Annotated in this window: 205 protein-coding genes, 3 tRNA genes and 2 pseudogenes (2 of these 210 cut by a window edge); 116 read left to right on the forward strand and 94 right to left on the reverse strand. The window is 63.3% G+C overall.

Annotated elements, in window-relative coordinates; translation table 11 throughout:
* The 4 genes from EGM87_RS05025 to EGM87_RS05040 all read left to right on the forward strand — a co-directional run.
* Positions 1-590, forward strand: the 3' portion of a protein-coding gene (locus tag EGM87_RS05025; protein WP_235600730.1) for an AraC family transcriptional regulator. The gene continues 304 nt to the left of window position 1, outside the view; only the last 590 of its 894 coding nucleotides appear in the window; its start codon lies beyond the left edge, outside the window; it ends in the stop codon at positions 588-590.
* A gap of 136 nt (positions 591-726) precedes the next feature.
* Positions 727-1,872 carry a sulfotransferase family protein gene (locus EGM87_RS05030; protein WP_235600731.1) on the forward strand — a complete coding sequence of 382 codons (1,146 nt, stop codon included), beginning with the start codon at positions 727-729 and terminating at the stop codon, positions 1,870-1,872.
* Positions 1,859-3,037, forward strand: coding sequence for a glycoside hydrolase 64/thaumatin family protein (locus EGM87_RS05035; RefSeq protein ID WP_235600732.1), 1,179 nt, complete (start codon positions 1,859-1,861; stop codon positions 3,035-3,037). Before EGM87_RS05030 ends, EGM87_RS05035 begins: the two co-directional genes overlap by 14 nt.
* Before the next feature lie 112 nt (positions 3,038-3,149).
* Positions 3,150-3,899 (forward strand): SDR family NAD(P)-dependent oxidoreductase, encoded by a 750-nt coding sequence (locus tag EGM87_RS05040; RefSeq protein ID WP_044662189.1) that lies wholly within the window; start codon positions 3,150-3,152, stop codon positions 3,897-3,899.
* 9 nt (positions 3,900-3,908) lie between these two features.
* On the opposite strand, the gene EGM87_RS05045 is transcribed toward EGM87_RS05040, so the two are convergent.
* The 4 genes from EGM87_RS05045 to EGM87_RS05060 all read right to left on the reverse strand — a co-directional run bounded on the left by EGM87_RS05045 (position 3,909) and on the right by EGM87_RS05060 (position 8,023).
* On the reverse strand, positions 3,909-5,399 hold the full coding sequence (locus EGM87_RS05045; RefSeq protein WP_044662190.1) for an aldehyde dehydrogenase family protein: 1,491 nt from the start codon (positions 5,397-5,399) through the stop codon (positions 3,909-3,911).
* On the reverse strand, positions 5,396-6,397 hold the full coding sequence (locus EGM87_RS05050) for a GMC family oxidoreductase (RefSeq protein ID WP_410483108.1): 1,002 nt from the start codon (positions 6,395-6,397) through the stop codon (positions 5,396-5,398). Before EGM87_RS05050 ends, EGM87_RS05045 begins: the two co-directional genes overlap by 4 nt.
* Positions 6,398-6,402: 5 nt before the next feature.
* Positions 6,403-7,017, reverse strand: coding sequence for a GMC family oxidoreductase (locus EGM87_RS05055; RefSeq protein ID WP_238320071.1), 615 nt, complete (start codon positions 7,015-7,017; stop codon positions 6,403-6,405).
* A gap of 94 nt (positions 7,018-7,111) precedes the next feature.
* On the reverse strand, positions 7,112-8,023 hold the full coding sequence (locus tag EGM87_RS05060; protein WP_044662191.1) for an SMP-30/gluconolactonase/LRE family protein: 912 nt from the start codon (positions 8,021-8,023) through the stop codon (positions 7,112-7,114).
* 348 nt (positions 8,024-8,371) lie between these two features.
* On the opposite strand from EGM87_RS05060, the gene EGM87_RS05065 reads away from it, so the two are divergent.
* The 9 genes from EGM87_RS05065 to EGM87_RS05105 all read left to right on the forward strand — a co-directional run bounded on the left by EGM87_RS05065 (position 8,372) and on the right by EGM87_RS05105 (position 22,797).
* Positions 8,372-10,744, forward strand: coding sequence for a TonB-dependent receptor (locus EGM87_RS05065; RefSeq protein ID WP_061934570.1), 2,373 nt, complete (start codon positions 8,372-8,374; stop codon positions 10,742-10,744).
* A 117-nt stretch (positions 10,745-10,861) separates the two neighbouring features.
* Positions 10,862-12,256: a phosphotransferase gene (locus tag EGM87_RS05070; RefSeq protein ID WP_044662192.1), complete on the forward strand. Its 1,395-nt coding sequence runs from the start codon at positions 10,862-10,864 to the stop codon at positions 12,254-12,256.
* A gap of 296 nt (positions 12,257-12,552) precedes the next feature.
* Positions 12,553-14,985 (forward strand): TonB-dependent receptor, encoded by a 2,433-nt coding sequence (locus EGM87_RS05075; RefSeq protein ID WP_044662193.1) that lies wholly within the window; start codon positions 12,553-12,555, stop codon positions 14,983-14,985.
* Positions 14,986-15,119: 134 nt separating this feature from the next.
* Positions 15,120-15,398 (forward strand): hypothetical protein, encoded by a 279-nt coding sequence (locus EGM87_RS05080; protein WP_425281104.1) that lies wholly within the window; start codon positions 15,120-15,122, stop codon positions 15,396-15,398.
* Positions 15,399-15,679: 281 nt separating this feature from the next.
* Complete coding sequence (locus EGM87_RS05085; protein WP_235600733.1) at positions 15,680-17,059, forward strand: spinster family MFS transporter; 1,380 nt, start codon at positions 15,680-15,682, stop codon at positions 17,057-17,059.
* Positions 17,060-17,143: 84 nt separating this feature from the next.
* Positions 17,144-18,031, forward strand: coding sequence for a helix-turn-helix domain-containing protein (locus tag EGM87_RS05090; protein WP_044662195.1), 888 nt, complete (start codon positions 17,144-17,146; stop codon positions 18,029-18,031).
* Between the two features lie 157 nt (positions 18,032-18,188).
* Positions 18,189-19,604, forward strand: a complete 1,416-nt coding sequence (locus EGM87_RS05095; RefSeq protein WP_044662196.1) for a long-chain-fatty-acid--protein ligase — start codon at positions 18,189-18,191, stop codon at positions 19,602-19,604.
* A gap of 8 nt (positions 19,605-19,612) precedes the next feature.
* Positions 19,613-21,070, forward strand: a complete 1,458-nt coding sequence (locus EGM87_RS05100) for an acyl-CoA reductase (protein WP_044662197.1) — start codon at positions 19,613-19,615, stop codon at positions 21,068-21,070.
* Positions 21,071-21,084: 14 nt separating this feature from the next.
* A complete protein-coding gene (locus EGM87_RS05105) occupies positions 21,085-22,797 on the forward strand; it encodes an N-acyl-D-amino-acid deacylase family protein (protein ID WP_044663144.1) in 1,713 nt (570 codons plus the stop codon).
* Here the strand turns inward: EGM87_RS05105 and EGM87_RS05110 are convergent, their stop codons facing one another.
* The 3 genes from EGM87_RS05110 to EGM87_RS05120 are packed head-to-tail and all read right to left on the reverse strand — an operon-like array spanning position 22,798 to position 26,679.
* A complete protein-coding gene (locus EGM87_RS05110; protein WP_044662198.1) occupies positions 22,798-23,877 on the reverse strand; it encodes an aldo/keto reductase in 1,080 nt (359 codons plus the stop codon).
* A complete protein-coding gene (locus EGM87_RS05115; protein ID WP_044662199.1) occupies positions 23,874-25,286 on the reverse strand; it encodes an acyl-CoA reductase in 1,413 nt (470 codons plus the stop codon). Before EGM87_RS05115 ends, EGM87_RS05110 begins: the two co-directional genes overlap by 4 nt.
* 16 nt (positions 25,287-25,302) lie before the next feature.
* Positions 25,303-26,679 (reverse strand): hypothetical protein, encoded by a 1,377-nt coding sequence (locus tag EGM87_RS05120; RefSeq protein WP_044662200.1) that lies wholly within the window; start codon positions 26,677-26,679, stop codon positions 25,303-25,305.
* 219 nt (positions 26,680-26,898) lie between these two features.
* On the opposite strand from EGM87_RS05120, the gene EGM87_RS05125 reads away from it, so the two are divergent.
* Genes EGM87_RS05125 through EGM87_RS05145 form a run of 5 tightly spaced genes read left to right on the forward strand, consistent with a single transcriptional unit; the run spans position 26,899 to position 30,699 of the window.
* The gene (locus EGM87_RS05125) at positions 26,899-27,273 is read left to right on the forward strand and encodes a limonene-1,2-epoxide hydrolase family protein (protein ID WP_044662201.1); all 375 of its coding nucleotides are present in this window, start codon (positions 26,899-26,901) and stop codon (positions 27,271-27,273) included.
* A gap of 12 nt (positions 27,274-27,285) precedes the next feature.
* The gene (locus tag EGM87_RS05130) at positions 27,286-28,308 is read left to right on the forward strand and encodes an LLM class flavin-dependent oxidoreductase (RefSeq protein WP_044662202.1); all 1,023 of its coding nucleotides are present in this window, start codon (positions 27,286-27,288) and stop codon (positions 28,306-28,308) included.
* The gene (locus tag EGM87_RS05135; protein WP_044662203.1) at positions 28,301-29,359 is read left to right on the forward strand and encodes a class I SAM-dependent methyltransferase; all 1,059 of its coding nucleotides are present in this window, start codon (positions 28,301-28,303) and stop codon (positions 29,357-29,359) included. Before EGM87_RS05130 ends, EGM87_RS05135 begins: the two co-directional genes overlap by 8 nt.
* Positions 29,360-29,411: 52 nt before the next feature.
* Complete coding sequence (locus EGM87_RS05140) at positions 29,412-30,218, forward strand: SDR family NAD(P)-dependent oxidoreductase (RefSeq protein ID WP_044662204.1); 807 nt, start codon at positions 29,412-29,414, stop codon at positions 30,216-30,218.
* Positions 30,219-30,261: 43 nt separating this feature from the next.
* Positions 30,262-30,699, forward strand: a complete 438-nt coding sequence (locus tag EGM87_RS05145; RefSeq protein WP_044662205.1) for a nuclear transport factor 2 family protein — start codon at positions 30,262-30,264, stop codon at positions 30,697-30,699.
* Between the two features lie 5 nt (positions 30,700-30,704).
* Here the strand turns inward: EGM87_RS05145 and EGM87_RS05150 are convergent, their stop codons facing one another.
* Genes EGM87_RS05150 through EGM87_RS05160 form a run of 3 tightly spaced genes read right to left on the reverse strand, consistent with a single transcriptional unit; the run spans position 30,705 to position 32,257 of the window.
* A complete protein-coding gene (locus tag EGM87_RS05150; protein WP_017183047.1) occupies positions 30,705-30,962 on the reverse strand; it encodes a cytochrome C oxidase subunit IV family protein in 258 nt (85 codons plus the stop codon).
* Between the two features lie 12 nt (positions 30,963-30,974).
* Positions 30,975-31,556: a cytochrome c oxidase subunit 3 gene (locus EGM87_RS05155; RefSeq protein ID WP_044662206.1), complete on the reverse strand. Its 582-nt coding sequence runs from the start codon at positions 31,554-31,556 to the stop codon at positions 30,975-30,977.
* The gene (locus EGM87_RS05160) at positions 31,556-32,257 is read right to left on the reverse strand and encodes a hypothetical protein (RefSeq protein WP_044662207.1); all 702 of its coding nucleotides are present in this window, start codon (positions 32,255-32,257) and stop codon (positions 31,556-31,558) included. The genes EGM87_RS05155 and EGM87_RS05160 overlap by 1 nt, the downstream gene beginning before the upstream one ends.
* 165 nt (positions 32,258-32,422) lie before the next feature.
* Here EGM87_RS05160 and EGM87_RS05165 point away from each other — a divergent pair, with 165 nt between their 5' ends.
* The 4 genes from EGM87_RS05165 to EGM87_RS05180 all read left to right on the forward strand — a co-directional run bounded on the left by EGM87_RS05165 (position 32,423) and on the right by EGM87_RS05180 (position 35,925).
* Complete coding sequence (locus EGM87_RS05165; protein ID WP_044662208.1) at positions 32,423-32,815, forward strand: nuclear transport factor 2 family protein; 393 nt, start codon at positions 32,423-32,425, stop codon at positions 32,813-32,815.
* Positions 32,812-34,185 (forward strand): phosphotransferase, encoded by a 1,374-nt coding sequence (locus EGM87_RS05170; protein WP_044662209.1) that lies wholly within the window; start codon positions 32,812-32,814, stop codon positions 34,183-34,185. The genes EGM87_RS05165 and EGM87_RS05170 overlap by 4 nt, the downstream gene beginning before the upstream one ends.
* A gap of 80 nt (positions 34,186-34,265) precedes the next feature.
* Entirely contained in the window at positions 34,266-35,108 is an 843-nt protein-coding gene (locus EGM87_RS05175; RefSeq protein ID WP_044662210.1) for a dehydrogenase/reductase SDR family member 1, read from the forward strand.
* Between the two features lie 34 nt (positions 35,109-35,142).
* On the forward strand, positions 35,143-35,925 hold the full coding sequence (locus tag EGM87_RS05180) for a hypothetical protein (RefSeq protein WP_044662211.1): 783 nt from the start codon (positions 35,143-35,145) through the stop codon (positions 35,923-35,925).
* A 4-nt stretch (positions 35,926-35,929) separates the two neighbouring features.
* Here the strand turns inward: EGM87_RS05180 and EGM87_RS05185 are convergent, their stop codons facing one another.
* Complete coding sequence (locus tag EGM87_RS05185) at positions 35,930-36,562, reverse strand: glutathione S-transferase family protein (protein WP_044662212.1); 633 nt, start codon at positions 36,560-36,562, stop codon at positions 35,930-35,932.
* A 159-nt stretch (positions 36,563-36,721) separates the two neighbouring features.
* Here EGM87_RS05185 and EGM87_RS05190 point away from each other — a divergent pair, with 159 nt between their 5' ends.
* From EGM87_RS05190 to EGM87_RS05200, 3 genes are read left to right on the forward strand one after another with little or no spacing between them, the layout of a single operon-like run.
* The gene (locus tag EGM87_RS05190) at positions 36,722-37,534 is read left to right on the forward strand and encodes an SDR family NAD(P)-dependent oxidoreductase (RefSeq protein ID WP_235600735.1); all 813 of its coding nucleotides are present in this window, start codon (positions 36,722-36,724) and stop codon (positions 37,532-37,534) included.
* 16 nt (positions 37,535-37,550) lie between these two features.
* Complete coding sequence (locus EGM87_RS05195) at positions 37,551-37,931, forward strand: VOC family protein (protein ID WP_044662214.1); 381 nt, start codon at positions 37,551-37,553, stop codon at positions 37,929-37,931.
* Between the two features lie 58 nt (positions 37,932-37,989).
* Entirely contained in the window at positions 37,990-38,817 is an 828-nt protein-coding gene (locus tag EGM87_RS05200; protein ID WP_044662215.1) for an SDR family NAD(P)-dependent oxidoreductase, read from the forward strand.
* Between the two features lie 15 nt (positions 38,818-38,832).
* Here EGM87_RS05200 and EGM87_RS05205 read toward each other — a convergent pair whose 3' ends face one another.
* Complete coding sequence (locus EGM87_RS05205) at positions 38,833-39,927, reverse strand: phosphotransferase (protein ID WP_044662216.1); 1,095 nt, start codon at positions 39,925-39,927, stop codon at positions 38,833-38,835.
* A gap of 139 nt (positions 39,928-40,066) precedes the next feature.
* Here EGM87_RS05205 and EGM87_RS05210 point away from each other — a divergent pair, with 139 nt between their 5' ends.
* A complete protein-coding gene (locus tag EGM87_RS05210; protein ID WP_044662217.1) occupies positions 40,067-41,281 on the forward strand; it encodes an aromatic ring-hydroxylating oxygenase subunit alpha in 1,215 nt (404 codons plus the stop codon).
* A 67-nt stretch (positions 41,282-41,348) separates the two neighbouring features.
* Here the strand turns inward: EGM87_RS05210 and EGM87_RS05215 are convergent, their stop codons facing one another.
* The 5 genes from EGM87_RS05215 to EGM87_RS05235 form a co-directional block, all read right to left on the reverse strand.
* Positions 41,349-42,497 carry a protein kinase family protein gene (locus EGM87_RS05215; protein ID WP_044662218.1) on the reverse strand — a complete coding sequence of 383 codons (1,149 nt, stop codon included), beginning with the start codon at positions 42,495-42,497 and terminating at the stop codon, positions 41,349-41,351.
* Between the two features lie 139 nt (positions 42,498-42,636).
* Complete coding sequence (locus EGM87_RS05220) at positions 42,637-43,779, reverse strand: epoxide hydrolase family protein (protein ID WP_044662219.1); 1,143 nt, start codon at positions 43,777-43,779, stop codon at positions 42,637-42,639.
* Positions 43,780-43,794: 15 nt separating this feature from the next.
* Entirely contained in the window at positions 43,795-44,889 is a 1,095-nt protein-coding gene (locus EGM87_RS05225; protein ID WP_044662220.1) for a phosphotransferase, read from the reverse strand.
* A 3-nt stretch (positions 44,890-44,892) separates the two neighbouring features.
* Positions 44,893-46,470 carry a phytoene desaturase family protein gene (locus tag EGM87_RS05230; protein WP_044662221.1) on the reverse strand — a complete coding sequence of 526 codons (1,578 nt, stop codon included), beginning with the start codon at positions 46,468-46,470 and terminating at the stop codon, positions 44,893-44,895.
* Between the two features lie 26 nt (positions 46,471-46,496).
* Positions 46,497-47,333 (reverse strand): SDR family NAD(P)-dependent oxidoreductase, encoded by an 837-nt coding sequence (locus EGM87_RS05235; protein ID WP_044662222.1) that lies wholly within the window; start codon positions 47,331-47,333, stop codon positions 46,497-46,499.
* Between the two features lie 223 nt (positions 47,334-47,556).
* On the opposite strand from EGM87_RS05235, the gene EGM87_RS05240 reads away from it, so the two are divergent.
* The 3 genes from EGM87_RS05240 to EGM87_RS05250 are packed head-to-tail and all read left to right on the forward strand — an operon-like array spanning position 47,557 to position 49,905.
* On the forward strand, positions 47,557-48,807 hold the full coding sequence (locus tag EGM87_RS05240; RefSeq protein ID WP_235600736.1) for an acyl-CoA dehydrogenase family protein: 1,251 nt from the start codon (positions 47,557-47,559) through the stop codon (positions 48,805-48,807).
* 17 nt (positions 48,808-48,824) lie between these two features.
* Positions 48,825-49,190: a nuclear transport factor 2 family protein gene (locus EGM87_RS05245; RefSeq protein ID WP_009823784.1), complete on the forward strand. Its 366-nt coding sequence runs from the start codon at positions 48,825-48,827 to the stop codon at positions 49,188-49,190.
* Between the two features lie 7 nt (positions 49,191-49,197).
* Positions 49,198-49,905 carry a TetR/AcrR family transcriptional regulator gene (locus tag EGM87_RS05250; protein ID WP_044662224.1) on the forward strand — a complete coding sequence of 236 codons (708 nt, stop codon included), beginning with the start codon at positions 49,198-49,200 and terminating at the stop codon, positions 49,903-49,905.
* 54 nt (positions 49,906-49,959) lie between these two features.
* Here EGM87_RS05250 and EGM87_RS05255 read toward each other — a convergent pair whose 3' ends face one another.
* Positions 49,960-50,406 (reverse strand): hypothetical protein, encoded by a 447-nt coding sequence (locus EGM87_RS05255; RefSeq protein WP_235600737.1) that lies wholly within the window; start codon positions 50,404-50,406, stop codon positions 49,960-49,962.
* A 106-nt stretch (positions 50,407-50,512) separates the two neighbouring features.
* On the opposite strand from EGM87_RS05255, the gene EGM87_RS05260 reads away from it, so the two are divergent.
* The 3 genes from EGM87_RS05260 to EGM87_RS05270 all read left to right on the forward strand — a co-directional run bounded on the left by EGM87_RS05260 (position 50,513) and on the right by EGM87_RS05270 (position 53,702).
* The gene (locus tag EGM87_RS05260; RefSeq protein ID WP_235600738.1) at positions 50,513-51,232 is read left to right on the forward strand and encodes a GntR family transcriptional regulator; all 720 of its coding nucleotides are present in this window, start codon (positions 50,513-50,515) and stop codon (positions 51,230-51,232) included.
* A gap of 2 nt (positions 51,233-51,234) precedes the next feature.
* On the forward strand, positions 51,235-52,398 hold the full coding sequence (locus tag EGM87_RS05265) for an acyl-CoA dehydrogenase family protein (protein WP_044662226.1): 1,164 nt from the start codon (positions 51,235-51,237) through the stop codon (positions 52,396-52,398).
* Between the two features lie 80 nt (positions 52,399-52,478).
* On the forward strand, positions 52,479-53,702 hold the full coding sequence (locus EGM87_RS05270) for a cytochrome P450 (protein ID WP_044662227.1): 1,224 nt from the start codon (positions 52,479-52,481) through the stop codon (positions 53,700-53,702).
* Positions 53,703-53,745: 43 nt separating this feature from the next.
* Here the strand turns inward: EGM87_RS05270 and EGM87_RS05275 are convergent, their stop codons facing one another.
* The 9 genes from EGM87_RS05275 to EGM87_RS05315 all read right to left on the reverse strand — a co-directional run bounded on the left by EGM87_RS05275 (position 53,746) and on the right by EGM87_RS05315 (position 61,793).
* Positions 53,746-54,345: a malonic semialdehyde reductase gene (locus EGM87_RS05275; protein WP_044662228.1), complete on the reverse strand. Its 600-nt coding sequence runs from the start codon at positions 54,343-54,345 to the stop codon at positions 53,746-53,748.
* Between the two features lie 10 nt (positions 54,346-54,355).
* Positions 54,356-54,937 carry a gamma carbonic anhydrase family protein gene (locus EGM87_RS05280; protein ID WP_044662229.1) on the reverse strand — a complete coding sequence of 194 codons (582 nt, stop codon included), beginning with the start codon at positions 54,935-54,937 and terminating at the stop codon, positions 54,356-54,358.
* Between the two features lie 4 nt (positions 54,938-54,941).
* Positions 54,942-55,862, reverse strand: coding sequence for a quinone oxidoreductase family protein (locus tag EGM87_RS05285; protein WP_044662230.1), 921 nt, complete (start codon positions 55,860-55,862; stop codon positions 54,942-54,944).
* Between the two features lie 88 nt (positions 55,863-55,950).
* Positions 55,951-57,177, reverse strand: coding sequence for an acyl-CoA dehydrogenase family protein (locus EGM87_RS05290; RefSeq protein ID WP_235600739.1), 1,227 nt, complete (start codon positions 57,175-57,177; stop codon positions 55,951-55,953).
* A 4-nt stretch (positions 57,178-57,181) separates the two neighbouring features.
* Complete coding sequence (locus tag EGM87_RS05295) at positions 57,182-57,814, reverse strand: TetR/AcrR family transcriptional regulator (protein WP_044662232.1); 633 nt, start codon at positions 57,812-57,814, stop codon at positions 57,182-57,184.
* Positions 57,811-58,623 (reverse strand): SDR family NAD(P)-dependent oxidoreductase, encoded by an 813-nt coding sequence (locus EGM87_RS05300; protein WP_044662233.1) that lies wholly within the window; start codon positions 58,621-58,623, stop codon positions 57,811-57,813. Before EGM87_RS05300 ends, EGM87_RS05295 begins: the two co-directional genes overlap by 4 nt.
* Positions 58,620-59,789, reverse strand: a complete 1,170-nt coding sequence (locus EGM87_RS05305) for an NAD(P)/FAD-dependent oxidoreductase (protein ID WP_044662234.1) — start codon at positions 59,787-59,789, stop codon at positions 58,620-58,622. The genes EGM87_RS05300 and EGM87_RS05305 overlap by 4 nt, the downstream gene beginning before the upstream one ends.
* Before the next feature lie 14 nt (positions 59,790-59,803).
* Complete coding sequence (locus tag EGM87_RS05310; RefSeq protein WP_044662235.1) at positions 59,804-60,379, reverse strand: aromatic-ring-hydroxylating dioxygenase subunit beta; 576 nt, start codon at positions 60,377-60,379, stop codon at positions 59,804-59,806.
* A gap of 28 nt (positions 60,380-60,407) precedes the next feature.
* Positions 60,408-61,793, reverse strand: coding sequence for an aromatic ring-hydroxylating dioxygenase subunit alpha (locus EGM87_RS05315; protein ID WP_044662236.1), 1,386 nt, complete (start codon positions 61,791-61,793; stop codon positions 60,408-60,410).
* Between the two features lie 98 nt (positions 61,794-61,891).
* Here EGM87_RS05315 and EGM87_RS05320 point away from each other — a divergent pair, with 98 nt between their 5' ends.
* Both EGM87_RS05320 and EGM87_RS05325 read left to right on the forward strand, forming a co-directional pair.
* A complete protein-coding gene (locus EGM87_RS05320; RefSeq protein WP_044662237.1) occupies positions 61,892-62,098 on the forward strand; it encodes a ferredoxin in 207 nt (68 codons plus the stop codon).
* A gap of 113 nt (positions 62,099-62,211) precedes the next feature.
* Complete coding sequence (locus EGM87_RS05325; RefSeq protein ID WP_076605696.1) at positions 62,212-63,360, forward strand: NADH:flavin oxidoreductase; 1,149 nt, start codon at positions 62,212-62,214, stop codon at positions 63,358-63,360.
* Positions 63,361-63,390: 30 nt separating this feature from the next.
* Here EGM87_RS05325 and EGM87_RS05330 read toward each other — a convergent pair whose 3' ends face one another.
* The 5 genes from EGM87_RS05330 to EGM87_RS05350 all read right to left on the reverse strand — a co-directional run bounded on the left by EGM87_RS05330 (position 63,391) and on the right by EGM87_RS05350 (position 68,547).
* On the reverse strand, positions 63,391-64,116 hold the full coding sequence (locus EGM87_RS05330; RefSeq protein ID WP_044662239.1) for an SDR family oxidoreductase: 726 nt from the start codon (positions 64,114-64,116) through the stop codon (positions 63,391-63,393).
* 22 nt (positions 64,117-64,138) lie between these two features.
* Positions 64,139-65,140, reverse strand: coding sequence for an NADP-dependent oxidoreductase (locus EGM87_RS05335; RefSeq protein ID WP_044662240.1), 1,002 nt, complete (start codon positions 65,138-65,140; stop codon positions 64,139-64,141).
* Positions 65,133-65,576, reverse strand: coding sequence for a nuclear transport factor 2 family protein (locus EGM87_RS05340; RefSeq protein ID WP_044662241.1), 444 nt, complete (start codon positions 65,574-65,576; stop codon positions 65,133-65,135). The genes EGM87_RS05335 and EGM87_RS05340 overlap by 8 nt, the downstream gene beginning before the upstream one ends.
* A 141-nt stretch (positions 65,577-65,717) precedes the next feature.
* The gene (locus tag EGM87_RS05345; RefSeq protein ID WP_044662242.1) at positions 65,718-68,054 is read right to left on the reverse strand and encodes a membrane-bound PQQ-dependent dehydrogenase, glucose/quinate/shikimate family; all 2,337 of its coding nucleotides are present in this window, start codon (positions 68,052-68,054) and stop codon (positions 65,718-65,720) included.
* 37 nt (positions 68,055-68,091) lie between these two features.
* On the reverse strand, positions 68,092-68,547 hold the full coding sequence (locus tag EGM87_RS05350; RefSeq protein ID WP_044662243.1) for a nuclear transport factor 2 family protein: 456 nt from the start codon (positions 68,545-68,547) through the stop codon (positions 68,092-68,094).
* 160 nt (positions 68,548-68,707) lie between these two features.
* Between EGM87_RS05350 and EGM87_RS05355 the strand changes: the two genes are divergently transcribed.
* Positions 68,708-69,232 carry an ester cyclase gene (locus EGM87_RS05355; protein ID WP_017180908.1) on the forward strand — a complete coding sequence of 175 codons (525 nt, stop codon included), beginning with the start codon at positions 68,708-68,710 and terminating at the stop codon, positions 69,230-69,232.
* An 85-nt stretch (positions 69,233-69,317) separates the two neighbouring features.
* Positions 69,318-70,376: an alpha/beta fold hydrolase gene (locus tag EGM87_RS05360; protein WP_235600740.1), complete on the forward strand. Its 1,059-nt coding sequence runs from the start codon at positions 69,318-69,320 to the stop codon at positions 70,374-70,376.
* 15 nt (positions 70,377-70,391) lie between these two features.
* On the opposite strand, the gene EGM87_RS05365 is transcribed toward EGM87_RS05360, so the two are convergent.
* The 11 genes from EGM87_RS05365 to EGM87_RS05415 form a co-directional block, all read right to left on the reverse strand.
* Entirely contained in the window at positions 70,392-71,147 is a 756-nt protein-coding gene (locus EGM87_RS05365) for an SDR family NAD(P)-dependent oxidoreductase (RefSeq protein WP_044662245.1), read from the reverse strand.
* Positions 71,144-71,983: an alpha/beta fold hydrolase gene (locus EGM87_RS05370; RefSeq protein ID WP_235600741.1), complete on the reverse strand. Its 840-nt coding sequence runs from the start codon at positions 71,981-71,983 to the stop codon at positions 71,144-71,146. The genes EGM87_RS05365 and EGM87_RS05370 overlap by 4 nt, the downstream gene beginning before the upstream one ends.
* Positions 71,984-71,997: 14 nt before the next feature.
* The gene (locus EGM87_RS05375; RefSeq protein ID WP_235600742.1) at positions 71,998-72,552 is read right to left on the reverse strand and encodes a VOC family protein; all 555 of its coding nucleotides are present in this window, start codon (positions 72,550-72,552) and stop codon (positions 71,998-72,000) included.
* Positions 72,553-72,572: 20 nt separating this feature from the next.
* Complete coding sequence (locus tag EGM87_RS05380) at positions 72,573-72,962, reverse strand: MaoC family dehydratase (RefSeq protein WP_044662248.1); 390 nt, start codon at positions 72,960-72,962, stop codon at positions 72,573-72,575.
* On the reverse strand, positions 72,959-73,417 hold the full coding sequence (locus tag EGM87_RS05385; protein WP_044662249.1) for a hypothetical protein: 459 nt from the start codon (positions 73,415-73,417) through the stop codon (positions 72,959-72,961). The genes EGM87_RS05380 and EGM87_RS05385 overlap by 4 nt, the downstream gene beginning before the upstream one ends.
* 9 nt (positions 73,418-73,426) lie before the next feature.
* Positions 73,427-74,590: an acyl-CoA dehydrogenase family protein gene (locus tag EGM87_RS05390; protein ID WP_044662250.1), complete on the reverse strand. Its 1,164-nt coding sequence runs from the start codon at positions 74,588-74,590 to the stop codon at positions 73,427-73,429.
* 62 nt (positions 74,591-74,652) lie between these two features.
* Positions 74,653-75,207 carry an NADPH-dependent FMN reductase gene (locus EGM87_RS05395; protein ID WP_044662251.1) on the reverse strand — a complete coding sequence of 185 codons (555 nt, stop codon included), beginning with the start codon at positions 75,205-75,207 and terminating at the stop codon, positions 74,653-74,655.
* 1 nt (position 75,208) lies between these two features.
* On the reverse strand, positions 75,209-75,985 hold the full coding sequence (locus EGM87_RS05400; RefSeq protein WP_044662252.1) for an SDR family oxidoreductase: 777 nt from the start codon (positions 75,983-75,985) through the stop codon (positions 75,209-75,211).
* Positions 75,982-76,722 carry an alpha/beta fold hydrolase gene (locus EGM87_RS05405; protein ID WP_076605697.1) on the reverse strand — a complete coding sequence of 247 codons (741 nt, stop codon included), beginning with the start codon at positions 76,720-76,722 and terminating at the stop codon, positions 75,982-75,984. The genes EGM87_RS05400 and EGM87_RS05405 overlap by 4 nt, the downstream gene beginning before the upstream one ends.
* 5 nt (positions 76,723-76,727) lie before the next feature.
* Positions 76,728-77,684 (reverse strand): VOC family protein, encoded by a 957-nt coding sequence (locus EGM87_RS05410; RefSeq protein ID WP_044662254.1) that lies wholly within the window; start codon positions 77,682-77,684, stop codon positions 76,728-76,730.
* Between the two features lie 52 nt (positions 77,685-77,736).
* A complete protein-coding gene (locus EGM87_RS05415) occupies positions 77,737-78,588 on the reverse strand; it encodes a fumarylacetoacetate hydrolase family protein (protein ID WP_137709739.1) in 852 nt (283 codons plus the stop codon).
* Between the two features lie 128 nt (positions 78,589-78,716).
* Between EGM87_RS05415 and EGM87_RS05420 the strand changes: the two genes are divergently transcribed.
* Complete coding sequence (locus EGM87_RS05420) at positions 78,717-79,427, forward strand: GntR family transcriptional regulator (RefSeq protein WP_235600743.1); 711 nt, start codon at positions 78,717-78,719, stop codon at positions 79,425-79,427.
* A gap of 7 nt (positions 79,428-79,434) precedes the next feature.
* Here EGM87_RS05420 and EGM87_RS05425 read toward each other — a convergent pair whose 3' ends face one another.
* Positions 79,435-80,217: an SDR family NAD(P)-dependent oxidoreductase gene (locus EGM87_RS05425; protein WP_044662257.1), complete on the reverse strand. Its 783-nt coding sequence runs from the start codon at positions 80,215-80,217 to the stop codon at positions 79,435-79,437.
* A gap of 41 nt (positions 80,218-80,258) precedes the next feature.
* The gene (locus tag EGM87_RS05430; protein WP_044662258.1) at positions 80,259-81,929 is read right to left on the reverse strand and encodes a class I adenylate-forming enzyme family protein; all 1,671 of its coding nucleotides are present in this window, start codon (positions 81,927-81,929) and stop codon (positions 80,259-80,261) included.
* A 152-nt stretch (positions 81,930-82,081) separates the two neighbouring features.
* Here EGM87_RS05430 and EGM87_RS05435 point away from each other — a divergent pair, with 152 nt between their 5' ends.
* Genes EGM87_RS05435 through EGM87_RS05455 form a run of 5 tightly spaced genes read left to right on the forward strand, consistent with a single transcriptional unit; the run spans position 82,082 to position 88,366 of the window.
* Positions 82,082-83,284 carry an acetyl-CoA C-acetyltransferase gene (locus EGM87_RS05435; protein WP_044662259.1) on the forward strand — a complete coding sequence of 401 codons (1,203 nt, stop codon included), beginning with the start codon at positions 82,082-82,084 and terminating at the stop codon, positions 83,282-83,284.
* 33 nt (positions 83,285-83,317) lie between these two features.
* Entirely contained in the window at positions 83,318-85,486 is a 2,169-nt protein-coding gene (locus EGM87_RS05440; RefSeq protein ID WP_044662260.1) for a 3-hydroxyacyl-CoA dehydrogenase NAD-binding domain-containing protein, read from the forward strand.
* Positions 85,483-86,640, forward strand: coding sequence for an acyl-CoA dehydrogenase family protein (locus EGM87_RS05445; protein WP_044662261.1), 1,158 nt, complete (start codon positions 85,483-85,485; stop codon positions 86,638-86,640). The genes EGM87_RS05440 and EGM87_RS05445 overlap by 4 nt, the downstream gene beginning before the upstream one ends.
* Positions 86,641-86,663: 23 nt before the next feature.
* On the forward strand, positions 86,664-87,542 hold the full coding sequence (locus EGM87_RS05450) for a MaoC/PaaZ C-terminal domain-containing protein (RefSeq protein WP_044662262.1): 879 nt from the start codon (positions 86,664-86,666) through the stop codon (positions 87,540-87,542).
* A complete protein-coding gene (locus tag EGM87_RS05455; protein ID WP_044662263.1) occupies positions 87,539-88,366 on the forward strand; it encodes an SDR family NAD(P)-dependent oxidoreductase in 828 nt (275 codons plus the stop codon). Before EGM87_RS05450 ends, EGM87_RS05455 begins: the two co-directional genes overlap by 4 nt.
* A 35-nt stretch (positions 88,367-88,401) precedes the next feature.
* On the opposite strand, the gene EGM87_RS05460 is transcribed toward EGM87_RS05455, so the two are convergent.
* From EGM87_RS05460 to EGM87_RS05470, 3 genes are read right to left on the reverse strand one after another with little or no spacing between them, the layout of a single operon-like run.
* Positions 88,402-88,908: a nuclear transport factor 2 family protein gene (locus EGM87_RS05460; RefSeq protein WP_044662264.1), complete on the reverse strand. Its 507-nt coding sequence runs from the start codon at positions 88,906-88,908 to the stop codon at positions 88,402-88,404.
* A 43-nt stretch (positions 88,909-88,951) separates the two neighbouring features.
* Complete coding sequence (locus tag EGM87_RS05465) at positions 88,952-89,728, reverse strand: SDR family oxidoreductase (RefSeq protein ID WP_044662265.1); 777 nt, start codon at positions 89,726-89,728, stop codon at positions 88,952-88,954.
* A complete protein-coding gene (locus tag EGM87_RS05470) occupies positions 89,725-90,726 on the reverse strand; it encodes a quinone oxidoreductase family protein (RefSeq protein WP_044662266.1) in 1,002 nt (333 codons plus the stop codon). Before EGM87_RS05470 ends, EGM87_RS05465 begins: the two co-directional genes overlap by 4 nt.
* Before the next feature lie 215 nt (positions 90,727-90,941).
* Between EGM87_RS05470 and EGM87_RS05475 the strand changes: the two genes are divergently transcribed.
* The 11 genes and pseudogenes from EGM87_RS05475 (at position 90,942) to EGM87_RS05525 (ending at position 106,428) form a co-directional block, all read left to right on the forward strand.
* On the forward strand, positions 90,942-93,623 hold the full coding sequence (locus EGM87_RS05475) for a winged helix-turn-helix domain-containing protein (protein WP_235600745.1): 2,682 nt from the start codon (positions 90,942-90,944) through the stop codon (positions 93,621-93,623).
* 83 nt (positions 93,624-93,706) lie between these two features.
* Positions 93,707-94,636, forward strand: a complete 930-nt coding sequence (gene kce / locus EGM87_RS05480) for a 3,5-dioxohexanoate:acetyl-CoA acetone transferase (protein WP_044662268.1) — start codon at positions 93,707-93,709, stop codon at positions 94,634-94,636.
* A pseudogene (locus tag EGM87_RS05485) lies at positions 94,636-95,734 on the forward strand (CaiB/BaiF CoA transferase family protein). The gene kce and the pseudogene EGM87_RS05485 overlap by 1 nt, the downstream one beginning before the upstream one ends.
* Before the next feature lie 288 nt (positions 95,735-96,022).
* Positions 96,023-98,404: a TonB-dependent receptor gene (locus EGM87_RS05490; RefSeq protein WP_044662270.1), complete on the forward strand. Its 2,382-nt coding sequence runs from the start codon at positions 96,023-96,025 to the stop codon at positions 98,402-98,404.
* Between the two features lie 100 nt (positions 98,405-98,504).
* On the forward strand, positions 98,505-99,512 hold the full coding sequence (locus EGM87_RS05495; protein ID WP_044662271.1) for an LLM class flavin-dependent oxidoreductase: 1,008 nt from the start codon (positions 98,505-98,507) through the stop codon (positions 99,510-99,512).
* On the forward strand, positions 99,509-101,848 hold the full coding sequence (gene cofH / locus EGM87_RS05500) for a 5-amino-6-(D-ribitylamino)uracil--L-tyrosine 4-hydroxyphenyl transferase CofH (RefSeq protein ID WP_044662272.1): 2,340 nt from the start codon (positions 99,509-99,511) through the stop codon (positions 101,846-101,848). Before EGM87_RS05495 ends, cofH begins: the two co-directional genes overlap by 4 nt.
* Positions 101,849-101,891: 43 nt before the next feature.
* The gene (npdG, locus tag EGM87_RS05505) at positions 101,892-102,548 is read left to right on the forward strand and encodes an NADPH-dependent F420 reductase (protein ID WP_044662273.1); all 657 of its coding nucleotides are present in this window, start codon (positions 101,892-101,894) and stop codon (positions 102,546-102,548) included.
* 10 nt (positions 102,549-102,558) lie between these two features.
* The gene (locus EGM87_RS05510; protein ID WP_235600746.1) at positions 102,559-102,711 is read left to right on the forward strand and encodes a coenzyme F420-0:L-glutamate ligase; all 153 of its coding nucleotides are present in this window, start codon (positions 102,559-102,561) and stop codon (positions 102,709-102,711) included.
* Between the two features lie 286 nt (positions 102,712-102,997).
* A complete protein-coding gene (locus tag EGM87_RS05515) occupies positions 102,998-103,384 on the forward strand; it encodes a 2-phospho-L-lactate transferase CofD family protein (RefSeq protein ID WP_235600747.1) in 387 nt (128 codons plus the stop codon).
* 393 nt (positions 103,385-103,777) lie between these two features.
* On the forward strand, positions 103,778-104,698 hold the full coding sequence (locus tag EGM87_RS05520) for a TIGR03619 family F420-dependent LLM class oxidoreductase (RefSeq protein ID WP_044662274.1): 921 nt from the start codon (positions 103,778-103,780) through the stop codon (positions 104,696-104,698).
* 74 nt (positions 104,699-104,772) lie between these two features.
* Positions 104,773-106,428 carry an FAD-dependent oxidoreductase gene (locus EGM87_RS05525; protein ID WP_044662275.1) on the forward strand — a complete coding sequence of 552 codons (1,656 nt, stop codon included), beginning with the start codon at positions 104,773-104,775 and terminating at the stop codon, positions 106,426-106,428.
* Between the two features lie 94 nt (positions 106,429-106,522).
* Here the strand turns inward: EGM87_RS05525 and EGM87_RS05530 are convergent, their stop codons facing one another.
* From EGM87_RS05530 to EGM87_RS05540, 3 genes are read right to left on the reverse strand one after another with little or no spacing between them, the layout of a single operon-like run.
* On the reverse strand, positions 106,523-107,599 hold the full coding sequence (locus EGM87_RS05530) for an LLM class flavin-dependent oxidoreductase (protein WP_044663146.1): 1,077 nt from the start codon (positions 107,597-107,599) through the stop codon (positions 106,523-106,525).
* Between the two features lie 59 nt (positions 107,600-107,658).
* A complete protein-coding gene (locus EGM87_RS05535; RefSeq protein ID WP_044662276.1) occupies positions 107,659-108,732 on the reverse strand; it encodes an aromatic ring-hydroxylating oxygenase subunit alpha in 1,074 nt (357 codons plus the stop codon).
* Between the two features lie 14 nt (positions 108,733-108,746).
* Complete coding sequence (locus tag EGM87_RS05540) at positions 108,747-109,685, reverse strand: Rieske 2Fe-2S domain-containing protein (protein ID WP_044662277.1); 939 nt, start codon at positions 109,683-109,685, stop codon at positions 108,747-108,749.
* 78 nt (positions 109,686-109,763) lie between these two features.
* Between EGM87_RS05540 and EGM87_RS05545 the strand changes: the two genes are divergently transcribed.
* On the forward strand, positions 109,764-110,417 hold the full coding sequence (locus EGM87_RS05545) for a TetR/AcrR family transcriptional regulator (protein WP_235600748.1): 654 nt from the start codon (positions 109,764-109,766) through the stop codon (positions 110,415-110,417).
* Between the two features lie 32 nt (positions 110,418-110,449).
* Here the strand turns inward: EGM87_RS05545 and EGM87_RS05550 are convergent, their stop codons facing one another.
* The 3 genes from EGM87_RS05550 to EGM87_RS05560 form a co-directional block, all read right to left on the reverse strand.
* Entirely contained in the window at positions 110,450-110,953 is a 504-nt protein-coding gene (locus tag EGM87_RS05550; protein WP_009823722.1) for an ester cyclase, read from the reverse strand.
* A gap of 38 nt (positions 110,954-110,991) precedes the next feature.
* The gene (locus tag EGM87_RS05555) at positions 110,992-111,309 is read right to left on the reverse strand and encodes a 2Fe-2S iron-sulfur cluster-binding protein (protein WP_044662279.1); all 318 of its coding nucleotides are present in this window, start codon (positions 111,307-111,309) and stop codon (positions 110,992-110,994) included.
* Positions 111,310-111,398: 89 nt separating this feature from the next.
* Positions 111,399-112,688, reverse strand: a complete 1,290-nt coding sequence (locus tag EGM87_RS05560) for a sulfotransferase family protein (protein ID WP_044662280.1) — start codon at positions 112,686-112,688, stop codon at positions 111,399-111,401.
* 151 nt (positions 112,689-112,839) lie between these two features.
* Between EGM87_RS05560 and EGM87_RS05565 the strand changes: the two genes are divergently transcribed.
* The 12 genes from EGM87_RS05565 (at position 112,840) to EGM87_RS05620 (ending at position 123,928) form a co-directional block, all read left to right on the forward strand.
* Positions 112,840-113,718, forward strand: a complete 879-nt coding sequence (locus EGM87_RS05565) for a helix-turn-helix domain-containing protein (RefSeq protein ID WP_044662281.1) — start codon at positions 112,840-112,842, stop codon at positions 113,716-113,718.
* A gap of 121 nt (positions 113,719-113,839) precedes the next feature.
* Positions 113,840-114,631, forward strand: coding sequence for an SDR family NAD(P)-dependent oxidoreductase (locus tag EGM87_RS05570; protein ID WP_044662282.1), 792 nt, complete (start codon positions 113,840-113,842; stop codon positions 114,629-114,631).
* Between the two features lie 63 nt (positions 114,632-114,694).
* The gene (locus tag EGM87_RS05575) at positions 114,695-115,216 is read left to right on the forward strand and encodes a VOC family protein (RefSeq protein ID WP_044662283.1); all 522 of its coding nucleotides are present in this window, start codon (positions 114,695-114,697) and stop codon (positions 115,214-115,216) included.
* Positions 115,213-115,977 carry a tyrosine-protein phosphatase gene (locus tag EGM87_RS05580; protein ID WP_044662284.1) on the forward strand — a complete coding sequence of 255 codons (765 nt, stop codon included), beginning with the start codon at positions 115,213-115,215 and terminating at the stop codon, positions 115,975-115,977. The genes EGM87_RS05575 and EGM87_RS05580 overlap by 4 nt, the downstream gene beginning before the upstream one ends.
* Positions 115,964-117,277, forward strand: a complete 1,314-nt coding sequence (locus EGM87_RS05585) for a DUF1214 domain-containing protein (protein WP_235600750.1) — start codon at positions 115,964-115,966, stop codon at positions 117,275-117,277. Before EGM87_RS05580 ends, EGM87_RS05585 begins: the two co-directional genes overlap by 14 nt.
* An 11-nt stretch (positions 117,278-117,288) precedes the next feature.
* On the forward strand, positions 117,289-117,744 hold the full coding sequence (locus EGM87_RS05590; RefSeq protein WP_044662285.1) for a nuclear transport factor 2 family protein: 456 nt from the start codon (positions 117,289-117,291) through the stop codon (positions 117,742-117,744).
* Between the two features lie 60 nt (positions 117,745-117,804).
* The gene (locus tag EGM87_RS05595) at positions 117,805-118,887 is read left to right on the forward strand and encodes a TIGR03857 family LLM class F420-dependent oxidoreductase (protein ID WP_044662286.1); all 1,083 of its coding nucleotides are present in this window, start codon (positions 117,805-117,807) and stop codon (positions 118,885-118,887) included.
* Positions 118,888-118,889: 2 nt separating this feature from the next.
* Positions 118,890-120,020: a phosphotransferase family protein gene (locus EGM87_RS05600; protein WP_044662287.1), complete on the forward strand. Its 1,131-nt coding sequence runs from the start codon at positions 118,890-118,892 to the stop codon at positions 120,018-120,020.
* A gap of 124 nt (positions 120,021-120,144) precedes the next feature.
* Positions 120,145-121,332: a sulfotransferase family protein gene (locus EGM87_RS05605; protein WP_044662288.1), complete on the forward strand. Its 1,188-nt coding sequence runs from the start codon at positions 120,145-120,147 to the stop codon at positions 121,330-121,332.
* Positions 121,333-121,356: 24 nt separating this feature from the next.
* Positions 121,357-122,133 carry an SDR family NAD(P)-dependent oxidoreductase gene (locus EGM87_RS05610; RefSeq protein ID WP_044662289.1) on the forward strand — a complete coding sequence of 259 codons (777 nt, stop codon included), beginning with the start codon at positions 121,357-121,359 and terminating at the stop codon, positions 122,131-122,133.
* A complete protein-coding gene (locus EGM87_RS05615; protein ID WP_044662290.1) occupies positions 122,130-123,398 on the forward strand; it encodes a hypothetical protein in 1,269 nt (422 codons plus the stop codon). Before EGM87_RS05610 ends, EGM87_RS05615 begins: the two co-directional genes overlap by 4 nt.
* A complete protein-coding gene (locus EGM87_RS05620; protein ID WP_044662291.1) occupies positions 123,395-123,928 on the forward strand; it encodes a VOC family protein in 534 nt (177 codons plus the stop codon). Before EGM87_RS05615 ends, EGM87_RS05620 begins: the two co-directional genes overlap by 4 nt.
* Before the next feature lie 15 nt (positions 123,929-123,943).
* On the opposite strand, the gene EGM87_RS05625 is transcribed toward EGM87_RS05620, so the two are convergent.
* Both EGM87_RS05625 and EGM87_RS05630 read right to left on the reverse strand, forming a co-directional pair.
* Positions 123,944-124,573 carry a TetR family transcriptional regulator gene (locus EGM87_RS05625; protein ID WP_044662292.1) on the reverse strand — a complete coding sequence of 210 codons (630 nt, stop codon included), beginning with the start codon at positions 124,571-124,573 and terminating at the stop codon, positions 123,944-123,946.
* 70 nt (positions 124,574-124,643) lie between these two features.
* A complete protein-coding gene (locus EGM87_RS05630) occupies positions 124,644-124,916 on the reverse strand; it encodes a PRC-barrel domain-containing protein (protein WP_044662293.1) in 273 nt (90 codons plus the stop codon).
* Between the two features lie 145 nt (positions 124,917-125,061).
* On the opposite strand from EGM87_RS05630, the gene EGM87_RS05635 reads away from it, so the two are divergent.
* From EGM87_RS05635 to EGM87_RS05650, 4 genes and pseudogenes are all read left to right on the forward strand, one after another.
* Positions 125,062-126,390 (forward strand): spinster family MFS transporter, encoded by a 1,329-nt coding sequence (locus tag EGM87_RS05635; RefSeq protein WP_044663148.1) that lies wholly within the window; start codon positions 125,062-125,064, stop codon positions 126,388-126,390.
* A gap of 115 nt (positions 126,391-126,505) precedes the next feature.
* Positions 126,506-126,985: pseudogene (locus EGM87_RS05640) on the forward strand (NAD(P)-binding domain-containing protein); the annotation flags it as partial.
* Between the two features lie 27 nt (positions 126,986-127,012).
* A complete protein-coding gene (locus EGM87_RS05645) occupies positions 127,013-127,366 on the forward strand; it encodes an NAD-binding protein (RefSeq protein ID WP_306812574.1) in 354 nt (117 codons plus the stop codon).
* Complete coding sequence (locus EGM87_RS05650) at positions 127,363-127,755, forward strand: carboxymuconolactone decarboxylase family protein (protein ID WP_009823703.1); 393 nt, start codon at positions 127,363-127,365, stop codon at positions 127,753-127,755. Before EGM87_RS05645 ends, EGM87_RS05650 begins: the two co-directional genes overlap by 4 nt.
* 53 nt (positions 127,756-127,808) lie before the next feature.
* On the opposite strand, the gene EGM87_RS05655 is transcribed toward EGM87_RS05650, so the two are convergent.
* Positions 127,809-129,095, reverse strand: coding sequence for an MFS transporter (locus tag EGM87_RS05655; protein ID WP_044663149.1), 1,287 nt, complete (start codon positions 129,093-129,095; stop codon positions 127,809-127,811).
* A 234-nt stretch (positions 129,096-129,329) separates the two neighbouring features.
* Between EGM87_RS05655 and EGM87_RS05660 the strand changes: the two genes are divergently transcribed.
* The 3 genes from EGM87_RS05660 (at position 129,330) to EGM87_RS05670 (ending at position 133,629) form a co-directional block, all read left to right on the forward strand.
* A complete protein-coding gene (locus EGM87_RS05660; RefSeq protein WP_044662295.1) occupies positions 129,330-130,208 on the forward strand; it encodes an AraC family transcriptional regulator in 879 nt (292 codons plus the stop codon).
* Between the two features lie 147 nt (positions 130,209-130,355).
* Complete coding sequence (locus EGM87_RS05665) at positions 130,356-132,752, forward strand: TonB-dependent receptor (protein ID WP_044662296.1); 2,397 nt, start codon at positions 130,356-130,358, stop codon at positions 132,750-132,752.
* A gap of 73 nt (positions 132,753-132,825) precedes the next feature.
* A complete protein-coding gene (locus EGM87_RS05670) occupies positions 132,826-133,629 on the forward strand; it encodes an SDR family NAD(P)-dependent oxidoreductase (protein WP_082718591.1) in 804 nt (267 codons plus the stop codon).
* A 36-nt stretch (positions 133,630-133,665) separates the two neighbouring features.
* Here EGM87_RS05670 and EGM87_RS05675 read toward each other — a convergent pair whose 3' ends face one another.
* A complete protein-coding gene (locus EGM87_RS05675; protein WP_044662297.1) occupies positions 133,666-134,031 on the reverse strand; it encodes a nuclear transport factor 2 family protein in 366 nt (121 codons plus the stop codon).
* A 119-nt stretch (positions 134,032-134,150) separates the two neighbouring features.
* On the opposite strand from EGM87_RS05675, the gene EGM87_RS05680 reads away from it, so the two are divergent.
* A complete protein-coding gene (locus EGM87_RS05680) occupies positions 134,151-135,371 on the forward strand; it encodes a cytochrome P450 (RefSeq protein WP_237764067.1) in 1,221 nt (406 codons plus the stop codon).
* 99 nt (positions 135,372-135,470) lie between these two features.
* Here the strand turns inward: EGM87_RS05680 and EGM87_RS05685 are convergent, their stop codons facing one another.
* A complete protein-coding gene (locus EGM87_RS05685) occupies positions 135,471-136,379 on the reverse strand; it encodes a helix-turn-helix domain-containing protein (protein ID WP_061934146.1) in 909 nt (302 codons plus the stop codon).
* Between the two features lie 310 nt (positions 136,380-136,689).
* Here EGM87_RS05685 and EGM87_RS05690 point away from each other — a divergent pair, with 310 nt between their 5' ends.
* From EGM87_RS05690 to EGM87_RS05700, 3 genes are all read left to right on the forward strand, one after another.
* A complete protein-coding gene (locus tag EGM87_RS05690; RefSeq protein ID WP_158298495.1) occupies positions 136,690-139,152 on the forward strand; it encodes a TonB-dependent receptor in 2,463 nt (820 codons plus the stop codon).
* Between the two features lie 128 nt (positions 139,153-139,280).
* Positions 139,281-140,123: an NAD(P)-dependent oxidoreductase gene (locus EGM87_RS05695; RefSeq protein ID WP_044662299.1), complete on the forward strand. Its 843-nt coding sequence runs from the start codon at positions 139,281-139,283 to the stop codon at positions 140,121-140,123.
* Positions 140,124-140,248: 125 nt separating this feature from the next.
* Positions 140,249-140,887, forward strand: a complete 639-nt coding sequence (locus EGM87_RS05700; protein ID WP_076605698.1) for a TetR/AcrR family transcriptional regulator — start codon at positions 140,249-140,251, stop codon at positions 140,885-140,887.
* A 117-nt stretch (positions 140,888-141,004) separates the two neighbouring features.
* Here the strand turns inward: EGM87_RS05700 and EGM87_RS05705 are convergent, their stop codons facing one another.
* Positions 141,005-142,204: an IS256 family transposase gene (locus tag EGM87_RS05705; RefSeq protein ID WP_137708825.1), complete on the reverse strand. Its 1,200-nt coding sequence runs from the start codon at positions 142,202-142,204 to the stop codon at positions 141,005-141,007.
* Positions 142,205-142,986: 782 nt separating this feature from the next.
* On the opposite strand from EGM87_RS05705, the gene EGM87_RS05710 reads away from it, so the two are divergent.
* From EGM87_RS05710 to EGM87_RS05725, 4 genes are all read left to right on the forward strand, one after another.
* Positions 142,987-144,267 carry a CmpA/NrtA family ABC transporter substrate-binding protein gene (locus EGM87_RS05710; RefSeq protein WP_048578706.1) on the forward strand — a complete coding sequence of 427 codons (1,281 nt, stop codon included), beginning with the start codon at positions 142,987-142,989 and terminating at the stop codon, positions 144,265-144,267.
* A gap of 14 nt (positions 144,268-144,281) precedes the next feature.
* Complete coding sequence (gene ntrB / locus EGM87_RS05715; protein ID WP_053085683.1) at positions 144,282-145,238, forward strand: nitrate ABC transporter permease; 957 nt, start codon at positions 144,282-144,284, stop codon at positions 145,236-145,238.
* 17 nt (positions 145,239-145,255) lie between these two features.
* Complete coding sequence (locus EGM87_RS05720; RefSeq protein ID WP_044662303.1) at positions 145,256-146,059, forward strand: ABC transporter ATP-binding protein; 804 nt, start codon at positions 145,256-145,258, stop codon at positions 146,057-146,059.
* A gap of 68 nt (positions 146,060-146,127) precedes the next feature.
* A complete protein-coding gene (locus EGM87_RS05725) occupies positions 146,128-147,411 on the forward strand; it encodes an alginate export family protein (protein WP_044662304.1) in 1,284 nt (427 codons plus the stop codon).
* 341 nt (positions 147,412-147,752) lie between these two features.
* Here the strand turns inward: EGM87_RS05725 and EGM87_RS05730 are convergent.
* From EGM87_RS05730 to EGM87_RS05740, 3 genes are all read right to left on the reverse strand, one after another.
* Positions 147,753-147,829: transfer RNA gene (locus EGM87_RS05730), tRNA-Pro, on the reverse strand.
* Between the two features lie 131 nt (positions 147,830-147,960).
* Entirely contained in the window at positions 147,961-148,173 is a 213-nt protein-coding gene (locus EGM87_RS05735; RefSeq protein ID WP_007689093.1) for a hypothetical protein, read from the reverse strand.
* Between the two features lie 155 nt (positions 148,174-148,328).
* Positions 148,329-149,705, reverse strand: coding sequence for a M28 family peptidase (locus tag EGM87_RS05740; RefSeq protein ID WP_044662306.1), 1,377 nt, complete (start codon positions 149,703-149,705; stop codon positions 148,329-148,331).
* 102 nt (positions 149,706-149,807) lie between these two features.
* Between EGM87_RS05740 and ettA the strand changes: the two genes are divergently transcribed.
* The 8 genes from ettA to trxA all read left to right on the forward strand — a co-directional run bounded on the left by ettA (position 149,808) and on the right by trxA (position 163,096).
* Positions 149,808-151,493 (forward strand): energy-dependent translational throttle protein EttA, encoded by a 1,686-nt coding sequence (ettA, locus tag EGM87_RS05745; protein ID WP_044662307.1) that lies wholly within the window; start codon positions 149,808-149,810, stop codon positions 151,491-151,493.
* A gap of 374 nt (positions 151,494-151,867) precedes the next feature.
* Positions 151,868-154,213: a sensor histidine kinase gene (locus EGM87_RS05750; protein WP_137709738.1), complete on the forward strand. Its 2,346-nt coding sequence runs from the start codon at positions 151,868-151,870 to the stop codon at positions 154,211-154,213.
* Complete coding sequence (tsaE, locus tag EGM87_RS05755; protein ID WP_044662309.1) at positions 154,206-154,664, forward strand: tRNA (adenosine(37)-N6)-threonylcarbamoyltransferase complex ATPase subunit type 1 TsaE; 459 nt, start codon at positions 154,206-154,208, stop codon at positions 154,662-154,664. Before EGM87_RS05750 ends, tsaE begins: the two co-directional genes overlap by 8 nt.
* Positions 154,661-155,647 (forward strand): aminoglycoside phosphotransferase family protein, encoded by a 987-nt coding sequence (locus EGM87_RS05760; RefSeq protein WP_044662310.1) that lies wholly within the window; start codon positions 154,661-154,663, stop codon positions 155,645-155,647. The genes tsaE and EGM87_RS05760 overlap by 4 nt, the downstream gene beginning before the upstream one ends.
* Positions 155,644-156,354 carry a nucleotidyltransferase family protein gene (locus EGM87_RS05765; protein WP_025548951.1) on the forward strand — a complete coding sequence of 237 codons (711 nt, stop codon included), beginning with the start codon at positions 155,644-155,646 and terminating at the stop codon, positions 156,352-156,354. The genes EGM87_RS05760 and EGM87_RS05765 overlap by 4 nt, the downstream gene beginning before the upstream one ends.
* Complete coding sequence (gene addB / locus EGM87_RS05770) at positions 156,347-159,322, forward strand: double-strand break repair protein AddB (protein WP_044662311.1); 2,976 nt, start codon at positions 156,347-156,349, stop codon at positions 159,320-159,322. The genes EGM87_RS05765 and addB overlap by 8 nt, the downstream gene beginning before the upstream one ends.
* Positions 159,303-162,746, forward strand: coding sequence for a double-strand break repair helicase AddA (gene addA / locus EGM87_RS05775; RefSeq protein ID WP_044662312.1), 3,444 nt, complete (start codon positions 159,303-159,305; stop codon positions 162,744-162,746). Before addB ends, addA begins: the two co-directional genes overlap by 20 nt.
* 29 nt (positions 162,747-162,775) lie before the next feature.
* Entirely contained in the window at positions 162,776-163,096 is a 321-nt protein-coding gene (trxA, locus tag EGM87_RS05780) for a thioredoxin TrxA (protein WP_044662313.1), read from the forward strand.
* 45 nt (positions 163,097-163,141) lie between these two features.
* On the opposite strand, the gene EGM87_RS05785 is transcribed toward trxA, so the two are convergent.
* From EGM87_RS05785 to EGM87_RS05800, 4 genes are read right to left on the reverse strand one after another with little or no spacing between them, the layout of a single operon-like run.
* The gene (locus EGM87_RS05785; RefSeq protein ID WP_044662314.1) at positions 163,142-163,753 is read right to left on the reverse strand and encodes a glutathione S-transferase family protein; all 612 of its coding nucleotides are present in this window, start codon (positions 163,751-163,753) and stop codon (positions 163,142-163,144) included.
* 17 nt (positions 163,754-163,770) lie between these two features.
* Entirely contained in the window at positions 163,771-164,568 is a 798-nt protein-coding gene (locus EGM87_RS05790; RefSeq protein WP_044662315.1) for an inositol monophosphatase family protein, read from the reverse strand.
* 16 nt (positions 164,569-164,584) lie between these two features.
* The gene (gene argJ / locus EGM87_RS05795; RefSeq protein WP_044662316.1) at positions 164,585-165,811 is read right to left on the reverse strand and encodes a bifunctional glutamate N-acetyltransferase/amino-acid acetyltransferase ArgJ; all 1,227 of its coding nucleotides are present in this window, start codon (positions 165,809-165,811) and stop codon (positions 164,585-164,587) included.
* Positions 165,812-165,841: 30 nt separating this feature from the next.
* Positions 165,842-167,353: an ArnT family glycosyltransferase gene (locus EGM87_RS05800; RefSeq protein ID WP_044662317.1), complete on the reverse strand. Its 1,512-nt coding sequence runs from the start codon at positions 167,351-167,353 to the stop codon at positions 165,842-165,844.
* Between the two features lie 238 nt (positions 167,354-167,591).
* Between EGM87_RS05800 and secA the strand changes: the two genes are divergently transcribed.
* On the forward strand, positions 167,592-170,321 hold the full coding sequence (gene secA / locus EGM87_RS05805; protein WP_044662318.1) for a preprotein translocase subunit SecA: 2,730 nt from the start codon (positions 167,592-167,594) through the stop codon (positions 170,319-170,321).
* Between the two features lie 222 nt (positions 170,322-170,543).
* Here the strand turns inward: secA and EGM87_RS05810 are convergent, their stop codons facing one another.
* The 3 genes from EGM87_RS05810 to EGM87_RS05820 form a co-directional block, all read right to left on the reverse strand.
* Positions 170,544-170,969: a DUF983 domain-containing protein gene (locus tag EGM87_RS05810; RefSeq protein WP_044662319.1), complete on the reverse strand. Its 426-nt coding sequence runs from the start codon at positions 170,967-170,969 to the stop codon at positions 170,544-170,546.
* 338 nt (positions 170,970-171,307) lie between these two features.
* Entirely contained in the window at positions 171,308-171,508 is a 201-nt protein-coding gene (locus tag EGM87_RS05815; protein WP_044662320.1) for a hypothetical protein, read from the reverse strand.
* A 73-nt stretch (positions 171,509-171,581) separates the two neighbouring features.
* Positions 171,582-171,671, reverse strand: a tRNA-Ser gene (locus tag EGM87_RS05820).
* A 241-nt stretch (positions 171,672-171,912) separates the two neighbouring features.
* On the opposite strand from EGM87_RS05820, the gene EGM87_RS05825 reads away from it, so the two are divergent.
* The 13 genes from EGM87_RS05825 (at position 171,913) to mazG (ending at position 186,366) form a co-directional block, all read left to right on the forward strand.
* The gene (locus EGM87_RS05825; protein ID WP_044662321.1) at positions 171,913-172,950 is read left to right on the forward strand and encodes a lytic murein transglycosylase; all 1,038 of its coding nucleotides are present in this window, start codon (positions 171,913-171,915) and stop codon (positions 172,948-172,950) included.
* An 80-nt stretch (positions 172,951-173,030) separates the two neighbouring features.
* Positions 173,031-174,194, forward strand: a complete 1,164-nt coding sequence (locus EGM87_RS05830) for a D-alanyl-D-alanine carboxypeptidase family protein (RefSeq protein ID WP_044662322.1) — start codon at positions 173,031-173,033, stop codon at positions 174,192-174,194.
* Positions 174,191-174,832: a dTMP kinase gene (tmk, locus tag EGM87_RS05835; RefSeq protein WP_044662323.1), complete on the forward strand. Its 642-nt coding sequence runs from the start codon at positions 174,191-174,193 to the stop codon at positions 174,830-174,832. Before EGM87_RS05830 ends, tmk begins: the two co-directional genes overlap by 4 nt.
* Complete coding sequence (locus EGM87_RS05840) at positions 174,829-175,791, forward strand: DNA polymerase III delta subunit-related protein (protein ID WP_044662324.1); 963 nt, start codon at positions 174,829-174,831, stop codon at positions 175,789-175,791. The genes tmk and EGM87_RS05840 overlap by 4 nt, the downstream gene beginning before the upstream one ends.
* Positions 175,792-175,834: 43 nt before the next feature.
* Entirely contained in the window at positions 175,835-177,403 is a 1,569-nt protein-coding gene (gene metG / locus EGM87_RS05845) for a methionine--tRNA ligase (protein WP_044662325.1), read from the forward strand.
* Positions 177,404-177,406: 3 nt separating this feature from the next.
* Positions 177,407-178,180, forward strand: coding sequence for a TatD family hydrolase (locus EGM87_RS05850; protein ID WP_044662326.1), 774 nt, complete (start codon positions 177,407-177,409; stop codon positions 178,178-178,180).
* Positions 178,177-178,956: an MBL fold metallo-hydrolase gene (locus EGM87_RS05855; RefSeq protein ID WP_044662327.1), complete on the forward strand. Its 780-nt coding sequence runs from the start codon at positions 178,177-178,179 to the stop codon at positions 178,954-178,956. Before EGM87_RS05850 ends, EGM87_RS05855 begins: the two co-directional genes overlap by 4 nt.
* A gap of 14 nt (positions 178,957-178,970) precedes the next feature.
* Positions 178,971-179,606, forward strand: coding sequence for a retropepsin-like aspartic protease family protein (locus tag EGM87_RS05860; RefSeq protein WP_044662328.1), 636 nt, complete (start codon positions 178,971-178,973; stop codon positions 179,604-179,606).
* Positions 179,603-180,898: an MFS transporter gene (locus EGM87_RS05865; protein WP_044662329.1), complete on the forward strand. Its 1,296-nt coding sequence runs from the start codon at positions 179,603-179,605 to the stop codon at positions 180,896-180,898. Before EGM87_RS05860 ends, EGM87_RS05865 begins: the two co-directional genes overlap by 4 nt.
* A 140-nt stretch (positions 180,899-181,038) precedes the next feature.
* Positions 181,039-182,457, forward strand: a complete 1,419-nt coding sequence (locus EGM87_RS05870; protein WP_061934467.1) for an ISNCY family transposase — start codon at positions 181,039-181,041, stop codon at positions 182,455-182,457.
* A 272-nt stretch (positions 182,458-182,729) separates the two neighbouring features.
* Positions 182,730-183,731: an IS30 family transposase gene (locus EGM87_RS05875; protein WP_061934287.1), complete on the forward strand. Its 1,002-nt coding sequence runs from the start codon at positions 182,730-182,732 to the stop codon at positions 183,729-183,731.
* Positions 183,732-183,899: 168 nt separating this feature from the next.
* A complete protein-coding gene (locus EGM87_RS05880; protein WP_103001502.1) occupies positions 183,900-185,318 on the forward strand; it encodes an ISNCY family transposase in 1,419 nt (472 codons plus the stop codon).
* A gap of 259 nt (positions 185,319-185,577) precedes the next feature.
* Positions 185,578-186,366, forward strand: a complete 789-nt coding sequence (mazG, locus tag EGM87_RS05885) for a nucleoside triphosphate pyrophosphohydrolase (protein WP_044662330.1) — start codon at positions 185,578-185,580, stop codon at positions 186,364-186,366.
* Positions 186,367-186,423: 57 nt separating this feature from the next.
* Here mazG and hflX read toward each other — a convergent pair whose 3' ends face one another.
* The 7 genes from hflX to dusB form a co-directional block, all read right to left on the reverse strand.
* Complete coding sequence (gene hflX, locus EGM87_RS05890) at positions 186,424-187,755, reverse strand: GTPase HflX (protein ID WP_044662331.1); 1,332 nt, start codon at positions 187,753-187,755, stop codon at positions 186,424-186,426.
* 65 nt (positions 187,756-187,820) lie between these two features.
* Positions 187,821-188,303 carry an RNA chaperone Hfq gene (hfq, locus tag EGM87_RS05895; protein ID WP_025548924.1) on the reverse strand — a complete coding sequence of 161 codons (483 nt, stop codon included), beginning with the start codon at positions 188,301-188,303 and terminating at the stop codon, positions 187,821-187,823.
* 155 nt (positions 188,304-188,458) lie between these two features.
* On the reverse strand, positions 188,459-189,832 hold the full coding sequence (gene ntrX / locus EGM87_RS05900) for a nitrogen assimilation response regulator NtrX (protein WP_044662332.1): 1,374 nt from the start codon (positions 189,830-189,832) through the stop codon (positions 188,459-188,461).
* Positions 189,822-192,086 (reverse strand): sensor histidine kinase, encoded by a 2,265-nt coding sequence (locus tag EGM87_RS05905; protein ID WP_044662333.1) that lies wholly within the window; start codon positions 192,084-192,086, stop codon positions 189,822-189,824. The genes ntrX and EGM87_RS05905 overlap by 11 nt, the downstream gene beginning before the upstream one ends.
* Before the next feature lie 151 nt (positions 192,087-192,237).
* Positions 192,238-193,683, reverse strand: coding sequence for a nitrogen regulation protein NR(I) (gene ntrC, locus EGM87_RS05910; RefSeq protein ID WP_044663153.1), 1,446 nt, complete (start codon positions 193,681-193,683; stop codon positions 192,238-192,240).
* 13 nt (positions 193,684-193,696) lie between these two features.
* Complete coding sequence (locus EGM87_RS05915) at positions 193,697-194,806, reverse strand: two-component system sensor histidine kinase NtrB (protein ID WP_025548920.1); 1,110 nt, start codon at positions 194,804-194,806, stop codon at positions 193,697-193,699.
* Entirely contained in the window at positions 194,803-195,822 is a 1,020-nt protein-coding gene (gene dusB, locus EGM87_RS05920; RefSeq protein WP_044663154.1) for a tRNA dihydrouridine synthase DusB, read from the reverse strand. Before dusB ends, EGM87_RS05915 begins: the two co-directional genes overlap by 4 nt.
* Positions 195,823-195,928: 106 nt before the next feature.
* Here dusB and EGM87_RS05925 point away from each other — a divergent pair, with 106 nt between their 5' ends.
* Both EGM87_RS05925 and EGM87_RS05930 read left to right on the forward strand, forming a co-directional pair.
* A complete protein-coding gene (locus EGM87_RS05925) occupies positions 195,929-197,110 on the forward strand; it encodes a bifunctional 2-C-methyl-D-erythritol 4-phosphate cytidylyltransferase/2-C-methyl-D-erythritol 2,4-cyclodiphosphate synthase (protein WP_044662334.1) in 1,182 nt (393 codons plus the stop codon).
* 5 nt (positions 197,111-197,115) lie between these two features.
* Positions 197,116-197,634 carry a CinA family protein gene (locus EGM87_RS05930; protein WP_025548915.1) on the forward strand — a complete coding sequence of 173 codons (519 nt, stop codon included), beginning with the start codon at positions 197,116-197,118 and terminating at the stop codon, positions 197,632-197,634.
* Here EGM87_RS05930 and EGM87_RS05935 read toward each other — a convergent pair.
* Entirely contained in the window at positions 197,580-198,056 is a 477-nt protein-coding gene (locus EGM87_RS05935; RefSeq protein WP_025548914.1) for a type II toxin-antitoxin system RatA family toxin, read from the reverse strand. The two genes, EGM87_RS05930 and EGM87_RS05935, sit on opposite strands and share 55 nt — an antisense overlap.
* 4 nt (positions 198,057-198,060) lie before the next feature.
* Complete coding sequence (lipA, locus tag EGM87_RS05940) at positions 198,061-199,044, reverse strand: lipoyl synthase (protein WP_044662335.1); 984 nt, start codon at positions 199,042-199,044, stop codon at positions 198,061-198,063.
* Between the two features lie 20 nt (positions 199,045-199,064).
* Here lipA and EGM87_RS05945 point away from each other — a divergent pair, with 20 nt between their 5' ends.
* From EGM87_RS05945 to alaS, 4 genes are all read left to right on the forward strand, one after another.
* A complete protein-coding gene (locus EGM87_RS05945) occupies positions 199,065-199,715 on the forward strand; it encodes a carbonic anhydrase (RefSeq protein ID WP_044662336.1) in 651 nt (216 codons plus the stop codon).
* Positions 199,715-200,449: an NYN domain-containing protein gene (locus tag EGM87_RS05950; RefSeq protein ID WP_044662337.1), complete on the forward strand. Its 735-nt coding sequence runs from the start codon at positions 199,715-199,717 to the stop codon at positions 200,447-200,449. The genes EGM87_RS05945 and EGM87_RS05950 overlap by 1 nt, the downstream gene beginning before the upstream one ends.
* Positions 200,449-200,730, forward strand: coding sequence for an acylphosphatase (locus EGM87_RS05955; protein ID WP_044662338.1), 282 nt, complete (start codon positions 200,449-200,451; stop codon positions 200,728-200,730). The genes EGM87_RS05950 and EGM87_RS05955 overlap by 1 nt, the downstream gene beginning before the upstream one ends.
* Before the next feature lie 175 nt (positions 200,731-200,905).
* Entirely contained in the window at positions 200,906-203,560 is a 2,655-nt protein-coding gene (gene alaS, locus EGM87_RS05960; RefSeq protein WP_044662339.1) for an alanine--tRNA ligase, read from the forward strand.
* A gap of 339 nt (positions 203,561-203,899) precedes the next feature.
* On the opposite strand, the gene ahcY is transcribed toward alaS, so the two are convergent.
* The 3 genes from ahcY to EGM87_RS05975 form a co-directional block, all read right to left on the reverse strand.
* Positions 203,900-205,309, reverse strand: a complete 1,410-nt coding sequence (ahcY, locus tag EGM87_RS05965) for an adenosylhomocysteinase (protein WP_044662340.1) — start codon at positions 205,307-205,309, stop codon at positions 203,900-203,902.
* Positions 205,310-205,430: 121 nt separating this feature from the next.
* Complete coding sequence (locus EGM87_RS05970; RefSeq protein WP_044662341.1) at positions 205,431-205,982, reverse strand: hypothetical protein; 552 nt, start codon at positions 205,980-205,982, stop codon at positions 205,431-205,433.
* A 163-nt stretch (positions 205,983-206,145) separates the two neighbouring features.
* Positions 206,146-206,706, reverse strand: coding sequence for a YqgE/AlgH family protein (locus EGM87_RS05975; protein WP_025550882.1), 561 nt, complete (start codon positions 206,704-206,706; stop codon positions 206,146-206,148).
* Positions 206,707-206,852: 146 nt separating this feature from the next.
* Between EGM87_RS05975 and EGM87_RS05980 the strand changes: the two genes are divergently transcribed.
* Positions 206,853-207,335, forward strand: a complete 483-nt coding sequence (locus EGM87_RS05980; RefSeq protein WP_025550880.1) for a peroxiredoxin — start codon at positions 206,853-206,855, stop codon at positions 207,333-207,335.
* Positions 207,336-207,408: 73 nt separating this feature from the next.
* Positions 207,409-208,863, forward strand: a complete 1,455-nt coding sequence (locus EGM87_RS05985) for an AMP nucleosidase (RefSeq protein WP_044662342.1) — start codon at positions 207,409-207,411, stop codon at positions 208,861-208,863.
* 41 nt (positions 208,864-208,904) lie between these two features.
* Here EGM87_RS05985 and EGM87_RS05990 read toward each other — a convergent pair whose 3' ends face one another.
* From EGM87_RS05990 to EGM87_RS06010, 5 genes are all read right to left on the reverse strand, one after another.
* Entirely contained in the window at positions 208,905-209,678 is a 774-nt protein-coding gene (locus EGM87_RS05990; RefSeq protein ID WP_044662343.1) for an alpha/beta fold hydrolase, read from the reverse strand.
* A 7-nt stretch (positions 209,679-209,685) separates the two neighbouring features.
* A complete protein-coding gene (locus EGM87_RS05995) occupies positions 209,686-210,366 on the reverse strand; it encodes a DUF2238 domain-containing protein (protein ID WP_025550875.1) in 681 nt (226 codons plus the stop codon).
* 10 nt (positions 210,367-210,376) lie between these two features.
* Complete coding sequence (locus tag EGM87_RS06000) at positions 210,377-211,402, reverse strand: aspartate-semialdehyde dehydrogenase (protein ID WP_025550873.1); 1,026 nt, start codon at positions 211,400-211,402, stop codon at positions 210,377-210,379.
* A 235-nt stretch (positions 211,403-211,637) separates the two neighbouring features.
* On the reverse strand, positions 211,638-213,857 hold the full coding sequence (locus tag EGM87_RS06005) for a S9 family peptidase (RefSeq protein WP_044662344.1): 2,220 nt from the start codon (positions 213,855-213,857) through the stop codon (positions 211,638-211,640).
* A 118-nt stretch (positions 213,858-213,975) separates the two neighbouring features.
* Positions 213,976-214,050: transfer RNA gene (locus EGM87_RS06010), tRNA-Val, on the reverse strand.
* Positions 214,051-214,184: 134 nt separating this feature from the next.
* Here EGM87_RS06010 and EGM87_RS06015 point away from each other — a divergent pair.
* On the forward strand, positions 214,185-214,313 hold the full coding sequence (locus tag EGM87_RS06015; RefSeq protein ID WP_007685859.1) for an entericidin A/B family lipoprotein: 129 nt from the start codon (positions 214,185-214,187) through the stop codon (positions 214,311-214,313).
* A gap of 17 nt (positions 214,314-214,330) precedes the next feature.
* Here the strand turns inward: EGM87_RS06015 and EGM87_RS06020 are convergent, their stop codons facing one another.
* Entirely contained in the window at positions 214,331-214,519 is a 189-nt protein-coding gene (locus EGM87_RS06020) for a hypothetical protein (RefSeq protein WP_025550870.1), read from the reverse strand.
* A 171-nt stretch (positions 214,520-214,690) separates the two neighbouring features.
* Here EGM87_RS06020 and hslV point away from each other — a divergent pair, with 171 nt between their 5' ends.
* On the forward strand, positions 214,691-215,257 hold the full coding sequence (gene hslV / locus EGM87_RS06025; RefSeq protein ID WP_025550868.1) for an ATP-dependent protease subunit HslV: 567 nt from the start codon (positions 214,691-214,693) through the stop codon (positions 215,255-215,257).
* A gap of 117 nt (positions 215,258-215,374) precedes the next feature.
* The gene (gene hslU, locus EGM87_RS06030) at positions 215,375-216,676 is read left to right on the forward strand and encodes an ATP-dependent protease ATPase subunit HslU (protein WP_044662345.1); all 1,302 of its coding nucleotides are present in this window, start codon (positions 215,375-215,377) and stop codon (positions 216,674-216,676) included.
* A gap of 337 nt (positions 216,677-217,013) precedes the next feature.
* On the opposite strand, the gene EGM87_RS06035 is transcribed toward hslU, so the two are convergent.
* Both EGM87_RS06035 and phaR read right to left on the reverse strand, forming a co-directional pair.
* Positions 217,014-218,540, reverse strand: a complete 1,527-nt coding sequence (locus EGM87_RS06035) for an aminoacyl--tRNA ligase-related protein (RefSeq protein ID WP_044663155.1) — start codon at positions 218,538-218,540, stop codon at positions 217,014-217,016.
* Between the two features lie 209 nt (positions 218,541-218,749).
* The gene (phaR, locus tag EGM87_RS06040; protein WP_044662346.1) at positions 218,750-219,337 is read right to left on the reverse strand and encodes a polyhydroxyalkanoate synthesis repressor PhaR; all 588 of its coding nucleotides are present in this window, start codon (positions 219,335-219,337) and stop codon (positions 218,750-218,752) included.
* Between phaR and EGM87_RS06045 the strand changes: the two genes are divergently transcribed.
* Positions 219,336-220,424 (forward strand): polyhydroxyalkanoate synthase family protein, encoded by a 1,089-nt coding sequence (locus tag EGM87_RS06045; RefSeq protein ID WP_083198869.1) that lies wholly within the window; start codon positions 219,336-219,338, stop codon positions 220,422-220,424. The two genes, phaR and EGM87_RS06045, sit on opposite strands and share 2 nt — an antisense overlap.
* Before the next feature lie 50 nt (positions 220,425-220,474).
* Entirely contained in the window at positions 220,475-221,647 is a 1,173-nt protein-coding gene (locus EGM87_RS06050) for an acetyl-CoA C-acetyltransferase (protein ID WP_044663157.1), read from the forward strand.
* A gap of 59 nt (positions 221,648-221,706) precedes the next feature.
* Here EGM87_RS06050 and alr read toward each other — a convergent pair whose 3' ends face one another.
* The 4 genes from alr to EGM87_RS06070 all read right to left on the reverse strand — a co-directional run.
* Positions 221,707-222,753, reverse strand: coding sequence for an alanine racemase (alr, locus tag EGM87_RS06055; RefSeq protein WP_137710444.1), 1,047 nt, complete (start codon positions 222,751-222,753; stop codon positions 221,707-221,709).
* Positions 222,754-222,793: 40 nt separating this feature from the next.
* Positions 222,794-224,386: an MFS transporter gene (locus tag EGM87_RS06060; RefSeq protein ID WP_044662348.1), complete on the reverse strand. Its 1,593-nt coding sequence runs from the start codon at positions 224,384-224,386 to the stop codon at positions 222,794-222,796.
* Positions 224,387-224,635: 249 nt separating this feature from the next.
* Positions 224,636-225,007 (reverse strand): tRNA-binding protein, encoded by a 372-nt coding sequence (locus EGM87_RS06065; RefSeq protein ID WP_044662349.1) that lies wholly within the window; start codon positions 225,005-225,007, stop codon positions 224,636-224,638.
* A 221-nt stretch (positions 225,008-225,228) separates the two neighbouring features.
* A protein-coding gene (locus EGM87_RS06070; protein ID WP_044662350.1) for an acetyl-CoA carboxylase biotin carboxylase subunit crosses the window boundary here: on the reverse strand, positions 225,229-226,727 show its 3' portion. The gene runs 502 nt beyond the window's last position; 1,499 of the gene's 2,001 nt are visible here — the last part of the coding sequence; its start codon lies off the right edge, out of view; its stop codon occupies positions 225,229-225,231.

Consider the following 226,727-nt stretch of genomic DNA (forward strand, 5'->3'; position numbering starts at 1 on the left):
GCGAGCAAAGATCGCTATTTTGCAGAATAGATATTCCCGCGATCACTGGATTGCCCATGGAACTTTCCAATCAACAATTGCGCGACACCATAGACATGCGCAATCCCCATGTCAGGGCACTGCTTCTAAGGGCCCAGCAGGAACTGGTGGCGCCGGGGCTGTGTTCGCAACTCATTCTGGATTCGATCAGTGTCGGCCTCGCAGCTGAAATGGTGCAGCAATTCGGTCCAGAAACCCAACCGGAGTTCAACAGTCGCCGGACGTTCGACCAGCGCTATCTGGCTGGCCTTGTTGCACATATCCGGGAGCAGCCCGGCAGGGTCGAGATCGGGCAGTTGGCGGCGGAACGTGGCATCAGCGTCCGCCATTACGAACGCCTGTTCCGCACCGCGACGGGCGAAAGTCCCGCAGCCTTTTGTCGCCGTCATATGCTCGCTCTGGCGAAGGACCTGCTGATGGACCGATCGCTTCTGGTCAAGGAGATCGCCTATCGCTGTGGTTTTGCCAATACGGCAAGCTTCAGTGTGGCGTTCCGCCAGATAGAAGGGTGTTCGCCGCGGCAGTTCCGTGACCGGCTTTTGATCCACTGAACGCCCACTGATGTAGCCGCAATTTTCGACATCTGTTTCCGATAGGCGACATCGATGGCACCTGGGCTTTTCATCGGTATCCGGACCAGTCATCCTGCCCAAAATGGTCGTCAGACCGGTTTGAGAGAGGATGGCAATGACATTTGGATTTCCGGACGCGGACGCACTGTTGGCGCAGTATCCGCTGCCCCATTATTTACGCGATAATGTGCGGCCGGGGCTGGAACAACTGCTTGCCTCGATGGCGGAAGACCGGGCACTTAACGCCAATGGCCATGCGCGTGCGCTGCATATCATTGCCGATGACTTGTCCCGGCTGAAGGCTATCGCCGACGACCGAGCCCGCTATCCTGACATTGCCGATGTCGAAATCAGGCAGCCGCTTTTCATCCTCGGCCTCCCCCGGTGCGGCACCAGTTTCCTGCACGCCCTGATGGAAGGCGACCCGCAGATCCGCACGCCGCTGATGTGGGAAGTGGCCGAACCATCGCCCCCTCCCGAAGCGGCAACCGCCGACACGGACCCGCGCATCTCCCGGTTCGACGAACATTTGCGCGCGCAACTGGGCGGTGATGCCGACGAATTGCTCAAAGCCCATCCGCTCGGCGCCAAAATCCCGCAGGAATGCGGATCGTTCATGACGACCTCCTTTCAGAGCAGCAATCCGTGCATGTTCCAGCATCTCCCGCGCTTCTACGACTGGTTCAAGGGCATCGACGCGACCTTTCGCTACGAGGTCCACAAGATGTGGCTTCAGCATCTGGGTTGGCGGCATCCCGGCAGGCATTGGGTGCTCAAGATTCAGGAGCATATGTATAAGCTCCCCGCGCTGCGTAGCGTCTATCCCGATGCGATCTTCATTCAGCCCCATCGCGACCCGACCACCGTCATCGCCTCCATCTCCCAACTGATCAGCGTCATTCGTGGGCCGTCCTACGACCAGCTCGATCTGCATGCGCTGGGCGCCGAGTTCCTGCAACTCTGGTGGGATGGGGTGAAGTGCTGCATGGATTATCGCAAGGCGCATCCGGACCTGCCGATTTACGATATGCGTTACAAGGATCTGGTCGCGGACCCGGTCTCGACGATCCGGGCCGCCTATGATCATTTCGGCTGGGATTTCACGCCGGAGTCGGAAAAGGGCATTCTGGACTGGCTGCGGGAGAATCCGGCGGGCAAGCATGGGTCGCGCAGCTACACGCTGGCCGATTATGGCCTGACAGCCGAACAGGTGAGCGACAGGTTCGCCGAATATATCGAGACCTACCATGCCTATCTCTGAAACGTCCCAGTGGCGCGCCTGGCTGGAGCGGATGGCGGGGGCGGAAGGCATGCTGGACAGGCTGGCCGATCCCGATGATCCACAGGCCCGGGCCGAGGCGCACCGCCTGTTGTTCGCTATCCTCGCCACCGGTTATCAGACGGCCTTCGCCGACCCCGATCATCCCGATTTCGTGCCGTCGGTCAGCAGCGTCCTCAACACCGTCGGGGTCAATCCCGATTTCATCTATGGCGCGGCGCGGATCGACGGCAGCGGCATCTACAGGCTGTCGGGCACGCGGGGGGACGGGGTTTTCGTGTTCCTTGATCTGGTCGCGGGCGGTCTGGGACCGATGGAGGATCTCGGGCCTTCGGTGGGCGTGATCGATCTGGATGCCTGCACATTGGGACCGGACGGCGCGTTCGACATCCTGTTGGGCGGGGAGCGGCCGGAGGATCATGCGGGTGACTGGTTTCCGCTAGACCCGCGCGCGCTCACGATCGGCCTGCGCCATGCCTATTATGACTGGGGCGTGGGGCGCGATCTACGCATCGCGATCGAGCGGGTCGACCGGCGCGTGGGCGGCGGTCTGGTGCCCGCAGCCGAGATCGTCCATCGGCTCGATCGCCTGTCAGCGTTCGTCGAACGCTATGCCGCATTTGCCTTGGGTTATGGCCAGCGGCAGCGGGCGCAGGGCTTCGTCAACAGGCTGGAATATGATGACTGGGCCGGTCGCGGCGGCGTGGCCGGGCAGCATTATTATCAGGGCATCTTCCGGCTGAAGCCGGGGGAGGCGATGATCATCGACACGGCGGTGCCCGATCAGGTGCGTTACTGGAACGTCCAGCTCAACGATCCGCTGTGGAACACGATCGACTGGATGAACCATCAGAGCAGCCTCAACGCGGCGCAGGCGCGTCTGGACGGCGACGGCCGCTTCCGCGCCGTCATCGCACTGGACGATCCGGGCGTGCCCAACTGGCTTGATCCGGCCGGACGCAACGAAGGATCGCTGATGCTGCGCTGGACCGGCGCGAGTTCCGGGCCGGAGCCGACGCTCAGGATCGTGCCGGCTGCGGAACTCCGTTCGCATCTTCCCGCCGACACGCTGCTGGTCACGCCGGAGCAGCGGGATGAGATGATCCGTAACCGTCGGCGCGGCGCGCAATGGCGACGGCGCTGGTGAGGGGATCAACCCCATCCGGGGAAAGGTTGGCCACGCCGTAATCACCCTTATGGCAGGCATCAGCGTGGCATTCTAACCCCGCCGACGGCCCGTTTTGGAAGAGGATATGCGGATGGACTTTGCAGGCAAGGTCGTACTGGTCACCGGCGCCGGGTCGGGCCTGGGCCGCGCGGCGAGCCTCGCCTTCGCGCGGGAAGGCGCGGCACTGTGCCTTGTCGGGCGCAGCCGAGCCAAGCTGGAAGAGACCGGGCGGTTGATCCGCGACGCGGGTGGCCGGTGTGTCGAGCTGGCTTGCGATCTTGGCGAGCCGCGTGGCTGTAGGGAGGTTATCGAAGGGGCGATGACGGCATTCGGCCGGCTGGACGTGCTGTGCAATATCGCCGCCGATGTCATGTTTCACCGATTGGCGGACATCAAGGAGGAGGAATGGCACCGGACCATTGCCTCCAACCTGTCCGGCCCCTTCTTTCTCATGCAGGCGGCCATGCCGCACCTGATCGAGAGCAGCGGGAATATCATCTGCGTGGCCTCCACCGCCGGTTTCATGGGGCAGGCCTATCTGGCGCCATATACCGCCTCCAAATTCGGACTGGTCGGTTTGACGTTGTCGCTCGCGATGGAGATGATGGACAGTCCCGTGCGGATCAACATCCTCTCGCCCGGCCCGATGCGGACGGAAATGACACAGGGCATGTCCTTCCCCGATTTCGCCGATCCCCGGCTCCTCGCGCGCTACACCGGCATGCGGCCGCCCTGTCTGCCCGAGGATGTGGCCGAGCCGCTTCTGTTCCTGGCTTCCGATCGGGCGCGTCATGTGCATGGCGCCTGCTGGGCGGTCGACGGCGGCATTACCGCCGGTTAGGCAGCTTCTCTATCCGCCGATGGGATAGAAGACCGACTTCTGGTTTTGATATTCGTGCAGCCAGTCGGGACCATATTCCCGGCCCACGCCCGAGCGTTTGTAGCCGCCGATGGGCGCATAGGTCATGCGCCCGGTGCCGCCATTGAGCATGACGCTGCCCGCACGGATCTGCATCGCCATCTCATAGCCTTTGGCAGCGTCTGCGGTTTCGATGCCACCATTCAGGCCATAGCGGCTGTCGTTGGCGATGCGGATCGCCTCTTCGTCGGTATCGAAGCCGATGACGCAGCCGACCGGACCGAACACCTCTTCCTGGGCGATCGTCATCTTGTTGTCGACATCGTCGAAGATCGTGATGTCGGTGAAAAAGCCCTTGTCGAGACCGGCCGGACGCCCGCCGCCATGCACGATCCGCGCGCCCTCGTCGCGGCCGATGGCGATCAGTCTTTCGACCTTTTCCCGCTGGGATTCGCGGATCAGCGGCCCCATCGCCACGGTGGGATCGGCAGGATCGCCGATTTTGAACTGGCTGGCGATGGCGCAGGCGGTTTCGACGAACGCTTTCCTGATGCTGTTATGGACGACAAGGCGCGTGAGCAGGGCGCAGCCTTGGCCCGCATTGACCGAGAGCACGGCAACGGCCATGCCCGCGGCGCGGGCGACGTCGGCATCCTGGCGGACGATCAGCGCGGACTTTCCACCGAGTTCCAGATGCACGCGCTTCAATGTGGGGGTGGCCTGCGCCATGATAGCGGCGCCTACGCCTTCGGATCCGGTGAAGGTGACGAGGTCGACGCGCGGATCGCAGGTCAGGGTCGTGCCAACCTCCGGTCCGCCGGTAACGAGGTTCAGCACGCCTTTGGGCAGGCCGATCTCTTCGGCGATCTCCCCGAACAGCAGCGCGGAAAAAGGTGTGAAGGGCGACGGCTTCAGCACCATCGTATTGCCGGCCAGCAGCGCGGGAACGATCTTCGCCAGATTGATGAGAAAGGGGAAATTATAGCCGGTGATGGCCGCGACGACGCCCACCGGTTCGCGCACCACGGTCGTCCCGCCTATTTTCTTCGGCCCGTCGGGATTGAAGGGATCCGGGGTGATGTCGATGGGCAGGCGAACGCTGTCGTCGCGTGTCGAATGTTCGACTGCGGCCAGCAGATGGTCGAGCGGATTGGCGACCTGCATGCCTTGGGTGATGCCCTGTGAACAGCCGACTTCCGCGATGATCAGCGCCGCGATCTGCTGCCTGCGCGCATCCAGTGCGGCATGCATCCGGCGCAGACAGGTCGCGCGTTCGGACATGGCCATGCGTGGCCAGATGCCCGTGTCGAACGCATCGCGCGCGGCTGTGATCGCAGCGTCCACGGCGGCGGCGTTACCCACCGGCGCGTGGCCGATCACCGCTTCGGTGGCGGGATTGATGATGGCGTCGCGTTCGCTCCCGCCATCGACCCAGGCGCCATCGATATAAAGCTTGTCGAACGTCGTGAACGGCACGGTCATGGCATGGTTTCCTGTCTGGGCCGCAGGATCATGTCCGCGGCGTTGAGCGCGATGGCCATGGCCGGCGCATTGGTGTTGCCCGATACGATCGTCGGCATGATGGAGGTATCGACGACGCGCAGGCCGGTGACGCCGCGCACGCGAAGCTGGGGGTCGACGACGGAAGTTTCATCCGCGCCCATGCGGCATGTCCCGCAAATGTGAAAGGATGTGCCGCCAAGGGCCATGGCGTTGGCAAGAATGTCCTCGTCCGCTTCTATGCCGACGGTCTTGCCCGTTTCCTCGACGATCCAGTCCTTGAGCGCGGGCTGTTGCGCCAGGCGACGGAGCCAGCGAAACAGGGCGACGAAATGGCTCCTGTCGGCATCGGTCGCCAGATGATTGGCGTCGATGACCGGCGGGACATCCGGGTCGGCCGAACTTATCCTGACATGGCCCTGGCTGTCGGGCCGCATATAATAAGCGACGACGGTCATGCCGGGATAGGGGTCGAGCGCCACCGCGCCCTTGTCGTCCGTGTGGAAGGAGTAGAGGCCCATGCCGACCTGCGCGTCGGGCCGGTCGAGCGTGGCATCGGTCTTGACGAAGCCGCCCACTTCATGCGCTGCATGGGTCAGCGGCCCTTTCGACCCGAAGGCATAGCGCAAAGCCGACAGGATAAGGCCGACACCGGACAGTTTCTGGTTTAGGCTGTTCCCCCGGACCCTGTAGGTAAAGCCCAAATAGCGATGTTCGCGAAGGTTGCCGCCGACACCCGGCGCATCAACGACGATCGGGATGCCAAGCGATTCGAGCAAGGCGCGGGGACCGATGCCCGACAATTGCAGCAGCTTGGGGCTCTGCACCGCGCCTGCGGAAAGAATGATCTCCCGCCGGGCGGCGACCTCCTGCACGCCATCCTTGTTGCGCAGCAGGATACCGCCCGCTCGCTGTCCGTCGAACAGGATACGCAGGGCGTCAGTCTGCGGCAAAACATCCAGATTCGGGCGGCCGCGCACGGGCTTCAGAAAGGCGCGGGAGGCGGAGAAGCGCTTGCCGCGATAGGTGGATGTCGGCTGATACCCATGCCGCCCTGGGTCACGGCCGGCATGTCGTTCATGTCGTCCACCCGTTGCGTGCCGGCCTGCTCGGCGGCTGTCAGGAAGGCTTCGCACAGCGGGTCGCCGGAAGGGTGGACGCTGACCTTGAGGGGGCCGCCGGCACCGCGCCACGCCTTGGCGCCCAGCGCATGGTCCTCCAGAGAGACGAAATATCGGCCTATATTCTGCCAGCCCCAGCCTGTGCAGCCTGCCGCTTCCCAGCCATCATAATCGGCCGGAGCGCCCCGCACATAGACCATGCCGTTGACCGAACTGGACCCGCCAACCGCGCGGCCCTTCAGCCATATTTCCTGGGGTGCGTTGCCGCCGGGCGATACGGCGTAATCCCACACATGGGGATTGCCCGGCGCCAGCAGTTTGCCGATACCGCGCGGCATGGCGATCAACGGACTGCTGTCGTCCGGTCCCGCCTCCACCAGCAGTACCTTGACGGTCGGGTCTGCCGACAGTCGATTGGCCAGCACGCAGCCGGAAGACCCCGCCCCGACGATGATATAGTCATAACAATCAGCTGACATGGTCGCTCTTTTCCGGGGCATGGCGCGAGAGAACAACAATGGCTGCCTTGCTTGACCTGTCGGCGGGCAGGGCGGCGCTGTTGACGATGAGAGCTCAGCCGAATGCGAGGGGCAGGCCGGGGACGTCCCAGTCGATACATATGACCTTGCCGGAACTGCCCAGCGTGACGAAGGCCACCCGCCCGTCCTTGCCGCCAAAGCAGATATTGGTCGTGAGGAAATCGCCCGTTTCGATCTGCTGAGGCGTTCCGCCCTCGGGTGGAAAGATCAATATGGCGCCTTGGCCGGGCGAGGCGCAACAGATACGTCCGGCGCTATCGACGGCCAGGCTGTCGAGAAATTGACCAGGCCCGGCCCGACCGACGATGCTGTGCCCGTCCGGGGTCAGCGACGCCGTCGTGTCGATCATACCGGGCGCTGACAATCGATAGCGCAGCAGATGCGCTTCATAGGTGAGGGCGACGTAGAGGGTGCGTCCATCTGGCGATAGGCCGACGCCATTCGCCCCGTCCAATGGTCCGGCGGCGCGCCGAATTTCCGACCCGTCGGTCTTGGCATAATAAAGCCCACCCCGCATTCGCGCCGCGCCGCGATCCCTGCCGAAATCGGTGAACCAAAATCCGCCCGTTTCGTCAAAGATGAGGTCGTTCGGTCCCCAGAAGGGGGTCGCTTCGGTCGATGCATATAAGGTTTCGAAAGCGCCGCTGGCGGGATCGACGACCTGAATTGTGCCGGGCGGCGTGTCGAGAGGCGTCTCGGCCGGCAGGAGGTCGCCGTTCGGCAGGATCATCTTTTCGAAACCGCCATTGTTGCAGACATAAATCCGCCCGTCGGGACCGATCGCCGCGCCATTGGGACCGCCGCCCAGATCGGCGAGGGTGGTGCGCGCACCGTCCGGGCCAAGGCGGGACAGGCGACCGCCGAGCACCTCCACCAGCAGCAGGCCGCCATCCGGCCGCGCAATCGGTCCCTCAGGCATCAACAGCCCGTTTGCAAAGCAGGTCATCTCGTCCTCTCCCCATATGACCGACGGTATCTGCGGACCGTCCTTATCCTCATATCTGGTGGATATTGGCGTGATCGGACATCGGACCCACCTTTCGACAGGTAATTGAAAGCGCGGATTGGCGTCTAATCCGCCGCACACCCGATCCATCGGGGAAATGCGGAGGGGATGGCGGCATATTGTCCAGACAGATCGGCATATTCAACTGCCAGAAAAGCGCGATCGTCGAGCATTGGCGCGCGGGGCAGGGCGTCAGCTATCCATCGTTGATCTCATGAACAGGACAGGCCGGCGACAGACCGGCTTTCAAAGACAATGGTCATCCTTTGACCGCCAGGGAGAAGAAAAATGAAGATAACCGGTTTCATGCTGCCGATAGGGTTGCTGCTGACGACATCGCAAATGGCATTGGCGCAGTCGTCGAACGCCGCGCCGCAGGAGGGTGCTACCAGCGACATCGTGGTGACGGCGCGCCGCACCGCTGAGAATATTCAGGAGACGCCGGTTTCGGTCGTGGCTTTCGGCGCGGACTCGCTGCGGCAGGCCAATATCCGTGATACGCAGGATTTGCTGGTCAAGACGCCGGGCGTGTTCCTGGCGGGTTCAGGCGGGCGCGAAAACACCAATTTCTCCATCCGGGGTCAGTCCAAGGCGCTGGCCGGCAACAGCGCGCCCGGCGTCATCAGCTATTTCGCGGAAGTGCCGTCTCCTACGGTCGGGTCCAGCATTCCGACCTATGATCTTTCGTCCGTTCAAGTACTCAAGGGACCGCAAGGGACGTTGTTCGGCCGCAACACGACCGGTGGCGCGATCCTCTATTATCCGGCGGCGCCGGACTATAAGCTGGGAGGATATGCCAAGGCGTCCTACGGCAATTACGACGCCCGGTTGCTGGAAGCCGCAGTCAATATACCGCTGACGTCCGACACGTTGGCCATCCGCATCGCCGGTCAGATCCAGAAGCGCGACGGCTGGACGAAGAATATCGGCATCGGCGGCGACCCGGACGATCTTAATTCGCGCGCGATCCGCGGTTCGATCCTGTTCGAGCCGAGCGCCGCGTTCCGCAACACGCTTATTGTCGATTATTATCACAATGACGCGGTCGGCGGCGCATCGGTGCTGACCGATGTGCTGCCCGGTCCCAATGGACTGACGGCGACGGGCACGGCGGCGGCGGCTCTGGCGCAGTTGGCATTGCAGCGCGCGCGCGGGCCGCGCGTGATCAATTCGGACGTCGATGCGTTCGAAAAGGTCGAGCGTTTCGGTATTACCAACCGGACGGAGTTCGATCTGTCCGATGACATCACCTTCATCAATATCTTCGGTTATCGGCGCACCAAGATCGATTATTATTCCAGTGTCGATGGACTGCCCACCTTGATCGCTGATGGAAGCGGCGCGATCCCTGCCGGGCTTCCGGTGACGATCGTGGGTGGGCGCCAGACATCCGACGTCCGGCAGATCAGCGACGAAGTGCAATTGAAGGGATCGGCACTCGGCAATCGTCTCGACTGGCTGGTCGGGGCTTTCTACCTGGACAGCAAGCCGCTCGGGCCGTCGGGCACCTATATTCCGGTCTTCACCCTACCCGGTATTACCGATGCTCGCTTCAACTATAGTTTTTACAGCGAAAAGAGCCGGGCGCTGTTCGGCAATGTCAATTATGAAATCGCCGACGGCCTGCACGTCAATCTGGGCGTACGTCACACCTGGGACAAGATCGAGGCCTGCGTTGGCGGCGGCCTGAGCAATCAGCCTGTCGTTTCACCCGAAGAATGCGCGGACGGCGCGGCAACGATCCGCAATTCGAGCGTCAACAAGACCTCGTCCAAGGCGCTGACCTGGCAACTGGGCGTCGACTGGAAGGCGTCGGATGCGATCTTCCTCTATGCGATCACGCGCCGGGGCTATCGCGCTGGTGGCATTAACAGCCCGACGCTGGCCGGGCGGCTGGCGCCCTTCCAGTCCTTCGCCCCGGAAAAGGTGACGGATGTGGAGGTCGGTATCCGGTCCGACTTCACCGTGGGCGACGTCAAGCTGCAGTTCAACGCATCACCCTTTGTCGGCTGGTATAATAATGTGCAGGTGCCGATTTCGGGCCTCAACACCCAGGCGAGTTGCAGCACGATCACGCCGGGCGGGACCAATCCGCCAAAATCACCGGACGGCGATTGCGACGCCAGCAACGATCCAAGCGGCGGGACGCTGCTGGTCAACGCCGGCAAGACCCGGGTAGCGGGCATCGACCTTTCGACCCGCATCCAGCCGACATCGACCTTGTCCCTCGACGCCGGTGCGACCTTCCTGGACCTCAAGTCGCGGTCGCTGACGGTGCCTGCGAATCTCCAATCCTATCTTGCAGCGCTCAAGGTGCCGTTCAATCTGGTTGCAAAGACGACGGTCACGGCTGGCGTGCGCTGGACGTTGCCAGTGCCGCCATCCCTGGCGGAAACCGTGTTCAGCCTGGACTATTATCATTCCAGCAAGGTACGCTCTTCCGACCAGGTCCTGCCTGCCTATGACCTGGTCAACGGACGGCTGGACCTGAACGGCGTTGGCGGCAGCAATGCCGACATCAGTTTTTTCGTGCGTAATCTGTTCGATAAGAAATATCTGGCGTCGAGCAATGTCGGATCGGCGGCGCTCGGGATATTCAGTGGATTTTACGGCGCGCCGAGGACCTATGGCGTGGAGGTTCGCTATCGGTTTGGTGATTGAGGGCAGGCATTAAAAACGGTGCGTTAGCCCGATCTTTCCGCAACGGCCGCCCGGCCCATAAAGGCGGATGACGCACCGGCCATAATGGACAGAAAAAGACTATGGAGAGGACCGTCGATGGCGCAGACCGAAGCCGATCAGGATCAGGCCGAAAGCCGCGAACAGCTCAACCGATGGCTTGAGGATGTCCTGGGTTGTTCTGAAGTCGTGCTCGAAAAACAGCGGCGCTGGCGCCCGGTCTGGCGCGCCAGCGCGCAGCAAAATGGTGTGAAGCGCGACTTTCTGCTCAAGGGCGACCGCACCTGGCCGACCCATCCCTATCCGCTTGTGTATGAAATGCGCATGCAGCGCGCACTGTATGAAAATGGCATTCCCATCCCCGCCATATTGGGCATGTGCGACCAACCCAACACCATCGTGATGGAATGGATAGAAGGCGGCCGGGATCCCGGCCTGGTTCAGCAGGCGATCGAAAGCGCGTCGGTGATGACCGAGGATCGGTGGGCCGCATCGCTACGCTATATGGAGATATTGGCTGACATCCACAGCCTGCCAAGTCAGGCTTTCATTGAAGGGGGAGCCCATTTGCCGCAGGGTGCGCGCGAGATCGCCCTGCATAATTTCGAACGCTTTCATGCCATGACGGTCGAGCAGGGCATCACTGATCCGCTGCTGGAATTTTGCGCGCGATGGCTGCGCCGAAACTATCCCCGACATCGGGAATCCATCTCCTTCGTCACGGGCGATTGCGGCCAGTTCCTTTCGGACGGTGCCCAGGTTACCGGCATATTGGATGTGGAAATCGGTCATCTAGGCGATCCCATGCGCGACCTCGCGTGCTTCCGGGGGCGCCACCCGATCGAGAATATGGGCGACGTCGCCGCTCTGTTCCGTCACTATGAAACGGCGATCGGCGTACCGCTCGATTTTGACGCGATCGCCTATCACACCGTGTCCTTCCTCGCTGAAGCCATTTACGGCCCCCTGTTCGGGATGCACGAAAAGGGGCGCGGCGGCGATTGGGTCGAGGCAGCGGTACAGGTGTCGATGATCGGACGGCGATGTATGGAGGCGTTGGCCGAGATATTGGGCGTGGCGCTCGACGACATTGCGCTTCCGCCGCCCGCCGCCGTCGACCAGAATGATCTGGCACTTCATAAATTGCAGGCGGAGATCGAACGTCTGCCGGAAAGCGGATCGCTACAGGGCTGGCAACGTAATATCCTTGCCTCGATCCCTCACTATCTGCGGAACCAGCTGCGCTATCGCGATTGGCTGCGGGAAGAGGATGGCAAAGACATCGAGGCGCTGCTGGGTACGGCCTATGCCGATGCCGCCGCGGGTGAGGCCGCATTGATGCGCTTCATCGAAAAGAGCACGCCTGCCGACCATGCCGCCCTGACGCGCTTCTTTCACCGGCGGATGCTGCGACAATGCCTGGTGATCGCAGGTCCCGATGCGCCTGCCGATCATCTTGTTCTGGTGCCCATGGAGCCCTTGCTACGGGGGTAAGTGCGTGGGCCTCTGGGTCAGGATACCTATCCCACGGTATGTGTCTTAAGCGTATGAAGCGATAAAATTCGGAGGATGGAATAACCGCCGACGGCGAAACAGGAAAGTACTTAATATACTGCCCAATATCGCACTGATCTAGTTTTCAAGATCATATTCGCGGCCTTAGATCGTTGATATAATATAAGTATATAATATTTCTTCTCTTAGTACCATTAGTATAAATGCATAAAAATAATAATAAATATGGTAATTAAATTCCGTTATTTAATAATATTAATAGTGGAGGGGATGAAATGGTTAAAATATTCCGCGCAATCCTGATGGCCGGCACGGTATTGGGTGTCGGTGGTGCAGGCGTAAGCCACGCGGCAGAAGCGGTCGAGCAAAGTGCGAGCGGTGATGACAATAGCGGTGTGCGCGACATCATCGTGACGGCTCGCCGCACGTCGGAAAATCTTCAGACGGTTCCCGTTGCCGTCACGGCGCTCGATCCGACTGCGCTGCTTGAACGGCAGATTGTCGAAGTGGCGGATGTGGGCCGGGCGGCGCCGGGTTTGTCGGTGCAATCCGGTGGCACCGGCAACGCATCGCTCATATATCTCGCCATCCGTGGCAATGCGCAGAATAGCCCTAACTCATTTTCCGATCCTGCGGTCGGCATCTATGTCGATGGCGTCTATTATGGGCGACCTATCGCCGGGAATCTCGGGCTTCTCGATCTGGCTTCGGTCGAGGTCTTGCGCGGAACCCAGGGAACCTTGTTCGGACGCAACACGACGGGTGGCGCCCTCAACATGACAACTGTGCAGCCGGACGGAAATTTCGGCGGCTATGTCACCGGACGTATCGGTAACTATGAAAGCTGGTCCATCGAATCCGCGCTGACCTTGCCGATTTCGGGCGATGAATTGTCCTTGCGCCTGGCTGGCCGCTATGGCGAGAGGGGTAAGGGTTTTGGCGACAACCCGATAAGAGGGGTCGATGCGGCCCGTATCGATCACGACATCGCGGGTCGTGCCACGCTGAACTGGGAGCCGTCTGCGATCCCGATGACCGTATCCCTGTCGGCCGACTATGCCAATATCAAGGATACGTACAATAATGTCGCTCTACGCGGTATCAACCCGACCGGACCGGCGCTGGCACTATATTCCCGTCAATTCGACATTGCCAGCTTCCTCCAGAGCAAGAGCCAATTCTACAGAACATATAATGATCCAAACACGGGCAATGCCAACATCGATACGCCATATAATTATAACAAGACGTGGGGTGTCCGTGCGACCATCGAATATGATCTGGGCGACGTTAAGATCAAATCGATAACGGCCTATCGCGAGGCGGATACCGGGGATGGTACCGATCTTGACGGCACGCCCGCCAAGATCGCATCTTATGCGAGCGACTATTCGCAAAATCAGCGTAGCGAGGAACTGCAATTCTCCGGTAACCTGGGGAAACTGGAGTTCATTTTCGGCGGTTTCTATTTCAAGGAAACGGGCGATGAGCAGTCCCAGTCGCTCGTCTTCCAGGATACCGACTTCGGTTTCAACCTGGCCCCGGCCAATACCAACCTGGCCACATACAAGTCGGAATCGAAGGCCTTGTTCGTCCAAGTCAACTACAGCCTGACCGAACGGCTGCGCGTGACCGGCGGATTCCGCTATACCTGGGACAAGCGTTCGATCAACCGCATGGGCTATATCGGAGGGATTCCGGGCTTTTCCGGTTCGTTCGTCTCCAACGGCCGACTGATCACGTTGCCCGCTACGGGGCTATGCGCCGTGGGTGCTAATGCAAATCTGGTCGCCCCCGGTCCGGATTGCACGGATCCTGTGACGGCCAAATTTGATTATCCCGCCTGGCTTGCCAGCATCGACTACGAACTGGGAGACGGCAAGCTCATCTATGCAAAGACGGGTGGCGCGGCACTGGCCGGCGGTCTCAATTCGCGTCCGACCCCGCCCGATGCGAGTTCCTTTGCGCCGGAAAAGGTGAAGGATGCCGAGATCGGCTTCAAGGGCGACTTTTTCGATCGGCATCTGCGAACTAATTTTGCTGGATTCTACATTTGGCGCAACGGCGCCCAGAATGTCGTCAATGCCCTGGTTGGCGCTAATCTGACCCAGTTCGTTCAGAATGCAGGCGATGTGAAGGCCTATGGCCTTGAATTTGAAGGTACGCTCATTCCGTGGCAGGGCATGGAATTGAGCGGCGCCTTGTCCTGGCTTAAGGCGAAATATGCTGCGGGATCATTCACTGCGGCGGGCCTGGGCGGTCCGGTAGATCGTAGCGGTGAGGTCGTTCCGCGCGCGCCGCGCTGGACCTGGAACATCGGCGCGACGCAGCGTTTCCCGGTCAAAGGCGGCGAAATTGCGCTGCATGCCGACTATGCCTACACTTCTGCCGTTTATCAGGACTATGCCACTGCGGATTTGACGACACCGGCGCTCAACGATGGTGTGAACGATGCGGCGGAGCGTGCGGCGGCTATCAGCTTCATCGATACGCAGAACAGCTTCAGTCGGCTCAAGGCCTATGGCGTGCTGAACGGAAGCCTGAATTTCAAGCTCGACGGCGGAATGGAGTTCACCCTTTGGGGGCGCAACCTGACGCAGGCAAAATATTATAACGCCATATTCAACGGTTATGGCACCTTCGGCACCGCGATCGGCTTTACCGCAGCGCCGCGCACATGGGGCGCAACGGTTTCCTATCGCTTCTGACACAGGGGATGGGTGAGGTGGCGTCGTCCACTTCACCCATGGGCCTGACCCGGCCTGTTTGAACGATCCTATCTTTCGTCAGGGGTTGCGTCGCTGATTTGCTGCATAACTGCCTAGTCGAGAGACGGGCAGTTATGCCGTATTTCAAGGTCCAGGGTCGAAAAATGGATATCAGTCAATCGGTAGAGAGCGGCGACAAGGCTATGATCATATTGCAGAGCCTGGTCTGCTATTTGCGTGAAAAGAACATTCTTTCACGATGCGATATCGAGGAATTGTGCGAGCGCGTCGAGGCGCGCGAAAAGGAATTTCCCTGCGATCAACAGCAGGCTGCGGCAGCAGCGAAGGATATGCGCGACCTGGGCGAATATTGCGGGAAGCGATATGGCGGGAAACGGCGTCGCTGCCTGTAAGACACTGCTCGACAGGGTCATGATGGGGTGCTGCGTTACGCGATTTTACCAAACGGCGGCCCGCAGACTGAAATAGCGGGCTGGGGGCTGCGATCATCGTCAATCGCCCGCTTTGCCTGTGTTTGTTGTGCAATATTCGGGGAATAGACGGGGGAGGCATAGGGGAAGGAATATGTCTCCTGCGCGACATCTGTCGTCCCGGCGATAGTTGTGGCGGGGGCATGGGATGCGCTGTTGGCATAGCCTTCGTCACAGTCGATAAAAATGAAATAGGATGAGTGATGCACAATCCGTCAATAGTGGATGCAGGTCCGCAACCGATACCGGACGACGCATCGCTTTCCGCCGACGGGCGATCGTTGCTATCGTGGACAATTGTCGCGCTGTTTCTGCTCAATTGCCTCAATTATATAGATCGACTGCTCTTCTCGGTCGCCCAGGAAATGATCAAGGTCGATCTCCATCTCAGCGATTTTCAGCTCGGCCTGATTGGTGGACCCGCATTCGCCATACTCTACACGGTCTTCAGTTTCCCGATCGCGCGCGCGGCGGACCGCGGTCGCCGGGTGGGGATCATCGCCATTTCGCTGACATTGTGGAGCGCCATGACGGCCTTTTGCGGAATTGCAGCCAATTTCGTCCAGATGCTCGTCGGGCGAGCCGCCGTCAGCATTGGCGAGGCGGGATGCACGCCGGCCTCGCATTCGCTCATCTCCGACGCATTCCCCGCGCAACGTCGAACGACCGCCATCGCCATCTTCGCGGTCGCCGGCCCCTTCGGCGCCATCGTCGCAGCGGTGGGCGGGGGCGCTTTGATCGCCGCTTATGGTTGGCGCACGGCTTTCCTCATTTGCGGAATGGCCGGCATCGTCATGGCTCTGCTGTTCCGCGCCACCGTGCCGGAACCGCCGCGCAGCCAGCCCCGATCGCATCATGCCGCGTCTTTCATCGCCACCGTCCGCCAGTTGCTGGCCCGGCGCAGCTTTGCTCTGGTGGCCGTCGCGGGGGGCGTGGCCGGGATCGGCAGCTATGCCAATCAACAATATATGGTATCTTTTCTCATGCGCGGGCACGGCCTGTCCCTGGCCAATGCGTCAGCGCTGATGGGGCTTGTGATCGGTGGCGTCGGCATCGTCTTCACGCTGTTGGGCGGCCCGATGATGGACCTGGGTGCGCGTCGCTACCCGCGAATCAAGGCATGGCTGCCCTCCTTCGGCTTGCTCTGGTGCGGCGCGCTATATGCCGCCGCTTTTCAAATTCCGACGGTTGGTCTTGCGGTGGCGTTGATGGTGCTCGGATCCATGGGGCAGCATTTCTACATGCCCGCCATGTATGCGCACGGACAGGATGTGGCGCCGCCGCATATGCGCGCCATGGCCTCCGCCGTGATTATCGCTACCAGTTCCATATTGGGCTATGGATTGGGCCCGCCGCTGATCGGTCTTGCTAGCGATATATTGGGGGAAAGTGCGCGGGTGTCGGCAGGCCTCAGCCTGGCCGAATGCGCCAAGCAGGCCGTCGCGGCCTGCGAGGCGGCAAGCGCACAGGGGCTGCGCCTGTCGCTCAGCCTGGGATCCTGCTTCTTCATCCTGGCCGCCGGCCTGTTTGCATTGGCAAGCCGATGGGTGGTCGCCGATGTGCATGATCATGATCGGCACTGACTTGCCATTCGCGATCTACAGGGAAATAATGGTCCTGCGCTTTAGGATCGAGCCAAGATTCGATCGATGGCGAGGAGGTTGAGGATGCGACATGAAGCCGACCTTGGTCTGCCGCTCTGTGCCCCGCACACTGCGTCGCATTTCCATGTCGAACGGCGGTTCCATACGAACGGCATTTTCGCTGATATCCGTCACTTCGGCTGGACCCAGAGCAGCCGATCGGTTTTTCAACCTGATTCCTACTATCTGGATTTTTCCATCGGCCCGCGCTGCCCCACTGCTCGTTTCTTCAACAACGAACGCCAACTGGCAGATCCGCCAGGCGATGTCGTCTTCCTGCCCAAGGGTGGTGCATTTGCGACCCTGAGCGAACCGGGCGAACACAGCCTGCTGTGTCTGACATTTGAAAACGACCGGGCGATGCAACTGTTCGAGGATGACAGCGTCGCCGATCTGGCTGCATGTCAGGATGTTCAGATCGGTCGGGTGCGTCAGGGGCTTGCCCGTTTGGTGGAGGAATTGCGCAATCCAGGCTTTGGACAGGATATATTGCTCGAAAGCATGGCGTTGATGCTCGTCGTCGAACTGTGCCGGCATTTTCGCCAAGCCCAATATGATGACCGCAGCGCACATGGACAGATGCCCGGCTGGCGCTTGCGTCGCATCAAGGATAAAATAGAGGCCGATCTGGCCGAAATGCTTTCGGTGGCCGATCTGGCCGCCGAAATCCGCACCAGCCCGCGTCACTTGATCCGGACTTTCCGGGCCACCACTGGCATCACTTTGACCGACTATATCGCCAGCCGCCGGATCGCGCGTGCGCAAGACCTGCTTATCCGTGACGAGGCGATGATCAAGGTGATCGCCGGCAAATGCGGCTTCCAAAGCGCTGCCGCTTTCTCGGCGGCGTTCCGGAAGGCGACCGGCATGACCCCCCGCGAATTTCGCGAAGAGCGTGGCGCATTGCGCTGAACCAGTTCTGCGTTGGATCGCCGATCCGATATGATGTGAAGCATCGCGCTTCATGTCCGCCTGACGATGTTTGGGCGTTCCGGCTGTAGGCATCGGCATTGCGGCGAACGCCTCGCCCCCGCCACAATCCGTCCCATCAAGAAGGACGGATTTTCTTATGAGCAGCTATCTCGATCGACTGATCGCCGATCCCACCAGTTTTCACGATGCGCCCTATGCGCAAGCCTTCACGCTCAGTCGCGAGGAGATCGACCGGCTGCATCTGGACGGCGCTCGCAAGCGCTTTGCCGAATTGCGGCCCGGCCTGTCAGTGCTGGACAAGCTAGCGCGTGAGCAGGGCATCGACGCGATCGAAACGATCGACGATCTGGCGCCGCTTCTGTTTCCGCACACCGTCTACAAATCCTATCCGATCAGCTATCTGGAACGGAGCCGTTTCGACAAGCTGACCAAATGGCTCGCGGGCCTGACGACCAGCGACATTTCCCACGTCGATGCCAGCGGTATCGAGACGATCGACGACTGGATCGACCTGCTCGACGCGCAAACCGACTTGACCGTACAGCATACGTCCGGCACCACCGGCAAGCTGAGCTTCGTCCCTCGCACCAAGAAACAGTGGCGTGAAACCATCGTCCATTCGGGGGTCATCATCCGCGACTGGTGGCCGGACCGGGGTCCGGACATCGTGAAGGACGGGATGCCGATCATCATTCCGGGCTATCGCTACGGCGCTGCCGCGATGCAGCGCGGCAACGGCATCCAGGTCGATCTCTATGCCAAGGGTGAGGAAAATACCCTGTTCCTCTATCCCGACGCCCGGTTCAGTGCAGACATCGCCTCGCTGGGCGGCCGCCTGCGCGCGGCGGAGGCGCGGGGCGAGGCCGGCATGATCGACATTCCGCCGGTCCTGCTGGAACGGCGGGAGGCGCTGCTGGAACTGGAGCGCCGCCGGCCCGACGACCTCAAGCATTTCTTCAGCGAGGCGCAGCGGCGCTTCGGTGGACGCGACGTCTATGTGACGGCGATGTGGGCCATCCTCTACGACTGGGCGGAGGAGGGGCTGAAACGCGGTCTCAAGAACGTCTTCGGCAAGGGCAGCGTGTTGCTGACCGGCGGCGGCAAGAAGGGCAAGGAACTGCCCGACGACTGGCGCGAGCGCGTGATCGAATTTCTGGGTTTCGATACCATCTATGAAATGTACGCCACATCCGAACAGATGGGTCTGTCGATGATGTGCGAGCATGGCCATTATCACATCCCGCCGATCCAGATCCCGTTCCTGCTCGACCCAGCGACCGGCAAGCCCTTGCCGCGCAAGGACGGCCTGACCGGCCGCTTCGCCTCGTTCGACCTGATGCCAAACACCTATTGGGCCGGGCTGGTGACGGGGGATGAGATCACGCTGGCGGGCTGGGAAAAGCCCTGCGCCTGCGGCCGCACCGGGCCACACGTCATTCCGCCGGTACGCCGCTACAGCGAGAAGGAAGGCGGCGATGACCGCATCGTCTGCGCTGGTGCTCCCGAAGCGCACGACCGCGCTCTCGAATTTCTTGCCGAACTGTCGATGTGAGTAGAGCCATGACTGATCCATTCCGCGTGCCCCTGATCATCCGGGGCCAGATTATCGACGATGCCGACATCGACTATGGCGGCCGCCGGGGCGGTGTCAGCTTTTCGGCGCCCGACATCGCCAAGCATGTCGCGCGATTGCCGTTGCGCACGCCTTCAGCCATGGCCGATCTCTATGCACTGAGCTTCGAGGAGATACTCGATTTCCTCGTTGCTTTGGGACAGCGGCTCGATTTCGGTCAGAACCGGCATTTGCAGGAGGCGTTTCGCCTGTCCTGCCTGACCTCCGGTCTGTCGGAGAGCATATTGCGTGTCCATTTCCAACATATCGGCGCGGCTTTCGATCGGACCGAAATGCGGCGGATGATGGAACGCTCCTGCGGCGTCGACTATCTGGAAGGCTGGGTGGATCAGGGGGCTGGCAGATTTCCGGGTCTGACCGCCCGCACGCGCGCCTTCGGTGCGCGGACCGTGCACGTCATTGCCGGCAATGCGCCGATCGTGTCAATCCTGACGGTGATCCGCAATGCGCTGACCCGGTCCGACGCGATCATCAAGCTGCCGTCCAACGATCCGCTGACGGCCGCCGCGCTGGTGCGCACCATGGTCGAGATGGACCCCGACCATCCGCTGTCGAAACATGTCTCCGTCGCCTATTGGAAAGGCGGCGACGATCAGGTGGAGTCGGCAATCTACGATCCGCGCGGCGTCGAGAAGATCGTTGCCTGGGGCGGGTTCGATTCGGTCAAGCATATCACGCGCTATCTGCAACCGGGCATCGACCTCATCACCCAGGACCCCAAGCTGTCGGGGACGATCATCGGTCGCGAAGCCTTCGCCGACGAGGAGACGCTGGAGCAGGTGGCGCGCCGTCTGGCGCTCGATATCGGCGCGCAAAATCAGGAAGGCTGCGTGTCCGCACGCGTCATCTATGTCGAATGCGGCACGGACGAAGCCGGGCTGGAGCGTGCCAATCGGCTGGGGCAGATGACCTTCGACGCTCTCCAGCGCCTGCCCGATCATCTGAGCACGCCGCACAAGGCGTTTGACGGTGCGCTCAAGGCCGAGATCGACGGCATCCGCCTCAACGACGAGGATTATCGCATCTTCGGCGGCCGCACCAACGAAGGCGCGGTGATCGTGAGCCAGGAAGAATATCCGGTCGATTTTTCGCGCACGCTCGCCTGCCGGGTGGGCAATATCGTGCCCATCGACAGCCGGGAAACGGCCGTCAGCGCGGTCAACGCCTATACCCAGACGATCGGCATCTTTCCCGAAAGTCTCAAGGACGAGCTGCGCGACCGCCTCGCCTTTCAGGGCGCGCAGCGGATCGTATCGCTGGGCGGGGCTGCGACGATGCAGCATAATATGGAAAGGCAGGACGCGATCGAGCCGGTCCGCCGCATGGTGAAGTGGGTCACGGAAGAACAGGCATCGGGCGAGATGCTGGCTGCGCTGGCAGGCTGAGGAGAGCCATGGACATGATAGAAGCTGATCTGGTGATCCGGGGCGGTACGATCGTCGACGGGCAGGGCGGCGATCCGTTCGAGGCGGACATCGCCATCGTTGATGGAGGTATCGCGAAGATCGGCGCTGACGTCGGGCAGGGGCGAGAGGAGATCGACGCCCGCGACCTCCTCGTCACGCCCGGCTTCGTCGATGTTCATACCCATTATGACGGACAGGTCACATGGTCGGACAGTCTGGTGCCGTCCACCGACCATGGTGTCACCACCGTCGTTATCGGCAATTGCGGTGTCGGCTTCGCGCCGTGCCGGCCGGAGGATCGCGAGGCGCTGGTCAATGTCATGGAGGGGGTGGAGGACATTCCCGAAGCAGTGATGGCCAAGGGCCTGCCCTGGAACTGGGAGAGCTTCCCAGACTATCTGAAATCACTGGAAGCGCGCGCATGGGACGCCGATGTCGGCGCCTATATTCCCCATTCGCCCCTGCGGGTCTATGCGATGGGCCAGCGCGGACTGGACCGTGAGCCGGCGACCGCAGCGGATGTCGCGCGGATGGCGCAACTGGTGGCGGAGGGAATGGCGGCCGGCGCGCTTGGTTTCGCCACATCCCGTTCGCTGGTACACCGGCGCGGTGACGGCGCGTTCATCCCGTCCTTTCAAGCGGACAGCGACGAACTGGTGGCGATCGCCCGATCGGTGGGTGATGCGGGGCGCGGCGTGCTGCAGATGATCCCCAATCTCGATACCGCCGACTGGGCCAGCGATCTCGACCTCATGAAGCGCATGACCAGCGCGTCGGGGCGCCCGCTGACCTATTCGCTCGCCCAATGGTCGACCGATCCGCAGGGTTGGCGGCGCACCATGGATGCGCTCGCCGAACATAATCGCAGCGGTGCGGCGCCAGTGCTGGCGCAGGTGTTCCCCCGGCCGATGGGCGCAATGTGCGGCCTGTCGACATCGGCCAACGCGTTCAGCCATTGTGCGAGCTATCGCGCGATCGCGGACCGGCCGTTGGCGGAAAAGGTCGCCATCATGCGCGATCCCGCCTTTCGCGAGCGACTGATCGCGGAGGAGCCGGACGAGACGCCGACGCCGCTGCATCGCTTGTTGCGGACCTGGGACAATATCTATCGGCTCGGAGCCGAGCCCGATTATGAACCGTCACCAGACCAGAGCATCGCCGCGCTGGCCGGACAGCGGGGCGTCAGCCCGGTCGAACTAGTCTATGATCTGATGCTGGAGCAGGATGGGCAGGCGCTGATCCTGATGCCCTTTTCCAACTATGCGGAAAAGTCGCTAAACCCTGCCCTGGCCATGATGCGCGATCCCTACAGCATCGTGGGACTGGGCGACGGTGGCGCGCATTATGGCATCATCTGCGATGCCAGCTATCCGACGACGATGCTGGCCTACTGGACCCGCGATCGGGCTGGCGAGCAACTAACGATCCCGGCGGCGGTCAAGGCTCTGAGCGCGGACAATGCTGATTTTCTGGGGCTGCGGGACCGGGGGCGGCTGAAACCGGGGCTGAAGGCCGACATCAACCTGATCGATCATGGTGCGCTGCGCCTGCATGCCCCCCATGTCGTGCATGACCTGCCCGGCGGCGGGCGTCGCCTGGCGCAGCTCGCCACCGGCTATCGCGCCACGATGGTCAGCGGCGTGATAACCCGGAGGGACGGCGCCGACACCGGCGCGCGTCCCGGAAGGCTGATCCGCGCCGCCTGATCAGGCGCGCGGCCGGATATTCGTGCCGCCCGTCAGTCCATGGCGAATGAAGGGTGAGGCAAGGAAATCATGCGGAAAGCCGAGCGGCGTGCGGCTCACCGCATCCAGCCGTTCCAGTTGCGCTGGCTCCAGCGTGACGCCAAGCGCGGCGACATTATCTGTATATTGCCGCATCGTCCGTGCGCCCAGCAGCGGCGATATGACCGCCGGATTGGCCAGGGTCCAGGCGATCGCCACTTGCGCCGAAGTGACGCCCATCTCGTCGGCGACGGCCTTCACCGCATCCGCGATGGCCACCACGCGCGCATCGACGCGGCCCCCTGCTTCGAGCAGGAAGCCACGGCCGCCCGTTTCGCCCGCATGCGCGCTGCCGCCCGTCGCATATTTGCCCGACAACATGCCGCTCGCCAGCGGCGACCAGGGCATGACGCCGATACCCAGCGCCTTGGCGGCGGGGATAAGGTCACGCTCGGCCGTGCGCTCCACCAGATTATATTCGGATTGCAAAGCCACCAACTGGCTCCAGCCACGCAATTCTGCCATGGTCTGCAACCGGGCCATTTGCCAGGCAGGGGTGTCCGACAGGCCAAGATAGAGGATTTTGCCCTGCCTCACCAAGTCGTCGAACGCGCGCAAAATCTCGTCCGCAGGCGTCATATCGTCCCAGACATGGAGGAAGAACAGGTCGATCCGGTCCGTCTTCAGTCGCTTGAGGCTCGTTTCCACCGTCTGCACCATGTTGCGGCGGCTGTTGCCAGCGGCATTGGGATCGCCGACTGAGCGGGTCAGCGAATATTTGGTGGAAAGAACCAGCCGTTCGCGCTTCGCCTCCGCGAACTTGCCCGTCAATATCTCCGACGCGCCATCGGCATAATAGCCAGCCGTGTCGATGAAGTTGCCGCCCTGATCGACATAGCTGTCGAAGATCCGGCGGGATTCCTGCTCGCCCGCGCCCCATTCCTCGCCAAAGGTCATGGTTCCCAGCGCCAGCGGAGAAACGCGTAGGCCCGAGCGGCCGAGCAGGCGATAGCTGTCGAGCGACAGCGCCTGAATAGTCGTCTGTGTCATGATCTGGTTCAATCTTTCGCTGCTTCGGTGACGACCCAGTGCATCATCTTGTGCACTGGCCATCCCCCATCGTGCGGCAGGCCGCCGAATTTTCCGGTGTTGATGTTGCCGAGACCGACGATGCGCTGGGCGCCCGCCGAAGAAAGCCCATCGCGCACCTCGGCAATGCGGGAGGGGGGATAGACGCCGACCGACTGGGTCGCGACGGTGACATACTGGATCGCGTCCGCAAGCCGATCGACGGTGACGACATTGACGAGCTTGCCGCCCGGATTGAACGACACCGGTTCGCTGGAGCGGATGACCATGCCCCGGCCGTCGGGACGTCCGAACAGGCGGTAGATGGGTTCCAGATTGCCCAGCATGTCCAGTTCCTCAATCAGCATGGCGGGTGGCAGCGGGCCGTCGGGCCCCGCGCCGTAGCGGATGTCCCGGCCCATCGCCTCCACCAGCGCTTCGCAATAGCGGTCGACCTGATCGTCCGATCCCTCGATGAACTGGAAGCGTGCGCAGCTGCACGCATCCTGGTTGAAGGCGATGATGTCGGCCGCGCTTCTCTCGCCGATGGTCTCGAGGGGGACGCCCTCAAAGGCTTCGCGACCGATCAGCGAGATGGACACCTTTGGATCGAAGGACATGATCTCGAAGCCCGGCGCGGCATATTGCATGGCATGGCGCACCGCCGCCTCGCCGCCCCAGACGGCGAGCTTGTCGAAATATTGCGAGCGCAGGATGTGATTTTCGATGCTGGCATCGCCGCCGCGCCAGTAAGCGGCGGAAAAGGACCGCGTCACCGGATGGTTGGGGCCGACATCCGCCATCGTCCGCAGCAGGGCGGTCGCCGTAAACATGTCGTTGGACGGCATTTTCAGCAGGTGGACGCCCTTGCTGATCGCCCCTCGGACGATCGTGACCGGCGGCACGATCGGGGCGTTGCCGGCGAGAACATGCACCATGCGCGGCGGGAAGGCGCGGATGTCGAAGGCCGTGCCCTGAATGTCGCGTCGCGCCCATCCATCCAGCAGGTCAAGCGATCCCAGCGACTGTTCGGCCTCCGCCTCGACCGCGTCGCGGGTGAAGAACCAGGCGATGTCGCGGTAGCAATTCTCAAGGATGCGCGCCCCCAGGCTGTTACAGCGCAGATTATAGGCCGCGGCCTCCTGAAGATGGATATTCCGGTCAAAATCGAGCGCCTTGCCGACCTCGACGAGGAAATCCACGATCTCCGCAAGCGGCGTGTCGAAGGCAGGACCGGGCTGGCTGCGTGGCCAGATCAGCGAGTCCAGATCGATCGACGGGGTCATGACCGTCGAGCCGCTGGCCCGCGAACGATGCTCCACGGCGGCGTCGAGTTGAACCACGCCCTTTATCACATGGGGAACGAGCAGCCGATCATTATCAGCGATAATTTCATGCAGCATGTCTGCCTCCTGTCGTTCAGGCCGCGACCGGCTGGGGCGCGGTGATCGATCCGCGCACGTAGGAATCGATCGATCCGGCGCAGCTGAGCTTGTCCTCGCCCTCCTCCAGATCGGCGTAGCGTGCGATGGCATGGACGACCGGCGTCTTCACGCCTTCCAGGCCGGAGCCGAATTCCACCTGCACCTTGTCGCCGGAGATGATGCCGCCCCACCGGCCGTCCGCCAATATGTCGAAGAATGCCATGCGGCCTTCCACCCGGCCCGTATCCTTGGTCGTGCCCAGCAGCGTTTCGCCAGGCTTGTCGAGGATGAGGGGGATGATCCATGGCGGCACCGCATAGGATTCGGTCGGCTGGATCTTGGCGCAGAAGCCGCTCATTTCGACCATGGCATAGGAACTGGTGATGCGGTCCGGCGTGACGCCGAAAAAGCCCATAATCTGTTCCTTATAGTCGGCTGGGACCGCTGCCCCCTTGGTGCCTCCGCCAAAGCTCATCAGCGTGTCGGGATGGAAATCGCCATCCTTGATCCCGCGCGCGCGCAGGGCCTGCACGATCTGCCAGGCGACGCCATACATGACGCCGATATAGAGCGGGCGATCCCGGCGGCTGACAAGCAGGTCCATCCATGCGTCGAACTCGCCCGCCCGCGCCTGCTGGCGGGCCTCGACCTCCGCCTCGTAGGCGGCGATCTCACCGGGACCGACCTTGCCGGCCGCCAGCAGGCGGCGCAGCTGCGCGGGACGCATGGCGTCGAAGGCGCGCATCGGATAGTCGCTCAGGCGATGAAATTCGCCGGGCGCTGCCCAGCGCGGGAAATGGACGTTGCAGAAGTCGATCATCTTGTGGGTGCCGCGCGGCGGCATCATGGTGAAGACCGAGCGGCCATGATCGGGGACATAGGCCGGTGTCGACAGGTCGGCCGCTGCCAGACAAGCGGCGAGTGACAGGTCGCGGTCCTGCGTCGACTGGTTGAGGAAAGAGGATTTGCCCAACGTCCCGCTCGACGCGAAGACATGGTGGCCCGCCGCCCTGGCGCGATCCAGCCATTCGTCGATGTCGCGCACATCCGCAACGTCGATATTGTCGGTGGCATGGCTGCTCAGCGTACCGAGCCATATGTTCATATGCTTCCACTGGCCATTGTCGACGAACGCTTCAGGATAGCTCTTATAATTGGTGTGGGCGAACAGGAGCGGGACGAGATCGGCCAGGCTGTCGATGCTGTCGATACCGGCTTCCTTCGCCCGCTTGTCGAGCACCCTGATCTGCTGGCGGCGCTCCGCAAAGCGCTCCCGCGCCGCTTCCAGTTGCAGTTCGGCCAGATTGTCCGGGGCATTCCGGAACGGATCCGGTGATCGGGCAAGGGTGATCAGTTCGTCGACGGCGCTCATCAATGAAAACTCCTCTCAGCTTTGCCGCGGAGTATAGGCAACGCCCGATATTTGGCCGCTCGATTCGCTGTTATGGGGAGGACATACTATTCTCAGCATGACCTTTCCGCCCGATGGCGTGCCGATCCCTCCATCAAAATCCAATGGCTATCTTTCGGCAGGGTAGAAGGCGGCCGCCCCGCGCCATGATGCCGGCGCAACACAGGAGCAGGGGGTGACATGCCCGGTCCACTGGACGAAGCATTGGCGTTTTTTCGGGAAAGCAGCGGCTCGCGCGACGACATGCTGTCCGCCATGGAGCGCCGGTTTACGGCGGATACCCGTTGGGAAAATGTCGGCGTGGCGACGACTGTCGGGATCGATCAGGCGCGGCAGTTCGTCGAGGGCTTTCTGGGCCGGATTCCTTTCGAACGCTGCGCGGTCGTCGTCCATCATGCGGCGGCCGCCGGCAATGTGGTCCTGACCGAGCGCAGCGATATTTTCTACGGACCGGACGGGCAGGAAATGCTTTCGCTGCGGCTGATGGGCGCGCTGGAAATGGACGGCCCCCATATCGTCGCCTGGCGCGACTATTTCGACACAAGCGGCTTTTAGAGGGGGATGGGGATGACCGATCGCAAGGCTGTCTGGGCGCAGATCGTCCCGATGCCGGGCGCCGATCTGTCGGCGCTGGCGCAGAGCTACGAAGCGGCGGGCGTGGAAGGGGTGTGGGCGCCCCAGATTTTCGGCGCGCCCTTTACGACGCTGGCCGCCGTCGCGCCGGCCACGCAGCGCATCAAGCTGGGGACCGGCATCGCGCTGGCGTTCGTGCGCAGTCCGCTGGAAACCGCTTGCAGCGCCATCGACCTGGACCTCATTAGCAACGGCCGGGTGGTGCTGGGGCTGGGATCCAGCGCGCAGAGCCAGATCGAGGGATCGTTCGGCAGCGCCTATGGCAAGCCGCTCGCCCATATGCGCGAGATCGTGGGCATGATCCGCGCCATCGTCGCACGCGGGCATACGGGCGAACTCACCGAACTGGCGGGCGACTATCATCGTCTCGACCTTTCGCACTTCCGCCTGCTGCACAAGCCGGTGCGCAGCGACATTCCCATCGTCCTGCCGGCGGTGTTTCAGAAGGCCTGCGCGCAGGCGGCGGAAATTGCCGACGGGCTGCTCGGGCACCCGCTGTGGAACGATGCCTGGATCGAGCGGGAAGTGGCAGCCCAGATCAAGGCCGGGCTGGATCGGGCCGGGCGGGCGCGCAAGGGCTTCTCGCTCAATATTTCGATATTCACGGCGATTTCCGACGACAGGCGCGAGGCGATTGAGGATTGCCGAGGGACCGTGGCCTATTACAGCCAGTCACCCCAATATCTGCGCTATTTCGAGGAAATCGGTTTCGGCCGCGAGGCATCGGCGATCCAGGCCGCCTTCGCGCAGGGCGACATGGCGGGTATGGCGGCGGCCTGCTCCGACGAAATGGTGGAAAGCATCGCCGTGGTTGGAACGGTTGATGAGGTGCGCAGCCGGGTCGCGCGGCGCGCCGCCCTGGCCGACGCGATTACGCCGGTGATCCCCCATTATGGCCTGTCGCCCGAAAAAAGCGCGATCTACACGCAGCGCATCGCGGAGGCATTTTATGGCTGATCCCGCCGCTGTCGCGGCCATGGCGGGGGACGGGCTCTACAACCGCCATTCGGGTCTGCAACAGGCCAATCTGCAATCCGCGCTTGCCCTGCTGGAGGCGGCGGCGCGGGCCATTGCGGACGGTTCTGTCGGTCCCGTCACCATTGTCGATTATGGCGCGTCGCAAGGACGCAATTCGATGGCGCCGATGGCGACAGCTATCGATCTGGTTCGCGCGCACGACGCGCGGAGGCCTGTGCAGGTCGTGCATACGGATCTGCCATCGAACGATTTCACCTCGCTGTTCGGCCTGTTGGACCGGGATCCGGCCAGCTATCTGAACGGCCGACAGGGCGTCTTTCCATCCGCGATCGGCCGATCCTATTTCGATGCGATATTGCCGCCCGGCAGCGTCGATCTGGGCTGGTCCTCCAACGCGCTGCACTGGATGAGCCGCAATCCGGTCGACGTCGCGGATCATGGCTGGGCGATTTTCAGTCGGTCCGCGCAGGCGCGTGCTGCCGTCGAGGCGGTGCTGGCGGAGGATTGGCTGGCCTTCCTGAAGGCGCGCGCTGTCGAATTGCGGCCGGGAGGACGCCTGATCTGTCAGTTCATGGGCAGGGGGCCCGACAGCCACGGCTTCGAATGGATGGCCGGAAATTTCTGGCAATCGATCGTCGACATGGAGGGTGAAGGACTGCTCAGCGCCGATGAGACGCTAAGGATGACGGCGCCCTCCGCGGGGCGTTCGCCCGATCAGATACAAGCGCCTTTCGATGCCGGCTTGGTGCCCGAACTGGAACTGGAGCATCTCGCCGCGATCCCGTCCCCTGATCCCTATTGGGATGCTTATCAGCGATCCGGCGATGCGGCCGAACTGGGGCGGCTGTGGGCAGCCATGATGGGTGCGGCCAACGGCCCCAACTTCCTGGCGCGGGTCGATGCGTCCCGTGATCGGGACGCACTGATGGCCAGTCTGGTGCAGCGGGTCGCGGCCCGTGTCGAGGCCGATCCCCAGCGCAGCCGTGCCTACCTACTGATCCTGTCCATCAGGAAGTATGATCTGCGCTGATACCAACGTGCAGCCGCCGCCGGTTATGAATTAAAAAGCGAGAGGAAGCAGAATGACCCGCCTTGCCAACAAGATTTGCATCATCACCGGCAGCGGGAGCGGCATCGGACGCGCCAGCGCGCTGATGTTCGCGCGGGAAGGCGCGACGGTGATCGTAGCGGATATTCGCGCCGAAGCTGCCGAGATGACCGCGCAGGCCGTCGTCGACGCCGGCGGGTCGGCGCGCGCGATGACCGTCGATGTTGGCGAGCAGGCCGATCTGGAACATATGATCGGCCAGACCGTCGCGGATTTCGGCCGCATCGACGTGCTGTTCAACAATGCGCTATACGTCAATCAGGACCACGCCATGCGCGACATGGATTTCCTGGCCTTCGATCCCGACATCTTCCTCGCCAATCTGAGAGTGAATGTATTGGGCGCCGTTCTGGCGAGCAAGCTCGCCATTCCGCACATGCTGGAGCGCGGCGCAGGGTCGATCATCTCCACCTCATCGGGCAGTTCCATGGGCGGGGATATCACAGCCTATAGCTATGGATCGTCCAAAGCTGCGCTCAACTGGTTCGTGCAGGCGATCGCCGCCACCTATGGCAAACGGGGCATCCGCAGCAATGCGATCCTACCCGGTCCGACGCAGACGCCGGCCAAGCTGCAATGGTCCACGCCCGAGATGGACCGGCTGTTTCTGGAGGTGCTCAACACGCCCTTCATCGGCGAACCCGAGGATATTGCCGCCATGGCGCTGTTCCTCGCGTCCGACGAATCCCGCTATGTCAACGGCATGTTGTATCCGGTCGATGGCGGTCAGAGCTGCACCGTGCCGTTCATCAGCGTCACGCGGGCCTTGTCCCCGGGATGAACGGCAAAATCAGGCAGGATGAAATCAGAAAAAGGAGAGGATGATGAGCGTGGAACTGGAACGGAAGGTGCGGGAATTTTGCGATGCCTGGGGCGACGGCCGCGATGCCAGCAGGCCCGATGTCGAAAAGATCCTGTCGATGATGGCGGAGGACGCCGAATGGCAGCTCTGGGTTCCCGGCGGTCCTGTCGTGAAGGGCAAGACGGCATTGCGCGCTGAGATCGAGCGGCAAATGGCCTTCGCCACGAACAACAAGTGCAATGAAGTGAACATCCTCTCCAACGACCGGATGGTGATGCAGGAGCGGTCGGATACCGCCATCATCATGGGACGGCCCTGTCCGCACCAAATGGTCGCCATCTATGAGTTTGACGACGCCGGGCTGATTTCGCGTTGGCGCGAATATCTCGATATGGCTGACCTCACGCGCAAGATGGGCATTGACGAGGCCGCGGCAGGCGGGACGGAAGTGCCGGTCTGATCGCGTCAGGTGCGGAACAGGGCGATAAGGACCAGGCAGGTCAGGATCGCCCAGCTCTGGAATCCCCAGAGCAGCCAGCGCGGCGCGTGCCGCAACTCCATGAACTCGCGGCCGACGAGCAGAACTTTCGTGAAGGCGATGACGAGGATCACGGAGCGAAGCAGAAAGGCATTGCCCAATGCCATCGTTTCGAATGACAGAAAGGTTGCGGCGATCAGCATCGCCCAGACCCATGTGATGCGGCTACGCCAGATCATGGCCATGAAACAGCTTTCCTAGAGCAGGTAGAGGAGGGCGAAGAGGATGATCCAGAGCAGGTCCACCAGATGCCAGAAGGCGCCGCTCCCCTCGATCAGGGCGACGCCCCCCTGCATCTGGCCGGCCCGGTCGAAGCGCGACAAGGTGAAGCACAGCACGCCCAGCCCGATCAGCACATGCACCAGATGGATGCCGGTAAACATATAATAATAGATCGAAAAACTGTTGCTGTTGAGCGTGAAGCCCTGCGCGATCTTGGCCGAATATTCGAACGCCTTGACGATGACGAAGCCGCTGCCGAGAAGGATCGCCCCCAGCAGCAACCGGCGCGCCCTGTCGTCGCCCCGGCGGACCGCCGCGACGGCCTGCGCGACGAACAGGCTGCTGGTCAGCAGCAGCAGCGTGTTGAGCAGGCCAAGGCGCCGGTCGAGCAGCGCCTGCGCGCTTTCGAACAGCGGCAGTTCCTGCTGCCGGGCGAGCGCATAGGTGACGAAGAAGACGGCAAAGACGATGAGGTCGCCGCCGATGAACACCCATACGCCTTCCTCGCCCGGCACATGGCCGCGCGGAGACGAGGCAACCGCTTGCGACGCCGCCATTATTCGCCACCCAGCGCGTCGCGCTTGATCGCGCCGAGCATGGCGACAATCATCAGGTTGAACCAGATGCCGAATACGACGGCGGGCAGCCAGAAAGCCAGGGCGCCGTTCCAGGCGAAAGGTCCGGTCTTGAACAGGCCGATCGCCAGTCCGGGCAGCAGCAGCACGCCGGTCCAGAGGTTCATATAGCCCAGCCAGCGCGGCAGGATGGGTTGCGCGCGGCGATCGCCCAGAATGACGAAGCCGGTCAGCAGATTCTGTACGAAGGCAGGTACGGCCGGCATGACGAACAGCAGAAAGGCGATATCGCTCAGCGTGCTGACGACGGCGTCCGGCCGGTCGAGCCGATAGGCGGCCGCCGTGAAGATCAACCCGGCGAAGAATAGGGTGACGAAGCCGAAGGCCACGACCATCACGAAAGCCCAGGTCAAGGGCGCAATCGGCCCTTCGATCTTCTTCATGAAGGTGGCGATCGCGGCGAGGAAGGGGAAAAACAGCACGGAAGAAGAGGCGATCAGGATGGCGCCCGCCAATATGCCGGTCTGGTGGCTGCGATAATAGGCTGCGACCTCTGCTGCGGGCATGGACGGGTCGAGCGGCGGGAACATGTGCGCGACCGGCCATATGCCAACGAACATCATCGTCCCGGCTATTGCGCCCATATAGGTGCATAGCTTCATCATCATGCTCTTGGTCGTCATGCGCTCTCCCCCTCCACTTTCTTGTACGAGCGAAGATTGTGGAGCGATCGCGCGAGGGCCACCCGCCCATGGATAGGGTTCCTGACGGCGGTTGCGCCTGCACAAGGGCAATAGTCCGCCACGACCGTCGGCGAATTCGGCGGCATAGAAGCATCGGAGAGGGTGATGAGCGATATCGAGGCGAACAAGGCAGTGGCCCGCCGCTATATGCGGGCCGTGGAAGAGGGCGATGTCGAGACGATCGAAGCGCTTCAGCATCCCGATTGCCAGTGGTGGATATTGGGTCATGGCGACATGAGCCGGGCCGACTTCATCGCCAGCGTGAAGGGCGGACTGCTGAGCGCGCAGAAGCGCACGGCCGAGGTGATCGCGATCACCGCCGAAGGGGATCGGGTGGCTGTGGAAGTCCGGGGCGAGATGGTCTTTCCGGACCGGGTCTATCGCAACGACTATCATAATCTGCTGATCATCCGGGACGGGCAGATCGTATCCGGCAAGGAATATATGGACACCCGCGCCGTGGCCGAAGCCTTTTCGGCGGGGGAGGGCGCGCAGTGACGAATGCCGCGCCGCTCAACAATTATGACGATGCCGGGGTCGGCCGAATCACCGCCTTTGTCGAGCAACTGACCGGCGGCAAGGTCGTCGGGCTTGAACGCCTCGTCCGCTGGCGCCCGTCCTGGTTCGTCGATATAGAAAGGGAAGGGACGGTCCGCCGCCTGCACCTGCGCGGCGACCGGGGCGGCGACGTATCGATCTTCCCCGACCTCAAGCGCGAGGCGGACGTTATCGCCGTGCTGCACGGCCAGGGGCTGCCGGTGCCGGAGATTTACGGCTATCTCTCCGATCCGCCCTGCATCGTGATGGAGGCGATCGAAGGGACGCGCGATTTCTCGGCGCTCAATGCCGCGACGAAAAGCGCCATCGGCCGCGTCTATATGGAGGCAGTCGCCGCGATGCATCGGTTGCCGGTCGAACCCTTCATGGCCGTCGGCGTGCACCGGCCCGAGGGCGCCGAGGCGATCGCGCTGGTCGGCCTCGACGCCTATATGCCGCATTATCGGCGGACGAAGAGCCGGCCCGAGCCGTTGCTGGAATTCGTCATCGGCTGGCTGCGCCGCAATGTACCGCGGCACCGCGATCGCGCCAGCTTCATCCAGTTCGATTCGGGCCAATATCTGGTCGATCAGGGGGCGATGACCAAGCTCTATGATTTCGAATTTTCGATGATCGGCGATCCACTGGTCGACATCGCCACCATGGGGATGCGCAACAGCTATGAGCCGCTGGGTGCGCCGCTACCGGAGCTGGTGCGCTATTATGAGGAAGCGACGGGCGAACCGGTCGATCATGACGCGGTGGTTTTCCATGTCCTGCAATTCTCACTGCTCGGCACGATGCAGTTCACAGGGACGGTCGGCAAGCCATGCCCCGGCGATCCGCATTCGGTCTATCTCATGTTCGATCTCGCGCTGCGCCGCTCCATCTTGCTGGCGCTGTCGCACCTGACCGGCGATGCGCTGCCCGAACTGTCGCCGCTGGAACAGCGCACGGGCGACAATGCGCCGCTTCTGGCCAAACTGGTCGATACGCTCGGGGCGTTGCCGGTGACGGGAGAGGCGGCGGAAACGCACAAGGCGCAGGTCGCCGAACTGATAGAATGGGTACGGCGCGCCGATGATCATGGGGCGGACATGGTGGCGCGCAACCTCGCCGATGTGTCCGCCCTGCTCGGCCGCCGCTTCGACCGCTGGGCCGACGCCGCCGAGGCGCTGGAAGCGTATATCCTCGAAGCGGGACCGGAGGAGGACGCCGCGCTCATCGCTCTGCTCGCGACCATCGAGGGTCGGCGGCTGCAACTGTTCGGACCGACCGCGCTGGGCGAGGCCGCCCGCCATGTCGTCCTACCGGCGACGCGCTTCGACTGAAGGGCAGTCGCCCCTCTGCCGTTGGACAGGTCAGGCCCTGTCCCTCGTGGCGATGTCAATATTAAGGATAGGAGCAGGATATGAGCGAAAAGATAGTACTGGTGACAGGCGCGACGCGCGGGCTGGGGCGCGGCATGGCGCGGGGCCTGGCTTCACGCGGTCATGTGGTGGCGATCACGGGACGCGATCAGGCGCAGCTTGCCGCGGTCGTGGAAGAAATCGAACAGTCGGGCGGCAAGGGCATCCCGCTGTTATGCGATCACCGGGATGATGATGCGGTCGAAAGAGCGTTCGCGCAACTGGCCGAGCGGACGGATGGCAGGCTGGACCTGCTCGTCAACAATGCCGCCGCCGTTTACGGGCTCGACCTAGTCGCGCCGGGCGGCTTCTGGGAAAAGCCGCTCAGGTTGGCGGACATGATCACCATCGGCCTGCGCTCCAGCTATGTCGCGGCCTATCATGCGGCGCCGTTGATGGTGACGGCGGGCAGGGGTCTGATCGCCAGCATTTCCTTCTATGGCGCGGTATCCTATTTCCACGGGCCGGCTTATGGCGCGGCCAAGGCGGGGACGGACAAGATGACCGCCGACATGGCTGTCGATCTTGCGCCGCACGGTGTATCCGTCGTGTCTCTCTGGCCGGGCTTCATCCTGACCGACGCCGTGAAGGCCATGCCGTCCGACATGATCCCCGAAGACCTGCGCGCCGCCATGCCCCACTGGGAAACGCCGGAATTTTCAGGCCTTGTCCTCGATCGCTTGGCGCAGGACCCGGACCTTGCCGCCCTTTCGGGCCAGGCGCTGATCGGCGCGGAACTGGGGGAGCGGTACGGCATCAGGGATACGGACGGGAAGCAGCCCCTGTCCTATCGGGCGACGATGGGGGCGCCGACGCCTTTCGCGCCGCCCGTCCGGCAGGGCTGAGAGAACAGAAATCAGGAGAGGGAAGGCAAAAGCGATGATCGATGCCGTGCTGATCGTGCTGACCAAAGCCGTTCCGGGCCGGGAGGCCGATATGGAGGATTGGTACAGCAACATCCATATTCGCGATGCGCTGCGTTTCCGGGGATCGGTCACCGCGCAGCGTTTCCGGCTTGCCGGGGAGCAACCCTGTCCGCCCGAAGGCTTCGACTGGCAATATCTCGCCCTCTACGACGTATTCGATCCGGTGCGCTTCAGTCGCGAGCATCTGGACAATGCGCTGACGTCGCGGATGCAGGTATCGGACGCCATCGATGACAGCCTGCTCTATGACTTTCATTATTATCCGCTGCTCTTTCAGGACAATGATCCGGACGTCGGGCATTCCGGCGGCGTCATCCTGGAGGAACTGAACCCGCCTGCGGACGGCGGCGACCATTTCAGACGATTCTATGCGGAAAGCTATTTTCGTGAAGCGGCCGTTCGACCCGGCGTCAAATCGGCTGCTTTCCTGACCTTTCGCACCTTTGGCCAGATGATCCCGATGACGCCCGACCATCGCTATGTCGCGATCTACAGGATCAACGATCCGGCGGCGGCCCTGGAAGCGTGGCGAGGCGCCGACACCCTGCTGGCGACCAGCGGCCTGCTCCAGCCTGATGGGATACGCATCACTCAATGGGATCGCGCGACACCCCGCCTCACCAAGGACGATGTTCAGCATCCGACCGCCGTCGGCCTGGCGGAGGAGGAGCGCGCCCGCGCGCATATGGGAGATCGGGTACGCACGGGCGGCGCGGAAAAGCTGGCTATGCGCTGATCCGTCAGGCGATCGGGGGATGGTCGACAATGTCGCGCATCCGGCAATAGGCCGGACGCGCCGTCATCCGCCCGACATAGGCGGCGATGTTCTTATGTCCTTCCACGTCGACGGACATGAACAATCGCGTGGTGGTGAAGGGAAAGGTCATCATGATGTCGGCCGCCGTGAACCGGTCGCCCGCCATATAGGGGGCATGCGTCAGCCGGTCGTCGACAAGTTTCAGCAGGCGCGCTGAATGAGCCCGACCTGCGACGCGGGAGGGATGATCCTGCGCGATGCCTGCCCGTTCGGCCATGATCTCCGTCACCAGCGCGGGCATCAGGGAGGATTCGGCGAAATGGAACCAGAAAAGATAGTCAGCATAGTCCGGGTCGCCGGGATTGGCGCGGAGCGCACCGTTCCCCTGCGTCGTGGCGAGATAGTCCATGACCGCCCCGCTTTCGGCGATGCGTTGTCCGTCGGCCTCGATCACTGGCGAAGAACCCAGCGGATGCAAAGCCTTGTAGGCCGGCTCCGCCGCGAGCGTTTCCAGCCGCGCAAAGAAGCGAATGTCGTAGGGACACTCCACTTCCTCCATCAGCCAGACCGCCCGTTCAGAGCGGGACCGGTCGAGTTGAAAGATGGTGACGCTCATGAAGGGCTCTCCGCTTGAGGAGCGTCATAGATGCGCGGCTTATCAATTCCGCCAAACCTATCTTTGTCTAGGTATCGCCGGGCGCCTGCCGTGGCAGCGTCCCGCTGCGGCGGAAGCCCGATGGTGCGGCGCCCATGACGGACAGGAGAGAAGATGCCCATGACGGATTTATCGGGACGGGTCGCTATCGTCACCGGATCGGGGGCCAATATCGGGGAGGCCTGCGCACGGGCCCTGGCAAAGGCCGGTGCGACGGTAATCCTGGCGGATATTGCGGCTGAACGGGCAGAAGCCGTCGCCCGGTCTATTCAGGCGTCGGGCGGGCGGGCGCAGGGGATGGCGCTCGACCTCGCGCAGGAGGACAGCATCACGGCGCTGGTCGCAGATGTGATGCGGCAGCATCAGCGCATCGACATCCTCCACAACAATGCGGCCGACACGCGGCTGGAGCAGATGGCCGCCGATGGCTCGCTTCTCGATCTCGACGCCGCGACCTGGGATCGCGCCTTTCATGTCAATGCGCGGGGCACGATGCTGATGATCAAGGCGGTCGCGCCGCACATGATTGCGGGCGGCGGCGGCTCAATCATCAACACCTCGACCGGGGTGGCGCTGACTGGCGACATCAACAATCCGTCCTATTCCGCGTCCAAGGCGGCCGTGAACGCGCTGACCCGCAATGCGGCGGTGCAGTTCGGCCGGTTCAACATCCGGGTCAACGCGGTCGCGCCGGGCCTCGTGCTCTCCCCGCTGGCCCGGGAGATGATGACCCCTGATCAGATCGCCATGATCCAGCGGCATGTCCTGCTCCCGCGCGAGAGCGTGCCGGAGGATATTGCCGGTGCGGTGCTGTTTCTGGCGTCGGATGGCGCGGCCTTCATAACCGGGCAGGTGATCGGCGTGGATGGCGGGATCGTTCATCACACGCCCTATGTCGCCGATATGCTGGAAGGCATGAGCCGGGCACAGTGAGCGGATAGAGGGCGCGATGGGCATCTTCACGCATGTCTGCCTTGGCAGCAACGACCTGGAAAGATCCGCCCGTTTCTACGATGCGGTGCTTGCGCCGCTGGGGATCGTCAATCTCGGTCCGTTTCTGGATCAGGGCGTCGGCTATGGACGACGGGTGCCCGAATTGCTGATCCTGCGCCCGCTTCAGGGCCCGGCGACATGCGGCAATGGTGCGACCTTGGGATTGAAGGCGCCGGATCGCCGCGCGGTCGATGATTTTCATCGCGCTGGTCTGGCTGCGGGCGGCGAGGATGCCGGGCCGCCGGGGCCCCGCGGCGCCGTGCCCCACGCCTATGGCGCCTATCTGCTGGACCCCGACGGCAACAAGATCTGCGCCTATTGTTTCGATCCGCCCTAGGCGGTTAGGTATCGCTGGTTGGCGCTCAGCGTTTGTCACGTGGATAGAAGGAAGCGAAATGGTGGGATCATTGGATGGTCGCGTAGCGATCGTGACGGGCGCGGCGCAGGGCATCGGCCTGGAGGTGGCGACCGTGCTGGCCGAGAGGGGGGCGACCGTGATCCTTTCCGACATATTGGCGGATCGGGTGGAGGCGGCGGCGGATTCGCTGCGCGGCAAGAATCTCCGTGCCGAAGCGGAGACGTTCGACCTGACCGACGAGGACAGCGTTTCCGCTGCGGTTGCGCGGATCGCCGGCCGGCACGGGCGGATCGACATCCTCCACAATAATGCCGCCTATCAGACGACCGAGCAGCGCGGGCTCGATCGCGATGTCGTCCATCTCGACACCGGCGCTTGGGACAAGGCCTTTGCCGTCAATGCGCGAGGGCCGATGCTGCTGTGCAAACATGCGCTGCCGGTTATGATCGTCGGGGGCGGCGGGTCGCTCATCCATTCCGCGTCCGGTTTCGGCCTGCTGGGGGAAATGACGCTGACGGCCTATGGCGCGTCCAAGGCGGCGCTCATCAACCTCAGCCGCTTCCTCGCGACCCAATATGGCAAGCAGGGCATCCGCTCCAATGTGATCGCCATCGGCTTCGTCCTCAGCGAGACGGCCGTCGAAACGACGCCGCAAGCGGTCAAGGATGTGCTGCTCGACCATCATCTCAACCCGGAGTTGGGCAGCCCGCGCGACATCGCCCATGTCGTCGCCTTCCTGGCGTCGGACGAGTCTCGCTTCATCAACGGCGCGATGATCCCGGTGGACGGCGGCTTTACCGCCCACCAGCCCACGATGGTCGATTTCCAGCGGCTGTTCGCCGCATCGGGGAGCAATCAGTTGTAGTCCGTCAGCGCGCCGTCAAAACAGCGCGTCGACAAGTTTTGCGGTTTCGAGATCCTCATAGGCGGTGGTCAGCCGCAGATGGTTCATGACGTTGATCTCCCAGCCATAATTGACGACAGGGGTCGTCAGCCAGCCGATATAGACGCCCCATATCAGGGTTCGCCGATATTCGGCCCAGGCATCGTCGAAGGCAGGAGGGCGTGCGACGCCTTCCTGCCCCAGGCGATCCAGATAATAGCCCAGAAGATCGCGCTCATGCGCCCGCCGGTCCGCAATGGAAAGGCCGGTGGTCACGATATAGTTGATGTCGTGCATCGCGTAGCCGCGCACCATGAGCTGCCAGTCGAGCAGGCCTGCCGTTCCGTCGGGCAGGCGGTAGCTGTTGCCGAGATGCGTGTCGCCATGCAAGAGCGTCTGGGGCAGGGTTGACTGATGTCGCTGAACCGCTTGCACCCCCGCAAGCAGTTTGTCCGGCGTGGTGCGGAGCCGCTGCACCATTTCCCGTTTGAAATTTTCGGTCTCGACCTCATGCGCAATATAGGCGGGCGCGAGTTCGTTCATCATCGTTGCAACCGCGCCTTCGACATGGGTTTCGACCCAGGCAAGATCCGCGCCGAAGCGGGGCGATTCCCAGAAGCGCGCGTGCAGCCGGGCCAGCTGATCCAGCAAGGCCCGCACATCGTCCGGGCCGGTCCGCATGGTCGTATTGGGGAAGGTCGCGCCGCGCACGGCCAGATCTTCGAGCAACAGCCCGAAATGCGTGGTGGAGGCATTGAAGTCGCCACCGAAACAGCGCGGCGCTTCGATCGCGAGTTCCGGCCGAATGCCCCGGTAGAAGGCCACTTCATTGGCGTAGAAGGGGGCCATGATCTCATCGACCGCCCGGGTCAGCTTGAGCACCAGGCGGTTGGGCAGGTCAGGGGCCGTGTCATCGCTATAATCGACCTCGATCGCCACGCGCCCCGCCGTCGACACCATCTGCTCGCCATAGGTTTTGGCGTCGATGATGCGCATGTCGGTGACGGTTGCGCCCGTGCCCGCCGTGGCCAGTAGCTGGTTGATATAATCGACGGTGATTCCGTCCGTGGATGTGGGATGTTTCAAGGCCATAAGCATACTCATCGGAACAGAGGGCTATCAGCTTGCCTGGACTATGACAGTGATGACCCTATCCAATTGCAGGTTCCTTGAACCGTGATGTGGCCAGTCTGATTGAAACGGAGCCTGCGGGCTTTTACAGGAGAGAGCTATGCGTGAAGCTGCGTTGGAATTGCTCAACCGGACAATGGAGGAGCAGTTGAAGCGATCCGAGCATCCCAGCGATTTTCCGGCCCTTCCTCCGATTCCAGCCGGCCGCTACACCGACCCGCGTTTCGAAGCGCTGGAAAAGGACAGGCTTTGGAATCGCACCTGGCTGCTGGCCGGCATTGCGTCCGACCTCCCCGCGCCCGGTTCCTACCGCCTGTTCCAGCATCTGGACCGCTCGGTCATTCTCTCCCACGGCAAGGACGGTCGAATCCGGGCCTTTCACAATGCCTGCCGGCACCGCGGTTCCCCGCTTCTGCTTGAGCCACAGGGGCGCGCCATGCGCTTCATCTGCCCCTATCACGCCTGGGGCTACGACCTTGAAGGCACCCTCAAATCGGTTCCCAGCCAGCATGATTTCGCTTGTCTCGACAAGGCGGAAAACGGTCTGATCGAAGTGAAGTGCGATACCTATCGCGGCTTCATCTTCATCAATTTCGATGACGACGCTGAGCCGTTGCAGAATTTCCTGGGGGAATTCGTGGCGCTGACGGAAGGATATCCGCTGGAGCGCATGGTGGTGAAGGATCATTTCTTCGTCGAAATGGCGTGCAACTGGAAAATCGCCTATCATAATTTCCTTGAGATCTATCATGTCAACACGGTCCATCCCACGACGCTGGCGCCGCATCTGGATTCGCGCAGTTTCGTGATCGCGCTTTATGAAGGCGGTCATATGCGGTTCGGAACGCGGAAGAAGGGCGGGGAGTCGCTGTTCAAGACCCCGCCGGTCAAACCGGACGACATCGCGCCGGTATTTCTGGAAAATACGGTTGCGCTGCCGACCTTTCCCAACACATTTTTCTCGCTCGATCCGGTGGGATTCAACCTGCAATGCTTCTGGCCGATGGGGTCCGACCGGTCTGTCATGGAAGTGCGCCAGATGGGATGGTCGACCGACAGCGAAGAGGACAAGCTCTACTGGCAGGGGATGCGCGCGGCGACCGAACATATCCTGTCCGAGGATCTGTGCCTGTTCGAAAATATCCAGCAATCGCTGCGCAACGGGACGATCCCTTCGATCTGGGCCGGCTATCAGGAGCGCGCGCTTTACTGGTTCGAGGAGGAAATCGATCGGCGCATCGGGCCGGACCATGTGCCGGCGGACTTGCGCGTTCAGCCGCGCATTGCGTCCTTCATAGCGCCGCGCAGCGCCTGACCGCGCCTAAACGCCGCCGTTAAATCGATGCCCCTGCCGCGGTTCGAGCGCGGCAGGGGCATGATCGTCATTCGCCCAACAATTTCCAGCTGCCCAGATCTTCGCCCGCAGCGAAGAACCGCTCGTTCATCGGCAGGCCGTTCTGGCCCCAATAGTCCATGTTCGCCACCCAAGCCTGGATGCCGTACATCACCCAGCGCGGCACCTGTTCCTTCCAGATGGTGTCGAGGTCGATGACATTGGTCGCGCCTTCCCGGATCAGGCAGTCGCGGTAATGGGCGATCAGGTCGCGATGATTTTGGCGACGCTCCTCGATCGTCAGCGATCCGATGGTGAAATAGGTAAGGTCGCGCCATGGCCGCCCGCGCCGGCCCAGTTGCCAGTCGACCCACATGCGCTCGCCATTGGGCAGGATGTAAGTGTTGCCCTGATGGCAGTCGCCCAGGATGATGCAATAGGGCGCGTCGAAGGCGCGCTCGAAGGCGACCAGCCGGTCATAGGCGCGCTCGACCCTGCGCGCGTCGTCCAGATAATGTCTGGGTGCGATGGCGCGGAAATTGGGGTCTTTCAAATTTTCTTCGATCCAGTGCCACATGATGCGGACCTGGTCATAATCGACCGGCACCGCCATGGATGTCGGCAGCCAGGGTGCCGCTTCGGGCGTGATCAACGGGCTTTCCCACAGGCCCGCATGCAGCTTTGCCAAATCCGCCAGCGCGGTCGCGACCCCGTCGACACCGGCATGCTGGGTCGAGTGGCCGAACGTGCCGCCCCGGTCGATAAGGTCTTCCAGCACGATGACGCCGCGCGCCGAGCCGTCATCGTCCCAGTCGGCATAATAGCATGTGGCCGTATTGGCTGTGAGTTTGTCCGTCAGGAAATGATAGAAGCGCGCTTCGAGCGCATGGATGTCGACATCGTCGAACATGCCCGACCAGTTGGATTTGATGCACAGATTGCGCGGCAAGCCGGCGGCCCGCCCGGCCTCGTTCCAGTCCACCACGATGCGCAATTTGGTCGTGTGGCTGTCGAACAGCTGCACGACCTCCATCGATTGCGCGACGACGCCCGGATATTTGTTGGCCAGCAACGATCCCAGCCATGCGGCGTCGGGCGTGAAGCGACCGTGGGGCAGGGGCGCGGTGCGGGCGGGATAGGGGCGGGGGACAAGATGCCGATCGATGACGGCAAGGGGGGCGACGGCAGGCTCGCTCATGCATTATCCTCTCTCTTTTTTGGACTGCGCCGCCGCTCTGCATCGGTGCAGTCATCCGGCACGATCCTGATGCGGAGGCAATTTTGATCGACGGAGGACGAATCGAGCCTGCCGGGCGGTAGGGGGATTGCGGCAGGCGCTACCCTTGCATCGCGCCGAAGCAGGCCCGCAATTCCGCGACGAACAGCGCTGGCCGCTCGAAGGCCGCGAAATGGCCGCCGGCATCCAGCTCATTCCAGTGCATGAGGCGCGGGTAGCTGCGTTCGGCCCAGCGCCGTGATGGACGGAAAATCTCCTGCGCGAAGATGCTGACGCCGACCGGCAGGTCCAATTGACGCGCCTGAAACGCATTGGCGCTTTCCCAATAGAGCCGCGCGGATGACGCGCCGCTATTGGTGAGCCAGTAGAGGCTGATCACGTCCAGCATTTCGTCCCGTGTCAGCGCATTCTCCGGCACGCCCTGATTGTCGGTCCACGCCTGGAACTTCTCGTAGATCCAGGCGGCTTGCGCTACGGGCGAGTCCGCCAGCCCATAGCCGATCGTCTGCGGTCGGGTGCCCTGTAGCTTGGCGTAGCCGGAATCATGCTCCTGATAATATTGCATCCGCTCGACCGTTCTGGCCTCGGCCGGGGTCAGGTCGGCAAAGTCGCTTTCCTCCGGGAATACCAGCGGCATGTTGAAATGGACGCCGATACATTCGGGCGGCGCGGCCATGGCGATGGCGGTCGTGACCGCCGCCCCCCAGTCGCCGCCCTGCGCGGCGAAGCGGTCATAACCGAGGCGGCGCATGAGCTGGATCCAGCTTTGCGCGATCCTCTCGACGCCCCAGCCTGCGGCCGTCGGCTTGTCCGAAAAGCCGTAGCCTGGCAGCGAGGGGATGACGACATGGAAGGCTGGCGCGTCCGGCGCGCCATGGGCGGCGGGATCGGTTAGCGGTCCGAGCACCTTCAGAAACTCCAGCACCGATCCCGGCCAGCCATGGGTCAGGATCAGCGGCAGCGCGTCGGGCCGGGGACTGCGAACATGGATGAAATGGATCGACAGACCATCGATCGCGGTGGTGAACTGGGGCAGGGCATTGAGCGCCCCTTCGCACCGCCGCCAGTCATAGCCGTCCGCCCAATAGGCGCACAGATCGCGCAGCGCCGCCAGCGGGACGCCCTGACTCCAGTCGCTGACCGTCTCCGCCTCGGGCCAGCGCGTACGGCGCAACCTGAGGCGCAGATCGTCCAGTGCCGCCTGCGGAACATCGGCGCGGAAGGCCGTGACGGCGTCGGTCATCCGATCATCCTTACGTCAAAATTGCACGCCGAGCGCGGCGACCGTGCCCAAATCCTCGCCCGCCACGAAGATGCGCTCGACGATGTGCATGCCCTTCTGGCCCCACTCGTCCATGTTCGCGATCCACGCCTGCATCGCATAGGGCGGCCAGCGGCGATAATATTCCCACAGCGTGTCGTCATCCGGCACGCCCAGCGCCCCCGTTTCGACCAGGCAGTTCCGATAGTGGCGCAGCAGTTCCCGGTCATGGGAGCGCCGTTCCTCGATCGTGAGGGCGCCCAGAACGAAATAGGTGAAGTCCCGGATCGGCCGTCCCTTGCGGACGAGCTGCCAGTCGAGCCAGACGCGTTCGCCATCGGGGCGGACATAGCTGTTGCCCTGATGGCTGTCGCCATGGACCAGACACCATGGACCCCGTTCCTTGTTCTGCGCGAAATCGATCAGGGCGTTGTAGACGCCATGCAGGCGCGAGAGATCGCCCTTGATCCAGCCCGGCAGGAATGCCTGATAGTCCGGCTTGGCATGGTTCTGCTCGGCAAAGCCGTACATCATGGTCAGCTGCTGCGTGTCCACCGGCGTCGCCATGGAGACGGGCAGCCAGTCGGCCGCGTGAAGGACCGGACTGTCCCAGAAGGCGCCATGAATGCGCGCCAGGCTGGCGACGCCGCGCGCCGCTTCCTCCACGCCCATATGGTCGGTGCTGATCCCGAAATGACCGCCCTCGATGGATAGATCCTCCATCACGACCAGTCCCTGACCGCTGTCGGGGCGCGGATCCCATGCCTCGAAATAGGAGCGCGGGGCGGGGAATGCGACGTGGCGGCGGAAATCCTCATAGAAACGCGCTTCGAGGCGGCAGATGCCCTGGCTGTCGAATTGCGCCCAATTGGCCTTGAGGCAGACATTGTCGGGGATGCCGGCCGCCTTGCCGACATCGTTGAGGGTCAGCTTCACCTGATATTTGGTGGTATGGCTGTTGCGGAGGAACACCTCCTCCATCGCCTCGACCACGATGCCGGGATAGCGCGGTTGCATGATCTGCGTCAGCCATTGCGCCGTCACATCGTCCAGATGGGCGGGGATTGCGACAGGATTAGGTTTGCTCGACATCGCTTATTTGATCTTCTTGAGTTCGCGCAGCGCGCGGTTGGCGGCGATCCGCCCGGCAATGCCGGACACGCCCCCGCCCGGATGCGCGCCGGCGCCGCCGATCAGGAAGCCAGGGAAGGGCGGCTTGGGGCCGCCGAAACCGGTGGCCGGGCGATGGACGCCCGAACGCAGCGCGCCGAAATCGATATGGGTCACGCAGCCATTGGTGACATTGAGCCGCTTCTCGCGCTCCCGAGCGGTTTCGACGAAGCGGCCGACTTCCGTGTCCAGGCCGTCGTAAAATTCACCCAGATGACTGATGACAGATGTCATGGTCCGGTCCTTGAGCGCGGGCGACCAGCCCTCCCGCGCGTCCACGGCGACGCCCGGCAGATAGACATAGGCGAGCGAGCCGCCGGGAGGCGCCTGCGTCGGGTCGGAATTGGACAATGGGCTCAGCGACATGGCGTGCCGATCGGGGATGTCGCCGCGTCGCGCCATGGCGAAGGACTCGCGCACTTCCTCCGGCGTGCCGATCAGACCGACCGCCTTGTCGAGATCGGCGTCGTCATGCCGCAAATCCTGATGCTTCTTCAGGCGGAGCGGCCCCGACATGGCGATATTGGCAAGGAAGGGCGCCGCGTTCGAGCGGTTCGCCGGGGCATGTTCGATCCGCTGGGTCAGCGTCCGCGGAACGCCGCCGGGCGTCGTGAGGCGCATGGCCGTGCGGGGGTCGCAGGTCGCGATGACCATCTTCGCGCGGATGACGCGGCCGTCCTCCAGCCGTACGCCCTTTGCCGCACCATCATCGACGATGATCTCGGCGACCGGCGCATTGAGCTCGATCGTCGCGCCCGACGCCTCGATGCTGCGCGCGAGCGCGTCGGCGAAGGATTGCAGGCTGCCGATCGGCTTGCCGGTGCCATATTTGTGGGTGACGGCGAAGATCATATAGGCGGCGGCATTGCCGTCGTCATCGACCGGGCCGGCCCCCGCCGCGATGCCCAGCAGCAGGGCGATCGTCGCCGGATGCTCGAACCGTTCGCAGGCGATCTGGTCCGCCGTCGCCTTCGACATGGCGATCAGCTCGTCCTTCAGGCGGACATTGCGGACCGCGCTGCCGATCATCTTCGACAGGTTCTTCACGTCCGGCCGCCCCGGCTCCGCCATCATCAGCGGAAAGCCGATGTCCATCATGACGTTCAGCGTCTTCATGAACTCCAGATAGGCCTTGCCGTCATTGCGGTTGATGCGGGCAATATCCTCCGCCGTGCGGTGATAGTCGTAGAAGAGCGCGATCGAGCTGCCGTCGGGATGGAGATAGGCGTAGGTCGGATCGGGATCGACCGTGCGCAGGCCATATTTGGGCAGGTCGAAATCCTCGATAATGCCGGATTTACGGGCGAACAGCAGTTCGACAGCGCAGGGCGTCACCAGATGGTCGGGGGCTTCGGGGATCATATAGCCCGAACTGGTCATGCCGCCGACCTTGGCCAGACGCTCGACCACGACGACCTTCTTGCCGGCCTTTGCCAGATATCCGGCGGCGGCCATGCCATTATGTCCTGCGCCGATGACGACGACGTCGACCTGATCCGTCATTACCTCTTCCCCTTTTTTGTGCCCGGTCAGCCGTTCGCCGCGGCGGTATAGGCCTTGCCCCATTCGGCCAGCGCTACGAGGCGGGTCTTGCGGTCGGCCTGGATCTGCGGGATTTTCTCCTCGTCCGGACCATCGGGAACGATCACCAACGGTTCCTTGCCCAGGCTGGCAAGGGCGAGCGCGCAGACATCGGCCGGATCATAGGCCATGGAATAATCCATTCCCAGCCCCTCGGTCGCGCGGCGCAGGGTCGGGGTATCCATGATGGGGGCCGCGATACCGACGATATCGACATTCTGTCCTTCCAGCTCGGCCCAGAGCGATTCGACGAAGTTGAGTTCGAACGCCTTGGTCGCGGAATACATGACCAGCCAGGGCTGCCCGCCAAGGCCCGCGCCGGACGACATGACGACGACCCCACCCTTGCCGCGCTTCAGGAAGCGATTGCCAAAGCCATGCACCGCTTCCAGCACATTGGCCGCGTTCATGGTGAGCAGCCGAAGCGAACGATCGACCGGTTCGCCGAAGAAACTGTTGCCCGCGCCGTCCGCGCCGGCATTGGAAATATAGAGGCCGATGTCCAGATCGGCGGTCGCCTCTACCAGTCGGCTTCCCGCGCTCTGTTCGGTGAGGTCGGCGGTGATGGCACGATATTCGATGCCATGTTCGGTTGCCAACCGCTGACCCAGTGCATCGAGCGCTTCCTGCCGCCGGGAGACCAGCACCAGATGGATGCCCATGGCGGCCAGTTGTTCCGCATAGCAGGCGCCGGTGCCTTCGGAGGCGCCAGCGATGATGGCCCAGGGACCATATTTGTCGGCGAAAGCTGCGCGATCGAAGGGCGGAAGGTCGATTTTACGCATCGGTGCAAGTCCTCTCTTGGAGCCGGCCTTATCGGCGCTGTCGGCGATTGCGCGGACCCTAGAAGAGGAGCGTCCGCCTACAGCCTATCGGGAGGCAGGGCGCGTCGAAACGAAAATTCAACGGTTCGCAGGACGGTGGGACGGATAGGACCGCCCGGACGTGCTTGCCGTATAATGACAATAACGTCATTATATTCGGAAACGGCGAGGAGCGATGATTCGGATGCGATCTGAAACGGTAGAAGAACGTCCGGCGCACAAGCGGCCCGTGGCCTTCGTGGCCGACCCAGTAGGCATCGCCGCGTCGCTGCGGCCCTTGCTGGAGAACCATGCCGCCGCGTGCGAACGCGAGCGGCGGATCGTTCCGGCGGTGATGGGGGCGTTGCGCGCATCCGGCCTGTTCCATATCACGGCGCCCGAACGCGCCGGTGGGCCAGGCCACAGGCTGACCACCCATATCGAGACAGTTGCCGAACTGGCCAAGGGCTGCGTCGGCACTGCCTGGGCCTATGGTCTGCTGTCAGGAATTACCGGAACGGCGTTCGCGCTGCCGCCGGCCATGACGGAGCGGCTGTTCCAGACCGGCGAGGAACTGTTTTGCAGTGCCTCCGCGCCTTCGGGCAAAGCGGTTGCGGTGTCGGGCGGCTATCGCGTGTCGGGGCGCTGGGGTTATGGATCGGGGTGCCTGCACGCCGATTGGGCGCTGAACGGCGTCATGATCGAAACGGATGGGGGTGTTGAACCGGCTCTGGCATTTCTGGATCTGCGCGACCCTGCTTGTTCGATCGAGGACAATTGGCATGTCGCGGGCATGGCCGGTTCCGGCAGCAACATGATCGTCGCGCGGGATCTGTTCGTGCCGGACGACCTGATCCTCTGGTCGTCGCGTACGCCGCCGGCCGAGGCGATCCTGGCGATGGAGGGGTTGGAACCGCGCGACCGATGGCCGATGGAGCCGCTATTTCCGCTGGGCGTGCTCGCGCCGATGCTGGGCGCGGCGACGGCATTGCTCGAAGGCGTGGTGCAGGCGATGCCCAGGCGACAGATAGTGGGCTGGACCTATGCCGGGCAGAGCGGTTCGGAGGCTCTGGTCGGCATGACCGGCCGCGCGGCGATGGAGATCGATTCGGCCTGGTTGCATGTGCGCCGTGCCGCCGGGATGTTGGACGAAACCGCGCAATGCCGCGTGCTCACCGGCTTCGACAAGGCTCAGATACAGGCCGATTGCGGCTATGCGATGGAATTGTTGCGCGCGGCGGGCAACCGGTTGATGGATATCGCCGGGCCGGGCGCCTTCGCCCTTTCCAGCCCCTTGCAGCGGATCTGGCGCGACCTGAGCGTCGGCACCCGTCACAATGCGTTGAACGGACAGCTTTCCATCGAGCTATATGGCCGGGCGATTACCGGCCTGCGATCCAATATCGCCCTGCTGCCCGACATCACGCCGGCCCCGGTCTGGGGGGAACCGAAATGACAGGAGAAGGACATATCATGACACAACCGACCGCACAGGAAATCGCGACATTCCTGAAGACCCAGGCCGAGATGTTCAGCGAGGGCCGTATCGACGATTTCATGGCGGCCTTCCGCGCAATCGCGCCGGGCGGATTCAAGGTGCAGGACCCGGCCACCGGCCCGGTGCAGGAGGGCTGGGACAAGCTGGAGGCCCTGTGCGCGCAATATGTCGGATGGAAACTGTTCGTCGAGGATGTGAAGGTGAGCGGCAACGAAGCCGTCATCTATGTCCGCAACGAAGGTGAATATGACGGGCATCCTGTCTGCGTGCACAGCATCGAACATTATATATTCGGCGAGGATGGCAGCCTGCTTGCGCGCTATTTCCACCCGATGCAATAGGGAGGCGATGTCCGACGCCGCGCCTGCTCCCGCTGATGTCGATCCGCGCACGGCGGCGGCTGCGATCAGGCGCGCCCGGATGCGCGAGCGGCTGCTGGACGCCGTGCTCGACCTGTATCAGCCGGGGCAGGGCAGCGGCAGTCTGGTGATCGATGACGTGATTTGCGCGGCGGGCGTATCGCGCGGCAGCTTCTACAAATATTTCGAGTCCCTCGACGCTGCGGTGAATGAATTGGGCGAGCGGATGACCGCGGACCTGATCGCCGATTTTCGCAGGCTGTTCGACGATGTGGCGGACCCGCTGGTCCGGGCGGTCGGCGGCGCGGCGATGGCGATGGCGCGGGCCTGGCATGATCCGCGCTGGGGCGGCTTTACCTGCCGCGTCGACTATGTCGATTATTTCGCGCGGGCGAGCATGTTCGACCTGCTGGTGCGCGATGCGCTGAAGGCCGCGCTGGATGGCGGGCAGATGCAGTTCCGGTCGATCGAGGTGGCAGTGGATCTGATCGTCGGCATGACGATCGAGGCGCGGCGGCGCCTGATGCTCCGGTCGGTCGAGCCACGCGCCTATGTCGACGAGATGATCGAGCGCACGTTCGCCGGTCTGGGAGCAGACCCCGCCGCCATCGCAACGGCCAGCGCGCAGGCATGGGATATGATGATGCAGGCCGCGCGCGGCCTTGGCTGGTGGCGGAGCGGGGAGGGGTTCGGCTGACCGGCCTACCCGGACTGCAATCGGAGAGCGTCGACTCCAGAAAAGGCCGAGGCGCTAGAGCTGGGTCCAGCAGGGCGTCCCGGCCTTGTTCAGCGGACCACAGCTCGCGATGCGCGTCGCGCCGTTGGACGCGATCAGAACCAGCCAGTCGCCGCTATCCTCGCAGCGCAGCGCCCAGGCCGCGTTAGTGCCGATATCTCCCCTGAACAGGGATTTGGACGTGCGCGAGCATGTCTGCCCTGCATCATGCATGAGCTTGGCAAAGGCAGCGCTGCGGCCGCTCGCATTCTGGGTTTCGATGGCGTTACTGTAGCTGTTGCGGCTGCTGCCCTGCCGCGTGACTTCGGCATAGCCGATCCGGGCGAGCAACAGGACCGCGATCATCAATGTGGGTATCAACGTCCACAGCAGCGCCCGGCGAACATTGCCGCCAGCATGGCCGCAAGCGCGGCACCACCCGCCATAACCGTTCTGCGGCGTTTTGCATTTCGGGCATTTCATGCAGCGGCCCTATAGCGGTTCGCTGTCCCGACACCCTATCCTTGGAGAGGAACGGACCGTTTCACGGTGCTGCATTCTATAGAATATGGAATCGCAGGATACATCCATGGTCTATTGGACATCCGCCCTTGAACGGCTTGACTCGCCCGAGATTTTGCAATCCCCGGCGACGCGGCGCCAGGCCGTGGCGGCGGTGTTGCGATCGAGGATCGTGGCGGGTGTCATTCCGCCCGGCGCGCTGCTGCGGGAAACGGCGCTGGCGCAGGACCTGAATGTCAGCGCGACGCCGGTCAGGGAAGCGCTGGGCACACTGGCGTCCGAAGGGCTGGTCGAAGTCGAAACCCACCGGTTGAAGCGGGCGACGCCGATCGACCCTGACGTGACCCGTGACCTGATCCGCGTGCAGGCCGAACTGTGGCGGCTGGGTTATGCCTGGGGCATGCCCCGCATCGGCGCTGCGGAGATCCGGACGCTGAAACGAGCGATCGCGCGCTATAGCGCGGCATTGCCGAGCGGCGAATATATGGCCGCGATCATGGCCGGGCTCGATTTCCACACGATCTTCATCAAGGCCTCGGAGAGCCGTGAATTGTTGCGGTCGACGCTGGACCGGCGCGGGCTGATCGCTCGCTTCATTTTTCTGCATGGCATCACGACCCTCCGCGAAAGCGGCCTCCGCGAGCATGAGGCGATACTGCAGGCCTTTCTGGCGGGCGATCAGGACGGCGTGCTGGCCTGCCTCGACCGGATGGCGGCGCGCCTGATCGCCCTGTGCGATGCCGAGGCCATGGCGGGCGGCGGTCTGGACCAACACCAAAAGGACTGACAATGGATTTCGAACTGCCCGAAGAATATCGCTCTTTCCGCGACATGGTGCGCCGCTGGGTGAACAGCGAAGTGCCCAAGGACTGGGCGCGCGCGCTGGAAAAGGACGAGCATCATTATCCCTTCGCGCTGTGGGACAAGTTCACCGAAGCGGGTTTCCACGGCGTCGGCATAGCGGAGGATTATGACGGGCAGGGCGGCGACGTCGTCATGCAGATGCTGCTGGCGCGGGAACTGGCCCGGTCGCTGGGCGGCCTGGCATGGATATGGGGCATCACCAGCTTTGCAGGGTCCAAATCCATCGGGCTTTACGGGTCGGCCGAACAAAAAGCGAAATATCTCCCGCTGATCGCGACGGGCCAGCTGAAGGCTGCGATCGCCTTCACCGAGCCGGGCGGCGGCACGGACCTGCTCGGCGCGATGGCCACCACGGCCGACCGGGTCGATGGCGGGTGGAGGCTCAATGGCGAGAAGATCTGGTCCTCCTCTGCCCATGTCGCCAATTATCTGCTGGTGATCGCGCGAAGCGACAGGGGCGTCGAGAAGAAGCATCAGGGCCTGACCCTCTTCTGGGTGCCGACGAAGACGCCGGGCGTGACGATCACGCCACTGGCCAAGCTGGGTATGCGGTCGATGGGCAGCTGTTCCGTTCATTTCGAGAATGCGCTCGTCGCGGACGAGCATGTTCTGGGTGAACCCGACAAGGCCTGGTACATGCTGCTGCCCACGCTCAACAACGAGCGCATCATGGTCGGCGCCTTCTGCCTGGGCGTCATCGATGGCGTGCTGGAAGACGCGCTGGACTATATGAAACAACGCAGGGCCTTTGGCGGGATCATCGGCCGCTTCCAGAGCCTGCAACATTATGTCGCCGACATGGCGACCATGCAGAAGACGACCGAACTGATGCTGCATTATTGCGCGCACAAGCAGAGCCGGGGCGAGAATGTCGGCGTCGAGGCCAATATGCTCAAGCTCATGGCGTCCGAAAACGCCAATGCCGCGGCGGACATGGGCATCCAGATATTGGGGGGCATGGGCTATTCGGCGGAAACCGACATGCAGCGTTACTGGCGTGACAGCCGCCTGTGGCGCATCGGTCCCATCACCAACGAAATGGTGCGCAACGGCATCGCGGAAAGCCTGGGGCTGCCGCGATCCTTCTGAAGGACAGGTGCCTGGCGCCTGGGCGGCGGCCCAATGTCCGCCCGAAATTTCCGGCAAAGACGACAAGGAGAGCCAGTGCGATGATGTTTCCCGAGCAACCGATCCCCGATCATGTGCCGCCCGAACTGGTGAGCCGGGATTTCCCCTTCATCTTCGGCATGACGACGACAGAGGATCCGTTCGACGATCTGGCGATGCAGGTGCATGAGGGGCCTGACATCATCTACGCCACCCACGCCTATCCGGGGGGCACGCCCGCCTGGGTGCCGCGCCGCATGGCGCATCTGCGCGAGATATATCTCGACACCGATCATTTCTCCTCGACCGACTTTTCGCCTTTCTCCAAGCTGGTGGGGGGGAACTGGATCAACTCGCCAGCGGAACTCGATCCGCCTGCCCACGGGCCTTTTCGCCAGATGGTCAACCCGGCCTTCACACCCAAGGCGATGGCGGCGCTGGAAGACAAGATCCGGCTCTATGCGGTGGAATATATCGACGCCTTCGCCCCGCGCGGCCAGTGCGAGTTCATGGGCGATTTTGCCTTTGAATTCCCCATCAAGGTGTTCATGGAACTGATGGGCCTGCCGCACGATCGGATGAGCGAGTTCATGGAGTGGGAAATGAACCTGCTCCACAATCATGATCTGTCCAAGATCGCGGAGGCGACGCGTAGCGTGCTTGCCTATCTGGGCGGAGAGATCGAGGACAGGCGGGCCAATCCACGCGATGACCTCATCAGTTTCGGCGTAAAGGGACAGATCAATGGCCGGGCGCTGACCGACGACGAACTGTTGGGCTTCATGTTCAACCTGTTCATCGGCGGTCTGGACACGGTTTCGACCAATATGGGCCTGCATTTCCGGCATTTGGGCAGCCATCCGCAGGATCAGGCCTTTCTGCGCGCGAATCCGTCGGAAATCCCGCACGCCATAGATGAGCTGATGCGGGCTTATGGCGCGGTGACCACCTTCAGAACCTGCAAGAAGGAAACCGAAGTGGCCGGCATCCGCTTCATGCCCGGCGACAAGGTGGCGATGTCGACCACGCTCGCCGGCCGTGATCCGGCCGAGTTCGACGCGCCTGCCGAGGTTCGGCTCGACCGGCGGCCACGGCATGTCGGTTTCGGCTTCGGCATCCATACCTGCGTCGGCATGCATCTGGCGCGGCGCGAGCTGCGGATCGCGATGGAGGAGTTTCTCGCCCGCATTCCCGACTTCCGCATCGCGCCCGGCCATCAGGTGGAATGCCATCTGGGGATGATCCAGCCGGTCGCGCTGCCGCTGGTATGGACGCCCGCAAGCTGAACGGCGGGAGGCGATCGCTTTGTGGCGGCCGCCTCCCTCGGCATCAGAGGTCGAGACAGGCCTCTTCGAAATCGAGCCGAGGGTTGCGGGGAAAGAGCCCGGCCGGGTCACCATAGCCGATATTGCACAGGAAATTGCTCTTCCACCGGCCGTCCGGGAAAAATTCCGCATCGGTGCCGGCCTGATCGAAGCCCGACATGGGGCCGCAATCCAGGCCCAGCACCCGCGCCGCCATGATCAGATAGGCGCCTTGCAGTGTCGAAGAACGCGCCAGAGTGTCCGTGATCAGCGCGTTCTTGCCCTCGAACGTGCTGCGCATGTCGCGCGTTGGGAAAAGCTTGCCGTAAAATTCGTAGAACCGCGTGTCGCCCGCGATGATCACGGTGCAGGGCGCCTGCATCACCTTGTCCACATTGCCCGCGCTCAGATGGGGTTTGAGGCGCGCCTTCGCGGCCTCCGAGCGGACGAAGACGAAGCGGCCCGGATTGCTGTTTGCCGTCGTAGGCCCCCATTTGGCGAGATCGTACAGGCGTCGGACGGTCTCGTCCGAAAGCGGCCGGGCGCTCCATTGATTATGGGTGCGAGCGTCGCGGAACAGCAGGTCCAGCATGGCGTCTCTAGCAATATCGGTCGTGTCCGGCATGGTCGCTCTCTTATCCTGTGGCCTCGCCTATGCCGCTGTCATCCCAGCCTGCAGCTTCGCGTGCAAGAATAGCATCGGCTTCGTCACCCAGCTTCGCCATGTCGGCATGCTCCCAGATGCGATGGGCGCCTGTGGCATAAGCGCGTCCATTGTCCCGATAGAGCAGCGCGTCGACGATGTTCGCGCGCAGCTTGTCGATGCGGCGGACGACACGGCCGGGCGTGCCGATAACAAGCGAATGGGGTGGAATCACGCTGTCGGGCGGCAGGAAACTGTGTCCGGCGACGATCGAGCCGCGCCCTATGACGCAGCGCTCCATGATGGTCGCGCCGATACCGATCAGGCAGGCAGGCTCTATGGTGCAGCCATGGACCACCGCGCGATGGCCGATGGTGCAATAATCGCCGATGATCGTGGGATCGTCCCAGCCGATATGGACCATCGCATGATCCTGTATGCTGGCGCAGCGCCCGATCGAGACATGCGCCCGTTCGGACCGGACGACGGCATAGGGCCAGAGGCTGCAATCGTCGCTCAGCCGCACATCGCCGAAAATGCGGACGGTAGGGTCGATAAAGGCAGGTGCGTCCATGGGATCAGCGGGTGATGACGATCTTGCCATGGGGACTGCCGGCCTGCGCCGCCCAGGCGTCGGCGGCATCGGCAAAGGCATAGCGTGTTGTGTCGACCGTCAGGCCCCGCGTCATCGCCATGGCGATCAGCCGGTCATAGGCGGCGCGGCGCTCGCTGGCGGGGCGTTGCCCGGTGCCGACGCCGATATGGCTGCGGAAGACGAGATCGCGCAGGGACAGCGTGACCGTCGGTCCGGCTTGCACGCCGATGCTCATCATGCGCGCGCCGGGCCGCGTGGCGCGCATCGCCGCTTGCGCGGGTGGACCATAGATGATGTCGAGCACGACGTCATAGCCGCGTTCCGAGACCGCTTTCAGCGCCGCCTCGTCATCGCCCTCGCCCAACAGGGCGATCGCATCGGCATGACCGGCGGCCTGCATGGCCTCCAGCCGTTCGCGGCTGCGCGCCGCCGCCACGACGCGGCCCGCGCCCAGCAGCCGGGCGACCTGCGCGCCGATCTGCCCGACCGGGCCGGTCGCGCCGAGAATGAGGACGGACTCGCCCTTCGCGATCCGCGCCTCTTCCAGAGGGATCAGCGCGCCGGTGCCGGAGATGGCGAGGGCGATCAGCTGGTCGTCGGAAAGGCCGTCCGGAGCAGGCCAGATTTCCTCCTCGGCCACCAGCGTGCGTTCCGCGATCGCGCCGAAGGGCGGCCTGCTATGGCCGAAGTAGACGCGGCTTCCATCATCCAGATGCCCGATACCCTCGCCGCCAGGCACATAGGGCGCGTCGACGGGACCGAAAAAGCCCTTCGCGCGCATGAGGTCGGTGGGCCCAATTCCGGCGGCGGCAACGTCGATGACGCGATAGCCGGGCTGCGCGGTCGGTTCGGGATGATCGGCCAGCGCGAAGCCGCCATCGCTGTCGATCAGGGCGGCCCGCATGGCATTCCCCTATTGTCGTGATGAATGCGGCCGGGCGGCGGAAAAGAGAGGGTCGCCCGCTGGGAAAGGGGCGACCCTTCTTTCGACCTCAATAGGCGCCGGGCGGCGAGATCGGATCGGCGCCGGTCAGATTCCGGCCATAGATCTCATAGCCGATGGTCGGGATATTCTGGATGTGCCGCAGCGCCATCGAAATGTCCCGCCAGTAGCGGTTGATCGGCTTATCCAGTGCGAAGCCCGAAGAACCGGCCTGGAACATCAGCGACTCGCTGGCGCCATGAACCAGTTCGATCATCTGCGCGCCGCCTGCGCGCTGCTTCGCCTTTTCCGCAAGGGTGAATTCTTCGCCCAGACCGACGCGATCCAGTTTGGCGGTCAGGTCGAACAGGATCAGCTTGGCGGTATCGATCATCGCCGCCGCTTCGCCCAGATCGCGCATATAGGCGCCTGACTTGGTGCGGGGGCCGATTATCGTCGTCAGCACCGGCTTCTTGGGCGACTCTGCGGTGACGATCTCCAACATGGCTTCGACCGCGCCGATCAGTTGCGCGATGCCCGTGGTGCGGACGACCGGGACGGCGGGCAGCAGATCGGAGGGCGCGCCGAAATGGCGCTTGGTCCGGTCGATCTGGCCGGCGCGTTCATCCATCAGCACCATCTGGGCTTCGGGAATGAAGACATCCTTGGCGACCGCCGTGTCGGACCCGGTGCCCTGCATGCCGGAAACGAACCAGGTGTCCTGGATGGTCATGCTGTCCATTGGCAGATAGCACATGCTGATGCCAGGGACGACCGGGCCGTCATAGCCCTCAAGCACGACGCCCTGCTGCGCCCAGTTCGACTGCCGCGACCCTGACATATAGGGCCATGTGCCATTGATGATCCAGCCGCCGTCGACCTTGCGGGCCTTGCCGGGCGGGTTGTAGGCGCCACAGACCGCCTGGGGACCGTCGCCGAACACAGCCTCCTGCACGCCATCGGGCGCAAGGCTGGTGATCCAGCTTGTGCCGTTGATGATCTGGATCACCCAGCTGATCGCGGGATCGCCCTTGGCGACCTCCATCTGCACCCGGCAGAAATCCGTAGGGGAAAGGCCCATGCCGCCCAGCCGTTGCGGCAGCAGCATGCGCAGGAATCCCTCTTCCTTCAGCATCTTGTCGACGGCGGGCGTAGGGCTGCGCCGCTTTTCGCCCTCGGGCGCTTCGGCCTGCAGGAAGGCGCGAAAGCTGCGCGCCTTTTCCACCATCGCGTCGGCGACGGCCTTTTCGGCGAAGCCGCACTGGATTTCATTATCCACCTTGGGGGCAGTAGCCATCAGTTCATCCTTTCTTATGTTCGCTATGGTGTGCGGCGATCTGCAATGCCCAGTCGCACAATCGATCGGGGGCGCTGTTCCAGATGGCCAGCCAATCCGGGGTGGCGGGAATGATGAGCGTGCTCAGTTGCAGGCGGACCATGGTGTCGCAGAAGGCGTCCCGGTTGATCCGTTGGCCGATCAGGCTTTCGAAATGGTCGAAGACGGGCTCTAGCGCACGCTGGACGGCGGCCTTGTGCCGGCCGAAATGATTGCGCAGGAAATTGAGATGGAAGGCCGGTTCGACCTCGAAAATGCCTTCGGGCGAACGCTCGATCGTGAAGCGGCTGTAAAAGCGCATCACCGCGCGGAAGCGTTCGATTGGTTCGGCAATGCCTTCGCCCGATTCGACAATGCCTTTTTCGAAGCTGCTGCAAACATATTCGCTGAAGGCCGCCAGCACTTCTTCCTTGGACGCGAAATAACGGTAGAGCGTGCCGCGCGAAACGCCGCTGCTTTCGCTGATGTCGCTCATCGACAGGCGCCGCGCGCCGATGGAGTTGATCGCGCGCAACGTGCCGTCCATGATCTTCTGGACGCTGCCGGACTGATCCGTCGCGACGATTTCACTCCAGTCGGTGTGCGGCATCAATTTCATGTCTGGGCTTCCATCTCGGCGAGGTTGTGCGGAACGCTGACATAGCCTGGTAGATGCTGACCGCCATCCACATTGATCAGCTCGCCATTGACGAAGCGCGACATCTCGGACGCTAGGAACAGGACGACCGGGCCGATGTCCTTTTCGGGATCGCCCGCGCGTTTGAGCGGGTTGCTGGCTGTCGCCATCTCAAGGAAGCCGGGGACGTTTTCCGCGAGGTCTGCAAACACCTGCCCCATACCGGTCGGCGCGATGGCGTTGGTGCGGATGTTGAAGCGTCCCCATTCGACCGCGGCGGTCCGGGTAAGCCCCAGGATCGCACCCTTGTTCATATTATAGTCGGCGTGGAGCCAGGCGCCGGTCTGAGCGTCGATCGAATAGAAGTTGATGATTGAACCTCCACCGCGCGCCTTCATATGCGGGAAGGCGGCGCGCATGGCCCACCAGCTGCCCCAGGTGCCGATCTCCAGCGTCCGCTGGAGCATCTCATCCGTCTTCTGTTCGAGGAGGACGTTGGGCGAAAGCTGCGACGCGTTGTTGACCAATATGTCCAGCCCGCCAAATTCGCTGACGGCGCGCTCGATCATCGCCTCTACTTCGGTCTTGACGCCCATGTCGGCGGACATGCCGACGGCGCGGACGCCGAAGCTTTGCGTGATGTCCGCGGCGACCGTTTCAGCGGCGGCGCCATCCCGGCCGGTGATCAGGAGATGCGCGCCCGCCTGTGCAAGGCAGCGGGAAATCCCGTAACCCAGCCCCTTCGCGCCGCCGGTGACGATCGCGACCTTGTCCTTCACCAGTCCCGTCACGCTGCCACTCCTGTCATCTGCTCGCTCAGGGCACGGTCCATGTCCATGCGGTCCTGGCAATAGTCTTTCGTGAAAACATAGCCGCGGATCGCTCCGTCCGCGTCGTGATAATGATATTTCAGCCCGCGCTCGTCATTGGCGACTTCCTGCCATTGCCCGTCCACGCCGACAGGCGCGGGCAGCAGGACGACAGGATAGGCGGTCGTCTTGACCTGGACCGACAGCGGCGGGAAGCGGATGTCCGTCGGCGTGCCCAACGCACCGGGCGCGATGGCGCGGGCCGCCGCCATGATCGGGGTGACATAGGCCGCCAATCCCTGCGGATATTCGGCGCAATCGCCGATGGCATAAATGGCGGGATCGCTGGTGCGGCCGGTCTGATCGACCTTGATGCCGCGCGCGACCTCCAGCCCGGCCTCCTGCGCAAGCGCGATATGCGGGCGCAACCCGACGGCGGACAGAACAGCCGCCGCCTCGATCACCAGGCCGTCGTCCAGTTCGGCCCGGATGCCGCTGTCGCCCTTGTGGATGGCCAACACCTTGCGGCCCAGATGCCATTCCACGCCCTTTTCGGCCAGCGCGTCCCGGATCATCTGGCCGACGCCCGGCGGCACGAGTTGGGCGAGGGGGTGGCCAAGCATGTCGACGACCACCGGCCGATATCCGCTGGCCGACAGATCGTTGGCGAATTCGGTGCCGACAAGGCCTCCGCCCATGACCAGCACGCGGGCGCCGTCCGGCAATTTTTCCCGGAACTCGCGATAATTGTCGAGATTGTTGACCGCGAGCGCGCGGTGCGCGGCGTCCCCATCGATCGGCGGGCGAACCGGATCGGCGCCCAACGCCAGCACCAGCCGATCGTAGAAGATCGGCCCGCCGGTCGTCAGAACGGCCTTGTCCTGCCGGTCGATCGCTTCGACGATACGGCCGGCCCGAAGGTCGAGCTTCAACTGCGCGACCATCTTTTCCGCCGGCGTGGTGATCAGCGTATCGGCCACCTTGCCCTTGGCGAGTGCGGTCGACAAAGCGGGCTTGGAGTAGAAATGCCCGTCATCCTGCGTGACCAGCGTCAGCCGGGCGTCCGGCGCAAGCTTGCGAAGCTCACGCAGAACGCCATAGCCGGCAAGGCCGCTGCCGACGACCACGATATGCGGGGTTCCCGTCACCTAAGCCGCTCCGGTCAGAGGAAGATGGCGAAGTTGGACATGCCCAGCGTCGACTGGTCGACGATGATTTCACGGCTGGCCAGCTTGTACGCGCCGTCAACCAGCCGCCAGATGTCGCGGCGTTCGGCGCTGATCGTCTCGTTCTCCGGATTGTCCAGGCGGCTGCGCTCGACATAGAGGTAGCTCACCACCTCGTATTCGCCAGCCGTTTCGCTCTCGGCGATGCGGACATTGGTGACGAAGCGGCGCGTGCGGGATGGTGGATCTTCGGCCCAGGCGCTCTTCGCCAGGCGACCGGTCCGCATCAGGATCGAACCGTAATTCTCGTCGAAATGCTTCATCGTGCGCACCACGTCGCGGTCCTTGTTCGGGCCGTTGCGGGTGAGGCGAAGGGGAGCGGTGTAGCTCAGATCCTGTTCCAGATAGGCCACCCAGTCGTCGAACCGGCGTTCGTCGAGCGCGGCGGCTTCGTCATAGAGGGTTTCGAGCAGGCGGTTATAGACTTCCGACCCGAGCGGCACCCGCTTGGTGGAGACAAGACCGCGCAGCACGCTGGTCTTGTCGATGGCGGCGGTCGCGTAGTTCACCATGATATCTGTCCTCTCTCGTCGCGACGGCTCAGGCTTCGGCCATCAGATTGTAATAGGCCATCCACCAGGCCCATTGCGTGTCGTCCTTGGTGAAGCCGGGATAGAGATCGCCCCCGCCGACCCATCCTTCGGGACGCTCATGGCCGTGCAGCGCCTGATATTTGAGCGTGACGGTCTTGCTCATATGACCACGCGAGTTGCGCATGATCTGCGGCCAGGTGTCGGCGTCGTCCTGCTCGATCGTGCCCGACGTGCCGGTCGACCAGATGGCGTTCTGGAGCATGTCGCGCTTCACATCTTCCGGCGCATCCTTTTCCGCGAAGATGAAGTTCACGAACTCCACCTTGTCCGGCCCCTTGGGCACATAGGTGTGCAACGACAGAGCGCCCGACGCGCCGCCATCCGTGCGGGGGGCGAAGATGAAGGCTATCAGAATGTTCGGGAACATGCCGCCGACCTGGGGCGGGATGTTGGCCAACTGCTTGACCTGGTCCTCCGACAGATTCTTGAACAGCTGCGGGATCAATTCCTTGGTGATGCCCGGTGGCGGCAGCAGATGGAGCCGTTCCTCCGTCGTTTTTCCTTCGAAGCTGACGTCGGCGAACATCTTGAAGGTCTGCGCCGCCTCCAGGCAACGCAGCGTGTGACCCTGCGGCACCGAAAGGTCGACGCCATACATGCCCGGCGCGGTGTCGTAGATCGACTCGGCCGTGCCGCCCATGATGCCGCCTTCCATCAGCGAACGATGCAGGGTCAGGGTATGGAAGCCGTCCGATCCGGACTGTTCGCCGGGAATCTTCCAGTTGCACGGCAGCACGAAACGCTGCGGCGGGCCAAGCATCTCAAGACCATTGTCTGTCCGGCAGAAAAGCTGATCGAGGTAGAATTTGGCATCGCCCAGATAATCCTCGAACGACAGATCCTTGTTCCAGGTGGCGAAGATCAGGCCGCCATAGAGATGGACCCGGGCCTTTTTGAGTCCCAGTTCATCCTTGGAGCGCTTGTTGCCGTGCATCTGCTCCTTTTCGATTGGGGCGCCGATGAAGCTGCCGTCCGAGCGGAAGGCCCAGCCATGGTAGATGCAGCGATGAGCGTGGGCATTGCCCGCTTCGGCCGTGCAGACCTTCATGCCGCGATGGGGGCAGACGTTCAGCATGACGTGGATTTCGCCGCTGCGGTCGCGCGAGACGATCACATTGTCTTCGGCCATGTCGCGCATGACATAGTCGCCGGCCTTGGGAATTTCCGATTCATGGCCAAGGAGCAGCCAGGTGCGGGCGAACACCCGCTCCATCTCCAGCTCATACAGCTCCTTGTCATTCATCACGCGCAGCGACACCTCGTTCATGTCGCGGTTGATGAGATCGTCAAGCGTCGTTCCGTCGCTCAGCGTCAGCCCGGCATTGTGCAGCATCTTGCTCTCCTGGAGAATTTCCTTGATTGAGTCGTGTTATACATATTGAACTAAATCTGTTCAAGGTGTAATGTGAGCCAAGAAGAAGGAGAGGCTGGATGAGCCAGAAACTGAAAGTGGTGATCGATAAGGCGGCATGCTGCGGTTATGGCGTGTGCGCCGAAATTTGCCCCCAAGTGTACAAGCTTGACGCCAATGGCATCGTGTATGTCGACGACGAAATCGTTCCCGAAGGACTGGAGGAGCAGGCCCGGGAAGGCGCCGAGGCCTGTCCGCAGTCCGCCCTTGCCGTCGGAGCCGCCTGAGTCGACCCGAGCATGCGCGGGTCCTGGGTGCGGATGTCCTGTCACAGGATAGGTTTTCGGCGCCCGTCCCCTGATGCACGGTCTTTTGACAGGCAGAGGAGAGGATCGCTTTGATGGGGCAGGCCGAGATTTTATACACACCGTTCACAATGGGCTCGCTGCACCTGCGCAACCGGTTCGTGATGGCGCCGATGACGCGCAATTTCTCGCCGGGCGGCATCCCCTCGGACGGTGTGGCGGGCTATTATCGACGACGGGCCGAAGCCGATGTGGGCCTGATCATTACCGAAGGGGTGGGCGTGGACCATCCCGCCGCCGTGGGACGTGAAACCATGGGGGGTGGCGCTTCGCCCGTCCTGCATGGCGACGAAGCGCTCGCGCGCTGGCGCACCATCGTGGACGGCGTGCATGCGGCGGGCGGCCTCATCATCCCTCAGCTGTGGCATCAGGGCGTCATACGCGTGCCGGGCACGGGCTATCATCCCGATGCGCCCTCGGCGCGACCCTCGGGCATTTGGGGGCCGACCGACAAGGCGATGGTCTCTCCCGACTATCTGGAACAGGTGCGCACGCCCACCGCCCCGCTGACCGACAGCGAGATCGGCGACCTGATTGCCGCCTTCGCCCGCAGCGCGGCCAATGCGAAGGCGGTGGGCTTTGATGGCGTGGCCCTGCATGGCGCGCATGGCTATCTGATCGACAGTTTCCTGTGGCGCCATACCAATGTGCGGGACGACCGCTGGGGCGGCGGGATCGCTGAGCGCGCGCGCTTCGCGGTCGAACTGATGCGGGCGATCCGGGCCGTGACCGCCCCCGACTTTCCGGTCATCTTCCGCTTCTCCCAGTGGAAGCTGCAGGATTATGACGCGCGCAATGCGGAGACGCCGGCGGAACTGGAAGCGATGCTCGCTCCGCTCGTTGAGGCGGGGGTGGATATATTCGACGCCAGCACCCGCATTTTCACGGCGCCGGCCTTCGAAGGTTCCGACATGGGGCTGGCGGGCTGGATCAGGAAGCTGACTGGCAAGCCGACCATAGCGGTCGGCGGCGTGGGCCTCAGCAAGGATCTGCAATCCTCCTTCGCGCAGCCGACCGTCATGACCGACAATCTGGCGCTGGTGGCCGACAGGATGGCGCGGGGCGAATTCGACCTGATCGCGGTCGGCCGCGCCCTCCTGATGGACGCGCAATGGGTGGCGAAGATGCGCGATGGCGGCGCGGTCAATCCGTTCCGGCTGGACGCCTACGCCACGCTTGACTGATGACAGGACGCTCCGGCACAGGCCGGGGCGTCAATGACTGTCCGCTGCGGCATAGACCTGGATGCGCGCGATATTGGTGCGTTCGGACTGTTGCGCGATGACGGCGACGGCTTCCGCAATGTCGCGGGGTTGCATCGGCGGGATGAAGCTGTCCCAGGACGGTTGCCCCCTGGCCTTCATATCCTCGAAAATCTCGGTGCTGGTCGTGCCCGGCGCAACGATCCCTACCTTGACGCCCGATCCGGCAAGCTCGACGCGAAGACAGTCGGTAAAGGCCTCCAGCGCGCGCTTGAGGCCGCCATAGACGCCCACGCCGGGGGCGGTGATGTTCGCGCCGATGCTGGATATGTTGATGATCTGCCCTCTTCCGGCCGCCTTCATTGTCCGCGCGAAAAGGGTGCTGGCGCGCACCACTGCCTCATAGTTGATCGCGATCATAGGGCGGAGTTGGTCGAGGTCGAATGCGTCGATCGGCGCAGCATGCAGCATACCGGCATTGTTGACCAATATGTCGGCCCGGCTGAAGTGACCCAAGACGAAATCATGCAGCCTTTGCGGCGCGTCAGGATCCGCCATATCTGCTGCGTAGGCCGTGCTGCCACGGCCCAGTTCATCGGCCAGTGCGGTGAGGCGGTCGGCGCGGCGGGCGACCAGCACCAGGGTTGCGCCCGCTTCAGCAAGCGCACGGGCGCTGGCAGCGCCGATGCCCGACGATGCGCCGGTAACGATGGCGATTTGCCCTTCCAGAGACTCCATGACGTTATGTCCTCTTCCCAGATCAGACGAGACGGATGAGCCGCTTGCCGTCATTTTCGCCGCGATAAAGACCGGCGAGCGCGTCGGGGCAGGCCTCGATCCCCTCCAGTATGTCCTCGCGCCAGGTGAGGTGGCCCTGCGCGATCCATGTCCGCAATTGTGCCGTCGCTTCGGCATAGCGATCGAGATGGTCGAAGATGACGAAGCCCTCCATGCGGGCGCGCTTGACCAGCAGATGCCGTTCGACGCGCGGCCCCATAGGCCATGGATCCCAGCGGTCGATCGATGCCGTTCCGCACACTATGACGCGCCCGCGTTGGGCCAGATGCGGCAGAACCGAGTCGCTGATCGCCCCTGCGACATTGTCGAAATAAATGTCGATTCCCTCCGGGGCATGTTCGGCGATCGCCGCGCTTATGTTCCCGGCCCGATAATCGATGGCGCGGTCATAGCCATATTCCTCCACGCAGCGCCGCACCTTGGTCGGCCCGCCCGCGATGCCGATCGTGCGGCAACCAAGGATGTGGGCGATCTGGCCGACGGCCGAACCGACGGCACCGGCCGCCGTGGATACCGCGATGGTCTCGCCTGCGCGGGGCTGGCCGACCAGTGTGAGCGCGAGATAGGCCGTCATGCCGTTGATGCCCAGAATGCCTAGCGACGCCCGCATCTCGGCCGCGGTGGTGCGCTGCACGACCTCATCGGCTGGGACACAGGCGTAATCCTGCCAGCCGAACCAGCCGGACACATACTCGCCGACAGCATAGTCGGGATGTGCAGAGGCCACCACCTCGCCCGACGCCAGGCTGCGCATGACCGAGCCGATGGCGACGGGCACGGCATAATTGCCCGCATCGGCGATCCAGCCGCGCATGGCGGGTTCGATCGAGAGATAATGATTGCGCACCAGTATCTGGCCCGGCGCGGGCTGTTGGATCGGCGCATGCCCGATCGCGAAATTTTCCGCCTGCGCGATTCCCGCCGGACGCGACGTCAACAGGACCTGACGGTTGAGATCAGTCATCCAGCCCTGCCTTGACCATGGTGAACTTTCGACGGGAAATCTTCCAGCCGTCCGATGTGCGGACCAGGCAATCGTCATAATAGCCGGCCGCGCGATGGGTGACGCCGCCTTGGGCCGCCTCCGGCAGGATTGCGTCGACATAGCTGCGCGCGTGCACCTGGTCGTCGCGCTTCTCTATCACGATATTGGTGATGCGGTGCAGCGTCGGCCCCATGTGGCGGTGCGCATCGGCCATATATTCGGCGATTTCACGCGGCCCGCGCCAATGTCCGAAGCTGCCGTAATCGGTCTCGCAATCCTGGGCGAAGCAGGTCCGGAAAAGCGGCCAGTCCCGCGTGTCGATGCTGGTGGCGTAACGCAGCAGCACATGTTTGATCTCGCGTTCATCGTCGGCGCCGACGGGCAAGCGTCTCACCAGACCGCCATGTGCAGACATGTTTTCCTCCCCTTGTTTCCCGAAGAAACATAAAGCCCCTTAGGCCAATCTTGCCCGCCAAAGGATAGGATCGGGCGGCATCTTCCCGCGACTCGTCGCGTTTACTTGGCTAGTGCTGAGGCGCCCGTTTCTCGCTCCCCGCTATTGCTTGGGCAGGGCATAGGCGATCAACGCATCGCTCGCACCTGACAGCATGGCGCCGTGTCCGCCCGAGGCGATCACCACGAACTGGCGTCCGCTGGCATTCGACCAATAGGTGGTGGGGGAGGCGTTGCCACCCGCCGGCAAGCGCGCCTTCCACAGCAACCGGCCGGTCGTGGTTTCATAGGCGCGGAACATATGCTCCTGCGTCGCACCGATGAAGGTGAGGCCGCTCGCGGTCGCCACCGATCCGCCGATATTGGGCACACCCATGGGAATCGGCACGAAGGTCGGCAGGGCCAGCGGGCCGCTGTCGCGCGAGGTGCCGAACAGTCGGCTCCACACCAGCTTGCCGGTCTTCAGGTCTACCGCGTTGATTCGGCCATAGGGGGGCTGCTGGCACGGAATGGCGAGGGGGGAGAGGAAGGGCGCGATATGGGCGGCATAGGCCACGCCCATCTGGGCGACGGGGCCACCGACATCGCTCATATGGGCGGCGGTCATCGGCCTGATGCCCTGCCGGTCCGCAACGGCGCGGGGGATCAGGCGGTTATAGTTGCCGACCTGATTGTTGTTGACGATCATCAGGCCGCGCCCGGGATCGACCGATACGCCGCCCCAGTCGATGCCGCCCAGATAGCCGGGCCAGGTGAGGGTTGGATGCTCGGTGGACAGCGGGGTCATGTCCCCGTCGAAGCGGGCCTGGCGGAAGCGGATGCGGCACATCGCCTGGTCGATCGGTGTCAGGCCCCACATGCCCTTTTCCGTCGGACGCGGACCGCCGAAACTGGGCATGCCGACCGAATAGGGCTGGGTTTTCGAAAGGCGTTCGCCGGGAACGGCGCCCTGCGGGACGGGGCGTTCCTCCACCGGCAGAATGGGCTTGCCAGTCGCCCGGTCGAGGAAGAAAATCTCCCCACGCTTGGTCGGCTGGAGCAGGCCGCGCACGCCGCCCGGGAGGTCGACCAGCGTGGGCTGGGCGGGCACGTCATAGTCCCACAGGTCATGATGGGTCGTCTGGAAGGACCAGCGCACCGCCCCGCTTTCCGCGTCGAGCGCCAGCACGGCGCTGGAATAGCGATCGTCATTGGCGGTGCGATGTCCCCCGAAATAGTCGGGCGTAGCGTTCCCCGTGGGCACATAGACGAGGCCCAGCCTGTCGTCTGAACTCATCGGCGCCCAGCTATTGGGTGTGCCCGGCGTGAAGACGCCGCCGGGCGGCGGCGGGCCGTGATCGTCGGGGCGGCCGATGTCGAAGGCCCAGGAAAAATCGCCCGTGACGGCATCGAACGCCCGGATCACGCCCGAAGGCTCCCGGATTTTCTGACCATCCATCACCCAGCCGCCCAGGACGAGGCGGCCGCGCACGAGGGCGGGGGGCGAGGTGACGAAATAATAGCCCTTGTCGATCGTGCCCAGTCCCGTTTTCAGATCGACCTGTCCGCCCTGCCCGAAGCCGGGGCATAGCCTGCCGGTGGCGGCATCGAGTGCGATCAGCCGCGCGTCGAGTGTCGCGGTGTAGATGCGTTCGGCGCAGTCGCCCTGGGCTTGCGGGATGCGATAATAAGTGACGCCGCGGCAGACGAGGCCATAGACGCCGGCCAGATCGGTCTTGGGCTGGTGCCGCCATAATTGTCGGCCCGTTTCGGGGTCGAGCGCGATCACATCATTATTGCCCGCGCACAGGAAAAGGCGATTGCCCACTTTGAGCGGATTGGCCTGAAAGGCGGTGCCTTGCTTGCCGTCTGTCAGCTTGCCGGTGTGGTAGGTCCACGCCCTTTCCAGATTGCCGACATTCGCGGGCGTGATCTGCGCAAGTGGCGAGTAGCGCGACCCGCCCCGGTCGTTGCCATAGGCGACCCAGTCGCCATCGGCTGCTCGTGCAGGTGCGGCGCCCCAGAGCGTGCTGGGCGCTGACGGCGAACGATCCGCCCAGAAAGCGCTGCCGATGCCGCCTATGACGAGCAGGAGAAGAGCCGGCCACAGCGCGCGGGCGGCGGGCAGGGGACGGCCAAGCCCGACATGCTGCCGATAAAAGGGGGTGAGCATGTAGAAGCCCATGGCGACGGGCATGGCCAACCGAGGCGCCAGCGCCCAGCCGTCCAGTCCAACTTCCCAGAGCGACCAGCCCAGATTGGCGACGAGAAAGGTCCAAAAGAGGGTGATCGAGAGCGGCGAACGACGCCAGCCGAGAAACGCGGTGACCGTCATGACGAGGCCGGACACGCAATACCAGATCGACCCGCCGAGCAGCGCGAGCTGCCCGCCAAGCCAGAGCAGCGACAGGCCCGCGAGGAGCAGAACCAGAACGAACAGCATGTTCAGAAAGCGGCGCATCGGCTCCCCTCGAAATCCCAAAAGGCTTGGAAAGCAATCAGGCGGGCAATTGGGCCGCGAGCCAGTCCGGCACATTGATCCGGTAGCACTTCTGTTCATAGAGGCGGCTGATCTTCCAGCCCTGCGCGGTGCGGACGAATTCATGATGATACCAGAGACCGAAGACCAAAGTATCGGTCATTTCGCCATTGCTGACCGTCATCGGATTGTAGCAGGCGGTTTTGGTCTTCGCCCGGTCGCCCGTGATCTGATATTGGGTGGTGGACACGGCATGTTGAAAGGCCAGGATCGGCGTCAGGCTTGCAGAGAGAAATGCCTTGATTTCCGCAAGGCTTCCGACCACGCCCACCATTTCGGAATAGTCGATCACCGCATCGTCGGTAAAATAGCGGTCCAGCGCGTCCCAGTCGCGCGTATCCACTGCGTAGCAATAGCCTACGATCAGGTCCTGAATTTCGAACCGGTCCGACATCTCCTGCAGGGTCAGTGTCATGGCCTCTCCTCCGTCTCACTCATTCTATAGAATCTCCGCTGGCACAGAGGAGGAGGTTCGCCGCCTTCCATTAGGTAGGTGCCGAGCGCGGTGGCTATGGGGAAGAAACCACAGCCCTCGGGACCGATCCCGCGGACCGTTTTTGATCAAGGAGACTATTATGGGCCTCGCCCCGTTCACGGAAGCCGATTTCGTCCTGTCCAAGGAGAAGCGGGCAGACATCACAGCCGGGCTGACCGAGCGGCAGGCGTTCATGGTCAATCACTGGATGGACCTGCATGAAGTCATCAATCGCGGCGATTGGGACGGAATGGACGCATTCTTCAATACCGACACGATGACCTACGACAACCCGAACCGGCCCGACCTTGGCACCTATCATGTGTGGAAGACCTCGCCGCAGGGCCTCTACAAGACCTTCCCGCCCAGCATCTATCGCACGCTGAAGGCCTGGGGCCGCGGCGAGGACGAGATCTGCGTACTGTGCCATCATCATGGCAAACATACCGGCGGTCCCTATATGGGCGTTCAACCCACCGGCAACGACCTCAACGTCCTGTGGTTCTCGTGGCTGCGCTTCCGGGGCGACAAGATCGATCATATCTATTCGATCTCCGACGTGCTGACGATGCTGAAGGATCTGGAAGTCATCGACGTTCCCCAGCCCGTCGACCCCTATAAGTGACCGACAGGCCGGACCGGCGCGGCGAGGGCGCGCCGGTCCGGCGAAGGAGGGCGTCGGTGTTTGGAATGGAAGGATGAGCAAGGGCATGAAGCGCTCAGTCGAACTGAAGATCGATGTCAGCGAGGCGGCGGCCCTCGGCATTGCCGCCCATGTGGCGATCACGGTTCATCTTCCGGATATGACGGCATTGGCCAATCCCACGACCGTCTGCTTCGCTTTTCCCGGCGGGGGCTATTGCCGGCGCTATTACAGCTTCGACATGCCGGATGGGTCGGGCGGCGGGGAAGCGGGTTTCCATTGCAAGCGCGGATGGATTTTTGTCGCCTGCGATCATCTGGGATTTGGCGAGTCCACCATCCCGGAAGGCAATGCCCTCAATCTCGATAATGTGGCGGCGGCCAACGACGCGATGGTGCGCCAGGTCATGGCCCGGCTGGAAGCGGGCACGCTCGTCGATGGACTGGACCCGATCGTCGACGCCACATGCCTTGGCATAGGCCAGTCGATGGGCGGATGCTTCACGGTCGTCGCGCAGGGCAATCACCAGACATTCCACGGCATCGGCGTGCTGGGCTATAGCGGCGTCCATACTGTCGTGCCGACCCGGCCGCGCCAGCCGCCCGCCGCGTGGCCCTGGATTTCGCGCCGTTCATCGCTCGATGCCCCGCATGTCCTGAACGCGGCGGCGCTGGCTCAAGCTCCGGGCGTGAAGCTGGGCGACGCCGAAGCGCTCCAGGCGGCGGCAAGGGCAGGCGAGCATCCTTTCCAATGGTCCTTCCACCATGATGACGAGCCTGCGGATATCGTCACGCTCGACATGATGGCGTCCGCAGGACTGGTCGATCCGCTGCCCGAATGGCGTTCGGCGACCACGCCGCCTTGCGGCGTATATATGGTCGCGCCGGGCGCGGTGGCGCTCGAAGCAGCGGTCGTACGCGTCCCCGTGCTGATCGCGGTGGGCGAGCGCGACGTTGTCCCGGATCCATTGGGCGAGCCCCGGGCCTATAAAAGCGCGGAAGACATCCAGCTCTTCATTTGTCCCCGGATGGCGCACATGCATAATTTCGCGCCGACCCGCGTCCGCTTCTGGGAGCGCATTCACAATTGGGGCGATGGCGTCGCGGCGCAGCGGCGGCTGGGTTGAGCGCGGCCGTTGGCTTCAGAGACTGAAGCCGCCATCGACGATCAGGGTCTGGCCAGTCATATATTGCGCCTTGGCCGAAGCCAGGAAGGCTACGGCCTCGGCAATATCCTCGCCGCTGCCGAAGCGTTGCAGGGCAATGCGTTTGCGCTGCGTTTCCCAGATTTCCGGCGAATAGAGCGATGTGAGGAACTCTGCGCCAAGCCCGGCGTCGATGATTCCCGGAGCGACCATGTTCGCCCTGATGCCGTAACGGCCTTCCTCCTTGGCGATGGCGCGGCCCAGCGCTTCCATTCCCGCCTTGGGCACGGAGGAGAGGGCGTCGCCGGGGGGGAAGCAGTAATTCGCGACCGAAACGACGGTGACGAAATTGCCGAAGCCCTGAGCGCGGAAATATGGCAGGGTGGCGGACACGATACGGGTGAAGCCGACCAGTTCGATCTCTATGACTTCACGCCATTGCTCCTCGCTGATCTGGCTGACGAAGGGCTGGGCGATGTCGACCCCGCTGGCGAAGACCATCGTGCCGATGGCGCCGAATTGCTCGACCGTCTCGCGGATGCCGGTCTCTATCGAGGCGCGATCGGAAAGATCGCAGGCAACGGACAGCGTCTCGCATGAGCTGTTTGGCAGGGACGCCGCAACCGCCGACGCCTTTTCCCGGCTGGACCGATAGCCGATGGCGAGTTGATCCCATTCGGTCGAAAGGCGTCGGCAGATCGTGCTGCCAAGGCCGCCTGTCCCGCCGACGACGAAAGCCGCGCCCTTCGTCATAGCGGCAGATGAAGTGCGAGGTGGTGGAGCAGGCGATCGGCAAAGGCGTCATTGCGGTCGCCGGTGAACATATGGCCGACGCCGTGGGCGATCTCAACCTCAAGTTGCGGGGCGAGCGCCCGAAATTGCCGGACGCTTTCGTCCGAGACGATCTCGCTCAGCTCTGCTTTCACAAGCACGAGAGGCGATTGCGCGCGGCGCGCTGCGGCGATGAGCGCTTCCCCTTCCGACGGGGGATGCAGAAATTCCGGCGCCGTCGTGCGGGGATCCCAGTGCCAGAACAGCCGCCCATCCGCTTTGCGCATCGATTTGGCGAGACCGGAAACGTCAGGCAGGCGGGGCTGGCCCAGATGGGTGTGAAGGGCGTCGGCCGCTTCCTCCAGCGATGCGAAACCGGAGTCGCTGGCGCGGAAAAAGCCACGAATGTCATCAACGCCGTCATCCACCATATAGGGCGCGACGTCGGCGAGCATGATAAGGCGCACCAGATCGGCATGGCGCGACCCACCGACCAGCGCGGATTGGCCTCCGCGCGAGGCCCCCACCAGCGCGATCGGCCTGTCGAAGGCCTGGATGATGGACTCGACATCGCGACCATAGGCTTCCAGCAGATAGTCGCCGTCGGCGGCCCATCCGCTGTCGCCATGGCCGCGCAGATCGAAGGTCAGGCCGTAATAGCCGGCCCGCGCCACCCGCCTGGCAGACCCGGCCCAGGAACGGCGGCTCTGGCCGCCGCCATGGAAGAAGCAGACGGGCGGCGCGGCAGGGTCGCCATAGGCGTCCGCAACCATCTCCAGCCCGTCACCCGGCACGCTTATCCGCGTGGGAACAGTCATACCGGGCGCCTGCATTACTCGGCGGCGACCGGCGGGACGATTTCCGCGAATGACGGATGCTCACCGGGGCCCTTATAGGCGAATTTGCCGGGTGCATGGTGCCACTTGCCGTCGTTGCGGCTCTCATAGGGCGAGGCGACCTCGATCAGGCAGCCATGGGTGCTCTTATGGCCAACCCAGCTCCATTTCTGCCATGTCATGTCCGGATCGTTGAAGGTCTGACCGCCGCCGGGCAGGTGCAGCCCCTCCGCCTTCAGCTTTTCCATCGCGCCCGGCACATCGTCGGTCGCGTAGCAGAGGTGATGGACATGCTCGCCCACCTTTTCGAGGCGATCGCCCATGGGGGTGCCCGGGGCCGGCTGAATGAACTGGATTTCCGTGCCGCCATTGTTGACGAAGGTCGCCCACTTCATGCCGGCGTCGTCGCCGCTGGAAAATTCGTCATATTTGACGAGGCGTTCTTCCAGCGACGCAGGATCTAGCACGCGCAGGATTTTGGTCCAATCCTCGATCGCCTTGTCCAGATCGCGCACGACCATGCACACATGGGCAAAAGGTCCGCTAGGCATTGCTATTCTCCTCTGATCTTTTAGATTTCCACCGTCGCCGTGCCGGAATTGACCGTGCCGCGGCCATCGACATCCAGCGAGAATTCGCAGGTCACGGCATTGCCTTCGATCGCAGCGATCCTGCCCGTCACCACCGCCCGGTCGCCGCCATAGACATTGTCCAGAAAGCGCGAATCCATCGCTTTGATCCGTCCGCCCGGGAAGGCGCGCATCAGCATGTTCATCATATAGGCGACGTTGATTGGGCCCTGGTTGATGACCCGGTCGCCCAACCCCTTGGCCTTCACCACCTCGACATCGAGATGGATGGGATTGGGATCGGCGAGGAACCCCGCCCACTGCTTCATGGCTTGCGGGCTAACGCTCTCGATCGTGAAGGGCGGCAGCGTGTCTCCGACGGCATGGCTCATGCGGCGAACTCCTTGCGGGGCAATACCCACACATTATCGGTTTCCAGCACCCGCGTTCCATCGAGCAGGTGCAGGCGGAGGCGATAGGTCAGCACGTCCATGACGCCCAGCTTACGACTGCGCTTGCGGACCAGGCTGAGTATCTCCCCCGTTACCTTGTAGCTTTCGCCCACCTTCAGCGGCGCATCGAACCGTACGCCGCTGCTGCCCATCATCGGGCCATCCTCGACATCGAATTCACACGCTTCGCAGACGCCCGCCACCGTCTTGCCCATCGCGACCTGGGTGGCGATATAATAATAGATGGGATGAGCGCTACCGTCAGTGGCTGGTTCGACGCCGGTCGACCGGCACAGGGCGGCATTCTCTTCCGCCGTGATGGTGAAGACCTTGTCGCCATCGAGCGATGTGCCGGCGGCGTCGGGGGCAGGGGGAAGATCGTCAAGATCGCTCATGGTCGGTCCTTAGAAAGAACGCGGCAGGCCGAGGCTCTCGGCAATCGTGTTGCGCACCATTTCGTTGCTGATCGGCGTCATCCGCAGGATCCGATGGTCGCGCCAGTAACGCTGCATGTCGGTTTCCGCCGAATAGCCCATGCCGCCCAATATCTGGATGCCAAGGTCCGCGGCCTTCACGGCATTCTCCGTGGCGACCATCTTGAGCATATTGGCCTCGGTACCGCACGGCATGCCGTTGCTCTGCATCCAGGCGACGTTGTAAAGCAACAGCTCGGTCAGCTTCTGCCATGTCGCGATGTCTGCGACATAATGCTGCAAAATCTGGAAGCGGCCGATAATGCCGCCGAACGCCTTGCGCTGCAGCATATATTCCAGCGCGTCTTCCAGCACCCCGTCGATCGCGCCCAGACATTGCGCGCCGACCATGATCCGCTCATTATTGAGTGTGGGCAACATCGCATACCAGGCCTGTCCAGGCTCACCCAGTACGTCCTCGTCGGGAACGAAGACGTCCTCATAATGAACCTCGCACGATCCCATGGCGCGCATGCCGAGCTTGGGCAGGAGGGAAGCGGTGATGCCGGGCGATTTGGCGTCGACGAAGAACATGGTGAGGCCATGATGCTTCTTTTCCGCGTTCTTATCAGTTCGAGCGAGTACGAGCAGCCTGTCGGCGGCCTTTGCCCCGGTGGTCCACATCTTGGCGCCGTTCAGCTTCCAGCCGCCGTCGACCTTTTCGGCATGGGTCTTCATCGCGCCCAGGACGTCGGTGCCCCCGTCGGGTTCGGTCATCGACAGCGAGACGCGCAGCTTGCCCTGCGCCATGGGGCGCAGCCAGCGATTCTTCTGCTCCTCCGTGCCGACCGCACCGATCGTCTTCGCGCCGCCGAAGGAGGTGAGGCCCCAGACCCACAGCAGGCCGCCGGCCGTTCGCGCGAATTCACGGGCGAAGATCATCTGAATCATGACGTCGCCGCCCAGCCCGTCATATTCCTCGGGAATGCCTATCCCGAAAAATCCCTGCTCAGCGATCTTGTCCCACAGCGCATAGGGATAATTTTCTTCGTCGGCTTCCAGCGCGCGCATCCAGTCCTTGGGCGCTTCCGCATCGACCCAGCGGCGGACAATGTCCCTGAACGCCCGCTGTTCCTCGGTGAGTGAAAAATCCATCGTCATTCCCGTTAGTGGCACTGCGACTAAGCGCCCGGCAGATGCATTGCGAACCTATCCAACTATAGGGCAGGCCGTCGGCAGAAACTGAACAATTGGTCCACCATCATCCCCAACTGGTCGGGGATAGGCGCGTTGTCGATCGGATCGCCTTCGCCGCCTATGGTGTTGATGGCGATGCCCAGCGGTGTCGGCCAGCCCCGCAGCGCGTGGGTAATCACCCGCAGTTGCTGGAGCGTGGCGACCGCGGCCTGCCAGCCGGCCGCCGTCGCCACGCAGCCCACGGGAAGACCGTCGAAATAGCAACGCTCGTCGCGGCTCATATCCTCGACATAATCGAGCGCATTCTTCACAAAGCCGGAGATCGCGCCATGATAACCAGGTGATCCGATGATCACGGCATCCGCCGACCGCAGGATGTCGACATAGCGTCGTGCCGCATCCGGACGATCCGGATTGTCGGGCGCGTAAGACGGGAAGTCGATATCCGCCCCGGCAAGCAGCGTCGTGCGTGCGCCGCGTTCCTCTGCAATGGCAAGCGCCTTGCGAAGCGCCCGCTCGGTGGAGGAATAGGCGCGCATTGTGCCGCCAATGGCGACGAAATGAAGTTGGGTCATATCAGATCGACAATCCTCCCTCGACAGGGATGACCGATCCGGTGACATAGGCGCCCGCGCGCGAGGCGAGATAGATGGCTGCGCCTGCCAGATCCTCCGGCGTACCGACGCGGCCGCGGGGCACCATCGATTCCACCATCGTGCGCATCTCGTCGGAGGTGATGACGGTCATCTCGGATTCGAAGAAACCGGGCGCTATGACGTTGACGGTGATGTTGTCGCGGCCCAGCCGCTTGGCGAGGCCTTTCGCCATCCAGTGGATGGCGCTTTTCGAGGCTTGATAGGCATAATTTTCCTTGGGCCCGACCTTGAGCGCGCCGACCGAACCGATGTTGATGATCGACGCGGGGCGCTCCGCCGTGCCGCCCGCGCGGAGCAGGGGCAGAAATTTCCGAAGCGTGAAGAAAGGGGCCTTCAGGTTCAGGTCGATGACCGGATCCCATTCGTCCTCGCCATAATCGTCGATGGGCGCGTCGGCCATGGTTCCGGCATTGTTCACTAGGACATGCACGGCCTGTTCCCGGGTGGACACCGCCGCGACCAGAGTTTCGATCCCCGCGAGCGTCGACAGATCGGCGACCAGGCCGGTGCAGCGACCGCCGGTCGTGGCGGAAATCTCCGCCGCGGCCGCCGTCACCTTGGCCTGCGTGCGGGCACAGATATAGACGGTGGCGCCCGCCGCGGTCAGACCGGTCGCGATATGGCGGCCGATGCCGGTCGACCCGCCGGTGACGACGGCGACGCGGTCCTGTACCGAGAACAGCTCAGCCGCATTCATGCCGGAGTTCCCGCGCCGGAAATCTTCAGAATAAGGTCGGTCGTTCCCTCCGGATCGCCCACCAGCAGGGCGTGATCGCCCGGATGGTCATGGATGGTCCAGCCCAGTTCGCGCGCCCGGTCGTGCATCGCCGTCATCACCGTGACGGCCGCCGCGATATAGTCGACGGGCCGGTCGATCACTTCGGCGCCCACGGGGATGACGCAGGCGGTCGCCTTCATCGGCTGGTCCGACAAATTGTCGAGCAGCCATTTCTCCCGCGCCGGGTCCATGAGATGGGGGTGCTCCTTGGCCGCCGCGCGCTGCATTTCATGCACGCCCGACCCCACCGGGCCTTCGCCCGCTTCGAGCATCGCATCCAGCGCAGCGAGTTGGTCTTCGTGGACATAGCCCATGAGGGACGCGATCCGTTCCCCCGACCGGGGCACGATGGCGTCGAGATAGATGATGGATGCGATGCGGTCGCCCACCTCTGCGATCACGCCAGGCGCGACCGTGCCCGCATAGCTGTGCGCGACCAGCACAACGTCGCGCAGATCCTCATATTTGAAGACATTCACGATGTCGCGCACATGAGTCGCATTGCCCACGTCGCGGCCGATCAGATGTTCGCGCTCGCCAAAGCCTGTGAAGGTCGGAGTGTAGACCTTGTGGCCCCCGGCCTCCAGAATTTCGCGGACATATTTCCAGGTCCAGCCGCCCATGCCGCCGCCATGGAGAAGTAGGAATGTGGTCATGACGATCAGGCCTCCGCCGGTTCTGTGTTCTGGATGAATTCGGGGAACGGATCGGGTCCCCACAGGAACATGCTGTCCTCCGGTGCATGGTTGGCGGCCGGCCAGTCGACATCATGCGGAATGAAGTCGATATCGGCCGAATATTCGCTGAAACTGCCCCAGGGATCACGCACATAATAGAAATAATTGGCGCCCAGCACATGCTGGCCCACGCCCCAGTTGGGGCCATAGCCCGCCCGGGCCATGGTCGCGCCGCCCAGACCCACTTCCATTACCGATCCGACATCCCAGCTATTGTGATGCATGCCCCGTCGATCGGAAAGGACGAGGGCAAGCAGATGATGATCGCTGCCATGGGCGCCGTGCAGGAAGGCGACGGCCGGTTCGCTCTTGTCGGACAGGCGCAGGCCGAGCGTCTTTTCATAGAAGTCGATCGCGGCATTCACGTCGGTCGTGAAGATCGCGAAATGCGAAAGGCGGCGCGGATGAACCTTGGGCGCTTTGCTGTTAGGGATCGCGCCGGATTGGCCCGGCGCCGCGCTGACGAAGGTGAAATGGCTCTTTTCCGATGGCGTCGCCTTGTCTGCGACACGGACGTTGATCGGCAGGCCATCGAAGCCTGCGAACCAGATGCCGTCGGCTTCCGCGCCTTCGGGGGCTTCGATCCGGGTGACGCCGCAGCCGTCGAGATGGGCGGCAAAGGCATCCGCTTCGTCCGGATAGATGCCGAAGCTCAGATAGCGCAGCCGCTTGGCGTCGCCGCCCTGGCTCAGCACGGCCCAGCGATGCGGATTGCCGACCGCATATAATTCCAGCGTGTCATCCCGCTCGCGGACGTCGAGCCCGAAGAGCGTGTAGAATGTCCGCGCGGCTTCCAGATCGGGCACTTCGACCGCGAAATGATCGATGGAATGGACGCCCAAACTATTGGCGCGGCGTCCCGACGGGCTGTTCTGGTTCATCCTTCCCTCCTTGGCTGGCCGGGCGCCGACAGAACGGCGCCCGGCCTTTCGATCATGCTGCCTTGATGGGGTTCACCAACAGGCCGATCTTCTCGATTTCCACTTCGCACACATCGCCATCCTTCATGAACAGCGGAGGCTTGCGGGCAAGGCCGATGCCCGACGGGGTTCCCATGACCAGGACGTCGCCCGCTTCCAGCGTGAAGCAGGTGGAGAGGAGGGCGACCGTGTCGACGACATCGAACACCATGTCGGAGGTGTTCGCGCTCTGCACCACCTGGCCGTTGAGGCGGGTTTCGATCTTGAGGCCGGCACCGCCCGCAGGCAGTTCGTCGGCCGTTACCAGCCAGGGGCCGAAGGCGCCAGTATCGTCGAAATTCTTGCCGACCGTCCACTGCGGCGTCTTGAGCTGATAGTCGCGGATCGAACCGTCGTTGAACACCGAATAGGCGACGATATGCGACAGCGCGTCGTCCTCGCTGATATTCTTGCCGCCCTTGCCGACGACCGCGACCATTTCCGCCTCATAATCGAGTTGATCGGAACAGGTCGGTTTGATGATCGGTGCGCCATGGCCGATGAGGCTCGAATTGAAACGGCCGAATATCGTCGGGAATTCGGGCACGGTGAATCCGCCTTCAGCCGCGTGATCCTTGTAGTTGAGACCCAGGCAGAGGATCTTGGGCGCCTTGACGAGGGGCGGGAGGAAAGTGAGGTCTTCAACCTGCACTTCCTCGCCCTCTGCGCTGACTTTCGCGCCGGCATCCGTCAGGGCGGTGCCGCCGCTGGCGATCAGCGCATCCAGATCATAGAGGGCAGCATCGCCGAACAGCGCCTTGACGCCCGCGCCCGTGTCTACTGCCAGACCGACTGCGCCGTTCTTCGTTACCTTGGCCAACCGCATATGCAAACCTCCTGAGAATCTGTCCAACCCGCTGAACCGACGGCATGGAATTGAATGAAATATATTTCAAGCTATAAAATACATCTTGTTGAATTGCCATGGGTGGCGGAGCTGATATAGTTGTTCCGATGACCAAGAAGCTGAGCCTGACCGAACGCGCCTACCGGCAATTGCGCGACGATCTCCTGACCTGTCGGCTGGTGCCCGGCGCCAAAATCAACATCAAGGATATCACGGAAACGCAGGGCTTCAGTCTCGGGGCGGTGCGCGAAGCCCTGTCGCGGCTCACGTCCGAGGGCTTTGTGACGCAGGACGACGCGCGGGGATTTCGGGTGACGCCGATATCGATCGGCGATCTGACCGATCTGGTCAGGGTCCGCAGCGATATTGAAGGGCAATGCCTCCGGCGCGCCATCGAGAAGGGAGGCCTGGACTGGGAAGCCTCGATCGTTAGCGCAGCCCATAGGTTGAGCAAGACTCCGACCCGCGACCCGCGGGAGGCGGCCCGTCTGAACGAGGATTATGCGGACGCCCATGCGGCCTTCCACCACGCCCTGGTCGCAGCGTGCGACAGTCCATGGCTGCTCAAGATGCGCGACTGGCTCTATGCCCAGTCGGAACGCTATCGCTATCTCACCGTGCCCTTGGCCCATGGCGACCGGAATCTGGTTCACGAACATGCGCAGATCGTCGACGCCGCGTTGGCACGGGATGCCGACCGCGCCGAGGCGCTGCTGACGGACCATTTGATGGCGACGGCGCGGCTGCTGATCGACCCGCAAAATGCGGGGGGCGGAACCGACGCCGAATGGGCGGCTGGCGCGGATCGGACCTTTTGATCTCATGTCAGCTCTGCCGGTTCTGACCGGTGCCACCGCCGCTGGCGGGCATCAGCATGTTGCTCATGCCGCCATCGACCAGCAGGTCGACACCGCTGATGTGGCCGGCATGAGGGCTGATCAGAAACAGGATCGCCTGTGCGACATCCTCGGCCACGCCGAGTTTGCGCAGGGGAATATTGGCTTCCCGCTGGTCGCGTCGCGACTGGTCCTTATATCCTGCAGCGGTCATCGGCGTGTAGGTGGGGCCGGGCGACACCGTATTGCATCGGATACCGTCCGGACCCCATTCGATACTGAGCTGGCGTATCATCATCAGCAAGGCGGCCTTGCTGGAGGAATAAAAGCCAAGCCCGGGCGTAGGCTGGGTGGCCGACATGGACGCGGTCGCGACGAAGGCGCCCTTGCTCTCCCTGAGGTGAGGATGGGCCGCCTTGCCCAGCAGCCAGGACGAGCGGGTGTTGATGGCGAAGATGCGATCGAAATCGCTGATCGGCAGTTCGACCAGCGCGCCGCCCATGATGATGCCGGCATTACTGATGACGGCGTCGATGCCGTGCATGTGGGCGAGCGCCGCCGCGACAATCCGGTCGCCGCAATCGGGTTCGGCCAGATCGACCACGCAGGCCGCGGCGGCGGGGCCGACCGCATCGGCCACCACCTGCAGATTGGCGGCATCGCGATCCGCGAGCAGCATTTGATGTTCGCCCGGAATCATCGACCCGGCCGCCAGAAGTTCGGCGCAGGCCCTGCCGATGCCGCTTGCGGCACCCGTGATGATCACCCGCATGTCACTCTCCCTACACTTTCATGGCGTCGATGCGCCGTGTTTCAGTCCTTCAGGCCCAGTTCGTCCATCAACGCGCCGCGCAGCTTGAACTTCTGGATTTTCGATGCTGACATCGGCCATTCGTCGATGAAACGGATATGGCGCGGAACCTTGAAGGAAGCGAGGCGCTGCCTGGTATAGGCGATGAGTTCCTCCGCCTCGACCTCCACATCGCCTTCGCGTTCGATGTAGGCGGCGGGGATTTCCGCCAGCCGCTCGTCCGGAAGCCCGACCACCTGCGCCAGGCGGACCGCCGGATGGGTCGCCAATACGGCCTCGACCTCGGCCGCGGCGACGTTCTCTCCTCCCACCTTCAGCATGTCCTTGAACCGGCCATGGAACATGACATGGCCCTGTTCGTCGATCGAGCCGATGTCGGCGCTATGATACCAGCCGTCGGCATCCAGCGCCTGCGCCGTCTTCTCAGGATCCTTGTAATAGCCGTCGAACAGATTGTAGCCGCGAATGAGAATTTCGCCGCGTTCGTCCACGCCCTTTTCCGCACCGGTTTCGGGGTCGACGATCTTCATCTCTATGCCGGCCAGGGGGAAGCCGAGCTTCTTGAAGCCCATTTCCGGGTCCATCGCATAGCCGCCGGTCGTGACGATGCCGGTCGCCTCGGTCATGCCCATGGTGCCCACCTGGAGCATGTTCGGGGCCTTCTCCCGATAGGCCTGGCCTACGCGATCCGGCATGAAGGCGAAGCAGCTATTTTGCAGGCGCACCGACGACATGTCGGTCTTGGCCCAGTCGGGATGGGTGATCATGGCCTGATGGAAAGTGACGAAGGGCAGGAACATCATCGTTACCCGTTCATCCTCGATCTGCCGCAGACTCTCTCCGGCATCGAAATGCGGCTGGCCGATGAAGGTGCCGCCCACGTCGATCGCGCCCAGCATGCAGAGCATCGCGGCGATATGGAATAAAGGCAGCGGCGACCAAGCGCGCTCGTCGGGCTGGAACGACCAGCGATAGCGGGCGAGATTCGATGCCTCCCGGGTGACGGCCTCGTGGCTGAGCAGGCACCCTTTGGGATTGGCCGACGTCCCTGACGTATAGAGGATCATCGCGGTGTCGCGGACCCTGACGGTCAGACGGGATGCGTGAATCTCCGCTTCCTCCACCTGCTGCACCGCCGCGTCGAAGGTCGCCTGATCGACGAAACCGGGGACAGAACGGCCGCCCAGCATCACGATCCGCTTGAGCAGAGGCGCGCCCGCAAGCGTGAGTGAGGAGGAGTCGGCGGCATCGGGCAGGTCGGGGAAAGCCTCCTCCAGCCGTCGACCGAAATCGATATGCTCACTGACCATATCATTGGTGATGATCGCTGTCAGATCGGCATTTTGCGCGACGTAGGCCATTTCGGGCGCCTTGTACCGCGCGTTCATCAGCACTGACACGGCCCCGCACATCGCATTGGCGAACAGGGTTTCGACAAATTCGATGCTGGACGGCAACAGGATGCCGACATGGTCGCCGCGCCGGATGCCCAGCGCCTTCAGGCCGCGCGCGCGCTTCAGGACGCTCTGTACGACATCGTCATATGTCTTGCGTTCTCCCGGGAATACCAATGCTTCCTTGTCGGATGCCTTGTCCCACCCTTTGAGAAGCAGATCGCCCAGAGTGGTTGCAGAAATACGGAATGGGGCGCAATCTTCGCCTGGTGTGACCACGGATGTCCGCTCCTAAAATGCCGGTCAGCTATCGATGATGATCAGATTGCAGCCATCGCCTCTGTCTGCGCCTTTCGTTGGATAGGTGCAGCCTTGCCTTCCGGGTCCAAGAGCAAGGGCAGAGATTTTGTATCACTGGTCGGGAATTCACGATGGAAGCCTATGTCTACGATCATGTCCGGACGCCGCGCGGGAAGGGCCGCCCCGATGGCGCGCTGCACGAGATCACCTCTGTCGAAATGGCGACGCAGCTTTTGAAGGCGCTCCAGAGCCGCAATGATCTCGACACTGGACTGCTCGACGATGTGATCATCGGCATGGCCCAGCCCGTCGGTGAACAGGGCGGCGTGCTGGCGCGCGCGGCGGTGTTGCAGGCCGGCTATGCCCAGACGGTCGCGGGCCAGCAGATCCATCGCTTCTGCGCCACCGGGCTGGACGCTGTCAGCCTGATCGCGGCGCAGGTCCATTCGGGCATGATCCAGGCCGGCATCGGCGGTGGCGTCGAGTCGATGAGCCGCACGGTAATGGGTTATGACTCGGGCGCCTGGACGTCCGATCCGTCGGTCGCCTTCAGCAATTATTACGCGCCGCAGGGCATCGGCGCCGACCTCATCGCGACGCTGGACGGCTACACGCGCGAGGATGTCGACAATTTCGCCGTCGAGAGCCAGCGCAAGGCCGCCCATGCCTGGGAAAACGGCTATTTCAAAAAGGCGATCGTGCCGATCAAGGATGTGCTGGGCGACGTGGTGCTAGATCATGATGAGCATATGCGACCCGACACCACGCTGGAAAGCCTCGCCAAGCTCAAGCCCGCCTTCGAAGGGTTCGGCAAGGCCGGGTTCGAAGCGGTCGCGAAGGCCAAATATCCAGAAATCGAAGAGCTGAACTATGTCCATCATGGCGGCAATAGCTCCGGTATCGTCGACGGCGCCGGCCTGGTTCTTGTCGGGTCGAAGGAATTTGGGGAAAAGGCCGGCCTCAAGCCGCGCGGTCGTATCCGGTCCTATGCCAATATCGGGTCTGAGCCGACGATCATGCTGACGGCGCCGGCGGCGGTGTCGCGCAAGGCGCTCAAGGCGGCCGGCATGACCGAGAAGGACATTGATCTCTGGGAACTGAACGAAGCCTTCGCCAGCGTGGTGATGCGCTTCCAGCGGGAGCTGAACGTTCCCGACGACAAGATCAACGTCAATGGCGGGGCGATCGCGATGGGTCATCCGCTTGGCGCGACCGGCGCGATGATCCTGGGCACCGTGCTGGACGAACTGGAGCGGCGCAACGCGGAAACCGGCCTCATCACCTTGTGCGCGGCCAACGGCCTGGGCACGGCTGCCATCATCGAGCGCGTTTGAACGCGCATACCGAACTATAGAGCGGGACATCCCATGAAGACTATGCGACTGGAAAAGGCCGAGGACGGCTTTGCGATCCTGACCCTCGATGCCGAAGGCTCGATGAACGTCGTCAACGATGCTTTCATCGCTGACATGGAAGCGGCGGCGAAGCAGATTGCCGCGGACGAAAGCATCAAGGGCGTCATCCTGACGTCCGCCAAGAAGACGTTCATGGCCGGTGCGGACCTCAAGCAGCTCGTGAATGGGTTCGGCACGCTGACGCCGCAGGAAGCCTATGCCTTTTCGAAGCGCGCCACCGACATGCACCGCGCCATCGAACAATCGGGCAAGCCTTGGGTGGCGGCGATCAACGGCCTGGCGCTGGGCGGCGGTTTCGAGCTGGCGCTGGCCTGCCACCGGCGCATCCTGGTGGATGATGCCAAGGCGCAGGTGGGTTTGCCCGAAGTCAATGTCGGTCTGCTGCCCGGATCGGGCGGCACGGTGCGGTTGGGCATTATCGCGGGCATGAAGATCGCGCTCGACCTGCTGCTGTCGGGCCGCTCGGTGGGGCCGCAGGAAGCGCTCAAGCTCAAGATCGTGGACGAGGTCGTCCCGGCGGACAAGCTGATCGACGCGGCGAAGGCGTGGCTTGCGACCGGGCCTGATCCGGTCAAGCCCTGGGACGTCAAGGGTTGGACGCCGCCGCAGAAGAAGGGCCTGACCGTTCCTGAGGATTCGGCCGCCTACATGATGTATACGGGCGGTCTCGCCAAGGTGGGTTATAATCAACCCGCGCCGGCCGCGATCCTGAACTCGGTGTTCCACGGCTTGCAGTTGCCCTTCGACAAGGCGCTCGCGGTCGAGGGTAAATATTTCGCCAGGCTGCTGACCGATCCGGTTGCGCGCAACATCATCCGTACCACCTTCATTTCGAAGCAGGCGGCCGAAAAAGGCGCGCGTCGTCCCGAAGGCTTCCCGAAGTTCGAAGCGAAGAAAGTGGGCGTGCTGGGCGCGGGCATGATGGGCGCGGGCATCGCGTTCGTCTCCGCCAATGCAAATATCGACGTCGTGCTGATCGACCGCGACACAGCGACCGCGCAGAAGGGCAAGGACTATTCGGCCAAGGTGCTGGGCAAGCTGGTCGAAAAGGGCAAGCTGACGCAGGACAAGGCGGACGCCGTCCTCGCCCGCATCACCCCGACCGACGACTTCGCGCTGCTCGATGGCTGCGACATGGTGGTCGAAGCGGTGTTCGAGGATACGGCGATCAAGGCCGAAACCACGAAGAAGGCCGAAGCGGTGCTGCCGGCACAAGCCATTTTCGCGTCCAACACCTCGACCCTGCCGATCTCGCAGCTCGCGCAGGCATCGCGGAGCCCGGATCAGTTCATCGGCCTGCACTTCTTCTCGCCGGTCGACCGTATGGGCCTGGTCGAGGTGATCATGGGCAAGCAGACCAGCAAGGCAACGCTGGCCAAGAGCCTCGACTTCATCGCGCAGCTGCGCAAGACGCCGATCGTCGTCAACGACAGCCGTGGCTTCTACACCAGCCGCGTGTTCCAGATGCTGATCCACGAAGGCGCGGCGATGCTGGCGGAGGGCGTTCCCCCGGCGGTGATCGAAAACGCCGCCAAGGCTGTCGGCATGCCGGTCGGGCCGCTGGCGCTGCTGGACGAGCTGACGCTCGACCTGCCGCTCAAGATCGTCGACCAGGCGATCGCGGAGGAAGGCGACAAATATACGCCGCCTGCCGGCACTGCCGTCATGCGTCGGATGAAGGACGAGATCGGCCGATCCAGCCGCAAGGCGGGCGGCGCCTTCTACGACTATCCCGAAGGCGGCAAGAAGCATCTGTGGAAGGGCCTGACCGATCATTTCCCGGTCAAGCAGGGCTGGGATGTCGAAGAACTGAAGAAGCGCTATCTCTACGCGCAGGCGATGGAAACCGCCCGTTGTTTGGAGGAAAATGTGCTGGAAACCCCGCAGGACGCCGACCTGGGCGCGATCTACGGCTGGGGTTTCCCGGCATGGACCGGCGGGACGATCAGCTACATTGACACGATCGGCATTAAGAAGTTCGTTGAGGAATCCGATCGGCTCGCGCAGCTTTATGGCCCGCGCTTCCTGCCGTCCGCATGGCTGCGCGACAAGGCGGCAAAGGGTGAGGATTTCTACACGCCTGCGAGCGAAACCACGGTCAAGGAGCCCATGCCGGCATGAAGCGCCTGATCTTCGAGCCGGAACATGAGCAGTTCCGCGATTCCGTCGTCAAATTCATGACGACGGAAGTCGGTGCCCATTCCCAACGCTTTCGCGAACAGGGCATGGTCGACCGTGAACTGTTTCTTAAGGCGGGCGAACAGGGCCTGCTCTGCACCTGGGCGGACGAGAAATATGGCGGGGCGGGGATCGACGATTTCCGCTTCGAGCAGATCATCATCGAAGAGAATATGCGCCACGGTGACATAGGCTTCTACATCAATCTGCATAATGATCTGGTCGCGCCCTATATCGCCAAGCTGGGAACCGACGAGCAGAAGGATCGGTGGATGCCCGGCATCGTCAGCGGCGAAAAGATCCTGGCCGTTGCGATGACCGAACCCTCGACCGGCAGCGACCTGGCAGGCATGCGCACCAGCGCGGTGGACAAGGGCGACCATTGGCTGCTGAACGGCGCCAAGACCTATATTTCCAATGGCATTCTGGGCGATCTGGTGGTTGTTGCGGCGCGGACCGACCCCAATAGCCGCCACGGCCTGGGCCTTATGGTCATCGAACGCGGCATGGAAGGGTTCGAACGCGGGCGCAAGCTGGCGAAGATGGGGCTCAAGGCGCAGGACACGGCCGAGCTCTTCTTCAACGACGTCAAGGTGCCCAAAGAGAATGTGCTGGGGGACCCTGCCCAGGGCTTCAAATATCTCGCACGCTTCCTGGCGCAGGAGCGGCTGGTCGCGGCCATCGGCTTCATGGCGACGGCGCAGACCGCCTTCGACATCACGCTCGACTATGTGAAGGAACGCCGGGCCTTCGGAAAGCCGATCGGCGCGTTCCAGAATACGCGGTTCAAGATGGCTTCGATGCGGGCCGAACTTGACGCGCTTCAGACCTATGTCGACCAGTGCGTGATGCTGCTCAACGCGGGCGAGCTGACCGCCGAGGACGCGTCGGCGGCCAAGCTTCTGACCAGCGAGCTGGAAGGCAGGGTGATGGACGAATGCGTCCAGCTTCATGGCGGCGCGGGCTATATGGAAGAATATCGCATCAGCCGCATGTATACTGACGCCCGCATCAGCCGCATCTTCGCCGGAACGTCGGAAATCATGCGCGAAATCATCGGTCGCGGACTGGGCCTGGACGAGCGCAAGCTGTCCTGACCGCAAAACCGGGGATGAGTCGAATGCTTGACGTCGAACGATTGCGCGGCTTCCGGGTGCCGGAAGCACAGGATGCCTGCGATCCGCGATCCGCTATTCTCTACGCGCTGGGTGTCGGCGCCGGGCTGGGCGCGATCGATGAACGGCATCTGGTCTTCGAACGCGATCAGGCCGTGTTGCCGACCATGGCGCTGGTTCTGGGAACACCCGGCTTCTGGCCGATGGCGCCGGAACTGGGCTGGGACTGGCCGCGCATCCTGCATGGCGAGCAGACGCTGAAACTGTTCCGGCCGCTCGAACTGGGCCAACTGGTCAACGGCCGGATCGAGATTGTCGGTCTCGCCGACAAGGGGGTAGGCAAGCCTGCCCTCGTGCGGGCAAAACGCGTGATCACCACGCCGACGGACCGGCCGATCGCTGAGATGGAGGAAGTGTGGGTCTTGCGAGGAGCGGGCGGTTTTGGTGGGCCGCGTGATCTTGACGGGCCGGCGCCGGTCGTCATGCCGGATGCGCCCGCGGACGCCTGCCTTGACCTTCCGACGGCCTCCAATCAGGCGATGCTCTATCGTCTGACCGGCGATCGCAACCCCCTGCATATCGATCAGGGCACGGCGCAGGCGGCGGGTTTCGATCGGCCGATACTGCATGGCCTCGCCACCATGGGTCTGGTCGGTCGCGCGTTGATCCATCTGTGCTGCGGTGGCGATCCCGTTTTGTTGACCGACATGCGGCTACGTTTTACCGCGCCGGTCTGGCCGGGCGAAACAGTTCGGGCGGAAATCTGGCGCAGGGGCGACACCGTATCGTTTCGGGCTAGCGTGCCTGACAGGAATAGCATCGTCATCGATGGCGGCGAGGCCCGCGTCGGTGGTTTCAAGAAAGAACGGGACATATTGAAGTGAATATATTGGATGGCAAGGTCGCACTGGTGTCCGGCTCCGGACGGGGCATCGGGAAGGCTATCGCGCTGAAACTGGCAAGCGCCGGCGCCCATGTCGTGGTGAACGACCTGGACGAGGATGTGGCAAAGGCGACGGCGAGTGAAATCGAAAGCCTTGGCGTCCATGCCGTGGTGTGCGTGGGCGACGTGACGGATGCCGATTTCGGCGACAAATTCGTGGGAGCGGCGGTCGCGCATTTCGGCACGATCGACATCATCGTGAACAATGCGGGCTATGCTTGGGATTCGGTGCTTCAAAAGACGAGCGACGAGCAGTGGATGGCCATGCTCGACGTTCATCTCAATGCCCCTTTCCGCATTTTGCGCGCCGCGCAACCGGTGATCGCCGCCGCGGCGAAGAAGGAGACCGCCGAACATGGTCGGGCCACACGCCGGACAGTCATCAATATATCGTCCGTGGCGGGTCTCGGCGGCAATGCCGGTCAGTCGGGCTATGCGGCGGGCAAGGCGGGGATCGTCGGTCTCACCAAGACGGTGATGAAGGAATGGGGGCGATATAATGTCACCGTCAATGCCGTGGCTTTCGGGGCCATCATGACGCGCATGACCGCGGGCGAGGCGGGCAGCTCGACCATCAGCGTCAAGGGCCGGGACATCAAGGCCGGCGTTAGCGACGAAATATTGGAAGCCATGGAAAAGGGCATTCCGCTGGGCCGTGCCGGCACGCCGGAAGAAGCCGCCGGCGCCGTCTACCTGCTCTGCCTGCCCGAAGCCGATTATATCACCGGCGAGGTGATCGTCGCGGGCGGGGGCTGGAAACTCTGACGATATGATGGGCGGGCCTTGGCGCCCGCCCTCGATCAGGCGGGCCAGCCAGGCGTGCGGCCCTGCATGGCCTGAAAGATAGGACGCATGGGATCGGGTACGGATCCGGCGCCGATGCCAGTGCCGAAATTGATCCCCCGCCGTTCATATATCCGCCATCCCTCGGCCGTGCGCCGCAGCCTGTCCTCATAGCCGCCCACGGCCAGAAGGTCCGTCGGGCGCAGCGGATCGGCACCGGGGATATCGAACCACTGCCAGGCCATGACGCGGCTGGCTGCGCGGGCTTCGTCGCCGTTCACCTCTATCACCACATTGGTGATGTTGTGCGAACAGCCCATTAGAGCGCCCTGATAACCCATGCACTGGGCATGGATGGCCTCCCGCCCCACGGAACGCGCGCCGCCAAAGTCGATCGATCCATCTTCCGTGAACACTTCCTCCGCAATGCGGTGAAACTGCATCGAATCTACCAGATGGGCGTAACGATAGAGGCATTCCTCGATCGCGAGGCGGTCCGCCAGCATGGCGAGGTCGATCATCATGGCGAATACCTTTCTTTACCGGCCGCGAGGGTAGGGGCTTATCTCAGCCGCAGCCAACGACCCCGCCGTCAACCGGGATCTGTGCGCCGGTGACATAAGCGCCCGCGCGCGAACACAGGAAAATGACGATGCCTGCAATATCGTCCGACGAACCCAGACGTTGGAGCGGAATATGTGCCAGCAGGGCAGGATCGACCTGATCCTCATCCCGCATATGCGCCGTCATCTTGGTTGGGAAGAAGCCGGGAATGACCGCATTGACGGTGATGTTACGCGCCGCCAAATCGCCGGCCAGATCGCGTGTCATCATATGGACCGCGGCCTTGCTCGCGGCATAGCTGTACGCGCTGAGCCGCTCTGTCTTCATGCCTGCGACCGAACCGATGTTGATCACTCGCGCCGGATCGCCGGGCGTTCCGGACGCGCCGAGTTCGGGCAGCAGTTCCCGGACCATGGTGAACGGCGTCTGGACATTCACGGCCATCACGCCCGGCCAGGCCTTGTCGGGGAAGCTGTCGATCGGCCCGCCCCAGGTCTTACCCGCATTGTTGACCAATATATGGCATTCGCCGACCGCTTCGCGATAACGGGCGACGAGGTCGACCGCCGCCTCGGGCGTCGACAGGTCGGCGGGGAGGGGGATGCACGACCCCAGCGTGGCCATCTCCCGGGCGGCCTCTTCGCAGATGTCGGCCTTGCGGGATGTGATCGCGACTGTAGCGCCAGCCCGCAGCAGACCTTCGGCGATCATGCGGCCCAGACCTTGCGCGCCGCCGGTGACCAGCGCCTTCTTGCCGGCCAGGCTGAACAGATCGCTCACATCGTCACCACGACTTTGCCGAACTTGTGCTGGTCGCGCAGATGCAGAAGCGCCTCTTTGGCCCGGGCAAGCGGATAGGTCGCCTCGATGACCGGCTTGATTGCATGTTGCTCGGCAAAGGCGAGCATTTCCTTGAAGTCCTGCGCATCGCCGACCTGGCTGCCGACGATGCTGGCGCTCTTGAGGAAGATGTCGGTGGCGTTGAACTTGATCTCGTTGCCGGCGGTAGACCCGTAGATGACGATCCGCGCGCCCGGATTGACGGCGCGAACATAATTGGCGAAGCTGGGCGAGGGCGCCCCGTCCAGCACCACGTCGATGCCGCCGGTGAGTTTGCCGACCTGCTTGCGCCAGTCGGGGTCGGTGTAGAGCAGGCCGCCCTTGGCCCCCATTGCCACGGCACGATCGATCACGCCCTGGTTTTCGCCGGTGACATAGACATTGGCGCCCTTGGCCACGGCAAAGGCCAGGCCGAACGTGGCCACGCCGCCGCCTATGCCGCTGATGAGCAGCGTTTCTCCCGCTTCCAGCCGTCCCTTGAACATAAGCGCGCGCCAGGAGGTCAGCGCCGTCAGCGGCATGGCCCCGGCTTCCTCGAAACTCATGAAGGCCGGCTTGGGCGCCAGATTGTCGACCGGCACGCAGATATATTCGGCGATCGTGCCGGCGAAGGGCATGCCGAGCAGGCCGAAATCGGCGGCCGGCGCGTGGCGGTTCGGCCCCCAGTTGCGTGCAGGATACAGCACGACCTCATCGCCCTCGCGGACGCCGGTCACGCCCTCGCCGATCATGTCGACGACGCCCGCACCATCGCAGCCCAGCGTGATCGGCACGGTCATGCCGGGATATTGCCCGTGGGTGATGAACAGTTCGCGATGGTTTATGGATGCGGCCCGCAGCGCGACACGCACCTCTCCCGGACCGGGCACTGGCGTGTCGACTTCCGCCACCACGACGGATTCAGGGCCGTCGATCCGTTCGAGATAAAGGGCCTTCATGGTCAACCTTTCCTAAAATCCTGCTCGCGCCGCGGTCTGTATGGCAACGCTGGCTGCATAACGACCTTGGCTTCCTGGGTGGAAAGCTGGACATTTTTCCATCTCATTGGGAACCTATCTGCCGATAGGAAAAAGGGATTGCGTTATAGATTCATCGCGCAGAATATATTTCGCATAACAAACGAATCGCGCCACCCGCGCTAGGAGAGAAGAGCATGACCGTTGTGCCCACAGCTATCTTGCCGCCGCGTTCGACTCATATGCCGATCCGGCGTGCTGCATTGGTGGCGCTGACGGAAAGAGTGGCGCAGTCGCGCATGACCGTGGTGTCTGCGCCGGCTGGGAGCGGAAAAACGACCGCAATGCTGTTCTGGGCGGATGAACTCAGGGCGCAGGGGCGCCCCGTTTTGTGGCTCGCGGCAAGGGCCGGCATTGAAAGCAAGCGGTCATTCCTCCAGGCGCTCAAGGCCGCAGGTATTGCGGCCGGTATGCCCTGGGATGCACTGGACAGTAACGCGTCTGACGCAAGCTGGCTATCCGTGCTTGCGACGATGGGCAGTGTAAGGCCGGTTATCATCGTTGACGACGCGCAACTTCTGGCGAAACCGATTCTGGAATTCCTGGCGCAACTATCATCGAGCGCGCGCGACGCATTGACGATCATCATCGCCGCACGCGGGACGGTCGGCCTGTCGCTGGCGCGTATGCGTGCGCTCGGATTTCTGGTCGAAGTGGGCGTCGCCGATCTGTCCTTCACCTTGGCGGAAGCGACGGAACTGGTCACGCGGTCAATCGGGACGCCGGTGGATTCGCGAGACCTTCAGGACATTGTGGGCGATACCCAAGGCTGGGTTTCCGGTATCGTTATTGCCTGCGATCTCTATCGCCGCACCAGCGACAGCGCGGTCAAGCTCCGGCTGACTGGCCTGCGCCCCGAATTTGCCGAGTATTTTCATGATGAAGTGTTAAGTTTGCAACCGGACGACGTCCGCCGCTTCCTCGTCGACACTTCGATCCTCGATGAATTGACGCCTTCCGCCTGCGCCGCGGTAACCGGCGACGAAAATGCGCGCGCGATGCTGGACCATGTCTTTCGTGAAGGCTTGTTTCTGAACGCGATTGATCAGGAACATAGCCGCTATGCCTATCACCGGCTGTTCCGCGAAATGGTGTTGGGCCGGCTGATCGATCGGGCACCGGACCGCGCTGCCGTCATGCATCGACGGGCGAGCGAATATTTTGCCGAAGCCGGCCAGCTTGCCCTGGCGATCGAACATGCGCGGCTGAGCGGGGACAAGGCGTTTCTCGCCGACCAGTTGGATCGCTTGGCCGAGGGGCTGACCTATTCGGGCTATCTCTACCGCATCGACGAACTCGGCGCGGAACTGCCCTGGCCGATCCTGGCCGAACGGCCTAATCTGCTCCTGGCTCTGGCCTGGAGACGCATCCGCCAACTGGCCTTTTCATCGGCTGACAGGCTGATTTCCGCTGCGCGGCAGGCCTATGAAGCGAAGCGCGAGGCCCAGTCCCTGCCCGCGCACGAAATTGAGCAACTGGACCTGCTGATCCGCCATCGCTTCGTCATGCTTGCGGCGGCGCGAGACGACATGGTCAGGGTCGAGGCCGATTCGGAGCCGCTGCTCGCCGAACTGGCCGACAGCCATGCCTATCTCAGCTGCACCTTGCTGGCGCAGCTCATGTCGGCGCGGCGCGAACTTTATCATTTTCAGGACATGCTCAAGCTGGAGGCGGAAACCAGCCGCGCTCTGTCGCGTCCCGGCTCGGCCTTCGCATCCATCGCCCTGAAGGCCTCGGTCGCGCCGACCATGATGGCGCAGGGCAAGATTCCCTTGGCGCGACGCTTTCTGGAAGAGGCCTTCGCGTTAGCTGTTGAAATCCATGGCGCAGGTTCCGGTCTGGCCGCGCTGCCCGCGTTGCCGTTGGCCGAACTTCTTTATGATGCAGGCGACCTTGAACAGGCGGCGGAACTGGCGGACCAGTATCTGCCAGTCGTGCGGCAATGGGGATTTTCCGATCAGATGGCGTCCGGCTATTTGGTCAGCGCGCGCCTGCGGGCGGCAAGGGGCGATCTGCCCAGCGCGCTTTCGACGCTTAACGATGCCCATCTCGTGGCGATCGAATGCGGGCTTGATCGTCTGCGCTCCTTCATCGTGGCCGAAGAGGTGCGGCTTTTGATCAAGGCGGGGCAGATCGACGAGGCGGAGCAGCATTTCCTGGCGGGCGATCCGCAACTGGACGGCGAACCCATTCCCACCCTGCACCCGACGCGGCGCAATGAGAATATCGCGATCGCCTGGCTCAGGATCGAGATGCAGCGCCATCGGCTGGGCCGAGCGCGCAAGGTCGCCTATCGGTGGCTGGAATTCGTCAAACGCGCGGGAGCGGTCCGGTCCGCCGTGATCTTCGAATTGCTGCTGGCGGAAATCGCGGTGCTTCAGGGCAACCGGTCCGAGGCGCGCAGGGCCGTTCGCGCTGCCGTAGAGATGGCCGAACCGGCCGGCTGGGTGCGGGTCTTCGTCGATGAGGGGGAAGTCATCGCGTCTCTCATCATCGAAGCCTATTCGCAGGGGCCGGAACTGGAAACGCCCGCTGATCGCTTCGCCGTCCGCCTTGTGTCGATGCTGCGGCGGGGACCGCAGATCGAAGCGGATGAAGAAGAGGAGGATGATTTCGGCCTGACCGGGCGCCTCGCCAACCGGGAAGTCGACATTTTAACGATGGTGAGCGGAGGCCTGCGCAACCGGGAAATCGGCGACCGTCTCGGCCTGACCGAAGGCACCGTCAAATGGTATATGCAGCAAATCTACGACAAGCTGGGCGTGCGCCGTCGGCCGCAGGCGGTTCTGCGGGCGCGGCAGCTCGGCATCTTGCCCTGAAGCGCGCGCCGCTTCCTATCGAAGGATAGATTGCGCCGTTCGCGCAACCTGCGACCGGCGCAATCTGCGCGAAAGGAAATATCATGGCAAAACGCAAGGTCATCATCAGCTGCGCGATTACAGGCGCAATCCACACGCCCTCGATGTCGCCCTATCTGCCCGTGACGGCGGAGGAGATTGCGGCATCGGCGGTCGGCGCGGCGGAGGCGGGCGCCGCTATCATCCATCTCCATGCGCGCAATCCCGTCGATGGGCGCCCGGACCAGAATCCCGACCTGTTCGAACCTTTCCTTAAGGTCATCAGGCAGCGTACCGACGCCGTATTGAACCTGACTACGGGCGGGCACCCCTCCATGACGGTGCAGGAACGGATTCGTCCCGCCCAGACTTTCGCGCCGGAAGTGGCCAGCCTCAATATGGGGACTATGGGCTTTGGTCTGTTCCCGATGCTGGATCGCTACAAGTCGTTCAAGCATGACTGGGAACCCGCCGCGCTCGAAGCATCGCGCGACCTGGTGTTCAAGAACACCTATGCCGACATCGAACATCTACTGACCACCTTGTCGCCGCTGGGCACGCGCTTCGAATTCGAATGCTATGACACCAGCCATCTCTATAATCTGAAATATTTTCTCGATCGCGGCCTCGTCAAGGCGCCGTTGTTCATCCAGACCTGCTTCGGCATATTGGGCGGCATCGGCAGCCACCCCGACGATATCATGCATATGAAGCGGACGGCCGACCGGCTGTTCGGCGATCAATATGAATGGTCCGTGCTGGGGGCCGGCGCGCGCCAGATGAGCATTGTCGCGATGGCGGCATCCATGGGTGGTAATGTCCGTATCGGTCTGGAGGATTCGCTGTGGGGCGGCCCGGGTAGGCTCGCCGAGACCAATGCGGAGCAGGTGAAGACTGCGCGGCAGATCGTTGAAGGCATGGGTCTTGAAATCGCCACGCCCGATGAGGCGCGCGCCATGCTGGACCTCAAGGGCGCGGACCGGACGAATATCTGATGACGGAAAAAAGCGGGCCGCTGGCCGGTATTCGCCTGCTGGAGATCGACGCGATCGGCCCCGTACCGCTCGCGGCGATGCTGTTGGCCGATATGGGCGCCGAGATCGTCCGCATCGCCCGGCCGCCATCGGCCGCGGCGGGAGATTGGGATGATGTCGGTGGGGACATCCTGCACCGCAGCCGGGTCGTGACCTATCTGGATCTCAAGCAGAACGCGGATCGCGAACAGTTGCTCGCATTGATTGATCGAGCGGGCGGACGGGCTGATCGAGGGATACAGGCCCGGCGTCATGGAACGCCTCGGCGTCGGTCCCGATGTCTGCCTGGCGCGCAATCCGCGGTTCGTGTTCGGACGAATGACAGGCTGGGGCCAGTCCGGGCCGCTTGCGCTGCGGGCGGGCCATGACATCAATTATCTGTCGATCACCGGCGCGCTCCACGCGATGGGAGAGCGACAGGGTACGCCGCCAGTGCCGCTCAATTTGGTGGGCGATTATGGCGGTGGCGCCATGTTCCTGATCTTCGGTCTGTTGAGCGCATTGCTGGCGGCGCAACGGACGGGCCGGGGGCAGGTCGTCGACGCCTGTATCACGGACGGCGTCGCGTCGTTGATGAGCCTGTTCTACGCATGGCAGCCCAAGGGTTTGTGGGAAGATGCGCCCGGCTCCAATCTGCTGGACGGTGCGGCACCCTTCTACCGCTGTTATGAATGCGCGGACGGACGGCATGTCGCGGTGGGATGTCTGGAACCGAAATTCTTTGCCCAGATGGTGGACGGATTGGGTCTCTCCGACAAATGTTATGACCAGAACGACCGTGAAGGCTGGTCCGCGATGCAGGTTGAATTTGCCGCGGCATTTCTGACCAGGAGCCGGGATGAGTGGGCCGCTCTGTTTGCTGCGAGCGACGCTTGCGTGACGCCGGTTCTGTCAATGGAGGAAGCGCCCCGGCACGCGCATAATGAAGCGCGGGGGACTTTCGTACGGCGTCATGGAGTGGTCCAGCCATCGCCGGCGCCCCGCTTGTCCCTCGACGCGGGTGTCATTGGCGAGCCGTCCGTCGCGCCCGCCGCGGACCTGATCGCGGCTTGGTCTTAAGGCGCGGATCGCGCCAGGACAGCGGCATTCACCTCCGTAGGAAACTTGCTTGGATCAGGGCGGGGCGTTCGCCGGGTCGCTTGCCGTGTCGAACGGCAAGACCGGTGCGCGGCGGCTTGTCGCGCCGCTGCGGCGCAAATGCCACATCGAGACCAATTATGTCTGATCCATATAAATCCTGTCCAGCGATAGGTGGTAAATCGCGACCAATGTCGATTTTGCCACACGCGATCAGGCCTGCGTTACGCGCAGGTCGCACCGAAAAATTGGTTAAATGGGAGGATTTTTATGCGATTGACCGCACTGAAGTTGGCATTGGTTGCGAGCGCCGCAGCGGTGGCATTTCCCTCATGGGCGCAGTCCGTCGCTTCGGCCGCGCCGCAGGCGGATGGTGCGAATGCCGGTGACATAGTTGTCACGGCTCGCCGCCGGGAAGAACGACTGCAGGACGTTTCGGTTTCCATTTCCGCTTTTTCATCAGAGGCGCTGGAACGCAGCACCGTCCAGACGGTAAGCGACGTCAAGACGATCGCGCCCGGCTTCACCTTCTCGTCCGAAGGGGGCAAGGACAATGTCGCGCTGACCCTGCGCGGCATCGGCCAGTTGCCCCTGGGCGAGGTGACGCCCGGCGTCGTCATCTATCTCAACGACACCCCTTTGCCGTCGGTCGGCTCGAACGTCCCGACCTATGACATTGGCAGCATTCAGGTGCTCAAGGGGCCGCAGGGCACGCTGTTCGGCCGCAACACTTTGGGCGGCGCGGTCGTGATCGGCAGCCAGAAGCCGAGCTACGCCTTCGAAGGCTATGTTGAGGGCACCTATGGACGCTTCGATTATCGCGAACTGGAAGGCGCGGTGAATATCCCGATCATCGAGGACAAGGTCGCTTTCCGCGCTGCAGGCCAGATCCGTCGTCAGGACCCCCGAACGATCGCCTTCGACGGCGGTCCGGGATTCGACAATATCCATCAGGACGCCTACCGTCTCTCGCTGCTGGTCGAGCCGTTCGAGGGCCTCAAGAGCACCACCATCTATGAATATTTCAAAGGCGACGAACTCGCTGGCGGTCTCTATTTGCTGCGCGAGAATTTCCCCTTTGCGGTGCTGGGTCTGGGCGTCGTCGAACCACAGGTGCAGGCGGCTTTGCAGGCACAGAAAGCCAATCGCCGCGGGTCGTTCGACGGCGGCATCAACGGCGGCGCGGCCTATCGCAAGACCACGTCGATCACCAATGATACCTCCTTCAGCTTCGGCGATCTGACGCTACGCAACATTTTCGGCTACCGGAAGAATTACAGCTATCAGTTGATCAACACCGGCGGGCTGCCGCAACTGCAAATTCCCACGGGTCTGCCATCTCCCGCGCCCTCGGCCGTGCCGTTTACCCTGTTCACGGCGTCTTCCGTGCTGGATCGGCAATATCTGACGAATGAAACCCAGTTGCTGGGCGATTTTGGCTCGTTCAACTTCATCGTCGGCGCCTTCTATAATAATGATAAGCCCGACGGCCCCAGTGGATCGCAGTTCACGGCATTTTCGGTGGGCGGAGTCCCGGCGCCTGCGGTGACAGCCCACGTCCGCAACAAGAACTGGGCGGTCTATGGTCAGATCGGGTATGAATTCACCGACAAGCTGAAGCTCAATCTCGGCGCGCGCTACAGCTGGGACAAGGTGTCGGCCTGCGGCGGCACCATCGGCACGACCTATGTCGACGAATCCACCTGCCTCAGCACGGCCGCCCTGGGTCTGGCCGACGGCGTCGGCACCGTATCCAACAAGGGCGAGGAGCCGAGCTGGACCATCGGCCTCGACTATAAGGCGACCCCGGACTGGCTACTCTATATCGTGTCGCGGCGGGGCTATCGGGGCGTCAATGTGAACACGCCGCTGTTCGAAACGCCCTTTACCACGGGCGGCACGAATCCGGCCTGCGTGGCGACCGGAGGCGTCTGCGCAGACCTTCGTCCCTTCCAGAAGACGGGGGAGGAAACAATCACCGACGTGGAGATCGGCTCCAAATATGACTATCATGTCGGGTCCGCACGTGGGCGCCTGAATCTGGCCGCCTATTACAGCAAATATAAGAATGCGCTTCAGTTCCTGAATACGCAGACGACTGTCCCGAACGGCGCGCCGGATTCGCCGACCAACGGCTCCCTGGCCGCCAATGTCGCCGATCTGCGGATCTGGGGCGTCGAACTGGAGGCGTCCATCAGCCCCGTGCGCAGCCTCACCGTCGGTTTCAATGCCGCCTATACCAATGTGAAGGTGGAAAGCCTGACCGTTCCCGCAGGACTGCCTTCGACCATCGTGCTGGGCGAGGGCCAGATCAACAAATATTCGCCCAGTTTCTCCGGCACGGCCAGCGTGAGCTGGACCCTGCCGATTCGCCCGGCTGACGGCGATGTGGTGGTCAACGCCGACCTGTTCATGACCGACGATTTTGGCGGTCAGAATGGCGAAAAGCTGCCGGGTTACCAACTCGCCAACGCGCGTCTGGACTGGCGTGGAATAGGCGGCACGGGCCTTGATCTGGGCATTTATGTGAAGAACCTCTTCAACGAGAAATATTTCTCGGCTTCCAGCGTTCTTCTGCCGTCCTTCCCAACCAGTTCGGTCTATGCCGGCGATCCGCGGACGTGGGGCATCACGGCCAAATATACGTTCTGACGCGCCCGTGAGAGGGGAGGGGTGAGCGACCTGGCCGCCTCCCCCCTCTACAAGGACAGGTTTGCAGCGAGACGGCAGGGCGTAGGAAGTTCCGGAGAGGATGACCATGAAGCTGGGCATATGCAGCATGTGGGGGGACCGGCTGGACGGATTTCGCGAAGAGGTCCGTCTTGCCGCCGATCTCGGTTTTGAGCTGATCAGCGTGGGCGATTCGCCGGCGGGTTGGCACGAACTCTATGTGTCGCTGACGCTCGCTGCGCTTGACGCGCCGAAGGCGACTTTGGCGCCGCTGGTTACCTCGCCTTTCATGCGGCATCCGCTGGTGACGGCCTCCGCCCTCAGCACTATCGACGATCTCTCTGGCGGGCGCGTGGCGCTAGGCCTGGCGACTGGCGGTAGCACGGTCATGGCGATCGGCCGGTCGCCCGCGACGCAGCGAGAGATCCGCACGGAACTGGCTGTGTTGCGGGACCTGTTCGCCGGACGGCCGACGCAGATGAACGGCGCGCAGATCACGCCGCTTCGTTTCGCCCGCCCGATTCCGATCTATTATTCCGCTTTCGGTCCCAAGGCGCTGGCGCTGGCGGGCGAACAGGCCGACGGCGTCATATTGTTCGCGGGCGAACGCCATCTCGACGCGCTGAAGGACCGGATCGACACCGTCCGGGCCGCGGCGCAGGCGGCGGGCCGCGATCCCCTGTCGATCGATATCTGGGTCGTTTCCTTCGCCTCGATCCGCCCCACCCGGGCCGAGGCCATAGACGATCTCAAGGCGTTCATCGTCGTCAACGGCATGGCCTTCCGCACGCCCGAAACCCTGGCGCGTGTCCCGACGCAGTTTCGCGGCAAGATCGACGCCTTGCACGCGCGCTATGATCCGACCGAGCATGTGGTCGTGGGCGGCAGGAATGTGGCCCTGATGGAGGAATTGGGTTTGACCGAGTTTCTGGCGGACTTCGATACGCTGGCGGGACCGGTCGATGCGGCGGTGGACATGTTGCGGCGCATGGAGGCGATGGGCGTCTCGACCTTCATCGCGGCCTTGCCCGGGCACGCCGCGCCGCTAGAAACCATTCGCGGGCTTGCCCAAGCGCGGAGTATGATGTGACACTGGATCTACTGCATCTCAGCGAAGACGAAGCGGCGGGCATAGCGACGGTGCTGCGATCCCGGTCGCTTGACGACATGATGGCGACGGCGGAGGCGATGACGGTGGCGGCGCATGGCCATCGCGTGACCTATTCCCGCAAGGTTTTCATTCCCCTCACCAAATTGTGCCGCGACGTGTGCCACTATTGCACCTTCGCCACCACGCCGGCCCGCGCGGGTGATGCCTATCTTGGCAGAGACGAGGTTCTGGCCATCGCCCGCGCGGGCGCGGGCGCCGGTTGCCGGGAAGCCCTCTTCACGCTCGGCGATCGGCCGGAGGCCCGCTATGCCGCTGCGCGCGAAGCGCTCGCGGGGCTTGGGCATGACTCGACCCTGTCCTATCTGGCCGAAATGGCGGAACTGGTGTTCCGCGAGACGGGCTTGCTGCCGCATCTCAATCCCGGTCTGATGAACAGCGAGGACTATGCGCAGTTACGGCCTCATGCCGCCTCCATGGGAATCATGCTGGAAAGCAGCTCGAATCGTTTGTGCGTGCGCGGCGCCCCGCATTTCGGCTCGCCCGACAAGCAACCGGCCCTGCGATTGGCTGCCATCGAAGATGCGGGACGCGCGCGCGTGCCGTTCACGACCGGCCTGCTGATCGGTATCGGCGAAACCCGCGACGATCAGGTGGAGGCGCTGGTCGCCATTCGCGATCTGCATCGCCGCTACGGGCATATTCAGGAAGTCATCATCCAGAATTTCCGGGCAAAGCCGGGAACGCGCATGGCGGATCATGCCGAACCGTCGCTCGACGATCATCTCTGGGCCATCGCCGCCGCGCGGATCATCCTGGGGCCTGAGATGACGATCCAGGCGCCGCCCAATCTCCACGATCGCGTCGATCTGACGCCGCTGATCCGGGCCGGCGTCAATGACTGGGGCGGGGTGTCCCCCGTGACGCCCGATCATGTGAACCCGGAGGCGCCCTGGCCGCATCTGGAGATATTGGAGGACGCTACCAAAGCCGCAGGCCACATATTGATGCAGCGGCTCGCCATCGGCCCGCGTCATGCCCTTGCCGCGCGGAATTGGGCTGCGCCAGCCATCGCCACCCAGATCCTGCGCGCCATCGACGGGCGGGGCTTGCCCAAGGTGGACGAATGGTCCGCGGGACATGGCGATCCCGCGCCCGACATCATGGTGATGGAGCCGGTTCTCGCCTCCCGATCGATCCTGTCCATCCTTGACGCTGCGGAGGAGGGTGAACGGCTGAGCGAATCGGACATTGTGACCCTGTTCGATGCCGAACAGGATGATTTCGCCGCCATCGTCGACCGGGCCGACCGGTTGCGGCGGCAGGCCGTGGGCGACACGCTGACCTATGCGGTCAACCGCAACATCAACTATACCAATATCTGCCTCTATAAATGCGGCTTCTGCGCCTTTTCCAAGGGCAGCACCAAGGCCATGCGCGGTCCGGCCTACAGGCTCGATATGGAAGAGGTCGGACGCCGTGCGGCCGAAGCCTGGGATCGCGGTGCGACCGAAGTCTGCCTGCAGGGCGGGATTCATCCCGATTATGACGGGCATACCTATCTCAATGTCCTCAAGACGGTGCGCGAGGCCGCGCCGGATATCCATATCCATGCCTTTTCGCCGCTCGAAGTGACGCATGGCGCCCGCACGCTCGGCCTGCCGCTGGAGGATTATCTGGCGCGGCTTAAGGAAGCGGGGCTGTCCACGCTGCCCGGTACGGCGGCGGAGATACTGGACCCCGAAGTTCGCGATATCATCTGCCCGGACAAGGTGACAGCGGACGAATGGATCGAGGTGATGCGCGTGGCCCATGGGGTGGGCCTGCGCAGCACGGCCACGATCATGTTCGGCCATGTCGAGGAATATAAGCATTGGGCGCGCCATCTGCTGCGCATTCGCGGATTGCAGGAGGAGACGGGCGGCTTCACCGAATTCGTGCCGCTGCCCTTCGTCCATATGGAATCGCCGATATGGCGCAAAGGGCTGGCGCGATCGGGGCCGAGCTATCGCGAAGCGGTGCTGATGCACGCCGTGGCGCGCATCGTGCTGCATCCGGTGATCCCCAATATCCAGGTGTCCTGGGTGAAGATGGGGCCGGAGGGAGCCGCGGCGATTCTGAAGGCGGGCGCCAATGACATGGGCGGTACGCTGATGGATGAATCGATCACCAGGGCTGCCGGCGGCGTCAACGGGCAGGAATTCGGCCCCAGGGAAATGCAGGCCCTGGCGGCATCTGTCGGGCGACCTGTGCGCCAACGCACCACGCTTTACGAGCCGGTGCGACCTCGTCGCGCCGTCTTGGCTGAACCATCGTGAACGATCTGCCACATCGTTCGCCAGTTCCATTGAAGGACAATATATGACTCTTCCCGCCATTGCCGTCGTCGGCGGCACCGGTAATCTGGGCGCTGCGATCGCCTGGCGGCTGGCGCGTGCCGGCTATCCCGTGACGATCGGATCGCGCAACGCCGAAAGCGCGGAAAAGGCCGCCGCGGAATTGGGGCATGGCCTGCGGGCTGGCGCCAATGTGGATGTCGTCGCGAATGCGGACATCATCATCGTGACGGTGCCCTTTGGCGCGCAGGAGGCGACGCTTCGCGACATCGCACCGCATGTCGTTGGCAAGTTGGTCGTGGATACGACCGTTCCCCTCGTTCCGCCCAAGGTGATGCGGGTCCAGTTGCCCGATGAAGGCTCCGCCGCCCAAAAGGCGCAGGCGGTGCTGGGAGAGGGCGTGACACTCGTGTCCGCGTTCCACAATGTCGCCGCGCACAAGCTGGCCAAAGACATCGATGTCGGCTGCGACGTGCTGGTCTTCGGCGACGACAAGGATGCCCGGAGTCGCATCGTGGCGCTGGCCGATGCCATGGGATTGAGGGGACTCCACGGCGGCGCGCTTGTAAACTCGGCGGCCGCTGAAGCACTCACGTCGATCCTCATTTTCATGAACAAGACCTATAAGGTTGACGGCGCGGGCATCCGTATCACAGGAGATTTGATCCCGCCCGAGGCTTGAGGTGTATTCGATGATCGAAATCGTACCGTTGACCGGAATTGGGAAGGTCAAACCGGGCGATGATCTGGCGGACATCCTGCATGTGGCGTTGGACCGGTGCCGTGTCGAACCCCGCGCCGGCGACCTCCTGGTCGTGACGCAAAAGATCGTGTCCAAGGCATAGGGCGGTTTATGTCCCTGGCTGACGTAGAGCCCGTGAAGAGGCGCGGCGCCTGGCCAATATCACGCGCAAGGATGCGCGGTTGGCGCAACTGGTGCTGGATAAGGCGAAAGCTGGAGCTTCATGGCGGCCCTTCGCGAATTAGGCGGGGAGGACTGGTTTCAGCTCGGCGACGGCGACTTGGCGCTCCATGTGGCGCGGACCCATGCCGTGACGCGGAGGGCGATGTCTGTCGCAGATCACGGCGCGATTTGCCGACCAATGGGGCATCGCCACTCGGATACTGCCCATGAGCGACCAGGCGGTAGCCACGATATTGGATACGGCCCAGGGACGGCTGGAGTTTCAACGCTATTTCGTCGAACAGCGTTGCGCGCCGGCCGTGCGGCACATCATGTTCGAGGGCGCGACGCACGCCGTTCCAGCCCCCGGCGTCTTTGATGCTATCGAGTCGGCCGACGCGATATTGTTCGCTCCATCCAACCCATTTCTCAGTATCGATCCGTTGCTCGCGGTGCCCGGCATAGGCTCGGCGATCAAACAGACGAAGGCACCCCTCATCGCCGTGTCTCCGCTCGTTGGCGGCACGGCGGTCAAGGGCCCAACCGCCAAGCTGATGCAGGAATTGAGCATGGCGGTCGATAATGATAGCATCGCACGGCATTATGCGGGCTGATAACCGCCATCTTGATCGATGGCGGAGACCGTTGCGAGCCCCCGGACATCGTCGTTGGGCGTTGCACGACCCTGATGACGACCCAGGGTGACAAGATTCGCATGGCGGTGGCGTCGGCGATGGCCGCGCGAGGCATGACCTGTCTGTCCGATGTGAATGCGATCAATTCCTTATATCTTCTTGCGCCGACGGAAGTATCCGAATGGCCGTCGCATTGGTTGCCCGACAGCGGCAGAGGCCTTAATCCAGAGTTGGAGGGCGCGCGCTTCATAATATGTTTTGGGCAGGGCAAGACTGAAATCTTGACCTGCGCTATCCTTCCCAAGGGAAGGTGTGGTCGAAACGATCCCGGCCATTCTGCCAGCCAATCTGGAAATCAGGGAGGATCGGTCGATGAAACTGAACGTGGGCGTGCCCAACAGCATGCATGTCGCGGCTATGACGCAAGCTTGGGAATATAGCCTGACCGGGGACGACATCGGACAGGCGATGGCGACGGCCGATCGACTGGGCTTCAACAAGTGCATGTTGGGTGAACATTTCATCATTCCGCAGGAGCATATTGGCCTGTCGGGCGACCATTATGTCCATGGCACGGTTGCCCTCTCCTTTCTGGCCGGCCGCACCAAGACGATGAAATTAAGTTCTTCGGTGTCGATCCTGCCGCTGCAGAGTCCGATCGTCCAGGCCAAGGCCTGGTCGACCCTCGACTGGCTGAGCGGCGGACGGGCCACGGCCCTGTTCGGGGTCGGCTGGCTGAAGGAAGAGTTCGACATGCTGAATGTCGATTTCCACCAGCGCGGACGCATGGCCGATGAGTATATCGCCGCGATCATCGAATTGTGGACGTCGGAAAAGCCCGAATTCGAAGGCGAATTCGTTCAGTTCAGGAATGTCGGTTTCGCGCCCAAGCCGGTGCAGCAGCCGCGCTTGCCGATCTGGCTTGGGGGCGACGCCGAACCGGTGCTCAGGCGGGTTGCGAAATTCGGCGATGGCTGGTCGCCCTTCCGCACTCCACCGGAAAAATTCCCCGAATGCCTCGATTTCATCCGTTCGCAGCCGGAATATGACGGGCGGCCGATCGACCTGTTCTTTGCGCTGGAAATGCTCAATGTCGGCGCCCATCATGAGATCATGGACGACCCGCGCGCGCCCGGAACGCGGGATGCGCAAAAGGTCATCGATCAGGTGGGCTGGCTGAAGGAGTTGGGGGTCAATGAAACCATCGTTCCGCTGCCGCCGGGGATATCCGGGCTGACCGAATATCTCGATCGGCTCCAGTGGGTGGCCGAGGAAATCATGCCCAAAATCTGAAACCTGCCGGGGGAAAGTCGCGGACGGCTGCGCTTTTTCCCCCAGGATATCGAAAGAAGGATCGGGAGGACGTGATGGTCCAATATGATGTTGTGGTGGTCGGATCGGGCGCGGCCGGGATGACGGCGGCGATCAGGGCCGCGTCTGCCGGGCTGTCGGTTCTCGTGCTGGAAAAGGCCGAACATTTCGGCGGTACGACATCGGTTTCGGGCGGCGGCATCTGGATCCCCGACAGCCCGCAGGCCAGGGCGGCCGGTGTCCAAGACAGTCGCGCCGTGGCGCGCCAATATGTGCTGGACGTCATCGGACCGACGGCCGATCCCGCGCTGATCGACGCTTATCTCGATGCCGGTCCGGAGATGGTGGAATGGCTGGACCAGAACAGCCAGGTGCATTTCCTGCTCTCGCCGCCCAGCAGCGACTGGTATCCGGAAGTCCCCGGCGCGGCCGATCATGGCCGCCTGCTTTCGCCGCAGGAATATGACGGCAAGAAGCTGGGCGATCATTTCGCCGATCTTCGTCCAGCGCGCGAAGAGTTCAACGCGCCGGGCGGCTTCATGATCGATCTGTTCGATCTCCCCTATCTGGCCGAAATGCCCTCACCCAAGTCGCTGTTCCATTTCGGCAAGCTGGCCGCGAAATTCGGCCTGGATAAGGTTCGTCGCTATCCGCGCGGCACGCGGCTGACCATGGGCAATGCGCTGGCGGCGCGGCTGATCCGGTCGGCGATCGATGCCGGCGTCACGCTCCGCAAGGATGCGGCCGTCGACCGGCTGCTGGTGAAGGCCGGCCGGGTGACCGGCGTGCGCGTCAATGGTGAGGAAATTGACGCAAGGGTGGGTGTTCTTCTGGCGTCCGGCGGTTTTTCGGCCAGCGAGCAGTTGCGCAAGGCGTATATTCCATATGCCGAGGAGCATGTCTCGATCCTCCCCTATGAAAATACCGGCGACGGGATGAATATGGGGCTGGAGGCCGGGGCTTCGCTGGACGGCGACAATCTGGTCAATGCCGTCTGGGCCGTCGTGTCGAAGATGACGCGGCCAGACGGCTATGTCGCGCGCTACGCCCATCTGATCGACATGTCGAAGCCCGGCTGCATCGCGGTCGATGCCAAGGGCGAGCGGTTCGGGAACGAGGCTTCGGTCCATTTCGTGGAGGCCATGCACAAGAGCGGCACCGTGCCCGCCCACATCATCGGCGACGCCGCCTTCATCAAGAAATATGGCATGGGCATGGTCTATCCCGGCGGTGGCGGCCTGAAAAAGCTGATCGCGGCGGGCTATGTCACGGAAGCGCCCAGCCTGCGCGAACTGGCCGGCAAGATCGGGGTCGATGCCGATGGCCTGTTGGCGACGGTAGCGAAGATGAACCGCTATGCCGAGACCGGCAAGGATCCGGATTTCGGCAAGGGCGACACGCAGATCGACATCGAGATCGGCGATCCCAAGCACAAGCCCAACCCGTGCCTGGGCCGGGTGGAAACCGCGCCCTTCTATGCCATCAAAATCCATCCGGGCGACGGGTCGACGACCGTGGGCCTCAAGATCGACGCGCAGTGCCGCGTGATCGGCACCGATGGCGCGCCGGTGGAGGGATTGTTCGCCGCAGGACTCGACGCCAATTCCATTTGGCGCGGCAAGTCGCCGGCCCACGGCTGCAATGTCGGCCCGGCCATGGTGACCGGATTCATCGCGGGCAAAGCCATGGCCGAGTCACTGGTGCCGGCCTGACCCTTTTTGAATGAGGCGAAACGGCAGAAGCCGGGATCGGGTTATCCCTGATCCCGGCTTCTGCCGTTTCAATTTCTGAGATGGCTGTGGGCTGCTACGCCGGTTCGGCAACCATGCCCGCCCGCGTCCGGGCGGTCGCCACCAGCTTGAACAGGCCCGCATTATAGTCGGTCAACTGCTCCATGGTCAGGTCCCGATAGGGCGTCATCGGGCAAAGCGAATCCACAACATCCCAGAACGGCTCGATCTTTTCGAGCACTTCGTCCACCGGCCCGCAGGTCACGAAGGCTTCGACCATATCGTCGGAAACATTGCCGATGACCTTGCCGATATCGCCATGCTCGCCCAGGCTGAGCTGGCAGGCGCGGGCCTGATCGCCGAAGCCGATCGCCTCGAAGAAGGGCTCATATTCCTTGTAGCCCGAATAGGCCGCAACGGTGGCGCGGCTGTCGTCGATCGCCCTCTGCTTGTCGTCATTGACCGCGATCCACGGCCAGGCGTTGATTTCGATATCCCCGCGCTTGCGGCCATATTGGGCCAGCGTGTCGGTGATGAAAGGCAGGCGGCTCTTGGTATAGGCTGCCGACCAGAGGGCATGGACCATCAGGCCGTCGCCGACCTCCAGCGCCAGCGCGGTCATCTTGTCCTGCAGCGCTGCGATCCAGATCGGGATTTCCTCCCGCACCGGCGGGGCGGTCAGCATCATTTCCTCGAAATCGGCGGAGAAATATTCCCCTGCGACCGGATCGAGCCCCTTATGCGCGTTGGCGATGACGTAGCGGATGACCTTGACGCTTTCGCGCAGGTGCGACAGCAGCTTGCGTTCCGGCTCCCCATACATGCCCGTGACGCAGCTCTTGATGCTGGAGCCCAGCCCCAGCACGAAACGGCCATTGGAAATGCGATCGACGTCCATCGCCGCATAGGCGGTCTCCACCGGACTGCGCGTTCCCGCGATGGCGACGCCCGTGCCGACCTTCAGGCTGTTTGTCAGTGCGGCGGTGGCGGCCATCGGCACGAAGGGCGGCCCGTAAATCTGCAGCGAAAAGCAGCCCTCGAAACCCGCCTGTTCCATCTGCTGGCCGATACCCGCCATGGCGGGGGCTGGCAGGGTAGGCATGACGGCCCACCAGCGGCGTTCGCCGCCGACGGCATTGACGAGCGTGGACATGGCGTCTCCGAAAAGAAAAAAGAGCGGACGCTGCCGTCCGCCCATGGGGAGAGATCAGATCAGAACTGGAACAGTTCCTTGCGCAGGCCAATGATGTCGCTGCAATCGGCGCTGACATTGTCACGATAGGCGAAATCGCCATTCGCCTGCCGGTCCGCAAGCTCCATCATCGCCATGCGATAGCGCTGCCCAGCCTGGTCGAACTTGCTGTGCAGGTCCTTGCGGTCGGTATGGCGCATGTAGCGCGGGCTTTGCGGGGACGTCATGTAGCTGTCCTGCCGCGACACCTTGTAGCCTGCCTTGGGCATGACATGACGGAACATCAGTCCCGCGTTGGACGTGTTCATGACCATTTCCATCCGCGTGCGGTCCCGCGTTTCAGGCGTGCAGGGGTGGAACAGCGGCACATCGTCGCCGGGGCTGAACCGGCCATAGGCGATGGCGCAGTGCGAACGCAGATAGATGCGGATCACCTGCCGCACATTCTGGGTCGGCTGCTTGATGCCGCTGAAAAACTTCATCACCGGCGCGACCGACTTGTTGACGCAGGTGCGGACCATCGTGACGGTCTCGCTGTCGTAGAAGGTTTCCACTGTCTCGCTGTCCGACCGTTCGTCGCCGACGACATCGGCGTGCAGGAAGTCGGCATGGGTCAGGTCGATCAGATTTTCCAGGCTGATCGGCGCTGAGCTTTCGAAACGGACGGTCGCGGTCATGTGGCGCGGCAGCCCCCCCTTGGGCGGGAGGAAGGGCAGGCTGGGCAAATGGCGGGGATCGGCGGCCAGCGGATTGCCGAACCATACCCAGACGACGCCATAATGTTCCATAACCGGATAGCGGCCCTGGGCGTTGGTGAACTCGCTCTTGTCGCGGGCGATTCGCTCATTGGGATGGAACTCGCTCGCCACGGCGACGCCATTGTCGCGCCACAGGAAGATGGGGTGTGAATAGACGGCGCGACGGACGGGCTTGCCGGTCACGGAATAATCATGCGCTACCGGAAACCAGCTGTCGCGCATCACCAGATTATGCGGCACCCAGCGGTTGATGGCATTCAGCGCGATCGGGCTGCCACCCGATGGCGCGGCGGAAATATCGTCGTGCGAGACGGGACGATCGGCGGTTTCGAGCATCTTCAAATCCTCCTTCAGGCCGCTACGGTCTGATCGTGGGGCGCGGGCGTGGTTTCCAGCATCACCTTGCGCAAATCCTCGCCGTGCAGCGAGACGGTGGGCTTGGTGGCGCGCAATTTCGATCCGTCGACCGACGCGAGCACCGACAGCGGATTGATACCGCGCAGCACGGCGCCGCGCACGCCTGGACGGCGCACGCCCAGTTCGGCCCGCCAGCGGACGGCTGTCACCCCCCGCGCCGAGGGCACGGGCGATAGGACGGCGTGGAGCAGATCGTTGAATTGGTCGTCGCGCAGTGTCAGTTGCGTTTCGCCGGTCAGCGGATGGGTGCGCGTCAGCAGGGTGAGCGGGAATTCGGCCACGAAATGGGACGGCCAGTGCAGCGGATGCCATTGGCAGTTGCGCTCCATCACCAGCAGGCCGTTTTCCTCGTGCAATTCCGACATCAGATAGGGGCTGAAGCGGACGCCGCGGATCGACAGGATCAGGCTGGGGTCATCATAGAGAGCGTTCAGATATTCCTGATGGCTGCAACTGACGTTGACAGTGCCGACATAGGTATATTTCGGGTCGGCGCTGAGCGGTGCCTGCGCCTTGGGATTGAGGCAGACCCGCACGAAGCCGGCCTGTTCGGTCACCGCAAAGGCATTGGCCTTGTAGATCGGCGGGAATTTCTGCTGATCCTTCATGTTCGGGATTTCTTTGAGGCGCCCCGTCTCGCCGTCATAGCTCCAGCCATGATAGCCGCACTGGATCTGGCCATTGTCCCGGATGCAGCCGAGCGACAGAGGCGCGCGACGATGCGGGCAGCGATCCTCCAGCGCGCGGGCGATACCCTGATTGTCGCGCCACAGCACGACTGGCTGATCGCCGATGTCGACGGACAGGGGCTTTTGAGAGGTCACTTCCTCGGACCGTGCGACAGCCCACCAAAGATCAGAATCGAGACTCATAGCGCTATCCACTCTCCTTTCCATTAAATTGACGGATGACAATTTATATGTCAACGTCTTTTCGCTATGGATTTGCTGATGCTCGATCGCCCCCAGCGCACACGCGGTCGCCCCGCGCTCAATGCCGCCCAAGCCGTGGACGAGGACAAGTTACTGGGTCTGGCCTTCGCGACCTTCGCGGAACGCGGCTATGAGGGTACGACGCTGCGTGATCTGTCGAAGCGGCTGGGGGTCAGTCACAATCTCCTGAATGTCCGTTTTGGCCGGAAGGAAGATTTGTGGGTACGCGCGGTCGACTGGCGGATGGCGCAGGCCTCGCCCTTCGTCGAAGCCGCCTTTGACGAACCGGCCGATCCGGAAGTTCGGCTGCGCCATCTGATCCAGCGTTTCTGCCTCTGGGCGACGAACAATGGCGATATCGTGTCGCTGACCAATGTGGAAGGTTGCCGTTCGACCTGGCGGCTGGATCATATCGTCGAACATTTCGTGCTGCCGTTCCAGAAACGGCTCGACGGCCTGCTCGACGCGGTGCGGCTCCAGCGGCCGGTTCATGGCTTGTCGACGGCCGCATTGATGGCGCTGCTGGTGCAGGGGGTCGGCTATTATTTCTGCGCCGTGCCGATGCAGGAACGGCTGGGGGCTGGGCGGGAAGTGGATGATGTCCATGCCGCCGAACATGCGGACAGGCTGGCCGCCTTCCTGCTCGCTGCCCTCCTTCCGCCGGTCGCCTGACCGGAGCGGAAGAAGAACAGTAGCACATCCGTTTACTTGTAGGGATCGACCGGCTGGGGGACTTCCACCACGCCGATGTCTTTCAGCATGGTCAGCACGTCGGAAATGCTGAAGATGCTGACGATCTTGTCGTCCTTGAACTTGACGATCGAGAACCAGTTAACCTGAAACTCGTTGCCGGTCGGCTGCACGCCCATATAGGGACCGCCGACATGCTTGCAGTAGTGGGTGGCGTAGATCCAGATCTCGTCGTCGCCCTTGCCCACCGCGTCGATGGTCTTGTAGGCGGCGGGGAAGAAGGTCTTGTAGAGCGCGACCGGCGAGGTCTTCCACTCTTCATAGGTGCCCAGATCCGGCCGGTTGGGGTTGCCGTACCGGAAATCGGGATGGAAAAACCGATCCATGCCGTCAAAATCGCCGGCGTTCAGGGTTTCCTGCAGGTCGGTCCAATGCTTGACCATCTGCTTCTGCTTGTCGGTCAGTACGGTCGAATCCGACACGTCCAGCTGTTCACGAATATCTTCTTTCCAGGCCACGATAGTCCTCTCTCATACATTCAGGATTGGTGTTGTGCTCAGTCTTCAGGAGCGATGGTGATCGTAAGGCCCGACAGGGCTTCCGTCATCATGACCTGACAGGACAGGCGTGAATAGTCGTTGCGGTGCGGCGATCCATCCAGCAGATCGCTTTCGTCGTCCGATACCGGGGGCAGGGATTGAGCGAAGGCCGGGTCGACATAGACATGGCATGTCGCGCAGGAACAGCAGCCGCCACACAGCGCCAGCAACTCATCGAAACCGGAATCTCTTATGGCTTCCATTACCGAGGTATCGGCGGATGCATTGATCGTCTGCTGTGCGCCGTCACGGGTAATGACATTCAATTCGGGCATGGCATTCCTCTGGTGGAATCGAAAGTAATGCCCCTGCTAATCAGGGTGCGCGGATTTCCATCCTGTCGAAAGGCAGGTTGTGAGATGGGCTATTTCACCTCGACCTGCACCGGGAACCGATCGAAATAGAAAGCGAAAGGGCGGCGCAACTCCTCGCCGGTCACACGGAAATCGCGCTCCAAATCGTAAACGATCTTGCCCTTGGCCTGCTCGCCATGTTCGGCCAGATAGTCGTGCAGGTCGGCCAGAGCCTCATCGGTCAGCGGGATGCCGGCAATGCGATAAATCTCTTTCAGAATCGGATCGGGATTTTTGATCCAGTCATGAAAATAGACGTCGATCGTCTGGTCGGGGGGCAGGATGTCGCGATCCCGCACGCAGGCGCGGAGCAGCTTTTCATAGCGGTCGGGCCAGTAGCCGAGCGGCTCCTGAATATCGATCGTCTTGCGGAACATGCGCGCCGCATAGCTGTACATGGTGAGCTGGGACCGGATCGACCCGACCGGATCGCGATGGGTCAGGACGAAGGTGGCGTCGGGAAAGGTCTTATAGAGGGCGGGCAACTGCTCCATATGCTGGGGGCATTTGATGACCCAGCGGTTCGGTCCGTTCAGGAAGGTCAGGACCTGGAGGCCCTTCTTCAGATAGGCATAGGTGCCCGACTGGTCGTGGCTCAGATAATAGTCCCGCCAGCGCGGCACACGCGCCAGCCACTCGATCAGATAGGAGGAGAAATCGACCGCCTGAAGCTCGATATCCTCGCTGATATGATCGGGCGAAAATTCGTGCATGATCGCCATATAGGGCAGGATGGATTCCATCATCCGCCAGCCCTGTTCGGCCTTGGTCCAGCGCGGATTGCTATCCTCTTCCGTCGGGGTTTCGTCCGGGGCGGGAACCGGCGCGATCGCTTCCCACCAGGGCAACGAGCGGAAGCGGCGGTCTGCCGACAGCAGGCCGAGCAGATGCGTCGTGCCCGATCGGGGAAGGCCCGCGACGATGATCGGCCGGTCGATCTGAATGTCCAATATCTCCGGGTGGCGCTTCACTATGTCCTCGATTCGCAGGCGCGTCGCGGCAAAGCGGATCATCATCTGGAACAGATTGGCGCGCGTGACCGCAGAGGCGTTGGCATCCTCGTCCACCGCCTGGCACCAGACGGCCAGCCGTTCGCGAAAATCCTCCGCGCCGAAATCCGACAGCCCGGTCTGCGCCTGCGCTGCGGCCAGGATGACCTCCGGCTTCAGGACGATCTGGTCCGCCGCCGCCTCGGCCCCGGCGATCACCTGCTTCTGGACATCGGTCAGCACGGGGTGATGCAGGTCGGTAATGTCGATGATGTTCCGGCGCGCGGCCTCTTCCTGCCCGGCACTGCCCATGTCGCTCTCCTCTTTTCGATGCGCCATCTAAAAGCGCGGACCCTTTCTTCCGCAAGGTGCGCAGCCATCGCCGCCGCGCCAAATACTCCGCAAAAGCGCCATGCTAGGCAGCGATGGCGTCGCGGCAGGCGAAACTGTTCGGAGAGGTTGGATGCACGCTGTTTCCCACGTCTATGATCTGCCCGTCACGCCGGCCATGGAATGCACGGTCCGGGGTCGGATCGCGCTGCCCGGCGTGGTGATGGAATTGCATCATTATCGCTTCCGCGGCCAGCAGGGCGGGGTCTTTTCGTCGCCGCGCAGCTTTCTCGATCTTGCGCTATCCCCTCGCCCGGGTCGTCCTTGCGGCGGTTATGGCGGGATGGAACAGGGCAGGGCCAGCGCCCTGGGCGACGTGCTGTTCGTTCCGGCGCGAAGCGAACTGCATACCGAGTGGGGCGAGGGTGAGCAGACATCCATATGCTGCGGCTTCGACGGGATGGGCTTCGATCATGACGGGCCGGACCTGTCGAGCGACGCATTGCAGGCTTCGCTCGACGTGCGCAGTCCGACTGTGCGCGAGGCGCTGCGGCGTATCGCCGGCGAGATTGCGCAACCCGGCTTTTGCAGCGAGATGCTAACGCAGGCGATATGGCTTCAGGCTGCGATCGAATTGCAGCGCTATCTGCGTGGTTCGGCGCGCGATGGCGGAACGGGAGGAGGCGGCATGTCCCGAACCCAGCTTCAACGCATCGAGGATCGCGTCGAACAGCCGGGGAAACCCCCGTCCGTCGCCGAACTGGCGGCCGAATGCGGCCTTTCCACCCGCCATTTCTTCCGCCAGTTCAAGATCGCCACGGGACAGACGCTCACCCGCTACGTCGCCGACCGCAAGATCGGCCGGGCGAAGCAGTTGCTGCGTCAGGCCGGTCCGGCGATCAAGGTCATCGCCTGGGATTGCGGCTTCGACAGCGCGGCCGCCTTTTCGGCGGCCTTCCGCAAGGCGACCGGACTGACGCCGCGGCAATTCCGAGAGGGCGTGATGCATTGAAGCCAGGGCCGTTTCGCGATGGCATTGGCACGATCGCGAAACTGGGGCCGCTTGTTCATCGGCCCGGTCGCCAGCAATGTTGCGCCAAAGCGCCGCCGCCGTTCGAGCGGCCATCGGGAGAATGGACGTGCCGGAAAATCTGTTCGATCTGAGCGGCAAGGTGGCGCTGATCACGGGCGCCAATTCGGGGCTGGGTTTCGGCTTTGCCCGCGGTCTTGCCCGTGCCGGCAGCGACGTCGTCCTCTGGGGACGGCGCGCCGACAAGAATGAAGAGGCGGCGGCCGCATTGCGCGCGCATGGGGTGCGGGTCTTCGCCGATGTCGTCGATGTGTCCAGCGAGCCCGCGATCGTCGCCGGCTTCGCCCGCGCGCTCGATGCCATGGGCCGGGTCGACACGGTGGTCGCCAATGCCGGCGTCGCCAGCCGGGTGCCGTTCACCGACATGGACGTCGCCACCTATCGCAAGCTGATCGACGTCAATCTCGATGGCGCCGTCTTCACCCTGCGGGAGGGTGCGCGGCACATGAAGGCGCGCGCGGAAGCCGGCGACCCGGGCGGTTCGCTGATCATCTGCGGCAGCGGCTCGATCTTCCAGGGCGTGCCGACCATGGCGCATTACGGCATCGCCAAGGGCGCGCTCAACGCCCTTGGCAAGGCGCTGGCGGCCGAACTCGGTCCGATCGGCGTGCGCTGCAACGTCATCGCGCCGGGTTTCATCGAAACCGAAATGACATTTGCCGATCCGGAGGTCGGCAGGATGATCGCAGACGTGGTCGCAGCGAAGGCCCCGCTCGGGCGGGCGGGCAAGCCGTCCGATCTGGAAGGCGCGGTCGTCTATCTCGCGAGCGATATGGCGGCCTACCACACCGGCGACACGCTGGTCGTGGACGGCGGCAAGATGTCCGCCAACTGACCAAACGGCAGGTGCCGCGCCGGGCTTTTACGGCCTGACTGTCGATATTAGCAGGAGATATGCATGTTCGCCCGGCCCAACAGCCAGCATTGCCAGGTCGCCTATGTCACCAACGATCTCGACGCGGCGATGGCCGCGCTCAAGGACGCTTATGGCACGCCCGGCTTCTTCGAATTATCGAACATCCAGCCCGGCGAAGATCCGACCGGCAAGCCGGTGCTCAAGATCGCGCTGGCGGTGGTCGGCGGCGTCGAGGTCGAACTGATCGAGCCGGTGGGCGACACGGCCCCCTTGTTCAGCGATTTTCTGCCCGAGGGCGACGATCTGGCCATTCGCTTTCATCATGTCGCGACCCGGATCGACGGACCGCTTGCCCATTGGGACGCCCATGTCGCTTCGCTCGACCTCATGCGGCACCCGGTCGTGTTCGAAGGCGCGCTGGGCGACGCGCTGCGCTATATCTACACCGACGAGCGCGCGACGCTGGGCCATTATGTCGAGCATGTCTGGATGGCGCCCGACCTTCTGGCGCAGATGCGTGCCGTCATCCCTACCTATCCGCCCGTTGAAGGACTGACTGCATGACCATCGCCCTGTCCCGCCTCAATTTCCGCGACATAGGCGGCCTGCCGACCGCGGGTGGAGGGCAGGTCCGGTCCGGCATCCTGTTCCGCTCCGAAGGGCCGGCGAGTTTCTTCGAGGATCATCATGCGGAGCTGTCGGAGCTGGGCTTCCGCTCGGTGGCGGACCTCCGATCGACGATCGAAAGGGACGCGGCGCCGCATGGCTGGTGCGGCCCGGACTGCCGGATTCTCGACCTCGACATGAACACCGACCTGCGCGCGCAGGGGGAGGACATGTGGCTGTCGCTCGGTCGCGAGCCGACCGCCGCGCGCGCCATCGAGGTTATGTCGCATAATTACGGTCTCATGCCGCAGGCCTTTCTGCCGCATCTGTCGCGGATGGTCGATGCGCTGCTGGCGCAGGACACGCCGATGCTGGTCCATTGTACCGCCGGCAAGGATCGAACCGGCGTCGTCGTCGCCCTGTTCCTCGACCTGCTCGCCGTGCCGCGTCCCGTGATCATGGAGGATTATCGCAAATCCGATATATTCGGCCAGAATCTGCGCGTGTCGGGTCATCTCAAGCGCGATCTGCAAAAGACCTTCGGCTTCGTGCCGCCCGACGACATGGTGGCCATCCTGATCGGCGTACAGGATGATTTCCTTCTGAGCGCGCTCGATATGGTCGCGACGCGATGGGGCGGGATTGAAGGGTATTTCGAGGCGGCAGGCGTCGACGCGGAGCGGCGTACTGCGCTGAGGCAATTGCTTGCCACAGACTAGGCGGGAAATCTGCGCGGGCGTGCCGACCGTCCTCGCCGGGCTTCTGCTGCCGGGCGGGATCGCCGGTGCCTCCGTCGTCAACCGGAAGACTATGGTGGAGAATGAGATGAGCGACAACGGCATTTTCGAATGGGAAGATCTGCTCGACCAGCTTCGTCCACTGGGCCAGTTGATGCGCGATCGTATCCCGGAAAGGCTGCGCAGCGATCCCCGCGTCATGCAGGAATCGATGCGGCTGTTGCTGTCGGGCGTGCTGCGCACGACCAATGACGCGATCATGCATGATCGCAGTCACCCGATCTTCGTGCCCGAACTCAATATCTGCCAGAATATCTTTCAGCCCAATGCGGACACCATCTACAAGGCGGCGTTGATCGAAAAGGGCGGGACCTATCGCATCCGGGGGGATCGCGGCACGACGCGGATGATGATCCTGGCGCAGCTCGGCCCGGACACGCTGCGCACCGGGCAGCATCATCCCGCGCAGGATGCAAATGATTTCAACGACCTGCATATCGGTGCCGACGGAACCTTCGATGTCATCCTCTCGCCGACCCGGCCTACCGGCTATGAGGGCGACTGGTGGGAACTGAAACCCGCGACCGAGAAGCTGATGGTGCGGATCGTCGCCTGCGACTGGGGCGTCGAGCGCGAGCCGCGCTTCGGCATCGTGCGTTTGGACGCCGATCGCGCCGCCAAGGGGCGCCCCACGCTGGCGCAACTGGCGCACCGTTTCGCCGAGATTCCGGCCACGGCGACCGTCTGCGCTCTGGCCTTTCCCGACAAGGTGCAGAAGTTGCGCGACGAAGGGCTGATCAATATGCTGAAAGTCGTCGACTTCTCGCAGATGACCGGTCTTGCCCGGCAGTCCTATTATGAGGGCGCCTACGAGCTGGCTGATGACGAGGCGCTGATTACCGAGGTGCAGATCCCGAAGGAAGTCGACTACTGGTCGCTGATCCTGACCAACGAACTTTATGAGACGACCGACTGGTATCATAACCAGTCCAGTCTCAACGCGGCGCAGGCCGTGCTCGACGGCGACGGCTATTTCCGCGCCGTCATTTCCGCGCGCGACCCGGGCGTCCACAACTGGCTCGACACGTCGGGCTATGCCAGCGGCGCGGTGCAGGGGCGCTGGTTCAACACCGACGAGCGGCCCACGCCGACGACGAAGAAGGTCAAGCTGGCCGACGTGCGCAGCCATCTACCCGCTGACACCGTGCTGGTGACACCGGATGCGCGCGCGCAAGCGATCCGCGAACGTACGCTCCGCGCGCACACGCGTATCATCTGGTGATGGAGGATTAAATGAGCGACGATCTGGCCAGGCTGCTCGACTATGAGGCGATCCGCAACGTGAAGGCGCGCTATTGCCGCTTTCTCGACACGAAGGACTGGGACGGCTTTCTCTCCCTGTTCACGCCCGATGCGGTGCTGGATGTCGAGGAGGATACCGGCAACCCGCCGATGAGCGGACATGCCGCCATATTGGAGCAGGTGCGCTCTGCGGTCATCGATGCGCGGTCGGCGCATCAGATCCACTCGTCGGAGATCGACCTGCGCGGCGATGAGGCGGACATGATCACGGCGATGCAGGACCGGGTGGTCTGGGCGCCGGGCAAATGCCCTATCCCCGGCGGCCAGTCGATCACCGGTTTCGGCCATTATACCGAACGCTATGTGCGTCGGGACGGACAGTGGAAAATCGCGGCGCTCAAGCTCACCCGCCTCTATGTCGAGGTGCATCCCGGACCTGCCGTTTGACAGGTTGCCAATGCTCCTCCCAACGGCAATGCAGTGGCATATATTTGAGAGGACAAGGGAATGACGGAAGCGGTGGAACCGGGCGCACGGGCACTTTTCGATAAGTTCGGCACCTATATCCTGCCCGGCCGCGTGAACGATCCGCGTCGCGGCATCGACGAAGCGAAGGAAGCGGAGCGCATCGGCCTTGGTTGCGTGTGGATTTCCGAACGCTATGCGCTCAAGGAGCCGGCGGTGCTGGCGGGCGCGGTGGCCGAGGCCACGTCGAAGATTCGCATCACCGGCACCATGTATGCGACGATGCGCCATCCGCTCGTCACCGCCAGCGTTGCCGACATGATGCAGGCGATGAGCGGGGATCGGTTCCGCCTGATGTTCGCGCGGGCCGTGCCGGCCTATATGAAAATGCTCGGTTCGCCGCCGATCACCATGGAACGGCTGGCCGATCTGATCTCGATCTGTCGGCGTCTCTGGGCGGGCGAGAAGATCAATTATGAGGGCGTGCTGGGCAAATTCCCCGCCATCAGCCTCACCGATCGTCATGGCGGCACGCCGCCGCCGATCATCTTTACCGCGATCGGTCCCAAGAGCCTGGAATTTGCCGGCGAACATTGCGACGGCGTGCTGCTGCATCCCTTCGTGTCGGCGCAGGGGGTGAAGAACAGCGCGAAGATTGTCCGCGACGCGGCCGAAAAGGCCGGCCGTGATCCCATGTCCGTGCGCATCTATCACAATATCATCGTCGCCCCGGACCTGCCCAAGGAGGAGGAGGAGGCCGTCGTCGGCGGCCGCGCCATCACTTATTTCGAACTGCCCGGCTTTGGCGACCTGATCGTCGACATCAATGGATGGGACAAGAAGGTGCTGGAGGATATCCGCGCCCATCCCAAAATCGCCGGCCTCAACGGCAAGCCGGCGGATCAGGCCTATACACGGCAGGAACTGGTCGATGTGAGCCGCCTCATTCCGCAGCAATGGCTGGATGAAGGCGCCGCGGTGGGGACCGCAGCCCAGTGCGCCGACCAGTTAATGGCCTATCTGGACGCCGGCGCCGATGAAATTCTGCTCCATGGTTCGTCGCCCAAGGATATGGGGCCGCTCACCATCGAACTGAAGCGCGCCCTGGCAGCGAAGGGGCTGTAATCATGGAATTGCTGACCCCCGATCGAATCACCGTCCAGCTGCAGGACTGGCTGGCGGGCGAAAAGCCCGAATGGCGCGACATCCGCGTTCGCCCGCTCGATGTGACGCTGGGCGCTGGCTTTTCGGCCGACATCTTCTTCGTCGACGTCGACTATGTCGATCCAGCTGGTCCCCAGAGCCAGACGCTCGTGGTCCGCCGTCAGCCGATGGATCTGGAAGTGGTGTTCGGCAGCAGCCTGGCGCTGCAGGGCAAGATGATGGCGGCGCTCGATGCGCGCGGCGACCTGCCCGTGCCGCCCTGGATCGGCATGCATCTCGATCCGGATATTCTCGGCCTGCCTTTCCTCGTGATGGGTAAGGTCGATGGGGAATGCGCCAAGCAGAAGCCCAACTATAATCTGGAGGGCTGGCTGGTCGAGATGAGCCCCGCGCAGCGACGGCAAAGCTTCACGAACGCCATCAACGCCTTTGCCAGCCTGGCGAAGATCGACTGGCGCGATGGCTTTGAATTTCTCGCCCAGCCTGAAAATGGGCAGCCAGGGCTTGATCAATATGTCGGTGCCCTCGAAGCGTGGCACAAGGCGGCCGGCCGGGGCCGCGCCATGCCCATCGTGGATGCAGCCATGGCCTATGTGCGCGCCAACATGCCGGCCGATGCGGGGGTGAATGTGCTGTGGGGCGATCCCACACCATCGAACGTGATGTTTTCCGCCGATGGTCAGGTCAACGCGCTGATCGACTGGGAACTCGCGGCGCTGGGACCTGCCGAGCTTGACCTCGCCTGGTGGCTCTATTTCGACGATCTGTTCGGCCGTCGCTTCGGCATCACCCGGCTGGAAGGCCTGCCGACCAAGGACGAGACGATCGCCATCTGGGAAGCGGCAAGCGGCCAGAAGGCCGGGCATCTCGATTATTATGACATCGTTGCGGCGCTCCGTATGGCGCTGGTCGCCGTGGGCGCCTTCGACCGGCAGGTCGGCATCGGCAATATCCCCGGGACCAACAAATCGCTCAACGACAATTTCATGACCCTGTATCTGGCTGAAAAGCTGGGGCTGCCTATCCCCGAACTCGGACCGGATTTCGTAGCCTTCATGAAGAATCTGACGCCGGTGGAAGACAAGACGGCCTAAAACCGGGCCGCTGCGTGTAAAAGCGAATTGCCCGCTTGACCGATGCCTCAATCAATAAATATACAGTGTGGAATAATAAAATGGAGAGGTGAGTCATGCGGCAGCGGCCGGTCGAAGGGCATTCATGAAAAGCGCTGTCGCAGAGCGCGCGCCGCTTTCCGCCGATGCACTGATCGCGGAAGCGCGCGCCGTGACCGGACTGTCGGACTTCGGGCCGGATATGTCCTTCATGACCGGCTTTCGCCGTCTGGTCGATGCAGTCGAGGCGATGGACCCGCCCGCCCAGTTGCGCGAGACCGCGCATCACAAAATCGTCGGCCTGCTCGCGACCCGGCTGCGCTTCGCCGAAGACGAACGGCTGCATCCGGACATCGTCGCGCAGGATGTGGGCGACCCGCTGATCGTCTGCGGCCTGCCGCGCACCGGAACAACGATTACCTACGATCTGCTTTGCCTCGATCCGGCGGCCCGGGCGCCGCGCGAATGGGAATGGTATATCCCCTGGCCGGCCCCGGAAATATCCAGTTTCGACAGCGATCCGCGCATCGCGCAGGTGCAGGCCGTCTATGAAAACTGGTTGAAACATGCGCCGCAACTGGCTGACATCCAGCGGATGGACTGCACCCAGCCGGGCGAGTGCAATCATGGCATGATGCTGCATTTCGCCAGCACAAATTTCCCGGCCGAACTGGGGGTTCCTGCCTTCGCCCGATGGCTGCAGGACATTGTGCCGGAAGGGCAATATCGCACCCACAAGCGGATGCTCCAGCATTTCCAGTGGAAAGGCCCCAGGGGCCGCTGGACGCTGAAATCGCCGCAGCATCTCATGGACCTGCCGGGTCTGGTGGAGGCCTATCCGGGCGCGATGCTGGTGTGGACGCATCGCGATCCGGTGCTGACCCTCTCGTCGCTATCGAGCATGATCGCCGGCTTCCTGGCGGCTGTGGGCGGCGCCAATGATCTTCAGGCGATCGGCCGGTCGGTGGTCGACACCTGGTGCGCGGCGATGGCGCGGGCGACGCAAGCGCGCGCAAGCGATTCCGCGATCGAGGGCCGCATTATCGACCTCGCCCATCGGGATATCGTCGCCGATCCGATGGCGACAATCGGACGCATCTACGACCGCTTCGGCCTGCCCTTCACCGAGACGCATCGCGCGCGCATCGCCGCTTTTCTGGCCGATAACCCCGCCGCCAGCCGCCTCGGCAAGCACAGGCACAGCCCCGGCCAGTTCGGCATCGATCCGGACGAGGTGCACGAGCGGCTCGCCGGCTATTATACGCGCTACGGCCATCTGTTCGACCGCGCCTGACCCCGATCTTCTGGAGTATCCAGCATGAGTGTTCTCGACCGTTTCCGCCTCGATGGGCGCACCGCCATCCTGACCGGGGTAGGGCCGGGCGTGGGCGAACATATCGCCAAGGCCTATGCTGAATTGGGCGCCAATGTGGTCCTCTCCGCCCGCTCGCAGGATCGGCTCGACCGTATCGCGGCAGAGATTAACGCGGCCGACGGCGGCCGGGCGATCGCCATCGCCGCCGACGCGGGCGAGAAGGCCGATCTTGAACGGCTGGTGGCGGGCGCGCGCGCCGCCTTCGGTCCCATCCATATCGTGTTCAACAATGCGGCGGCGGGCGTGGTCTATGCCGCAGACGGCGGGCTCTGGGCGAACACGGACGACGTCTGGAAGACGGCGATGGACGTCAACGTCATGGCGACCTGGCGTCTGACCGAACTGACAGAGGCCGATATGAAGGCGCATGGCAAGGGCAGCATCATTTCGGTCCAGAGCTGCGGCGGCTTCACGCCGATTCCGCCCGCCGTCGCCTATGGCGTGTCGAAGGCGGCGCTGCTTTTCCTGGTGCGCGAGCTGGCCAAGACGCAGGCGCCACACACCAGGATCAACTGCCTGTGCGTCGGATCGATGAGCCCGGACGGGCAGGAGGCCGCCATCCACAAGGGGCTGGGTCTTGCCGAGCGCAACGCGATCAAGCGCTTCGGTGCAGCGGACGAAGCGGTCGGCGCGGCGGTATTGCTGGCGGGAGACGGCTCCAGCTATACGACCGGCAGCACCATCTTCACCGAAGGCGGCCGGGTGGGGACGATTTCATGACCGTCAACCCTCTCTGGACCGACGATCAGGCAGCGGCGGAAAAGCTGGCGCTGCGCCTCCTCGAACGGGCCGACATCCGTGCCGCACGCGAAGAAGCGCGCCTCATGCTGCTCGCCGACTCGCTCGCGGGCACGCTCGATGGACGGCTGGGGCTGGATCGGGCGCTGGATCAGTGGGTGCTGGGACTGGCCATGCGCGAAGCCAATGGCGATCCCGCCGATCCCAGGGTCGTCTGGAATATCAGCAACGCCCCGCGGCGCTGGTTCGGCCACATCTATCCGGGCGCGGCGGTGGCGATAGACAATCCCGACAATTTCAACCGCGAAATTCCGATCGATGGCGATGGGCACTATGCTGTCGACATCCGCTTTTCCGCCGATCCACCGCAGTTCAGCATCGTTGCCGAGGTGGAGCCGGCGCATCATGCGGGACTTGGCCGCAATCTGGGAGCGCTGACGCTTCAGCAACTTCTGCCGTTCTGCGATGCCGACGGGCAGGTGACTGTGACGGTCGGCCCGCAGGAGGGCGGCGCGACCCATTTACGGACCGAGCCGGGCGCGCGGATTCAGGTCTATATCCGCGACAGTCAGCGCGACTGGCGGCAGGTGCCGGCACAGGTCAGCGTCCGTCGCGTCGATCCGCCATCCGGCCACCGCCCGCGCGACGAGGAGGAGATCGCCCGGACCGTCGTCGCCGACCTGCCAGCCTGGGTCGCCTTCTGGTCGGGGTTCAAGAATGATTTTCTCGGTCATCCCGAACCCAACCGGCTCATCGGACCCAATGGCCGCGACGGGGGCTGGGGCTATCTGGCTGGCGGGCGTTTCGCCCTTGGAGAAGGGCAGGGGTTGCTGGTGACGATCGATCCGGCGGGCAGCTATTATACCGGCATCCAGATTGCCGATCCGTGGACCATCTCCCCCGATCCGATGCTGCGCCTGGTCAGCCTCAACAGCGCTCAGGTCACGCCAGCGGCCGATGGCATGATCAGCTATGTGGTGGCGGGCGTCGATCCGGGCATCGCCAACTGGATCGATACGGCAGGCCTCGAAGAAGGCTGGGTGCTGCTGCGCTGGCAGGGCGTACCCGACGGCGCCGATCCTGCCTGCTTCATCCGCGACGTGCGCGTCGTCGATCTGGCGGCCATCGACCGCGAGGTGGACGCGAGGGTTCCCCGCGTCGATCTAGCCGCGCGGGGGCAGCAGTTGCGCGACCGCGCGCGTCAGCATGACCTGCGGACCCACGCCGCGACCTGGGGAGATGCATGATGCAGCCCAAGGGCTCTATACTGGAATTGTGTCAGGTGGTCCGCGACATGGAGCGCGCCTTGGATCACTGGACACGGGTCATGGGCGCGGGGCCGTTTTTCGTCTTCGACGTGCCCGTGCTGCCGGGCCAGATCTATCGCGGCGCGCCGACGCAGGTGGCGCTGAAGGTCGCGTTCGGCTTTTCCGGCGGACTGCTGATCGAACTGCTCCAGCAGACCAATGACGGGCCTTCGGTCTTCACCGAAATGCTCGACCGTCATGGCGAGGGCTATCATCATGTCATGCTGCGCATCCCCTATGATGACGGCGTGGAGCGGCTGTCCAGCGAAGGCTATGCCATGGCCTTCAGCGGCCAGATGCCGTCGGGCGAACGTTTCGCGCTGTTCGATACCCGCGCAGGCAATGGCGGCTATGTCGAACTCATGGAGATTTCGCCCGCGATGGAGGCGTCGCTCCACCGGATGCACGCCGCCCATTGCACATGGGACGGGATCGACCGCCCCATCCGGTCCATCGCCGAGCTCGGCTGAATCCGAGGCTGGAGCTCAGGCCGCTTCCGCGATGGCACGGATCGCGGTCAGCAGCATGTCGGTCGCGCGGGTGAGGGCGGCTTCCACGACATTGCGCTGCATCGCCAGCCGGTCGTCATTGTCGTCCAGGCTTTCCGCCACGACGACATTGCCCAGCACGATGACCGAGAAGATCACGAGCACCTCTTCGCTTTGTCGGCGCGACAGCCCGGCCTCTTCCAACGCGGTGAAGATGGCGCGCCGGATCGCCAAGGCATTGGGCAACTCCAGCCGATTGGCGCTGCGCGACAGGATAAAGGCGGCGGACCCGGGAAAATCCCTGTAGGCCATATGGACCGCGCGGGCGATGCTGCGCAGGCGGCTTTCCCAGTCGGGCGCCGACAAATCGGGCATCCGGCCGCGCAATATCTCGTCGGTCAGCAGGGCGAGCATCGCCTCTTTGTCGCGGACATGGTGGTAGAGCAGGCGTGGCGACACGCCCAGACGCTGTGCGACCGGGCGGATATTGAGCGCGTCGATCCCGCCCGACCGGGCCATGTCCAGCAACGTTGCGACCAGCCTCGCGCGGTCAAGCGCAGGCCCTTCGCATTGCGGCGGTCGGCCGCGCCGCGAAATCCGTGCAAGCGGTTGCTGGTCTGCCCTCATGCGTCTGCTTTAAGCGCAGGAACGGCACTGGTCCATGCCCCACGGTGCCGCAAGACCGTGGAGCAAGAGATTACAGCTTCTTCAGTTCGGCATTCGACAGGCTGGTCGTCACGCCCTTCTCACCCGCGCTCAGCGTGGCGGCGGGGATGGCGATGAACTTGCCGCGATAGATAACGCGAATGGCAGATACGGCGCCGTCGGCAGCCGTCAGCACGCGATCGACCTTGCCGATCTTGGTGCCGTCTGCGGAGTAGATCGTCTCGTTGCGATCCACCGCAGGCGCCTGGGCAAAAGCAGGTGCGGTCAGGCCCAGAGCGGCGAGCGCGATGATGATCGTCTTCATATGCTGAGATTCCTTTGTCGAAGATGACGATCTGTTGGCGCAGTCCCAAGATGGTTTCAAGGGAAAATCGATACACATCGAAAAGAATCTGTTCTATCTGTCCCATATGGAAAATGAAAGCTGCCGGATGGTGGGGGGAGAGGCAATGAAGGGCGCAGGCGGGTTTCGGCTCCACGACAAATGGTTCCTGCTGCTGCTGGGCGCGATCTACATGTTCAATTTCATCGATCGCACGATCATCGCCGTAGTTGGCGAGGCGATTCGTCACGACCTGCGCCTGAGCGATCTCCAACTCGGTATGCTCGGTGGGCTCGCCTTCTCGATCTTCTATGCCGTGCTGGGTATCCCGCTGGCGCGACTCGCCGAACGCTACAGCCGGGTGCGGATCATTGCCATGGTGACGATGCTCTGGTCGCTGATGACGGCGTTGTCCGGTGCGGCGGCAAGCTATGTCCAGCTCCTGCTCTGCCGCATGGGCGTCGGCGTCGGCGAAGCCGGCTTCACACCGGCGCTCGTTTCGATGATTTCCGATCGGTTCGATGCCGGGCGCCGGGCGGTGGTCTTTTCGCTGATTGCGATGGGGGTGCCCCTGGGCGGCGCCATCGCTGCGATTGCGGGCGGCGCGGTGGCGCAGGCATTTGGTTGGCGGCTTGCGCTCGTGGCGGTTGGCGCGCCCGGCCTGTTGCTGGCGCTGCTACTGCTTGCGACCATTCCCGAACCTGAACGGAAGGATGCCGGGCAGAGTGCGGATACGCCCCCCTTCGCCATGGTGCTTCGGCGGCTCGCCCGTTCGCCTTCCTTCCTGCACCTGACCTTTGGCAGCGGCTTCGTCGGGCTGGTGGGGTTCGGCACCAACCTGTTCCTCATTCCCTTGTTGGTTCGCCGCTTCGATCTCCCGCTGGCGCAGGCGGGTCTGGTGTTCGCGCTGTCGTTCAGTCTCGCGACGATGGTGGGACAAGTCAGCGGCGGTTATCTGATCGGCCGGCTGATCCGGCGGGATATACGCTGGGGCGGCTGGGCGCCCGCGATCGCGGTGGGGCTGGCTCTGCCATTCTATCTGCTGGCGATCCATCAATCCGACTGGTGGTGGCTGGTCGCCTTTCTCTTCGTCGCGACGACCTTGCTCTATGCGTTCACGCCCGCGATCATGACCATCACGCAGTCACTGGTTGAACCCCGTATGCGGGCGTCCGCCGCCGCGCTTCACTCCTTCGGCCAGACCGTCGCCGGGCTGGGGTTGGGATCGGTTGTGCTGGGCTATCTCAGCGATCGCCTCGCTGTCTTTCTCTATAAGGGCAATTATGCCGCAGACTGCCTCGTCTCGGGCAAGGCATCGCTGCCAGCCGCTTGTCTCTCGGCATCGGCAAGCGGCCTGCAACTGAGTATGCAATTGTCGGCATCTGTGCTCCTGATCGCGGTTATCCATTATAGCCTGGCTGCGAAAAATCTGCCGCTGGAGGCAAATGCATCGTGAAGGACGGGAAAGCTGTCGACGTTCGGCCACGAAGCGCCGGATGGGATGACGCCGCGGCCCCGGCCATGCCATCCTTGCGGCCTGGCTATGACAGGACCGCGAGCAAGCGGCAGAAAGGAAGATGAGGATGGGAAGAGCAGGGGTTATCGGCCTGGGGCAGATCGGCGCGGGCGTCGCCATATGCCTCGCGCGGACACAGCAATTGGCTGCGGTCTATGACATTCGCGCCGATGCTGCTGACGCGCTGGAGGGCGTGCCGCCCGTCGTCGCTAGCCCGGCGGAGCTGGCCGCGCAGTCCGACGTCGTCATCATCGCCGTCGTCAACGCAAAACAGACGATCGATGTGCTGTCAGGCCCCGACGGCGTGCTTGCGCGCGCGCGGCCGGGCATGATCGTGGTGCTGGTCGCGACCGTCTCGATCGAGGATCTGGACGCCATTCGCGTCCTGACCGACGCGGCGGGCGTGGAACTGGTCGATTGCGGCGTGACGGGTGGCCCCAAATCCCGCGAGCATGGCCTCGTTTGCCTCGTCGGCGGTACGGATGAAACAATCGCAAAGGTGCGTCCGGTTCTGGACGGCTTTGCCAAGCTGGTGGCGCATATGGGTGGCCCAGGCGCGGGCATGGCCGCGAAGATCGCCCGCAACGTCATCGTCTTCGGCTGCCTGCGCGCCGGCTATGAAGCGTCGGTATTGTGCCGCAATGCCGGGGTGGATGTCCGCCAGCTTGCGCATGTGATCGACGCCAGTTCGGACAGCGTGGGCGGCCCGTTGATGCTGGCGGTGCGCGACGATCCGTCGTCCAGCGAGCAGGAAGCGGCGGTGCGCGAATATACCCGCAGCCTGATGGTCAAGGATCTGGACGCCGCCATCGATCTGGCGCGCAGCTACGGCATCGCGCTGCCCTTGGTCGAATTGACGCGCCGAACCGATCAGACGGTCGTGGGCTTGGAAAATGTAATGGGAGAAAAGGCATGAGCATCGACGAAGCGCAGTGGCAGAAGGGGCTGGAAGTCTTCGACAAGGTCTACGGACCGGGATCGTCGGAAATGACCCTCCCGTATCGGGAATCATCCTTCAACCAAGAAATCGTCGGTAATCAGTTCGCCAATCTGTGGGCGAGCGACATCTTCTCGATGCGGGAGAAGCGCCTGCTGGTGCTGGGCGCCACGGCTATGCTGGGCCGCGCAGATCTGGTCGAAATCCAGATGAACGGCGCCCTCATCAATGAGGAATTCACTGATGAGGAGCTGGATTTCCTGCCGCTGTTCGTGCTGTTCTATGCCGGGGCGGGCAATACGACTACCGTGTTTCGGGGGATCGAAGCAGCCAAGGCCCGACGCAAGGAACGCAACGCCGCGAAATGACAGGGTGCGCATAATGAAGGGCGGTCTGGTCGAAAGACCGGGCCGCCCTTTTCTTATGCTTCGCCGCTACCCCGACGCCGGATCGCGCGCGAGGCCAGCAGCAGCAATATGCCCCCAGCGAATGTGAACAGCATTGCAGTGCCGATCCCCCAAGCGACACCGGCCGTGCCTCCGACAAAGTCGCTGACCGCACCGATCAGATAAGTGCCCGCGCCTACGCCGATCAGGTTCGCGCCCAGCTGCACCAGCGATACCGCAAGGCCCCGCAGGCGCGGTCCGGCGATTGTCACGATGACGGCGTAAATTGGGCCATTATAGGACGCACTGAGGAAGCCGCAAGCCATCAGCAGCGCCAGCATCAGATCGACGTCGTGGAACAGGACCGTACCGACCCCGGTCACAGCCGTCAGCAAGGGTATCACCGCGCCGAACAGGGATGTCCTTGCCGGATCAAAGCCACCCCGCCGCCGATTGACGAGGTCGATCACCCAGCCCGCGAGGAATCCGCCCAGCGAACCGAGGCCGCCATAGGCGATGGCGATGAGGATGCCCGCCTTCGCAATGGGCATGCCGTGGACCCGGATCAGGAAAGTGGTGAGCCATGTGCTCATGCCGTAAATGCCCGCCGCGATCAGGACGATGGCGAAGATGCAATACAGCAGTCCGGGCTGCGCGGCGAGCAGGCGGATGCGTTGCCCCAGTCTCAGCGTTTCTTCCTGCTGCGGGGCCGGCCCGTCATGTGCGCCGCGCACGGGTTCCCTTACCGTGAGCAGCAGCAGCGGCGCCAGCACCAGTCCCGGCACGCCGGCGGCCACGAACGCCCAGCGCCATCCGGCGCTCTGCACGATCGCGCCGCCTACGATGAACGCGATGGCGAGGCCGATTCCCGAACTCAGATACCAGATACCGATGGCGGTCGCGCGCCGGTCTTCGCCGAAATAATCGCTCAGCAGCGACATGCCGGTCGGTGATCCGCCCGCTTCGGCGGTCCCTACGGCGGCGCGGCCTATGAGCAATGTCCAGAACCCTGTCGCCAGGCTACACAGGGCGGTCGCACCGCTCCACAGCGTCAACGCGGCCGCCATCAGGTTGCGTCGGTTCCAGCTATCTACGGCTATGCCGAAGGGGAGGGCTGCAAGGGCAAAGAATATGCCATAGGCAAATCCGGCCAATATTCCCAATTGCCCATCCGAGAGTGCAAATTCATGCCCGACCGGCGCCAGCACCAGCCCGATGATGGCGCGATCAATGCCATGGCAGGTCTGCGCCAGCGTCAATATACCTAGCACATACCAGGGATAATGGCCGATGGCCGCTGGTTTGTCCGACAGCGCTCTCATGACGTCCCCGGCTGCAAGAGCGGTGCGATGGACATTGAGCGCCTCCTGTTTTTGAATATCGAACCGGGTGCATGGCGAAACCTGTCGCCCCTGTTCCCATGCCGCGCCTCGATCGAGCACAGGCAGGGATGTGCCCGCGCATGGAGCCTTGACCACCTATCCGAAGATAGAAGTAAAAGCGCATTGGTGCGCCTATTCGGGGCATCGAGAGAATAGAACCTGGCAGAGGTAGAGATGTTTCGTCCGGAGAGCGATTGGACCGGTCAGGGTAGAGCTGGCGTCCAGAATTTCTACATCGAAGCGGCGGCGAGAGTTCGCGACGCGCATGTGGATGTGCGGCATTTCGATTGGGTCCAGCCTAGCAGCGGCGTCTTTAGTCCAGAGAAACATTATCTGGATTATTCGCTCGACGGTCAGCCGCGGCGCAGCATGGTCAGCATGGGCCGCCCGGACCGGCGCGCCGCGTCGGGGGACATCCTCTACATGCCGCCGCACCGCCAATATTTCGGCGAGCCGGCGCTTCAGGAGCGGCATCTCGTCTGCGTGGCGCTTGGGGAAGAATTTCTGGAGGAATTGTTCGACGGGGAGCAGCCGCTGAACAAGGTAGAGCCGTGCGCAGACATTCAAAATATCTCCATGCGCCGACTCTTTGCGGGACTGGCTGCGGAATTGCGGACGCCCGGATTTGCCAGCCAGACGCTCGTCGAATCGATGCTCATGGGGCTTGCGGTCGAACTGGCCCGGCACATGGGTTCGCGCGAACGGGGCAGCCAGCATTCGCGTAGCCCACGCCAGGTCCAAAACATTATCGACTATGTGTTGGAAAATCTCTCCGCGCCTCTTGGCGTCGCCGATATCGCGCGCGACTGCAACATGAGCGTGCGTCATGTCGCCCGCGTTTTCAAGGAAGGGACCGGCGTCAGCCTGGGTGAATTTGTCGCGCGCAGCCGGATCGCCCTGGCAAAGGAACTGCTGCGCAGCGATGGCGCCCGCATCAAGGAAATCAGCTGGCGATGCGGCTTCAACAGCACGTCGGCCTTTTCCGCCGCTTTCCGATCCGCGACGGGTCAAACGCCCAAGGCTTTCCGGTCAACATCAGCGCAGGTCCACTGATCGGGCAAGCAGGAAAATGTCGATGAGCGGCCAAATTCTATCGCCGCACAGTCAACCGTGGACCGGCCACTATGGAGCAGATCGGCTCCAAGCTAGACGGGCTCATATGTGCAAATCGAGGCAAGATACAATGATGGGGAGGAAGATATGAGCAAGAAGGCCGTCACTCAGGGTGCGATCGGCATGGGTGCGCTCGTCGCCGCCATGGCGCAGCCCGCTTATGCGCAGCAGCCGCAATCGGGTGCGAGCGAAGGTATTCAGGATATCGTCGTCACTGCGCGCCGCACTGAAGAAAGTCTTCAGACGACACCGATCGCTGTCACGGCGCTCACCCCCGAAGCTTTGACGACGGCCAAGGTGGAAAATGTCGTCGATCTTCAGCGCACCGCGCCGGGCTTGGTCATCGGCCGCGGTTCCGCGGGCGGCGACGGCATCGTCTTCGTCGCCATCCGCGGTCAGGGCAATCTCCAGCCCATTCTCGCCAACGATCCGGCGGTCGCCACTTATATTGACGGGATCTACATCCCACGGCCCTCGACGGGCATGACCGACATTCAGGACGTGCAGCGGCTGGAGGTTCTGCGCGGGCCGCAGGGTACGCTCTTCGGCCGCAATACGACCGGCGGCGCGATCAACATCGTCACCAACGATCCAAACGACCAGCTCAGCGGCACCTTCAAGGCGGAGTTTGGCAATTACAGTACGCTAGGTGCGCAGGCCAATATCAATGTGCCGCTCGCAGAGGGGCTCGCGATCCGCCTGAGCGGCGCGATCAACGAGCGGGACGGCTATGGCGACAATCTCGCCACCCACCGCGACTTTTCCGACAACAACAGCAAATTCTTACGCGGCAAGCTTAAATATGAAGGCAATGGCTGGGACCTGACGCTTTCGGGCGACTGGAACCGCCAGTCCAACCATGGTCAGCAGATCGCGCTCTGGGCCTTCAATCCGGCGATCGTCCCCGCCGCCTTTCAGCCGGGCCTCACGGCCGGTCTGCTGACCAAGGATCATTGGTGGGGCAACACCGCGACCGGGACATCGACCCCGGCCACGATCGGTGCGCTGACTCCGGAAGCGCAGGCTCTCTACGGTGTGAAGCCATTCAATACGCTGGAAGTATATGGGTTTTCCGGTACGCTCAACGTCGAACTGGGCGGGCTGAACTTCAAGTCGATCACGGGCTATCGCCATTCGATGAACTATGGCCAGAATGATACGGACGGTACGGCCGTCCCGTTGCTGGCGACCTTTGCAGGGTCTGGATCCTATTATATTTCTCAGGAATTCCAGCTTTCCGGGAATATCACCGACAGCCTCAGCTTCATCACGGGCGCTTATGCCGGCAAGGAAAGCGGCTATGAATTCAGTCGCTCGCAGATTTTTGGCGGACTCATCCGCGATTCCAACGCCGACGTCACCAACAAGACCTTCGGTTTGTTCGCGCAGGCCTACTATGAACTGACCCCAAAGCTGCGTGCGGTCGGCGGCTTCCGTTATACTTGGGACACCCGCAACAGCGTGCTGCACAATGCACAGGTATATGGTCTGCCCTATAACGTCGCCGTGGCGGGCACGCCGACCGGCATCAACTGCACCGTCACGCCAACGAGCCCCGTGACAGCCACCACCTGCAATCAGGAGCAGAATGCCAAGTTCAACTATCCGGCCTGGAACCTGGGTCTTGACTGGCAGGCGAGCGACAATCTCTTCCTTTATGCCGCGACCCGCGGCGCGGCCAAGGCTGGCGGCTGGAACCTGCGTGCAGGCGGCCTGCCTGCCTTCTCTCCTGAAAAGGTGAAGGATGTGGAGGCCGGTCTGAAGGTCGATCTCTTCGACCGACGCTTGCGCTTCAACTCGGCGGTCTTCCATACCTGGAAGGATGACAATCAGGCGATCGTCAACAGCTTCGTGACCGGTATCGGTGTTACCCAATATATCCAGAACAACGGCAAGGTCCGTATCTGGGGCATAGAAAATGAAATCACCGCCGTGCCCTGGGAAGGCATGACGCTCAGCGTCAACGGCTCGCTGCAGGATGGCAAATATGCGAAGGGCAGCTTCAGCGAAATCCAGGTGGTGGCCGGCAGCGGCTGCACCAACAGCGCCGGGGTCGCCAACGGCTGCGTCGTCGATCTGAGCGGCTTGCCGCTGCTGCAATTGCCCAAGAAGCAGCTTAACGTCAGCGCCACGCAGAAGATTCCTGTCGGCGGCGGCACGCTCGCCGTCACTGGCGCCTATTCCTATGTCGGGGGTCAGCATTTCGATGCGGTCCGGGCGGCGGATCAGGCGTCGGCGGCGACAAAGGCGGCCTACGAGACGGAAAACCGCCTCGGCTTCGTACCTGGCTATGGCATTTTCAACGGGCGTATCGCGTTCCAGCTTGAAAATCCCAATGTCGAAGTGGCGGTCTATGGCCGTAACATCACGAACAAGAAATATCTGCTGCGCCGCTTCCCCGATCTCTATCGGACATTGGGAATCACAGCCGCCTATGTTGGCCAGCCGGCTACCTATGGCGTTGAAACAACGTTTAAATTTTGATCGATAAGCGGCTGGCGGGACAATCTGCAATCCATGCAGCTCTCTCTCGCCAGCCATCACCGGGGACGGGCGCATGATGACGAGGTTGGTAGACAGGGTAGGGATCGTCACGGGCGGCGGCGGCGGTATCGGTACCGCGGTCGCCCGACGTCTGGTCGCGGAGGGCGCGCGCGTCGTGATCGCCGACCTGTTCGAAGCTGCCGCCGTTCGCGCGGCGGAACCGCTGGGCGACAAGGCACTGCCGGTACAGTTCGATGCTGCCGATCCGCAATCGGTAAAGGCGATGGTCGATCGCACCGTAGACCATTTCGGCAGGCTGGACATATTGCACAACAACGCGGCAATGACCGATCCGGACAAAAGCCCGCAGGATACCACAGCCGTCGATATCCCGATCGGCATCTGGCGCGAAATTCTCGACGTCAATCTCACCGGCTATCTGCTCGGATGCAAATATGCCATCCCGCATATGGTCGCGGGCGGCGGCGGTTCGATCATCAACACTGCCTCCAATTCGGGCAGTGCGGGAGATCTGGCGCGGATCGCCTATGGTTCGTCGAAGGCAGCGATCATCGGACTCACCAAATATGTGGCGACCCAGCATGGGCGGCAGAATATCCGCTGCAACAGCATCGCGCCGGGTGTCGTGCTGACCGAAGCCCTCGAAAAGACCGTGCCGGGGCTCAAGGAAATCATCCAGCGGCATATACTGACGCCGGAATTCGGAACGCCGGATGATATCGCGGCGTTGGTCGCCTTCCTGGCTTCTGACGAAGCGCGCTACATCACGGGCGAAAATATCTCGATTTCGGGCGGCGGCCTCGTCCACCAACCCCATTATGCCGACCTGCTGGCCTTCATGCAGGCGAAGGACTGAGCCGTGTCCAGCGCCTGCACGTCGGAACATGGAAGGTTAATGGGCGGTTCGATGAAAATAGCGGATCGTCAGCCGGCCGTCGGCGACCTTGTAGGTTTCGAGGCTTGGCAGCGTCACGATGCCCTCCTTGGTTTGCAGGCGGTTGGCGACATAGGCGGCGCCCTCGGATCCGTTGACGATCACTTCCAGCGGTTCTGTCGTGCATTTTCCGCCATACTCCGCCCACATGTCGGCCATCGCGGCGTCGCCGTCCACGGGGGGCGATCCGACATATTCGATCGTAAACCCCTCTGGCCCCAACGCCCGGAAAAGGCGATCGAGTTCGTCGCGCTTCCCTTCATTCCACAGCCGGTAATTGTCCCGGATCGCCTGTTCCAGATCCAGCACGTCTGCCTCACTCATGTGCATCGTCTCCTGTCATTGCGGATCGTCCGCATGCTCGTCAGTCTCAGACGGACGGCCACGATCGCACCTGTCTTTGGCAGGGGTGGAATTTATCTCTTTTTGCTTCGGAGACTATGATGACCCAAGTCGCACAACAATCCCTGCCGGATCACGTGCCGCCCGAACTGGCGATGGCGCTGCCGCTCTTTTCGCGGACGGTGATCTATGACAACCCGCAGGAAGTGCTGATCCCCGCGATGCATGCGGAGCTGCCGCCGATCACCTATGTCACCAACATCTTCCCGGGCGATCAACCTGGCTGGCTGCTCAAAAATGCCGAGGATGTACAGGCGATGCTGCGCGATGCCGACAATTTCACCAAGAATGGCATGGGCAAATGGGCGCAGAATATCGGCGAGAACTGGCTAGTCATTCCGACCGAGGCCGACCCGCCAATCCACACCGGCTATCGCAAGGCGCTGAACAGTCATTTCGCACCCCAGAAGATGTTCGCGATGAAGGAACAGGTGCGCGAGCGAGCGCAGGCCTTGATCGATGCCTTCAAGGATCGCGGCCAATGCGATTTCATCGATGAGTTTTCGGAAAAATTCCCGATCTTCATCGTCCTCGATCTGCTGGGCCTTCCGCAGGAAAGAATGACGCAATTCCTTAAATGGGAAAAGGAAATGCTCCATTCCAACGACTGGCAAGTGCGCGGTAACGCCGTACGCTGCGTGAAGGATTATCTGCTGGAAGAGATTGAGGCACGCCGCCAGCAGCCGCGCGACGACTATATCAGCAAGGTGCTGACCTTCGAGGTCGATGGCCGTTTGTGGAATGATGACGAGGTGTTCGGCCATTGCTTCAATCTGTACATTGGTGGCCTCGACACGGTTACGTCCCTGCTCGGCAACATCTTCAACTATCTGGCGTCGCACCCGGACAAACAGAACGAGCTGCGCGCTGATCCATCGCTGATCGTCCTGGCAGTCGAAGAATTCCTGCGCGCCTTCGCGCCGGTTACGGCCTTCCGTATCGCAACCAAGGTCATCGAGATTCATGGGCAGAAAATAATGCCCGGCGATTATGTGGCGTTTAGTTCCCCCGTGGTGGGACGCGACCCGGCTTTCTATGAAGATCCCCAGGCGATCCGCTTCGATCGCAAGGCGCCGCACATGTCGCTGGGCAGTGGCATCCACAAATGCCTGGGGATGCACCTGGCACGGCTGGAACTGCAGATCGCGGTCGAGGAATTCGTCAAGGCCATACCGGAATTCCGGATCAAGGACGGTTTCCGGGTGCCATATTATGTAGGCAATATCCTGCATGTGCCGGACCTCCACCTGCAATGGGGCTGAATATTCCCAACGCTCTCACGCTCACCGATATGGGGAGTGAGTGCCTGAAACGGGAATCTGGAGCGGGGTCGATAGCGTCGGCCCCTGCTCTGGTGCTGTCTAGCTGTATAATATATCCTTCCGGAATGCCCGCGGGCTGAGGCCTGTCGCCTTCCGGAAGGCGGCACTGAAGGCTGCAACGCTTTGGAAGCCGCAATTGCCCGCGATGACCTTGATGAGAGCGCCATCCTGCGCCAATTCCCGTTTGGCCCGCGCAATCCGCGCATCGGCAATGTAGCTGCCGAGCGTCTTTCCGACCGTGTTCTTGAAGATCCGCGCCAGATGCCGTGAGCTGACACCGCATTCTGTCGCAAGGTCGACGATCGACAATGGTCCCGCCAGTTCCGCCTCGATCCGTTCCTGAAGACGGCGCAGGTGCCAGTCCGCCATGCGTTGATCGGTTTCAACATCGGATTTGTGTGGAATTTGAAGGTGTCGACAGAGGTCGATGACCAGTGACAACGCAATGGTCTCGACCATGATGGCGGGAGCGAAGCCGGGATGGCGCACCTCGTGTGCAAGCCGAGACATACCGTTCAGTATCCACGGTGCCTTCACATCGAAACAGGGGGGCAATGAGGAAGGTAGCGTGTCATTCTCGAAGAGTTGATCTGCTGCGTGGCTTTCAAACGTCAAACAGAAAATGCGATATTCGCTGGGTTCGCAGCGCGCCGCAAATTGGCTCCCCTTGGGCAGATAGGACACTTCGCCAAAGGGCGGCGCATGACGACGCCCGTCGGGGAACAGGCGTGAGCCGCGCGCGCGCGGGCCAAGCGAATAGTCGAGATAGTGACTGTTCGGCTCGAATATTGCGTCACAACTGCGATCCCAGGCAAAATGTCGGATGTCGGCCCGAATGCCGTTGGCAATGATGCTGTCCTCGACATGGAAATAGGCGGTTGTTAGCGGTTGGCATGGGAGAATGGTGCCAGTCGGCTGAATCTTGGATCGTTCGCTCGCCATCGCCATTGTCCGCTCCCCCTTTTCAAAGCCTACTGTCGACCCTTTTTATAAGCGATGTTATGGGGCCTCATCCAAAACAGGTCGATGCTCATCATATTGCGCAAACCGGACATCCCATCGCGAAACCGTCATCATGTTCATGACCCGACGGTCGAAAAATTCCAAAGCATCGCGAAGCGGACATTGGTTTGATCGCAGACAGGACATGGCGCGGAAGCCGGTTTTCCGGGCTCCTTGCCAATGCTAGCGGTCGATGGGGATGGGTAGAGATAGAAAAACGTCCTGCCCGTATGCAATGGCTCTGGGAGGGGATAATATGGCTTCAGAGAAATGGTTTCGGACAAGCGCCTTGGCGAGCTTGTCGGTTTTTGTCACGGCCGCTGCGCCGGCGGTGGCGGCGGATCAGACCGGTTCTGTGGGAATAGAGGACATCGTGGTCACCGCCCGGCGGACCGAGGAAAATATCCAGACGACGCCGGTCGCCGTCACCGCTCTTTCGACTGAAATGATTAAACAGGCGCAGGTCGGCGATGTGGCTGGTCTGCAGCGCACCGCGCCCAGCCTGTCGATCGCGACCGGCGCCCCGGGCGGTTCGGGTTTCGTCTATATCTCCATTCGCGGCATGCCGGCATTGAACCCGGGCGTCGCCAACGACCCTTCGGTCGCGACCTATGTTGACGGGGTCTATATTCCGCGTCCTTCGCAGGGTTCGGCCGATCTCATCGACCTCCAGCGGGTCGAGGTCCTGCGCGGCCCCCAGGGCACGTTGTTCGGTCGCAACACCACCGGCGGCGCGCTCAACATCGTCACGGTCAATCCTACGGGCGATTTCGAAGGACAGTTCCGCATTCAAGGCGGCAACTATGATTATCGCAATATCGACGCGGTGCTCAACGTACCATTGGTGGGCGATGAATTGGCGGCGCGCTTCGTCTATGATTTCGTGGATCACGACGGCTACGCCCGCAATGTGACCTCGAACAGCGAATTGAAGGACCGTAACAGCCATTATGCCCGTGCTAAATTGCGTTGGGCGCCCGCCGGCAGCAGCTGGTCCGCGACGCTCAGCGGCGACTACAATATCATCAAGGATCATGGTCAGTTCGTCGGCCTCGCTGGGGTCAATCCGGGCGCCAGCGCGGCAATCGGCGCGATCAACGCCGCAACCCCTCTTGCGGCATATCTGCACAACAACGCCCATTGGTATAATGCCTATGGCGTTCCATTCAGCACCAATCCGCCGGTCGGGTCCAATTATGGGTTTCTGACCGCAGGCAGCCGGAGTGCCTATAACAGGCTGGAAGCTTATGGCGGCAATCTCACGATAGATGGCGAAATCGGTTCTGTTACGGTGAAATCCATCTCTGCCTATCGCTACAGCAACGCAATAGGTCTGAACGAACTCGATGGTACGCCTGCTCAGATTCTGGCGGCCGAAAGTGCCTACAAGTCCGATCAATATTCCCAGGAACTTCAGTTGTCCGGAGAGCTTGGCGATCGGTTCAGTTATATTCTCGGCGGCTATTATTCGACAGAAAGCGGCCGTGAATCGTCGGTGGCGCAGACGTTCGGCTCCTTTACCCCCGCAGCCCCGGCACCCAATTTCGGTTTCAGCCTGAATTACGGCACAGTGAAGAATATCTCGGTCGGCCTGTTCGGCCAGGGCTATTACCGTCTGACCGACACGATCCGTCTTACAGGAGGCGTCCGTTGGACATGGGATAAGCGAGAGGTTGTTCTGCTGAACAGAACGAATCTGGCCGCTAATAGCTGCGCGCCTGAACTGCTCTCAAATCCGGATTTCATTGCGCCTTGCAGCCTACCGCGTTCGGTCAAATATGATTATCCCGCCTGGACGGCAGGCATCGATGTGGAGATCACCGACGGCCTGTTTGCTTATGTGAAAACGAGCGCCGCATCGAAGGCCGGCGGCTTCAACATGCGTAATGGTTCGGCCGCGACGCCGCCGTTCAAGCCGGAGAAGGTCAGGGACGTTGAACTCGGCGTCAAGTTCAGTACATCGGATAACCGTTTGCGTATCAATGCCGCGGCTTTCCATTCCTGGCAGTCTGAGGTGCAGCGCAATGCTTCCGACTGCATCACTCCACCGGGTGCGCTCGCTTGTACAACCACGCAATTCCTCCGCAACTCGGGTGACGCGCGTGTCTATGGCGGCGAACTCGAAATAAGCGCTGTTCCTTGGGGAGGAATGCTGGTCTCCGGCAATCTTGCCTTGCTCGACGGCAAATATGTCGCCGGTACCTTCGTTGAGCAGCAGCAGTTCGTTCCCGTCGCCGGCGCCAATGTGTCCGATTGCGCCGCTGGCACCGCTGTGGGTTCAGTCCGCTGTTCGGTCGTCCGCAGCGGCGAGGCTCTGCCGCAGATGCCCAAAAAGCAGTTCGGCATCTCGGTGACCCAGAAACTCGTCACTTCGGTCGGGGAACTCTCGATCCACGCGAACTACGCCTATATCGGTCGACAGAATTTCGGTCTGTTCACCGCCGATCCGCGTCGTCCGCAGGCTTATCGTGATGCGGTCGCCATCGCCAACCGGATCAACACCATTTCGGGATACGGGCTCTTTAATGGGCGTATCGCCCTGCAGATCGAAGATCCCAATCTTGAGTTGTCGGTATTCGGCCGCAACATCGGCGGCAAGAAATATGTGACCCGCGCATTCGCCGATCAGTTGCCGACACTGGGCACGGCGATCGACTATATTGGCGATCCCTTCACATGGGGCATCGGCGCCACCTTTCGTTTCGGGCCGAAAAGCTAGGCGTGACCTGTCGGCCTTGGCGCTCCCGCAATAGTTTGGCGGTCAGGCGGACCCCGTCGGGGATTTACGAAAGACGTTCGGAGTGATTAGCTCATTCGCGAACTTGGACGAAGCCTGAGGGATATTTCATGACAGATAGTATCAGGAAAATTGGGTTCATCGGCCTCGGCAGCATGGGCGGCGATCAGGCGCGGGAGTTGGCCAAATTGCCGCTCGACCTGACTGTTTACGATGTGTTTCCCGATGCGCTGGCGAAATTCGAGGGCCGCGCGAAGCTCGCCGCCTCCATAGCGGAGGTAGGCGAGGACGCCGACGCCGTCGGGATTTGTGTCCGGGACGACACGCAGGTGCTGGAATGTGTTGATGCGCTGCTGCCTGTAATGAAGCGGGGGGCGAGCCTGCTCATCCACAGCACGATCAAGCCCAAAACTGCACAGCAGATAGCCGAACGAGCTGCCACCGTGGGTGTCGATGTCATCGATGCGCCAGTTACGCGCACTGAAATGACCAAGAACGGCCCGTTCGTCTTTTGCATGACGGGTGGCGATGAAGCCGTCGCCGCGCGCGTCCAGATTGTACTGGACGCCTTTTCGACGAACACGATGCATATCGGCCCGCTCGGATCGGCGATGGCCCTCAAGATCTGCAACAATCTCGTATCTTGGTGTGGTATCATGCTAGGTGTCGAAGTCGCCAATGTGGCGGAGGCGTCCGGCGTGCCGATGGACAAGCTGCTGACCGTGATGAAGCGCAACGGCAATCTCACCCCGCCCATGGCGGGTTTCATCGATTTTCGCAATAATCCGGGAGACGCCGCCCGTCGCGCCTTTTTCGCCAGCCAGGCCGGCATCGGCGAAAAGGACCTTGCGCTGGCCGAAGAGCTGGCGGCTGGTGCCGATGCCCCGTCGCCAATCACCAGCCATACCAAGACACTGATCAAGAAAACGCTGCTCGCAATCTGTGAGAGCTAGATTGTCAAAAATTCGCAGAAAATAAGGTTTCGAGGACAAAGCTTTACGGGCGCGATTTTGTATTGATTATCCCACTACCCGCGACCTATCCTTTCTGATCCCAGGGCGAACTTGTAGTTGTGGTTATGCCGTCCAAGATTAAGGGGGTGCCTTCTCGAAGGGAAGAGCGTCAGTCCGATCGACGGCAGTTCATCATTGCCGTGGCTCGCCGATCCTTTCTGCAGGATGGCTATGCCCGGACTACCATGTCAGGAATAGCTGCAACGCTCGGTGGCTCAAAGAGCACCTTGTGGCGTTATTTTCCTTCGAAAGAAGAGCTGTTTACCGCCGTCCTGGACCAAGCAACCTCCGAGTATCACAAACGGCTTTGCTTGATACTTGATCCCTCTGAGGATGTCGCCACGGCGGTCGAACGCTTTTGCTTTAATTTCCTGAAAACGGTAACGTCGGCAGATGCCTTATCCTTATACCGATTGGTCGTAGGCGAGGGAGCCCGATTTCCGGAGATTGGTCAAATTTATCATGCCCGAGTACAGTCAGTTACCAACAAGATACTCGCCCATTATTTCGCCAAAGCCATGAGCTGTGGTTCATTACGCGAAGGCAACCCGCTAAGATTAGCCCAGGCATTGAGAGGTCTTTGCATATCAAAAGTCGAGGATTTCTTGCTGTCTGGGGCAACCGAAATCTATCGCGCTGAAGTTATTGATTCCGATGTGAATGAGGTACGGGATATTTTCCTCCGTGCCTTTGCTCGTAACTAATCGGCCTTCATCACCCTCATGCTCAATTACTTCACTCCTGTATAAGGGATCGTGTCCCACTGCGTGGTGTAGGTTCTCCGGCGTAGCCATAGCGATCTCCGGCTAGAGCCGGGTTGATCACGCGGCCATGGGGGGCAGCGTGACGAGCGGATCATCGCCGATTTGGGCGACGCTTTCCAGTGTCATGTAGCGGGAGCGCTGGACCGCCCATTCGTCATTCTGTTCCAGCAGGATAGCGCCCACGAGGCGGGTGATGGCATCCTCGTTGGGGAAGATGCCGACCACCTCTGTGCGCCGCTTGATTTCGCCGTTGAGGCGCTCGAGCGGGTTGGTCGAGTGCAACTTCGTGCGATGCTGCGGCGGGAAGGACATGTAAGCCAGCACGTCCTGCTCGGCGTCGTCCATCAGTTTGGCCAGCTTGGGCACCGCCGGTCGAAGCTGATCAGCGACCTTGCGCCACTGGATCGTGGCGGCCTCGGCGGTTTCCTGGGCGTACGCAGTGGCGATCAGCGCGGAGACGACACGGTTCCGGCTCCGCCCGGCATGAGCGATGGCATTGCGGGCAAAATGCACGCGGCAGCGCTGCCAGGTGGCATTGAAGACGCGGGACACCGCCGCCTTGATACCCTCATGGGCGTCGGAGATGACGAGCTTCACGCCGCGCAGGCCCCGCCGCGCCAGATTGCGCAGGAAGTCGGTCCAGAAAGTCTCGGCTTCAGAAGCACCGATCGCCATGCCCAGCACCTCGCGGCGGCCATCGCTGTTGACGCCGACCGCGATGGTGACCGCCACCGAGACGATCCGCCCCGCCTGCCGGACCTTGAGGTAGGTGGCATCGACCCAGAGATAAGGCCAGTCGCCTTCGATGGGCCGATCGAGGAATGCCTTCACCCGCTGGTCGATCTCCTGGCAAAGGCGGCTGACCTGGCTCTTGGAGATGCCGCTCATGCCAAGCGCCTTGACCAGATCATCGACCGAGCGCGTCGAGATGCCCTGAATATACGCCTCCTGGATCACCGCCGTCAGCGCCTTCTCGGCCAGCCGGCGGGGTTCCAGAAAGCCGGGAAAATAGCTGCCGGTGCGCAGCTTGGGGATGCGCAGCTCGACGGTGCCCGCGCGCGTCTCCCAATCCCGATCGCGGTAGCCATTACGCTGCGCCTGCCGCTCCGCGCTCTTCTCGCCATAGGCGGCGCCGGTCAGCCCACCGACCTCCAGCTCCATCAGCCGTTGCGCGGCAAAGCCAATCATCTCGCGCAGAAAATCGCTGTCGGCACTCTTCCCCAGAAGTGCCTGAACGTCCATCATCTCCTTGGTCATCGGAATCTCCGTAGCTTTGAGTGTGGTAACCCAAATCTATCCGAGATCGCCGATGGCCACCCGCGAAACTGACCGGCCGCTACTGCGCTTAATCGATGAGCGCGCGTCCGGTCAGCTTCGCTAACCGTCGAGCTACACCATCACCGGGGACACGACCGTATAAGGTCCATTTGTTGGCCATGCTGTACTTACTGAATGGAGAAGAGTGAAGCATAATGAAAAAAAGCATTAAAGCCAGTCACGTGGTGATAGGGGTATCCATTGGGGTACCGTCGGCAAGGAGATGAATAATATGTAATAGTTTTAAATGGTTATTTGTTATTTTAAGGAGATGCCGGGCCCACCAATTTCTTCACACCGTCGATCTGCTTGGCCAGACATATCTTGCGCAAGCGTGCAGGGTTCATGACGCCTGCCGCCCGATCTGGAAAAGCGCAGGGCGGTTATAATTTGTGCAACGCAAAAATTTCGCTTGCGACTCGGATGAATCGGTGACAGCTTCCCTCCCGTCGAAGCAGGGGCGCTTCGGCACATAGGTTGGGCCTGCCGATGACGGTCAGGGTTCAGCTTCGGTTGATGAAAAGACCGACATGGCAATGACGCCGCCTGGACAAGGTCCGATGACCTTCGTTCCGGCGGCTTTTTTATTGGGTTTTCGCTGGCGGCATGGATGCTGCCGGGCGGCTTTCGGCATCGATTTTCGTGCGCTGGATCGCTTCCGGCGATGGCTGGTTGCGCGCTGCTTCCGGCGGTCACGGGCAACAAGGAAAGGACATCAGGGAATGGCAGAGGGGGATAATCAGCATGGCGTCAGCCGGCGCGGGCTGCTGAAGAGGAGCGGAACGGCGGCGCTGCTCGCTGCGGTGCAGCAGGCATTTCCATCGGGGGCGTTCGCAGCCGGGGCAGGACCGGAAGTCACGGGCGCCAAGCTGGGCTTCATCGCGCTGACCGATGCGGCGCCGCTGATCATCGCCAGGGAACTGGGCTTCTTCGCCAAATATGGCATGCCCGACGTGCAGGTGGCGAAGCAGGCGAGCTGGGGCGCGACCCGCGACAATCTGGTGCTGGGAAGCGCGGGCGGCGGCATCGACGGGGCGCATATCCTGACGCCCATGCCCTATCTGCTGACGCTGGGCGCGATCGGCAAGGCGACGCCGATGAGCATCCTCGCCCGCCTTAATGTCAACGGCCAGGCGATCTCCGTATCCAAGGAATATCTGGGGGCCAGGGCGGACCTCAACGCCGGAAAGATGAAAGGCGTGATCGCCCAGCGCAAGGCGGCCGGCAAGAAGATCTCCATGGCGATGACTTTCCCCGGCGGCACGCATGACATGTGGCTGCGCTATTGGCTGGCGGCCGGCGGGATCGATCCGGACAAGGATGTCGAACTGATCACCGTGCCGCCGCCGCAGATGGTGGCGAACATGAAGGCCGACACGATGGACGCCTTCTGCGTGGGCGAGCCGTGGAACGACCAGCTCGTCGCGCAGCAACTGGGCTACACCGCCGTTTCGACCGGCCAGATGTGGATGAACCACCCCGAAAAGAGCTTCGCCATGCGGTCCGACTGGGTGACGAAATATCCCAGGGCGGCGCTGGCGATCACGGCGGCGATCATCGAGGCGCAGCGATGGGCGGACAATCCCGGGAATATCGCGCGACTGGCCGGGACGATTGCGGGGCGCGACTATCTGAAGTGCCCGATCACCGACATTGCCGACCGCCTGCAGGGCAATTTCACCATGGGCGACGGACGGAAATTCCCGAACGCGGCGTTCAGGATGAAGTTTTTCGCGGGTTACGCCTCCTTCCCCTACAAGAGCCACGATCTCTGGTTCCTCACGGAGAACCAGCGCTGGGGCAAGCTGCCCATGACGTTGGATAGCAAGGGCGTGATCGCGAAGGTCAACCGGTCCGACATCTGGCGCAAGGCCGCCGCGATGCTGGGCGGCAAGGGCCCGGCCAGCGACAGCCGCGGCGTCGAGAAATTCTTCGACGGCAAGACCTTCGATCCCGCCAACCCCAAGGCCTATCTCGCCAGCCTGGCGATCAAGCGCGTATGATGAAGGAGATCAGCATGGCATCGCCATCGCCCGGCAGGATGAGTGGGCCGTCGGCTTCGACCGGCGGGTCCAGCACCGAATTGGGTGTCATCCTGCCCTATCCCGAGCAAGCCATCGCCCGCCGCAGTTTCGAGCCGGTGGCAGCGCCCGAGCATCCGCTGATCCGCGCAGCGCGATCCGGGGCGGCCAGCATGCTGCCGACCATGGTGATGATCGCGGGGCTGCTGGCCTTCTGGCAGTTGCTCTGCGGATCGCCGAGCGCGACGTTCCCCAGTCCGCTCGCCGTCTGGCAGGAAAGCCATGACGTCATCATGCATCCGTTCAAGGGCGTGGAGATCGGCCTTACCCATTTCAGCATCCAGGACGGCGGCGACGTCGGCATTGCCGGCCATGTGCTGACCAGCCTCAGCCGCGTGCTGATCGGCTACAGCATCGCGGCGGTCATCGGCGTGGCGCTGGGCATCCTGATCGGGCAGAGCGTCTTCGCCTTCCGCGCGCTCGACCCGCTGTTCCAGGTGCTGCGCACCGTGCCGCCGCTGGCATGGCTGCCGATCAGCCTCGCCATCTTCCAGCAGGCGCAGCCCTCCGCCATCTTCCTGATCTTCATCACCGCGATCTGGCCGATCATATTGAACACGGCGGCAGGGGTGCAGACCATTCCGGCCGCCTATCGCAACGTCGCCAAGGTGCTGGCGCTCAATCCGATCGAATATTTCGTGCGCATCATGCTGCCCGCCACCGTGCCGCACATGTTCACCGGTCTTCGCATCGGCGTCGGCATGAGCTGGCTGGCCATCGTCGCGGCCGAGATGGTGCAGGGCGGCACCGGCGTCGGCTTCTTCATCTGGGACAGCTACAACAGTTCGCTGCTGACCGACACCATCGTCGCGCTGATCTGGATCGGCATGGTGGGCTTCGCGCTGGACCGCATCGTCGCCTTTGCAGGCCGCATCATCGGCCGCGCAGGCTGACAGGGGAGGGCATTTTCATGAAACAGCGCAGCTATCTCGCGCTTGAGGGCGTCACCGTCGAATTTCCGACCAGGGCAGGGCGCTTCTGCGCGCTCGACGGGATCGATCTGGAGGTTGAAAAGGGCCAGTTCGTGGCGCTGATCGGCCATTCCGGCTGCGGCAAGTCGACGCTGCTCAATGCGGTCGCCGGGCTGGTCGAGCCGACGCGGGGAGCGATCTTCCTCGACGGCGAACTGGTCGACGCGCCGGGGCCGGATCGGGCGGTCGTCTTTCAGGACCATAGCCTGCTGCCCTGGCTGACGGTCGAGGAGAATGTGCGTCTGGCCGTCGACAAGACGGCGGGCGGCAGGAACAGGGTCGAACGCAGGGATTGGGTCATGCACAATCTGGAACTGGTCCAGATGGCCCATGCCGCGGGCAGGCGGCCCGGCGAACTGTCGGGCGGCATGAAGCAGCGCGTCGGCATCGCCCGCGCCATCGCCATGAACCCACGCGTCCTGCTGATGGACGAACCTTTCGGCGCGCTCGACGCGCTGACACGGGCGGCGCTTCAGGACGTGGTCATGGATTTGCAGGCGCGGCTGAACAACACCGTGCTGATGATCACCCATGATGTCGACGAAGCGGTGCTGCTGGCTGACCGGGTCGTCATGATGACCAACGGCCCGGCGGCGCGGATCGGGGAGGACCTTGCCGTGGCGCTGGCCCGTCCCCGGAACCGGCTGGAGGCTGTCGACACGGCCCAATATGCCGAAGCGCGTTCCGCCGTCATCCACTTCCTGCACGAGCGCTACCGCAATCCGGCGACGCTTGCCGCCTGAAATCCGGTTTGGAGAGGACGCCCTGAACAGGCCCGGAAAGGCCATCGGGAGCAAATGAAGGGGGATTTATGAAGAAGGTTTCTTTCCTGTTTTCGGCGTCGGCCCCAATAATGGGACTGTCCGCGATCGCGGGGCCGGCGCTGGCGCAGGATGTCGTTTTCAAGCCGATCGTGGAGGCCCGCCTGCGGTACGAAACGGTCGATCAGGCGGGCCCGGCGCCGCTCAGCACCAGCCGCGATGCCCATTCCGTGACGATGCGGCTGCGCGCGGGCGGGGAGGTTTCGAAGGGTCCCTGGGCCTTCCTGGCCGAAGCCGAAGGCACGCTGGCGATCGATGAGGACTATAATAGCGGCGTCAACGGAAAGACGCTCTATCCCATCGTAGCCGATCCGGAGACAGTCGAGGCCAACCGGGTGCAGATCCAGTACCGCACAAAGCCGCTGGTCGTGACCATGGGCCGTCAGCGGATCAACCTGGACGACCAGCGCTTCGTCGGCTCCGTCGCCTGGCGGCAGAATGAGCAGACCTTCGATGCCGTGCGCATCGAATATATGGGGATCAAGAACCTGAAGGTCGACCTCAGCTACGCGATAGCGGCGCGGACGATCTGGGGCATGGACGGCGGCAAGTTCGGTTCGGCCAACCGGCCGACGGACATCAAGGGCGACGATGTCTTCGCCAACATCTCCTACAAGACCAAGCTCGGGACTCTGACCGGCTTCGCCTATCTGGTGGACGAGGATGAGGCGGTGGCCGCGCTGAGGCGCAACAGCAGCCAGACCTATGGCCTGCGCTTCACCGGTGCGCAGCCGCTGGCGAAGAAGGTGAAGCTCAGCTACCTCGCCAGCTATGCGCGGCAGAGCGACCATGCGACCAATCCTGTCGATTATTCGGCGGATTTCGTCACGGCGGAACTGGGGCTGGACATTGCCGCCTTCAAGTTGACGGCGGGCTATGAATTGCTGGGGTCGGATGCGGGCGCGACCGGCATCGCGGGCGGTTTCGCCTTCCAGACGCCCTTTGCCACGCTGCACAAGTTCAACGGCTGGGCCGACAAGTTCCTGACCACGCCCGGCACCGGCATTCAGGATTATTATGCCGGCGTCGCCTATACCGTGCCTAAGGTGGGCAAGGCCGGACCGCTGGTCGCTTCCTTCATCTACCACCGGTTCAGCAGCGACCGGCTGTCGATCCATTATGGCGACGAATATGATGCGCAGGTGACGCTGAAGCTGAACAAGCATCTGAGCGCGCTCGTCAAATATGCGGATTATGATCGCAAGGGGATCGCCAGCTACACCGGCGATGCCGATACCAGGAAGTTCTGGGCGCAGATCGACTACGCGCTCTGACATTTGCCTGCGGCTCCAGGGCCGCCGTGGCGGGCCATCGCTGCCGGATCAAGGGACCGGCGGCGGTGGCCTTCACCTGTTGCCAACGCCTGTTGCCACCGCCCGCTGCCGGGCTGCTCCGGGCCGCATGGGCAAGGGCGCGGCATCGGCGGAACCTCCTGGCTTCCCTGCTCGTTGAGCCTGCGAAAGCAATAGCAGGCGATGGAGGATCGACAGGATGGGCAAGGGCATTTTGCTGTGGTTGCTGGGCGTGCCCATTCCCATCATCATTATCCTGTGGCTGCTGTTCCGCTGAACAGGCCGTCGCTCAGCCTGCCGGAAGAGCCCGGTATCCAGGGTAATGGTCGGGGAGACAGGATTCGAACCTGCGACATCCTGCTCCCAAAGCAGGCGCGCTACCAGACTGCGCTACTCCCCGGCGCTCGCGGGCCTTAGCGGCGAAGCAGGCCGCACGTCAATCGCGCTTTTGGCCCCAATCCCGCCCGCATAGAAAAAGGGCGGATCGTACCAAGACGATCCGCCCTTTCGAAAATCTCGCTGGAGCGAAGATTATTCGGCGTTCGCGGCGTTGCCGGCGACGTTCGCAGCGTTGGCGGCGTTGTCGGCAGCGTTCGCGGCGTTGTCGGCAGCGTTGGTGGCGTTTTCGACAACGTTCTCAACAACAGCGTTCGAAGCGTTCGCGGTCTCGTTGGCCGGCTTCTCACCGCAAGCGGCGAGGGCCATCAGGCCGGCCGAAGCGAAAACAACAGCGATCTTCTTCATTGTGTACGGCTCCCATAGCATTTTGCCGCGTCGTCACACCAAAATCGTGACTTACGCGAGCGACCCGCATTAACGTGTGCGCTGCACAAATCAATGCTTTTCTGCGTCGGTGAAGCGACAGAATCACGCGACAGGGTGTTGTCTACAATAAAAGTTCAGTTAACGCCTAGCGATTCCGGCGCATTTGCGATTTCGAAAAGTGCAACTGCCCAGGCGGCGACATTCTGGCGAAGCTGCGTGGGATCGATCTTGTCCAGCGTGTCGTCCGGCGTGTGATGAATGTCGAAATACCGGGTGCCGTCCTGCTGGAGATCGATCACCGGAACGCCGGCCTTCACCAGCGGTTCGATGTCGGAACCTCCGCCCGCGGGCAATCGGCTGGCCCCGATGCCGAGCGGCGCCAGCCCGGCCACGACCCGGCGGGCAAGCGCATCATGGCCTTGCGGCAGCTTGAAATCCGCCCGCCAGACGCGATCTGCCCCGAAGTCCGATTCCATCGCCATGGCATGTGCTTCCTTGCCATGGGCGTCGTAATAGGCGCGGCCGCCATTGCCGCCCACTTCCTCCGCACCGGCCATCAGCACGCGGATGGTGCGGCGGAGCGGCCCGGCCTTGGCCGCCTGAAGCGCCGCAGCGGCCACGATGCCGCAGCCTGCGCCATCGTCTATCGCCCCCGTGCCCTGATCCCAGCTATCGAGATGGCATGCGGCGACGACCACGCCCGCCTTGGGATCGCTGCCGGGGATTTCGGCCAGGACATTGCCCGAGGGCTGGTCCTTCAGCATCTTCGAACTGAGCGTGAGGTGAAGCCGCACCGGCTGCCCGCGGGAGACAATCCGGACAAGCTGTTCGGCATCGGGCACGCTGAGCGCGGCGGCGGGAATGGGTTTCACGCCATCCGCCCACATCTGAACGCCTGTATGGGGCTGGCGATGATTGTCGGTGCCGATCGAGCGGATCAGGATGGCTATGGCGCCCTTTTTAGAGGCGATGCTGGGACCCTGGCGGCGGGTCGCGCCGAAATAGCCATAGGAACTGCCGTCCTGCGTCGCGTGCATGGCATGGCTGACAAAGGCGATCCTGCCCTTCAGGCTGCCTTCGGGCGCGGCCTCCAGATCGGCCAGCGTGGGGAAATAGACGACCTCTCCCTCGATCCCTTTGTCTGGGGTGGAGGCGCTGTTGCCGAGGGCGGCGAGAACCAGGGTCTGCGGGAAGGGGGCGATCACGCGGGCCTCGTCATGGCCACGCAGCCATACGGGCATGGTGTAGGGTTCGGCCCGGACGTTGGAGAAGCCAAGGCCCTTGAGCTTCGCCACGGCCCAATCGCGGGCCCGTGCTTCCTGTGGGGTGCCGGCGGGGCGGGGTCCGACCTCGGTGGTCAGGCCTTCGGTGAAGTCCATCGCGACCTCGTCCGTCAGGGCCGACGCGCGAATCGCCTCCAGCCCGGCCGGCGCCGCGGCAAGAGGAAGGACAGGGGTGGATATGCTGCCGAGGAAAAGGGCGGCAAGCGTGCCCGATCGGATTTTCTGCATGGATCAAGGCTTAGCGGGACATCCCCCATTTGCCAACGCGTTCCGCCTCCGCTAACCCGGCGCCAATTTCCAACGATTGTCCTTTCGGAGCTGCTTCAAGCCATGTCCGCCTCCTCCCAATACGCCTTCGTCATGAAGAGCATGACCAAGAGCTTTCCCGGCGCCGCCAAGCCGGTGCTCAACCAGATCAACCTGCAATTCTATCGCGGCGCGAAGATCGGCATCGTCGGCCCCAACGGCGCGGGCAAGTCGACCCTGATGAAGATCATGGCCGGCATCGACACGGATTTCAGCGGCGAGGCATGGCCGGGCGAGAATATCTCGGTCGGCTACCTGCCGCAGGAGCCTCAGCTCGACCCGAACAAGACGGTCTTGGAAAACGTCAAGGACGGCGCGCGGGAGATCGCGGACAAGCTGGACCGCTTCAACGAGATCAGCATGATCATGGCCGATCCGCCGGAGGACGTCGATTTCGACGCGCTGATGGAGGAAATGGGCACGTTGCAGGAGCAGATTGACGCCGTGGACGGCTGGACGCTCGACAACCAGCTTGAGATCGCGATGGAAGCGCTGCGCTGCCCGCCTTCGGACTGGCCGGTCGACAGCCTGTCGGGCGGTGAGAAGCGCCGCATCGCGCTCACCCGCCTGCTGATCCAGAAGCCGGACATCCTGCTGCTAGACGAACCGACCAACCATCTGGATGCCGAGAGCGTCGAATGGCTGGAAAACCACCTGAAGGAATATGCGGGCGCGGTGCTGATGATCACCCACGACCGCTACTTCCTCGACAATGTGGTGGGCTGGATTCTCGAACTCGATCGCGGGAAATATTTCCCCTACGAGGGCAACTACTCCACCTATCTGGAGAAGAAGTCCAAGCGTCTGGAGCAGGAAGACCGCGAGGCGACCGGGCGTCAGAAGGCGATCAACGACGAGCTGGAATGGATCAGGGCCGGCACGAAGGGCCGCCAGACCAAGTCCAAGGCGCGCATCAAGAAGTTCGAGGAACTGGTCGCCAGCCAGGAGAACCGTACCCCCGGCAAGGCGCAGATCGTCATCCAGGTGCCCGAGCGTCTGGGCGGCAAGGTGATCGAGGCGAAGAATATCTCAAAGGCCTATGGCGACAAGCTGCTGTTCGAGAATCTCTCATTCATGCTGCCGCCGGGCGGCATCGTCGGCGTGATCGGGCCGAACGGCGCGGGCAAGTCGACCCTTTTCAAGATCATCACCGGGCAGGAGCAGCCTGATTCGGGTGAGATCGACATCGGTTCGACGGTCCGCCTCGGCTATGTCGACCAGAGCCGCGACCATCTCGACCCGTCGAAGAATGTGTGGGAAGAGGTTTCCGACGGCCACGATTATGTGAAGGTCAACGGCCACGACATGTCGACGCGCGCCTATGTGGGCGCCTTCAACTTCAAGGGGCAGGACCAGCAGAAAAATGTCGGCAAGCTGTCCGGCGGTGAGCGCAACCGCGTGCACATCGCCAAGATGCTGAAGAAGGGCGGCAACGTGCTGCTGCTCGACGAACCGACCAACGACCTCGACGTCGAAACGTTGGCGGCGCTGGAAGAGGCGATCGAGAATTTCGCGGGATGCGCGGTGGTCATCAGCCACGACCGCTTCTTCCTCGACCGTCTGGCGACTCACATTCTGGCGTTCGAAGGCGACAGTCATGTCGAATGGTTCGAGGGCAATTTCGAAATGTATGAGGAGGACAAGCGGCGCCGTCTGGGCGATGCGGCGGATCGTCCGACGCGGCTTGCCTACAAGAAGCTGACGCGCTGAGCCCGGCGATGCAGCGCGAAAATGCCCAAGGGATTGCAATCATTGCAACGATGGGCATGTTTTTCGCACTTGCAAAATGACGTGCTGCACTGCACATAGGAGGGGCCTTTCAGGCATCCTCTCCTAAAACTTTCAGGCCGGTCCTTCGGGATCGGCCTTTTTTTTGGTGTAAAGCGCCTTGTTGGCGCCTGCTCACCCATGTGGGCGATCTTCCGACACCGCCGCGATCCCTTCCGCGATGTTCCCCGACAATGATTTCACCGCAAAGCATGATTCTTTCCATCTCGGTGCTTCACCCTGCATCTGACTTGGGTTAGTCCCCTCAGAACCAAGGACGGGGGCAGACATTCGGCGATGAGGGCGAAGCAGGTTTAATGGCGTTGACCCCTCTTGCTGCCGTGATACTGGGCGTCGTCCTGGCCCTCTGGCTCGGTGCGGCGGTCTGGGCGCTGTCGAGCGGCCAGCGCCGGCGCCGCGAAGGCATGCAGGCGCAGGGAAAGCTCGACCGGCTGTCGGTCCTGCTCGCCTCCGCGCCGGCCGCGCCCATCGTCATTCATCCCGACGGGCGGCTGGAGGCGGCAGACCGCCTCGCCAAATGGCTGGGCAAGGATCGGGTGCCGACTTTCGTGTCCGAACTGACCGCGCCCGACGGCGGCCTGGAACCCGATGATGCCGCCGCGCTGGCTCGGGAGATCGAGGCGGCCCAGCGCGCGGGGCGCAGCTTCGCGCTGCCGGTGCGGGGCGTCGATTCGTCTCGCCTGCTGCTGGTTCGCGGCGCGCCCGCAGGGCCGGTGCTGGCCGAAAGCGGCGGCGTTGTCCTCTGGATATTCGACGCGACCGACAGCCAGTCGGAAATCCAGACCCTGAAGGGCAGGGTGGAACAGCTTCGGGAAGCGCTGGAAGCGCTGGCAGGCCTGGTGGAAGCGGCGCCCTTTCCCATGTGGCACCGCACGGCGGACATGCGGCTCAGCCTGGTCAACACGGCCTATGTCCGTGCTGTGGACGGAGAGAACGCTCGAGAGGTCATCGCCAACGGCACCGAACTGGTCGAGACGGTCGGCGGATTGACGCCGCAGGCGGCCGCCGCGCAGACCCTTGCCGACGGCGCGCCGGTGGAGCGCATGGTTCCCGCGACCATCGACGGCGAGAGGCGGACCATGCGCGTGGTCGATGTTCCCCTCGGCGGGGCAGGCGTCGCCGGTTTCGCCATGGACCAGAATGAGCTGGAACAGGCGCGCGTCGAACATCGGCGGCTGGAGGCGGCGCAGCGCGACCTGCTGGATCGCCTGTCCGCCGGCGTGGCGCGTTTCGGGTCGGACCGGGCGCTGCGCTTCTGGAACCAGCCCTTCATGAGCCTGTTCGGGCTGGATCAGGAGCGGCTGGCCGACAATCCGCCGTTCGAGCGGGTTCTGGACCAGATGCGTGAAGCACGCAGATTGCCCGAGAACAGGGATTTTCCGGCGTGGCGCGCGGAACGGCGCGACTGGTTCCTCTCGCCCGACCCGCGGGAGGAAAATTGGCTGCTGGCCGACGGCACCCATTTGCGCGTCTATGCGCAGCCGCTGCCCGACGGCGGGTTGCTGCTGATCTTCGAGGACCGGACGGAGCAGGTCCAGTTGTCCAGCGCCCGCGACACCCTGCTCCGCGTCCGTACCGCGACCTTCGACAATCTGTTCGAATCGATCGGCGTCTTTTCCTCGGACGGACGCCTGCACCTTTGGAACAGCCGTTTCCGGTCGATCTGGGACGTGCCGGAGGATTTGCTGGCCAGGCATCCCCGGATCGACGAACTGATGCGCGCCGTCCAGTCGCGCCTCGCCAAGCCGCAGCAGGCGAACCTCGTCCGCGAACTGGTGCGCGCCGCCACGGTGGAGCGCAAGCAGCGCGTCGGCCATGTCGGCTTTGCGGACGGACGCATCTTCGAATTCGCGGCGATCCCGCTGCCCGACGGCAATGCGCTGTTCACCATGCTCGACGTCACTGACAGCCGCCGCGTGGAACAGGTGCTGCGCGACCGCAACGACGCGCTGGAGCAGGCCGACAAGGTGAAGACCGCCTTCGTCACCAATATGAGCTACGAACTGCGCACGCCGCTCACCACCATCGCCGGTTTCGCGGAGATGATGAGCGCGGGCTATGCGGGCGAACTGAGCACTTCCGCCCGGGAATATGTCGACGGCATCCTGCAAAGCACCAACCGCCTTTCCATGCTGATCGACAATGTGCTGGACCTGACGCAGGGCGAGGCGGGGATGCTGCCCATCGAAAAGGCAGATGTCGATCTGGCGGCGGAAGCGCGGGACGCCGTGGCGCGGATCAAGGCGGACGCGACGGGCAAGGGGATCGACCTTGCCATGTCGCTCCAATCGAGCCTTGGCACGGTGCAGGTCGACAAGCGGCGGATCGGTCAGGCGCTGGATCATCTGCTGGAAAATGCCGTGCGCTATTGCAACCGGGGCGGCCGGGTGCTGCTGCACGGCGATGGGACGAGCGACTTCGCCCGCCTCGTCGTATCGGACAATGGCCCGGGCATCAGCGCCAGGCGACAGGCGACGATCTTCGACGCGTCTTCCCGGACCGAGCAGGCGCGCAACGGCAGCAAGGCAGGCATCGGCCTGCCACTCGCCAGACAATTGGCGCAGGCGCATGGCGGGACGCTGGAACTGGTGTCGGAGCCGGGGCAGGGGACCATGGTCGTGATCGAGCTGCCCCGTGGCTGAGGATGAGATCGTGCTGGCCGGGGAGGCCGACATGCTGGCATTCGGGCATCGGCTGGCCGCGCTGGCCCGCATCGGCGACGTCATTGCGCTGGAAGGCGGGCTGGGCGCGGGCAAGACGACGCTTGCCCGTGGGATATTGGAAGGACTGGGGCTTGAGGAGGAAGCGCCAAGCCCCAGCTTCGCCATCGTCCAGCCCTATGACATTCCCGATGTGAAGCTGCCCGTCGCCCATGTCGATCTCTACCGGCTCGACGGGCCTGAAGAGGCTGGGGAACTGGCGCTCGACGACTATCTGACGGACAGCCTGCTGATCGTCGAATGGCCCGACCGGATGGGCGAGGGCGCATGGCCCGATGCCCTGCGCTTCCACATCGCGATGGAACCCGACGGCGCTCGGCGCTTGACAGCGGACGTGCCGGACGCTTGGACGGAGCGATGGTCACAGATATGATCCCGCCCGCCGCCGCTCCCGCCTTTCTCGCGCAGGCGGGGTGGGGGCAGGCCGCCATCGTGCCGCTCGCCGGCGATGCATCCTTCCGGCGTTATTTCCGGGTGATCGACGGGCCTCGCCGCGCCGTGCTGATGGACGCGCCCCCGCCGCATGAGGACCCGAGGCCCTTTATCGCCATTGCTGAGCATCTGACGGAGAATGGCTTTGCCGCGCCCCGGATATTGGCGCGCGACCTGGAGGAAGGGCTGGTCCTGATCGAGGATTTCGGCGATCTGCGCGTCAAGGAGCATGTCGAGGAGCAGCCCGAAGCCGAACGGGATGTCTATCGCCGCGCCGTGGACCTGCTGGCGGCGCTGCATCGCCTGCCGGCGGCCGACGTGCCGCCCTATGACCGCGCCGTCTATCAGCGGGAAGCGGGATTGCTGACCGAATGGTATTGTCCCGCCATTGGCCTGCCGGTGGATGAGGCGGGCTATGTCGCGGCATGGGACGCCGTGCTGCCGATGGTCGAGCGGTCGTCCAGCCCGGTCGTCACGGTGCTGCGCGATTATCATGCGGAAAATATCATGCTGATCGACCGGGCGGCGTCGCATGGCCTGGGCCTGCTCGACTTCCAGGATGCGCTGGCGGGGCATCCGGCCTATGACCTCGTCTCGCTGCTGCAGGATGCGCGCCGGGACGTGCCGCCCGCGCTGGAGGCGGCGATGCTCGACCATTATCGCGCCATCGCCCATCCCCCGGCTGACTTCGACGCCGCCTATGCCGTGCTGGGCGCGCAGCGCAACGCGAAGATCATCGGCATCTTCACCCGCCTGTGGAAGCGCGACGGAAAGCCGCGTTACCTCTCCTATCTGCCCCGCATGTGGGACTTGCTGGAACGCGACCTCGCCCACCCGGCGCTGGGGCCCGTGGCGGCATGGTTCGCGGCCAATATCCCTGCCGGGAAGCGGCACCACGCGCTAGAGGATTACGCCCCGGCATGATCGACACCGCGATGCTGATGGCGGCTGGACTGGGCAAGCGCATGCGGCCGTTGACGGCCACCCGCCCCAAGCCGCTGGTCAAGGTGGCCGGCAAGCCGCTGATGGACCATGCGCTGGACCGGCTGGCGGCTGGCGGCATCCGGAAGGTGGTCGTCAATGTCCACTATCTGGCGGATACGGTCGAGGCGCATCTGGCCGCGCATAATGAAGGCATGCAGATCGCGATTTCGGACGAACGCAGGAAGCTGCTGGAAACGGGCGGCGGGCTGATCCACGCCAGGGAGCAGTTGGGCGACGCGCCCTTCTTCTGCGCCAATAGCGACAATCTGTGGATCGATGGCCCGCAGGAAACGCTGGGGATGATGCGCAGGATCTGGAACCCGGACCGGATGGACGCGCTGCTGCTGCTGGTGCCGCTCGCACGCGCCCATTGCCACCGGGGGCCGGGCGATTTTCACATGGACGCGAACGGACGGCTGACACGGCGCAAGACCGCCCATGTCGCGCCGTTCGTCTTCACCGGCGTCCAGATCATGTCGCCCGCGCTGCTGGTCGATCCGCCGTCGGATGTCTTTTCCACCAATGTCTTCTGGAACCGGGCGATAGAAACGGGTCGTCTCTACGGCGTCTCGCATCAGGGGCTTTGGTTCGATGTCGGCACGCCGCAGGCCATTCCGGTCGTGGAGTCGATGTTGGCCCATGGGTGAACGCACCCGCCCGGCGCTGTTCAACATACCCGCGCACCGCGCCTTTTCCGACGCGCTGGTAACGGGCATCCTCGCCCGGCATGGCGATGATCCGATGCGGCTGGCGCAGGGCATGATCCTGCTGCCCAACAACCGCGCCATCCGGTCGGTCAGCGATGCCTTCGTCCGCAAGTCGGGCGGTGGCCTGCTGTTGCCGCGCCTCGTCGCGCTGGGCGATCCCGATCTGGGCGAACAGGTGGGCGGCGCGCTCGATCCGTTGGGGGAGGATGACCCCATAGCGCCCGCCATCGCGCCGATGCGCCGCCAGATGATCCTGGCGCGCATGGTGCAACAGGCATCGGCGCACCCCGTCGATGCGGGCCAGGCGTTGAAGCTCGCCCAGGCGCTGGGCGCGGTCCTCGACCAGATGCAGGTGGAGCGCGTTCCCATGCGCGCGCTGGCGGAACTCAGCCTGTCGGACGATCTGTCGCAGCATTGGCAGACCTCGCTAAGGCTGTTCGGCCTGTTGCTGGCGCAATGGCCGCAGGAGCTGGCGCGGCTGGGGTGCATCGACCTCGCGGACCGCCGCAATCGCCTGCTGGACCGCATGACGGCGCGCTGGACCAAGGCGCCGCCGGAGGGTTTCGTCATCGCGGCGGGCATGTCCACCACGGCGCCGGCAGTGGCCATGCTGCTCCGGCGGATCGCGATGCTGCCGCAGGGGGCGGTGGTCTTTGCCGGTCTGGATCAGGAGATGGACGGCGATGCCTGGGATGCCATCGGCCCCTTCGATGCCGACCCTCTGACCGGCCGCGCACCTGCGGGGCATGAGACCCATCCCCAATATGCCCTGAAACGCCTGCTCGACCGGATGAGCGTCACGCGCGACGATGTGGCGCTCTGGCGCTGGGGCAGCGAGCATGACGCCCGCGCCGTCCGGGGGCGCAACATCTCCAACGCCATGCTGCCGCCGCGCCTGACGAGCCGCTGGCGCGACCTCAGGACCGCAGACCGTTCGCTCGCCGGGGTGGAGGCGCTGGAAGTCGCGACGCCGGGCGAAGAGGCGCAGGCGATCGCCATCGCCCTGCGCGAAGCGGTCGAGACGCCGGGCCGCACCGCCGCGCTGGTGACGCCTGACCGGCAATTGGCGACCCGCGTGTCCGCGCACCTGCGCCGCTGGGGCATGGAGGCGGACGATTCGGCGGGTCAGCCGCTGTCGCGCCTGCCGCCCGGAACGCTGCTGATCGCCATGGCCGAGGCGCTGGCGGAGCGCTTTGCCCCCGTCGCGCTGCTGACCCTGCTCAAGCATCCGCTCGTCATGCGGGGGGAAGGGCGGCTTGCCTGGCTGGAGGGCGTGCGCGGGCTCGACCTGTTGCTGCGCGGACCAAGGCCGCGGGCGGGCATCCATGGGATCGACCTGTTGCTGGCCGAACGGGAGGGCGAAGACCGGCAAAGCGCCTTGCGCGCCCGCACGCGGCAGTGGTGGGGCGAAGCCCGCGCGCTGCTGGAACCGCTGGAGCAGGCCTTCATGGCTGCGCCGGACCTTGCCGGGCAGTTGGCGGCCATCCGGGAACATGCCGGCCGTCTCTCCCATGATGCGGTCTGGGCCGGGCATCAGGGTCATGCCGCCGCAGACCTTTTCGCGGAGATGGAGGAGGCGGCGAGCGAAGGGCCGCGTCAGGCCGACATACGCGCGCTGCCTGCCCTGTTCGACCATCTTCTGGGCGGCCTTTCGGTTCGCCCGCCGCAGGGCGGCCACCCCCGGATCAGCATTCTCGGCCTGATCGAAGCCCGGCTGGTGCAGACCGACCTCATGATATTGGGCGGCCTCAACGAGGGCACATGGCCGGGCCTGCCCGCGCCCGATCCATGGCTCGCCCCGCGCATTCGGCGGGAGATCGGGCTGCCCGGCCTGGAAAGCCGCATCGGCCTTGCCGCCCATGATTTCGCCAGCGCCCTTGGCGCGCCGCAGGTGCTGATCACGCGCGCCCGGCGCGGGGCTGGCGGTCCGGCGGTCGCCTCCCGCTTCTGGCTGCGGCTGAAGGCTATGGCGGGGCCGCAATGGAAGAGCGCCGACCGCTATGCCGCTCTGGCGCAGGCGATCGACCATGCGGAGGAGCACAGGCCCGCCCGACGCCCCGCGCCGGCGCCGCCTTCGTCAGTGCGTCCGAAGGTCATTCCGGTCACTGACGTCGACCGGCTGAAGGCCGATCCCTACGCCTTCTATGCCAAGCGCATCCTGCGACTGGCGCGGCTCGAGCCGGTGGACGCCGATGCCGGACCCGCCTGGCGCGGCACGGCCGTGCATGAGATCCTCCAGCGATGGGCGGAGGAGGGCGACGGCGATCTGGCCGATCTGGAAGCGCGTGCGCGGGCGATGTTCGACCGGCCGGACGTCCATCCCTTGCTCAAGGCGCTCTGGCAACCGCGCCTTATCGAAGCGATACGATGGATCGCGGCGGAGGTGGCGAGCGATCTTGCCGCCGGGCGGAAGATCCTTTCGGTGGAAACGGAAGGCCGGGCGGAGATTGCCGGGGTGACGCTGACCGGGAAGGCCGACCGCATCGACCTGCTGCCGGACGGGAGGCTGGGCATAGTCGACTACAAGACCGGCAAGCCGCCCAGCGCGCGGCAGGTGAAGGCGGGCTATGCGCTGCAACTCGGCCTGCTGGGCCTGATCGCGGAGCATGGCGGCTTCCCCGGCACCGATTCCGCACCCGTGGCGGGCAGTTTCGAATATTGGTCGCTCGCGAAGAAGGGCGACGCATTCGGCTATCGCGAAAGCCCCGTCGACCCGCTGGGCAAGCGGGATAAGATCGTCACCGCCGACTTCACCTCCCAGGTTCATGCGCAGTTCGAGGAAATCGCCGCCGCCTGGCTCAACGGATCGGCGCCCTTCGATGCGCAGGTGAACCCGGAAGTCGCCAATTATGGCGATTATGACCAGCTCATGCGGCTGGAGGAATGGTATGGCCGGGACGATGGCTAGAAAGCACAACGCTCTGCAACCGCTGGCGGGCGCGCAGGCGCAGGCCGCCGCGCCCGATGCGCATGTGTGGCTGTCCGCATCGGCGGGCACGGGCAAGACCCATGTGCTGACCGCCCGCGTCTTCCGCCTGCTGCTTCAGGGGGTGCAGCCGGAAAATATCCTCTGCCTCACCTTCACCAAGGCGGGTGCGGCGGAAATGGCGGATCGCGTGCACGATCGACTCGCCGCCTGGGTGCTGATGGACGAGGCCGACCTTTTCCACGATCTGGATGCGCTGGGCGAGGAGTCCGGACCGGAAGCCCGCGACCGCGCCCGCCGCCTTTTTGCCGAGGTGCTGGAATCAACCGGCGGCGGGCTGCGCATCCAGACGATCCACGGCTTCTGCCAGCAGTTGCTGACGGCCTTCCCTTTGGAGGCCGGCCTGCCCCCCGGTTTCCGTCCGCTCGACCAGCGCGAGCAGGCGACGCTGGCGCGGCAGACGCTGGCCGACATGGTGGTGGTCGCGCAGGAGCAGGGGGACGAGGCCCTGATGGAGGCGTTGCAGGCGCTGAGCCTGCGCCTGGGGGAGGGCGGGGCCGAGAATTTCCTGCTGCGCTGCGCGGCCCGGCTGGACGCGCTGGACGCCTTGCCGGAGGACATCGCGCCCTGGCTGCTGCGGGAACTGGACCTGCCAGAAGGCGACATCGACGCGCATATTGCCGAACGATGCGCGGACGAGCTGTTCGATATGCGCACGCTCATCTGGATCGCGCAGGCCAATGCGGACTGGGGCACTGGACGGGCGCTGGAACGCTGCGACAGGATCGCGCGCTGGCGGGCTCTCGATCCAGCGGGGCGGGCCGCTGCGCTGGCCGATCTCCACGCGGTCTGGGCAAAGGCGGACGGCGAGCCGATCTCGACCGCCCGGGGCTGGGCGCCTTCGGTGGACGGCTATGGCGATGCGATTGCGCGGATGCACGAATGCTGTTCCGGGCTGCTGGGCCTTCGGACCCGCGCAGCCTATGCCGCCCTGCTCGCCAGGGCTTTGCATGCCGGCCGCGTCTATGCGCGGGCCTATGCGGAAGCCAAGCGCCTTGCAGGAGCCGTGGATTTCGACGACCTGATCGCCAATACGGCGCAACTTCTGTCCCAGCCGGGCATTGCCGACTGGATTCGCTACAAGCTCGACCAGCAAATCGACCATATATTGGTGGACGAGGCGCAGGATACCAATGTCAGCCAATGGCAGATCGTCGGCGCGCTGGCGGCGGAGTTCTTCGCGGGCGAGGGCGCCAAGGGCGACAGGGTGCGCACCATCTTCACGGTGGGCGACTTCAAGCAGGCGATCTTCGGATTTCAGGGGACGAGCCCCGAAGCCTTCCGCGCCGCGCAGATCGTCTTCCAACGCCATGCGGAGGACGCAAGCCATATATTCCACGACCTCTCGCTTCAGCACAGCTTCCGCTCGACGCCGGCCGTGCTGGATGTGGTCGACCGCACCATAGCGACCCTGCGTGCCGAACGCTTCGGCCTGGAGCCGGGCGAAGTCCGGCACATCAGCGCCAACCGCTTTCCGGGAGAAGTGCTGCTCTGGAAACCCGTCATCGCCGGCCTGTCCGACGATGCGGAGGGGGAGGAGGATTGGGCCGCCGATCAGGAGCGGGTGCTGGCCCAGAGCATCGCGCGCCAGATCAGGCAGTGGATCGATGACGGGCTGATGCTGGAGAGCCGGGGCCGCCCCGTGACGGCGGGCGACATCATGATCCTGGTCCGCCGCCGGTCCGAACTGGCGCGGCTGATCGTCGCGCGCCTCTATGAGGAGAAGGTGGCTGTGGCGGGCATCGACCGCCTGCGCCTGAACGCGCCGCTCGCCGTGCGCGACCTGCTCGCGGCACTGCGTTTCGCCGTGCAGCCGGAGGATGACCTGAACCTGGCAGCGCTGCTGGTGTCGCCGCTGATCGGCTGGACGCAGGATGAACTGATGACCCGCCTCATCGGCCGCCGCTTGGGGTTGTGGCAGCATCTGACAGCGACGTTGGACGACGCACTGCTGCACCCCTTGCGGCAGTTGCTGGCGCAGGCGGACTTCACCACCCCCTATCGTTATCTGGAGGCGATATTGTCCGGCCCGATGGATGGCCGCCGCCGCCTGATCGAGCGTCTGGGGTCGGAAGCGGCCGATCCGATAGAGGAATTGCTGAACGCCGCGCTCGCCTTCGAGAATGACGATCATCCCTCGCTCCAGCGCTTCATCGACTGGTTCGACAGGGGCGAGGTGGAGATCGTGCGCGATGCCGCCGCGCAGGGCGACTCGCTCCGCCTGCTGACGGTGCACGGGGCGAAGGGACTGCAGGCGCCCATCGTCATCCTGGCCGACGCATGCCTCGATCCGGACGCAGGCAATCGCGCCGATTCGCTGGAGTGGAACGGCTTGCCGATCATCGCGCCGCGCAAGGGGGAGAGGCAGGGGGCAATCGGCCAGGTGGCCGAGGAGGCCAGCGCCGTCGAGCGCGCCGAACATTGGCGCCTGCTCTATGTCGCCCTCACCCGGGCGGAGGAAAGGCTGGTCGTCGCCGGCTCGCTCGGTCCCCGCGCCAGGGGCGAGGTCAAGCCCGAAAGCTGGTATGCCGCCGTTGAAGCGGCGCTCATTTCGCTGGACGCGGAATGGGAGGCCGATCCGCTCTGGGGCGCGCGGCGGAGCTGGCGCGGAAGCGAAATCCTGCCCGCCAGACCCCTGGAGACGGCTGTTGCGGAAAACCGGACGGCGCATGACGAACCGGATTGGCTCCGCCGCCGCGCCCCTGCCGAGGCGCGCCCTCCGCGTCCTCTGGCGCCCTCCGCTGCGGTGGAGGACGATGTGCCCTATCCGCCGCCGACCCCCGCGATGCGGGACGCGGCCGAACGCGGGCGCTGGCTGCACCGGCTGTTCGAAAGGCTGGCCGATGTGCCGCCGGATGCCCGCCGCTCCCGCGCCGACAACTGGCTGGCGCAACAGGGCCTTGGCGATCCGGCGCGGCGGCATGACGTCATGGAACAGGCATTGCGAGTGATCGAAGACCCGCGATTTGCCCCGCTGTTCGGCCCCGATGCGCTGGCCGAAGCGCCCATCGCCGCCGTGGTGGGCGAGGCGGTGATCGCCGGCACGGTCGACCGGCTGCGCATCGGTGACGATGTGGTGCAACTGGTTGATTTCAAGACCGGCCGCATATCGCCGCTGGTGGTGGAGGAGGTGCCATTGGCCCATGTGCGGCAGATGGCCGCCTATGCAGCCGCGCTCCAGGTGATCTTTCCGGGCCGCAGGATAGAGGCCGGCCTGCTCTACACATCCGCGCCGAGGCTGATCACCCTGCCGCCGGAACTGTTGGAGCGGCACAAGCCCGGCTTTCCGCCCGCGCAGGAGAATTTGCCGCTTCCGACCGTTGAGGCGGATGCGTCGCCATCCTAAATATCCGGCAACCGAAGGAGATACCCAAAATGGCTACCAAGGCAGTCACCGACCTCAGCTTCCAGCAGGACGTCATCAACGCGGACAAGCCCGTGCTCGTCGATTTCTGGGCGGAATGGTGCGGTCCGTGCAAGATGATCGGCCCCGCGCTGGAAGAGATTTCGGACGAGCTGGCTGACAAGGTCACCATCGCGAAGATCAATATCGATGAGAATCCCGATGCGCCCGGCCGCTATGGCGTGCGCGGCATTCCGACGATGATCCTCTTCAAAAATGGTGAAGCCGCCGCCACCAAGGTCGGCGCCGCGCCCAAGAGCGCGCTCAAGGGCTGGATCGAAAGCGTTCTTTGATAGCCTTCCCGCAAGGTGCCCCTGCAAAGGCAGGGGCATTTTGCCTCAAGTCAGCGGGATCATGACCGTCCCGGCATAGGCGGGTCTTTCGCGCAGCCTGTCATACCAGTCCCGCACATGGGGCACGTCCGGCCGTTCCATGTCCAGCGTGAAGAAGCTGTGCGCATAGACGCCCATCGGCACGTCCGCGACGCCGAAGCTTTCGCCCGACAGCCAGCGCTGCCCAGCCAGGGCGCGGTCGAGGATCAGCATCGCCTCTCCCGATTGCCGCGCCGACTCAGCCACTGCCTCCATGTCGCGATCTTCCACTTTCCTGCGGACGAGGTTCAGGAAGGCGCCTCGCTGCGCATCGGCAAAGCTGAACTGCCAGTCCATCCATTTGTCGCCCTGGGCCCGTATCGCCGGATCGGTGGGCCACATGCCTTCCGGGGCATGGCGTGCCGCCAGATAGCGCAGGATCGCATTGGATTCCCACAGCACCATGTCGCCGTCCTGGATCGTCGGGACCAGCCGGTTGGGGTTCATCGCGACATAGGCGTCGCTCATCCCGAACTGGCCGCCGACATCGTGCCGGACATAGGGCAGGCCGATTTCACCGGCGAACCAGGCGACCTTCTTCACATTATGCGAGTTCAGGCGTCCCCAGATCGTCAGCATGCCCATCCTTCCCTTCTTCAGCGGAACAACCGGTCCGCCGCCAGATCCCAGAGGCGCGGGGATGAAGCCCCCAGCAGCCCGCGCCGCAAATCGCCCACGACATAAGGCGATCCGTCCAGCCGCTGGCACAGGCCGCCCGCTTCGTTCACGAACAGCGTTCCCGCCGCATGATCCCAGGGCAGGGTGCGGGCAAAGACCGACAGGTCATTCTGTCCCAGCACCAGGCGCGGATATTGCTCGGCGGCGCAGCGGGGAATATCCACCAGCCGGAAAATGGCCTCCGACCGGCGTCTGACGTCGGCGCGCTCCTCCTCCGTCATGAAATAGACGGCAAGCGCCGCGATCGGCAGCGGTTCGCCGCTCTCCCGCGCATAGACCTGCTCCCCGTCGATATGGCTGCCGGCGCCCAATATGGCGTGGCACAGGCGTCCGGTCAGTGGGTCCAATATCCACCCGGCCAGGATCGTTCCTGCGTCCGCCAGCGCGACCATGATGCCGAAGGGCGGCCTTCCGGCGGCGAAATTCCCGGTCCCGTCGATCGGGTCGATGATCCAGTTCAGCCCTTCGCCGGCACGGTCCAATATGGCGGGGTCGGCGGCGCAGGCTTCCTCCCCGATGATGCCGGCTTCCGGCAGGATCGCCGCCAATCCTTCCGCCAGCCGGATTTCGCTTTCCCTGTCCGCGATGGTGACGAAATCGTCGGCCGCCTTCTCGCTGATCTCATGACTGGCGAGGTTGCGGTAGCGCGGCATGACAACGTCCCGCCCCACCTGGCGCATCAGCGCTACGACCGGTTCATGCAATTCCGTCGGCATCAGGGCCGTCCTTTTCTCAACTGCGATAATCCGCGTTGATCGAAATATAGCCATGGGTCAGGTCGCAGGTCCAAACCGTCGCCCGGCCGTCGCCCAGCCCCAGATCGACGCCGATCGCTATGTCCTGCCCCTTGAGATGCGCGGCCACCGGCGCCTCGTCATAGCCCTCGACCGCCAGACCGCCCGACGCCACCTGGGTCGCGCCGAAACGGATGGAAAGCCTGTCGCGATCCGCAGGCTCTCCCGCCTTGCCGATCGCCATGACCACGCGGCCCCAATTGGCGTCCTCGCCCGCAATGGCGGTCTTCACCAGCGGCGAGTTGGCGATGGAAAGGGCGATGCGATGCGCGCTGGCGTCGCTTTCCGCGCCCTCGACGGCGATCTCGACGAATTTCGTCGCGCCTTCCCCGTCGCGCACCACCAGATGCGCAAGCTGGCGGCAGAGATCGTCCAAGGCCGCCGCGAAGGCGTCCGCCCCGGCATCCTCCATGGAGGCGAGCGGCGCATTGCCCGCCTTGCCGGTGGCGAAGGCCAGCACCGTATCGCTGGTGGAGGTGTCGCTGTCGACGGTGATGCAGGAAAAGCTCGTCCGGTTGGCGGCGGACAGCATCTGCTGCAACAGCTTGGGATCGATGGCCGCGTCGGTGAAGATATAGCCCAGCATCGTCGCCATGTCCGGCGCGATCATGCCGGACCCCTTGATGATCCCGACAAGCTCGACCCGCGTGCCGCCGATCATGGCGGAGGCGCGGGCGCCCTTGGCATAGGTGTCGGTCGTGCCGATGGTGGTCGCCGCATCCTCCCAGCCGCAGGGCGCGGCGGCAAAGGCGGCTTCCAGCCCCGCCTCTGCCTTGTCCACCGGCAGCGGAACGCCGATCACCCCTGTGGAGGAGATGAAGACGTCCGACGGCTGGCAGTCCAGATGGTTCGCGACCTTGGCGGCAATCGCCTCCACCGCCGCGCGGCCCCGGTGCCCGGTGAAGGCATTGGCATTGCCGGCATTCACCACCAGAGCCCGTGCGGAACCGAGCGGAATGGCGTCCCGGCACCATTCGACTTCCGGGGAAGGGCATTTGCTCTGCGTCGTGACGCCCGCGACCGCCGTGCCTTCGCTCAGTTCCACATAGGTGAGGTCGCAGCGATCCCAATTCTTGTATCGCGCGCGCGATACGCGAGCCGTGACGCCTGCAACGGGCGGAAGGTCGGGGAAAGCGGCGGGGGCGAGGGGGGAGCGTTCAGTCATGCCCGTCGCTTAGCGCAATATGCCCGCCCGTCAACGGCGAGATGGGCGGATATAGAGCTTTCCGACGCCGTCCGGCATGGCCAGCATCCGGTAGGCGCGCCGCTTCGCATAGGCGATCAGGCTGTCGTCGGGCCGCAGCGGCAGTTTGCGAGTCCCCATTTCATATCCGACCAGGATCGCCTCGGGCGGATCGCGGTCCAGATCGGCCAGGGTCGCCGGTATCATGGCATGGATGCGCCGGGCTTCCGCGCCCTCCATCGTCCATCCCGTCCGGTACACGAAGGGGCCCGGCGCGAACCGCCGGTCGATGTTGAGCCCGCTGTCGACCAGTTGCTGGGGCGAAAGGGTGACGATCTCGTCGTCGCCGGTCAGCCTGCGCACCTGCGCGCCGGCCCAGCGCGCATGGTCGCTCGCCGCCAATATCGGCGATCCATGACCCGCCATGGCGATGACATGGCGGGTCGCCGGCAGCAGCCCCGGCACGGCGGACAGGCAGAGCGATGCGATCAGGACCGGACGGGCGCGACGGGGCCAGGCCCGTGCGTCGTCCAGCATGAAGCCGAGCGCCAGGCCCAGCGGCGGCAGCAACGGCATCACATATTGAAGCTGGGACGGCGTCGGCAGCGCGGCCCCGATCAGTCCGCCGCCGATCATCCAACAGGCAAGGCGCCTTTCGGGCGGACCGGCCCGGCCGCGACTTGCCCATCCATGGGCGATGATGGCTGCCAGGCTGAGCAGCGCCGGCCCCCGCCAAAGATATTTGGCGAGATCCCCGAACTTCTCGCCCCATGACAGTTCGTCGCCCGCGCCATTGGCTGCATACCAGGCAAAGGGGCCGCTTGCCGCAAAGGTGACGACTCCATAGAAAAAGGCGGCCGGCGCAAGGGCGCAGGCGACGAGCATGAGCGCAAGCCCCGCCAGCGCGCCAAGGGCCAGCCAGGCGGCATGGCGCGGACGGGCCAGCAATGCAAAGCCGCCGATCGCCGCCCCCAATGGGATGAAATTGAGCTTGGCGGCGACGGCCAGCCCGAAGAACAGCCCCGCTCCGAACCAATGGCGTCGCCCACCGGCTTGCAGCGCAATCACCGAAAGAAGCATCGCCAATGTGGCCAGCATGGTGGGCAGCATGTCGTTGCGGGTCACGCTCGCGGTGAATTGAAAGGCGGCGGTCGCGGCGATGAAGGCAGTCGCAAGGGCCGCGCTGGCGCGCGATATGCCCGCGCGCCGTTGCGCGAAATGGAGCAGCAGCAGCGTGATCAGGGCGCAGGCTGCCGTGGCAAGCCGCATGGCGACCAGCATCCTGCCCGGGAAACCGAGGGCCAGGGGCGCGAACAGCCAGGCATGAAGCGGCGGTTGCAGGTACAGGAAGTCGCGATAGATCAGCAGGTGCGAGCTGAACCATGCGCCTGCTATATATTGGCTCTCGTCATGATCGAACGGCGTCGCAAGCGCCGTGATCCCGAACCACAGTAAAGCCGCGGCCGTCGCCGCCACAGGCAAGGTCGCGCCGCGCGGTTCCACGCGGGCAGGGCTAGGGATCATCGTCAAATCGCTCTCATTCCTCAGGCTTCGGCACCGGCGCCGTCACTGGACGCCGCGATCCGCCCATATCCTGCTTCCGCCCATGTCCGGCACGGAAAAATCCGCTTGATCGCTCATTATTACGCCCTCGCGACATACCCGCTCTGATTGACTAACGCCCGTGCGCGCCCTAAATCGCCGCGCATGTCCGCGTGCATCGCCCCAAAGGCGTGCGCGTCCCCTTTTGTCAGGAACTTGCATGTTCGGCGCACTCGCCAAGTCTATTTTCGGCTCCTCCAACGACCGCTACGTGAAGTCGCTGGGCAAGACCGTCGAACAGATCGCCTCTTTCGAACCCACCATCTCGGCCATGACGGACGAGGAACTGACGGCGCAGACCCTGCGGTTCCGGGAACGGCTGGCGCAGGGCGAGACGCTGGACGACCTGCTGCCCGAAGCTTTCGCCACGGTGCGCGAGGCCGCCAGGCGGACGCTGGGCCAGCGCCATTATGACGTGCAGATGGTGGGCGGCATCGTGCTTCATCGCGGCGAGATCGCGGAAATGCGCACGGGTGAGGGCAAGACGCTGGTCGCGACGCTCGCCACCTATCTGAACGCGCTGGAGGGCAAGGGCGTCCACGTCGTCACGGTGAACGACTATCTGGCCAGCCGCGACTGCGAATGGATGGGGCAGGTCTATCGCTTCCTGGGCCTTACCACGGGCGTCATCGTGCCGAACCTGTCGGAAGACCAGCGGCGCGAGGCCTATAACGCCGACATCACCTATGCGACGAACAACGAACTCGGCTTCGACTATCTGCGCGACAACATGAAATATGACCGCGCATCGATGGTGCAGCGGCCGTTCAACTTCGCCATCGTCGACGAGGTGGACTCGATCCTGATCGACGAAGCGCGCACGCCGCTGATCATCTCCGGCCCCACCGACGACAAGTCGGAACTCTATGTCGCCGTCGACGCCATCGTGAAGCGGCTGGACGACAGCGACTATGAGAAGGACGAGAAGCAGCGCACCGTCACCCTGACGGAGGACGGCACCGAGAAGATCGAGCGCATGCTGGAGGAGGCCGGGCTGCTGCAAGGCGCCAACCTCTATGATTTCGAGAACACCGCCGTCGTCCATCACGTCAACCAGGCGCTGCGCGCGAACGTCATGTTCCGCCGCGACATCGATTACATCGTCAAGGACGGCAAGGTCATCATCATCGATGAATTCACCGGCCGCATGATGGACGGCCGCCGCTGGTCGGACGGCCTGCACCAGGCGGTGGAAGCCAAGGAAGGCGTGAATATCGAGCCGGAGAACCAGACGCTCGCCTCCATCACCTTCCAGAATTATTTCCGCATGTACCCCAAGCTGGGCGGCATGACGGGCACGGCCGCGACCGAAGCGACCGAATTCTACGAAATCTACAAGATGAACGTCGTCACCATCCCGACCAACCGGCCGGTGCAGCGTGTCGATGAGGAAGACAGCTTCTACAAGAATCTGGAGGACAAGTTCCGCGGCATCGCCAAGACCATCAAGGTCCATGCGGAGCAGGGCCAGCCGGTCCTCGTCGGCACCGTGTCGATCGAAAAGTCGGAAATGCTGTCCGAATTCCTGACGCAGGAGGGGGTGAAGCACGCCGTCCTCAATGCCCGCTTCCATGAGAGCGAAGCGCATATCGTGGCGCAGGCGGGCCGCAAGGGCGCCGTCACCATCGCCACCAACATGGCGGGGCGCGGCACCGACATCAAGCTGGGCGGCAACCTGGAATTCCGCGTCGAGGACGAGCTGCGGGACATGCCGGAAGGCCCGGAACGCGAAGCCGCCATCGCCCGCATCGACGCTGAGATCGAGGCGGAGAAGCAGGAAGTGCTCGCCGCCGGCGGCCTGTTCGTGCTGGGTACGGAACGCCATGAAAGCCGCCGCATCGACAATCAGCTTCGCGGCCGCTCAGGCCGTCAGGGCGACCCCGGCCTGTCGCGCTTTTATCTGAGCCTCGACGACGACCTGATGCGCATCTTCGGCCCAGACACGATGTTCGCGAAGATGATCCGCTCCAACCTGGAGGATGGGGAGGCGCTGCCGCCCTCGAAATGGCTCAGCAAGGCGATCGAGACCGCGCAGAAGAAGGTCGAGGCGCGCAACTACGACATCCGCAAGCAGGTCGTCGAATATGACGACGTCATGAACGACCAGCGCAAGGTCATTTACGAGCAGCGCAGCGACATCATGGACGCGGAGACGGTGGACGATGTCGTCACCGACATGCGGCATGAGACGGTCAACGATCTGGTCGGCGCGTCCTGCCCGCCGGGCACCTACCCCGAACAGTGGGACATGGAGCGGCTGAAGGCCCGCACGGCCGAAGTGCTGAACCTGGAACCCGATTTCGACGGCTGGCTGGCTGAGGACCATGTCGATCCGGAAATGATCGAGGAACGGCTGAGGGCCCTGGCCGACGAGGCAGTGGCCGACAAGGTCAAGGAACTCGATCCAGAAAACTGGCACATGATCGAGAAGTCGATCCTGCTCCAGAGCCTCGACCATCACTGGAAGGAGCATCTGTCGACCCTCGACGCGCTCCGCCAGGTCGTCCATCTGCGCGCTTATGCGCAAAAGACTCCGATCAACGAATATAAGCAGGAAGCCTTTGCCCTGTTCGAACGCATGCTGGGCAATATCCGCGAGGATGTGACCGGCTCCATCGCGCGCGTCCAGTTCCGCATGGAGGAGCCGCTGCCGGAATTCGACCTGCCGGTGCTGCCCGACTTCATCACCACCCATATCGACCCCTTTTCGGGCGAGGATAATAGCGGCGACATCGACGGCGGGCAGATCAGCGGAATCACGACCACCCTGCCGCGTCCGCCGGTAGGCGGACAGGGCGGGGAGTTCGCCAATCTGGACATCAGCCGCAATGCGCCATGCCCCTGCGGCTCGGGCCAGAAATACAAGCATTGCCACGGCGCGCTCAGCTAGGCTGTGTGGGCATTCAGCCCATGGCGGGCGGCAAATGGCGGCTTTCTGCTTGGAAGAATGCGACAACAGGAAGCCCGGAGCGGCGCGACCGGCGCCCGATTTGACGCAGCGCGCTCCGGAACAAGCCCGTCGTTTCAACAATGGGCATGCTGAACCGGCTTCAGCAGGACGAAGGGAATAACGCTGGGGCAATCGCGCGATATGGCTGAATGCCGATACAGCCTAATCGCCGGCCCCGTCCCCATGCAGTTTCGCCCATAATTGGGCTGTACCCGCTTCCTGCGCCTTGTTCACATATTGCGCGGCGATCAGCCAACCCTTGATCGGTCGCAACGGAAGCACTGTCGTCAGGATCAGCACCGGGACGCCGACGGCCAGATGCACCCAAAGGCCCGGCCGCGCCAAAATCTCCAGCATGATGATGAAGACCACGCCCGGAACGCAGGCGAATAGCTGCACGAATACGGCCGGCCCGTCCGCCGGATCGGCAAAATCATAATTCAGCCCGCAAATCTCGCAATGATCGCGCACCGTAAGGAAGCCGCGGAAGATATGTCCCTCGCCGCATCGGGGACAACGGCCGAAGGGGCCGGTCTCCATTGGAGAAAGCCGCTTCCAGCGACCTTCCATTTCCGCCGCCGGTTGCATCGTTGATATCCTGTCCGTGTCGCTCATCGTCATGCCATTCTGCCTGTCGCAGAAATGTCGTCATATCCTGCGGATTTTCAATTGGGCTTTTTGCCCCAGGGCAGCCTGCCCCCGCTCACCGAATTGACGCTACGGAAAGCGACACTCTACCTTTGGGTAGATTGCCAAGAACATCTGCACCTGCTAATCCGGGGAGGATTTGGATGCCCGACAGCAAACAAATCGCGCTCCCGGCTTTCCCTTGCCCGGGAGCGCTTTTTTATTTGCAATTCATTGCGACGACAAAAGTTCCCGCAGCCTGATGGCCGATAGACCACGGATAATGAGCATGAAGCCGATCAGGGCTCCCGCTCCATCGCATCATGAAGGACCTGATCGGGACAGGACATGGCAAGCGCCCTGACCTTGTAGCGCAGCGCAAGTTCGCGATGGACCGCAACCTCCTGCGACGAAGCGCGGCGCCTTTCGGCAGCATCGGCTTTCGCGGCTTCTTCTCTTGCGCGCCGGAACATGTAGCGCGCATCGCTATCGGCAGACATCGTCACCTCCGATGATTGTCGACCGCTTCTAGCATGAAGAAAACCGCCGCGCTTTAACGGGGATCAAATTGGATGGCGGACAGGGTGGGATTCGAACCCACGGTGAGCGTGAACCCACGGCGGTTTTCAAGACCGCTGCCTTAAACCACTCGGCCACCTGTCCGTCGCCACGCTTCCGGGAGCGATTTCCAGCCGATCGAACCGGTCGCTGGTCGGGAAATCGCGGAAAACAGCGCAACGATCCGATTCAGTCAGATCGAAACCCGCTCTAGCGAACCCGGCGGCCTTGCCAAGCGTAAAAATGGCGGGAAGGCGGTTTCATCGCCCGAATGGCGCCGTGCGCCATTAAGGGGATTCACGCCACGCCATCCCTGTGCAACAAAAGGGCTTAAGGAGATTCTTCAATGCGTTCGTCGATCATGTCGCTGTTGCTGGGGCTCGCCGCCGTCATGGCGGGCGGTCTGACGGCGGACAGCGTCAACGCGCAGGAGGATGTCGCCTTTCGCGCCTATCTGGAATCGCTCCGCCCGAAGGCGCGGACCATGGGCATCCGGGATACGACGCTGGACAGCGTTTTCCCGGGCCTGACCCCCAATCCCCGCGTGGTTCAGCTCGACCAGAACCAGCCTGGCGGCGGCGCCTACGCCCCCATTCCCAATTTCGAGCCATATCGCCGCCAGCATGTCGACGCGGCGCGCATCGGCCGGGGCCGCACCGCCTATCTCGCCAACCGCGCCCGGCTCGCCCGGATCGAGGCGGAGACCGGCGTGCCGGAGGAGGTCATGGTCGCCATTTACGGCCATGAGACAAATTACGGCGCCTATACCGGCGATTTCGACCTGATCCGCTCACTCGCGACCCTTTCCTATGAGGGGCGCCGCCGGACATTGTTCGAACCGGAACTGCTGGCGACGCTCAAGATGCTGGACAATGGCGTGCCGCGCAGCCGCCTGGTGGGCAGTTGGGCGGGCGCGACCGGTTATCCCCAGTTCCTGCCCAGCGTCTATTTGCGGTTGGGCAAGGACGGCGACGGCGACGGACGGGTCGACATCTGGAACAGCGAAGCCGATGCGCTCGCCTCCATCGCCAATTATTTCGTCCATGCCGGATGGCGGCGCGGCCAGCCGTGGGGCATTGCGGTGTCCGTGCCCGCCGGCCTCGACCGCTCCGGCCTTGCCGCCCGCACCAGCCCCGCCCGCTGCCCGCGCGTGTTCAACCGCCACAGCCGCTGGCTCAGCATGGCCGAATGGCGGCGCATGGGGATCGTGCCCAGCGGGGGCGGCTGGCCCGCCGACCGGGTGATGGCGACGCTGCTGGAACCCGATGGGCCGGGCAAGACGGCTTATCTGCTCACCAGCAACTACCGGGCGATCCTCGACTATAATTGTTCGAATTTCTACGCATTGTCGGTCGGCCTGCTCGCCGACGCGGTGAAGCAATAGAGCGCTTTGCTATTGGTCCTGCCATGGCTAATGAATGCGCTAGGCACTCGAAGAATCCACCAGTCCGAAGGCAATCCTGCATGAAGAAGTCCATCGCCGCCCTCCTGTTCGTCGGGTTGCTCTCCACGCCGCTGACCGCCGCCGCGCCCCCCTATAGCAGCGAAGCGCCGATCGCCTATATGAAGGACCTGTCGTCAGGCGCGGTGCTCTATAACAAGGGTGGCGACACGCGGATGCCGCCTGCCTCCATGGCGAAGATGATGACGGCCCATGTCGCCTTCCGCCTGATCCAGAAGGGCGACCTGAAGCTCGACCAGAAATTCACCGTCCGCCCGGAAACCTGGCAGCAATGGCATGGCCCGCAGGCCGGTTCGACCATGTTCCTGTCGCCGGGCGAGCAGGTGTCGGTGGAAAATCTGCTGCACGGCATCGTCACCCTTTCCGGCAATGATGCCTGCGTCGTGCTGGCGGAGGGCATCGCCGGGACCGAGCAGGCCTTCGTCGCGCTGATGAATCAGGAGGCGAAGCGTCTGGGCCTCAAGAACAGCAATTTCGGCACCAGCAATGGCTGGCCGGACGAAGGCGTCACCTATGTCACCGCCGCCGACCTGGCGACGCTGGCCGAAGCGACGATCGAGGAAACGCCCAACCTCTACAAGAAATTTTACGCCACGCGCAGCTTCACCTGGGGCAAGACGATGGGCGGCGCGGACATCGAGCAGGGCAACCGCAATCCCATATTGGGCAAGGTGGCCGGGGCCGACGGGCTCAAGACCGGGCATACCCAGGAAGCGGGTTTCGGCTTCACCGGATCGGCCGAGCAGGAGGGGCGTCGTCTGGTCATGGTCGTCGCGGGCCTGACCAGCTTCAATCAGCGGATTGCTGAATCCGTGCGCTTCATGGATTGGGGCTTCCGCGCATGGAAGGCGCAGCCGCTGTTCAGGAAGGGTCAGACCGTCGAGACCGCCGAAGTGCAGCTGGGCAGCGCGACCAGCGTGCCGCTGGTGGCGCCGCAGGACATGGCCGTGACCCTGCCTCGCGCCGCATCGTCCAACATCTCGGTCAAGGTCGCCTATACCGGCCCGATCAAGGCGCCCATCGCCAAGGGGCAGAGGATCGCGCAACTGATCGTTTCCACCCCCGATACCCCGCCGCAGATCCTGCCGCTGGTCGCCGGCGAGGATGTCTCCGAAGCCGGCATTTTCGGCCGCCTGTGGAACGGGCTGAAGTCGTTCTTCGGGTGACAGACGCCCGGACGACAGGGGGGCGCTTCATCTCTCTGGAAGGCGGGGAGGGCGCGGGCAAGTCGACCCAGTTGAGCGCGCTTGCCGCGGTCCTGCGCGCGCGCGGCCTGGAAGTGGTGGAAACCCGCGAACCCGGCGGCAGCGAAGGGGCGGAGGCCATTCGCGCCCTCCTGCTGACCGGCGGCGCTGACCGCTGGAGCCCTCGCGCCGAAGCGCTGCTGTTCGCCGCGGCCCGTGCCGATCATGTCGAAAAGACGATCCGCCCGGCGCTGGAGCGCGGCGCATGGGTGCTTTCCGACCGCTTCCTGGACAGCAGCCGGGCCTATCAGGGCATGGGTTCGCTGACCGACGCGGACATATTGGCGCTTCACCGGATCGGCAGCGACGGTTTCCTGCCCGACCGGACGCTCTTCCTCACCCTGGCGGAGGAGGAGGCGAGCGCTCGCGCCCAATCCCGCGATGGGGATGCTGCGGACAGGATCGGTGGGCGTGACAGGGACTTTCACCGGGCCGTCTCGACGGCCTTCCATCGGTTCGCGCAGCAGGAACCGGCGCGCTTCCTGACCGTCGATGCCTCTGGCGAAGCCGAAGCCGTGACGGCAAGGCTGCTGCATGCCTTGCAGGACCTGCTGCCATGACGCCGCTGCTCGGCCATGACGGGCAGGCCCGCACTCTGATCGGCGCGGCGCGAAGCGGCCGCCTGCACCATGGCTGGATATTGGCCGGCCCACGCGGCATCGGCAAGGCAAGCTTCGCCCGCGCCATGGCGCTGCGCCTGCTGGCGGAGGCAGCGGGCCCGGCCATCGCGGCCGACGGGCTGGACGTGCCGCACGACCACCCGATCCGCCGTCTGTTCGAGGCCGACGCCCACCCCGACTATGCGGAGCTTTTCTGCCTGGAAAGGGAAAGCGGCACAGCGCGCAACATCACGGTCGATCAGGTCCGGGGCCTGCAGCGCCTGATCCAGTCGGCTCCCTCCATGTCCTCGCGGCGGATCGTCGTCATCGATAGCGCCGACGATCTGGAGCGCGGCGCGGCCAATGCGCTGCTCAAGAATCTGGAAGAGCCGCCAGCCGACATGCTGTTCCTGCTGGTCAGCCATGCGCCCGGCCGCCTGCTGCCGACCATCCGCTCCCGCTGCCGCACCCTGCGCTTCGACAGCTTGGGCGAGGATGCCATGCGGAGCATCCTGCACAAGGCGGACGCAGGCCTGTCTTCGGACGAACTGACGGCGCTGGTCCGCGCAGGCGAGGGGTCTCCGGGCAAGGCATTGCGCTATGCCGGCCTCAACATAGCGGACATCGAGCATTCGCTGGCGGCGATCGCCGCCGACGGCGACCCCGGCAATCGCCATCGGCTGATCCTGGCCAAGATGCTTTCATCAAAGAGCGCACGGCCCCGTTATGAGGCCTTTCTGGAGCGTGCCCCGGCCTTCATCGCGGCGGCGGCGCGCCAGCGGCAGGGGGACGATCTCGGCAAGGCGCTGGACCATTGGGAAGCCGCCCGTCAGCTTGCAGGCGGAGCCATCATCCTGTCGCTCGAACCGGGGGCGGTGGTTTTCGAACTGGCGGGGCATGTTGCGGCCCTTGCCCGCTGAAAAGCGGCTTTGCGCAAGGGCTAACACCCGCTAGGGAGGGCCCATGTCCAAGCCCTATACCATCACGACCGCCATCAGCTACCCCAATGGCCGCCCGCATATCGGCCACGCCTATGAAGTGATCGCCACCGATGCGATCGCCCGTTTCCAGCGGATGATGGGCCGCGACGTCTTCTTCCAGACCGGCACGGACGAACATGGCCTTAAAATGGCCCAGACCGCCCGCGGCCGGAACATGGAGCCACGCGCGCTTGCTGATGAAATGTCCGGATATTTCAAGGCGATGAACGACGGTCTGAATATCAGCTATGATCGTTTCATCCGCACCAGCGAGCCGGATCACCATCGCGCCAGCCAGGCCATATGGCAGGCGATGGAGGCCAATGGCGACCTCTATCTCGGCCGGTATGAAGGCTGGTATTCGGTGCGCGACGAAGCCTTTTACGACGAAAAGGAACTGACCGAAGGGGAGGGCGGGCAGAAGCTCTCGCCCCAGGGCACGCCGGTGGAATGGACGGTGGAGGAAAGCTGGTTCTTCCGCCTGTCCGCCTATCAGCAGAAGCTGCTGGACCTCTACGCCAGCCAGCCTGACTTCATCCAGCCCGACAGCCGCCGCAATGAGATCATGCGCTTCGTCGAGGGGGGACTGTCCGACCTCAGCGTGTCACGCACCAGCTTCGACTGGGGCGTGAAGGTGCCGGGCAGCGACGGCCATGTCATGTATGTGTGGGTGGACGCGCTCACCAATTACATCACCGGCTGCGGCTATCCCGACGATGCCGAACGCATGGCCCGTTACTGGTCCGAAGGGGGCGACATCACGCATATCATCGGCAAGGATATCGTGCGTTTTCATACCGTTTACTGGCCGGCCTTCCTGATGAGCGCGAGGCTGCCTTTGCCCAAGCAGGTGTTCGGCCACGGCTTCCTCCTCAACCGGGGGGAGAAGATGTCGAAGTCGCTCGGCAATGTGGCCGATCCGATGGAACTGGCGGAGCGCTTCGGCGTGGACCAGCTTCGCTATTTCCTGCTGTCGGAAGTCACCTTCGGCAATGACGGCAGCTACAGCGCGGAGGCGATCGTCGCCCGTTCGAACAGCGACCTCGCCAATAGTTTCGGCAATCTCGCCCAGCGGACACTGAGCTTCATCGCGAAAAATCTCGAAGGCCGTCTGCCTTGGGGCGGTAGTTCTGAAACGCGCGAAGATATCGAACTGCTTTCAACCGTTCGCAGGGAGATCGTTTCGCTGGAGAGCGAATTTGCAAGTCTTGCTCCTTCGGACGGTATTCAATCTTGGATGCGCGCGGTCTTTGCTTGCAACGCCTACATAGATGCGCAAGCGCCTTGGTCGTTGCGCAAGACTGATCCTGCACGCATGGAAGCAGTTCTAGCTGTCCTCTATGTAGCTATAGGAGAACTTGCTGTAGCCATTTTGCCAGTTATCCCGACGAGTGCGAACGCGCTACTTGATCAGTTGGGTATCCCGCCGAATATCCGCAACTATCAGGGTCTCCGCTCTCAGTGGTATCAGGCGCTCGTGGAACAAAGCTTTACGCTCACGCCGCCGAAGCCGCTTTTCCCGCGGCTCGAACTGCCCGTCGAAGAGGCATAGGCCATGTTCATCGACAGCCATTGCCACTTGAATTACAAAGGGTTGATCGAGGATCAGCAGAATGTGCTCGAACGGGCGCGTGGCGCCGGCATCGGCCTGATGCTCAACATCGCCACGCGCGAAAGCGAGTGGGACGATGTGCTGGACACCGCGTTGCGCGAACCCGATGTCTGGGCGACCGTCGGCATTCATCCCCATGAGGCGGACGAGCATCCGCATGTCGATACGGCGAAGCTCGTCGAACGCGCTTCCCACCCGCGCATCGTCGGCATAGGCGAGACCGGCCTCGATTATTATTACGACCATAGCGACCGCGAGCGGCAGCAACGCAGCTTCCGCGCCCACATCGCCGCTTCCCGCGAAACCGGCCTGCCGCTGATCGTCCACACCCGCGATGCGGAGGAGGACACGCTCGCGATCATGCGCGATGAAATGGGGAAGGGCGCCTATGGCGGGGTCATCCACTGTTTCACCGCCAGCGGCGCCTTTGCCGATGCGGCGATGGAACTGGGTTTCCTTATCAGCATTTCAGGTATCGTGACCTTCAGGAACGCCAGGGATTTGCAGGAAACGGCCGCCCGCCTGCCGCTCGAAAGCCTGCTGATCGAGACCGACTCCCCGTTCCTCGCGCCGGTTCCCCATCGCGGCAAGCCCTGCGAACCGGCGTTCGTGGCGGACACTGCCCGTTTCCTGGCGAATTTGCGGGGCGAGAGTGTCGAGCAGCTGGCCGAGGCGACCTCAGCCAATTTCCGCAAGCTGTTCAGCAAGGCGGCATGAGCCTCAAGCTCACCATCCTGGGCAGCGGCACCTCTTCGGGCGTTCCCCGGATCGGCAATGACTGGGGCGCATGCGACCCGCAGGAGCCGAAGAACCGCCGCACCCGGGCATCGATCCTGATCGAAAGCCCCACGACCCGGCTGCTGATCGACACATCACCGGATATGCGCGCCCAGTTGCTGGCGGCCGATGTCGTGCAGATCGACGCCATATTGTGGACGCATGACCATGCCGACCACAGCCACGGCCTGGACGATGTCCGTCAGCTTTACCATCATCGCGGCACGCCCGTGCCCGGCTATGCGCGCCCCCAGACGCTCCGCCTGCTCCGGGAACGCTTCGGCTATGCCTTCGAAGGGCGTCACGGTTATCATCCGACGATCGAACCCCATGCGCTGCCGGATGGCCTGCGCATCGGGGACATCGGCATCGCCTGCACGGATCAGCCCCATGGCGAGATATTCTCCACCGGCTTCCGCTTCACACATGATGGTCATTCCATTGGCTATGCGACTGATTTCCACGACATAACGGTCGACATGCTGGCGCTGTACGATGGGCTGGACATCTGGGTTGTCGATGCCCTGCGGGAAAAGCCGCATCCGACCCACGCGCATCTGGCGCTTACCCTGGATGCCGTGCAGGCCGTAAGGCCCCGCCGTGCCATATTGATCCATATGGACCAGAGCATGGATTATGCGACGCTCCGCCGGACACTCCCCGAAGGCGTCGAACCGGGCTATGACGGACTGGTGGCCGAACTGGGCGCGACATAGGGGGCGGGGCAGGGATGGATGGCGATCAGGCAATGTCCAGTCTCTGGTATGTGCTGGCGCTTGTCCTGGTCGGATCGGCCTTGATTGCCCGGCGCGCCCCGATGGGCGGGCTCATGCGCATGGCCATGCTCTGGATCGTCATCTTCGCCGTCCTCCTCGGGCTGTTCAAGGCTGGCGATAAGTTCGGTCTGTTTTCCAGCCGCATATATGGGGCAGGGGACGAATCCCCTTCATTGTCGACCAATGCCGCGCCGGCTGCCTTGCCGTCCGCGCATGTGGAGGGGCAGGCCTTGCGAATCCCGGTCGCGCCCGACGGCCATTATTGGGTGGAGGGAATGGTCAACGGGAACCCGACGCGCTTTCTGATCGACAGCGGCGCCAGCGTCACCGCCCTGTCGGTGGAGGCGGCCCGCAGTTCCGGCCTGAACTTCGACCTGAACGCGCCCGGCGTCAGCATGATGACCGCCAACGGCAAGATCGACGCCAAGCGCTCGACCATCGCCACGCTGGTGGTCGGCCCGATCCGGGCCAGCGATCTCGACATCGTCGTTTCCCCGGCTTTCGGAGAGGTCAATGTGATCGGCATGAACATGCTGTCGCGCCTGAAAAGCTGGTCCGTGCAAAATGGAGAGATGGTGCTGACCCCATGACGTCATCGACCGCGGCACCCGATCAGCGTCAGCGCCTGAAGGCCATTATCGGCGGCTCCACCGGCAATCTGGTCGAATGGTATGACTGGTACGCCTATTCCGCCTTCACCCTCTATTTCGCCCAGCATTTCTTCCCGAGCGAGGACCGCACGGCGCAATTGCTGAGTGCCGCGGGCATTTTCGCCGTGGGCTTTCTGATGCGACCCATCGGCGCCTGGCTGATGGGCGTCTATGCCGATCGCCATGGCCGGAAAAGCGGCCTGACGCTGTCCGTGGCCCTGATGTGCGCCGGCTCCTTGCTGATCGCCGTCACGCCCTCCTATGATAGCGTCGGCGTCGCCGCGCCCTTGTTGTTGGTGCTTGCGCGCCTGATGCAGGGACTGTCGATCGGCGGCGAATATGGCGCCAGCGCGACCTATCTGTCCGAAATGGCGGGGCGCAACCGCCGCGGCTTTTTCTCCAGCTTCCAATATGTGACCCTGATCGCGGGGCAACTTGTCGCCATCTGCGTCCTGCTGGCGCTCCAGGCCATGCTGACCGAGGCCGAATTGGATGCCTGGGGCTGGCGCATTCCGTTCCTGATCGGCGGAGCGCTGGCGACCATCGTCTTCTGGCTGCGGCGCGGCCTGGCCGAAACCCAGAGCTTTGCCGTGGCCAAGGCGGAGGGCGCCCCCAAATCCGGATTCATGGAACTCGTGACCCGGCATCCGCGCGAGACGCTGACGGTGATGCTGCTGACGGCAGGCGGCACGATCGCCTTTTACGCCTATTCCATCTACATGCAGAAATTCCTGGTCAACACCAGCGGGCTCAGCCGGGAAACAGCATCGCAAATCAATGGCATAACGCTTTTTCTTTTCATGCTGCTTCAGCCTGTCGCGGGGGCGCTTTCCGACCGCATCGGGCGCAAGCCGCTGATGATCGGCTTCGGCCTGCTCGGCGTCCTGTGCACCTATCCCATCTTCGCGACGCTGGCCGTCACCAAGGACCCGTGGGCGGCGGGGCTGCTCGTAATGGCCGGCCTGGTGATCGTGACCGGCTACACTTCGATAAACGCGGTGGTGAAGGCGGAATTGTTTCCCGCCCATATCCGCGCATTGGGAGTGGCTTTGCCTTATGCGCTGGCCAACACCTTGTTCGGCGGCACCGCGGAATTCGTCGCGCTCTGGTTCAAGCAGATCGGCACAGAACAGGCATTCTACATCTATGTGACGGTGATGATCGGCATCTCCCTGATCGTCTATATCCGCATGCCCGATACGCGGCAGCATAGCCGGATAGTGGAAGATTGAGGATGCAAGGATCATCACATATTTAACATAATCCTTATTATCGAACTAAGATATTGTAAGCGCCATTTAGAAATGTCACCCTCTGCAAATTAGAGATGTCACTGGTGGCATGGTGCTCCCTGGATGCAGGGAGTGCGCGGATGACGGTGGTATCCATGAGCCATGGCGAGCTTACACGCTTCGATACGCTGCTACGGGTTGAACGTCGCGAGTTGCGAGCCGAGGATGCAGCGACGCTACTCGGCTTGTCCCGGCGGCAGGTTTATCGGTTGCTGATACGCATGCGTGCAGACGGTGCGCCAGGCCTGGTTTCGCGTCGTCGCGGGCGCCGTAGCAACCGTTGGCTTGGCGATGGCTTTCGCGACCATGCGATTGCGTTGGTCCGAGAGCATTATCATGATTTTGGGCCGACGCTGGCGGCTGAGTATCTGGCGGAGCGCCATGATGTGCACATTTCCCGCGAGACGCTGCGCAAGCTGATGATCGAGGCTGGTCTGTGGAAGGATCGTGCAGCGCGTCGTCCGCGCCCGTATCAGCCGCGTTACCGCCGGGATTGCCGCGGCGAACTGGTCCAGATCGACGGTTCGAAGCATTGGTGGTTCGAGGATCGCGGCCCGCAATGCACCCTGCTCGTCTATATCGACGATGCAACCAGTGAGTTGATGCATCTCCAGATGGTCGAGAGCGAGAGCACCTTTTCCTACATGGAAGCGACCCGGGCCTATATTGAGCGGCACGGCAAGCCGGTGGCTTTCTACTCCGATCAGCACAGCGTCTTCCGCAATTCCCGCGCCAGCGCGGCGCGCGGCGACGGCATGACGCATTTCGGCCGCGCGCTTGATGCGCTGAACATCGAGATCATCTGCGCCAACTCACCGCAGGCCAAGGGCCGGGTCGAACGGGCCAACGGCACGTTGCAAGATCGGCTGGTCAAGGCAATGCGCCTGGAGGGCATATCGTCGATCGAAGGCGCGAATGCCTTCCTGCCAGGCTATATGGTTCGGCATAATGCGCGGTTTGCCCGCCCCGCTTTTGACAGTCGGGATCTCCACCGCCCGCTCGCCCCGCATGACGATCTGCGCGCGATCATGGTGTGGCGGGAACAGCGCAGCGTTACCTCGGCGCTGACATTGCATTACAACAAGGCGATGTTCATCTTGGAACCGACCGAGATCGCCCGGAAACTGGTGCGCAAGCGGGTGATGGTGTGTGAATATCCCGATGGCCGGCTGGAGATCCAGCATGAGGGGCATATCCTCCCCTACCGGCATTTCGACAAGATGCGGCAGGTGAGGCAGCCGACGATCGTGGAGAACCGCCATCTCGATGCGGCGCTGCTGCTGGCGAAGGAGATCCAAGCGATCGCACCGCATCACCGGCAACGGAACAACAATGCTCCCGCCCGGCATGACCAGCCCACGCATCTGTTCCCCGAACCGGAGGTGCCGGTGAAGATCGATGGACGCAGGTTGGGCGGAGCCAAGCTCAAACGTCGTCCCCGTCTCAGCCAGGCGGAGTTACGGGCGCGCGGCACGCTGGAATTTGTGAAGGCCCGTTAAAGACTGTCCGACCGGCGTTGACCGGGCCCGCTGCCTGCGCAGCGGGTCCATGCCCTTCCCCACCACTGTCACGCCACCAGCAGGGTCTGCGCTGCGCTATCCCGAGGGCTCCACGCAGCCCCTGCTGCCCTCAAAGGGTGTCATTTCTAAATGGCAGAGATTGTGACTTCTCTAACCGGCAGGAACAGAGCCTGTAAGCGGGTGGATTCTATTTCGAAGTGCGAAATCCTAGGTTTTATAAGGGTTTGATCCCTTTTCCAGGAAGGCACGCAATGAACGGCTATCAGCATCTGGGTTTGGACGAGCGGCGCGACATTTATCGATTGGCAGCAACCGGACGGTCAGCACAGCAAATTGCTGACGCGCTGTGTCGGCATCCTTCGACGATTTATCGAGAGCTCAAGCGCAACCGCCATCTGGATGAGAATCCGCTGTTTCGCGGCTATTTTCCGACTGTCGCACAGACCATGGCGCGCGGGCGTCGAGTTCGTGGCGGGAAGATCGCTCGCCAACCGGAACTCGCCGCTTATATCGCTGATCGCTTGTCGGCCGCCTGGTCGCCAGAACAGATTGCGGGTTACCTGCGGCGTCATCGGGGCAACCGGGAGGCGGTGTGCCACGAGACCATTTACCAATATGTCTATGGACCTGATGGACGCCACCAGAAGCTGTGGCGCCATCTTCCCGTTGCCCGCCGTTCTCGACGGCAGCGCTACGCTCGTAAGCCACGCGGTCTCCATATTCCTGTGGCCAATACGATCGGCGCACGTCCGCAGGAAATTGCGGATCGCAGCAGCTTCGGACATTGGGAAGGCGATCTCCTGATCTTCCGGAGAGAATATGGCAAAGCCAACCTCACCTCGCTGGTCGAACGCTGCAGCCGCTTCACCTTCCTCGCGCGTAATCCGAGCCGACATTCTGCCGGTGTCATGGCCGGGATCGATCGGCATTTGCGCGGCATCCCCCCTTCCCTCCGGCGTAGCATCACCTTTGATCGCGGCACGGAATTTGCGGCTTTTGCGACACTGCGAAACAGGCTCGGCGTCACCAGTTATTTCTGCTTACCGTCCGCGCCCTGGCAGAAAGGCGGCGTGGAAAATTGCAATGGCCGAATACGGCGCTTCCTGCCCTCCAACACCGACATTGCGCTCCTGTCGGACAAAGAGATCCAGGCCGTCGCCGATCGCCTCAACAGCACACCCCGCAAGTGCCTGGGCTATCGCACCCCGCACGAGGTCCTGGGAGAACAGATCGCCCTCCTCAAGGCCGGATAAATTTTGCCATCCGGGGTGGGGCTCGCCCCACCCCGGATGAAATGCTACGCATCACCTCGGGTGTCGCGCTTCAAATGGAAACCGCCAGCGCCGGATAGAAATGTCACCCTCTGCAAAATAGAGATGTCACTGGTGGCATGGTGCTCCCTGGATGCAGGGAGTGCGCGGATGATGGTGGTGTCCATGAGCCATGGCGAGCTTACACGCTTCGATACGCTGCTACGGGTTGAACGTCGCGAGTTGCGAGCCGAGGATGCAGCGACGCTACTCGGCTTGTCCCGGCGGCAGGTTTATCGGTTGCTGATACGCATGCGTGCAGACGGTGCGCCAGGCCTGGTTTCGCGTCGTCGCGGGCGCCGTAGCAACCGTTGGCTTGGCGATGGCTTTCGCGACCATGCGATTGCGTTGGTCCGAGAGCATTATCATGATTTTGGGCCGACGCTGGCGGCTGAGTATCTGGCGGAGCGCCATGATGTGCACATTTCCCGCGAGACGCTGCGCAAGCTGATGATCGAGGCTGGTCTGTGGAAGGATCGTGCAGCGCGTCGTCCGCGCCCGTATCAGCCGCGTTACCGCCGGGATTGCCGCGGCGAACTGGTCCAGATCGACGGTTCGAAGCATTGGTGGTTCGAGGATCGCGGCCCGCAATGCACCCTGCTCGTCTATATCGACGATGCAACCAGTGAGTTGATGCATCTCCAGATGGTCGAGAGCGAGAGCACCTTTTCCTACATGGAAGCGACCCGGGCCTATATTGAGCGGCACGGCAAGCCGGTGGCTTTCTACTCCGATCAGCACAGCGTCTTCCGCAATTCCCGCGCCAGCGCGGCGCGCGGCGACGGCATGACGCATTTCGGCCGCGCGCTTGATGCGCTGAACATCGAGATCATCTGCGCCAACTCACCGCAGGCCAAGGGCCGGGTCGAACGGGCCAACGGCACGTTGCAAGATCGGCTGGTCAAGGCAATGCGCCTGGAGGGCATATCGTCGATCGAAGGCGCGAATGCCTTCCTGCCAGGCTATATGGTTCGGCATAATGCGCGGTTTGCCCGCCCCGCTTTTGACAGTCGGGATCTCCACCGCCCGCTCGCCCCGCATGACGATCTGCGCGCGATCATGGTGTGGCGGGAACAGCGCAGCGTTACCTCGGCGCTGACATTGCATTACAACAAGGCGATGTTCATCTTGGAACCGACCGAGATCGCCCGGAAACTGGTGCGCAAGCGGGTGATGGTGTGTGAATATCCCGATGGCCGGCTGGAGATCCAGCATGAGGGGCATATCCTCCCCTACCGGCATTTCGACAAGATGCGGCAGGTGAGGCAGCCGACGATCGTGGAGAACCGCCATCTCGATGCGGCGCTGCTGCTGGCGAAGGAGATCCAAGCGATCGCACCGCATCACCGGCAACGGAACAACAATGCTCCCGCCCGGCATGACCAGCCCACGCATCTGTTCCCCGAACCGGAGGTGCCGGTGAAGATCGATGGACGCAGGTTGGGCGGAGCCAAGCTCAAACGTCGTCCCCGTCTCAGCCAGGCGGAGTTACGGGCGCGCGGCACGCTGGAATTTGTGAAAGCGCGCTAAGGCCGCGCTGACCGAGCCCGCTGCGTGCGCAGCGGGTCCATGCCCTTCCCCATCTAAGTCGCGCTTCCAGCAGGGTCTGCGCTGCGCTATCTCGAGGGCTCCACGCAGCCCCTGCTGATCGAAAGAGTGTCATTTCTATTTGGCAGAGATTGTGACTTCTCTAAGTAGCAGGAACAGATATTCATTGCCGAAAGCTGGCCTTGGCCCATCCGGTACCCTATCATCCTTTCAATCCCACCCACTTGATCCAGAGTCCTGCATGTCATCCAACAGCAAGGCGAGTCCCGCCGACATCATGCCGCTCGCCAAAGTCATGGCACGGCTGCGCGATCCTGACACCGGTTGCCCCTGGGATGTCGAACAGGACTTCGCCAGCATCGCGCCCTATACGATCGAGGAAGCCTATGAAGTCGCCGACGCCATAGAGCGCGACGATATGGCCGCCCTGCGGGACGAACTTGGCGATCTGCTGCTGCAGGTCGCCTTCCATAGCCGCATGGCGGAGCAGGCCGGCCATTTCACATTGCAGGAGGTCATCGACGGCATCACGGAAAAAATGATCCGCCGTCATCCCCACGTCTTTGGCGAAGGAACCGGGCGCACGGATGGCCATGCCCAATGGGAAGCCATCAAGGCCGCCGAGCGCGCCGAGAAGGAACCCGATCCAAGCGCGCTGGCAGGTGTCGCCATTGCGCTGCCTGCCCTGCTCCGCGCCGAAAAGCTTCAGAAACGCGCAGCCCGCACGGGGTTCGACTGGCCCGACATCGGCGGCGTCATCGACAAGATCGAAGAAGAATTGGACGAGGTGCAGGCGGCGACTACCCAGGCCGAACGGGAGGAGGAAGTGGGCGACCTTCTCTTTGCGGTGGTCAACCTCGCCCGTCATCTGAAAGTCGATCCGGAAGTCGCCCTGCGCGCCGCCAATGGCAAGTTCGACAAGCGTTTCCGCATCATGGAGGGACTGGCCGGCGAGGATTTCCCCACGCTCCCGCTCGATGAGAAGGAAGGCCTGTGGCAACAGGCGAAGCGGCAGTTGCGACAGGCCTGATAGGCGAGATGGTCCTGGACAGGCCGGAACCCGGTTCCAGCATTTCGTCCAGTAAGGTTAATTTCCCCGGCGCTTGAGGAACCGCGCCAGCGCGGAATCGGACAGCCGGACATCCACCAGCATATCCTCGCCCTCCGCCCTGCTGCCGATCACCTCGCCATGTTCGTGCAGCCATGCCATCGCCGCACCGTCCGCCAGCGGCACATGCAAGTGATGGACCTGCGCCCCGGCGGTCAACCGGGTGCTGATCGCGCGCTGGAGGTCATCGACTCCTTCGCCGGTCAGGGCGGACAGGATCACCACATCGTTCCGCCGCGCCGCCGTCTCCCGCGCCAGCGTCGCCGCATCCTCGTCCAGCAGGTCCAGCTTGTTCCACGCTTCGATGATCGGCGGCGGTTCATCGCCCTCGTCCGCTTCCAGAGCCCCTTCCCCCGCGACGCCAAGCTCGCCCAGCACGTCCATGACGTCGTCGCGCTGGGCGTCGCTGTCGGGATGCGCTATGTCGCGGACGTGGACGATCAGATCGGCCGACAGCACTTCCTCCAACGTCGCGCGGAACGCCGCGATCAACTGCGTCGGCAGGTCCGAAACGAACCCGACGGTGTCGGAAAGAATGGCCTTGTCCAGTCCCGGCAAGGCGATCTGCCGCATCGTGGGATCGAGCGTCGCGAACAGCAAATCCTCCGCCATGACGTCAGCCCCGGTCAGCCGGTTGAACAGCGTGGACTTGCCCGCATTGGTATAGCCCACCAGCGCGATCACCGGCCAGGGTGCCCGCTGCCGCCGCGCCCGGTGCAGGCCGCGCGTCTTCGTCACCTGATCCAGCTCCCGCCTGATCTTCGCCATCCGGTCGCGGATCATCCGCCGGTCAGCCTCGATCTGCGTTTCGCCGGGACCGCCCAGGAAACCGAAGCCGCCGCGCTGCCGCTCAAGGTGGGTCCAGCTTCGCACCAGCCGCCCAGCCTGGTAATCCAGATGCGCCAGTTCGACCTGCAGGCGCCCCTCATTGGTCGCGGCGCGCTCACCGAATATCTCCAGGATCAGGCCGGTCCGGTCGATGACCTTGGTTTCGGTCGCCTTTTCCAGATTGCTCTGCTGCACGGGGCTGAGCGCATTGTCGACGATGACCAGTTCCGCCTCTTCGGCCCGCGCCAGCGTCGCGATCTGGTCCACCTGACCGCTGCCGAACAGGGTTGCGGGCTTGCGGTCGCGCACGCGGAAGGCCTGCGCCGCGCGCACGTCGATGCCGATGGCAAGGGCAAGGCCCCTCGCCTCCTCCAGCCGCGCATCGCTGTCGCGACGTTCCGGACCATGGACATCGGCGCGCACGACAATGGCGCGCGCGCCGCGCGACACCTCGTCATCGGAATCTCGGTTGAAGACAGCCATGGTGGCTTAACGCTTCCGGCCCCCGCCGGCTTCATCGGAAACCGGGCGGGGACAAGAAAAAGCGTTCAATCCTCGCCCTCACCCTCGCCGGTGAGGTCCAGCGCGTGCAGCGGCTGCACGGTGGAAATCGCATGCTTGTAGACAAGCTGGACCATGCCGTCCCGCTCCAGCAGCATGCAGAAGAGGTCGAAGGCGGCGATTTCGCCCTGCAACATGACGCCGTTCACCAGGAACATCGTCACCGGGCTGCCGGACTTGCGCACCGCGCTCAGGAAGATTTCCTGGAGCAGCTTCGACTTGCCATTGCCGTCGCTGGCCTTCCGCAATTCGGTCAGATCCATGGATTGCGCGGGCATGACGGTCGAAATCGCATGCTTGTACACCAGCTGCGACTGTCCGTCCCGCCGCAGCAGCACGGAAAAATTGTCGAACCAGGTGATGATGCCCTGCAGCTTCACACCCTTGACCAGGAACATGGTCACGGGCGTCTTGCTCTTGCGCAGGCTGTTCAGGAAGATGTCTTGAAGGTTGTTCACTTTGTCGGCCATGGTCTTCACCAGTCCTTTATTGGCGGGACGTTACCCGCTCTCGCACCCTTAAGCAGAGTGTCTTGCCCGCCCCCGCCTGTCGGAAGCGAGGCAAGCCTACCGCAATTGCGAAGGGCCGTCCATGCCCTGTTTGGCTGAAGATCGTTCAGTTTACCTCAACCATCCTTGCCATCCGTAATTCCCAGCAGCTTCAACTTCCGGTGCAGGGCCGAACGCTCCATGCCGATGAAGGTGGCGGTACGGGAAATATTGCCCGAAAAGCGGCGGATCTGGATGCGCAGATATTCCCGCTCAAAGCTTTCCCGCGCCTCGCGGAGCGGCGCGCCCATGATCGCTGACTGCCCCATCCCCTCCGAACCGCCGTTGCTCGTCAGTTCGGCCGGCAGCATGTCCAACTCGATCCGCCCGATCCGCTCGCCCGGCGCCAGGATCATCGTCCGCTCGATGACGTTGCGAAGCTGACGGACGTTGCCCGGCCATTCATTGGCCTGCAAGGCGGCCATAGCGTCACTGGCGATCTCCGGCGGCGGCACCCGGCGCTCCGCCGCGAAACGGGCGAGATAATGTTCGACCAGCGGTGGAATGTCATCCCGGCGCTCGGCCAGCGGCGGGATGATGAGGGGCACGACGTTGAGCCGGTAGAATAGGTCCTCGCGGAAACGCCGCTCCTCGATCTCCGTCGCCAGGTTGAGCGCGGTCGAGGAAATGACGCGGACATCCACCTTTACCTGCCGCTGCCCGCCGACGCGGGTGAAGCTCTGATCCGTCAGCACGCGCAGGATCTTCGCCTGCGTCGTAAGCGGCATGTCCGCGATTTCGTCGAGATAGAGCGTGCCGCCATGCGCCTGCTCCAGATAGCCGGGACGCACCAGCCCGCTCGGGTCCTCGACGCCGAACAGCTCTTCCTCGACACGATCCGGGTCCATCCGCGCGGCGGCGACGATGATGAAGGGCGCGTCCGCCCGCCCGCTCCAGCTATGCAGCATGCGCGCGGCGACTTCCTTGCCGACGCCCGCCGGCCCGGAAATCAGCACCCGGCTGCCCGTCCCCGCCACCTTCTTGATCGTGGCGCGGACGGCATTGATCGCCGCCGAAGTGCCGGTCAGTTCGTCATCCTGCCCGAAACGGGCGCGCAGCACCTGATTTTCGCGCCGCAGCCGCTCCGTCTCGGTCGCCCTGGAAACCAGATGCAGCAGCCGGTCCGCCTCGAACGGCTTTTCGATGAAGTCCGCCGCTCCCTTCCGGATGGCGGCCACGGCGGTATCGATATTGCCATGGCCGGAGATCATGAGCACCGGAATGGTCGCATCCCGCCGCTTGATCTCGTCCAGCAGTTCCAGCCCGTCCAGCTTCGATCCCTGCAACCACACGTCCAGCAACACCAGCGAAGGCCGCCGGGCGTCCAGCGCCTCGATCGCGCTGTCGCTGTTGGCGGCGGTGCGGGTGGTGAAGCCCTCATCCTCCAGGACGCCCGCGACCAGATCGCGAATGTCCTCCTCATCGTCGACTATCAGAATATCAAGCGCCATTGGCTGTCACTTTTCCAGTCGTTTTTCCATGGGGCAAGGCGATGACCTGCCCCTCTTCCAATTTCTCGAGCGCCGCCACCGGGAAGCGCAACGTCACGCGCGCCCCCCCGCCATCGGCGTCGTCGAAGCGGATTTCGCCCATATGCTCCTCGACAATCTTCTTCACGATGGCGAGGCCCAGGCCCGTGCCCTTGGTCCGGGTGGTCATATAAGGCTCCAATATGCGTTCCCGTTCCGGCGGCAGGCCGATGCCATTGTCCTGCACCGCGATCAGCAGGTTGCCGCCGTCATGCTCCACCGTCATGGACACCTGCCCGCGCCAATGGTCGCCTTCCGCGGCGGGCTTGGGCTCGATCGCCTCGACGGCGTTCTTGACGATGTTGGTGAGTGCCTGACCCAATTGCCGGCGGTCGCAGACCATTTCCGCATCGCCATCCATCGAATGATATTCGAAGCGAATATCGGGATGGGCGACTTCGTGCAGGAACAGCGCGTGGCGGGCGATGTCGTCGATCCGCTCGCGCCGGAACACCGGCTTGGGCATGCGCGCGAAGGAGGAGAATTCGTCGACGATCCGCCGCAGGTCGCCCACCTGCCGCACGATGGTGCCCGTCAGGCGCGTAAAGGTGGCCTTGTCGCTCGTCACCTCCTCGGCATAGCGGCGTTGCAGCCGCTCGGCGGCAAGCTGGATCGGGGTCAGCGGGTTCTTGATCTCATGCGCGATCCGCCGCGCCACGTCGGACCATGCCGCCCGCCGCTGGTCGGAAAGCTGCTGCGTGATGTCGTCGAAGGTCAGGATGTGGCGCGACGCATCCTCCGAAACCTTGACCGCCAGCGTCCGCACGTCGCCATGGGCGCGGATCTGGACGATGCCCGCATCCTCCTCCGAAGCGATCAGCGCCGCCAGTTCGGGCGACACTTCAGTCAGCGGACAGCCCACCGGATCGTCCCCCTCCCGCACCAATATGGCGGCCGCCGAACTGTTGAGCAGCAGGATGATGCCGTCGCGGTCCACCGACAGCACGCCGGCCGACACGCCCGACAGGATCGCCTCGATGAAGGCGCGGCGTTCATCGAGCTGGCTGTTCGCCGCGACCAGCGCGCCGGTCTGCGCTTCCAGCCTCTGCGTCATCCGGTTGAACGCGGCGGCCAATGTGCCGATCTCATCCCGCGCCTGGGGGCTGGTCACGCGGGCCGACAGGTCGCCCGCCGTGATCCGCCGGGCAGCCATGACCAGTTCGTTCACGGGCCGCACCATCCAGTCGGCGACCTTCAGCGCGATATAGACCGCCACGCCCACCAGCAGCAGCGATCCCACGAACAGCAATATGTTGAAGCGCAACTGCAAGGCGCGGGACTGTGCGGCGAAAATGTCGTAATCCGACAACACCTTCTGCGCCCGCTCGACATTGCTGAACGCCGTCGAACCGGAATCGCGGGTGGCGTAGAGATAGATTTTCGCGTTGGGATAGAGCAGCGTCACCGCCTCGATCTGGTTGGGCTTGGCGGCGACCACCACATCCTCGCCGGCTTCCAGCCGCTTCACCACGTCGGGCGTCAGCATCTCCGACGCCGGCCGGCTTTCCGGATCGACCGTCGCCGCCGTGCGCGCCACGCCGTCCTTGCCGATCTCGATGATCGCGGAACGGTTCAGCTTCCGCGTGACGACCTGATAGATATAACCTTCGGCAAAGCGCGGGCTGGAGACTTTCGACTGGCTCAGATAATCGCGCAGGTCGCTCGCCATGGTGACGGTTTCGTCACGCACGTCGCGCAGGTTCTGCTCATAATAGCCCCGCGCCAGGTCGCTCGCATTTTGCAGCATGCCCCGCGCGCTGTCGGAAAACCAGAACTGCACGCCATATTGGAACAGCAGGGAGGCGAAGATCACCACCAGCAGCATGGGCACGCTGGCGACGATGGAGAATATCGCCACCAGACGGACGTGCAACTGCCCGTCGCTCCCTATGGCGGACTGGGCCGCGCGCCGCTTCGCCACCCGCCGTCCCAGCAGCACCAGCAGCGCAATCGCCGGCACCAGATTGGCGACCAGCAGCAACGCCACGATGGGCGGGGTCAGCAATGTGTAGGATTGCCCCTGTCCCGTCAGCAGGAAATAGGTGATGCCCGCCATGCCCAGGAACAGGACAAGCGTCACCGCCTCCACCACCGCGGCAAGGCGGCGGCGCAGGAAAAGGGGGAAATGCCTTTTCCATGCCCGGCCCCGCGCCGGCAGAGTCACTGCGCCTTCCATAGTGGCTTGGTTACAACATTAATGTGCCCGATCAAACACAGTAATTGATGGGCATGGCGCTTCCGGTCGAAAAGAGCGGTCGGTTCGTCGCCGCCGCCCGGAACGGTCGATCCGAACGCATCGGCTTGGCCGATCTTCCCCGCCGAATATTCTAATCGCCGATCCGAAGCTGCAAGGGATCGAGCCCATAGTCGGTCAGCTTCTTGCGCAGCGTGTTGCGGTTGATGCCCAACAGTCCCGCGGCGCGTATCTGGTTTCCGTCGACGCTGGCCAGCGTCTCCTGGAACAGGATCGGCTCCACCACCGCCAGCAGGTCGTCATGCAGGCTGCGGTTCGGCTGGGTCAGGCCGATGCCCAGTTGCCGCTTCGCCCATTCCCGCACCGCCTGGCCCAGCAGGTCGCCGGGGGCGGCATAATCGGCGGGCACGGCTTCCAGCGGCAGGCTGTTGCGCAGCATGTCGGCGGTGATCATGTTCTCACGGCTCAGAACCGCCAGCCGCTGCATCAGATTCTGCAGTTCGCGCACATTGCCGGGCCAGTGATAGGCCATCAGCAATTGCGCCGCATCGTCGGACAGCGACTTGCGCGGCAGCCCCTCCTGCGCCGCGCGGTCCAGGAAATGCCGGGCGAGCAGGATCACGTCCTCCCGCCGCTCACGCAGCGCCGGAAGCGCGATGGGGACCACGTTCAACCGGTAATAGAGGTCCTGCCGGAAGCGGTTCTCCTCGATCAGCCTGGGCAGATCCTTGTTGGTGGCCGCGATGATGCGGACATTCACCTTGACCGATTTGGAGCCGCCGACGGTCGTGACCTCTCCGGACTGAAGGACGCGCAGCAGCCGCGTCTGCGCTTCCATCGGCATGTCCCCGATCTCGTCCAGGAACAGCGTGCCGCCCTGCGCCTGCTCGAACTTGCCTGCGGTGCGGGCATGGGCGCCGGTGAAGGCCCCTTTTTCATAACCGAACAGTTCCGCCTCGATCAGTTCGCGGGGGATGGCGGCCATGTTGATCGGCACGAACGGCTTGGTCCGCCTCTGCCCCAGGCTATGGATCGCCTCTGCCACCAGTTCCTTGCCGGTCCCGGATTCGCCCAGCACCAATATGCTGAGGTCGTTCGACAGGACCCGGGCGATGGTCCGATACACCTCCTGCATCGCCGGGGAACGACCCACCAGCGGCAATCCGTCATGCGGCAGGCCGGCATCGGCCGCTTCCTCGTCCGCCCCCTTCCCCGATCCCAGCGCATCCGACACGGCCCGCGTCAGCTCATTGAGATCGAAGGGCTTGGGCAGATATTCGAACGCGCCTTTTTCGGTGGCGCGGATCGCCGTATTCAATGTGTTCTGCGCCGACAGGATGATGATGCTGAGCGCCGGGCGCCGTTCCAGAATCTCCGCGACCCCATCCAGCCCGTCGCCGTCCGGCAGCATGACGTCGGTGATCAGGACGTCCGGCGAAAAGCTTTCCAGCAGGGCGCTCCGCTCCCGGATCGATGCAGCCGTCTTGACCCTGTATCCCTGCCGCCGCAGCGCTTCCCCCACGACCACGCAGATCGCCGGATCGTCGTCCACCACCAAAATCGAGCCCGTCACCGCCATCATCTCGCCGCCATCAACCCGTTCCCATCGGCAGCAGGATGCGGAAGGTCGATTCCCCTGCCTCATGATCGCGCGAATATTGCACGAACCCGTTCATGTCGCGCACCAGCTTGTCCACCAGCGCCAGCCCCAGCCCCGTTCCGTCCCGCCTGCCGGTGATGAAGGGATTGAACAGGTGATCCAATATATGCTCCGGCACGCCCGGCCCATTGTCGACCACCAGGATTTCGATGGGCAGCACCGCGCTGCCCTTCCCCTTGCCGACCACTACGGAAACGCCATGGCGAAACGCCGTCTCCACCCTTATCCGGGGCTTCCTGCTGTGCTCCAGCGCCTCGGCGGCATTTTTGAGCAGGTTGATCATCACCTGCACCAGCGCATCCTCGTTGATATTGGCGAATGGCAGGGATGGATCATAACTCTTTACGATCCTTATATCCTTTGCGAATCCGGCGGCGGCGATATTCGCCGCCCGGTCGATCAGCGGATAGATGTTGCCGCTGCGGCACTCCAGGGTCCGGTCCGTCGTGAAGTCCTGCATCCGGTCGATCAGCGCGGCGATTCTGTCCACCTCATTGCAGATGAGTTGCGTCAGCGCGGCGTCCCGTCCGTCATTGCCCGATTCCAGCAACTGGGCCGCGCCCCTGATGCCCGACAGCGGATTCTTGATCTCATGCGCCAGGATCGCCGCCGCGCCGATGGCCGATCGCGCGCCGCCCGCCGTACCGCGATGGCCGATCTTGCGCGCCTGGCTCTGGGTGTGGATCGATACGACGCGCCAGCCTTCATGATCGACGATGGGCGCGATCATCAGGTCGACCTCCATTTCCGCCGTGCGCCCCGCATGCACGCGGATGTCATAGGCGGCGATCGGCTTGTTGCTGTGCCAGATGTCGAAGCGCGCGCCCATTTCCGCCATGCGGATGGTCCGCGCTATGTCGCTGCCGACAATGGCCGATCGCGCCATGTTGAGCAGCGTTTCGGCGCGGACATTGGCATCGGCGATGCTGTTGTCCGGCCGCACCACCAGGGTCGCGACCGGCAACGCCGTCATCAGTTCGGAAAGCGAAGGCCCATCCTGTTGCGGTCGAAGCGACGGGATGGTCGTCATGGCCGCCGTCATGCCGCCTTGCGCGTCTCGACCGGCCCCTCGTCGGCGATCAGCGGTTCGTAGAAGCGCGCCAGCATGTCCAGCACGACATCGCCGTCCGGCTCCTGGTTCACCGCATTGCGGAACTCGGCCGAACCCGGCAGCCCCTTGGTGTACCAGCCGATATGCTTGCGGGCCATGTTGACGCCGGTATGATTGTCATAATGCTCCAGCATCGCGCGATAATGTTCCGTAATCACGCGATATTGTTCCTCCAGCGCAGGATCGGCCAGCCGTTCCCCCGTGCGGAACCAGTGCATCACCTGCCCGATCAGCCAGGGCCGCCCATAGGCGCCCCGCCCGATCATCACGCCGTCGGCGCCGCTCTGCTTCAGCGCCGTCTCGGCATCGTCGATGGAGCAGATGTCGCCGTTGACGATGACGGGCAGCGACACCGCATCCTTCACGCTGCGCACGAAGGCCCAGTCGGCCGACCCCTTGTACATCTGGCAGCGCGTGCGGCCATGAACGGTGATCAGCTTCGCGCCCAGATCCTCCGCGATCCGGGCCAGTTCGGGCGCGTTCAGGCTGGCATGATCCCAACCCATGCGCATCTTGACCGTGACGGGCACATCGACGGCCTTCACCGTCGCTTCGATCAGCGAAGCGGCCAGCGGCAGGTCGCGCATCAACGCGCTGCCCGCATCGCCATTCACGACCTTTTTAACCGGGCAGCCCATGTTGATGTCGATGATCGCCGCGCCGCGATCCGCGTTCAGCTTGGCAGCCTCCGCCATTTCCGTGGGCGAACAGCCGGCCAACTGCATCGATACGGGCTCCTCCAGCGGATGCCAGGCCGCCTTCTGCAGCGACTGGCGCGTCTCGCGAATCATCGCCGCCGTGGCGATCATCTCGGTCACGTTGAGGCCGGAGCCATAGCGGCGGACCAGTGTCCGGAACGGCATGTCCGTCACGCCCGTCATCGGCGCCAGCACGACCGGCATGTCAATCGTCACCGGACCTATGGAAATCGGGGAAAGCCTCTGCATCATTCCAACACTGCCTAAAAAACAGGCAGCCCTTAGCGGAAATCCGCATCATCGGCAAGCGAGGCGGGGCTGGCGGTTGGCCCGGCACTGCGATACAGGCGCGGCCATGACAGACAGAACCGTCGCTTTGCTGGTCGCAGCAGGTCAGGGCAGCCGCGCGGGCGGCGACATTCCCAAGCAATTCCGGCGCATCGGCGGCAAGCCGGTCCTCGCCCACGCCGTCGACGCGCTGGCCGGACATCCCGCCATCGGTTCTGTTGTCCTGGTCGTCGGCGCGGGGCAGGAGGAGGATGCACGCGCCGCACTGGAAAGCTGCACCGTCTCCGCCATCGTTCAAGGCGCCGACAGCCGCCGCGGGTCCGTCCGCGCCGGTCTTGAGCATATAGCGTCCGCTGGCGGCGCGGCGCGCATATTGGTGCACGACGCTGCCCGTCCCTTTCTCCCCGCGACGGTGATTGACCGGCTGCTCGCCGCGCTGGAGGGTGCGCCCGGCGCCATTCCCGCCTTACCGGTCGCAGACACATTGGTCAGAAGCGAACATGACAAGAGCGACCATGACAAGGCCGGGGACGTCGTCGACCGCGATGGCCTGTTCCGGGTCCAGACGCCGCAGGCCTTCCGCTTCGATGCCCTGCTGGCCGCGCACAGAAGCTGGGACGGCAATCGGGAAGCAACCGACGATGCCCAGATATTGCGGCATTCGGGCCATGACGTCACACTGGTCGCTGGCGATGAAAGGCTGGAAAAATTGACCTATGCCGAGGATTTCCTCCGCGCCGAAGCTCGGCTGGGCGCTGCCCGCAGCGTCCGGACCGGCATGGGTTATGACGTCCACCGGCTAGCCCCCGATGAGGAGCTCTGGCTCTGCGGGGTCCGCGTTCCGCACGACCGGGGCCTCGCTGGGCACAGCGACGCGGACGTGGCGATCCACGCGCTGGTGGATGCGCTGCTGGGCGCACTGGCGGAGGGCGACATCGGCAGCCATTTCCCGCCCTCCGACCAGCAATGGCGGGGAGTCGCCTCCTCCCGTTTCCTGGAATATGCGGCGGAGCGCGTCGCAAAACGGGACGGCTTTATCGAGCATGTCGACCTGACGCTGATCTGCGAGGCGCCGAAAATCGGTCCGCACAGGGACGCCATGCGCGCCCGGATCGCGGAAATCCTGCACCTTCCTCCCGACCGGGTCAGCATAAAGGCGACCACCACCGAACGGCTGGGCTTCGCCGGTCGGCGGGAGGGTATTGCCGCACAGGCTGTTGCCACGCTCTCCCTCCCCGCGCTAATCTGATCGCCATGCCCGATAGCATCCTTCCCGCGTCGCTTGTCGAACTGGCCGAGCGCGTCGTCGCCGCCAACCGTCGCGCCGGCCGCACCATCGCCGTGGCGGAAAGCTGCACCGGCGGCCTTGTCTCCGCCGCACTGACCGAAATCGCCGGATCGTCCGAAGTGTTCGAAGCTGGTTTCGTCACCTATTCCAATGACATGAAGAGCGAGCTTCTCAAAGTATCGCAGGATGTCATCGAAACCTTCGGCGCGGTTTCCATCGCCACCGCCTGGGCCATGGCGCAGGGCGCGCTGAACAAGAGCCACGCCAATGTCGCCGTCGCCATCACCGGCATAGCCGGCCCCGGCGGCGGATCGGAGCAGAAACCTGTCGGCACCGTCGTCTTCGCCCGCGCCGAACGCGGCGCCAGCCCCGACAAGATCGTGGCCGACATGCATTATTTCGGGGATACGGGCCGGGGCGGCGTCCGCCTTCAGGCGGCGCTGTGCGCGCTCGAACTGCTGCTGCCCGACTCGCCCGCGCCATAAAGCTCCGCCGCGCGGGTTTCGAACGCGCCGATCATCTTGCGCAGCGCCTTGTCGAACACCTGGCCGGCCAGCATCTCGAACAGCTTGCTCTTGAATTCGAACTCGACCTCGAAATCCACCAGAACGCCGCCCTTGCCGTCGTCGCGAAAGCTCCATTCATTGTGGAGATGCTTCAAGGGCCCATCCAGATAATCGACCCGCACATGATCCGGCCTATGCTTGTGCACGCGGGACGTGAAGCTCTCCTTGATCCCCTTGAACCCGACGATCATGTCCGCGACCATTTCCGAATCGCTGTCGGACCGCACCCGGATCGCGCTGACCCAGGGCAGGAATTCGGGATAGGCCTCCACATTCGCCACCAGGTCGAACATCTGTTCGGGCGTATAGGGAAGCGGCCTCGTTTCGTTATGCTTTGGCATCGGCTTATTGGCCGGCCTTCGCCAGTTGCGCCTCGCGGGCCGCGCGCATTTCCGCGAAATCCTTGCCCGCATGATAGCTCGAGCGGGTCAGCGGGCTCGACGCCACCTGCAGGAAGCCCTTGGCCCGCGCAATCGCCGCATAGGCGTTGAACGCCGCCGGAGTGACGAACTCCATCACCTTGGCGTGCTTGGGCGTCGGCTGGAGATATTGCCCCATGGTCAGGAAGTCGATGTCGGCGGAGCGCATGTCGTCCATCACCTGATGGACCTCCAGCCGCTCCTCCCCCAGACCCAGCATGATGCCCGACTTGGTGAAGATCGACGGATCGAGCTTCTTCACCGTCTCCAGCAGCCGCAGCGACGCATAATAGCGCGCGCCCGGGCGAATGGTCGGATAGAGGCGCGGCACCGTCTCCAGATTATGGTTATAGACGTCCGGTCGCGCCGCGACGATCATCTCGACGGCGCGTTCATGCTTGTTGCGGAAGTCCGGCGTCAGGATTTCGATGGTCGTGTCCGGGGTCGTGCGGCGCAGCGCCTCGATCACCTTCACGAACTGCGACGCGCCGCCATCGGGCAGGTCGTCGCGGTCGACGGAGGTGATGACGATATGCTCCAGCCCCATTTCCGCGCAGGCATCGGCCAGATTCTGCGGCTCGTTGGGATCGACCTTGCGCGGCATGCCGGTCTTGACGTTGCAGAAGGCGCAGGCCCGCGTACAGACATCGCCCAGGATCATCACGGTCGCATGCTTCTTGGTCCAGCACTCCCCGATGTTCGGGCAGGCCGCCTCCTCGCACACCGTCGCCAGCCCCTTGGTCCGCATCAGCTTGCGCGTCTCGTGATAGCCGGGGCTGGTCGGCGCCTTCACGCGAATCCAGTCGGGCTTGCGGGCGCGCTCGGGACGAGTGGCGGGCGCGGGGATCGGGACGATGTCGGTCATGCGCCCCAGATAGCGATGCGAGAGCGCTCTTGCCAGCCCCATCATTGTTCGGCACAGACCGGCGCATGACCGATTTCGCTGATATGCTCGCCGGCTATCGCCGCTTCCGCAACACCGGTTGGACCCAGCAGCGGGAGCGATGGGATGAACTGAGCGAGGGGCAGAGCCCCCGCGTCATGGTCATCGCCTGTTCCGACAGCCGAGTCGATCCCGCACAGATATTCGACACCAGCCCCGGCGAGATCTTCGTGGTCCGCAATGTCGCGGCGCTGGTGCCCCCCTTTGAAACCAATCCCGGCCGCCACGGCGTCTCCGCGGCGCTGGAATTCGCGGTCCAGGTGCTCAAGGTGGGCGAGATCGTCGTCATGGGCCATGGCAAATGCGGCGGCTGCAAGGCGGCGCTCAGCCATTCGCTGAAAGACGCGCCTCCCGGCGAGGGCGGCTTCATCCACAACTGGATCGAACTGCTGGACGAAGCGCGGGAAAAGGTGGTCCAACGCTTTGGCGCGGATGACGGCCGCGACGCCGAACGCGCCATGGAGCAGGAAGGCGTCAAGGTCAGCCTGGCCAATCTGCGCACCTTCCCCTGCGTCCGCACTAAGGAACGGAGCGGCGAGATCAGGCTGATCGGCGCCTTCTTCGCCATTGCCGACGGCCAGCTCCACCTGCTGGACGAGGCGAGCGGCCAGTTCAGCCCGGCGGCGCTGGAAGCCTGATGACCGCGCCGATCCCCAGCGGCAATATCGCCCTGCTGATCGATGCCGACAATGTCTCCGCCGACCATTTCGACCCGGTGCTGACGGTCCTGGCGGAACTGGGCACCGTCAATATCCGGCGCGCCTATGGCAATTGGAGCAAGCCCGCGCTCAAGGGATGGGCGCGGCAGGCCGTGACGCAGGCCATCGAAACGCAGCAGCAGTTCGACCTCACCCGGGGCAAGAACGCCACCGACATGAAGATGACGATCGACGCCATGGACCTGATGGCGTCGGGCCGGGTCACCGGCTTCGGCCTGATGTCGAGCGACAGCGATTTCACGCCGCTCGTCACCCGCATCCGGCAGGAAGGCCTGCCGGTCTATGGCTTCGGAACGGACAAGACGCCGCAGGCCTTCCGCAGCGCCTGCACCCGCTTCATCGACGTCGGGGCGCTCGCCAGCGCAAGAACGGCGCCCGCCGAACTGGAGGAGTCGGCGGCGGAACCCGCCTCCCCCGACGCGCCCGAAGTCGCGCCCGATCTCGTCAAGCTGTTGATCGACGCCTATAATGCCGTCAAACGCGACGATCAGGGCTTCGCCCGCCTCAGCGAAGTGGGCCAGCTCGCCGGGAACCGCTCCAGTTTCGACACGCGCAACTATGGGTTCAAGCGGCTGTCCGACCTTGTCCGCTCGATCAATAATTTCAAGGTGGAGAGCCGCGACGGCCAGACCTGGATCAAGCGGGTGCACTGATGACCATCCTCGCCCGCCACCTGACGATCCTCGGCCGGGTGCAGGGCGTGTTCTACCGCAACTGGGCCGTCGAAACGGCCCGGGGTCTCAACCTGACAGGCTGGGTACGCAACCGCATGGACGGCAGCGTGGAGGCGCTGGTGGAAGGACCGCGGGATGCGGTGGAGCGGTTCGTCCTGCTGGCGCGACAAGGCCCGCCCGCCGCGCAGGTCGCGCGGATAGAGGCCAAGGATGTCGCGGTCGGGGGACATGAATCATTTCAGAAGCGGCCGACCGCCTGACTTCGCCGGGCGGGCGGACGGGCGGAAAGGAAAATCGCGTCCTTGGGCCGAGGCGAGCGGCCCCGTCCGCTTTTCCGGCCCGCCTGTCTCAGCGGGCAACCCCATCGGCCGATATTCCCATGAACGACGAAAAGCCCCGCTTGTGCGTTGGAGCGCTTCCCACTAAATCGCCCGCATGACATCGACCAACGACATTCGCCGCTCCTTCCTCGACTATTTCGGGGCCAACGGCCACACCATCGTTCCGTCCGCGCCTCTCGTGCCGCACAACGACCCGACGCTGATGTTCGTCAATGCGGGCATGGTGCCGTTCAAGAATGTCTTCACCGGCCTTGAATCCCGCCCCTACACCAAGGCGACGAGCAGCCAGAAGTCGGTCCGCGCCGGCGGCAAGCATAACGACCTCGACAATGTCGGCTATACCGCGCGCCACCATACCTTCTTCGAAATGCTGGGCAATTTCAGCTTCGGTGATTATTTCAAGGAACAGGCGATTACCCATGCCTGGACCCTGCTGACGAAGGAATGGGGCCTTTCGCCCGAAAAGCTGACGGCGACGGTCTATCACACCGACGACGAAGCCTTCGACCTGTGGAAGAAGATCGCCGGCCTGCCGGAGGAGCGGATCATCCGCATCCCCACCAAGGATAATTTCTGGGCCATGGGCGACAGCGGCCCCTGCGGCCCCTGCTCGGAAATCTTCTACGACCATGGCGACCATATCTGGGGCGGTCCTCCCGGAAGCCCGGAGGAAGATGGCGACCGTTTCGTCGAGATCTGGAACCTCGTCTTCATGCAATATGAGCAGGAAGCGAACGAGATCGTCTCCGAACTTCCCAAGCCCAGCATCGACACCGGCATGGGTCTGGAACGCATCGCGGCGGTCCTGCAAGGCGTCCACGACAATTACGACACCGATACCTTCAAGGCGCTGATAGAGGAATCGGGCGCACTGACGAAAACCGCCACCGATGGCGAGTATAAGGCCAGCCACCGCGTCATCGCGGATCATCTCCGCTCCACCAGCTTCCTGATCGCGGACGGCGTGCTGCCCGCCAATGAAGGCCGCGGCTATGTGCTGCGCCGCATCATGCGCCGCGCCATGCGCCACGCCCATATCATCGGCGCCAAGGAGCCGTTGATGCACCGTCTGGTCGGCAGCCTCGTCTCCGAAATGGGCGGCGCCTATCAGGAACTGGTCCGCGCCCAGCCGCTGATCGAGGAAACCCTCCTGCGCGAGGAAACCCGGTTCCGCCAGACGCTGGAAAAGGGACTGAAGCTGCTCGACGAAGCGACCGGCGACTTGTCGGAAGGCGGCACGCTGCCTGGGGAGACCGCGTTCAAGCTCTACGACACCTATGGCTTCCCCTATGACCTGACCGAAGACGCGCTTCGCTCGCGCGGCCTCAGCGTCGACCGCGAAGGCTTCGACAAGGCGATGGCCGAACAGAAGGCCGCCGCCCGCGCCGCGTGGAAGGGCTCAGGCGAAAAGGCCTCGGACGAAATCTGGTTCGACATTGCCGAAAAGGCCGGCAATACCGAGTTCATCGGCTATAGCTCGACCGAGGGCGAGGGCGAGGTGCTGGCGATCGTCAAGGACGGTGTGAACTTCGACAGCGCGAGCGCTGGCGAGACGGTCACGATCATCACCAACCAGACGCCGTTCTACGGCGAAAGCGGCGGCCAGATGGGCGATGCGGGCACGATCAGCGCGCAGTCCGGCCTGGTCGCGGATGTCGAGGACACCGCGAAGCCGCTGGGCCGCCTCCATGCGCACCGGGCGAAGGTCGGCGCGGGCAGCGTCAAGCTGGGCGACACGGTTCACCTCAGCGTCGACGTCGGCCGCCGCGACCGCATCCGCGCCAATCACAGCGCCACCCATTTGCTTCATGCCGCGCTCCGTAACCAGCTCGGCGCCCACGTCACGCAGAAGGGCAGCCTCGTCGCACCCGATCGTCTGCGCTTCGACTTCTCCCATCCCGAGGCGCTGACCCACAGCCAGATCGCCGCCATCGAAGCCGATGTGAACGAACAGATCCGCCACAATGAAGCGGTGACGACGCGCCTGATGACGCCGGACGACGCCATCGCCGCCGGCGCCATGGCCCTGTTCGGTGAGAAATATGGGGACGAGGTCCGCGTCCTCTCCATGGGCAAGGGCGATGCGAACAGCTATTCGGTCGAATTGTGCGGCGGCACCCATGTCCGCGCAACCGGCGACATCGCGATCTTCAAGATCATCTCGGAAAGCGCCGTTTCGTCTGGCGTCCGCCGCATCGAAGCGCTGACCGGCGAAGCTGCGCGCCTCTGGCTCTCCGACCGCGAAGACCGGCTGCGCCAGTCCGCCGCCGCACTCAAGACGACGCCGGAGGAAGTCCCTGCCCGCATCGCCGCGCTGGTCGAACAGAGCCGCAAGCTGGAACGCGAGCTCGCCGAAGCGAAGAAGGCGCTGGCGCTGGGCGGCGGGGGTTCCGCACAGGCGGCGGGTCCGGAGAAGGTGGGCTCGGTCAACTTCATCGGTCAGGTGATCGAGGGGCTCGATCCCAAGGAACTGCGCGGATTGGTCGATCAGAACAAGGCAACGCTCGGCAGCGGCGTCTCCGCCGTCCTGGCGGTGGTCGATGGCCGCGCCAGCATTGCCGTCGGCGTCACCGACGACCTTGTGAACACGATCAGCGCCGTGGATCTGGTCCGCGCAGGCGTCGAAGCCTTGGGCGGCAAGGGCGGCGGAGGCCGTCCCGACATGGCCCAGGGCGGCGGTCCGGAAGGCGACAAAGCGCAGGCGGCGATCGAAGCGGTCAGGGCAGCCCTCGCCAGCGGGCCTGCATAACCGCGCGGCCGGCCCGATATTCGACCGCAGGCCATGCACCGCGGGGTGAGCGGCGCCCTCCTTCTACCCGGAAGGACGGAGTCGCTCTCCCACCCGTTCAGCTTGCGCCTGTCGAAGCCCCGCTTCTTTCTCGAAGAGAAGCGCTCCACGGCAAGCCCAAAGAGACGGATATTGGGTGATCCGGTCCAGACCCGACAGCAACAGGGCTGAGTGCCTGGCTCTCTGCAAGAAGGAATGGAACTGCACGACCGGCTCACGGCAACCTGACCCGGCACAAAAGCACGTACCGCCCAAGCCCAAAAAAAAGGGGAGGCTCGATGCCTCCCCTTCCCATCCCGCTCAGTAGCGGTAATGATCCGGCTTGAATGGCCCTTCCTGGGTCACACCGATATAGGCGGCCTGCTTGGGCGTCAGCTTCGACAGCTTCACGCCCAGCTTCTCCAGGTGGAGCGCCGCCACCTTCTCGTCCAGATGCTTGGGCAGCACATAGACGTCGTTCTTATACTCATCCGACTTGGTCCAAAGCTCGATCTGCGCCAGCACCTGGTTGGTGAAGGACGATGACATGACAAAGCTCGGATGGCCGGTGGCGCAGCCCAGGTTCACCAGCCGGCCCTTCGCCAGCACGATGATCTTCTTGCCGTCGGGGAACTCGACCTCGTCGACCTGCGGCTTGATCTCGGTCCACTTCATGTTGTTGAGGCCCGCGATCTGGATCTCGCTGTCGAAATGGCCGATATTGCACACGATCGCCATGTTCTTCATGGCGCGCATATGGTCGACGGTGATGACGTCCTCATTGCCGGTCGCGGTGACGAAGATGTCGGCGCGGGTGGCCGCCTCTTCCATGGTGACGACTTCATAGCCCTCCATTGCCGCCTGCAACGCGCAGATCGGATCGATCTCCGTCACCAGCACGCGCGCACCGCCATTGCGGAGCGAAGCGGCCGAACCCTTGCCCACGTCACCGAAGCCGGCGACCACGGCGACCTTGCCGGCCAGCATGACGTCGGTGGCGCGACGGATGGCGTCGACCAACGATTCCTTGCAGCCATAGAGATTGTCGAACTTCGACTTGGTGACGCTGTCGTTGACGTTGATCGCCGGGAAGGGCAGCTTGCCCTTCTTCGCCAGTTCATAAAGGCGGTGGACGCCGGTCGTGGTCTCTTCCGACACGCCCTTGATGGCCTTGACCGTCTCGGTCAGATAGCCCGGACGCTCGGCCAGGAAGCGCTTCAGCGTCGCGACGAAGATTTCCTCTTCCTCGTTGCCGGGGGTGAACAGTTCTTCCCCGGCCTCGACGCGGGCGCCCCACAGCGCGAACATGGTGGCGTCGCCGCCATCGTCCAGGATCATGTTGCAGACCGTATCGCCCCAGTCGAAGATGCGGATGACATAGTCCCAATATTCCTCCAGCGTCTCGCCCTTGACGGCGAACACCGGGATGCCCCGCGCGGCGATGGCGGCGGCGGCATGATCCTGGGTCGAGAAGATGTTGCACGACGCCCAGCGGATTTCGGCGCCCAGTTCCGCCAGCGTCTCGATCAGCACGGCGGTCTGGATCGTCATGTGCAGCGACCCGGTGATGCGCGCGCCCTTCAGCGGCTTGGCGGCGCCGAATTCGGCGCGCAGGGCCATCAGGCCCGGCATTTCGGTTTCCGCGATTTCGATTTCCTTGCGGCCGAAAGCGGCAAGGCCGATGTCGCGGATCACATAATCCTGCGCCTGGGTGGCGGGTGCGGTGGCCACGAGCCTGTCTCCATATCGTTAAGATTGAGGCCGCCGCCCGATTGAACGAACGGCGACGATGGGCTGGGCTTTACCAATCGCCGCCATCCAAGGCAACTCAATATAAAGTTTTCTTTATGTCTTATTCGGCAGGACCGCGCACCGCGACCTTCACCGGCGCGCCGGATGAGGTCCCGTCCGTTTTCCGCACCTTCTCCGCCACCGCCGTGACGATGTCGCACCGCGCGCCGGACAGATGCGGGCTGATCGCCGCCGCATCGGCCAGTTCCAACAAGGCCGACCGGCTGGGCGGCAGGGCGTTGGCGGCGTCCGTGATCGACTGGAGGTCGCGGCAGTCCAGCCCGTCCGCGCCCGCGCCATAGACATTGGCGAGGCCCGTGACGTAATTGTCATAAGCCCCCAGCGCGCCAACCGCCCCGGCGGCCGAGCGGAAATGCTCGCGCAGCTCGTCATTCACCTGCGTCAGCGTCTCGCGCTTTTCCCGGATGAAGCGGTTATAGCTGGCAAGGAAGTCATGTCCCGTCGCCCGGCACCGCAGCGCAGATACCATCAGCATCATCTCGAAATCCCGGATTTGCGCTGCTTCCACGGCGGTCTGCTTCCAGCAGGTCGCCGCCGTGGCCGGCGCAAGCGGCATCGTCGCGGCAAGCGCCGCTGCGATCAATATCCTCATGAGTTGAACCCCCGTCCAATTGCCCGAGGATCAGGGTGCGCTCATCCGGTTGCCGGACTCTCAACGGCGAAGGTTAGCCGGATTTTACCGTAAAGGGTTCAGTTACGCCAAGGCAACAAGCCCCCAATGCAGCCATGCTTACGGTGACGTTCCGAAAGGCCGGTCAGGCCGATCCCGCGCCGCTGACCAGATGGGAGGCATCGACTCCGGCCGCGGCATAGGCGGCCGACCATTTCCGCGCCGCCGGCACGTCGAACAGAAGCTCAGGGGTGCAGTCGGTCGGAAACCAGCTTTCCCCGTTCATTTCCTCATCCAGTTGCCCCGCGCCCCACCCGGCATAGCCAAGCGCGACCAGATAGCGACTCGGCCCCTTCCCTTCCGCAATCGCCTTCAGTATCTCCAGCGAGCCGGACAGGCCCCATCCTTCGCCCACGGCGACCATGTCATGACCGCTCCAGTCCAGGGAATGCAGGACGAAGCCGCGCCGGGGTTCGACCGGCCCGCCGCGCAGCACGGGAGAATCCGGAACGTCGCCGGGTTCGATGTCGAAGCTCTCCAGCAGGTCGTGCAGGCTGACCCCGTCGATCTCATCGCTGACCGCGATCCCCAACGATCCATTCTCGTCATGCACGCACATGGCGATGACGGAATGATCGAACCGCATGTCCTCCATTCCCGGCAGGGCAAGCAGGAACTGTCCGGCATAGGAGCGTGCTGTGGTCATGGCGCGACTATACGCCCCTTGTCGCCTTTGCCAATGGCGGGCCGTCGCTTGGGCGGGGCAGCGCGCCATATTCCATGGCTCCCCCTTGACAGACAGGGCGGCAGGGCCAACGTGCCGCGAACCCCAACAAGGCCAGGAGGCAGACGATGACCATTTCGAAGGGCGAACGCATCCCCAGCACCACTTTCGTCAAGATGACCGAAAACGGTCCCGAGCAGGTTGCTTCGGACGATTTCTTCGCGGGCCGCACCGTCGCGCTCTTCTCCGTGCCGGGGGCCTTCACCCCCACCTGCTCCGCGCGCCATCTGCCCGGCTTCGTCGATAAGGCGGAGGAACTGAAGGGCAAGGGCGTGGATGAAATCGCCTGCACCGCGGTCAACGACGCCTTCGTCATGGGCGCCTGGGGCAAGTCCGCCAGCGCCGACGGCAAGGTGACGATGCTGGCCGACGGCAATGGCGACTTCGCGCAGGCCGTCGGCCTTACCATGGACGGCAGCAAGTTCGGCATGGGCACGCGCGGGCAGCGCTTCTCCATGATCGTCAAGGACGGCGTCGTTACGGAGCTGAATGTCGAAGCGCCGGGTGATTTCAAGGTGTCGTCAGCCGAATATCTGCTCGACCAGATCTGATTTCCGGGGGATGTGCGCCCGCTATCCGGGCGCGCATCTTCCTTCGGTCATATAAGTGCGTTACCAAGGCTCGATGACAAGAAGCATCGGAAGTGCGATCGTCGCTGAACTCGACGACATCTATCGGAACTCCATCGAAAATCTTCGCGAGGCGATGCGCGCCTACGCTCGCGACGGCAGCGTACCGCCACCGGAAGCCAGGACGGACCGGCGTTTCTGCTATCCGGAATTGCGGATCACCCATCATGGCGAGTCGGACGCGCCGCCCCCCGGCCGCTCCTTCGCCCGGCTGTCCAAGCCCGGACGCTATGTGACCACCGTCACCCGCCCCGCCATGTTCGGTGACTATCTGGCCGAACAGGTCGACCTTCTCGTCCGCGACTATGGCGTGATGGTGGAAACCGGCATCAGCGACCAGCCCATTCCCTTCCCCTATGTTCTGGACGGGCTGGACATGAGCGCGCTCGATGGCACCCCGCCGACCGAACTGGCCCGCCACTTCCCGGCCACCGAACTGGCGGAAATCGGGGACGAGATCGCGGACGGCCTGTTCATGCAGGATGCGGAGGGCGAAAGGCCGCTCGCGCTGTTCGACGGGCTTCGCACCGATTTTTCACTGGCCCGCCTGAAGCATTATACCGGCACCCCGGCAGAGCATGTGCAGCGCTACATCCTGTTCACCAATTATCACCGCTATGTCGACGAGTTCGTGGCATGGGCCTGCGCCGAATTGCAGCGGGAGGGCAGTCGCTACACCGCGCTGTCAGGGGCCGGTGGGGTCTATGTAACGCCGGAAACCGCCGACCCGGCGCAGATGATCGCGGACAGCGCCTGGCGCAAGCATCAGATGCCCGCCTATCACCTGATCGCTCCGGACCGCAGTGGCATCACGCTGGTCAACATCGGGGTCGGGCCCTCCAACGCCAAGACGATCTGCGATCATCTGGCCGTCGTGCGGCCGGAAGCCTGGCTGATGATCGGCCATTGCGGCGGCCTGCGCCCGAGCCAGCGGATAGGCGACTATGTGCTGGCCCACGCCTATCTGCGCGACGATCATGTTCTGGATGAAATGCTGCCGCCCGAAATCCCGGTTCCCGCCATCGCGGAAGTACAGGTGGCGCTGGCGAAGGCGGCGGAGGCCGTGCTGGGCGGCGACGATCGGGAGGATTTCAAGCGCCGCCTGCGCACGGGCACGGTCGTGACGACCGACGACCGCAACTGGGAACTGCGCTATTCCAGTTCGGCGCTGCGGTTCAGCCTGTCGCGCGCCGTCGGCATCGACATGGAGTCGGCCACTATCGCGGCGCAGGGCTATCGCTTCCGCGTGCCCTATGGAACGCTGCTCTGCGTTTCGGACAAGCCGATCCATGGCGAACTGAAATTGCCGGGACAGGCCAATCGCTTCTATGAGGAAGCCATTGCGGGGCACCTGCGCGTGGGTCTTATGACCTGCGAACTGCTGCGGCAGGAGGGGCCGAAGCTCCACAGCCGCAAACTGCGCGCCTTCAACGAGCCGCCGTTCCGCTGAAGCTTGCCATGCTCCTGCATGGGCAGGAGCATGCGCATGGCTCAATCCGTCAGGAAATCCACCATCGCCTGCCCCAGCTCCTTCCGCGTCACCGCATTCATGTGGTTCCCCGGAACTTCGACATAGCGGCCGTGGGGCAGCAGTTCCGCCAGTTCCTGCGCGACGCCATTGTCCCGGTCATCGGCTCCGCAAATCACCTCTATGGGCTGCTGGAACCCGGCGATGACCTCCCTGGGCGTATCGACGAAGGTGTTGAGGATGTGCAGCATCGCGACCGGATCGCCCTTGGTGGTCTTCAGAAAGGCTTCCGTCATCCATTCCGACGTCCCCCGCTCGAACGTGCCGAGGTTGGTGAGGACATTGCGATAATAGCCGCCATTGTCGAGCGTCTGGACCAGACCGCGCAGCCCCATGCCGGCCAGGATCACCCTGCGCGGCGTCGCGCCCCGCGCCAGCATCCGCACCGTCGTCCGCGCCCCCAGCGAATAGCCGCCCAGATCATACTCGGTCAGCCCAAGCTGCTCGACCAGCGCAAGCCCGTCCTCGGTCAGCGCGTCGGGCGGATAAGCGGCGGCATCATGGGGCTTGCCGCTTTCGCCATGCCCCCGAAGGTCGGGCAGGATGAGGCGGAATCCCGCCTCCACCAGCTTCGCGGCATGGCCGTAACGTATCCAGTTGGTGTATGCATTGGAGAAATAGCCATGGATCAGAACCAGATCGCGGCCCTCCCCCACCACATGCACGGCAAGGGGAAGCCCGCCCAACCCCTTGATCTCCAGCTTCTCGATGGGCAGGTCGGACGTGGGGCCGGACATGAGCGAGCTACTCCTTGGATGAATGCGCGTGCGGCGATATGGCCTTGCCCTCTCCTTGTCGAGTAGAGAGAAGCCAGACAAGTGCGAGGACGCTTCCGATCTGCGCGGCCGCCATGTCCTTTTGCGGGTCCCACATGTCGCCCTGCTGGCCATTATACCAGTCCGCCGTCTGGCCGGCGGCCACCACGCTCAGCAGCCATTCGAAAATCTCGTAGACAGCGCCCACGAACCCAACGGAGACAAAGGCGAAAACAAGGCTCCAGCCCGTCCGCATGACGCCATGACGCCGCGCCGCTTCCGCGAAGGGCGCGGTCAGGAGGGCGCCGAAGGCGAAATGCACCAGCCGGTCATAGCCGTTGCGCGCCAAGCCGAAAGTGCCGGAAATATCATGGCCGCTGATCGCCCGCGCCCAGATGTCATAAGGTACATAGGAATAGATGTACCGCCCGCCCAGCGTATGCAGCAGCAGGAACAGCAGGACGCACGCCACCGATCCGTTAGACAGCGGCCATCGGCGCAACAGCCAGGGCGAGACAAGGATGAGCAGCGCCGTCGGCCCATGCTGGAGCGGCGCCAGTTCGGGATAGGGCTGATCGACATTCGCGGCGACAATGGCCGCGACCAGCAGAACGATCATCCGGCGCTGCGCGGCTGGAACGGCTTTCCAGACAGCAGCGCCGGAGATCATGGGAAGGGCCTCAGCCCTTCTTCAGGTGACGGCGGCCCAGCAGTTCCGCGATCTGCACCGCGTTCAGAGCCGCGCCCTTGCGCAGATTGTCGCTGACGCACCAGAGGTTCAGGCCATTGTCGATGGTCGAATCCTCACGCACGCGGCTGATGAAGGTGGCATAGTCGCCCACGCACTCGACGGGGGTGACGTAACCGCCGTCCTCGCGCTTGTCGACCAGCATCACGCCGGGCGCTTCACGCAGGATATTCTGGGCCTGCTCCGCCGAAATCTCATTCTCGAACTCGAGATTGATCGCCTCGGAATGCCCGACGAACACCGGCACGCGCACGCAGGTCGCCGTGACCTTCACCTTGGGATCGAGAATCTTCTTGGTTTCCGCGACCATCTTCCACTCTTCCTTGGTCGAGCCGTCGTCCAGGAAGACGTCGATATGCGGGATCACGTTGAAGGCGATCTGCTTGGTGAACTTCTTCGGTTCGGCCGGATCGCCGACGAAGATGTTGCGCGACTGCTCGAACAGCTCGTCCATGCCCGCCTTGCCCGCGCCGGAAACCGACTGGTAGGTGGCGACGACGACGCGCTTGATCGTCGCGGCATCGTGCAAGGGCTTGAGCGCCACGACCATCTGCGCGGTCGAGCAGTTGGGGTTCGCGATGATGTTCTTCTTCTTGTATCCGTCAATCGCATCCGGATTCACTTCCGGCACGATCAGCGGCACGTCCGGGTCCATGCGGTAGAGCGACGAATTGTCGATCACGACGCAGCCCGCCGCCGCCGCCTTGGGCGCATATTCCGCCGTCGGGCCGGAGCCTGCGGCAAACAGGGCGATGTCCCAGCCGGTGAAGTCGAAATGCTCGATATTCTTGCATTTGAGCGTCTTGCCGGTGTCACCGAAATCGATTTCGGTGCCCTGCGACCGGGGCGAGGCGACCGCCGCGATCTCGTCAATAGGGAACTCGCGCTCGGCGAGAATGGTCAGCATCTCGCGGCCCACATTACCGGTGGCACCAACGACGACGACCTTGTAGCCCATGACTTAACACTCCACTCCATGCAAAATTGCGGAGTGGGCGCCATAGCGGCATTGCGCCGTTTGTCCAGTGACAAGCCGTTTATTGCGTCAAAGCTTGGCTTGCATGGCGGACCTTGCCCTGCCCCCTTCCCTTACGCCCTCCCTCCGTTCGGGCTGAGCCTGTCGAAGCCCTTCACTTTCTTCTCAGAGAAAGCCCTTCGACAGGCTTGGAGCGAACGAAGGACAGGGTTCAGAATTATCGAGATTGAGGCCCCGTCCCATGCCGCGCCAGGAAATCCTCGATGGTCCGCCACAGATGCACGCTGATCCCCGGCCCTCCGACGCGATGGGTCTGTCCCGGATAGACCATCATCTCGAACGGCACGGCGGCGCCCTGCATCTTCGCCACCAGCGCCGTCGAATTGTCGAACACCACATTGTCGTCCGACATGCCGTGGATCAGTAGCAGCGGGTCCCTGATCTTCACCGCCTCATCCACCGCGCCGGAACCGGGATAGGCGCTGGGCTTCTCCTGCGGCTGGCCCAGATAGCGCTCGGTATAATGGGTGTCGTATAGTTCCCATTTCGTGACCGGCGCGCCCGCCACCGCCGCAGAGAACACCCCCGGCGCCTTCTCCAGCAGCTTGAGCGACATATAGCCGCCATAGGACCAACCATAGGTCGCGATCCGCTTGGGATCGACATAGGGCTGGGTCTTGAGCCAGTTCACGCCCGCAAGCTGATCCTCCACCTCGACCGTACCCATGGCGTGGTAGATCTGGTCCTCGAACGCCTTGCCGCGATCGGGCGTGCCCCGATTGTCGACGGCAAAGACGATCCAGCCCCTGTCCACCAGATATTGGTAGATGGGCGATCCCCATGAATTGGTGACCTGCCGTCCGGCGCCGGGCCCGCCATAATGGAGCATGAAGACCGGATAGCGCTTCCCTGCCTCCAGCGGCGGCGTCATGATCCGGGTGTAGAGCGTCGAGCCGTCCGCCGCCTTGATCGTGCCGAACCGGGTCTTCACATGGCTGGCCCAATAGGGCGCATAGGGGTGGCTGCCCCGAACCGCATTCTCCGACAGCCAGTTCAACTGCTTGCCCCCGCTATCGGCCAGATAGACCTGCCTGGGCTGGTCGCTATTGCTGCGCGCGACCACGATGCGGCTCGCCGCGCCGTCCATCACGGCGTCGTTCCACCAGCCCGCCGAGGTCAGCTGCCGCAGCGGCCCCGCCTTGGCGATCGGCGCGGCATAAAGCTGCTGCTCCAGCGGCGTTTCCCTGTTGCCGGTGAAATAGACAAGGCCCTTGCCCTCATCCACGCTCACCACATCGCGCACTTCCCATTCACCGCTGGTGAGCGGCGTCCGCCGGCCGCCCCGCACATGGTAGAGATGTCCATGGCCGGTCTTTTCCGACCACCAGAGGAAGCTGCCATCCTTGAGCGGCGTGAAATTGTTGCTGAGGTTGATCCAGCTCTTCGCCCTTTCGGTCAGGATCACCCGCGCCTTGCCGGTCGCCGGATCGACGGCCAGCAGGTCGAGCGTCTTCTGGTCCCGGCTCTCGCGCTGGACGTAAAGTGTTCTGCCATCCTTGGACCAGTCGACGCGGGCGAGATAAACATCCTTCTCCGTGCCGAGATCGACCTTGACGGGCTCCCCGCCCTCCGGCTTCATCACATACAGCTCGATCAGCGCATTGGGCGTTCCGGCCGCCGGATAGCGCTGCTCATAGACCTTGGTGCCCTCGCCCCCGATGGCCGTGCGCGTGACGATGCCGACCGGGCTTTCGTCCACGCGCGCAACCGCGATCAGCCTGTCGTCGGGCGACCACCAATAGCCGGTGCGCCGGTCCATTTCCTCCTGCGCGACGAACTCCGCCACGCCCCAGCTCACCGTGTCGCTGGCGCCCTGGGTCAACTGCTTCTCCGCGCCGCCCATCGGCTGAACGAAGAAATTGCCGCCGCGCACGAAGGACACATAGCCGCCCCTGGGGCTGACCACGCCGTTCAACTCGCCATCGGGCGTGTCGGTGAGACGCGTGACCTTCCCGTCCAGCGCGGCCAGATAAAGATCGCCGTCGACCGGCACGAGGATGGACTTGCCGTCCGGCGCCCAGTCATAGCTGACGATGCCGGTGCTGCCCGCGACGGAACGATCCCGCTCCCGCTGCATCTTCTCCGCCTCGGAAAGCGCCGCGCCGCTGCCTGTCTTCTTCGAATCGACCAGCATCCGCTCCGCGCCCGTGGACGTATCCACCGCCCAAAGGTCGAGCCGTTCCTTCTCGTCCGTCCGTGGCTTCAGCAGCGTCACCAGCTTGCCGTCGGGCGACAGCTTCAATGCCCTTGGTTGCGGGCCGGAGAGGTCCGGACTGGCGAACACCCGCTCCAGGGTCAGCTTTTCCTGCGCCTGGGCGGACATCACGGAAAGCAACAGCGCGCCGACAGCCGCGCCGCTTTTCAGATATGGCGACATTTTCATCCCTTGCCTCGCGGCGAAACCTCCGCATCACATGGCGCAGAGAATTAGCGCCAAGCAGATGAAAAGATCAATGTTGGGAAATAATATTTCTCCGCCATGATCGCCCGGATCATGGTGGGCGCGACAGGGATTGAACCTGTGACCCCACCCGTGTGAAGGGTGTGCTCTACCGCTGAGCTACGCGCCCCCTGTAAGGAGGAGGCGGCCATTGGCATCCACCGCGCCGCCTGTCAAGCATATCGAACAAGCTATTTTCCGAAAATGGACTTATCCGCTTCATCCGCGTTATAGTCGATACGCTTTCAGAAGGAGTGCATATTCATGCGTCAAACCGTCGCCCTGGTCATTGCTGGGCTGCTTCTCACCTCTTTGGCCGCCTGCAACACCGTGAAGGGTGCGGGCCGGGACATCGAATCCGTCGGCCGCGCCGGGGAAAAAGCCATCAACTGATCCGGCGGGATCGCCGGTTACTGGAGGATGCGGCCCGCAACGGCCGCATCCTTCTCCAGGCGGACGCCGTCGCATTCCGGCTCGCCACAATCGCAGGCGGCGATCGTATAGCGCACGCCGCACATCACCAGTACGTCCTGATCGAAGGAATAGTTCGATATTCCCGCACGTTCGACCTTTTCCTGCGCTCTGGCCTTGAGGGTCATGATCCTGCCTCTCTGCAACATGCCCGAATGATTGTTGCTGCGTTGCACAATGTCAATTGCGCCAGATTGGTTCCTGAACGAATTGAAATAAATCTGTCCAGAAAATGACACGATCCGGCGCTTATGCAGCGGATGCTTGCGCGCCGTCACCATCGCTCCCATATGCCGGCCATGAACGACCAACGCTCCCATTCCATGCCGGTCTGGCATGGCACGACCATCATGTCGGTACGCAAGAACGGGAAGGTGATCGTGGCCGGCGACGGCCAGGTCTCCATGGGCCAGACGGTGATGAAGCCCAACGCCCGCAAGGTCCGCCGTCTCCACGACGGATCGGTCATCGGCGGCTTCGCCGGCGCCACGGCGGACGCCTTCACCCTGTTCGAACGGCTGGAGGCCAAGCTGGAGCGCCATAACGGCCAGTTGATGCGCGCCGCCGTGGAACTCGCCAAGGACTGGCGGACCGACAAATATCTTCGCAACCTGGAAGCGATGATGATCGTCGCGGACAGGGAAGTGACGCTGATCCTGACCGGCAATGGCGACGTGCTGGAACCGGTTGGCGGCGTCGCGGCCATCGGTTCGGGCGGCAATTTCGCCCTCGCCGCGGCGCGGGCGCTGGTGGAATATGAGGAAGATGCCGAAACCCTGGCCCGCAAGGCGATGAAGGTGGCGGCGGACATCTGCGTCTACACCAACGACCAGCTCGTGGTCGAAGAGCTGGAATCTGTAGCTTGAACCCCGTTCGGGCTGAGCCTGTCGAAGCCCCCTCCTTTCTTCAGAAGCAACGCCCTTTGACATTTGAATGGGCCAGGCGGCTCATGAAAACAGGGCGAACGGATTTTTAGAGATCCCATGAACGACAATCTGACACCCAAAGCCATCGTCTCCGCCCTCGACGCCCACATCATCGGCCAGGCCGACGCCAAGCGCGCCGTAGCCGTCGCCCTGCGCAACCGCTGGCGCCGTCAACGCCTCTCCGCCGACCTGCGCGACGAGGTGACGCCGAAGAACATCCTGATGATCGGCCCCACCGGCTGCGGCAAGACGGAGATCAGCCGCCGTCTCGCCAAGCTGGCCGACGCGCCCTTCGTCAAGGTGGAAGCGACCAAATTCACCGAAGTCGGCTATGTCGGCCGCGACGTGGAGCAGATCGTCCGCGATCTGGTCGAGGAAGCCGTCCGCCTGGAACGCGACCGCCGCCGCGAAGCCGTGCGCGAAGCCGCATCCGAAGCCGCCATGGCCCGCCTGCTCGACGCCCTCACCGGCAAGGAAGCGAGCGAGGCGACCCGCCTCTCCTTCCGCCAGCGGATCGAGAACAACCAGATGAACGATGTCGAGGTTGAGGTGGAAGTCACCGACAGCCCCTCCATGCCGATGGAAATCCCCGGCATGGGCGGCCAGATCGGCATGATCAACCTCAGCGACATGATGTCCAAGGCCTTCGGTCAACAGCAGAAGAAGCGCCGCAAGCTGCGCGTCGCGGAAGCCTGGGACAAGCTGGTCGAGGAGGAGCAGGACAAGAGGCTGGACCAGGACGACGTCGCCCGCGTCGCCATCTCCAGCGCGGAGCAGAACGGCATCGTCTTCCTCGACGAGATCGACAAGATCGCGGTGAGCGACGTGCGCGGCGGCTCCGTCAGCCGCGAAGGCGTGCAGCGCGACCTGCTGCCGCTGATCGAGGGCACGACGGTCTCGACCAAATATGGCCCGCTCAAGACGGACCATATATTGTTCATCGCATCGGGCGCTTTTCATGTGGCGAAGCCCAGCGACCTGCTGCCGGAATTGCAGGGCCGCCTGCCGATCCGCGTCGAACTGAAGGCGCTGACCGAGGATGATTTCGTGTCGATCCTCTCCGACACCAAGGCGAGCCTTGTTGCGCAATATCGCGCGCTGCTGGCGACCGAGGGCGTGACCATCGACCTGACGCCCGACGGCATCCGCGCCGTCGCGAAGATCGCGGCGGAGGTGAACAGCGAGGTCGAGAATATCGGCGCCCGCCGCCTCCAGACGGTTATGGAAAAGCTGCTGGAGGATGTGAGCTTCGACGCGGAAGACCGCCAGGGCGAAACGCTGGTGGTCGATGCGGCCTATGTGGAGAAGCAGTTGAGCGCAGTGGCGCGCAACACCGACCTCAGCAAATATGTGCTGTAATTGCCCTTATAGCTCCCCTTCCGCTTGCGGGAGGGGTCGGGGAAGAGATTGTGAGGAGAGTGCTGTGACATGCCCTCCCCTGCGCTGTATCGGCATTCAGCTATTTCGAACGATAGGCATTAGCCCTCATTCCAAATCGTCATGCTGAACTTGTTTCAGCATCCATTTCTCCCCACAGGAGAACGGCGCCTGGAGGCACGATGGATGCTGAAACAAGTTCAGCATGACGTCAATTATGTTGGAAACCTCCCATATCGAACTGAATGTCGATACAGCCCAACCCTTCAAACGAGTTACGTGCCTTGTTTGAACGTAAACGGGAGGGAATTTTAGAGGCTCAGTAAGAACGCCCCACCAACACCCGCTCCACCGCCTTCTCGCCGGTGAACACGCACAGCCCATCAGCCGCTTCCGCATCCGTCGGCACATTGCGCAACGTCAGCTTCTCACCCTTCAACCACTCGATCACCTTGTCGAGCGCAGCCCCAGTCGGCTTGGCCCACTGCACCAGCGCCCAGCCCGGCTTCTTGCTAGCCCCGAAATAAGCCTTCAGCCCATCCAGCGACGTCACCGACCTGTCGATATTCCCCAGCAGCCGCGCCTGCGCATCCGCAAACAAAGCCTGCTGAATATCCTCCAGCATCCCCGTAGCCGCGCCAAGGAAGTCCGCCTTCGCCACAATCCGGCTATCGAGCTTCCCGTCCTCACGATAAAGCCGATCACGCCGGATTATGGACACATTGCCCCCGGCCACGTCGCGCCCGCCGACTTCGATCACGACCGGCGCCCCCTTCTTGACCCAGCCCCAGCGCTTGTTCGCCGCCTTGGCCGGCCGCCGGTCCAGCAAGGCGCGCACCGGCTCCCGGAACACATCCTGCCTGTTCAGCTCCGCCACCAGCTCGCCGCAATAATCCAGGATTGCCGCATCCTCATCCGTATCGCGCAGCATCGGCACGACGACCACCTGATAAGGCGCGACCCGCGGCGGCACGCGCAGCCCGTCATCATCGCCATGCACCATGATCAGCCCGCCGATCATCCGCGTCGACACGCCCCAACTGGTCGTCTGCGCCAGTTCCTGCTGCCCCTCGGCATTCTGGAACTTGATATTCTGCGCCTGCGAGAAGGTGGTCCCCAGGAAATGCGACGTGCCTGCCTGCAACGCCTTCCCATCCTGCATCATCGCCTCGATGGAATAGGTCGCGACGGCCCCCGGAAAGCGCTCATTCTCGGGCTTCTCACCCGCGATCACCGGCAGCGCCACGCATTCCTCGGCAAAGCCGCGATAGACTTCCAGCATCTTGAGCGTCTCTTCCATCGCCTCATCGACGCTGGCGTGAGCGGTATGCCCCTCCTGCCAGAGAAATTCCGCCGTGCGCAGGAACATCCGCGTGCGCATTTCCCAACGCACGACATTCGCCCACTGGTTGATCAGCACCGGCAGGTCGCGCCAGCTCTGCACCCAGCGAGAGAAGGCCGCGCCGATCACCGTCTCCGACGTCGGACGAACCACCAACGGCTCCTCCAGCTTCGCTTCGGGATCGGGGATCATCTTCCCGTCCTTCTGGATCAGCCGGTGATGCGTGACGACCGCCATTTCCTTGGCAAAGCCGTCGACATGCTCCGCCTCCTTCTCGAAATAGGAAAGCGGAATGAACAGCGGGAAATAGCAATTCTCATGGCCGGTCGCCTTGATGCGCTCGTCCAGCAATTTCTGCATCCGTTCCCAGATGCCGTAACCCCATGGCCGGATGACCATGCACCCGCGCACACCGCTTTCCTCGGCCATGTCGGCTTCGGAAATGACGGCCTGATACCAGGCGGCGAAATCCTGTTCGCGGGTAACGGAAAGGGCGTGCTTCACGGGATCGACCTTAAAATTCGAGTGGATGGCGCGCCATAGGCCAAGCGCGCCGCCCCTGTCGACCCCAAAGGGCCGTCGCCCCAATGAGCAACCAGCCCAAGTAAAGGGCGAACATCGACAATATCGTCATCCCAGCGAAAGCTGGGATCTCGTAAGGCCAGGCTGTGTCGTACCGCCTGAGATCCCAGCTTACGCTGGGATGACGGAAATCAGGAAAGCTTGTCGATCTTCGCGTTGAGCGCGGCAAGCTGGGCCTTGAGTTCCGCGATCTCATCGTCCTTCGCCTCTTCGGCAGCGGACGGCGTGGGCGAAGATGTCGGCGCCGCCATTCCAGGCATGCCTGGCATCCCCGTGCCAAAGGCGCTCGCCGCCGCCTCGAACATCTGCATGTTGCGCTTGGCGATCTCGGCCAGCGGGCCGCCGCCGAAGGCGCCCTTCATGGCTTCCTGGAACTGCTGCTGGTTCTTGCGAAAGGCGTCCATCGACGCTTCCAGATATTGCGGCACCATGGACTGCATGGAATCGCCGTACATGGCGATCAACTGACGCAGGAAGTTGACGGGCAGCATGTTCTTGCCCCGCTGCTCCTCCTCCATGATGATTTGGGTCAGGACATTATGCGTGATGTCCTCTCCGGTCTTCGCATCGACGACGACGAACTCGCGCCCCTCACGAGTCATCTGCGACAAAAGATCCAGCGTGATGTAGCTCGACGTTTCTGTGTTATAGAGCCGCCTGTTAGCGTACTTCTTGATGACGACCGGTTCGGATTCGTTCGCGGTCTTAGATTTGGCCATGGATACCTCTCCCACACCTGCATTTTCCGCATTAGCACAAGGGAATGCCGCGCCGCAACATGGGCCGCGGCCCCTGCCCCTTTTTCTCAATATTTTATGGCGCGAGACGGAGGATGATCCCGAACTGCGCAAACGGGCGTTCCAGGGTTTGCGGAAATATCAGGAGGCTATTCGCCCCGCCCCGCCCCCCGCCGTTCCCGTCGTGGCTCGCGAAGGCAGCGCCAGGCTGCTTCGATATGGGACGGAAAACGGCCGTCATCCCGTGGTTTTCGTGCCTTCGCTGATCAACCCGCCGCAAGTGCTGGACCTGTCCGGCAGCCGGTCCATGCTGCGCCACATGCGTGCAGCAGGACATGACGCCTATCTGGTCGACTGGGGCACGCCCGCGGCGGACGACGGCGCGCTGGGGCTGGACCGGCATGTGATGGACCGTCTGTTGCCGATGCTGGCCGCCCTTCCCCGGCCACCCATATTGGTGGGATATTGCCTCGGCGGAAATCTGGCCATCGGCGCTGCGGCGCTGCAACCCGCAAGGGCGTTGGCGACGATTGCCGCGCCCTGGAACTTCGACGGGTTCCCTGCGGCAGACCGGGAACAGATCGGCGCGCTCTGGCGCAGTTCCAGGCCCATGTGCCAACGGTTGGACTATGTCCCGATGGAGGTGCTGCAATCGGGCTTCTGGGCGATGGACCCCGCCCGGACGATTCGCAAATATGCGGCCTTTGTCGGCATGGAGCCGGGTTCGGACGAAGAGCATGCCTTTCTGGCGGTGGAGGATTGGGCCAATGGCGGCCCACCGCTCAGCTATGCTGCGGGGCGTGACCTTTTCGAGCAATTCTATGCCGCAAATGCGAGCGGACGGGGGGAATGGCATATCGACGGACGGACGGTCGATCCCCGCCGGCTGACTTGTCCAACGCTTTCAATCCGTTCCGCAACTGACCGCATCGTTCCCGCCGCCGCCGCCCCGGAAATGGGCGAGAACACGACCTTGAGCCTTGGCCATGTCGGCATGATCGTGAGCGGCAACGGACGGGCGATGCTGTGGGAGCCTTTGTCCCAATGGCTTTCCAGTCATGGCGGATGATGATATGTGCGCCTGCGAAAACAATCACCCCGGAACTGAGGATCAAGGCTTTGTCAGACATCGTCATCACCGCTGCCAAGCGTACCGCCGTCGGCAGCTTCATGGGCGCCTTCGGGTCGACCCCCGCGCATGAGCTGGGCCGCACCGCCATCGTCGCCGCTCTCGCCCAGGCCGGCGTCGCGCCGGAGGAAGTGGACGAAGTCATATTGGGTCAGGTCCTGACCGCGGCGCAGGGCCAGAACCCCGCCCGTCAGGCCGCCGTCAACGCCGGCATTCCGGTGGAGCGCACCGCCATCGGCCTCAACCAGCTTTGCGGCTCTGGCCTGCGCGCGGTCGCTCTGGCGGCTCAGGCGATCCGCGCGGGCGACGCCCGCATCATGGTCGCGGGCGGTCAGGAAAGCATGTCGATGGCGCCCCATGCGCAATATCTGCGCGGCGGCGCGAAGATGGGGCCGATTTCCTTCATCGACACGATGACGCATGACGGCCTGACCGACGCCTTCAACAATTATCACATGGGCATCACGGCGGAAAATCTGGCCGAGAAGTACCAGATCAGCCGCGAGGCGCAGGATGAATTCGCCGTCGGCAGCCAGAACAAGGCCGAAGCCGCCCGCGCATCGGGCCGCTTCAAGGATGAGATCGTTCCCGTGACGATCAAGGGCCGCAAGGGCGACACCGTCGTCGACGCCGACGAATATATCCGCGCCGGCGCCACGCTGGAGGCGATGCAGGGCCTGCGTCCGGCCTTCAAGAAGGACGGCACCGTCACCGCCGCCAATGCTAGCGGCATCAACGACGGCGCCGCCGCCCTCGTGCTGATGAGCGCCGATGAGGCCGCCAGGCGCAACGCGACCGTGCTGGCGCGCATCGCCGGCTTCGCCACCTGCGGCGTCGATCCCTCGATCATGGGCATCGGCCCGGCTCCGGCGAGCCGTCAGGCGCTGGCCAAGGCGGGCTGGTCGCTGGCCGATCTGGACCTGATCGAAGCCAATGAAGCCTTCGCCGCGCAGGCGCTGGCGGTCGGTCAGGAACTGGGCTGGGACCCGGAGAAGGTCAATGTGAACGGCGGCGCGATCGCCATCGGCCATCCGATCGGCGCTTCGGGCGCCCGCGTCCTCACCACCCTGCTCTACGAGATGCAGAAGCGCGACGCCAGGAAGGGCCTCGCGACCCTCTGCATCGGCGGCGGCATGGGCGTCGCCATGTGCGTCGAGCGCTAAGCCGGCGGTAAAGCAACGAAAAGGCCGCCGACCCAATCCGGATCGGCGGCCTTCTGCAATCAGCGCCAGATGCGGTCGAAACGCGCGCCCAGCCCTGTCAGCAACTCATATTGCGACAGTCCGGAAACCGCCGCCGCCTCCGCCAGCGCATAGTCGACGCCCAGCCAATCCCCCTCCGCGACCTCGGGCAGACCCGACACGTCGACGGCGGTCAAATCCATTGAGACCCTTCCCACCACCGGCAGATGCCTGTCCCCGACAGTCATGGACCCCCGCCCGGAAAAGCCGCGCAAATAGCCGTCCGCATAGCCCAGATTCACCACGGCGATCTCCATGTCCGCCGCTGCGCGATGGGTCGCATTATAACCGATGGTGTCGCCCGCCCGGACGCGGCGGCGTTGCAGCACCTGCGCCTCCGGAAAGACGACCTGCCCGATCCGCCCCGCCGCTTCCGTGCGCGGCACGCCGCCGTAAAGCGCGATCCCCGGCCGCGTCATGTCGAAGGCATAGGCAGCGCCCAGGCAAATCCCAGCGCTGTTCGACAGGCTGTAACGCGCCGCCCTGACTGCGCCCCGCAGCACCGAAAACCGTTCCAACTGCACCTGGCTCAGCGGCACATCCTCATCGGCGGAAGCCAGATGGCTGAGCAATGTCGCCACCTCCAGCCCCGCGACCTGCGCCGAAACATCGCCCCGCCAATCCAGCCCCAGGCGGTTCATGCCGGTATCGACCATGACGTCGCAAAGCCCGCCGCCCGCCTCCTTCCAGCGCGCAATCTGCCCTTCCGTGCACAGCACCGGCCTTGCGCGGGAGGCGAGCGCCACCGCCATGTCCTCCTCCCGCACGCCATGCAGCACGGAAAGCGACACGCCCTCGCCGATCAAAGGTTCCAGCGCCATCGCCTCGGCCCAGTTGGACACGAAGAAGTCCCGGCATCCCGCAGCCAGCAAGCGCCGCATCACTTCCCCGCTGCCCAGCCCATAGCCATTGGCCTTGATCGCCGCCCCGCATGCCGCCGCGCCGCCCTGCCGCTTCAACCAGCGCCAGTTGGCGAGCAAAGCGCCTCCATCCAGACGCAGGCGCAAAGGTGCGGAAAAATCAGCCATCGCCTGTCCGATAGCGCTCCGCGACGCAAGCGTCGAGGGATCAGGCATCCATCGCGGCCCCGCGCGTCTCCGGCAGGGCGACCATGCAGGTCAGCAGCGCAACCGCCACCACCGCGATGGTGTACCACAGCCCCGCATAGGGATCGCCCGTCCGCGCCACGATATATTGGCTGACCAGCGGCAGGAATCCGCCGAAATAACCGGTCCCGATATGATAGGGGATCGACAGCGAGCTATAGCGTATCCGCGCCGGAAAATATTCCGACAGCAGCGCCGCAACGGGACCATAGGTCGCCCCCGACAGCGTCCAGAGCAGCAGCAGCGCCATGAACAGCAACAAGGCGCGCGGCCAGTCCGGCGTGACGGGGGCCGATTCATATCCGGCCGCATGCAGCGCCGCATCCAGCCCTTCCGCGCTCAGATCCGCGACCGCCACGGAACCGACGCTGACCGAAGGCGTCGCCGCCTCCCGCTTTTCATAGGCGATGCCGCGCTTGGAAAAATGGTCGAGCAGCTTGCCGCAGACGGTCGGCTGCACCTTGGCGAAGGGATCGAAGCTGCAATCGGGGCCGCTGACGATCACCGGCGCGCGCTCCGCCGCCCGGTAGAGGGCCGGGTTCGCCACGCTCCCCATGAATTGATAGAGCGGCATGAGCAGCAACAACACCAGCGCATAGCCGATGACGATGGGCTTCTTCCGCCCCACCCGGTCGGACAGCCAGCCGAAGAAGATGAAGGCCGCCACGCCCGCAAAGGCGCTGCCGCCTACCAGCAACTGCGCCATGCCCGGCGCGACATGCAGGCCGTTCTGCAGGAAATAGAGCGCCTGGAACATCACCGTATAAGCGATGACGGTGAAGCCCGCCGCGATGCCGATCATCGCCACCAGCATCCGCCGCCTGTTGCCGGGATAGGTGAACGCCTCCTTCAGCGGGTTGCGCGATTGCTCGCCCGCCGCCTTCATCGCCGCGAAGATCGGGCTTTCGCGCAGCATCAGCCGCATCCAGAGCGAAATCGCCAGCAACGCCAGCGAGAAGATGAAGGGCAGGCGCCAGCCCCAATCGTCCCACACCGCCTTGCCGACGACCCATTGCGTGCCGACCACGACGATCAGCGACAGGATGAAGCCGCCGATCACCCCCGCCTGGATGAAGCTGGTGAAGAAACCCCTCCGCCCCGGCGGCGCATGTTCCGCGACATAGATCGCCGCCCCGCCATATTCCCCGCCCAGCGCCAGTCCCTGCGCGATCCGCAGCAGGATCAGGATGACCGGCGCGGCGATGCCGATGCTCGCGGCGGACGGGGTCAGCCCGACGCCCGCCGTCGCCGCTCCCATCAGCACGATGGTCGCCAGAAAGGTATATTTGCGCCCCAGCCTGTCGCCCAGATAGCCGAACAACGCCGCGCCGAGCGGCCTGAACCCGAAACCGATGGCGAAGCCTGCCAGCGAATAGAGGAGTTCCACGGTCGGATTGTCCGTCGGGAAGAATGTACGCCCGATGATCGGGGCGAGGACGCCGTAGATGTAGAAGTCATACCATTCGAACAATGTGCCGAGCGCCGAAGCGGTGATGACCAGCCGGTCACGCTTCGCATCCATCACATAGTCGGTGCCGACCGCACTTCCACCCATTCCGCCCCCGCTTGCCTGACTGATTGTTCGCCTACGTTCTAATGAAGTGCCGAACTCCGGCAAGCGCGACGTGCGAATGGACGCGATATGCGTGGGAAGCGGACACCCGCTTTATCCCTCTCCCTTAAGGGAGAGGGCTGCGCAGACTTGGCAGCTTGCTGCCTTAGTCGTAGCTGGGTGAGGGGGTTGCGATCCACAGGGGATCGCGCGGGCCGCAGGCCCGCTCCTCCTTCATCCAGATCAGCCCCTTCAAAACAGCCGCGCCCCATTCGGCACCGCCCGATCCGGCGCAAACAGCACCACGGCCCCGGCCTCATCGGCAAAGCCAAGCGTCAGCACCTCGGACAGGAACTTCCCGATCTGCCGCGGCGGAAAATTGACGACGGCCGCAACCTGTCGGCCCGGCAGGTCCTCCACCGCATAATGTTCCGTGATCTGCGCGCTCGATCTCTTCTTGCCGATGCCCTGACCGAAATCGATCACCAGCTTATAGGCTGGCTTGCGCGCCTCCGGATATGGCTCCGCCGAAAGGATCGTGCCGACGCGAATGTCGACCTTCAGAAAATCGTCGAAACCGATGATGTCGGCGGCGGCCGAAGCGGAATCATGATACAGATGCATGGCGGCATGCTAGAGAGTTTTCCAAGCAGATGGAATCATCTGCTGAATCGGAAAACGCGAGAGCGATTTCCAGGCGATCGGAACCGACCGCCGGTCAAGAATCACGGAAAAACAAGGAATCTGGAACGGCGATCCGATTCAATTCCAAAGCAGCCCGCTCAAGAACCGGTCCCATGGCAAGGTCGGGAAGGCCGTTCCCCGACCTCGCCCCAGGCAAGCGCTTATTCCAGTTCCAGAATGATCGCGTCGACCGGCAGGCTTTCCCCTTGCGCGGCGGACACGCTCTTCACCACGCCCGCCTTCTGCGCGCGCAGGATATTCTCCATCTTCATCGCCTCGATCACGGCCAGCGGCTGGCCGATCTCGACCTTGTCGCCTTCCTTCACATTCAGCGCCACCAGCAGGCCCGGCATCGGGCAGATCAGGAAGCGCGACAGGTCTGGCGGAATCTTCTCGATCATATGCCTGGCATGCACCGCCGCATGGGCGGGCAGGATGCGCAGCTTGTGGCTGGCGCCATGGGCGGTCAGCACGAAGCCCGAACGCACCGGCGCGATCTTCACCGCCAGTTGCTCCTCACCGAACTCCGCCTCGATCAGCCGGTCGCCGGGCGTATATTCCAGCGCCAGTTCGATGGCTTCGCCATCCACCGTGACGTCATCGCCATTGATCACGACATCATGGACCGCATCGCCGATCTTCACCTGCCAGTCGGTCGGCGGAGCGAGGCGCTTGCCAAGCTGCCCGTCGATGCGGCGCGCCCGGTCCGCCTGCGCCATGGCTGCAAAGGCGCCGATGGCCGACAGACGCTTCAGCAGCGTCTCCGAAGCCGGCGCGCCGGTAAAGCCCTCCGGATATTCCTCCGCGATGAAGCCGGTGGTGATGTTGCCCGAACGGAAGCGCTCATGCTGCATCAGCGCGGAGACGAAATCGATATTATGCCCCGGCCCCTCGATCTCGAACTGGTCGAGCGCCGCGATCTGCTTGTCTATGGCTTCCAGCCGGGTCGGCGCCCAGGTGATCAGCTTGGCGATCATCGGGTCGTAGAACATGCTGACCTCGCCGCCCTCGACCACGCCGTCATCGACACGCACCAGCGCCCCCGTTTCATCAGCGCCGGTTTCGGGCGGATTGTAGCGGATCAGGCGGCCCGTGGAGGGCAGGAAGCCACGATAGGGGTCCTCGGCATAGACGCGGTTCTCGATTGCCCAGCCGTTGATCTTCACATCTTCCTGGGCGAAGCCCAGTTCCTCGCCATTGGCAACGCGGATCATCTGCTCGACCAGATCGAGGCCAGTGATCTCTTCCGTAACCGGATGCTCCACCTGCAAACGGGTGTTCATCTCCAGGAAGTAGAAACCGTCGCCCGTCTTGTCCGCGCCCGACACGATCAACTCGACCGTGCCCGCGCTGAAATAGCCGACCGCCCGCGCCAGGGCGACGCACTGCTCGCCCATCTTCCTGCGCATTTCGGGAGATACGAAGGGCGACGGCGCTTCCTCCACCACCTTCTGGTGGCGGCGCTGGATCGAACATTCGCGCTCATTGAGATAGACGATGTTGCCGTGCTGATCGCCCAATATCTGGATTTCGATATGGCGCGGGCTTTCGATGAACTTCTCGATGAACACGCGGTCATCGCCGAAGCTGTTCAGCCCCTCGCGCTTGGTCGCCTCGAAGCCTTCGCGAACGTCCTGCTCGGAATAGGCAAGGCGCATCC

Source organism: Sphingobium sp. RSMS, assembly GCF_005406185.4.
Taxonomy (GTDB): Bacteria; Pseudomonadota; Alphaproteobacteria; order Sphingomonadales; family Sphingomonadaceae; genus Sphingobium; species Sphingobium fuliginis.

What these genes read in the sequence shown, in the direction of transcription:
- EGM87_RS05030 (WP_235600731.1), top strand. Translation starts at nt 727, where the DNA reads ATGACATTTGGATTTCCGGACGCGGACGCACTGTTGGCGCAGTATCCG.
- EGM87_RS05035 (WP_235600732.1), top strand. Translation starts at nt 1,859, where the DNA reads ATGCCTATCTCTGAAACGTCCCAGTGGCGCGCCTGGCTGGAGCGGATG.
- EGM87_RS05040 (WP_044662189.1), top strand. Translation starts at nt 3,150, where the DNA reads ATGGACTTTGCAGGCAAGGTCGTACTGGTCACCGGCGCCGGGTCGGGC.
- EGM87_RS05045 (WP_044662190.1), bottom strand. Translation starts at nt 5,399, where the DNA reads ATGACCGTGCCGTTCACGACGTTCGACAAGCTTTATATCGATGGCGCC.
- EGM87_RS05055 (WP_238320071.1), bottom strand. Translation starts at nt 7,017, where the DNA reads ATGTCAGCTGATTGTTATGACTATATCATCGTCGGGGCGGGGTCTTCC.
- EGM87_RS05060 (WP_044662191.1), bottom strand. Translation starts at nt 8,023, where the DNA reads ATGACCTGCTTTGCAAACGGGCTGTTGATGCCTGAGGGACCGATTGCG.
- EGM87_RS05065 (WP_061934570.1), top strand. Translation starts at nt 8,372, where the DNA reads ATGAAGATAACCGGTTTCATGCTGCCGATAGGGTTGCTGCTGACGACA.
- EGM87_RS05070 (WP_044662192.1), top strand. Translation starts at nt 10,862, where the DNA reads ATGGCGCAGACCGAAGCCGATCAGGATCAGGCCGAAAGCCGCGAACAG.
- EGM87_RS05075 (WP_044662193.1), top strand. Translation starts at nt 12,553, where the DNA reads ATGGTTAAAATATTCCGCGCAATCCTGATGGCCGGCACGGTATTGGGT.
- EGM87_RS05080 (WP_425281104.1), top strand. Translation starts at nt 15,120, where the DNA reads ATGCCGTATTTCAAGGTCCAGGGTCGAAAAATGGATATCAGTCAATCG.
- EGM87_RS05085 (WP_235600733.1), top strand. Translation starts at nt 15,680, where the DNA reads ATGCACAATCCGTCAATAGTGGATGCAGGTCCGCAACCGATACCGGAC.
- EGM87_RS05090 (WP_044662195.1), top strand. Translation starts at nt 17,144, where the DNA reads ATGCGACATGAAGCCGACCTTGGTCTGCCGCTCTGTGCCCCGCACACT.
- EGM87_RS05095 (WP_044662196.1), top strand. Translation starts at nt 18,189, where the DNA reads ATGAGCAGCTATCTCGATCGACTGATCGCCGATCCCACCAGTTTTCAC.
- EGM87_RS05100 (WP_044662197.1), top strand. Translation starts at nt 19,613, where the DNA reads ATGACTGATCCATTCCGCGTGCCCCTGATCATCCGGGGCCAGATTATC.
- EGM87_RS05105 (WP_044663144.1), top strand. Translation starts at nt 21,085, where the DNA reads ATGATAGAAGCTGATCTGGTGATCCGGGGCGGTACGATCGTCGACGGG.
- EGM87_RS05115 (WP_044662199.1), bottom strand. Translation starts at nt 25,286, where the DNA reads ATGCTGCATGAAATTATCGCTGATAATGATCGGCTGCTCGTTCCCCAT.
- EGM87_RS05120 (WP_044662200.1), bottom strand. Translation starts at nt 26,679, where the DNA reads ATGAGCGCCGTCGACGAACTGATCACCCTTGCCCGATCACCGGATCCG.
- EGM87_RS05125 (WP_044662201.1), top strand. Translation starts at nt 26,899, where the DNA reads ATGCCCGGTCCACTGGACGAAGCATTGGCGTTTTTTCGGGAAAGCAGC.
- EGM87_RS05130 (WP_044662202.1), top strand. Translation starts at nt 27,286, where the DNA reads ATGACCGATCGCAAGGCTGTCTGGGCGCAGATCGTCCCGATGCCGGGC.
- EGM87_RS05135 (WP_044662203.1), top strand. Translation starts at nt 28,301, where the DNA reads ATGGCTGATCCCGCCGCTGTCGCGGCCATGGCGGGGGACGGGCTCTAC.
- EGM87_RS05140 (WP_044662204.1), top strand. Translation starts at nt 29,412, where the DNA reads ATGACCCGCCTTGCCAACAAGATTTGCATCATCACCGGCAGCGGGAGC.
- EGM87_RS05145 (WP_044662205.1), top strand. Translation starts at nt 30,262, where the DNA reads ATGAGCGTGGAACTGGAACGGAAGGTGCGGGAATTTTGCGATGCCTGG.
- EGM87_RS05150 (WP_017183047.1), bottom strand. Translation starts at nt 30,962, where the DNA reads ATGGCCATGATCTGGCGTAGCCGCATCACATGGGTCTGGGCGATGCTG.
- EGM87_RS05155 (WP_044662206.1), bottom strand. Translation starts at nt 31,556, where the DNA reads ATGGCGGCGTCGCAAGCGGTTGCCTCGTCTCCGCGCGGCCATGTGCCG.
- EGM87_RS05160 (WP_044662207.1), bottom strand. Translation starts at nt 32,257, where the DNA reads ATGACGACCAAGAGCATGATGATGAAGCTATGCACCTATATGGGCGCA.
- EGM87_RS05165 (WP_044662208.1), top strand. Translation starts at nt 32,423, where the DNA reads ATGAGCGATATCGAGGCGAACAAGGCAGTGGCCCGCCGCTATATGCGG.
- EGM87_RS05175 (WP_044662210.1), top strand. Translation starts at nt 34,266, where the DNA reads ATGAGCGAAAAGATAGTACTGGTGACAGGCGCGACGCGCGGGCTGGGG.
- EGM87_RS05180 (WP_044662211.1), top strand. Translation starts at nt 35,143, where the DNA reads ATGATCGATGCCGTGCTGATCGTGCTGACCAAAGCCGTTCCGGGCCGG.
- EGM87_RS05185 (WP_044662212.1), bottom strand. Translation starts at nt 36,562, where the DNA reads ATGAGCGTCACCATCTTTCAACTCGACCGGTCCCGCTCTGAACGGGCG.
- EGM87_RS05190 (WP_235600735.1), top strand. Translation starts at nt 36,722, where the DNA reads ATGACGGATTTATCGGGACGGGTCGCTATCGTCACCGGATCGGGGGCC.
- EGM87_RS05195 (WP_044662214.1), top strand. Translation starts at nt 37,551, where the DNA reads ATGGGCATCTTCACGCATGTCTGCCTTGGCAGCAACGACCTGGAAAGA.
- EGM87_RS05200 (WP_044662215.1), top strand. Translation starts at nt 37,990, where the DNA reads ATGGTGGGATCATTGGATGGTCGCGTAGCGATCGTGACGGGCGCGGCG.
- EGM87_RS05205 (WP_044662216.1), bottom strand. Translation starts at nt 39,927, where the DNA reads ATGGCCTTGAAACATCCCACATCCACGGACGGAATCACCGTCGATTAT.
- EGM87_RS05210 (WP_044662217.1), top strand. Translation starts at nt 40,067, where the DNA reads ATGCGTGAAGCTGCGTTGGAATTGCTCAACCGGACAATGGAGGAGCAG.
- EGM87_RS05215 (WP_044662218.1), bottom strand. Translation starts at nt 42,497, where the DNA reads ATGAGCGAGCCTGCCGTCGCCCCCCTTGCCGTCATCGATCGGCATCTT.
- EGM87_RS05220 (WP_044662219.1), bottom strand. Translation starts at nt 43,779, where the DNA reads ATGACCGACGCCGTCACGGCCTTCCGCGCCGATGTTCCGCAGGCGGCA.
- EGM87_RS05225 (WP_044662220.1), bottom strand. Translation starts at nt 44,889, where the DNA reads ATGTCGAGCAAACCTAATCCTGTCGCAATCCCCGCCCATCTGGACGAT.
- EGM87_RS05230 (WP_044662221.1), bottom strand. Translation starts at nt 46,470, where the DNA reads ATGACGGATCAGGTCGACGTCGTCGTCATCGGCGCAGGACATAATGGC.
- EGM87_RS05235 (WP_044662222.1), bottom strand. Translation starts at nt 47,333, where the DNA reads ATGCGTAAAATCGACCTTCCGCCCTTCGATCGCGCAGCTTTCGCCGAC.
- EGM87_RS05240 (WP_235600736.1), top strand. Translation starts at nt 47,557, where the DNA reads ATGCGATCTGAAACGGTAGAAGAACGTCCGGCGCACAAGCGGCCCGTG.
- EGM87_RS05245 (WP_009823784.1), top strand. Translation starts at nt 48,825, where the DNA reads ATGACACAACCGACCGCACAGGAAATCGCGACATTCCTGAAGACCCAG.
- EGM87_RS05250 (WP_044662224.1), top strand. Translation starts at nt 49,198, where the DNA reads ATGTCCGACGCCGCGCCTGCTCCCGCTGATGTCGATCCGCGCACGGCG.
- EGM87_RS05255 (WP_235600737.1), bottom strand. Translation starts at nt 50,406, where the DNA reads ATGAAATGCCCGAAATGCAAAACGCCGCAGAACGGTTATGGCGGGTGG.
- EGM87_RS05260 (WP_235600738.1), top strand. Translation starts at nt 50,513, where the DNA reads ATGGTCTATTGGACATCCGCCCTTGAACGGCTTGACTCGCCCGAGATT.
- EGM87_RS05265 (WP_044662226.1), top strand. Translation starts at nt 51,235, where the DNA reads ATGGATTTCGAACTGCCCGAAGAATATCGCTCTTTCCGCGACATGGTG.
- EGM87_RS05270 (WP_044662227.1), top strand. Translation starts at nt 52,479, where the DNA reads ATGATGTTTCCCGAGCAACCGATCCCCGATCATGTGCCGCCCGAACTG.
- EGM87_RS05275 (WP_044662228.1), bottom strand. Translation starts at nt 54,345, where the DNA reads ATGCCGGACACGACCGATATTGCTAGAGACGCCATGCTGGACCTGCTG.
- EGM87_RS05280 (WP_044662229.1), bottom strand. Translation starts at nt 54,937, where the DNA reads ATGGACGCACCTGCCTTTATCGACCCTACCGTCCGCATTTTCGGCGAT.
- EGM87_RS05285 (WP_044662230.1), bottom strand. Translation starts at nt 55,862, where the DNA reads ATGCGGGCCGCCCTGATCGACAGCGATGGCGGCTTCGCGCTGGCCGAT.
- EGM87_RS05290 (WP_235600739.1), bottom strand. Translation starts at nt 57,177, where the DNA reads ATGGCTACTGCCCCCAAGGTGGATAATGAAATCCAGTGCGGCTTCGCC.
- EGM87_RS05295 (WP_044662232.1), bottom strand. Translation starts at nt 57,814, where the DNA reads ATGAAATTGATGCCGCACACCGACTGGAGTGAAATCGTCGCGACGGAT.
- EGM87_RS05310 (WP_044662235.1), bottom strand. Translation starts at nt 60,379, where the DNA reads ATGGTGAACTACGCGACCGCCGCCATCGACAAGACCAGCGTGCTGCGC.
- EGM87_RS05315 (WP_044662236.1), bottom strand. Translation starts at nt 61,793, where the DNA reads ATGCTGCACAATGCCGGGCTGACGCTGAGCGACGGAACGACGCTTGAC.
- EGM87_RS05320 (WP_044662237.1), top strand. Translation starts at nt 61,892, where the DNA reads ATGAGCCAGAAACTGAAAGTGGTGATCGATAAGGCGGCATGCTGCGGT.
- EGM87_RS05325 (WP_076605696.1), top strand. Translation starts at nt 62,212, where the DNA reads ATGGGGCAGGCCGAGATTTTATACACACCGTTCACAATGGGCTCGCTG.
- EGM87_RS05330 (WP_044662239.1), bottom strand. Translation starts at nt 64,116, where the DNA reads ATGGAGTCTCTGGAAGGGCAAATCGCCATCGTTACCGGCGCATCGTCG.
- EGM87_RS05335 (WP_044662240.1), bottom strand. Translation starts at nt 65,140, where the DNA reads ATGACTGATCTCAACCGTCAGGTCCTGTTGACGTCGCGTCCGGCGGGA.
- EGM87_RS05340 (WP_044662241.1), bottom strand. Translation starts at nt 65,576, where the DNA reads ATGTCTGCACATGGCGGTCTGGTGAGACGCTTGCCCGTCGGCGCCGAC.
- EGM87_RS05345 (WP_044662242.1), bottom strand. Translation starts at nt 68,054, where the DNA reads ATGCGCCGCTTTCTGAACATGCTGTTCGTTCTGGTTCTGCTCCTCGCG.
- EGM87_RS05350 (WP_044662243.1), bottom strand. Translation starts at nt 68,547, where the DNA reads ATGACACTGACCCTGCAGGAGATGTCGGACCGGTTCGAAATTCAGGAC.
- EGM87_RS05355 (WP_017180908.1), top strand. Translation starts at nt 68,708, where the DNA reads ATGGGCCTCGCCCCGTTCACGGAAGCCGATTTCGTCCTGTCCAAGGAG.
- EGM87_RS05360 (WP_235600740.1), top strand. Translation starts at nt 69,318, where the DNA reads ATGAAGCGCTCAGTCGAACTGAAGATCGATGTCAGCGAGGCGGCGGCC.
- EGM87_RS05365 (WP_044662245.1), bottom strand. Translation starts at nt 71,147, where the DNA reads ATGACGAAGGGCGCGGCTTTCGTCGTCGGCGGGACAGGCGGCCTTGGC.
- EGM87_RS05370 (WP_235600741.1), bottom strand. Translation starts at nt 71,983, where the DNA reads ATGACTGTTCCCACGCGGATAAGCGTGCCGGGTGACGGGCTGGAGATG.
- EGM87_RS05375 (WP_235600742.1), bottom strand. Translation starts at nt 72,552, where the DNA reads ATGCCTAGCGGACCTTTTGCCCATGTGTGCATGGTCGTGCGCGATCTG.
- EGM87_RS05380 (WP_044662248.1), bottom strand. Translation starts at nt 72,962, where the DNA reads ATGAGCCATGCCGTCGGAGACACGCTGCCGCCCTTCACGATCGAGAGC.
- EGM87_RS05385 (WP_044662249.1), bottom strand. Translation starts at nt 73,417, where the DNA reads ATGAGCGATCTTGACGATCTTCCCCCTGCCCCCGACGCCGCCGGCACA.
- EGM87_RS05390 (WP_044662250.1), bottom strand. Translation starts at nt 74,590, where the DNA reads ATGGATTTTTCACTCACCGAGGAACAGCGGGCGTTCAGGGACATTGTC.
- EGM87_RS05395 (WP_044662251.1), bottom strand. Translation starts at nt 75,207, where the DNA reads ATGACCCAACTTCATTTCGTCGCCATTGGCGGCACAATGCGCGCCTAT.
- EGM87_RS05400 (WP_044662252.1), bottom strand. Translation starts at nt 75,985, where the DNA reads ATGAATGCGGCTGAGCTGTTCTCGGTACAGGACCGCGTCGCCGTCGTC.
- EGM87_RS05405 (WP_076605697.1), bottom strand. Translation starts at nt 76,722, where the DNA reads ATGACCACATTCCTACTTCTCCATGGCGGCGGCATGGGCGGCTGGACC.
- EGM87_RS05410 (WP_044662254.1), bottom strand. Translation starts at nt 77,684, where the DNA reads ATGAACCAGAACAGCCCGTCGGGACGCCGCGCCAATAGTTTGGGCGTC.
- EGM87_RS05415 (WP_137709739.1), bottom strand. Translation starts at nt 78,588, where the DNA reads ATGCGGTTGGCCAAGGTAACGAAGAACGGCGCAGTCGGTCTGGCAGTA.
- EGM87_RS05420 (WP_235600743.1), top strand. Translation starts at nt 78,717, where the DNA reads ATGACCAAGAAGCTGAGCCTGACCGAACGCGCCTACCGGCAATTGCGC.
- EGM87_RS05425 (WP_044662257.1), bottom strand. Translation starts at nt 80,217, where the DNA reads ATGCGGGTGATCATCACGGGTGCCGCAAGCGGCATCGGCAGGGCCTGC.
- EGM87_RS05435 (WP_044662259.1), top strand. Translation starts at nt 82,082, where the DNA reads ATGGAAGCCTATGTCTACGATCATGTCCGGACGCCGCGCGGGAAGGGC.
- EGM87_RS05440 (WP_044662260.1), top strand. Translation starts at nt 83,318, where the DNA reads ATGAAGACTATGCGACTGGAAAAGGCCGAGGACGGCTTTGCGATCCTG.
- EGM87_RS05445 (WP_044662261.1), top strand. Translation starts at nt 85,483, where the DNA reads ATGAAGCGCCTGATCTTCGAGCCGGAACATGAGCAGTTCCGCGATTCC.
- EGM87_RS05450 (WP_044662262.1), top strand. Translation starts at nt 86,664, where the DNA reads ATGCTTGACGTCGAACGATTGCGCGGCTTCCGGGTGCCGGAAGCACAG.
- EGM87_RS05460 (WP_044662264.1), bottom strand. Translation starts at nt 88,908, where the DNA reads ATGATGATCGACCTCGCCATGCTGGCGGACCGCCTCGCGATCGAGGAA.
- EGM87_RS05470 (WP_044662266.1), bottom strand. Translation starts at nt 90,726, where the DNA reads ATGAAGGCCCTTTATCTCGAACGGATCGACGGCCCTGAATCCGTCGTG.
- EGM87_RS05475 (WP_235600745.1), top strand. Translation starts at nt 90,942, where the DNA reads ATGACCGTTGTGCCCACAGCTATCTTGCCGCCGCGTTCGACTCATATG.
- kce (WP_044662268.1), top strand. Translation starts at nt 93,707, where the DNA reads ATGGCAAAACGCAAGGTCATCATCAGCTGCGCGATTACAGGCGCAATC.
- EGM87_RS05490 (WP_044662270.1), top strand. Translation starts at nt 96,023, where the DNA reads ATGCGATTGACCGCACTGAAGTTGGCATTGGTTGCGAGCGCCGCAGCG.
- EGM87_RS05495 (WP_044662271.1), top strand. Translation starts at nt 98,505, where the DNA reads ATGACCATGAAGCTGGGCATATGCAGCATGTGGGGGGACCGGCTGGAC.
- npdG (WP_044662273.1), top strand. Translation starts at nt 101,892, where the DNA reads ATGACTCTTCCCGCCATTGCCGTCGTCGGCGGCACCGGTAATCTGGGC.
- EGM87_RS05510 (WP_235600746.1), top strand. Translation starts at nt 102,559, where the DNA reads ATGATCGAAATCGTACCGTTGACCGGAATTGGGAAGGTCAAACCGGGC.
- EGM87_RS05515 (WP_235600747.1), top strand. Translation starts at nt 102,998, where the DNA reads ATGAGCGACCAGGCGGTAGCCACGATATTGGATACGGCCCAGGGACGG.
- EGM87_RS05520 (WP_044662274.1), top strand. Translation starts at nt 103,778, where the DNA reads ATGAAACTGAACGTGGGCGTGCCCAACAGCATGCATGTCGCGGCTATG.
- EGM87_RS05525 (WP_044662275.1), top strand. Translation starts at nt 104,773, where the DNA reads ATGGTCCAATATGATGTTGTGGTGGTCGGATCGGGCGCGGCCGGGATG.
- EGM87_RS05530 (WP_044663146.1), bottom strand. Translation starts at nt 107,599, where the DNA reads ATGTCCACGCTCGTCAATGCCGTCGGCGGCGAACGCCGCTGGTGGGCC.
- EGM87_RS05535 (WP_044662276.1), bottom strand. Translation starts at nt 108,732, where the DNA reads ATGCTCGAAACCGCCGATCGTCCCGTCTCGCACGACGATATTTCCGCC.
- EGM87_RS05540 (WP_044662277.1), bottom strand. Translation starts at nt 109,685, where the DNA reads ATGAGTCTCGATTCTGATCTTTGGTGGGCTGTCGCACGGTCCGAGGAA.
- EGM87_RS05545 (WP_235600748.1), top strand. Translation starts at nt 109,764, where the DNA reads ATGCTCGATCGCCCCCAGCGCACACGCGGTCGCCCCGCGCTCAATGCC.
- EGM87_RS05555 (WP_044662279.1), bottom strand. Translation starts at nt 111,309, where the DNA reads ATGCCCGAATTGAATGTCATTACCCGTGACGGCGCACAGCAGACGATC.
- EGM87_RS05560 (WP_044662280.1), bottom strand. Translation starts at nt 112,688, where the DNA reads ATGGGCAGTGCCGGGCAGGAAGAGGCCGCGCGCCGGAACATCATCGAC.
- EGM87_RS05565 (WP_044662281.1), top strand. Translation starts at nt 112,840, where the DNA reads ATGCACGCTGTTTCCCACGTCTATGATCTGCCCGTCACGCCGGCCATG.
- EGM87_RS05570 (WP_044662282.1), top strand. Translation starts at nt 113,840, where the DNA reads ATGGACGTGCCGGAAAATCTGTTCGATCTGAGCGGCAAGGTGGCGCTG.
- EGM87_RS05575 (WP_044662283.1), top strand. Translation starts at nt 114,695, where the DNA reads ATGTTCGCCCGGCCCAACAGCCAGCATTGCCAGGTCGCCTATGTCACC.
- EGM87_RS05580 (WP_044662284.1), top strand. Translation starts at nt 115,213, where the DNA reads ATGACCATCGCCCTGTCCCGCCTCAATTTCCGCGACATAGGCGGCCTG.
- EGM87_RS05590 (WP_044662285.1), top strand. Translation starts at nt 117,289, where the DNA reads ATGAGCGACGATCTGGCCAGGCTGCTCGACTATGAGGCGATCCGCAAC.
- EGM87_RS05595 (WP_044662286.1), top strand. Translation starts at nt 117,805, where the DNA reads ATGACGGAAGCGGTGGAACCGGGCGCACGGGCACTTTTCGATAAGTTC.
- EGM87_RS05600 (WP_044662287.1), top strand. Translation starts at nt 118,890, where the DNA reads ATGGAATTGCTGACCCCCGATCGAATCACCGTCCAGCTGCAGGACTGG.
- EGM87_RS05605 (WP_044662288.1), top strand. Translation starts at nt 120,145, where the DNA reads ATGAAAAGCGCTGTCGCAGAGCGCGCGCCGCTTTCCGCCGATGCACTG.
- EGM87_RS05610 (WP_044662289.1), top strand. Translation starts at nt 121,357, where the DNA reads ATGAGTGTTCTCGACCGTTTCCGCCTCGATGGGCGCACCGCCATCCTG.
- EGM87_RS05615 (WP_044662290.1), top strand. Translation starts at nt 122,130, where the DNA reads ATGACCGTCAACCCTCTCTGGACCGACGATCAGGCAGCGGCGGAAAAG.
- EGM87_RS05620 (WP_044662291.1), top strand. Translation starts at nt 123,395, where the DNA reads ATGATGCAGCCCAAGGGCTCTATACTGGAATTGTGTCAGGTGGTCCGC.
- EGM87_RS05625 (WP_044662292.1), bottom strand. Translation starts at nt 124,573, where the DNA reads ATGAGGGCAGACCAGCAACCGCTTGCACGGATTTCGCGGCGCGGCCGA.
- EGM87_RS05630 (WP_044662293.1), bottom strand. Translation starts at nt 124,916, where the DNA reads ATGAAGACGATCATCATCGCGCTCGCCGCTCTGGGCCTGACCGCACCT.
- EGM87_RS05635 (WP_044663148.1), top strand. Translation starts at nt 125,062, where the DNA reads ATGAAGGGCGCAGGCGGGTTTCGGCTCCACGACAAATGGTTCCTGCTG.
- EGM87_RS05645 (WP_306812574.1), top strand. Translation starts at nt 127,013, where the DNA reads ATGGCCGCGAAGATCGCCCGCAACGTCATCGTCTTCGGCTGCCTGCGC.
- EGM87_RS05650 (WP_009823703.1), top strand. Translation starts at nt 127,363, where the DNA reads ATGAGCATCGACGAAGCGCAGTGGCAGAAGGGGCTGGAAGTCTTCGAC.
- EGM87_RS05655 (WP_044663149.1), bottom strand. Translation starts at nt 129,095, where the DNA reads ATGAGAGCGCTGTCGGACAAACCAGCGGCCATCGGCCATTATCCCTGG.
- EGM87_RS05660 (WP_044662295.1), top strand. Translation starts at nt 129,330, where the DNA reads ATGTTTCGTCCGGAGAGCGATTGGACCGGTCAGGGTAGAGCTGGCGTC.
- EGM87_RS05665 (WP_044662296.1), top strand. Translation starts at nt 130,356, where the DNA reads ATGAGCAAGAAGGCCGTCACTCAGGGTGCGATCGGCATGGGTGCGCTC.
- EGM87_RS05670 (WP_082718591.1), top strand. Translation starts at nt 132,826, where the DNA reads ATGATGACGAGGTTGGTAGACAGGGTAGGGATCGTCACGGGCGGCGGC.
- EGM87_RS05675 (WP_044662297.1), bottom strand. Translation starts at nt 134,031, where the DNA reads ATGAGTGAGGCAGACGTGCTGGATCTGGAACAGGCGATCCGGGACAAT.
- EGM87_RS05680 (WP_237764067.1), top strand. Translation starts at nt 134,151, where the DNA reads ATGACCCAAGTCGCACAACAATCCCTGCCGGATCACGTGCCGCCCGAA.
- EGM87_RS05685 (WP_061934146.1), bottom strand. Translation starts at nt 136,379, where the DNA reads ATGGCGATGGCGAGCGAACGATCCAAGATTCAGCCGACTGGCACCATT.
- EGM87_RS05690 (WP_158298495.1), top strand. Translation starts at nt 136,690, where the DNA reads ATGGCTTCAGAGAAATGGTTTCGGACAAGCGCCTTGGCGAGCTTGTCG.
- EGM87_RS05695 (WP_044662299.1), top strand. Translation starts at nt 139,281, where the DNA reads ATGACAGATAGTATCAGGAAAATTGGGTTCATCGGCCTCGGCAGCATG.
- EGM87_RS05700 (WP_076605698.1), top strand. Translation starts at nt 140,249, where the DNA reads ATGCCGTCCAAGATTAAGGGGGTGCCTTCTCGAAGGGAAGAGCGTCAG.
- EGM87_RS05705 (WP_137708825.1), bottom strand. Translation starts at nt 142,204, where the DNA reads ATGACCAAGGAGATGATGGACGTTCAGGCACTTCTGGGGAAGAGTGCC.
- EGM87_RS05710 (WP_048578706.1), top strand. Translation starts at nt 142,987, where the DNA reads ATGGCAGAGGGGGATAATCAGCATGGCGTCAGCCGGCGCGGGCTGCTG.
- ntrB (WP_053085683.1), top strand. Translation starts at nt 144,282, where the DNA reads ATGGCATCGCCATCGCCCGGCAGGATGAGTGGGCCGTCGGCTTCGACC.
- EGM87_RS05720 (WP_044662303.1), top strand. Translation starts at nt 145,256, where the DNA reads ATGAAACAGCGCAGCTATCTCGCGCTTGAGGGCGTCACCGTCGAATTT.
- EGM87_RS05725 (WP_044662304.1), top strand. Translation starts at nt 146,128, where the DNA reads ATGAAGAAGGTTTCTTTCCTGTTTTCGGCGTCGGCCCCAATAATGGGA.
- EGM87_RS05735 (WP_007689093.1), bottom strand. Translation starts at nt 148,173, where the DNA reads ATGAAGAAGATCGCTGTTGTTTTCGCTTCGGCCGGCCTGATGGCCCTC.
- EGM87_RS05740 (WP_044662306.1), bottom strand. Translation starts at nt 149,705, where the DNA reads ATGCAGAAAATCCGATCGGGCACGCTTGCCGCCCTTTTCCTCGGCAGC.
- ettA (WP_044662307.1), top strand. Translation starts at nt 149,808, where the DNA reads ATGTCCGCCTCCTCCCAATACGCCTTCGTCATGAAGAGCATGACCAAG.
- EGM87_RS05750 (WP_137709738.1), top strand. Translation starts at nt 151,868, where the DNA reads ATGGCGTTGACCCCTCTTGCTGCCGTGATACTGGGCGTCGTCCTGGCC.
- EGM87_RS05760 (WP_044662310.1), top strand. Translation starts at nt 154,661, where the DNA reads ATGATCCCGCCCGCCGCCGCTCCCGCCTTTCTCGCGCAGGCGGGGTGG.
- EGM87_RS05765 (WP_025548951.1), top strand. Translation starts at nt 155,644, where the DNA reads ATGATCGACACCGCGATGCTGATGGCGGCTGGACTGGGCAAGCGCATG.
- addB (WP_044662311.1), top strand. Translation starts at nt 156,347, where the DNA reads ATGGGTGAACGCACCCGCCCGGCGCTGTTCAACATACCCGCGCACCGC.
- addA (WP_044662312.1), top strand. Translation starts at nt 159,303, where the DNA reads ATGGCCGGGACGATGGCTAGAAAGCACAACGCTCTGCAACCGCTGGCG.
- trxA (WP_044662313.1), top strand. Translation starts at nt 162,776, where the DNA reads ATGGCTACCAAGGCAGTCACCGACCTCAGCTTCCAGCAGGACGTCATC.
- EGM87_RS05785 (WP_044662314.1), bottom strand. Translation starts at nt 163,753, where the DNA reads ATGCTGACGATCTGGGGACGCCTGAACTCGCATAATGTGAAGAAGGTC.
- EGM87_RS05790 (WP_044662315.1), bottom strand. Translation starts at nt 164,568, where the DNA reads ATGCCGACGGAATTGCATGAACCGGTCGTAGCGCTGATGCGCCAGGTG.
- argJ (WP_044662316.1), bottom strand. Translation starts at nt 165,811, where the DNA reads ATGACTGAACGCTCCCCCCTCGCCCCCGCCGCTTTCCCCGACCTTCCG.
- EGM87_RS05800 (WP_044662317.1), bottom strand. Translation starts at nt 167,353, where the DNA reads ATGATCCCTAGCCCTGCCCGCGTGGAACCGCGCGGCGCGACCTTGCCT.
- secA (WP_044662318.1), top strand. Translation starts at nt 167,592, where the DNA reads ATGTTCGGCGCACTCGCCAAGTCTATTTTCGGCTCCTCCAACGACCGC.
- EGM87_RS05810 (WP_044662319.1), bottom strand. Translation starts at nt 170,969, where the DNA reads ATGCAACCGGCGGCGGAAATGGAAGGTCGCTGGAAGCGGCTTTCTCCA.
- EGM87_RS05815 (WP_044662320.1), bottom strand. Translation starts at nt 171,508, where the DNA reads ATGTCTGCCGATAGCGATGCGCGCTACATGTTCCGGCGCGCAAGAGAA.
- EGM87_RS05825 (WP_044662321.1), top strand. Translation starts at nt 171,913, where the DNA reads ATGCGTTCGTCGATCATGTCGCTGTTGCTGGGGCTCGCCGCCGTCATG.
- EGM87_RS05830 (WP_044662322.1), top strand. Translation starts at nt 173,031, where the DNA reads ATGAAGAAGTCCATCGCCGCCCTCCTGTTCGTCGGGTTGCTCTCCACG.
- EGM87_RS05840 (WP_044662324.1), top strand. Translation starts at nt 174,829, where the DNA reads ATGACGCCGCTGCTCGGCCATGACGGGCAGGCCCGCACTCTGATCGGC.
- metG (WP_044662325.1), top strand. Translation starts at nt 175,835, where the DNA reads ATGTCCAAGCCCTATACCATCACGACCGCCATCAGCTACCCCAATGGC.
- EGM87_RS05850 (WP_044662326.1), top strand. Translation starts at nt 177,407, where the DNA reads ATGTTCATCGACAGCCATTGCCACTTGAATTACAAAGGGTTGATCGAG.
- EGM87_RS05855 (WP_044662327.1), top strand. Translation starts at nt 178,177, where the DNA reads ATGAGCCTCAAGCTCACCATCCTGGGCAGCGGCACCTCTTCGGGCGTT.
- EGM87_RS05860 (WP_044662328.1), top strand. Translation starts at nt 178,971, where the DNA reads ATGGATGGCGATCAGGCAATGTCCAGTCTCTGGTATGTGCTGGCGCTT.
- EGM87_RS05865 (WP_044662329.1), top strand. Translation starts at nt 179,603, where the DNA reads ATGACGTCATCGACCGCGGCACCCGATCAGCGTCAGCGCCTGAAGGCC.
- EGM87_RS05870 (WP_061934467.1), top strand. Translation starts at nt 181,039, where the DNA reads ATGACGGTGGTATCCATGAGCCATGGCGAGCTTACACGCTTCGATACG.
- EGM87_RS05875 (WP_061934287.1), top strand. Translation starts at nt 182,730, where the DNA reads ATGAACGGCTATCAGCATCTGGGTTTGGACGAGCGGCGCGACATTTAT.
- EGM87_RS05880 (WP_103001502.1), top strand. Translation starts at nt 183,900, where the DNA reads ATGATGGTGGTGTCCATGAGCCATGGCGAGCTTACACGCTTCGATACG.
- mazG (WP_044662330.1), top strand. Translation starts at nt 185,578, where the DNA reads ATGTCATCCAACAGCAAGGCGAGTCCCGCCGACATCATGCCGCTCGCC.
- hflX (WP_044662331.1), bottom strand. Translation starts at nt 187,755, where the DNA reads ATGGCTGTCTTCAACCGAGATTCCGATGACGAGGTGTCGCGCGGCGCG.
- hfq (WP_025548924.1), bottom strand. Translation starts at nt 188,303, where the DNA reads ATGGCCGACAAAGTGAACAACCTTCAAGACATCTTCCTGAACAGCCTG.
- ntrX (WP_044662332.1), bottom strand. Translation starts at nt 189,832, where the DNA reads ATGGCGCTTGATATTCTGATAGTCGACGATGAGGAGGACATTCGCGAT.
- EGM87_RS05905 (WP_044662333.1), bottom strand. Translation starts at nt 192,086, where the DNA reads ATGGAAGGCGCAGTGACTCTGCCGGCGCGGGGCCGGGCATGGAAAAGG.
- ntrC (WP_044663153.1), bottom strand. Translation starts at nt 193,683, where the DNA reads ATGGCGGTGACGGGCTCGATTTTGGTGGTGGACGACGATCCGGCGATC.
- EGM87_RS05915 (WP_025548920.1), bottom strand. Translation starts at nt 194,806, where the DNA reads ATGACGGCGGCCATGACGACCATCCCGTCGCTTCGACCGCAACAGGAT.
- dusB (WP_044663154.1), bottom strand. Translation starts at nt 195,822, where the DNA reads ATGCAGAGGCTTTCCCCGATTTCCATAGGTCCGGTGACGATTGACATG.
- EGM87_RS05925 (WP_044662334.1), top strand. Translation starts at nt 195,929, where the DNA reads ATGACAGACAGAACCGTCGCTTTGCTGGTCGCAGCAGGTCAGGGCAGC.
- EGM87_RS05930 (WP_025548915.1), top strand. Translation starts at nt 197,116, where the DNA reads ATGCCCGATAGCATCCTTCCCGCGTCGCTTGTCGAACTGGCCGAGCGC.
- EGM87_RS05935 (WP_025548914.1), bottom strand. Translation starts at nt 198,056, where the DNA reads ATGCCAAAGCATAACGAAACGAGGCCGCTTCCCTATACGCCCGAACAG.
- lipA (WP_044662335.1), bottom strand. Translation starts at nt 199,044, where the DNA reads ATGATGGGGCTGGCAAGAGCGCTCTCGCATCGCTATCTGGGGCGCATG.
- EGM87_RS05945 (WP_044662336.1), top strand. Translation starts at nt 199,065, where the DNA reads ATGACCGATTTCGCTGATATGCTCGCCGGCTATCGCCGCTTCCGCAAC.
- EGM87_RS05950 (WP_044662337.1), top strand. Translation starts at nt 199,715, where the DNA reads ATGACCGCGCCGATCCCCAGCGGCAATATCGCCCTGCTGATCGATGCC.
- EGM87_RS05955 (WP_044662338.1), top strand. Translation starts at nt 200,449, where the DNA reads ATGACCATCCTCGCCCGCCACCTGACGATCCTCGGCCGGGTGCAGGGC.
- alaS (WP_044662339.1), top strand. Translation starts at nt 200,906, where the DNA reads ATGACATCGACCAACGACATTCGCCGCTCCTTCCTCGACTATTTCGGG.
- EGM87_RS05970 (WP_044662341.1), bottom strand. Translation starts at nt 205,982, where the DNA reads ATGAGGATATTGATCGCAGCGGCGCTTGCCGCGACGATGCCGCTTGCG.
- EGM87_RS05975 (WP_025550882.1), bottom strand. Translation starts at nt 206,706, where the DNA reads ATGACCACAGCACGCTCCTATGCCGGACAGTTCCTGCTTGCCCTGCCG.
- EGM87_RS05980 (WP_025550880.1), top strand. Translation starts at nt 206,853, where the DNA reads ATGACCATTTCGAAGGGCGAACGCATCCCCAGCACCACTTTCGTCAAG.
- EGM87_RS05985 (WP_044662342.1), top strand. Translation starts at nt 207,409, where the DNA reads ATGACAAGAAGCATCGGAAGTGCGATCGTCGCTGAACTCGACGACATC.
- EGM87_RS05990 (WP_044662343.1), bottom strand. Translation starts at nt 209,678, where the DNA reads ATGTCCGGCCCCACGTCCGACCTGCCCATCGAGAAGCTGGAGATCAAG.
- EGM87_RS05995 (WP_025550875.1), bottom strand. Translation starts at nt 210,366, where the DNA reads ATGATCTCCGGCGCTGCTGTCTGGAAAGCCGTTCCAGCCGCGCAGCGC.
- EGM87_RS06000 (WP_025550873.1), bottom strand. Translation starts at nt 211,402, where the DNA reads ATGGGCTACAAGGTCGTCGTCGTTGGTGCCACCGGTAATGTGGGCCGC.
- EGM87_RS06005 (WP_044662344.1), bottom strand. Translation starts at nt 213,857, where the DNA reads ATGTCGCCATATCTGAAAAGCGGCGCGGCTGTCGGCGCGCTGTTGCTT.
- EGM87_RS06015 (WP_007685859.1), top strand. Translation starts at nt 214,185, where the DNA reads ATGCGTCAAACCGTCGCCCTGGTCATTGCTGGGCTGCTTCTCACCTCT.
- EGM87_RS06020 (WP_025550870.1), bottom strand. Translation starts at nt 214,519, where the DNA reads ATGACCCTCAAGGCCAGAGCGCAGGAAAAGGTCGAACGTGCGGGAATA.
- hslV (WP_025550868.1), top strand. Translation starts at nt 214,691, where the DNA reads ATGAACGACCAACGCTCCCATTCCATGCCGGTCTGGCATGGCACGACC.
- hslU (WP_044662345.1), top strand. Translation starts at nt 215,375, where the DNA reads ATGAACGACAATCTGACACCCAAAGCCATCGTCTCCGCCCTCGACGCC.
- EGM87_RS06045 (WP_083198869.1), top strand. Translation starts at nt 219,336, where the DNA reads ATGGATACCTCTCCCACACCTGCATTTTCCGCATTAGCACAAGGGAAT.
- phaR (WP_044662346.1), bottom strand. Translation starts at nt 219,337, where the DNA reads ATGGCCAAATCTAAGACCGCGAACGAATCCGAACCGGTCGTCATCAAG.
- alr (WP_137710444.1), bottom strand. Translation starts at nt 222,753, where the DNA reads ATGGCTGATTTTTCCGCACCTTTGCGCCTGCGTCTGGATGGAGGCGCT.
- EGM87_RS06060 (WP_044662348.1), bottom strand. Translation starts at nt 224,386, where the DNA reads ATGGGTGGAAGTGCGGTCGGCACCGACTATGTGATGGATGCGAAGCGT.
- EGM87_RS06065 (WP_044662349.1), bottom strand. Translation starts at nt 225,007, where the DNA reads ATGCATCTGTATCATGATTCCGCTTCGGCCGCCGCCGACATCATCGGT.